Source organism: Bacillus cereus group sp. Bc061 (assembly GCF_027715825.1).
Classification (GTDB): Bacteria; Bacillota; Bacilli; order Bacillales; family Bacillaceae_G; genus Bacillus_A; species Bacillus_A paranthracis.
The window spans coordinates 57,672-288,357 of the sequence record NZ_JAQFTZ010000001.1 but is presented as its reverse complement, the minus strand read 5'-3'; the positions used below and the strand labels follow the sequence as shown (position 1 = coordinate 288,357).

Sequence of the window (230,686 nt, the reverse complement as noted above, 5' to 3'; positions counted from 1 at the left end):
ATGAAGATTACGTCTAACGACAACATCTAAATGCGTAATTAATATGCTAAGTGGCTCTAATACTTGATAGCCTTTCATTTGTGCATCTTGTACCATATGTTCTAAAATCCAATATCCATCCTCGCCAAAAATTGGATCTTTCGCTGGTTCTGCATCTAAATCGGCCATTACATTCGGTGTTTTCAGTGCTAATAAGTAACCTGATTTTAAAACTCCTTCAGCTGCCTTCGCACCTTTAATACGAATAATGTATCGTCCGCGTGGTCTAAAACTCGTATTATCTTTAAAGTTAATTCCAGGAACGTTAATACCAAGGTCGGTAATAATCGATTTCCTCATAAGAACAACTTTATCACGAGCTGTTTCCCCGTTAATTTTCTGCTTTACAAGTGCTGCTAAATCTAAGCCGAGTTCTACTATAATTGGATATTTATCTGTAAATACGCCAAATGAATCTTCCACTTGTTGCAGTTGCTCATCTTCGCCTTGAATCATTTCTAATTCTTTTTGAAGCTCATCTTCTTTTTCTTTCTTCATTCGGTTTTTATTTCGAATTCCTAAGAAGATAATTGTTCCACCAACGAGTGCGAATGGTAGAAATGGTAGCGGAGTAAAAATACCCATTGCGATAAATAAACCGCCAAGCGCATATACAACGACTTCATGCGCTAATAACTCTTTAAAGATACCTTCCGTTACTGTATCTGGTGAACCGTCAAATACACGCGTTACGATAATACCTGTTGAAATCGCAAGCATTAACGAACCGATTTGGTTTACAATTCCGTCGCCGACAGTCAACTGTGTGTAATGAAGAGCAGCTTCACCAAAGCTCATTCCTTGCTGCATCATTCCGACAATTAAACCGAAAATAATGTTTACGAATAAAATGACAATCCCGAAAATAACGTCTCCTTTAATGAACTTCCCGGCACCATCCATCGCCCCGTAAAACTCTGTTTCCATATTTAATTTTTTTCGTTTTGCTTGTGCATCTTTTTCTGTAATAATACGCTGGTTTAAATCAGCATCGATTGACATTTGTTTCCCTGGTAAAGAATCAAGTGTAAAACGAGCTGCAACTTCAGCTGTACGAGATGCACCGTTTGCAACGATAAACTGGAATATGATTAATACTGTAAAAATAACGATACCAATTAATAAGTTCCCGCCAATTACGAACTGGCCGAACTCTTCAATAACATGACCCGCATTTCCGTTTGTCAAAATCGCTCGCGTCGTCGATACGTTAATCGATACGCGGAAAATCCCGATTAATAACAACATCGTCGGAAATGACTTTAATTCATCCCACTCGTTAATACTTGTCGCTCGCATATAAATAAGCACTGACATACTTAGTAGAAAAACGATAATGATATCAAGTATAAATGGTGGAAGTGGAATTAAGAGCGCCACTACGAATGACGCTGCTAAAAAGATAGAAAAATAGGTTCTTGCAGAATCTATCTTAAACAAAGAGATCTCCTCCAAACGCGCTATTATACTTCAAGTTCATTCGTTTGAATTAAATAGCGCATAACTTCAATTACAGCTACGTATAAATCTTCTGGAATCGCCATATCTTCCTCGACTTGATAATATAAAGAACGAGCAAGCGGACGATTTTCCACCATTGGTATTTCTTGTTCACGGGCAAGCGTTCGTATATATAATGCGAGTTCATCTTCCCCTTTTGCAACGACAATTGGTGCTGCATCAACGTGTTTATTGTATCTGAGTACGACTGAAATATGAGTCGGGTTGTTTACAATAAACGTTGCGCCATCCATTTTCTTCGCAATTGTCCCTTGCAATATGGCGTGCATAAAGTTTTTTCGTTTCCCCTTTACTTGCGGGTCCCCTTCATTATCTTTATGCTCTTGTTTTACTTCTTCTTTTTTCATCTTAATATCTTGTTCGTACTCCCATTTTTGATAAATAAAATCAATAATAGAAAGAACGATTAATATAATTAAAATAGCTAAGAAGATAAATTTAATTTGTCTAATAATTTCAGTAAGTGACGCAGTCCAGTTAAATCCAATCATACTCACGATTGTCTCTAAATTCTTTTTAAAGAGAACGTAAGCAACGTAACCGATTAATCCCATATAAAACAGTGATTTCAAAATATCTACTAAACTTTTACGACTAAACAATCTCGTAAAATAATTTTTTGGGTTAATACGTGACGCTTTCGGCTTAATAACTTTAGAAGAAAATAAGAAACCGACTTGAATCATATAATTGAATAAATGAAAAGCGTATACGAGTATTAATATCGGTGCTGATACTTTTAGTAGTAACATCCCCATCATATAAAAATACTCGGTTGAATCTGTATTTTTTCCAATTTGATCAAACAGCACCGATACAGAATTGGCAATCTCAAACCCTAGCCAATCTCCAAAAAAGTAAACGACAACTGCTAACACAAGTATGGAAAATAAATTATTTAAATCTTTACTCCGGGCAATATTCCCTTCTTCACGCGATTTCTTACGCTTCTGCGGGGTGGCCTTTTCTGTTTTATTATCCTTTGCCATGCGCGTCCCCCTACTTCGTTAAGAAAAAGTTAAATAGTTTCGTATATTCCTCAAGCAATACATCCGTCATATTTTTAAACACATAACCGAGCATCGGTACACTCATCGCAATAAACAAAATACCACATGTAATTTTAATAACGTACGCATTCATAAAAACGTTTAATTGCGGAGCGTTTTTTGCGATTAAAATTAAAACAAAGTTAATGATGAATAAGCTTCCCATGAGCGGAAGAGCAATTTCAACCGCTGATGTAATCGCAAATAATAACGTTGCGAGTAGACTATCTAAAAAACTAGTCGTCAGCAATTTTGAAATCGCCTCTGTATATTGAAACGACTTTAAAATCGTGGCAACGAAATAATTAATGCCGCCAAGTGAAATAAAAATAATGAGAAAAAATATATCAAAAATGGTTGATAGTAAAGTAGACTGTGAACCTGCGTTTACATCAAACAAACTTGCTTGTGATAAACCGATATCAAAGTCTAAAATATGCCCGGCCATTTTCGGAATGTTCCACAGCATTTCTACAATTTTTGAAAGTGATAATCCAATTACAATTTGCGTACCAGCATAAGCTGCAACGTCCCAAGTTGTTTTTATGTGAGAGACATCAACTTGATCGGCAACGGTAATGGAAAGAGCAAGTCCAAATGTAACCTTCGCCATCGCTGGAATGGATCGACCTGAGAAAAACGGTAAAAAATATAAAAATGAAGTAATGCGGCAAAACGCAAAAAACGTCGCCGCCCATAATTCCATATTCATTTCAGTTCCCCTATCTTAGTACGAACGCAATAGCGATGGAATTTTATCAAATAAATCTAAAATAAGCGTCGTTAACTCTTGAAACATCCACGGACCTAAAATGATAATAACGAGTACAATACTCGCCATTTTCGGTAAAAACGTCAGCGTTTGCTCTTGAATTTGCATCATTGCCATAATGACAGCGATGATAATAACGACAATCATACTAACGCCGGCAACCGGCATTAAAATCATAACCCCTTTATAAAAAAAGGTTTGAAAAATATCTATAATTGGTGACGTATTCATTTATATGACTCCTATCACATAGCATCAAACGCTTCAGGCGACCGTTTTAAACATAATGTCGACGATTTTTGTATATCCACCTAAATATACGAAAACGAGTATTTTAAATGGTAAACTTAAAATCATCGGCGGTACCATCATCATCCCGAGGTACATTAACAGTGTACTAATAATCAAATCTATAAATACAAACGCTAAATAAATGAACATCCCTGTTAACAATCCCTTTTGAATTTGCGTTAACGTAAAGGATGGTACGAGCGTAAATAAGGATAGATCCTTTAAATCTTTCGGCAACTCTTCTCCGCGCACTTTCAGCATCATTTTTAAATCATGCTTATACGTATGCTTTGACATATACTCTTTCATAATCGGCGCTGTCGTTTCCGCAGCTTGGCTTACCGTTATTTTCTCTTTTGTCATCGGATCCCACACATCGCTCTTTAGCTGCCCAAGAACAGGCTGCATCGTAAAGAGTGATAAAAATAAGGCAAGTCCAACGAGCACTTGGTTCGGCGGTAAATTCATTACCCCGAGTCCTTGACGTGTAATCCCAAGAACGATCATAAAATAAGTAAAATGTGTAAATAATAGAACGATAGATGAAGATAATGATAAAAGGGTAACGAGCGCAAATAACTGTACACTTGAGTTACTCGTAAACTCTTTTCCATTTTCGAAATTAATAAAACCGTTTTGGGCTGCATACGCTGGATTTACAAAAATAATTGAAAAAACGATAGAAAATACGAAAATAACGGCTAATAACGATAACTGTTTCTTTATTCTCATGATGGATCCTCTACTTTTTTCGTTTCACTCTTCACCGCGTCTTCTAGCGCTTGTTGAAACTGATTTCCTGTTCCTGTTAATTGCACAGATTGAACACCGTTATTACTAATAACAGTGAACACTTGCTTACCATCCACTTCAAATAAAAAGGCGCTCGTTTGATGATTTAAATACACACCGTCTTTCACTTGAATATGGCCATTTTCACCTTGCTTAAAAAACTGCTGTTTGCGCGTCTTTTTCGTCATATAATATGCACCGTAGCCGAGCGCACCAAACAGTAAAACGACTTGAAATAAGGTCGTCATATACGACATATGACTCCTCCTCTACTCTTTATCTTGCATTTGACTTTGCGCTTTCATAAGCGCAGCTTGCTTCTTGTCAGCTTCAATTTCAGAAATGATAATACCGAACTTCTCGTCCATTACAATCGCTTCTCCAATGCCGACTTTCATATTACTTAAATATACATCTACTTTATGTCCTAAGTTTTTCTCTACTTCCAGAACATCGCCAACTTTTAATTGCTTCACGTCACCGAGCGTAATAGATGCCTTTCCAAGCTTTACACCAAGTTCAATCGAAATATCTGAAACAGTATCAATATGTGCTTTACTTGCTTCATTTCGCTTTCCTGCAAATTCTTCTAATCCCATTAATGACACAGGAGATACTTCATGCTTCATATGGATCCTCCTACTCTACAAAACTTTTAAATAAGAGCGCCTTACGCGTTCCATCTTTTCCAATAAAACAATTAAATTTATGCTTTCCATCTACATAACCAAGTAATTCATCCGAAACTTTCGTATGAAGCGGAATAATATCGCCTTCTTCAATTTGTTCAATCTCACCCATCGTCATCTTCTGCTCACCAATCGCAACGTGAACTGGTTTATACACTTGATTTACTTTCACTTCTACTTCAGACGTATACTTTTTGCGCTTATCTGAAGAATGTTCGACAATATTTTCAGACGTTAACTTATCCATAATTTCTTCAACAGATAAGAACGGAATACCGATACGCACCGTCGTATTCCAAAAATCTGTTTTCATATTTACGTTTAGTAATGAAATAATATCACTTGCTGTCGTAATCTTAAGTGCATTCGGATCTGTCTCCGTCGTTACAAATGTCGGTTTAATCGCTACAACACTTTCAAATGATTGCTCTAAATTTTTACATAAAAGCGAGAATATATTATCAAGCGTTAAAAACTCAAATGCTGTTAACGGTCTACGCATCGTAAAATTACGCTTACTATCCCCGCCAAGCCAGCACTCATGAATGTAAATAACAAATGCTAAATCAATCTCAATAACAATTTCTCCAAGCTCTGGAAGTCCGAGATCAATGACGCAATATAAATAATAATCTTTCGGCATTTTCTCCACATACTCACTCGTAAATGGAACTTGCTCAACTGTCGAAGGCTCTAAGTCAATCGGAATACGCATACGCGCTGACAACGTCTGTGACGTCTGTTTTCCAAACGTAGAAGCAATCGCTTGCAAGCTACGTAAATGCTCAACACCGAACTTCTCCGGTCTATTAAAATCATACTCTTGAAATTTATCTTGCTTCCCTGCTTCTTGTGCGAAAGCTGGCATTTCCTCGCCTTCATTTACCGCCTTCAGCAGGGCATCAATTTGCTCTTGGCTTAATTTATCTCCGCTCATGAAAATCCCCTTCCCTACCTTTTCAATTCAACGATTTCAACGTACATCTTTCCATTCTTCGTCAAAATCTTCCCGGTTCCAATCTCTTCATTCTCAAGCATAAGACGTACCGTATTTTTCGTTGAATTTTCAAGACGATACAATGTACCTTTCGTAATATGAAGCAGATCTTCAATTTTCTTTTTCGTATTTCCGATTTCAAAATAAATTGTTAACGGAATATCATCTTGTAATTTCAAATCTAGCCAACTCCCATATCATGTTCACGAAAATTTCATGTTCTCTTTATATATGAAACTTCTTATTTTGAAACGTCGATATTTAATATTTTTTTAATATATCCTTGCGTTTCTTTAAATGGTGGTACGCCTCCGTACTTTCTCACATTACCAGGGCCAGCATTATAAGAAGCAAGCGCTAATACTAAGTCACCGTTATTTTTCTTTAAATAACCGCTTAACTCTTTCACGCCGCCTTCAATACTTTCAGCTGGTGAAAACGGATTTTTTATACCCATCTCTTTTACATTCGCCGGCATAAGCTGCATAAGTCCCATCGCACCTGCATGTGACACCGTTTTCGGATTAAAATTAGACTCTACTTCAATCATTTTTTGAATTAACGTTTTCGGAATTCCGTATGTACGACTTACTCTATCTATAATATCCTCATACTTCCCTTCATTTGAAGAACGTATTTTTTGAATATTATACTTCTTCGTTAACCCCCACGTATCTACAGCCTCATTTTTCGTTTCCGGGAAACGTCGTTCGAATTCTTTTTGTGCCACTTGCACTTCATCGGCTTTCTTCGTTTCAGACTTTTCTTCCGGTTTACTTACTTCCTCTACTTTATGAATAGATGCTTCCGGTTTATTCACAACCGCTTCTATTTTCGTAGATTGTACCGGCTGACTCATATCCTCTACCTTTACCGCCTGCATAGTAGCCTTCGTCTCCTTCATAGGCTCGCTCTGCAACTTTTCTTGAAAGCGACTACTAACGAACGCCTGCGGACTACTTAACTTTTGCTGAAACTGTCCTTTTTTATATGCAAGTACTTCTTTTACTATATTTCCAACTACCATAATATCACCTTTTCGGTAAACAAAGATAATCTAATATTAGAGTTTTTTCGTAAAGTTTGCAATAATCCTTTGCAATTATATTGTAATAAAAAAACGACTAAATTGTTAAACTGTTATTTTTTTATATTTATTAATTCAAATTTTCAGTTGACACCCATTATAGCAAGGCTTACAATAAATTCGAAATTGTTTTTTTTGCATATTACCGTTTTTCAATTTGCAGAAAACTCAATATAAAAAAATGGGGGTTCTTAACATGAGAATTAATACAAACATTAATAGCATGCGTACACAAGAGTACATGCGCCAAAACCAAGCTAAAATGAGTAACGCTATGGACCGTTTATCAAGTGGTAAACGTATCAACAACGCTTCTGACGATGCAGCAGGTCTTGCAATCGCAACTCGTATGCGTGCTCGTGAAAGCGGATTAAGCGTAGCTGCTGACAACACGCAAAACGGTATGTCTTTAATCCGTACAGCTGACTCAGCAATGAACTCAGTATCTAACATCTTACTTCGTATGCGTGACATCGCCAACCAATCTGCGAACGGTACGAACACTGACAAAAACCAAGTTGCTCTTCAAAAAGAATTTGCTGCATTAAAAGAGCAAATTACTTACATTGCAGATAACACACAATTCAATGACAAAAACCTATTAAACGGTGACCAAACTATTAACATCCAAACTCTTGACTCACATGATTCTACTAAACAAATCGGTATCGATTTAAAGTCTGCTACTCTTAATGCATTAGGAATCAAAGACTTAACAGTTGGTGCTGTTGGAAGTACTGAAGCTAAAAATTACGTTGACGCTAAAGACGCATTAGCAAAAAATGTGGCAGCGACTGAATTTATCACTGCTAAAACTGCTCTTGATGGCGATACTGTTGCTAAAGCTTATGTTGAGGCTAAAACTGCTCTTGATGGCGATACTGTTGCTAAAGCTTATGTTGAGGCTAAAACTGCAATGGAAGATAATGCTGTTGCTAAAGCTTATGTTGAAGCTAAAACTGCTTTTGATGCTGCAGATCCTGCAGTACAAAGTTTAGTTACTGATTATGAGAATGCTAAAAAACTTTCTGATGCTGCACCTGGTGATACAAATTTAGAAGCCGATACTTTACAAGCTAAACAGAAAATGGACGCAGAGGCTGCTGCTAAAAACTATTATGAAGCTAAAACTGCTCTTGCTAGTGCTGAAAAAGCAACAAAAGACATCGTTTCAACTTATGATGCTAAGCTGGCTGCCTTTAATGCTGCTAATCAAACAACAAAAGACATCGTTTCAACTTATGATGCTAAGCTGGCTGCCTTTAATGCTGCTAATCAAACAACAAAAGATATTGCTACAACATACGGTGATAAGCTAACTGCTCTTAATGATGATGCTAAAAAAGCTATCTCTGACCTTGATAAAGCAAAAGCTGCTTTCGACGAAAATCCTGCTGCTAAAGAATTAGTTAAAACTATGGATGATGCTAAACAGGCTGCAACACAAAATAATACTGCAAATGCATATTTAGTTGCTAAAGCCGCTGCTGAAGCTGCTCCGACTGATGCAGATAAACAAGCTGCCCTTGAAAATGCAACTAAGGCTTTAGAAAAAGACGACACTGCAAAAGGTTTAGTTAAAACTTACGAAAACGCTAAAGAAGCTCTTAATCCTGCAAATGCAATGCCATTAGATGCAGTTAAACAAATTGATGCAGCTCTTAAAACTGTTGCTGACAACCGTGCAACTTTAGGTGCTACATTAAACCGTTTAGACTTTAATGTAAACAACCTTAAGAGTCAATCTTCTGCTATGGCTGCTTCTGCTTCTCAAATCGAAGACGCTGACATGGCGAAAGAAATGTCTGAAATGACTAAGTTCAAAATCTTGAACGAAGCTGGAATCAGCATGCTTTCTCAAGCAAACCAAACTCCACAAATGGTTTCTAAATTATTACAATAATCCATTTGAGTTAGTTTCATGAATAAACCTCTCTGTTTGCGGAGAGGTTTATTTTTTGTAAAACCTTCCTTTTTTTGATGGGAGAGAGCATCCGCGTGGCGTAGAAGCGGTCAGTGCCTATCTTTATCCCCTCTCATGTTAAAACACAACTAGAAGATAAGCATAAGTCTCTTTTTCTGTTCATAGCTGTTTATTAGATTAAGAGATACCGACTATATCAATCTATAAGGAGTGTCTATTATGCGTATTGGTACGAATGTTTTGAGTATGAATGCTAGGCAATCACTATATGAAAATGAAAAACGTATGAATGTTGCAATGGAGCATTTGGCGACTGGTAAGAAGTTAAATCATGCTTCTGATAATCCTGCAAATGTTGCGATTGTGACTCGTATGCATGCGAGAGCGAGTGGTATGCGCGTGGCGATTCGAAATAATGAGGATGCGATATCGATGCTGCGTACAGCGGAAGCTGCCCTTCAAACTGTGACAAATATTTTACAGCGTATGCGTGATTTAGCTGTTCAATCTGCAAATGGTACAAATTCCAGTAAAAACCGTGATTCACTAAATAAAGAGTTTCAATCTTTAACAGAGCAAATTGGCTATATTGATGAGACGACTGAGTTTAATGATTTATCCGTATTTGACGGTCAAAACCGGACTGTTACGTTAGATGATATTGGTCATACAGTAAATGTAACGAAACATATCTCCCCTTCCCCTACACAACATGACATCAACATTTCAACAGAACAAGAAGCAAGAGCGGCGATTCGTAAAATTGAAGAAGCTTTACAAAACGTATCACTTCACCGTGCTGACCTCGGGGCTATGATCAATCAACTGCAGTTTAATATCGAAAATTTAAATAGCCAAAGTACAGCGTTAACAGATGCTGCCTCTCGAATTGAGGATGCGGATATGGCGCAAGAGATGAGTGACTTTTTAAAATTTAAATTGTTAACCGAAGTTGCACTTAGTATGGTTTCACAAGCGAATCAAATTCCGCAAATGGTATATAAATTACTGCAATCATAATTGTCATTCCACTCTTTGAAACGATTCCATACAAAAGCAAAAGGGAAATACATATACACTATGTACTTCCCTTTTATTTTGTACCCCATACTTCTATGGCGCTACCGTCATAACTTGTCCTCTACGGTCGATCCTTATTTTCATTTTTCCATCTTGTGCGTTATATAGTCCTAATTTATTTAATTCTGTTTTACAATCTTGTACGAAAGTTGGTAATTTACGAATTTGATCGACGTCAGAACTTTTAATGAAATAAACTAACTGTTGCGTCATATCTTTCACATCTTGCACAAGTTCTTCTTTTTCTCGTTTTAATCGTTCATTTTCCGATCGTAGCGCTCTCAGTTCACTTTCCAGGTTGCTTCTATTAGACTCTTCTTTAAAATGCCCTGCAGCCATGCTAGAAAGCTTATAAATACCTTCCATAAACTGATGCAGTTCATCTTCTTTTCTTTCACTATGTTGACTAATTGTCTCAAAGTTATCAACGATACCAGATATAACTGTTACGAGGCTTTTTTCACTCTCTTTATGCTGGATTTCCTCTTTTAATACTTGATTGTTTTCTTTTTTCATTTCAACGATTGTTTCTTTTACAGGTGTATATTTTCGTTTTCGTCCAGGTTTTTGTTTTTCAATATTTTCAAACGGTATTTCACGTTTTTTTAATTTGTAATACGTATTTTGTAACTGACTTTCTGTTTTCGGGAATAGATTTAGTTCGTTTTTACTAACATACTTTGAAATATTAATAATGTTTAAACCGTGACGTTGGCAAAATTGATACACTTCATACAGTAACTCTAGTTCAGACTTGAGCCACGTGATCGTTGATTTTTCATATGCTCGCATCCCACCATGTTTTTCTACATCTATTTGAAATAATACCATTCTATTATGTAAATCAACTAGTTCTTCATATTTTACTTGGAATTGTTTTTCTATTTTTTTAAATTCCGCTTCTAGTTGCATATCGTTCATTTTATTATTTGACATGTTTTGTAAGAGACTTAATACATTGATTGCTATGTGGTGATACATAATCTGTGCCACTCCCCCTCATCCTTTCACAATTCTCATCTGACTCCCATGTCTTTTTAGAAAATAGAAATTTTTTCATATCCATATTATAACATTTCGAAATTGTCTGTCAAATAATAAACATACAAAAATGTATAGAAAGTATAGAAATAGAAAAAGATTTTTTCATTAATATGCATAATTGCATATTAATCACTTTTAATTATATTATATGGTATTTAGAATGTAATTTCACCGAAAAAATTTGCGTTATCACGAAAAATTACTAAAATAACCCAAAGATACATTTTTATATTTTCAAATCAAAAATCTTCAAATAAAGATTGTTCATACATACAACCACAAACACTCCAAAAACGTTCCATCTTTCCACCTATACAAAATATAGAACACTAAAAAGGAACTAACCAATACTACACATGGCTAGTTCCCTTCTCTCCACTATAATAATAGAGTCTACAAATCTTTACTTCTTCTATTTACCTAAAACCACTTCATATCTCTGGTCTCACATGGCATGGCTAGCTATCCAATTCTTGATAAACAGAATGCAACTGTACACCGGTTATTCTCAAACTCTCTCAGTATACAACTTCCCACATTTCCCCAAAACCACTTCATATCTCTGGTCTTACATGGCATAGGACTCTATTAGGCACTAACCGCTGCCACACATGGCTAAAGCTTCTATTCAAGCAAAAAAGTGCTTTTAAAAATCTTTTAAAGCACTAACTTATCTACTAAGCCGATTAACTCTTGAATATCTGGCTTACTTACTTGCGCATTTGCTCCTACCGCTTCGCCTTTATGGAATAATTCATTTGTAATTAAGGAAGAGAAAATAACGACTGGTAAACGATTCATGATTTCACTATCTTTAATTACTTTCGTTAAATGGTGTCCATCCATTTTCGGCATTTCAATATCCGTAATGAGCAAGTGAATATGTTCAAACATTTTCTCACCTTGCTCTTTCGCTAACTTTTCAATTTGCGCTAACGCTTCTGCACCATTGCTAAAGAAGTTCATTTTCGTATATCCAGCTGTTGATAATGTTTCTTCTAATATTTGACGAAGCATTGCTGAATCTTCTGCAATATAAATAACTTTTTCACCACGATCTGTTTTTTGTTCTAATTTTGAAAGTGACTTATTATCATAACCAGTACCGCTAATTTCACATACAATTTTCTCGTAATCTAATAGTAAGATGATTTTTCCATCTAGTTTTACAATACCAGATGTCGTTTCTTCCAGTCCCATAGATAATGAAGCTGGTTCATCAATTTGCTCCCAAGAAATACGTTGAATACGATGCACTTCATCAACGCGGAAAATCACTTTCATTTGGTTTAATTCTGAAATGATAAATTTCGTTTGATCAAGTGGCTTTGTCGATTTTAAATTAAGAGCTGTCGCTAAGTTAATAACTGGTAAAATTTCACCACGTACTTGAACAACACCTTCAACTGCATGATGAGATTCTGGCACAGTTGTAACAGGGAATGGATTAATGATTTCACGTACTTTCATTACGTTAATACTAAATAGGTTTTCACCAACAGTATATGTAACGATCTCTAATTCATTTGTTCCGCTTTCTAATAAAATACTTTGTGCTTGTGACATAAAGGTGTCGCTCCCCTTTCATTATTTCCGTATATCTAATTATTAAGCTTTATTAAAACGAAAAAGTCAACTACCTATATAAAAAATATAGATAGTCGAACAATTCATTTCTTTATTTAAAAAGACGATTACTCTTGTATAAACGAAGCAAGTGCTTCTAATAACACTTCTTGCGCTCCTACAATTTCTGTCGGCATCGCTTCCCATTTTTTAGAAAGCTCTGTTTCTACTCTTATTCTTAACTCTGCATTCATTTCTGCTAGCACATATTCTTTCGTTGCTAAATCAACATCCAGTAGCGCAAGTGCATATAGTTCCGGATCATTTATTTTTTCAAATAATCGTTTTAATACTGCCGGCGCTATATGTTTTAATTTTTCAATATGAATCTCTTTATCTGAAAATAGCAACTCATATTGAATGAAGGTAACATTTTCTTTCATCACTTTAAAATAGCAATTATTTTTTTTATCATTTACAAAATAACCGTTTGGATCTGCAATAATACTCTCTACTTTACGAATTAAATCTGGTAAACTACTCGCTGTCATTACAGTCCGCTGCTCAACCTCACTTGGCGAAATGAATGTAACGCGATACTTATTCTGCGCCATCCTCCTCACCTCTCCTTTTATAAAAATCTATCACCACAAACGATCCAAAAGGCACTGGTCTACCATAAAACGATTAACCATCCCAGTAACCTTTCATAAATCTATTTTTGCAACTACCCTAGCAACTCTACATATCTCTGGCCTTAAATACCGGTCGAGCACCACATAAGAACTAACCGCTACCACATATCGCTCGGCCCTCTCTCAAAACCTAAAAAAGAGCTTTTAAAATCTTTTTAACTACACTTCGCTTATATCTTCTTCAACTACCCTAGCCACTCTACATAACTCTGGGCTTAAACAACGGTCGAGATTCTATTAGGCACTAACCGCCACCACACATCGCCAGGTCCTCTCTCAAAACCTAAAAAAGAGCTTTTAAAATCTTTTTAACTACACTTCGCTTATATCTTCTTCAACTACCCTAGCCACTCTACATAACTCTGGGCTTAAACAACGGTCGAGATTCTATTAGGCACTAACCGCCACCACACATCGCCAGGTCCTCTCTCAAAACCTAAAAAAGAGCTTTTAAGAACTTTTTAAGATCTTTTCAGTAACTCGATGTTATTGAACCAAAACGCTATCTGCTGATCCGCAATATCCGGCAACGTAACAAAAAACTCACGGCACTTCATCTCATCTTTAAACAGTTGATACTTCCACTCGCCCTCACTACCAACACTTACGAAATAAAATTCGTGAATACGGCCAATGATTGCTTGTTTTTCACCAAATGAATAGGGAGGCACTTGCTTAATTTCAAATTGATCTGGTAAATATACATGCTCTTCTCGTTCCATTTTTAACACTTGCTCAGCAAGTTCACGTTTATTTTCGAAAAAAGGCAATTGTAAAATTCGCTCTTGTCTTGTCATACGAATAAAAAACCCTTTCTACTACATTACAATTTTTCTTTATTATATATTATCGAATTAAGTTTACAACTTCATTTAATACTTCATCTGACACTTTAATTACTTTTGCATTTCCTTGGAATCCGCGTTGGTATAACATTAAGTCAACGAATTCTACAGATAAATCTACGTTTGCACCTTCTTGTGCACCACCACGTATTTTACCTGCGCCGTTTTGACCAGATGCACCAAGTGCTAAAATACCAGTTGTATTCGTCGCTGTATAGTTACCGTTACCTGTTTTCATTAACCCACCTTCATTCGGGAACATCGCAACAGCTAATTGACCAGCAGCTTTCATACTTCCATCAGAATATTTTACCATCACATATCCACCATCAGCAATAAAACAATCTTTAACAGTGGCTGCCGCTCTACCGTCTACATCTGTTACTGATAATGTTTTATCTGTCGGATGATTTGTTAATTTACTGAAATCTAAATTTATCGTTCCGCCGTTAAACGGGATATTTGCTCCTTGTTGTACCGGGTCTGGATTTCCAACGCCATTAAATTTCAAAGTACCTGTTGAACCTTGTCCTGTCACTACTTCAAACTTTGAATCTTTTACTGAGTCATTTCGTCTTTGAACGCTATACGTATACTCATGGTCATTCGTTTTCGTAAATTCTACACGCATCGTCCATGTATTACCGGCATCATCATAAAACGGTAAATCTTGCGTAATTTTACTTTCACTCACCGGAATATTCCCTTTAATTGTACCCTTCGTTGTTTGAATACCACCAATTGCTGTTCCCATTGGAATTTGCAACGGTCCAGGAATACCAGATAAATCAACTTCACCAGTTGCTTCATTTGCAGGGTATGCAAATACATATTGGCCTTCTGTATTCGTAATATAGTAATCTGAAGATATCCCAAACGTACCTTTACGAGTAAATTCCATATTACCACCTTTTGAATCACCTACTACGAAGAAACCATTACCTTCCATTGCTGCTTGTGTTTTTCCACCAGTTAGCGTAATTGTACCATCACTATAATCTGTAACTGTACTGCTCATTTTCACACCGTTACCGATACTTTTCGGATTCGTTCCTGCGTAATTCCCATCACCTTTTGCACCGATTGAGTTGTTATATAGTAAATCATCGAACATTGCTTTTTGTTTTTTATAACCTACTGTTTGTGCATTGGCAATATTATTTGAAGTTACACTTAATGCATTTTGTGTTGCATTCATTCCTGTAATACTTGTATATAACGCTTTAATCATAACGTATGGACACTCCTTATGAATTTGTAGTTTTTTCTTCTTCCGTTACTTTTTGATCGTCTTTCTTCGCATCTTCTGGATTCGTGTCTCCAATTGGTTTATCAGACACTCTCTCAACGAAACGAAGGGATACAACTTTATTATCAATAACGAGCTGTACCTCATTATTTTCTGCAAGGCGAACTGTCTCTACTTGACCAGTGACTTTTTTACCATCACCGTCAACACCTCTTACGTATTTCCCTAAAAACTTCATTCCACCATCAAGCGCTGTTGAATACATCGTTGATTGCAGTTTATCTACCGCTTTCGTCATATTCTGTACTTGTTCCATAAGAGATAATTGTGCTGTCTGATTCATCATTTGATTCATATCCATCGCATTAAATGGATCTTGATGTTGAAAGCTCGCTAAAAATAATTTTAGAAAATCATCTTTCCCCATTACACCAGGAGTCTTTTGTTCTCCTGCTGATACTCCATTCATTTGCCCTACTGCCGGTTGTGCACCGTTAACAGATGCATTCCTATTCTGCGCTCCTGCTTGTAATGGAATATGGTTTGTACTCGTTGTATTTAATCCAACTGTTGGCACGCTTTATTCCTCCAATAATCCCGCAAATTCTTTTGATTCTTGTTTCTCATGTTTCGTACTTGCTAATTTTTGTTTTTGTCTTTGCTCTTGTTCTCGCTGCTCTTTGCGATTTTCATCTTTATCTGCATAGCTAATTTGAATATTGATTTCTTTTTCTTTTAACTTCAGTCTCAACTCATCAAAAATGATTTCAACCCGTTTTTTCGCATCGTGTTTTTCCATTTCTACGTGAACATCAATTTGATCTCCATGTTTTTTCATAAACACTGTTAATGTGCCGAGTTTTTCTGGATTTAACTGAAATAACACACGTTCTTGTTTCACTACAAACTTTTGCAAAGCTTCTACTTGCGCTTCCATTTTCTTTCCTAAGTCAGGCAATGAAACTTTCTCAGCCCCACTATTGGATTTTCCTATTTGATCGGTACTTGTCGCTTTATTTAATAATTCCGCACCGGCAGAATTCGAATCGTTGAATACATCACCTTCTGGCAACTCTATCTTGACATTATCGCTATCAGCTTTCGGAAGATCTCCATCTAAGTCTTTGGACTCTTCTTGTTTCTTTGCAATATTACAAGTTTCTGTTTCTACCACTTTCAATACTTGCATCATTTGCTCTGGCATCTTTACTTTGTCTAATGCCATTTGCATTGTATCTTCTAAACATATAGCATTTTTGATATTCATATTGGAAAGAAGTTCTTGTAATTGTTGTAATTCACCTGCAGGTAATTCGTTAAGTTTTATATTTCCATATTCTTTATATAGCTCTTGTATTTTTTGTATGTATTGATATAACAATTCTGGCTGCACGCGTAATTGCTCAATTGCAACCATTTGCTCAGATACAGCTAACAATAACTGTTCTGTCTCTTTTTTTTCTTCTTTCTTTACACTTGGCTCTTCTTTCGTTTCCGGTTTTTTAGAAAGAATGTTTTCTTTTCTATCTTCTGGTGCATCTTCTCGCTTTGTTTTCTCCGTTTTCGGCTGCTTTTTGTTTTCCATTCTCATCGCATGATCGAATGAAGAATCTTCACTTTTAGATTGTACTTCTAGCCCTTTTTCTTTTTGCGGAGGTAAACTTTGTTGCACCGGTAATACAGACTGTATCACTACATTCACCTCATCCATTCATACACATTTTCAAATCAAGAAGCATTTTTTCTTCCTGCTTTTCTCGTATTTTCGCAAGCTTTCTACAATCTTCTTGATACATCTCATCAATGACACGTTCTTTTTCTTTTACTTGTTCTAAAAGGCTTTCATTTTTTCGAATAAAATCCTCTGTTTTTTTAATTTTCCGATTCCATTCTTCTATTCTTTCAGGTGAAAACGTATGTGACGAAAGCATGCCAGCCATTATACGTTGCCCAGCTTGTACAACTTTACTACGCGATTTTACAACATATAAATCATATTCTTTTTTTTGTTCTATTTTTCTTTTTTCAGCTGTTAATTCATACACTTCTTTCAAAATCTGTTCTTTTTCTTGATTTATTTGCAATTTTATCGTGTCGTACTGCTGCTTATCCACCTGTTTTCATAGCCCCTTCCTATTATAACGTTCTCTTTTTCTATTATATAGTTTTTTTCCAAAAAAATCTGTGAAATATTAAAAAACAAAAAAATAAGACCTGCGAAGCGCAAGGTCTTATACTATATGGTGCATTGCTTCAACAATATCAGCAAATTGGAAACGATCTGATCGACCTTGTTTTAAAAATGTATTTATACTTTCTACTTTATTTTTACATTCAAAAATATAAGCATTTTCTGCATTTTCTTGAATCGTTCCTAATTTAAAATACAATTCATTTTCTTTATAAATAGATAAAATTTTTCTCATTTCATTTGCAAGTTGCCAATGATTTGGTGAAACGATTTCTTCCATAATCCTACTTACTGAGTCTAGCACGGAAATAGCAGGATAATGACTGAGCGTTGCAAGTTCACGTTTTAATACAATATGTCCATCTAAAATACCACGTGCTAAATCTGGTACAGGACCATTTAAATCGTCTCCATCAACGAGTACAGTGTAAATACCTGTTATAGACCCCTTTTGTGTTTTCCCAGATCGCTCTAACAGCTTCTTCATATAACTTTCCATTAAAAGTGTTTTACCACCAATCGGTAACTCTTTAACAGCAATATCAACACTTCTACGCGCATCTGCAAAACGAGTAACAGAGTCCATCATAAGTAGTACGTTATTGCCTTCGTCTCGGAAGTATTCCGCAATAGATGTCGCAAGCTTAGCAGCGCGAAGTTGCATAAGGTGACTTTCATCTGACGTCGCTACAACAACGACGCTTTTCCTCATACCTTCCTCGCCTAATTCTTTTCGAATAAAATCTTTTACTTCTCGGCCACGTTCTCCTACTAAACTAATAACGTTTATATCCGCTTTTGCATTTTTCGCAATCATGCCGAGTAAAGTAGATTTCCCAACACCAGACCCAGCGAAAATACCAATCTTTTGACCGATACCAATTGTTAGCATAGAATCAATGGATTTAATTCCCGTTTCAAATACGTCAGTAATCTCTTCACGTTCAAACGCATGAATAGGCGGAGCATCTAGTTTTATTTTTTGCAGCGGGATGTTTTCAGCGTTCTCATTTAACACTTCGCCATTTGCACTTAACACTTTTCCGAGTAAATGATTACCACGAGGTATAACAACATCTTCTGCAATTAATGTAACGGAATCTCCGTAACATACTTTTTCTGTCTGTTCAAACGGGAGTAACATATTGTTCTCTTTTTCAATTGCAATTACTTCACATAAGACGCTATGTTCTCCAACGAGACAAACATCACCGATTTTCGCCTTTGGTCCCTTCGCTACGAAAAACTGCTCTTGCACACTATGAACTTTACCGACTTTCGTATAAAACGGCGTTTCAATAAATGTATTCCATTTTTGGTTTTCATTCATTAACAATCGATTCATACATTTTGCTCCTCAAATAACTTCTCTTCTTCCCATTTCTGGCGAAGCTTCGCAAATATAGGTGCAAACTTAAATTCAAAGAACTCTTTCTCTTCTTCTAGAACAAATTCACCAAACTGTAAGGAGAAATCATATTTCCATTCTACTAATTGTAGCAACCAATATTCTTTCGTATTTTCCTTCTCTTCTTGAATACGTTCAAACGTTTCTGGATGTACGGTAATAACTAGTTTTTCAAACGAAGTAGGTAACGTTTGAACGATGCCAGTTAAAATAGGTAACACATCAAGCAATCTAGTATCTACTGCTTGATTCACAATTTTTTCTGCTAGTTGGAAAGATTGATCCCATAATAATTCTGACCATTCGTATGCAGTTTCTTGTTGCTCTTTTTGAAACTGCTGACGTGCCGATTCTATTTCTTTCATCTGCTGCTGAACGTGCATTTGAAATTGTTCTTGATCATGTAATAGCTGCTGACGCTCTCGCTCTAATATTTGCTGCTCTTGCCTTAGTTGATTTAGTTCAACATGTAACGATTGTTGCTGCGCAAGAAGTTCTTCATGATCTACTTGTATTTCTTCTACATGAACTGGTATTGGTTTTGGAAATTGTAATTCATACGTTTCTTCAGAAAAAGAAACAGAATTCTTCGGAATTCTGTTTTTAAATAAGGACATCATCTTCACCTCTTTGAACGATAATTCTTCCTTCTTTCTCTAGCTTTTTCACCGTACCTGTAATCGTTTGCTGCGCTTTCTCAGCATCTGTCATCTTAAGTGGTCCTAAACCATCTAATTCTTCCAGAATCATCTCTTTACGGTTTGAAGACATACATGTAAATAATTTCTCTTTAATTTCTTCTTTTGCAATTTTAAGCGCTTTTGCAATGACACCGTTATCTGTAATTTCCTCTAACACACGGCGAAGCGCAAGATCTTCAAGACCAAGTAAGTCTTCAAAGACAAACATATTTTCTTTAATTCTCTCAGATAACTCATAATCAACTTCATCCAGCTTTTGAAAGACTGTTTTTTCAACGCCTCGTGAAACGTTATTTAAAATGTTCACAATTGTTTTTAAGCCGTCTGTTTTATTGATGGCACTAAATGCCATATTATTTAATTTCGCTTTTAATAGCTCACCAATTTGATTAATGAGTTCACCGTCAACTTGTTCTAGTTTCGCAATACCCATTACCGTTTCTACTCGCTTATGATCTGGCAATCTCTCAATTAATTGAGAAGCAAGTTGCGGTTTAATGTAAGAAGCGATAATTGCAATTGTTTGTGGTGATTCATCATTCAGCACTGTAAGAAGTGGCTCTAAATCTGTCAGTGAATTTAAGAATTCAAATGGATTATCTTTGTTGTACCAAAGGTCTTCCAATAATTTTTCAAGCTCGTCTTCTGGCATATTTTTAAATATGCGACGAATGTACTCTTTATCTGGAGTGACTAAGTTCAATTCTTTTACATTTAGTTCATATAAGAACTCCCCTAGTACATTCTCTAACGTTTCTGGTTTATATACACGAAACTTCGCGATTTCACGAAGCAACACTTCTTTTTCCTCAGCCGTCATATATTCAATGACTCTTGCTGCCACCTCTTCATCTAATGTACGAATGAGGATGGCAGCTTTTTCTTTGGAGGAGATTTCATCTAACATCGTTGTTCCTCCCTTACTGTCCGTTTAACCATTTTTTAATTACTTTTGCAGTACCTTCTACATGTTCTTTCGTAGCATCCTGCACTTGTTCATCTAACGTTGGTTCTTTCGGTTCTTCTGGCTCAGGTTTTGGCTCTGGTACTATTTTCTCTTCCGGAATTTCCATAATACTTTCACTACTTGCAGCAACTTCCTCTTCTGCTAAGTATTCTTCATATTCCTCTTCTTCTTTCTTTCTCTTACGTCTAGCTAAGAAGAACCATATTAGACCAAAGAGCGCTAATAAGCCACCTGTAATACCACCGATTAACCACCAGTTTATACCACTTTCTTCTGGTTCTTTCTTCTTCTCTTCTTTCGGCTGATCAAACTGAACAGTTACAACGTTAACTTGACCATTTGTAAAGTTCCCATTCGGATCAGCTTGAAGTCCAGCTGCTGTACCAATCGCTTCTTTGAAAGTCGTCATATCAATTCTTCGTTTTACTAACGTATCATTATCCACCCATACAACAACATTTGTTTTCGTTAACTCTGGGTGTTTCTTAATCGTTTCAACTGTTTTATCTATTTCATAGTTTTCGATTTTGTTACCGTTTTTATTATCGTAGACGATTTTGCCATTTTGATTATTGTTCGTACCGTAGTTCGGCACTTCGCCGTTCGCTGTAATACCAGCACCTTGCTTCGTATCTGCACCTTCTTGCGCAGTAGAGCTTTCCTCTTGCTCTTGTTTACTACGAAGTACACCTTTATCGCCATATTTTTCAGACTGACGTGTAACTTCATCGTAGTTTACAGATACTTTCGTATTCACTTTATATTCATTTGGTTTAAACATCGTCATTAATGTTGCATCGATATCTTGCTTTAATTTACCTTCAATTTGGTGCTGCATCTCTACTTCTTTCTCATAAGAAGAGGAACTAGTAGCATGTGCTTCATCTGCCCCTTTTGAGATAACACCTTTTTTACTATCAATCACACTTACTTCTTCTGCTTTTACACCAGGAACTGCTGCACTGATCATTTGCTGTATACCCGCAACTTGATCAGCCGTTAATAGTTGACCACGCTTTACACCAACCGTAATTGCGGCTGTTCCTTTTGCTTTTTCTTCATCAAAAATTGTCTCTTTTTCAGGTAATGTAATTTGAACATTTGCCGTTTCAACTGTCGCAAAGTTTCTTACAATGTCTTGCTCTAATTGCTTTTTCGTACCGACAATTTGCTTCATTTTTTTATCTTGCTCACTTGAACCGAGCGAGCTTTCTAATAAAATTTCCTCACCGCTTTTTGAGTTAAACGGTAAGCCCATTCCATTCATTTCTTTTCGAACCCATGGAGCATCATTCTTTTGCACACGAATCGAACCATCGGCTGCTAATTGGTAATCGACACCTAGCTTCGATAATTCTGCTGTAATCTCTTGCTTATCTGCATCATTTAAATTTTGATATACAACAACATATTTATCTGGCAAGGTGAAGTATAAAAGTGCTCCTGTTACAATTGCTAAAAGCGCAGCACCAATGACTAACTTATGCCACGTTTTTAACGATTGGAAAACATTTTTTAACTTTTCCATTTAAACACACCCGTCCATTTTTCTAAATTTGCATATTAATTAGTGACTTATAATTTTCAATAAGATTATCACGTACAAGAGCAGCCGTTTTCATTTGAGACTCAGCCTTCTTTTGCTGAATTAAAACGTCATGTGTTTCTCCTACTCCTTTTGTTAATAAATCATATACAGCTGTTTGCGCATTGTTTTGTGTTTGATTCATATCTTCCAATAAATCGATAAACTTCTTCCCCTCGACTACAGATGTTTGTGTATTTTTCGGTGCACCAATTGACTGAATCGCGCCAAATGGCTGTGTATGTAACATTGGTTGGATTTTCATCTTCCCATATTCCCCCTTTATCCTCGGCCGATTTCTAAATCTTTATCCAGCATTTTTTTATTCGCATTTAATACACTTGTATTTGCTTCGTACATTTTTTGAGCAACCATTACATTCGTCATTTCAGCAGTCACATCAACATTCGGATACCGCACATATCCTTCTTCATTTGCATGCGGATGTGTCGGATCATACACTAAGTTTTCAGTTTTGTCTGCCTCAATACTTTTTATTTTCACCCCGTTAGTCGGCGCACTGTCTAACATATTCGCAAAACTATTATTTGATTCAAGCACTACACTACGGCGCTCATACAAATTTGCCCCCGGAGCTGCCGTTGTATTGGCATTTACAATATTATTTGAAGTAACTTCCATCCATTTTCTCGCTGTTGTTAGCCCTGATCCACTTGCATTAATTGCCTGAAACATCGTTGTCTCTCCTTCTACTATTAACGTCCGCGAGCTGCTTGGTTAATTGCATATTGTGTATTAATTGCGTTAATTGAAATCCCATACAATTGGTTTGCTTTCATTAAATCTAGCATTTCTGTCGTTACATCCACACTATTTCCATCTTTATTCGTTTGCATTGACTTCGTTTGAATCTTTGCATATGTATTTTTCGTATTTACCGTCGGTAAGTGCATTTCATTCGTTTGATATAAATCTGCATTAGTTTTTAAATCCGCAGTATTACTCTTATATAATGCACTACTTTTATTCATTTGCTCAGCAAATGTAACATCTTGTGCTTTATAGCCAGGTGTATTCGCATTTGCAATATTACTAGAAACAGTATTTCGTTTCGTCACTAAATAATTCATATAATGGCTTACATCAGTCACTAAATCTGGCATACTCCACACCCTTCCTTTTTAACTTATCATTTTGGCATAATAATCCACTGATGGAAGTTTCACTTCATTATTTAATTTCTTATATGTATTTATTAAAATATTAACTATTATGTACCCTTACATATTTTATTCCATTTTTACATTGTTGTCTTTAGAAAAATACAAAAATATAAAAAAGAATACAAAAAAACTGTATACGCGTAGTAATCTATATAATATTTCAACATATTTACGACTAGCTGTAGATTATTTTTACATTATTTAGATTACTTTTATTTTTTACAGTCATAAAATGAAACCTCAATCAGCGGAATTCTTTATTTACATGAAGGAATGGATCCCCTTTTTATAAGGGGGATCCGTTTCCACACTTTATAATTAATATTTACCGTAAAATGAATTTGCTTTCATTCGCCCATCATTTGTCATAATCATTTCTTCCAAAATCTTTTGCTTATCTCGAATATGCTGTGCTGCCTTAATAATGAATGGACTTACTTCTGCCGCAACTTGTGCCCGCGTTTCTTCATCCAATGTCATCATCCAGCGATTTAACATCGCACTCTTCTCAGCAAACTCTTCATCTGACACTTGCAATTCACCGATTTCATTAAAACAGCCGACAAATGCTCGATAAATATCATTGTTCATTTTCAAGCGCTCCGCGATAACCGTCTATTAAATCTTGTAACACTTTCACAATTGCATCAATATCTTTCGCTTCACGTGTTACTTTCATCGTTTGAATTTGAACACTAATCCAATCATATAAACCATAAAGACTATCATATAAATCTTTCGTAATCTCAGGGTTTAATTGAAGCTTTAATTCTTCAAAAATACGTTCTAACTTCTCAAGAAGTGCATCTCCCTCTTGTAGTTTAAAAGTATGTAAAAGCTCTTCTAAATTACGGAACTCTACAATGCATCTTTCATAAATAAAAATTGTATTTTTAATCGGATTACTCGTCATAATATCATTTTGCATATAACGTTGCCATGCTTGCATACGATCACTTCCTCAACTTTCATTAATCATCACTTTTTTGTTTTGTCATTGCTTTAATTGTTTTTAATTGGCTATCTAGTGCCGCTAATGTACTTTCTAGCTTTTGATACTTCTTCACAATTTCATCTTGTTTTTGTAAGTTTTGTGCTTCAATATCTTTAATCTTTTTATCTAAATCACTTACACGTGAATCAATACTTTTTACTCGTTCTCCTACTACACCTTTATCACCAAATAATTTTTCAAGTGGTTCTTCCATCATTTTCCCTAATCCGTTAGAACTAAAGAAAAATTGCTTCGCTGCATCCGGCTTCTCTTTTAACGCTTTCGTTAATGCTTCATCATTAACTTCCATCGTTCCATCTTGCTTTAATTGAATACCAAATGAGAATAAGTAATTACCATCTTGAGAAAATGTTACGACGCTATTCATCGCTTGGCGTACACTTTGCATAATAGCTTGACCTTGGAACGCCCCGCCTTTACCAGCAAAGATATCTACTGTAGAAACAGCTTTATTATAATCCGCAACCATTTTTTTAATAACATTTGATGCGTCTGTTACGTTTGAGTCACTTACTGTAAACTTCAGCTCTATCCCTTTTGCTTGTGCCTCTGTTGTCTTTGGATCAACCTCTGTACTTTCTCCGTCCGGATTTTCTACTGGCTTTTCCTCTACTTTTTGCTCAGTTACTTTTAATAATTCAATTTTCACACCTGGAAGGGCTTCAACTGTATTGGTGGAGCTGCTACCTGTAATACCATTAATCGTATATTCAGCATTTTGCGCTTCATTGATTATATGGATCGCTGCACCCTTCTCATTAGCTAACCCTATATCTTGAAAAAATTTAGATGTGTTCCCCTCAAAATTAATTACTCCATCTTTTCCTTCTTTTTTTGAGGTCATAAAAATTTTATTTCCAAGTGTGTAAGCTGATACACCATAATCTCCATCATTAATTTTATTAATTAAATCCTTATATGTCATATCAGATGTTATTTTTAGTTCTTTATCACCTAGTTTTAATGTTTCATCTCTATTAAGCTTTGCATCTATATCTTTAATTTCATCAGAAGCTATTTGATGGCGCTGCGCAAGCTGTGTAATCTTCATATTAAAAGTTCCCGCAATAGCTCCACCATCAGCTTTGACATTAATATAACCGTCTTGTGATGTTGTTACCTTTTTCTCATTCCCTTTAAAAGCCGCTAAATTTTTAAATGTTTGCGTGAAAGAACTGAATTCCGATTTTAAACTTGTATATAAAAGTTTATCTTGTGAAAGGCTATTCTTTTCAGTTGTATACGGTGTTTTTCTCATATCTAACGCATTCATTTCTAATTCAACGAAGTTAGAAGTATCGATCATGTTATTTCCGAGATTCCAAATCTGTTGTCTACCGCCAATACCTGTTATCGTTCCTGCCATATTTCTCACTCCTTATTCTTTACATGTAGTCTAAAATACTCGTTTTACTCATCGTGCTAACCGCTTTAAGCGTCGCTTCATACGTCGCGTTAATATACGCCAAGTCAGAAATTGCTACCGCTAAATCAACATCTTCAATTTCTTTACGATTTTCTTGAAGTGCTAGGTTTTGCTCGCTTAAAATTGTCTTAAACGTCTCTACAGTATTCATCGTTGCTCCCACTTCTGTTGTACGGTTAATAACACTATCCAAGTTTTTCTTATTTTCCGTTAAAATCGGTTGCAACGCCTTTTGATCACCACTTTGCATCGCGTCTTTCATCTTTACTAACGTTTGAATAACAGGAGTTAGTAAGTTCTCGCCATTATGAAAAGCTTTAATTTCATAACCGTCATTTAGCTTCCACATTACATCTTTTTCGCCACCTTGGTATGTCCCATCATCCGCAAATGGAGGTTTCTCTTCATTATTTCCACCAAAAAGATAACGACCTTGCTCTTTCGTGTTCGCTAAATATACAACTTGTTTTAAAATTTGATCGATTTCAGCACCGATTGCCTTTAATTCTTTTTCACCATTTGGTCCATTTAATGCTTGTATTGTTAATTGATCCGCTCTCGTTAAAGATTTCACAATGCCTGACAATGTATTTTCTGTCTGACTTAACACGTTTTTAGAATCCGCTATATCTTTTTGCATTTGTTCAATATTCGCCAACGAATGTTGAATTGCAAATGATTTACTTGCTGCAAGTGGATCTTCACTCATAAGAAGATTTTTCTTCCCTGAAGTTACTTGATTTCGATGATATTGCTGTTGGGCATTCAAATCCATTAACTGATTCTTTGCCCAGTTTGCATTTTGAAATGTAGATACTCTCATTTCTATCTCCTCCTTTATCTATTGAAAATTGATTGGAAGGTGCAACCGGAACTATTTCCGGCTTTCCTCCATTCTTCCTTATCCGGCAACCGCCCTGTATCTCTGGTCTCACACCGATAGGTCCTCTATTAGGCACTGACCACTTCTACACTCTGCTGGTCCTCTCTTCAAACATAAAAGAAAAGGGGTTTGTTTTTACCTCTCATTATCTAATGATTGAAAACAGACTATCAAACACTTCATTCATCGTTGTAATAGCTTTAGAATTCGCAACGAAGTATTTTTGGAAGGCCATTAAATTAACCATTTCTTCTTCCATATTCACGCCTTCGATACTCATCTTTTCTTGCTGAATACCTTCTAATAAGTCTCCATGAATTTTTTGATAACCATTCACTTCACTTTTATCAGATGCTACCTTCACTATGAATTGGTCTAATGCTTTTTTATATGAAAGTCCATCTTTATAATCTTCATCTGTAATTCCAGCCAGTTTATTTGCAGTTTCAGCAGATATTTTCATTTTCGAAAAATCATTCGCAAATTCTGGATTTAATTTCAACTCTTTCGCATAATCTCCAACGAAGAAGTCTTTTCCCATCACTGTATTTACTTGATTTTTCACTGAACTCATTAACTCTTCAAGATTTTTCTTATAACTAGCAATCTGCCCTTTCGTATCAATTGCAGATTTTATTGCCCCACTAGTTAAAGGAATTTCCGAACCGTAAATTTCAACAGACATAGGTTCTTTCGTTTTATTTAATTGCAATGGATATGTATCTTGTCCATTCACTGTTAAAACGCCATTCATTCTAACACTTGCGATATTAGGATTCATAGATTCATAAGATACTTCTATATTGGCATACTTAGACATTTCTGTAACGATACGGTCACGTTCGTCTAAAAGTTGATTTGGCACTTGTGTACCAGCTTGCCCAATTTTTTGATTCGCTTCTGCTAGACTGTCAGCAAGACGATTAAATTCATTGACATGCGCTTCAATATCTTCTGTCGTCTGCGCTTCTACTGAATCTAAATTTTTCGCAAGTTTATTTACCTGACTTGTAAACTTCCCAGTTTCAGAAATTAGCGTATCATAATAGTTTGATTGATCTGGATTTTTTGCAACTTCTCGAAAAGCATTAAAGAATCCATCCATTAAACTAGATAGTGAGTTTTTGCCTGTCGTTCCTACCATAGACTCTACTCGTGATAAAACCGAGTTCTTATAATTATAGTAAGAGAGCTGAGATAATTGATCGTTAAACTGTTTCGTCTTCACTTCATCTGTAATACGATCAACACCTAACGTTTGTACACCATAACCAATTCTCTGTTCTGGTGTATGACCATTGCTCGCTCCAACAGATCCGTAATTCACCATTTGGCGCACATAGCCAGGTGTATGAATGTTTGATAAGTTTTGTCTCGTCGTTTGTAATCCCATTTGGGCCGCTAACATACCCGATAACGGGGTATTGTAATCAGATAATCTCATAATGCTTCACTTCCCCTTTACAATAGTTCATTCATAAAGATTTGCGAATTATTGTTTCGTTCTAAGTTATATTCAGAAACTGAATCCACAATACTTTCTGTAGTTTTTAATAGTACGTTTAAGTAATATTGATTTTTCAAAAGAAGCATTTTTACATTTTCTTCTAATCCAATTAAGTTTTTTTGTAATTTTTCCATTTTCTCAATTTCTTCTTGAGAAAAATACGAAAATAACGCACTTACGCGAAATGATTCCACTCCCTGTTCTTTACAAAACTGAACAACCATTTCTTCAAATGATCTCGATAATTGTTTTAAACCTTCAATGTACTGCAATTGCTCTACTTGTAACTTTTGAACTGCATTTACATTTTTATTTTTTAAATTCTCATATATTTGTTCTCCAAGCGTTTGAATGTTTTCATATGCTTTTTGAATAATAACGAGCTTTTCATATAATTGTATATACATATAGCTTCCTTCCCTTTTACAAGACTAAATTTACAATTAAACCGTGGATTTCTCCAATTTGATTTAACATTTCTAAATGTCCTGTTTTTGTATTAATTAAGTTCATAACATCTTCTAACTCATTCAATCCTATTTCCGCCTGTTTTACAATCGTCATTTTCTGTGAATAGCCATAACGCGGATGACGAGACATGACATCTTTATATTGCAATACATTATCAACGTAAAAATTCAAAAATGATTTTACTGTATTTTTGTATTCCATTACGTTATCAAGTGTTAATTCCATTTCGATTTTTTCTTTAATTTCTCCAATATTATCAACAAACGCTTCCATTTGTTCTAACAACTTATCTTTTTTCGGATCTGCATACAAATTATCCGAAAATGCAAGTCCAGTCCTGACATTTGCTTCTTTCGGCATTTGAGTAGCAGGCGGTATATGCGATAAGATTGGATTATGCGAGATTGAACGCAGCATATATATCACCTATTTATTTTTTTATTTCTTCCAAAAGTTAATCGTAAAATCTAGTTATTTATAATTATACTCTGAACACTAATATTTTGCAGTTATTTTTTATAGAAGATATGTTACAATTTAGCATGAGGTGGCACAATTCTATGAATATTTTTCTTTGTGGTTCAAAACAATTAACAGCATTAGATCAAGAAGAAATTAAAAAATTTTTAACTGACTATGCTCACAAACATAAAATTTACATATTATGTTATAAATCTATTGAAAATGAGGTACTTCGTTTTTTCGTTGAAAACGAAAGGCTCGCTCAAAATTTATGCCTTTACACGCTCCAACCGTTACAAGCAGTAACAGATGAATTCCAAGAAATCGTAGATTATTTAAAATCACACGGAGCCGAGTATGTTGCTTTTGATCATCCTTCCGACTCTATTTATCGATCTGATTATATGTTTTTTGTGAAACAAATTATTGAAGATACCGATTTAGTTCTCTGTTTTTATAACGGAGACAAACATACATCTGTCATTCCCGTTGACATTGCAAAAGAAGCTGGGATTGATGCTGTCATTTATGATTTACCAGGTTTACATGAAAAACAAATGAAAAAAAGCTTTGAACAAAAAATTCGTATGATGTAAAGGGGGCGGCACAATATCGTTATTGTGCCCATTGTAAATATGATAATTGAACAAGATTATGATCATTTTATCACGAGTTTTAAACAACAATTCAATATGGATATCGCTTCGTATAAACAAGATAGGATGCGCCGTAGAATCGATGCTTTTATTTCAAGAAAAGGTTTTGAAAACTACACTACATTTTTAAGTACTTTACGTGTTGATCAAAACTTATTTTTAAGTTTTATTGACTATATTACAATTAACGTTTCAGAGTTTTTTAGAAATAAAGAACGTTGGCAAACGTTAGAATCGAAAGCACTGCCAAAATTACTCGAACAAAATAACGGAAAATTAAAAGTATGGAGTGCCGCTTGCGCTGCTGGCGAAGAACCATATACACTCTCTTTAATTTTATCGAAACATCTCTCTCCATTTCGCTATGAAATACTAGCAACAGATCTTGATTTTCATATATTAGAGAGTGCAAAACGTGGTCAATATACGGACCGTTCTTTAAAAGAATTACCTAGCAATTTGAAAGAACGTCATTTCACAAAAGAAGATGATGTATATTCATTACATCAAAATATTAAGCAACACGTCACGTTCAAACAGCATGACCTATTAATGCAATCGTTCGATACAAATTACGATTTAATTGTTTGTCGTAATGTAATGATCTATTTCACTGAAGAAGCAAGAGTCAAGCTGTATGAAAAGTTTAGCCGTTCTTTACGAAAAGGCGGTGTGCTATTTGTCGGTAGCACAGAACAAATTTTAACACCTGAACGATTCAATCTTCAGCGTTTTGATACATTCTTTTATGAAAAAATATAGAAAAAAGCAGGATTATTGCACCCTGCTTTTTTTGTATTTATTTACTAAAATCATAACAAATAATTGCGTGATTCCGTTCATTTTTTATATAACTCGAATTAAAATAATACAAGCAACCCATATAAAGAGAAAAAGAAACGTCATAGACCATTTATGTTCTTGCACCGTTTGTTTCAATGCCTGTGATAATTGTGTCATATTCATTTCTGCAAGTGCTCTCCATACACTTGCATCCCGCTCTTTAGCTGTGCGATTCGTGACGCTAATTAAAATGGTTTCGTTAGACAATTTCGTGATATACGCAGTAATAACCGTTACCATTAAATTTATATTTCCTTCTGACGAGTCACTCTCCACGCTAGAGAGGAGTGCACTTACATCTAATAACGGAATGTGTACCTTTCTACCAAATGATAGTTGTACTTCAGCGAAATCATACGTTCCATCTAATAAAGGCAGTTCTTTTATATGCGCCTGTTTCACAAGCCCTTGTAAGCTTCTCATTACTTGTTCAAATATTTTATCTGTTTGCTTTCCTTCTCCAGATAATGTATGTAACTTTTTAAAGAGTTGTAATACTGTATCCATCTCTTTAGAAAGCATTTCCTTCATAACCTTTCCATCACCTAAACTCGCAAGTAAAATCCCTATTTCGTTATTTTTCGAAATAATTTTAGACTGTCCAGTAAACACTAGATTACTATACTTTCGTTCTTTCTGGATTTCATGTTCTGAAATAGCTGCAGGCTGTTTTAATGGTTGTAGCGTCTTATTTTCAATTGTCGTACGTTTAATTTCCATTTAAGCGCCTCCACTATGATGAAATTAATTAGCCCCATTCTTTATTGCTCTTTAAAACTAAAAATAGTACGAATAAACCTGACATAATAGCAAATACATTAGAAGCTTGTATTCCATGGTCACTTTTAGTTTCTTTCTTATCTTCTGGCTCTTCTTTTTTTTCTTTCTTCTTCAAAATGACTTGATTGTTATTATCTTTATCTTTTTGAGCCTTCGTATTATTTACTTCCTTGTTGTCTGTGAGAGGCTCTTTTATAACATAAGTAATTTTTTCTTTCTCTTTCAATGGTTCTTTTATAAGGTCGTTTACTTTCTCTTCTTTTTTCGGAATTTGAACAACTGGCTGTTTTTCTTCCTGAAGCGGGATTTCTATTTTCGTGTCTTCCTGCTTCTCAGTTTCTTTCTTATCTTCTAGTTTATTTTCTAATTTATCTTCTTTCTCTCGTTCTTCTGTCTTTTTATCCTCTTCTGTTTTTTGTTCCAAAACAGAAACGACATACTCACTTTCTTCAACGAGTTTATTTCCAGCCGCATCTACTACCTCTACAAGTAGCTCGTATGTCCCATTTGATAGTGCATCCGTTATTTCAAATACTTTTTGCCATTCCATGTCGCGCTTATTGTAATCTAATAAAAATGTAATCTCTTTATTGTCTTTTCCTTTTAATGTAACACGAACTTCTTTCACAACCGATTCCACGTCTGCCGCCTTCACTCTTACACGTATAGAATCGCCTCGTTTTCGTTCGATTACATTCTCCTTCGCCTCGTCAATCGTAACCTTATGCAACTTCGGCATCTCTTTATCTATTGTTGGCGTTTCATTATTTATACGAATAAGTGGGACTTTCACTTCATTTTCTATCAGCTCTTCTTTCTCATTTTCTTTAAAACTTTGAATAAGCTGAAGGTTCCAATCACCTTGCAAATCAAAAATCCCGACCTTATAGTTAGCAATCCATCGCTTCGTCTCTTCTTCATAGTCAAAAGGTATCATTCTTTCTTGCTCATACAGATTACTGTTTTTTGGCAAACGCAACATACCTTTTATACTTTGAATATTTGTCTCTTTTGGCTCTACAATAATCCGTATTTCTTCGCCAACTTTTAATTCTCGCTTATTTATTGTAATAATCCCTTGATCCGTCTCTATCTTTTTTTCGGTTTCTTGCTCATTCTTTACTTCTTGTTGTTCCTCTTTATCTTGCTTTATTTCCACTTGTTCTGGCTGTTCTTGAACTTCCTTATTCTCTTCTTGTACATCCACTTCATTTATATTTTGTTCTGGCACATTTTGCTCTTCCGCCTGACTTTGCAGTGGGAAGAGCAAGCACACATGTATGCATAGCCAGCAAATTAGAAAAAACTTTACGCTTTTCATCTACTATTTCAACGCCTTATAGTGATTTTGTCACTTTTACTCCGAAAAATCCATCTACATTTACAAGTTCACCATACGCCACCAATACATCATTTACATAAATTCGAATTGGTTCATCAATATCTTCATCTAATACAACGGCTTCATTTTCTTGTAAACTTAATATATCTTGAATCGTTTTCACTGTACTTCCAAATACAAATTTCACATTCATTTCTACATTTTGTAGAATAGATGTATCCATATACACTGGCTCAATTTGTTTCACTTCTTTAAATTCAATAGGTTGTACAACAGGTTCTACAACCTCTTCTTCCATTTCTTCCTCTGCAATCTCTTCTTCTGCTTCCACCATTGGATATAGCAGTCGTCTTACCATTTCTTTCGCTTCTGAAATCGGTAAAATTTGATACATTTTCGATTGAAGCAAGTCGCCAATTTCAAGGTTGAACGTAATTTGAACGAGTTCATCCACTTCCATTGACTCTCCCAAATATTCCATTTCTTCTTTTAACGTGACAAATTTGACGTCTGGCGGCGTCATGTCCATCTTCTCTTTAAACATTTCTGACATCGCTGTTGCCGCATGCCCCATCATTTGGTTCATGATTTCTTTAATACCGCTCAGCTCTAATTCACTAAGCTCTTTCTCTGGATCAATCTCCCCTGTTCCCATCATCATTAAATCTACCATTGTCAAAGCAACATCTTTCGTAAATACGAATACGTTCTCATTCTTTAAACCTTCAACAAAATCGACATTTAAAATCACAAAGGGAACCGGTACACCGTCATAATGACGCACATTAATCGCTTCTACATTGGGTGTACTAATCGTAACCGGCTGATTTAAAAGCGTTGATAATACCGTTGAGGCTGAACCGATGGAAATGTTGGCAATTTCCCCAAGTACATCTTTCTCCTCTTGCGTTAACTGCTCTTTTTCAACATGTTCTTCTACAATCTCGGCTTCCGCTACTTCTGCTGGCTCGTCTTGCTCTTCTACGCCACCAGATAATTGTAGTAATTTATTTATCATTTGTTTCGCATGTTCAACTGAAACAATTTGTACAAGTTTAGAGTTTACAAGATTATCTATTTTAAGGTCAAACGACACTTTCACAATCGTGTTATTTCCAGTTATTCCAGAGATTTTCTCCATCTCTTCTAATAACTTTACAACTTTAATTGTCGGCGGTGACATGTCTACTGCATCTTGGAAGAATTCCGACATAGACGTCGCTGCGAATCCCATCATCTGGTTCATCGCTTCTTGTACAGCACTTAGCTCTAATTCGCCAAGTTCTTTTCCCTCTTCCACTTCACCTGTCCCCATCATCATTAAATCAGCAATAGATAAAGCAACATCTTGCTGAAGGACAAGTAGATTTTCCATATCTAATCCTTTTGTAAAATGAATATTTAATACAACATGAGGAACCTCAACATCACTTGTATCGTATAAATCCACTAACTCTACATGAGGAGCAGTTATACTTACTTGCCTATTTAAAATCGTTGATAATACTGTCGAAGCAGAGCCAAATGATATATTTGCAATTTCGCCAAGAATATCACATTCTTGAGGCGTTAAAAGCTCCTTTTCTTTTTCTAGCACAATTGTGCTCGTATCCCCTTTTGTGTGTTGCTCAGGCATTTTCCCTGCCTCCTCATTTTTGTTTTTCTATTAAATGAATACACTCATTACATTTTAACAAATTTATTACGTAAATCGTGAACATGTATTTATTTCCTGTTATATATATTAGTATGTAATTAACCAAAAAGCTCCCCAATTGTATACAAGTGGGGAGCTTTCCTTCATTCCTATTATAAACCTTCTGGGTTTAAAATGAGGACCACTCGTCCATCGCCGAGAATCGTCGCGCCAGAGAAATAGTTCGAACTTTCTGCAAAGAAATCGCCTAATGACTTTAAAACAATTTCTCTTTGGCCGATAATTGTGTTTACAATAAGTCCATAGCTACGATGTGTATTACGAACAATTAACACAGGAACCATTTGACTTTCATATGATTCAAATGCCTCATCTACTGATTTTTCACCAAATACAGTACTCAAATGCTTCACTTCAATAATTTGATCACGATAGTTTAACACGTCTTTTCCTTGTAAGGTTTGGATGTCTTCTCTCTTAATACGAATCGCTTCAACAATGTTACCAAGAGGTAGAGCATAACGTTTATCATTCGTTTGAACAAGCATAGATTGAATAATGGACAACGTTAATGGAAGTTCAATTCTAAATGTACTTCCCTTTCCTTCTTCTGAATCAATAATTAAATGTCCACCTAAACTATGGATTGTATGTTTTACAACATCTAATCCAACCCCGCGCCCTGAAAGATCTGATACTACTTCTGCTGTACTAAATCCTGGTTGGAAAATGAGATCAAACACTTCACGATCCGTTAATTTATTTGCCTCAGATTCTGTTACAACACCATTTTTAATTGCTTTTTCTAATACTTTCCCTTTATGAATTCCATTTCCATCATCCGTAATTTGAATTACGACATGATTTCCACTATGGAACGCTTCTAATTTAATTGTACCCGTCTCATTTTTCCCTGCATCACGACGTTTTTCAACAGTCTCAATACCATGATCAATTGCATTACGAATTAAATGAACGAGTGGATCACCGATTTCATCAATAACAATTTTATCAACTTCTGTATCTTCACCCGTAATTTGCAAATCGATTTTCTTCCCTAAATCTTTCGCTAACATACGCACCATACGCGGGAAACGATTAAAGACTGTTTCAATCGGCACCATACGCATGTTTAGAAGTACATTTTGAATATCTTTTGAAATATCGCCTAATCGATTTAAATGCTCAATTAATTCTTTGTTTTGAATTGCTTGTGCCAATTCATCTATGCGACCACGCTCAATTACACTCTCTTCAAACATGTTCATTAATCGTTCAATTTTCTCTAGCTGCACACGAATGGAACGATTCTCACCTTTAGCATTTTTCGTTTTTGCAGTGCTTTTAGTTGGCGTAGCACTTGCAGGTTGCTTCGCTGTCTCAATAGGTGCTTCCACCTGCGCAACTACAGACGGCTGTATCATTTCTTCTACTCGCGTAGTTTCTTGCGTAGCAACCATCGAATCTACTTCCTGTAATGATTCTCCTTGTTTCACTACTACTTTCTCAATTTCAGAAACGTGAAGCACTACCTGTTTCACTTCTTCTTCACTACGATCCGTATTCATAAATACTGTAAACTCAAAACCGAAAGCATCCGCTTCGATTTCTTCAATACTAGGAACCGTTTTTTGTATATCGCCTATATTTTGCAGTGCTTCAATACACATAATGGCACGTACTGCTTTTAAAATAGCTTGCTGTTCAACGGTTATATGCACTTCATGCGAAACTGCATCATCATTGTTTATAGACTCTTGCTCTATATGTTCCATAGAAGTTTCTACATTTCCGTTCAATAACGCTTCTAATTTTTGCTTCGTTGCGACTACATCAATATTACCCATTCCGCCTTGCTGCACATCTGCAACCATTTTCTCTAAATTATCAATGCATTCAAAAATCACATCAATAATATCCGCATGTACTACTATATTCCCATGACGAATTTCATCTAAAACGTTTTCCATTTTATGCGTTAAATCCGCCATTTCCGTAAATTCCATACTCGCAGACATACCTTTGAACGTATGAGCTGAGCGGAATATTTCTCCCACTACATCCATATCTGTAGGATTCTGCTCTAAAATTAGCACATTTTCATTTAGCGACTGTAAATGTTCTTCCGACTCTTCAAAAAATATATTTAATAGATCTGTTTGCATTTTCATCCCCTACCTGTCTAACAAACATTTCATTTATGTATAACAATTTAGTGTTTTAAAATGAGAAAAAAGGGGCCACACATCTATCCGTTATCACTGTTTTGATTCCTTGTGGCACCCCTTTTATATTAGCTATTTGCTACTTTTGTTAAAGCTTCGATTACGCGATCTGCTTGGAATGGCTTTACAATAAAGTCTTTTGCCCCGCCCTTAATTGCATCTAATACCATACCTTGTTGTCCCATTGCTGAACAAATAACAACCTTTGCACTTGAATCAATTTTCATAATTTCTTTTAATGCTTCAAGTCCGTCCATTTCTGGCATAGTAATATCTAATGTTACAATATCAGGTTGAAGTTCTTTATATTTTTGAATTGCCTCCACTCCATTTTCCGCTTCTCCGATTACTTCAAATTCAGAATTACTTTTTAATAAGTTTTTAATCATTGTTCGCATGAACATCGCATCATCTACAACTAAAATTTTATGTGCCATTCTTTTTGATTCTCTCCTTCTATGTATAAATATATCTTAATATTTCACCTTATCATTCTCACTCATTATACAAAATAAAACGATAAAATTTAATATTTTTTTAAAAGAATTTCTTCATTTTAGTATTTTATTACTAAAATACTAAAATACTATTCTTTAATGTAAATGACAACGCGACGGTTTTTCTCCCAATTTTGCGGTGAATCATTCGGTACAACTGGCTTTGTGTCTGCATATCCTACCGCAGCTAACCTTTTATCCTCCACATTATACACTTCAATTAAATGGTGGATCATATTAGCTGCTCGTGCTGAAGATAATTCCCAATTAGAAGGGAACTTTTCATTATGGATCGGTCTACTATCTGTATGCCCCTCCACAACAATTGAGTTTGGTACGGATTGAAAAAATCCGACTAATTTGCTAATAATTTCTTTTGCTTCAGGCTTAACGTTCGCATCACCTGTATCAAATATTAAATTATCTACTATAACAACGCTTACCCCTGTATCTTCTCGATATACATTCACTTGACTAATACCGTTATTATCTACATATGCTTTTAACTTTTTGTACAAGTCGTCCATTCGCTTTTTTGAGACCATTTTTTCATCATTTTTTTCATGTGAAATATCTGGTATAGTATTTTCCATTACTTTTGCATCAACTTGCTCCGTATCACTAAACTTTTCAAGCATCTTTGACAATTTTACTGCATCCTGCTTTGAAGTAGCAACTAGTAATACAAAGAAAGTTAATAATAACATCGTTAAATCTGTAAAAGTCGTCATCCAACGAGGCGATCCCTTTTGCGGTCGTTTTATCATCACCATACCACTCCTTGCAATATTAGGCTGCTCGTTTTACTTTTTTTATCTTTGTTTCGTATACATACGTATCGAGTTTTAACTTTAATTTAGACGGAATTTGTCCACGATACAATTCTGAAATTGCTTCAATAACAAACTTCTTCTCTGTATATAAATCTTCAATACCACGATACACTTTTTCAGCAAGAGGGATTGCAATCATATTTGCAAGTACTGATCCATACAATGTCGTTAACATCGCAACTGCCATCCCTGTACCAATTTGCGATGTGTCTTGCAAGTTTTGAAGCATAATGATAAGACCAATTAAAGTCCCTATCATACCCCAAGCCGGAGCGAAATCGCCAATTTTATCTAATAATACTGCCCCTTTTCTTAATTCATACACTTCCGTTTCAACATCTTTCATTAACACTTCTTTTAATTCATCTTCATCGTAACCACTTAACATTAATCGAATTCCTTTTTGAATAAAAGGATTGTCCACCTGCTCTCCATCAACCTCTAAAGAAAGTAAACCGTGTTTTTTAGATTTTTTTGAAAAATCAACAAACAAATCCGTTAACTGTTCTAAATCTTCTTCTTTTCTATGTAAAACAGTAAAAATACTTTTCGTATATTTTTTTATTTCTCCAAATCGATATGCTACAACAATTGTCGCAGTTGTTCCCCCTATGACAATTAAAATAGATGAAACATCTAAAAAGTTTTTAAAAGCTTTTATTCCGCCTCCACCAAGCATAATTGCCGCTATCACTATGGCAAAACCTACTAAAATGCCAAATGGGCTAGAAATGTCAAACTTCCTTTTTTTTCTTTCTGGTCTAGCAAATCCTTGATTTTCGTCTCCCATATTCCTGCCCTTTCCTTTTCATTTTTATAAAACATTTTTTTATTTTAATAATGCGTTTTCACATATAATGCTTATTATACGCTCATCATCTATTTATCGCAATATACTCATAAAATTGACACATTTCATTTCCATATTAGAATTATAGTATGGAAATACGAGGAGGATCACGATGGAACATAACATTTTACAAGTCATTGCACTAGCAGAAAAACTAAAATATGAAATGCGACATAGCTGGCTTTCTAACGGACGTCAAGAAAGTGTTGCTGAACATACGTGGCGCATGTCTCTAATGGCCATTTTAGTTGAACCTTATTTAGATCAGAAAGTAAATATTGAAAAATTACTTAAAATGGTTATTATTCACGATCTAGTCGAAGCAGAAGCTGGTGATATTCCTGCTTTTGATACAATGAATAGTCATGAATTACAATTACAAAAACAAATAAATGAACAAGAAGCAATTTCAAATATTAAACGAACATTAAAAGGTTCTCTCGGCGAGGAATTATATGATTTATGGATGGAGTTTGAAGCGAAAGAAACGTACGAAGCAAAAGTTGCTAACGCACTTGATAAGCTTGAGGTAAAAATTCAGCATAACGAAGCTGATATTGATACGTGGCTACCAATTGAGCATAAAATGACATTCCAAGTAGCAAAGCATACAAACTTTGATTCTTTCCTATCTAAATTACAAAAAATCATTGAGCAAGATGGTGAAAAAAAATTATTAGCTGCTGGCATTGACGTTGAAGCCTGCAAGCAATAATGAAATAAGACACTCAGTACGAGTGTCTTATTTCATTATTGTTGATACAGCCTGCTTGTAAATAAGTTGTTGTTTTCCATCAACTAACATTAAAACGGTAAATTTGTCTATTGCAACAACTTCTCCTACTATTCTAACGCCACTCTTTAAAAAAATTGTAACAATACCTTTTTCTTCTTTTATTTGTTTATATAGCTCTTCTTGTAAATGTTCCAAATATATCTCTCTCCTCTTTGTTGAATATCTTAATATAAAAAACTACAAATTATTTATTTATGTACTTTATCTTTCACATTCATAAACTTATTAATAAGTATATCTAAATCTCGGCTAAATAACAAAACTTTATCATGATCCAATCCATGTCTAGCAACAAGTTGAATTAGCTCTTTCTTTTTAGTTTCTATTTTATTTTGTAGTTGTCCCATCTCCATCTCTTCACTAAAACTCCCTTTTCCCATAATATTACTTGTAAAATTATAGTACAAATCCTCTCATAAAAAAATATAAAAATGGTTTTTTTTACAATTTTTATATTTTTTTATGAACAAATCGCAAAATATATAACGATTCATTCATACATCAGTAACTCAATATACACTTAAAATGACCACACAGGCGTTTGTCTAATTACAAAAGAGACTGGCTCCTTTTCCATACGAAAAACATACTGTATACAGTAGTCCATGAATTATATAGATTAACTTACTCAAAAGGAGGAAAACATATGAGTTATGGTGGAAGTTGCGCTGGTTTCGGCGGTGGATTTGCTTTGCTTATCGTACTATTCATCCTTCTAATCATCATCGGATGTAGCTGTTGGGGTGGCGGCGGATACGGATACTAATATATCCTATCCTTAACAAATGAACGAAAAACTATAAGAAAACAGCTCATATTTGAGCTGTTTTTTCATACTTTCGTATGAAGTTATATCCCTCCTTTTTCTGATTTCAACTCATAAAAAAACGTTTACTATGAAATAAGAAATATTTTTACTTAGGAGGATTACAATGATTAAAGGTCTTTACGAAGCACATTTACCCGTCCGCAACTTAGAGGTATCAATATCTTTTTATGAATCACTTGGACTGAAATTATATAAAAGAGGAGATGATATTGCTTTCTTTTGGATTAAGGAAAATGAAAGTTGGCTCGGTCTTTGGGAAGGTACAGAATATAAAGTGAATTATCACCCCTCTTTACGACACATCGCCTTTCAAGTAAGCTTACATGATTTAGAACATGCGATACATTGGCTAAACCAAAAAGGCATTTCAGCACGAAAAGACTTTGGAATGGAGCCAATTGAACCGATTGTTTTTCCAAAATTAGCACATGCCGCCGTATACTTTAACGATCCTGACGGAAATAGTTTAGAATTGATTGCACAATTACCTGTTGGACTCCCTACAGAGGAGAAAGTGTATTTAAGTGAGTGGAAAAAACAAGTTCAAGCATCATCATTACATAAGGATTAATCTTTTTATGTCAGTTTCTTATTCCGCGCTTCTTAAAACAAATAATAACTTCAAAAAACTATTTTATGGGCAAACATTAAGTGTGCTTGGAGATTGGTTTCATACTGTAGCTTTATTAACGTTCGTCTATAGCATAACGGAATCTCCATTTATGATCGCACTCATCTTTATAAGTAAAGGTTTACCTCAGCTTCTGCTTAGTCCTTTCATAGGCGGAGTTGTAGATCGTTTTTCTAAAAAGAATATTATGATTTTTACCGATATTTTACGAGGCATAATCGTCCTCACTTACTTATTCGCACTATATAAAATTGAGATTATTTTCATTTCTAATATATGTTTATCCGTACTTTCTTGTTTATTTGAGCCGGCTAAACAAGCAACCTTAAAAAACATCGTACATCAAAATCATTTCGTAACTGCTAACTCTCTTTCTAGTACAATGAATGGTTTTATGTCTATTATGGGTGCTTCTGTAGGCGGGATAATTGCACAATCTTTACATATTGAGTTCGCTTTTTTAGTAAATAGCCTATCATACTTTATTTCAGCCTATTTTATTTATAATATGAGTGTTCCCTCTTATGATACTTGTAAGAAGAAAAAAGCATTTTTTACTGATATAAAAGATGGTTACACATACATATTACAAACAAAAATCATTTTAATATTAATTCTTGTAGGCATTTCATGGGGGCTTATTGGAGGTGCTTATCAGCTACTTCTAACAATCTATGCCGAAAAAATTTTCCACACGAACATTGGGATTTTATATACGGTTCAAGGGGCTGGGCTTATGATAGGAAGCCTTCTCGTTAATCTTTACATATCCAGCAATAAAGAAAAAATGAAAAAAGCATTTGGTTGGGCCTACTTCCTACAAGGCTTTTTCTTTCTTGGATTCATTCTATCCGATCAACTTATTTTCGGTATCATTACATTACTCTGTATGCGCATAGCAGGAGGAATCATCGTTCCACTTGATACGACATTACTTCAAACTTACACGCACGAAAATATGATTGGTAAAGTTTTCTCCTTTCATTACTCTATTTATAGCTCACTTATACAGTTATCTATGCTCATGACAGGATGGTTATTAGAAATCCTTTCTCCTCAAATAATTGGTAGTTTTCTAGCTACATGTTGTATTTTTGTTAGTTTTATATGGCTGTTCTTGTATTATCGCGGGAAACTTAATGAAGAATCTACTATTGCTTAATAGCATGTTTATGTACATGCTATTTTTATTTATGTCGAAATATAAAGGAAAAAGACGATTTATTTTCCTTACGTTCTAATTTTTTAGAATGTACAATAAATTTAGATTATAAGAAAGGGGATGCCATAATGTTTGACGATAGACTTACTATTTCAGCTGAACAGCAGAAGCTCATTTCCAACGCAACTCGTATTCAAATTCTTCACCTTTTAAAAGACGAAGCACTCACTGCAAAACAAGTAGCTACTAAACTAAACAAATCTACTGGTAGCGTACATTATCACGTTCAAATTTTATATGATGGAGGGTTACTTGAATTAGTAGACACGAAGGAAAAACGAGGGATTATTGAAAAATATTACAAGGCAAAATCTGCTCATTTCTATATTGAAGAAAGCGGCACAGAGGGAACGAATACAGGTAGTCATATTGTTTCTCATTTATTTTTAACTCCAGAGGAATTACAACAGCTTACTTGGGAGGTTACACAAGTTTTATTACGCTGGGAAAACAAAACCGCTCGTCAATCTAACTCTGAAGAGGAATACGCTATTTCCTGCAGGATAAAAAAACAATGAAAGAAAGGTTCAGCTGCTCATGAAAAATAAATTATTATTATTGTCGGGAACAGGAATTTCTCGTTTAGGTGATTTTATGTATCTCATCGCCTTAAACGTAATGGTGTTACATAGCACAAACTCTCCTGCTGCTGTAGCAGGATTATGGATTGTCGGTCCAATTGCGACCGTTGTTACAAAAATTTGGTCTGGTAGCATAGTAGATCGATTAAACAAACGGTCCATTATGCTTATCACAGATATCATTCGAGCAGTTCTCATTGGCTGCGTTCCACTATTTGATTCTATTTGGGCCATTTATATTTTTATCTTTTTGACTCGCATTGCTACATCATTTTTCGATCCAGCTTCATTTTCTTATAAAACAATGCTTATACCTGCTGAAGAACGCGCTCAATTCAACGCTTGGAGTAGCTTTTGTACAAGCGGGGCTTTTATTATCGGTCCAGCTCTTGCTGGAATACTTCTCACCACGCACTCAGCATCCTTTGTAATTTACTGCAACTCACTTTCCTTTCTACTTTCTACTATTCTCATTTATTTCTTACCTAATATTACGTTACAAACAAAGCAAAGCGAAGAAGTTGCAAATACTTTCGTACAAACATTACGAAGTGATTGGAAACAAGTTTTTTCATTCGCTCGAACTGAAACGTACATTATTCTCATATTCGTTTTATTTCAAGCGACTATGCTTGTCGCTATGGCACTTGATTCACAAGAAGTTGTTTTTACAAGACAAGTACTGTTTTTAACCGATATAGAATACAGTATGCTTGTTAGTATAACTGGCGCTGCTTACGTTTCCGGTTCATTTCTTGTCTCTCTCTTTGCCAAACGTTTACCAATTCAATATTGTATCGGATTAGGGACAATTTTCACAGCAATAGGCTATGTAATTTTCGCCTTTTCAAATTCATTTATCGTCGCGGCAGGCGGTTTCATTTTACTTGGCATTTCTTCATCATTTGCTGGTACTGGCTTTTTTACATTTTATCAAAATAACATCCCGGTTCATATGATAGGACGTATCGATAGCGTATTTGATTCCATAAAAAGTTTTATCCAAATCTTTTTCATTTTAGCAATTGGAGCATCCGCACAATTTCTTTCCGTTCAAATGACTGTAATAAGTAGCTCGTTACTCATCCTTTTCCTTTCCTGTTTATTAGCAATCCGAGTAATGACGCCTTCACGAGAAAAATATTTTAAGGCTACAGGATCATCATTGGAATATTAATTGCAACATATAAAGCGGCTACTTTGCCGCTTTTTTCCCCGTATGAAAGGCCAGTAAGCCTCCACTGATTAAAGTTTTACTTTATGTTAAAATATTAATGAAATTTGATTATGTGGGGGGGCTTTTTTGAATACTATATTCATGTTCATTTGTATTATATTAGTAGCTTCTATTTTACAAACAAGTACCGGTTTTGGCTTTTCTATTATGGCAACACCTTTCTTACTCATGTTATTTCTACCACAAGAAGCTATACAAATAAATATCATTTTATCATTCATTATTTCTATATCACTCATTTGGAAAATAAGAATGGACATTGATTGTATTCTACTGAAAAGATTAATTTTCGGCAGTATAGTTGGTGTTCCTTTTGGTATTATCATTTTCACTTCTATTAACATCAACACATTTAAATTAGCAATTAGCATCCTACTCTTACTATTAACTTTGATGCTAATCTGTAACTTTAAGATTCAATCAACAAAATCTAGAGATTTCATAGTTGGCGGATTATCCGGTCTTTTAACGACAAGTATCGGTATGCCAGGACCACCCCTGTTACTGTACTTTACAGGAACTGATACAAAAAAAGAGAAGCTGAGAGCAACTACTTTAGCTTTTTATCTATTTATATATTTCATTAGCCTACTAACGCAAATACTCTTTACTGGCACAAACAAGACAATTTGGGAATCAAGTTTTTACGCTATTCCAATCGTATTTCTAGGTTTGTATATAGGTCAAATTATTTTCAAATGGCTTAATCAACGAGTTTTTAAAATATTTACGTATATTCTTTTGAGTTGTACAGGTATATATCTTCTTATTGAAAGTTTGCATTTGTTATAAAAGGTGCTTTAGTATGTGTCATAACGGCGGATAAGTTTTCAATATTTTTAAACGTGATAACAATAAAAAGCGGCTATTATGCCGCTTTTTATTTTCAAATTAAATATTTTAAAACTAGAAGCCCACCCATCGCTATTACAAACACATTGAAAAAAATCAGCCAACTTTTTTCAAACTCTTTATATCTCTCTTCTTTCACCCCGCGTTGTTTTAGCTTCTCAATTACAGTTTTCAGTTCTTGCTCATGCTCGGTACTTCCTAATTGTATATAGTTATTATCTATAGTAATTCCATATACATTCTTCATTTTTTTATGTCGCGAAACTGCTTGAATTGAGTTGATTAACACATTGTACTCATTTATTTTTTTGAAATAACAATCTAACGATTTAATTCGTAATCTTGTATTTGTTAAAACAATGTAATAATAAAAAGTAGCACCTGCAGTTATTATACTTGGGATAACTTTAGAATTCACAAGGCTCCCCTCTTCCACTAATATTTCACATTCAATTTCTTCTCCTTCTTGTAACTCTTTCCGAACTGATTCTTCCAACATTTGCACCGTTAATTTCTTCAATAATTCTCCGTTTTTCACATAATACTTATCTACATTTATAGTCTCATCCGCTTCTTTCTCTAAACGTGTAATCTCTTCCTCTGAATATTGGAGCTCATTTAACATAGATAATAATCTTTTATCCATATTACACACTCCCTTTCCACAGTTTTTGAATTTTTTTCTTCCCGCGTGAAATTCGATTATATATATAATCCACCGTTACTTTTAATTCTTTTGCAATGTCATCAATGGAATATCCATCAATATACCTCTTTAAAAAGATATATCGATCTTTCTTATTTAAATCTTGAACTATTTCCATAATCTCTTCTTCTTGTTCTATGTCATACCTATCATGGACACCTGTATCTATCTCTACGTCTTTATCAATTTTATTCTCTTTATATACTTTCTTTTTATATTCCAACGCCTTTAGTTTAGTAATACCAATCATCCAAGATTTTAAGTTGCCCTTTTCTGTATCAAAATGGTCGATATGAAACCAAATAACAGTAAATACATCGTTATAACAATCATCCACATATTGTTTCTCCATAGGGGTACTTAATGATTTATGAATAATGTACAAAATTAATTTTCCATATTGATCAATCACTTCTTTCAAAGCATCTTGATCGCGTTTTTTCATAGCTATAATGAAATCCTCTTCAGAATTGAAAATCATAAGCATCTTCCTTCCTCAATTCCCCTTTAGCAGCTGCCTTTACTTACTATTGGCATTTCATTCTCATTTTCTATCACTTTTGTAAAAAATTATTAATTTTTATTTCTATGTATATGATAACAAACAAAATACCTAAGTTCAGAAAGTAGTATCTACATTCTGAACTTAGGTATTAACAATTAAATTATTCACTTATACTAACGTTTCATCACAAGTCTCTGTTACGTTTTTAAAATATTGCAAGTTCTCCTTCGCTTCAGGTCTTCCTTTTTACTCACTTCTTATTAAATCCTTTTTCACTTAAAAACTCTTTCATATGCATTCTTTTTTCTTTAGACATAAATGAACTCATCGATTCCGTCCATGTTACGTTTTTTTGATTTGATGATCTTTCTTTATAATACGCGCTCATCGTTTCGTCGTATTCGTTTAATAATTCATCATATTTCTTTTCATCATATCCATTTTCATGAAGGATAGCTGTTACTGGTAAACGTGGTTTCACTCCATGATCTTCATCTGGTACACCGACTGTCATTCCGAATACAGGATATACTTTATCTGGTAAATGAAGCAATTCGCTCACTTCTCCCGGATTATTACGAATACCACCAATATAACAAATACCGTATCCTAACGATTCTGCTGCTAACGCTAAGTTTTGCGCAAAGAGTGAAGCATCTACCGTTGCTACGATAAAGTCTTCCACTCCTTCATGCTTTATCTCTGTACCATGTTTTTCACATGCCATTTCAAGTCGTTTTAAATCTGCACAACAAACAAAGAATGCTGCGCAATCTTTCACATGACGATTTCCGGATAACTCTGCTAGTTTCGCCTTTAAGTCTTGATCGGTTACATATATAACAGAGTAAGCCTGTACAAAATGCGAGGAAGCAGCATGCTGCGCAGCTTGCACCATTCTTTCTACTACATCTTTCGGAATAGATTCTTCTTTATATTTACGAACTGAAACGTGTTGCTCCATTTTATGTATCATCTCATTCATGAAAATCACTCCTTTTTCTCTTCATAATGAAAAATTAACATATCTTTTCCAATATTCACAACTTATAAGCACAAAAAGAGCAATTCTTTTTGAATTGCTCTTTTTAAAAGATCTATTAATACGGTAAATGAAATTATATCGTCGATTTTTTCAATATATCAACGATTCCCTGCACTATATCGACGATTTTTCAAATATATCGTCGATTCGACAAAAAATATCGACTTACCGACAAATAACGACAAACTCACTCCGAATTATTCCTTATCTTATTACGCTGTTTTCAAAACTTTAATACCTTTTACGATATTCCAAATGAAGTAATAAATCCCTACAAGAATGAATACTGCATATGTGATCATGATCCCAATTCCAGCACCATCAGATTGATTGAATCCTAAACCGTATATTCCTGATATCGCTACCCCTCCGAATAAAATTGCATATGGGAAAATATGTGACCAAAATGCTTTTTTCGCGTGATATTTCACTTCATCCTCTGCAACGAAGTACACGATAATTGGTAATAAAAATGGGGCAAAAAAGATACTAAAGTAACATAGTGAAGATAATATATTATTTCCTTTCATCCGATTCACCTCTAAATAGTTTTTGTTATCTTCATTATGTCAGGAATCCATTCTAGAAACTATCGCTTTACCTTTCATTAAGATGACATATTTGTAAGATTCCCCTCAAAAAATCCCGCCTAGAATGCTAGGCGGAATCACTTCCACTATATTCGATTCATAAACCAATATTGCGTAATGGCTAAATATTCACGTATATTCGATGGAATGACAATTCGCTTCGGTGTTTCGGCCGGAAGACCTTCTAATTGTAAACCTTGCTTAGCTGCTATTTTTTTCGCTCTAAACATGTGGAAATCGTTTGTTACGATCATTCCTTTTTTCATATTGTCCGGAATTAAAGGTTTTGAGAATTTAATATTTTCATCTGTACTCGTTGACTTATCTTCCATGATAATGCGATCTTCTGCAATTTTTAGTTTCATTAATCCATTTTTCATTGCTAATGCTTCTGAAATATCTTCCCCTTTTCCTTTTCCTCCAGACACAATAGCAATTGCTTTCTCATGTGCTTTCAAATACTCAGCTGCTTTATCAATACGATATTGCAATGAGTACGATGGTTTCGTTCCGTTTACTTTCGAGCCTAATACAATGATATAATCAGCTTCATAGGTCGCATTCATGTGCCCATGCTTATAAATGTTATATTGTAAAAATCCCACATAAACGGCGCAAACCATTATAATTCCTATCATATACTTCATTATTTTTTTCTTTCTCATATCTATATACTCCTATGTTCTTTGCTTCTTTCATGATAATATCCATTTATTTGTTTGTATACAGACAAATTCCAAATCACCCTAATTTATCCTCTAGAAAGTAATATTTATATTTCTTTCGGGAACAGTAAGTACAACTTTGCACGAAGGAGTGTCTCTATTGCTTCTCTTTTTATGTAACGTATCGTTCTTTTTTATTTTATTTTTACTATCACTTAAGATGCTCGGTAAATCAGCTTTAGCACAACTAACTCCTCATGATTTTGGTGCGATTATCTTTTTATCTTATTTAGCTTTTCAAGCCATACCAGTCTCTGGTGCTTTGCAAGCTTTTCTCGGTATGGTTGTAATTACATGTTTACATTTAATCCTTACAAAATTAAGCCTATTCAACAAACTAAATCGTTTTATTCTTGGGCACCCGATTATTTTAATTAAACATGGTGATATTATTTTTGAGAACTTACAAAAAAGTAGGTATCCCATTGCTGAATTACTTTCTAATCTTCGCGTTGCAGGATACCCGAGTGTTCATGAAATTGAATACGCTATTTTAGAAGCGAATGGAGCCATTAGCATTTTACCAAAGCGTGAACTTGTACCATTAACTCCGAAAGATTTGAATATAGATGTTAAGTATGCTGGATTACCAATTGCCCTTATCGTCGATTCACAAATTCAATACGATAACTTAAAGTTAATTCATAAGGACGAAAAGTGGTTATATAAAGAATTAAAAGAAAAAGGAATTACAAACATTAAAAATGTTGCCTTTGCGTCTGTTCAAGAAATTGATGGATCTTTTGCTATTAGTTTAAAAAAATAGAAAATCCCCTTCATTTCTTAAGGGGATTTTCTTCATTATATCGCTTCTTTCTTTCCCGCCATATTTAATGGAACAGGATGTTTCATACGATTCATCGTAAATACGATAATCGCTGTCAATACTTCCGCTACTGGCATAACGAGCCAAATTCCGTTTATCCCAAATAATTTCGGCATAATCCATAATAATGGAATAATAAATAGTAACCCTCGGCTCATTATAATAAGTACTGATTTTGTCGTTTGTCGCACTGATTGGAAGTACTCTCCATATACAATGTTATAGCCTAAAAATACATATTGGATAAAGAACAGGCTAATACCCGTTAATGTTAACTCCAACAACTCTGGAGATTGGACATCAAATAGACCAATAATATATTTCCCAAAGAATAATCCGACAATTATTGCAACGCCTCCAAGTACAACTGCAATTTTCACAGCAAACTGTAATCCTTCACGTAATCTTTCTGATAAATTTGCACCGTAATGGAAACTAGCAATTGGTTGTAACGCTGCTCCAACGCCGAAGAATAGTAGTAATGTCATCGCATGGATACTATTTACCATCGCATAGGAAGCTACTCCTACTTCTCCTGCATATTGAACGAATGCAATATTAAAACCAATCGTTACAATCGCTACTGTACTTTCTGCTGTAAAGCTCGGGAAACCGATTATCATAATTTGTTTTACTGTATCCCATTCAAAATGGAATTTCGTCCATTTTAAAATACTACTTTTTCTAAAGAAATGCGTTAATAATACAAGGAAACCAATCGCTGCCGAAAGAATAGTTGCTGAAGCAGCTCCTGTTACGCCCCATTTAAAGATGAAAATAAAGATATAGTCAAACACTATATTTAATACAGCTGTTACAACTAAACCTGCCATTGCTAAATTAGGATTTCCATCATTTCGTATAAATGTACTTAAAATATTTTCTAAAACGTATATCATTCCAAATGTTAATAATACGTGTAAATAGTCTAATGCATACGGTAAAATCACTTCGTTTGCACCGAATAAGTATGCTAAGTCTTCTATTCTCCATAAGCAAATCGCCGCTAAAACGCCTACAATAATGACTGCTACTGTCATGGATTGAGTAAAAATAGACCTTGCTCTTTCAATTTTATTTTCACCTAATGCAATGGAATATAACGTTGCCCCGCCCATTCCAATCCATAATGAAATAGAGAAGAAAATTGAAAACGCTGGAATAGCCACGTTTACTCCTGCTAAACCGTTTGCCCCAACTCCTCTACTAATCATTACAGCGTCAATTACAATATTCACTGACATTAATACCATTCCAAGAACGGCTGGTATTAAATAAGAAATAAATAAACTTTTTATCGGTTTTTCTCTTAATTTTTCTGTTGCTTCCATACTATTATGCTCCTTTTTTCAACTCTCTTTTCTTAGTTTAAACCTTCAAGTAACTTGAAGGTCAATAGAGAATTTAAAAAATAGGTAACTGAATTATATGAATGAATGTAAATTTGTAATCAATTCAAAGGTTTTCATCTTATTTTTTTACTACAGGAATTTGAATTTCTGTTACTTGCTCCTCTGGATTTTCTGTTACAGACCAATCGATTAATCCAATCTCAATCGCATCTCCACTTACCTCATATCCTTCTTGATCAATGTATGCAAGTAATTCCTTATACGTTGCACCTGTTTCTTCATACGGTCCATGATGATAAGAACAAGCATATAAACCTTCCTTAATCTCATCTGAACTCTGTACTTGGAAAGGCATGTAATCCAAAAGAATAAAAACACTGCTATATGCTTGAAACTCATTTTGCATGAATCCTTTTTTCGCGACTGTTACACCGATATCTCCAGAAAATAAGCTATCATCCATTTGCCTCATATTTTTTTGCAACGAATGAATGTAGTACTCAAACATATCATCCGTCGTATCCGGGGCAACCGCAATAGCTGTTATTTTTCGCTGCGGGATCTCTTTTATTACCATTTGTTCAGCTTTTGCTTTTGTTGCTTCCTTAATTAAATGAATTCTATGCTCCATTTTCGCCAAAGCATACTCAATTTCTCTTTGTTTTTTCAACATCATCTCTTGTTGTTTTTCCAGTAAATTGAGTGCATATGCTGGATTTCTTTCATCAATATATTTCTTAATTTCCTTTAATGGAATGTTTAATTGGCGTAAAAACTTAATCGTATCTAATAGTGAAAATTGATCGATTGTATAATAACGATAATTTGTTTGCGGGTCCACAGTGGACGGATGAAAAATTCCCTTCTCATCATAATAGCGTAAAGTAGATTCCGCTATATTATGCATTTTTGCCATTTCTCCAATTGTAAAGCGTTTATTTAATAACATCTTTTATTTCCTTCCATTTCTATTTATTTCATTATATGTTCATTCTGTCTTCAAAACAAAAAAGAATTCCCACAAGAGAATTCTTTTTATTCATTATTACACCTCTATAATTATAGGAAGAATCATCGGTTTTCTTTTCGTACTCGTATATATATACTTCCCTAAAGCTTCTCTTACTTCTCTTTTCAAAATACCCCAGCTATTCACTTTCTCTTTCTTTACATTATTAATCGTAATAACAGCTAATTTATTTAATTCCTTCAAAAATTCTTCTGAATCACGAACATAGACGAATCCACGAGAAATAATATCAGGACCTGAAATTATTTCTCCATCCACTTTATTAAAAGTAATAACTATAACGAGCATTCCATCTTCTGAAAGTTGTTTTCGATCACGTAATAATGCATTTCCAACATCACCAATTCCTAATCCATCTACATATATATTTCCTGCTTGTATTTTTCTCGATTGAACGGCCACTTCATTACTTATATCTACAACATCTCCATTACGAACGATAAAGATATTCTCTTTTTCAACACCAATTGATTCTGCTAACAAACTATGGTGATGTAGCATTCTAAACTCTCCATGAATTGGGATAAAATATTTTGGCTTCATTAATGTGAGCATTAACTTTAATTCTTCTTGATATGCATGGCCAGATACATGGACTCCAGTAGAACTGCCTGATCCGTAAATCACTCTTGCCCCTAATGCAAATAAGTTATCGATAATTCGCGAAACGTTACGTTCATTTCCTGGAATAGGAGTCGCAGCTATAATAACTGTATCTTCTGGTAAAACATCTACTTGCCTATAGTTTCCACTAGCTAAACGGGCTAAAGCTGCCATTGGTTCTCCTTGACTTCCTGTACAAAGTATTGCGACCTGCGATGGATCTAAACGATTTACCTCACTTGCTTCAATTAACATACCATCTGGAATATTTAGATACCCTTTCTCTAGAGCAACTTCTACTACATTTACCATACTTCTGCCGAGCAAAGCCAGTTTTCGATTTGTTTTTATACAAGCTTCAACTATTTGCTGAACACGATTCACATTAGAAGCAAATGTAGAAATAATTACTTTTCTATTTGCTTTCATAAATATTTCCTCTATCCGTTCTCCTACCGATCTCTCTGATGGAGTAAAACCTGGTCGTTCTGCATTTGTACTTTCCGATAGTAAAGCTAGTACACCTTCACTACCTATTTTAGCCATTTTATGAATATCAGGATGTTGGTTATTTACTGGTGTTAAATCAAATTTAAAATCCCCAGTATGTACTACATTACCTTCTCGAGTATGAAACACAATACCGAGACAATCTGGAATACTATGATTCGTTTTAAAAAATGTCGTCTTAATAGAACCGAGATCAATTTCTGATTCTGCGTGAATGACGATTAATTCTGTATCATTTTGAAGATTATGCTCTTTTAATTTAATTTCAATTAAACCTAACGTTAACTTCGTCGCATAAATTGGTACGTTTAGTTGTTTTAAAAAATATGGTATTCCGCCAATATGGTCTTCATGTCCGTGCGTCACGACTAACCCGCGAATTTTTTCTTTATTTTCTTGTAAGTATGTGATGTCTGGAATTATTAAATCAATTCCTAATAAACTTTCATCTGGAAATTTAGATCCACAATCAATAACGACAATATCATTTTCATATTGAATAGCGTACATATTTTTCCCTATTTCATTTACTCCACCTAAAGCAACGATAGACAAGTTATTTTTTAATGACTTCAAATGATAAGTCCTCCCTTTCACATTTATAATTCGTGAAATAGCATTTAGGCTTTATTATTTGTAATAAAAAAGGACTTCATACTATTTCATACATATAAAATCCACACGCTAATCTTATATGTATATCCCTAATAACACCGTCTCTCTCTAAAAAAGCTCCCATTTTTTCATTGATTTTTTGCAAAATATATTATATATTAATTACAGGTTCAAATTACGAGTTCAAAAGAACTTGTAATCAGACCCTTTGTTTAATGGGTTTTACATATTTTCATTAGGCAAATTCCGAGAAATCGTATGATAAAAATAAAAATGATAAGGAGAGGATCCGATGGAATTCGAATTTTTCTTTCAAATTGCACTTATTTTATTAAGTACAAAGCTTGCTGGTGATCTTAGTGTTAGATTAGGCCAACCTTCTGTACTCGGTAAATTAATTGTCGGTATCGTTATCGGTCCAGCTGTATTAGGTTGGATTGAAAACTCAGAACTTCTAACACAATTAAGTAATGTTGGTGTTATTCTTTTAATGTTTATGGCAGGACTTGAAACAGACTTAGAGGAATTAAACGCAAATCGTAATTCTTCTTTAGCTGTTGCACTTGGAGGTATCATTCTTCCATTCGTAGGTGGTTACGTTTCTGGTCTTATTATGGGAATGGAACAAGGAAATGCTGTATTTTTAGGATTACTTCTATGTGCGACAAGTGTTAGTATTTCCGTACAAACACTTCGTGATTTAGGAAAGATGAAAACACGTGAAAGTACAACTATGCTGGGCGCAGCTGTATTTGATGACATTCTTGTCGTTATTTTATTAGCATTTGCAATGAGTTTCCTAGGTACAGACGATGTTAACTTAACAATGATTATCTTGAAGAAAGTTGTATTCTTCGCTTCTATTATTTTAATCGGATGGAAAGGTGTTCCTGCGATTATGCGCTGGTTATCACCGCTACGCGTATCTGAGTCTATCGTGAGCGCGGCTCTTATCATCTGTTTCTCATTCGCATATTTCGGCGAACTATTAGGAATTGCTGGTATTATCGGTGCTTTCGCAGCTGGTATCGCTATTTCTCAAACGAACTACAAACATGAAGTAGAAAAGAAAGTAGAGCCAATCGCTTACGCTATGTTCGTTCCAGTATTCTTCGTAAGTATCGGTATGAATATTACATTTGACGGTATTGGCGATCAAATTTGGTTCATCCTAGCATTAACAGTAATCGCTGTATTAACGAAACTAATCGGTTGTGGCTTAGGTGCACGAATGACTGGATTTGATGCTAAGTCTTCTGCAATTATCGGTTCTGGAATGGTTTCTCGTGGTGAAGTTGCACTTATCATCGCAGGAACAGGACTTTCTTCAGGTCTACTAGCACAAGATTACTTTACAGCTATCGTTATTGTCGTTATTTTAACTACAATGATTACACCACCAATGTTAAAATACACTTTTGGTGCAAAAGATAAAGCAATGAAAGCAAGTAAATAAGTTTAATAAAAAAGAAGCTTACTATCTTATAAGATAGTAAGCTTCTTTTTCGTTTTATCTTTAAACAATCCCGTTCGTTTTTAACCATTTTTCAAAAATAATTCGTGCTTCATCATCATCAATACCATTACGAAATGAATACACCATAATGCCATAATCATCTACATATTCACCTAGCTTCATTTCCTCCACTTTCTTATAAAAATCGTCTACCTCATAGTGTGGAATATACGCATCCCAAACTGGTTCATGTATTCTTTTGTACGCTGTCACTTCTAAATCATATCCGTCTTCATAATATCCGATGTGATAATGTTGACTAGAATCATATTTCTTCATAATAAATTCCCCTCTCTTTGAAAATTTATCATATTTCACATCATAAACAAAAGCGAGCTGTATATTACAGCTCGCTTCATTCATTAAATACGTTCCATCGCTGTCTTCAACGTTCCAACAACAAAGGCAATTTCTTCACTTGAAATAATAAGCGGTGGTGCTAGCGTTAAAACGTTATTATATCCTGCTGTTGTCATACCGTTTCGTCCTATAATTAACCCTTTTTCTTTACAAGCATTTACAACACTTGCAATTTTGTCGTTATCAATTGGCTCTTTCGTCTCTTTATCATTTACTAGTTCAATTCCAACTAGTAGTCCTTTTCCTCTAATATCCCCTACAAGTGGATGTTCTCCAATTTCTTCTTTTAATTGCTCTAATAAAAGCGAGCCCATTTGTGCAGAGCGCTCAATTAAATTTTCATTCTCCATAATTTCTAAGTTTTTAAGTGCTAGTGCACAAGCTGCAGGATTTCCACCAAATGTATTAATATGACGGAAGAATTCATATTCTCCCTTTCCTTTAAATTCTTCATATATTTCTTTTTTCACAGCTGTTGCTGATAATGGTAAATATGCACTTGTAATCCCTTTTGCCATTGTAATAATATCTGGTTTCACATCATAATTCATAAATCCAAATGCCTTTCCTGTACGCCCAAAACCGCAAATCACTTCATCGCTAATGAGCAAGGCACCGTGTTTTTGACACGTTTCATGAACAGCTTTCATATAGTCTTGTGGCGGCATTAAAATGCCTCCGCCTGTAATAATTGGTTCCATAATAAAAGCTGCAATCGTTTCACTTAGTTCCCATGTCATGACCCGATCTACTTCTTTTACACATTCTACATCATAAATGTTCTCTCTTTCTATTCCAGGCATACGATAACAATCTGGCGGCGTTACATGTAAAAATCCTGAAGCAAATGGCTCATATTGATATCTACGCTGTGCTTGTCCCGTCGCTGCCATCGTTGCCATTGTATTCCCATGATAGCCGCGGTAACGTGACATAAATTTATAACGATGTGGTTCACCTTTTTGCGCATAGTATTGTCTTGCTATTTTAAAAGCTGTTTCGTTTGCTTCCGAACCACTATTAGAGAAGAAAATAACATACTCTCCTCCAAGCCATTCATTTAATTTTTCTGCAAGCTTTATAGCCGGTTCATGTGATTGTGACATCGGAAAGTATGATAATGTTTGTAATTGCTTATATGCCGCTTCTGCAAGCTCTTTTCTGCCATATCCACTATTCACACACCAAAGACCACTCATACCATCTAAATATCTTTTTCCTTGTATATCTTCAACCCAGCACCCTTCTGCTTTTGCCCCTACCATTGTACTATTTGGACTAAAGGGACGCATTCCGTGCCAAACATATTGCTCATCTTTTGCTAATAATTCATCAGTCTGTTTCGTTTTCATCATTTCTTCCACCTTCCATAACAACTTATTTTTCACAAAAGCTGCGCTGGTACCATGATGATTTAAATTTCTCCCTGCTTATTTTCATTCCACAAAATTAAGACAAATCCTACTTACAAAGCAGTATTATTTACAAGAAAAGGACAAAAGAAAAAGGAGCTTTTCTTATCTATCGAAAAGCTCCTCTTTTTTAATGCGAAGACGCGTCACTAATACCATGCCCAGTATTAGATTTTACGAGAATTTCATCAAATTTCGCTGCATCTTCTTTCTTACTAGATAAAACAGTTCCTAAATACGCTGCAAGAAATCCAAGCGGAATCGAAATAATTCCAGGTGTCGTATATGGGAATATCGCTTCCCCAACAAATATAGCTTTTCCAGCTACAGGGTTCCATACATTTGGGCTTAACGCTACAAGAACAATAGCTGATACAAGACCAGCAATCATACCAGAGATGGCACCTGTTGTATTGAAGCGCTTCCAATATATTGTGAATAATATAACTGGCAAGTTTGCACTCGCTGCAACTGCAAATGCTAACGAAACTAAAAATGCTACGTTCAATGTTTGAGCAAATAACGCTAGTATAATAGACAATACCGCTACTCCAATAGACGCATAACGAGCCATGGATACTTGCTCTTTTTCCGTTGATTTCCCCTTGCGGATAATTTCATTATAAAAATCATGTGCGAATGCGGATGCTGCTGTTAATACAAGGCCTGCCACTACAGCTAAAATCGTTGCAAAGGCAATTGCTGATACGAAAGCAAATAAGAAATCTCCGCCCAATGCTTTCGCTAATAAAGGTGCTGCCATATTACCAGCAGGGTTTGCTTTCATAATCGCCTCATTCCCTACAAACGCCGCTGCCCCAAATCCTAAGAAAATTGTCATAATATAAAATGCGCCAATTAACCACGTAGCGTATACGACAGATTGACGTGCTGTTTTTGCATCACGTACTGTAAAAAAGCGAACAAGAATGTGTGGTAATCCTGCCGTACCAAGAACTAGTCCTAAATTTAAAGATAGTGTATCAAGACCATCTTTATACTTTACTCCTGGATTTAAAAACGAATCTTTTAATGGAGTTGCTGTTTTCATTTGAGCAAACATTTCCGTCACACTAAAATTAAATTTTGCGAAAACGATAACAGAAATAATAAATGTACCGGCCATAAGTAATACAGCCTTAACAATTTGCACCCAGCTCGTCGCGGTCATTCCGCCAAAAATAACGTACACTGTCATTAATGTACCAACAATTAAAACGGATGTTGTATATTCGATCCCTAATAATAACTTAATAAGTGCACCCGCCCCAACTAATTGTGCAATCATATAAAAAATTGAAATCGTCATCGTATTAAGCGCTGCAACTCCGCGAACTTTTTTCGCGTCAAAACGCGCCGCAATCATATCCGCTAACGTGTACTTCCCTAAATTCCTTAGCGGTTCTGCGACAAGGTATAGAACAACTAAATAAGCAACTAAAAAGCCGATACTATAAAAGAAACCATCAAACCCAGTTAATGCGATCGCTCCAGCTATACCAAGAAAAGACGCAGCAGACATATAATCTCCCGCAATGGCCAGACCATTTTGCCAACCAGTTAATCCCCCTCCAGCTGTATAAAACTCACTCGCATTTTTCGTTTTTTTCGATGCAAAATAGGTTATGACGAGCGTACCAAGGACAATAATTAAAAATAGTGCAAATGCCGTCGTATTCAAGTTCAGCCCCTCCCTTTTTGCATATTTTGTAGAATTTTTTGCGAGATTTCATCAAAGGATTCCGCCTTTTTGCTATAAATCATACATAAAGCCCAAGTCATAATAAATTGTGCAAAAGCAAATACCCACGCCCACGTAACATCACCAAATGCCGGTGTATTGAGTACCTTTGAATACGATGTTAAAATAGGTAACGCAATAAAAAAACTTAAAAAGAAAATACTCATTGGAACGATAAACTTCTTTTTCTTATTTAATAACAATTGAAATTCTTCTGACTGAACAACCTCTGTATAATTCACCTCATTTTGTAACTTACGTGCTGACGTATCATCTCTTTTCATTCTCTTATCCCCTCTCTTACTAGAAATGCAATTCCCCCTTGTATACCTAAAGACTAAATTTTATAAATATTCAGAAACTTATTTTCATTTTAGACAATCCATACATTCCTGCAAAGATTTTTCGATAGACATTTTTCGGCATTTTCCCCTAAGTTTTTAATATACTTTTTCAAAATAAAGTGACACCTTACTTATTTTTTCCTCATTAAAACAAAAGCAGTGCTTAACGCACTACTTTTTTCTTTTTTTCCTTTTCTAAATTACGAGCTGTTTCGCTTAATTCAACGTCTTTTCCATCTTTAAGCGTTCCAAATATGAAATCGAATACTGGATTTGAAACACCAAACCAAAACTTTTCATTTTTATAATGGTGTAATATGTGCTGTTTTTTTAGCCATCTTCCAAACTTAGTAACAGGACGAATTGGCTTATGTGCAATATAATGTTTCCATTCATAAACGAGAAGCATAATAATCATTCCAATTCCGAACGAAAGTGCAATAGTAACACTTTTTGTTATAGCATATGATATAAGTAAATATATAGTAAAACTCGGTATACTAAACCATACAGGTAAAAATAACAGTTTTAAATCATCTGGATAGACGTGATGGTCATAATGTAATCTTCTTAGCATTTTTAATAAAAATATGTTTTTAGGTGGTTTTAAGTGAAATAAAAAACGGTGTGTCATATATTCGTTTAGCGTATAAAAAATAATACCAAACAAACAAGCTAACAAACCGATCCATGTGAAAAATTGCATTTTTAAAATAATGATAAAAACAAATAAAATACTATACATAATAACGATATCATGTTGTAAAAAGAACTCTTTCCCCACCCTCTTCATCTTCCTTCCCCCTTTTCAAAAAAAACAGTCGCAACATATCGTTACGACTATTTCTTTTCTATATCTTATTCTATACGCTTTACAAATTTGCCTGTTGCTCTATTGTCGAGAAAAAATTGTTCGGTCCAAATATATTTTGCTTCGGAATAATATGTTCCACCGCAAACACTGTTACTTCTCCTCTTTGTACCTCTCCAATGATAAGCCCAAATATTTCATGATTTACAGCAAACGTTGGTTGCTTTGTTTGTAGTAATCTTGCTGCATTCTGAAATACCGCTTCATATAGTGGATTTCTATCAGTAATTTCTTTTCTGATTTTTGGTGCTAACGTAATAATGATTTCTTTTCCGTCAATAGTGGTTCGATACATAAAAATCTCCCCTTCAATCTTATGTGAACAACTGTAAAGCTTTGTATGCAAAATGGATAGAATATCCTACTAAAATAATACCTGCTCCGGCTGTTATATAGCCAAGTGCTTTTTGCTTTAATAAAGTTCTGCCAAAATGGACAGAAAAAGCAATATTTACATTCCATAAAATAATACCAACGATAATACAAAGACTATACAAAAAGGCTTCTTGTTTCGTTACCTTCATAAGCAATGAGCTAAGTGTACTTCCGTATATACCAAACCAAAAAACAAGATTTAATGGATTGGATATCGCAATTAAAAAACCTGCCATAAACGATTGTTTAAGGCCGCCTACCTCTTCTTTTTTATATTCCATATTCGATTGAGAAATTCCTTGTTTTACACTTTGAAATCCTAAATAAAATAATAAGAAAAACCCTGTGCAATACATAAAAGCTTGTACATATGTATACATAAACAGAGAAGATAAACCGAAATAGATGAGAAGCATAAACAAAATATCTGCTGTCATTCCACCAATTCCAACAACCCACGCATGCCAAAAACCTCGTTCAATTCCTCGTTTTAACATTTCAATATTAATCGGACCTACTGGCGCAGCTAATGAAATACCTAATACAATTTGTTGTATAATCGCTCCAAACATCACTCTATCCTTTCTACTTCCTTTACTATTAAGTAATGATGTAATAATTAAAAATAGACTAGCTTCCCTCAAAATATTTACTACTAAAATACCCTTTTTTATCCAAAATATGCAAAAGAGCCATCCAGATGATGACTCTTACTTTTCTATCTTATGAAGAAAAGGACATTTTCCTTTTAACGGTTCTACATCGTCTCCTATAAAGTATTGTTTCCATTCACGATGATCCGGATCACCATAATGACTAATGTTAGGATGTTTCGGCAGCTGATCCCACTTTTCAACTCGCTCACGGACCGTTTGCCTAGAATATGCTCCTTTAGGACGATCCCCTTCTAATCCATCAAATATAGTACGTGGCTGAAATCCAATAACGAGAGAATTTCCTAAATGCCTAGTTTTTCGTTGTTTATAGGCTGGTGCGTTTCCAAATGCGAATATCGGTTCCCCGCCAAATGAAAATTCCCATAAGTAATGGTCTGGGTCTTTAGGAATTTGCTTTGGCCATGTTTCCTTATCGTTTTCATGTAAATATTGTAGTACTTTCCAAAAGTAATCACGGTAATATTCCAGTGATTGCTCCTCACATTCCGGTTCTACAAAAAGAAAAAAGCCTCTTCTTACAATTGGACGCTCTTTCATTAGCTCTAAAAAAGATAACATTGTATGCGGCAAATGACTCCAATCATTATGAGATAGAAAGGAATAGCGAAGTTCATTCTTTTTCAAAGCAGTTAAACCAAAATAACATGGGAAAGTTGGTTCTAATACGACGTTAGAAAAATTTTCAAATTCCTTTGCAACCCAATTCGGTATGTCGTTTCTCATTCTCATTCCTTCATTATCTAATAAATAAGACTCATTCATTCTTTCACCCCATTATGTATAGCATTCAATTAAGACTATTACATACTTGGCCTGTCCTATACCTATTTAAAAATTTGGTTAAAAAATTATTTAAAAATACAAAAAAATAAAATCGCTTACTTGACTAAATTCTCCCAATTCGTGTATATTTAAATTAATCATTTAGCAGAATATTCAAGATTATAGCATTTTTAGTTTATATTATCTTTTCAAATGAATTTCACTAAATGAAAAAAGCAAATGTTTTTAGGAGGAATTGTAACATGCAAGGAAAAGTAAAATGGTTTAACAACGAAAAAGGTTTTGGATTTATCGAAATTGAAGGCGCTGACGATGTATTCGTACATTTCTCTGCTATTCAAGGCGAAGGCTACAAAGCTTTAGAAGAAGGTCAAGAAGTATCTTTCGATATCACTGAAGGAAACCGTGGACCTCAAGCTGCTAACGTAGTAAAACTTTAATCCAACATATGACAGGAGGTTACCTTACTTGGTAACCTCCTTTGTTATTCCTTTGTATATTTCCGTTTTCCAGAGCAAAAACTATGTGAAATGCGCACTATACAAAGGAGGAATTATTAATGGGATCAGAAGTAAATGATTTTGAAGAAGTGAAATTCCGTGTAGAAACAGCACAAAAAATGGTAGGATCAGCGACAATTTCAATGGATCCAGATACATTAGAGCATGCTACCACTGCTGTAGAAGCAGCTCGCTCTCAGCTTGAAATTATGAAATCTGTTGCAACAGATTTAGACGAGCCATTTTTAATAAATGAGGAAAAGAAATTAAGCGAGTGTGAGCATCAATTAAATGAAGCGAAGCACTAAAAAACATCCAGAGAGTTTTCTCTGGATGTTTTTTCATGACAACTGTTCCCCATATTTTTTCAATGTTTCTCCAACTGTACATTGTCTTATACAAAAGGAATGAGCATAATACTTACTATTTGTCTTTCGATTATGTTCTCGCAAAAAACATCCTTCACAATACGTTTCTAATAAGTCATTTACCTCTGTAATGAGTTGCTTTTTATCCACCTTTGCACCTCTCTATTCGGTTATTTCTTTATGACTATCAATCACTGTTCCTTCTAATGCTTGCGTAGCTAATTGATGTGCTTCTTTATTTTGTTTTCTTGATATAGGCTCACATACAAGTTTTAATTTCATTTGCTTTGCTTTTTGCTCAATTTGGTCTAAATAATGATTTAAATGTTCATCATAACAAGGCCATTCTCCAGCCAATTGCTGCAGTACAACTTGAGAATCTCCGCGAAGCGTGACCGCTTCATACTTAATCCCTAATTCCTCGAGTATATTCATGCTATATAGTAATGATGCATATTCCGCTTCATTATTATCATATATGCCTTCTATATATGCATTACGGCGAATTCGGTATTTTGTATTTCCTTTTTTATAGTATACACATATGCCTATACCAGCTTCTTTCGTCTGTACATCATAGCCGCCATCAAAATAAACGAGTATTTCTTGGGGTTCTTCCTCCACTTGTTTGCTCAGCTTCTTCATTTCCTTTAATGACCATTCTGCATCCATTTCATCGTAAAATAATACTTCTTTCACTCTTCCTGTTTTCTCGAAATCCTCCGCAAATTGAAGTGCTTCTTCTATGTTCATATAATCTGTCGTTAATTCCGTCTGAAAACCGCGTTTTGTTTTATACAACCAATGAATTTTATATTTCATACTAGATTCCCCTTATGTAAGACTTCTTATATGTATCCAGCTAATGAAAGCCTCACTTTATTTTATTATATTTTATCAAGAGTCAAAGAATTATATTCAATATTATCACATGCAAAAAGAGCTATCCCTATAGGAATAGCTCTTTCATCTATTACATAAATCTTTCAAATTGTACTCGTTTATTAATCCAGTACATTACAGGCATACCAATCGCCATAACAACAAATTCACCGATTGCACATGTTAACCAAGTCAACATGAATGGTAAATCAAATGCAAGATGAAGTTCAATTGCAATCATAAACATTGTAATTGTAAAAATGACTGTATTAAAAATCATACGAGCCCAAACACCTTTAATAAATCGCATAGAAATAATCGTTGCAGCTAATGCAAGAATAGATTGCCCTACTCCAAATACTAAATCGTAAGCGATCATAGGTGAAAAAAAGAGATTCGTTAAAAATACACCTAATACAATTCCGTAAATTGCTTTCTTATTAAATACAACGAGATGATTAAACATCTCTGAAATACGAAACTGTACATTCGTAAAGCCAAATGGCTGAATAAGCATAGAAACAGCAATATATAATGCCGCTAAAATACCATTACCGACTAAAGTTCTAATATTCATGACAAAATCTCCTTAGTTTTTTTACGTGGGATGGTTTCGAACCACGTTATTCGTTTTTTAAGCAACAAGATTATATTTTACGCGTTAGCCCCCCTTTCGTCAATAGATTCCTACCATGAACTACCCTTTTTCTTTTAGACAACGTATAATGAAATATATGAAAGATTTAGGAGGTTTTATTTCATGACTGCAACAATTCAAAATGAAAAAGTGATCGTTACCATCTCTGACAAAGGTGCAGAATTACAAAGCGTTCTCTTAAAAGAAGACAATACAGAATACTTATGGCAAGGTGATGCTACTTATTGGGGACGCCGTGCACCAATTTTATTCCCAATCGTCGGCCGATTAGTAGATAATACATACTACGTAGATGGTAAACCTTATTCTTTAACACAACACGGCTTTGCTCGTGATCTTACATTCTCTGTAGAAGAACAAAGTGAAACGAAAATCACCTACATTGTAACTAGTAATGAAGAAACATTAAAAAAATACCCATATGAATTCGAATTACTCGTTTCTTATGAACTAGACGGACAAACCGTTCATGTAACATACGAAGTGAATAACCCTGCTTCAAAAGAGATGTTCTTCTCAATCGGAGCACATCCTGGTTTCAATTTCCCGTTATTAGAGGGCGAGTCATTTACAGATTACCATCTATCTTTTAATGGTCCAGAGCGTTTAGAAACGAGCGTATTAGAAGGACCTTACCTTTCAAATAAGAAGCAACTAATTGCTGAAAGTACGAATGAGTTGCCACTTACATACGACCTATTTAAAAACGATGCACTTATTTTTGAAAATATGAATACAGATGAAATCTCCATCCGTTCTCATAAACATAATAAATTCGTAAAAGTAGAATTTGACGGATTCCCATTTGTCGGCGTATGGACACCAGGCGAGAATGCACCTTTCTTATGTATTGAACCTTGGTACGGAATTGCTGATGAAGTAAATCCAGCAAAAGATTTCAAGGAAAAAAAAGGAATTCAATCTTTACAAGCGAATGAAACATTTACATGTCGTTATAGTATTACAATCGGCTAAGTTACTCTATCCCCTACTTCAAAGAAACATATAGGTAGGGGATCATCTTATCATTTGGAGGTTTCTCATTTTGATTGAAGTATATATTGATGGTGCATCAAAAGGAAATCCTGGTCCTTCTGGTGCAGGCGTATTTATTAAAGGGGTTCAACCCGCTGTACAATTATCATTGCCCCTTGGGACAATGTCCAATCATGAAGCGGAATACCACGCTTTACTTGCGGCATTAAAATATTGCACGGAGCATAATTATAACATTGTCTCTTTTCGTACAGATTCGCAACTTGTTGAGCGAGCTGTCGAAAAAGAATACGCAAAAAATAAAATGTTTGCACCACTATTAGAGGAAGCACTGCAGTACATAAAAAGTTTCGATCTCTTTTTTATTAAGTGGATTCCAAGTAGTCAAAATAAAGTTGCTGATGAGTTAGCTAGAAAAGCTATCTTACAAAATTAACGGGGGTATGAGTGTGAAAAAAGATTGGATTGCTCCTCTTGCTTTATTATTTGTGTCTTTTATTTGGGGAGCTACATTTGTTGTCGTTCAAAATGCTATGTCTTTCGTTGGACCATTTACTTTTAATGGTATACGTTTTTTATTCGCTGGAATCATTTTATTATTCGTTCAAATGATTTTCTCAAAAAAAACTTCAAAACAACATATAAAACAGAGTAGCCTCGCTGGATTAACCGTTGGATTCTTTTTATGCGTCGGCTATGTATTACAAACATTCGGCTTACTTTATACAACTTCTTCAAAAGCTGGTTTCTTAACAGGGCTTAGTATCGTTATGGTACCAATCTTGTCTTTTATCTTTTTAAAACAAAAAGCTACTATTTTTATCGTAATTGGCATTGCTGTAGCAACAGCGGGTTTATATTTATTAACAGCAGGTGATTCTTTTCAATTAAACATTGGAGATATACTCGTTCTCGGTTGTGCAGTTGCTTTCGCTGCTCATATTCTCGTTAACGGCTTCTTCTCTAAAAAAATATCACCTTTATTGTTAAGCACATCGCAAGTATTAGCTGTCGGTATGTTTTCTTCTATTTGCGCCTTTTTGTTTGAAGATTGGGAAAAATTATTTTCAGTAGCACTATGGACGAATTCTTCCTTTTTATTTGCTCTATTTCTAACTTCCCTGTTCGCGACATCCATTGCTTTTTTCATTCAAACATCAGCACAAAAACATACGTCTCCAACGAGAGTAGCAATTATTTTCGCAATGGAGCCCGTTTTCGCTGCCTTAACAGGCGTTCTCGTTGCAAACGAACAACTTTCTATTTCCGCTATTATCGGATGCCTCTGTATTTTCCTAGGCATGATTTTTGTTGAATTACCTTCTAAAACAAAAAAAGAAGCGCAGGCTGCGTGAAGTTACGCTTGTAACTTCCGCATAAAAGCCTTAGCGCTTTTTTTATCTGTAATCTCTTCTTCTTTCAATCGTTCTAATAACGCAACAAAATAACTGCCATCAAACTGCAATTGATGCTTAATTGTCGCTTCTATTGCTGCGTTTACAATGCCATCAGATGCACCCGTATATCCTTGTCCGAACATAATAAATCCTTGTGCTTCCTCTGATAATTTAAATCCTTTCGTATGTAAGAATGAAAGATAATCTTCTACTGTTTGCATGTTATTCCCACCTACTCAAAAATTCTCCACTTCCTATCATACATGTTTTTATACGCCATGAGAATGAAATTTCTTTGACAACTTTGTAAATCAGCCTATACTCTACTTGCAATGGAGGATTTCCTTATAATATGGAGGAATATGTACAGTGGAACTTATTTCATATTAAAGGGGAGACACGATGAAACAAGCACTATTAATTATCGATGCGCAGCAAGAATTAATGGATGGAAATGAACAAGAAAGTGAAGTTTTTCGTAAAACCGAATTATTATCTACACTCAATACAGCCGTGCAGAAAGCAATAGATGCCAATGCCCTTATTGTTTTCGTAAGAGATATCGATGTTGCTTCTGGTAGCGGAGAAGGCTTTGAAGTACATAATCAAATTCAAGTACCTCAATCTGCAATCCTTATTAATAAAGCCGCAACAAATTCATTCTATGGTACTTCTTTACTTGAACTGTTAAAAGAAGAAAAAATTAACCATATCGTTATAGGTGGATGTAAAACAGAACATTGTATCGACACCGCTGTTCGAACAGCAACTGTACAAGGATTTGATGTTACATTAATTAAAAACGGTCATTCCACAACTGATTCTGACGTATTGACTGCAGAACAAATTATCTCTCACCATAATAAAATTCTCCATGGTCATTATAATGTTGATCATTTTTCTATGGTAAGGGATATCGAGGAAGACCTCTTTCAGCCGACTCATAATCAATATCGTGATTAGCGAAAAAGAATCCTTCGTTCAGAAGGATTCTTTTTCACCCAAAAATTTGTGCTGCAATGCTATATAACTCATTATTCCTTTTTAATAATTGACCGCTATTTTTCATCATAATTGGTGGTGTATTCACCTTTTTAAAACCAGTAATCTCTAATACTTTCATGAAATCTTTCTTTCCTTCTAGTACATCAATTCTTAATTTACCATTATGCCCTTTTGCTAAATCATGTACAATTCTCATTGCCATCTCATCATTTTTAGCAACAACCGGTCCTATTATTTTATTTTCTGGTGTTTGTATGCTTAAACCGTAACCTAATACATTTTGTTCTTTGTCCCTTACAACAGTGCACTGTTCACTTTGCATAATTCTTTTCTTTAAAAACTCTTTTCTATTTGTTCCAAACGCATATTCATCTATTTTTATTATTTTTTCTAACTCACCCTCTTCATAGTTCATCACGTAATCTTCATTTCTTACACAATAATCATTCGCATTGTACGAGTTACATATGTAATTAGAAACATAACTTACTGCTCTAAATCCTAATTTTTCATATAAAGGTTTTCCTTCATCCGTAGCAATAAGCATAAATGGAGTTTGAGCTGATACGCTATTCATGCATGAATTTGTAATCATCTTTCCAATTCCTCTTCCCTTATAATCTGGATGTACAATTACCATTCCGATAGATGCCAACGCCTCCCCATATAATATTATTGCTGCGCTAGCAATAAGTTCCTTTCTCTCATTCCATACGCCGTATACAATACCTGAGTTAAAAATTGTTTCAACTTCTTCCCTATTATAATCCCAACCAATATAAGATGATAATGCTACAATATCGCCTATTTGTTCTTCCTTAAGACGATCCACGCTAAATTCCAATTCAATCATACTCCACCCCTTATCTAGCCATCTTCCCAATTCAACTTGTACATGTTACCCTTTATTTGTCACACACATATCCTATTTTGACCAAGACTATATTGTAAGTGAGGTGACAACATGCCCATTACAAATCGATTTTCTACCACCACTAACGGCGCACTTGCGATTACAGGAAACACACTCGGTTTAAGTAAAATCAGTAATCAAAACCGTGCTGGTACAATCGGGGCAATTGGCGCATTTATAACTACCAATACCGCTTTACAAGTAACTTCTTTTCCTGCTGGTACAACATTAAACTATACACAAAATAGTTCTACCGCTCTTTTAAATATACCTGCTGGTAGTACGATTCTTTACGCAGAACTCGTTTGGGGCGGAAACTATTTATCTCGTGATCAAAACATTACGAACGTATTAGGCAATCCTGTTTCTTTTACAACACCTGTTTCAACATACTCGATTACTCCATCGGCTGTTACAGCTTCCAATCAAACATTCGTTTCTGGATCTATCACATTTGGATTCTATACACGTTCTGCAGATGTAACATCCCTCATTCAAGCAGGAGGATCTGGCTCTTATACAACCGGCTCTGTCCCTGGACTTGTAGATCCTATAGATGCTTCTAACGGAACAATTAATTCAGCTGGGTGGACGCTTATCGTCGCTTACCAAAATGGAACATTACCTGCAAGAAATTTAACCATTTATGTAGCAGGCAACCGGGTTTCTGCAGAAACTGGTAGTGCCGATGTATCTGTTTCAGGATTTTTAACACCTTCAGGAGGGCCTGTAAGCGGGAGATTGTTTTTAAGTTCTACCGAAGGAGATGCTGATTTAATTGGGGATCAGGCTCTATTCGGGCCAAATTTCAGTTCATTAAATGCCTTATCTGGACCTAACAATGCTGTAAATAATTTCTTCGGTTCTCAAATTAATAATGCCGCTGGAAACTTAGATACAACCGGGACATTTGGAACGCGAAATCAAAGTGCTTCTACAGGTACAAACATCTCCGCTGGAAGACAGGGCTGGGACATTACTTCCATTGATATTTCTCCTTATTTAACAAATTCTCAAGTGTCCGCCGCAATCCGTTTAACAACTAACGGAGACGCATATATGTTGAATACAGTCGGTTTACAAATCAACATAAATTCACCTAACATACAAGCAACAAAAAGCGTGAATAAAAGTGTTGCAGCAATTGGAGACGTTCTCACTTATACAGTTACTATCCCTAATACAGGGCTTCTCCCCGCCAATAACGTTATTTTTACAGACATTCTTCCTAACGGTACTTCCTTTATACCTGGAACTGTAACAGTAGATAATGTCCCGCAAACGAATGCAAATCCGGCCGCTGGTATATCTCTTGGAACCATTAATAACAGCGCTTCTCGTACAGTAACTTTCCAAGCTACTGTCGTTTCTTTTCCAAATCAAAATCCTATCTCCAACACTGCTAATATTACATTTCAATATACACCAATCGCTGGAGGAACGACTTTTAACGGTCTTGCAACAAGCAACTCTGCTGGAACACAAGTTAACCTCGCAGATATTAATGGCACAAAATCAGTTAACAAACTTTTTACCGATATTGGTGAAACGTTAACTTACAGTATCGCCTTAGCTAATATAGGGAATATTGCTGCAACGAACGTTATATATACGGATCCGATTCCTAGCGGGACTACTTTCGTTCCAGGAAGTGTAACTGTTAACGGAATTACGCAAGCTGGAGCGAATCCCGCAAATGGTATATCAATTGGGTCTATTGCTGCTAATTCTACGACTACTATTTCATTCCAAGTATCCGTTCCATCTATCCCCCAAACAAACCCCATATTAAATAGCGGGACTACAACTTATCAATACATTCCTGTACCAAATCAACCGGCAGTAAGCGGGACTGATACGACGAATATTGTCTCCACTCAAGTGAATAATGCTACTGTAACAATGACAAAAGCGGTAGATAAAAATTTTGCCGATATTGGTGATACACTAACGTACACCGTTTCCTTTACAGGTACAGGTAATACAAGTGCAAACAATGTTATGTTTACAGATGCCATTCCTACTGGAACCACTTTTGTCCTTAACAGTTTAACAATAGATGGCACAACACAAGTGGGAGCAAATCCCGCTAACGGTGTGAACATTGGATCGATCCCAACTGGTACAACAAAAAATGTTTCATTTCAAGTAGTTGTAAATACAATACCCACGCTAAATGTCGTATCTAATGGATCAAGCGCTTCTTATCAGTACACTGTCAATCCAAGCCAATCACCCGTTACAAAAAACATTTCTTCTAATCTCGTTTCCACTCAAATTAACAATGCGAATTTAGCATTAACAAAATCAACAAATAAACAATTTGCTACAATCGGCGATACAATCAGTTATACAATCCTTATCTCAAACAGTGGAAATACAGCTGCAACGAACGTACAACTAACAGATCCACTTCCAAATGGGACAATATTGACTCCAGGTACTGTAACACTAAACGGTGTTTTGCAAAATGTAAATTCTCTCGTTGCTTTGCCTATTGGCACAATTCCCGGCGGAGCTACTTTTACACTTTCTTTCCAAGTAACTGTCATCAATATTACCGCCCAAAATCCTATCATTAACAATGCTTTCGCTTCTTATTTATACACTGTAAATCCTAGTCTGCCACCAAATTCAAAAACAGCAAATTCTAATTCTGTTACATCAACAATTAGACTAGCAAACCTTCAAGCTACTAAATCTGTAGATAAAACGTTTGCGGAAGTTGGAGATGTATTAACTTACACCTTTGCTCTTACAAACAATGGGAATGTTACAGCAAACAATGTAGTACTATCCGATTCAATAGCGAACGGGACTTCCTTTGTACCGAACAGTGTTATCGTTAACGGTGTTACTCAGCCGGGCGCAACACCAGCTAGCATCAATATTGGTAGCATCAATGCTAATACTACGATTACAGCTTCATTCCAAGTATTAATCACTAGCATTCCAAACCCAAACCCTATTTCGAATAGTGCCTCCATTTCTTATAACTTTATTGTTGATCCAAACGCTTCGCCTGTAAGTAAGAACACTACTTCAACTACTACATTTACGCAAGTAAACGATGCAAATGTCATTTCAGCTAAAACAGTAGATAAAGGGTTCGCTACTGTAGGGGATGTATTAACTTATACCGTCGTTTTAACGAATGCAGGAAGTGTTTCTGCTGATAGTCCTACTTTCGTAGATACAAATCCAGACGGCACTACCTTTATCCAAAACACTTTCCTGATTAATGGTGTACTCCAAAATAACGCCGATCCAAATGTCGGTGTTCCGTTACCTTCCATTCCTGCTAACGGCTCACTTACCGTCTCTTATCAAGTAACTGTCACCTCTTTACCAACACAAAACCCAACAATAAATTCATCTAGTACACAATATAGCTTTATTCTAAATCCGGGCGATCCACCAACTATAGAAACATCTTTAAGTAATACTGTAAGTACACAAATTAATGTAGCAAATGTAGTTATTGTCAAACAGGTAGATTTAACTATTGCTGATGTTGGGCAACCAATCACATATACCATTGCCCTAGCTAACCCAGGAAATACTCCAGCGAATAATGTAGTTGTTACCGATATACTCCCTTCCGGCACAACTCTCGTACCAAATAGTATTTTTATTGGCGGTGCTTTACAGCTAGGTGCAGACCCAAGTACCGGTCTTCAAGTCGGGACAATTCCTGCTGGTGGATTTACAACGATTGTTTTTCAAATAAGCGCAAGTAGTTTGCCTACACAAAATCCAATTCAAAACAGTGCTGCACTGCAATATAACTTTATTGCTGACCCAAATTTACCTGCTGTTGTGAGAAATGCTACTAGTAATATAGTAACGACACAAATTAATACTGCTAATATTGTCGCTACGAAACTAACAAGTACAAATTTCGCTGATGTTGGCGATGTCATAACTTATGCAACAATTTTAACGAATAACGGCAATATCCCTGCCTCCAATGTAACGTTTACAGATATCATTCCAGCTGGTACCATCTTCCTTCCTAACACTGTAACGATTAACGGTATCCCTATAGCTAATGCAAACCCTGCTAATGGCATTTTAATTGGTACAATAGGAGCGAATTCATCACGTACTGTCTCATTCCAAGTTTCTGTACCAACTATTCCTAGTCCAAATCCGATTACGAATCAATCGAGCACTACATTCCAATACATGTACGACGCATCCAAACCAATTGTAACGCAGATGGTGGCATCTAACACCGTACAGACAACTATTAATAATGCTACAATTGCCGCTGTAAAATCGGCAGATAAACAGTTTGCTAACGTAAATGATATGATTACGTACACGACTACTTTAACGAATAACGGGAACACACTTGCATCAAATGTAATTTTTACAGATGTAATTCCAAACGGAACATCATTTATCCCTAATAGTGTAACAGTAAATGGAAATACACTCCCTAATACAAATCCAGCAAGTGGAATTGCAATTGATCCAATAAACCCTAATACAAGTGCAACAATCTCATTTCAAATAATAGTAAATTCCATTCCTAGTCCAAATCCAATCCCGAACCAAAGCAATACAGCGTACCAATATGTCATAGATCCTAACTTACCTCCAGCATCCGCTAATGCGTTAAGTAACGTAATAACAACTCAAATTAATAACGCTACAATCGTCGCTACGAAGTCAGTAAATACACCGACAGCTGCAATTGGGGATATCGTTACTTATACGATTGCCGTTACGAATACAGGAAATATTCCTGCTAGTGCTACAGTTTTAACAGATGGACTCGGCGCAGGCGCTTCATTTGTCCAAAACTCTGTAACTATCAATAATATTCCGCAGCCGGGTTTAGATCCATCACTTGGTATTCACTTAGCAGATATTCCCCCAGGAGATACTGTATTCATTACTTTTCAAGCACAAATTTTAGCGATACCACCTAGTGGCACATTAACAAATAATGCTCTTGTAAATTATGAGTATACCGTGAACCCAAACCAATCACCTGCTGTTGATAGCACAATTACGAATACGACGGTTACTCCAATTATTGATGCTACTTTAGTTTTAAATAAAAATGCGAGTACAACTTTCGCTACAATTGGTGATACGATTACATTCACTTCATCTATTACAAACACAGGAAATACTACTGCGAACAACATTGTGTTTACAGATTCCATTCCAAATGGTACTACCTTTGTCCCAAATAGCTTTAAAATAAATGGTGTAACCGTCCCAAATGCAAATCCGCAAAACGGTATCAATATTGGTAACTTGAATGCAAATGCATCGATTACACTCAATTTTCAAGTAAACATTACAACGCTGCCAAACCCGAATCCAATTCCGAACAAATCATCGCTTCAATATAACTTTATTGTTGATATAAATGAGCCGCCTGTTTCCCGAACAGTTCAATCCAATAAAACCTTTACACAAGTAAATACTGCTTCCGTTATCGCAACAAAAACTGCAAGCAGTGCATTTGCTGCTGTTGGAGATACAATTACGTATACAACTACCCTCACTAATAGCGGAAATACTACCGCAAACACACCTGTTTTTATCGATATATTACCACCCGAACTTTCATTCGTTCCTGATAGTGTACAAATTAACTCCATCCCACAACTTGGATTTAGACCAGATAGCGGAATCTCTTTAGACGCAATTCCAGTTGGAGGAACGATAACAATTAGCTTTCAAGCTATTATTGGCTCAATACCAGCTACAAATCCAACATTGAACCAATCTAGCACAACATACTCTATCATTGTTGATCCTAACCAGCCGCCGGTGACAGAAACAGCTACAAGTAATCCAACTTTAGTTCAAATTAACGAAGCGATTATTCAAGCAACGAAAAGTGTGGATCGACTATTTTCTGACATTGCACCTGGAAATTCATTTTTAACGTATACTGTTTTATTAGAAAATATAGGGAACACAACTGCTACGAATATCATTTTTACAGATCCGACTCCAAATAATACAATATTTATAGAAGATAGCGTTCGAGTAGGTGGGGTTTTATTACCTGGAGTAAATCCAGCGAACGGGATACCAATTGGGGATATTATTGCAGGAGATTTTATAAATGTTACCTTCCGTGTGCAAGTAGTTAGCATCCCAAATCCTATTTTTACAATCGGACCTGGAGGACCAAACTCACCAGTTGTAAACGGTGCTTCTATTGATTATCAATTTATGACAGGACCTAATTTACCACTTGTTTCACGAAATACGACATCTAATTCTGTTTCGACACAAATAAATTCTGGGGAAATTGTGGCAATCAAATCTGTAGATAAAACTTTCGCAACGATTGGCGATACAATTTCTTATACAATTACATTAAGCAACCCTGGAAATGTCACTTCACAAAATATAATTTTCACGGATACTTTACCTGATGGAACGGCATTCATATCTGGCACTCTTACAAACGATTCTGGTACACAGCAAATCGGAAATCCATCTAACGGGATTCAGATTGGAAATATAAACCCAAATGGAACGGCCGTGATTACTCTTAATGTACTTGTTACAAACATTCCAAGTATAAATCCAATTTCTAATTTTAGTTCTGTACAATTTGCACATGTGGTTGATCCTAGCCAACCTGCCGTAACACAAACGAATGTATCTAATTCTGTTTCGACAACAATTAATAGTGCAATATTAACGACCCAAAAAAGCGTTGATAAATCTATCATTTCTGTTGGAGATACGATTACGTATACAACAACTATTACAAATACAGGAAATACGACTGCAACGAATATAACGTTCACGAGCGCAATTCCAGCTAACACTACCTTTATACCAAACTCAGTCAAAATAAATGGGGTTCAGCAATCTGGTGCGCAACCAGCACTTGGAGTAACTATACCAAATATCGCTCCTGGTGAAACAGTAACCGTTACTTTCCAAGCAACTGTTCTTTCTGTTCCCCCTTCAAGTTCAATTATGGGTAGTGACACAATTTTATATTCTTATACTGTCGATCCAAACGGAACTCCTATTACAACTTCTACTTCAACGAATATCGTTACAAACCCGGTACTAGATGCTATGATAACGATGGTGAAATCTGTAGATCAAACAATTGTAACACTAGGTGATACCATTACCTATACGACACTTTTGACAAATATCGGTAATACAAACGCTACGAATATTACTTTCACTGATCTTATACCAAATGGTACAACGTTTATTACTGATAGCGTTACAATAGGTGGCATTACACAAATCGGGCTCAATCCTAATACCGGCATAACAATTGGATCAATTGCTCCTAACAGCTCAATATCTATAGCATTTCAAGTTACCGCTACTTCTACACCAGCCCAAAATCCTATTGCCAATTCCGCTACTGCTTCTTACACATTTATCGCTGATCCAAATGCACCAGTTGTTTCAAGAAATGTTACTTCAAACACCACATTTACTACAATTAATACAGCTACCATTCTTTCATCTAAACAAGTTGATAAAGCATTTAGCCACATCGGAGATACACTCACTTATACTGTCACTTTAACAAACAATGGAAATTCATCTGCACAAAATGTTATTTTCACAGATACTATGCCGAGCGGAACTACATTTATTGCAAACACATTTTCCATTAATGGAGTTCCTCAAAGTGGTGCGAATCCAGTAAACGGTGTAAATATTGGACCGATAACAGCGGGGGCTACAGTAAATGTTTCCTTCCAAGTAAACGTGACCTCATTACCAACCGAAAACCCAATTGTAAATTTCTCATCAACATCTTATCAATTAATCTCACCGCCTGATACAGAAACTTCAATTAGCAATCCTGTTTCAACGCAAATTAAAGAAGCCATATTATCTATGACGAAGAATGAAAGTGCATCCTTTGCAGATATCGGGCAAACTGCTTTTTACACTACTTCTATTTCGAATATAGGAAATACAGATGCAACTAATATTGTATTCACAGATGTATTACCAAATGGAGTCACATTTGTTCCTAACACATTAACTGTCGATGGTGTTTTACAACCTGACGCGAATCCAAATACAGGTTTATTACTTGCAACACTTCCGCCTAATGAAATATATAGTATCGTCTTTCAAGTTATAGTGAACAGCATTCCCCCTATTAATCCAGCACCAAATACAGCATCAACGACATATGAGTTTATTGTTGATCCTGTTAACCCTCCATTGTCGAGTTCAGCTACTTCCAACACTACGCTTCTTCAAATAAATAATGCAAATATTATAAGTACAAAAACGGCAGATCTTACCTTTGCGGATGTTAGTAATACAATAACATTTACACTTAACCTCCCTAATACCGGGAATGTGGCTGCAACTGATGTTACCGTCATCGATATACTTGATAGCAATTTAAGTTTCGTTCCAAATAGTTTCACAGTTAATGGGCAAACCATTCCAAATGCTGATTTATCTACTGGTGTTAATATCGGTTCCATTAATGGTGGTAATACGGCAATTGTCACATTCCAAGCAACTGTTACTACACTTCCTACACTTAATCCTATTTCTAATTCTGCTTCTATCACATATCATTATGTCGTTGACCCTAGCCAGCCATCTATTACAACTTCTAATCAATCTAATACAACAACCACACAAATTAATAGCGCTATCCTTACTGCACAAAAAAATTCAAATGTATCTACGGTTGACATTGGGCAAGATATTGTCTACTCCGTTACAATTACAAATAGCGGAAATGTTAGTGCAACAAATGTTATTTTTACCGATCTTATTCCAGATGGAACTTCATTTGAACCGAATAGTTTTACACTTAACGGAACTAGCATCCCAACTGCAGATATCGTTACAGGAGTTCCAATTGGTGATATCGCGCCAAACCAATCTGTCATTGTGGCATTTAATATTATCGCAGATGAAATCCCGCCTATAAATCCAATTACCAATCAAGCTAGCGTTAACTTTCAACATATCGTTAATCCGGCTAATCCACCAGTTTCAAAAAATATTACTTCTACTACTGTTTCAACAAAAATCGAAAGTGCAATTTTAAACACGATTAAAATCGGAGATAAAGCTTTTGCAACGATTGGTGATACGATTACGTATACAACTACGATTACGAATACAGGAAATATTCCAGCTAACAACGTTGTTTTCTCAGACCCTTTACCTTCATGGACACAATTTGTTACAGGATCAGTTGTTGTTGACGGTACTTCATTACCATCCGCTTCTATCACCAGCGGTATTGGCATAAATACAGTCAATCCAGATCAAACTGTAACAATCATATTCCAAGTTCAAATTGTAAGCAATCCGACAACATTCACTCCTGAACTCCAAAACTTAGCATTTGTGAACTTCCAATATAACGTAGGCAATGCATTACAGGCTCAGCCTGGCAACGTGGAAACGAACGTCTTCGTTATTTCTATTCATTCAGCAATACTTTCAGCTGTAAAAACTGCTAGTACAGCCTTTGCAAATATTGGCGACACGATCACTTATACCGTTTTAATTCAAAATAGCGGCAATACAAATGCTACGAATGTAAATTTCTCAGACCTCATTCCAGCAGGAACGACCTTTATTGAAAATAGTTTTACTGTAAATGGAAATACCATTCCAGGTGCAAATCCAAATAGTGGAGTTACTATCGGGACCGTTAGCGCGGGTAGTTCCTTAACTGTTACTTTCCAAGTCATAGTTACATCTACTCCACCTTCAAATCCAATTACAAACGTTGCATCTATTCAATATGCATTCATCGTTGATCCGGCGGCTCCTCCTGTTACCGGCACAATAACTTCTAATAGCGCTTCAACACAAATTAATAACGCGACTGTTACAACTATTTTAGAGGCAAATCGAACAATCGTATCTATCTTAGATATCATTACGTATACAGCAACATTAACGAATACTGGGAACTTCCCTGCAAACTCTGTATTACTCATTAACGGTGTTCCTGAAGGGGCATTATTTGTTCCAAATAGTGTCACGCTTAACGGGATTTCACTTCCAGATGCAAGTCCAACTCTCGGTATTCCAGTTGGTATTATCGCACCAGGTGATTCTGCTACGATTACGTTCCAATTTCTTGCAAACTCTATTCCACCGCAAGGAGCAATTATAAATCAAGCACTTACAAGTTACACGTATATTGTCGATCCGAGTCAACCTCCAGTTACAGCAACCTCCTCATCTAATACGGTTAGTACAGCTGTCGTTGATGCATCGCTGTCTGTAATTAAAAATACAGATTCTCTCGTACAATCTACTAACGGTACAATCACTTACACTGTAGTCGTTCAAAATAACGGGAATACAACTGCAAATACAGTTACTTTAACAGATTTGGTCCCAGAAGGAACTACATTTATTCCGAATAGCGTAACCATTAATGACGTTTCAGCTCCAGGTGCCGATCCAAACGTAGGGATACCATTAAACTCCATAGCGCCTTCAGACATTATCACCATAACATTCCAAGTGATCGTTCAATCCATTCCAAGCGTAAATCCAATTTCTAATATAGCCCGTATTGCCTATACTTTTATCGCCGATCCAACCGCTCCTATCATCTCTCGAACAATAACGTCTAATCCAGCAGTCACACAAATTTCGGATGCGAATGTTCTTTCATTAAAAGCAGTCAATGCACAACAAGCAACAACAGGTGATATTTTGACTTATACGATAACGCTAGAGAATACCGGAAATATTCCTGCTTCAAATCTTATATTTTCAGATACTCTTCCAGAAGGGACTACATTCGTAGACAATAGTTTTACACTTAACGGAACAGCTATACTTGGTGCCAATCCAAATGCAGGTGTTACTTTGCCTAACCTAGCAGCAAACGCTACTCACCTTATTTCGTTCCAAATTCTTATTAACGATCCATTCTCGCAACAATCGATTACAAATCAATCTAATACAACATATACAATTCAACTAGATCCAGGGAAACCGCCTATTACGGAAACATCTACTAGTAATATCGTCATTACAAATTTCGTGCAAGCACAATTAACAATTACAAAAACATCCAATCCAACAACTGTAGATATTGGTGGAACGATCCTTTATATTTCTGAAGTGAAAAATATCGGCAATGTTGACGCAATAAATATTATTTTTACAGATTCGATTCCAGCTGGGACTACATTCGTTCCCGACAGTGTCACAATTAACGGTGTACTTCAGCCTGATACAAATCCAGAAAACGGAATATCAATTGGAACGATCCCATCAAATAGTTCCAAAACAATACTATTTCAAGTACAAACAAACAATCCACCTACTGAAACCGAAATTGTAAATCAATCTTCAGCAACGTACCAATATGTAAGCATTCCTACAGCTCCCCCAGTGAATCGCTCTGCAACCTCTAATATCGTTACAACATCACTTCAAAATGCAAATATTATTTCTGTTAAGCAGGCAGATGTTACTTTCGTATCCATCGGGCAAAATATTACCTACACAAATACACTACAAAATATAGGAACTGTTCCGGCTAACAATACATTGTTCATTGACAATATTCCAGAAGGTACGATATTCATTGAAGATAGCTTATCAATAAATAATGTCATTCAGCCTGGTGCGAACCCTGAAAATGGAATAACTCTTGGCACGATACAACCAGATGAAACAGTCACTATTTCATTCCAAGTACAACTTACAAGTATACCTCCTGGCAATACAGTCATTAACATTTCAGACACTTCGTATGAATACCAAATTGAGCCTAGTTCTCCAATTATTCAGCGTAGATCGTTATCAAATGCAGTAAATACTGAAATCCGTACAGCAAATATTAGTGCACTTAAATCTGCTAACAGATCTATTACACGCATCGGTCAAATCATCACATATACAGTCGCAGTTACAAACGCTGGTACAGTACCTATTACAAATACTCTCCTAATTGACGCAATTGCTGCTGGCACCACATTCATTCCAAATAGCATTCTTGTAGATGGTATACCAAGACCTAACGAGAATCCAATTACTGGAATCACCCTTAATATTATCCTTCCAAACAATACAATTATCGTTACATTTCAAGTAAATGTAGTCTCTATACCTCCTCAAAATAACATTAATAATATCGCCGTCATCCACTATGAGTATCAGCCAGACCCAAGCTTACCACCAATTTCAGAAACGACATCTTCCAATACTACAAATATACAATTTATTGATGCTATTCTTATCGCTACAAAATCTGCTAATACAATATTAGCTAATATTGATGAAACTATTGAATATACAGTACTCATTCAAAATAACGGATCCACTACAACTAACTCCATCTTTTTTACAGATACGATAGAAGATGGAACAGTCTTTATTCCAGGAAGTGTAATAGTTAACAACACGGTACTTCCTGCAGCAGATCCAAATATCGGTTTTTCTATTCCTAATATTGCGTCAAGTCAAGCAACTACAATAACGTTCCAAGTTTCCGTTACGAATTTACCTGCTGTAAACCCAACACCTAATACTGCAAACATCGTCTACGACTTTATTTTCAATCCTGACTTTGCACCAATTCAAAAATCGACTACTTCCAACACTACTTTCGTTCAAATTAATGATGCTGATATCATTTCACTTAAAACTGTTGATTTGACTTCTGTAACAATTGGTGACATTTTAACTTATACAACAACTTTAACGAATACAGGGAATACAGATGCCACTGCTGTTGTATTTACAGACAATATTCCTGGTGGAACTACCTTTATTGACGGTAGCGTTTTAGTAAATAACATTCCGCAGCTTAACGCCAATCCAAGTACCGGTATACTTGTAGGAACGATTGCTCCTAACATTTCTATCCCAGTCACATTTTCTGTTACCGTCATAGCGCTTCCAGCTAGCGGCCATGTTCAAAATCAATCAACTTCTCGTTATACGATAAATGGAGAAGAACAAATATCGACTAGTAATATTACCTTCACTGAAGTTATTACTGCTACTGTAGTCGCAACAAAAACAACGCCTATCCAATACGCTGACTTACAAACGATTATCCCTTACACAATTTCCATCACAAACAATGGGAATATACAAGTAGAAAACATTATCATGACAGATATCATCCCAGCAAATACGAACTTTATAGAGAACAGTGTTATTGCGAATGGCAACGCTCGTCCAAATGACAATCCACTTAGCGGGATACAAATTGATAACATTCCGCCTAATACAACAGCAACTATTCTATTCCAAGTACGTGTTACTTCAATCCCACAAACAAATCCAATTTCTAACACGAGTACAATTAAATTTCAATACACATTACCAGATCGACCACCTATTACAGAAACTATTATTTCATCAGCTGCCGTAACAGAAATTAATCACGCGACTTTAAATAGTAATAAAGCTGTTGACCTGGCATTTGCAACTGTCGGTGATACGTTAACGTATACGATTACACTCAATCAAACTGGTAATGTTGCAGCAAATGATGTAGTCATTCAAGATATGATTCCTCAAGGTACTACGTTTATAGAAAATAGCGTGATTGTAAACGGAAAAACGCTTCCGGGAGTTAATCCAGTAAGCGGTATACCAATTGACACTATAATTGTTGGTGGAGATGCTATCGCTTCATTCCACGTTTTTGTGACTTCTATCCCAACACCAAATGAACTTAACAACAATGCAATTACTACCTTTAACTATACTGTCAATCCAAATAACGCACCTGTTACAAATACAACCACAACAAATACTGTCACAACAACCGTCCAAAATGATAATGTCATTGCGATAAAAGCTGTTGATTTCACGAGTGCCTTACCTGGTCAAACTTTAACTTACACCATTACGATTACTAATAGTGGTAATATCACTATTGAAGATCTTCTTCTAGTAGACACAGCACCAGTAGATACGACATTCGTTATTGGTAGTGTTACAATTAACGGAATCAATCAACCTAATACGAATCCTGAAAATGGTATTACATTAGGAACTCTTGCTCCTAATGACTCTGTTATTATTACATTCCAAGTAACAATCTCTTCTTCTACTCTTCAATCTACAATCAATAACGATGCGACTGTTTCCTACACGCCTATTGTCGGTCCAATCGAACCACCTATTACGATTACAAGGCAAATAAATACCGTTACAAAGCAAACAAATACTGTTACAAAGCAAACAAATACTGTTACAACGACAATCATTGATCCGATGATTCATATGGAAAAAACAGCAGACAAATCAATTGTCGTGATAGGAGATATTATTACTTTCACATTAGAGATATTTAATGATTCTCCAATCCCAACAGTAAGTACTTCCGTTATAGATACCATTCCAGCTGGTACAACATTTATAGAAAACAGTGTTACGATTAACGGTACTCCGGTTCCAAATGTCCGTCCAGACACAGGTATGAATATCGGATCTTTACCTGCAGATGCAGTAGCAATACTAACATTTAAAGTGCTCGTAACTTCTATTCCTTCAAACAGTTCAATTATAAATTCTGCAACAGTTACAGCCGCTTTCCAATTGACGCCACAGGAGCCGATTATTACTTTTATCGTTAATTCGAATATTGTTCGTATACCAGTTCAATTTGTAAATGCGACAGTCACGAAAAACGCTTCCGTCAGCTCAGCTTATTTCAATCAATATTTTGATTACACGGTGCGTATTACAAATACTTCTGAGATTTCACTCTTAAATATTTCGTTACAGGATACTATTCCAGTAGGTTTACAATTTATAAACGGCACTGTCTTCATTAACGAAGAACGCTCTCCACTAGCGAATCCGAATATCGGTTTCCTAGTCGCTACTAATTTGGAACCGAACGAAACAATTATCGTGTTATTCACAGTACAAGTAATAAGTCCACCTGTTACTAATGAGTTTAAAAATACAGCTAATATTTCGTTACAACTTCAAGTCTCGCCTACCGATCCACCAATTACAGTAACCGTTACAAGTAACGAAAACATCGTCACTTTTGTTCCAGAAAACGAAGATGAAATAGTTCCAAATTTAAATTGCTTCTTTGACGGGGAACGTTTTATACGCATTACTCCTCGGAATATACGAAACTACCTTTGGACTTGGATTTGGTGGCGTTAATAAATAAAATTAAAAGAGTGCAGCTTGTATACTCTCCAAGCTGCACTCTTTTTTTATGAACAAATAATAATCAATTGCTAGTAGCACTATATGCTACATGTCGTTTCTCAATTCTTTCCTCAATTTCTTTCATATTTTCTTTATTATTTAATAGTGATTGTTTATTTTCAATTAGTAATTGTTTAAAAGATTTTCTCACTTTTTTTCTCATTTTCATTGTCCTCCTTGGGGGATGATTTATATAAAAGATAAAGAATTATCTGGTTGTTCTTATAATAATTGATTGTTGTGAATTCCATTTGAACTTCATATGAAAATTCCGTTTATTTTCTGACAACTTTGTGAACACTCAAAAAAGAGTCTCCTAAAACAATTTTATAGTCGTTTCATTCAATTACATAAATCGCCATTTGCATCATCTTATATCAATTTACCTTGTCGAAATATTTATATATTTTAAGCTGCATTCCATATACTTTCATCTACTAAAATTCTTTTTTTTAAAATAAAAAAGAAGGTGTCACCTAGTCTAAGTTCGACTTATGCAACATCCTTCTTTCCAAACTATTTACAGCATATTGATTAACATTTCAGGTCTTCCCCAATTCATTTCTTCACAAACGAATCGTAATTTTTCTTCATCTATTGTGTGTAATCCTTCTTCTAGTGAACAGGAAATAGGAACTTCACAATGAATTTGCGCTAATTGTAATGAAATATTTAAATTCTCTAAATCACTTTCGATCTTCGTACGTTGCGCTTTCGTTAATGATGCCACATTTTCTAGTACAGTTGCTACTGTACCATGTTCTTGAATAAGCTTATACGCTGTTTTTTCACCGATCCCTTTTACACCTGGGTAATTATCGCTCGTATCTCCCATGAAAGCTTTCGCATGCACGATTTGCCACGGTTCTACACCTTTTTCTTCCATAATTTTCTCTGGTGTGTAATACTCGTAATTTCCAATTCCTTTGCGCAGAAGCATAACTGTAACGTTCTTATCAACAAGTTGAAGTAAATCCGTATCACCTGTTAAAATATAAACTTCCGCTTCATTGCAGTATTGTTTTGCTAGTGTACCGATACAATCATCCGCTTCATACCCTTTCATGCCGATAACTGGAACAGATAATTTTGCAGTCATTTCTTGCACTAGATCAAATTGCGGAATTAATTCTTCAGGTGGCGCTGCACGATTCGCTTTATAATTTGAGAACGACTCTGTTCTAAATGTTGTACTTCCCATATCCCAGCATGTTACGATGTGTGTCGGTTCAATTGCTTGCATTGCCGTTAATAAATGTTTCATATAACCATGAATCCCGTTTGTAGGGGTACCATCTTGTCGTTTCATAAACTGCCCGTAGACACTTGTTGCATAAAAAGCACGAAATAATAGTGCCATACCATCAACTAATAATACTTTTTTCATAATTCCTCTCCTACCAAAAAAAATAATAACCCCACGTCATCACGTAAGGTTATATAAATAGATTACCATTCTACGTTTTTCAACTTTGTCTATTATACATTGTTTTTGTATATTTAGCATCATTTACACATTAAGACGTTTTACTACAACAAGTATGAAGAATCCCTGTATACGTATTTTTCCCAGTTGAAACTACTACAGCTTTTGCATTTCCACTAACAATATACGTCCCTTTGAAACATACATTTTCAAGTTCAAGTGGATTATAGTCTTTCATTCTTTTCAAAGGAATAAATCGTTTGCGTTCAAGATGATAGCAACTTTCAAATTTCTCAATACTCGCATCGTTTCCTGTTAGCACAGATTCATTTACTAATAGATCATTTGCATAAATGATACGTACATCTGCTGGTACTGTATCACCTTCCGAAAGGAAAATCATATCTCCAGGAACAAGCTCTTGTACTGGCAAATCCATCATTTTTAATTCACCGTTTAAACCTGTTACACTAGAACATTCTACTCGAGACACAGTAATCTTCTCACATTGTAATCCATCTCTCACATTTTGTTTTGAAAAACCTGGGATCATTCCACCTAGCTTCATCATCACTTCCGCAATACGAGCTCTTTTTGAAGTTAATTCATTTCGGCCGTATACTTGAATACGTTTTTGTGCCTCTTTCATAGATAATCCATCTCTTGTTGTTTTAAAATACGCAAATACAGATTTTACATCTCTCGTTGCGATTTCAATTAATAAATCTTTATTTTTTTGAAGCATCGTTTGTTCTTTCATTGATTTTTTGCTTAATTTATATGACGTGTTACCCACAGTTTTGTTTGCATATAACATATTATCGTCTCCTCCTTTACAACGTAGGAAGAAACGCTTTGTTTCTCAATTTATCCACTTTACGGTGAAAGTGTCTAGCGCCTAAACATACATATAAACGCTACATGATGATAAATATAGAGGGAGGAACAAGTCGTTTCCTGCCTACATCATATATTTTTGATTTGAAGTATATGGGTAACGGAACCGAGTCAGAATTTGACATGCTCCTCACCTCCTCGTTTTATTTTATAGTTTATACTATGAAATTACTCATAGCTTTGTAACAAAAAGACCCTTACTCCGAAAAGAGTAAAGGCCATGACATACACAAATAAACGATTCCTAATACAATTAGAAATCTACGGACCTCTCCCTCGCCGAGTTTTAGCACTGTATAGCATAGGTACATTACCAGCTACATTAAGAAAAACCTTAATTCGATCATTCCTGTTGACCCATTGGCGTCTCTCGACATTTTTGGGCAGTAGCATTTCTCTATACAGGAGCCTCACCTAACAGAGACTTATTTTTATTACATAGAAAATGTTACTCTTATTTAAAATAGATGTCAACACCTTGAATGGAATCTTTTCCTTATTACAACAACTCCCTCTCATATACATACTATTTCTCTTTCTACGTATCAAATGAATGAAGCACATATTTTAAAATTAGTAAAAATAAAAACCTTACGTTTAAACGTAAAGTTTTTAATAAGTTATACAACCAGCAATTACAATCCCAATTGAAAGCGATAAAAACATAAGAAAAAGACCGACCGCTTGATTATCTTCTTCAAGACTTTTATTTATATTAAAGCGTGGTGTAAGCCACTCAGCTAAATAAAAGACGATAATTTGAGCCAAAATCCCAACCGCTCCCCACGAAACCATATCAAGAAGTGAAATGGAATTAGCTGCTGTTGAATATAAAACAATAGCTAACCCAAGTAATCGCCCTCCAAGTACATAGCTTACTGCCTTATTCCCTTGGGCCATTAACTTAAATTCTTTTACTTTCGTTGTCACTTCCATCAGGAAAAGACCTATGCATAAAAGACCAAGTGTTACTGCTAAATATAATAAAAAATTAATCATATACTTCCTCCTTTTTTATACCTACTGGTAAATAGTACGATTCATTCCCCGTAATTTTTTCACCAGCACGAATACCGATACTACTTGCTTTTCCTGCAATTAAAAACGAACCAAACACATACGACAGTTTCTCCATCCCTTTCTCTGTTTCCAAAGATACGACTGGAAGTTCTGTATACTTTTGAAATATCGGCAGTGACGCTTTATACGTTTGGTGTGCATTTTGAATCATAATATTTTCGTCCTTATCACGAATGGTAATCGTGTCTCCCTCTCTACCAAATGAAGGTTTTTGAACGAAAGAACCTTTTCCTAAAAATAAATCTGGTTCTAAATATGTAGGTAACATATATTCTTTAATCCACTGTCGTTCCTCATTTGTATAAAAGACCTCTTCTTCTGCTAATCCCCAAATAAGACACTGAACTGATTTAGGCTGAAGTAAAAATGCTGACAAAGGATTTATAATAAACAGCTTTCCGGCTTTTACGAGTTGCAACAACTCCACACCTACCAAATCCCCTGTTTCAGGATCTTGATCCTCAATTAAATCTTCTATCGGATATGTTTGACGATATAAAACATCAATTTGCACTCCATCCCTATCCACTAAAGAATCTTTTGTAATTCTAAGTTCTGACATTGGCACGACTTTATTTTCAACACGGCATAACTGACTTAAATACATAGTCGTATTCCAATCCTCAATATGCTCATGATGCGCTGTAAAAACAACATTTGGGTTGTCTATTCCCTTTGTCGCTTCCATTACAGCTTTTGTAACACCAGAGGATAGCAATCGCTCTTGGCCTAAGTTTGGATCATCATAACCTAGCTTTTTACAAACTTCCCCATTCATTTGAAAGCATTCCATAATAAAGGTAGGTGTATCACTATTAAACTCAAGCATTTTCATTTGGTTATCGCCTGTTAAAACGAAATCAAATCGTGAAATAACAGATTCAGGATATAATCCTTTCATTCTAATGAACGATAAGCTTGCGGGGGGAAATCCAAGTTCAAGAAGCTGTTCGTCACTTAAATTACGCAAAAGTCTAGCAGTCTTAAAAAATATTTTCCCCATTCGTTCAGTTGCAACTTGTAATTGTTTCATAGTCTCATTTGTTATAGGAAAAACATGAAACAAACTATACTCACATTCATATAAATCCGACCAGAAATCCTGATATTTTGAATAAAACTCTTTTCGATCCCTTATGTATTGCGACATATGTTAGCCCCCAAATCCTCCCTTTGAACCGCTTCCAATTCCACCTTTAAATTCCGCAGACGATTGATACGATTTAAATGCCGATGAATTTTTAAAAGTGGATTTATTTTGATAGTATCTCCCGCCATAGAAATAATGTCCACGATAACCTGAACTACTATCATCACACTGCCATACCCCAAGTTCATCATCCCAATCCCAATCTGAACAACTTTTATCATTCGGTTTTGGGGGTAAATCTTGTGCGCAGCCAAATAAGGTGCCAGTCATTAAAGACGTTACGACACCACCTACTAGCCATTTCGTTTTTGTCACCTTCGCACTCCCCTTTATAAAATATATTTCTATTATATAAGAAGCCATGATAAAGTAGAAGAAAAAGGAAGAAGAGGGATGAAATGCGCTTAGAATATCGACTTAATGATGAAACAAAAGGGTATCCTGCTTTATGGAATTACACAAATATTTCTAATTCTGAAATTATCGCACGCATGACTTGTGAATATTTTATAAAAGATAAAAATACATATGTTGTTACTGCAACTTCAGTAGATCCAGATGGAACAGTAGTTATATATATTCAACAAGAAACTTTTTCTAACGACCCTTCAGATCCTACTTACTTCCACATCGGTTTTGAAATTAGAGAGCTAAAGGATACGAGTTCCAACTTGATTGAAAGTAAAGATGTATGGAACTATGAAGAAATTTTACCATCTCTTCATTCAGATATTATATATATTCAGCAGGACGGCATGCATATGGAGTTTACTTTAGATTCAAGAGAGATTGATGAAGACAGAAAGTGCTACATTTATTATGGAAACTTCACAGGTGAATCGAGATAACATGGATATATGTATACAACAAAAAAACCTTACGTATAAAACGTAAGGTTTTTATATAGCCCCACATATGCCGTTCTCTCTAGATGTCCATAAACCTGCTCTCACAGGTGGATGCTCTCACAAATGTTTGTAACTTCCTTCTTAAAAAGATGGCATGTTAGCTACATTTAAATATTGAACTTCCATATTAAACTTATTGGTTTAAGACATGCATAAGCTACGTACACCGTAGGAATTTTATATAATGTTAGTTGAAATAAGACCCCCGCACGTGCCGCTCCTCGTAAATGTCCAAAAACCCGCTACTCGCAGGTGGATGCCCTCACAGTTACCGTACATCTTCCTCCACAAGGAAGGCTTGATGATGGTCACTAAATATTGAGCTTCCGTATAACTAACATCGGTTTTAGACATAAATAAGTTACGTACACCGCAGGATGTATTATTTACTTGTCGTTATATTATCACATTGTTTCCAATGTGTAAAATACAAAGTTTTTCGAGCAATCTCTTGCTTGTGACCTTATTTTAATACAAATTATTTTTGCATGCAAGTGATTAATCTTCTTCTTTTGCAATTTGATTTTCTGGATAAGAAATCCAATCACTCCAGCTACCTGCATACAATTTAACATTTTGGAATCCAGCTAATTTCAATGCAACGATATTTGGACATGCTGTAACACCAGAACCACAATATACAATTGTTTCCTTATCTTTCGAAAGATTTTGGAATCGTTCTTGTTGCTGAGCTTCATTCTTAAATTGTCCTGATTGCAGCATTCCATCCTTCCAAAAATAATTTACTGCTGTTGGAATGTGTCCTGCTTTCGGATCAACAAGTTCCTCTACACCAGCATAACGTTTTGGCTCTCTAGAATCAATTAACGTAACATCTGCACCTGCATAGATATTCTCTCTCACCGTTTCCATCGTTACAAGCATATGATTTTGTATATTTTCTTTGAATGCTTTTCGTTTAGCAACAGAAATTTCTGTTGTTACCGGTAGTCCATTCTCTTTCCATGCTGGAAATCCACCATCTAATATATATACTTTCTCATGTCCTACATAGTTTAATAACCACCAAAGACGAGAAGCATTTGCACCCGCTTCACTGTCATATGCAATCACTGTCGTATGTTCATCAATACCAGCTCGCGACAGCTTGTCTGCAAACTCCTCAATATTTGGTAACGGGTGGCGACCACCATGTTCTGTTATAGGACTTGATAAATCTACATTCAAATCAAAATATAATGCATGAGGAATATGTTCCTCCTCATACTTTTCTCTACCCCAATTAGGATTCGCTAAATCAAAACGACAATCGATTATACGGACGTTCTCATCTTCTATATGCTCACGTAACCATTCGACTGTAACTAACATCTTTAACGACCTTCTTTCTCTTTCAAACGACTTACATACTCCATAACCATTTCTTTTGTAACATATTTACGCTCTAGTGTAACACCATTTTTTGCAAGAGCATTAATTTGCTTCGTTACAACATTAATAACATCAACCGAAAATTCTTTCCCATTTGACGCAAGAGATACGGCTGCTTCAATAGCTGCTTCACGCTGCGCATCTAATTGTAAACATGCTTTTACACTTTCATTTTGTTTACGAGAATGTGCTGTAATTGCTTTATGTACTTCCATCTTCTCTTCCCCCTAAATAAGTTATACGTTCTGATTTAATTCCATTGCAAGCCGAATCATATCACGGCATACAATCCCATTTTCAATAATCTCTTCTTCATAATGCTTCGAAAAGTAATCAAAATCAATAGAAAAAATACGAAATCCACATTTTTGATAGAAAGCAAGTTGTGAAACACTAGAATTGCCTGTACCAACTTCAAGTTTTGACATACCATATCCTTTAGCAGTTTCTATAGCATGACTTATTAGCTTCTTTCCAATCCCTTTTCCTTGCAAATGCTCTACAACCGCAATATTCATAATTTCCATCGTCTTCGGCCTTGTTTCCAAAATTACATATACACCGATTACATTATCCTCTTGCTTAGCTACGTATGTTAATCCTCTTTGTACATATGCACCAATTTGCTGTTCACTTGGATCAGCAAGTAGTAATAAAGACTTCGGTATAGCTTCTTTTGAAATACGTTCTATTACAACAGTCATAAAAAATTCCCCCTTCTCTATTGTTCTAAACCCTCCTTGTCTACCATAAGTAATAGAAAGGAGGGATTCACCATGGACAACAATGAGAAAAAATGCAACGTCATCTCTATTGATGGAAAGAAGAAGAAGAGCGACACGTATTCCTATCCAAAATTAGTAGTAGAAAATAAAACATATGAATTTTCTTCGTTCGTCTTATGCGGTGAAACACCAGACGGCAGACGACTCGTTCTTACTCATATGATTTCTACCGATGAATTTGCTGGATTTGTCAAATCTTTAGATACGGTACTACAAAAGAAAATCGAACGAATCTTTTTCTCATAACGACTACATCACATACATTTCTTTTTCAATCTCTACTAATTGCTTTTGCAATTGTTCTTTACTTTGTTCATATAGTGATACATCAATCGTTTCAGCCAATGCAAATAATACACTTTCATAATAATTCATTACATCTTGCTGCATCACTTTTTGGAATAAGTTCCATTTCAAATCCCACTCTTGCTTATAATGATGAACAAATAAATCTTTTTCATCAGCTACATAGTTTGATACGAGAGGTTCTAATACAGATTTAGCGTCTTCTTGCATAAAGGCTTTGTCATTCTTTTCAAAAAAGCTTTTCTCGTTTTTAAAGTGTGCCAATGCTTTTTTGAAATCTTTTATTTCAACTGAAGGAAACGGTTCTTTATGTGTAATATCTTTATATTCATATTCCACTGTTCCATTCATAGAAATTGATTCATTTTCTACTTTACAGTTCACCACAATTTCATTCTTTGCACGCTTCATCGCTTCATCTATCCATCTTTCAAGGCGTAATGATGTCGCACGCATTTCTTGTAATAAATCATGCTGAATAAATGCTACTAATTCCATAACACACTGCTGCAACTGCACTTTCACATTTCCATCCGTTCGAAGCGATGCTGGATTAATAAATTCAGTAAACACATCGTTATAGCGTAGGAATAGACGTTGTTGCACGTAATAAAGCAATTCTTTCACTTCATTTTGCATCGCCTGTTCTTCAGCAAGTACACTATATGATGAAATGATATGAAGTAGTTGATCACGCTCTGCTTCATATTTTTTCGTTTGCTTCTCTTTCTCTTCATTCCCCTGCTTTGCACCATTTATCATATTTACTAACAGCTGATCTGCCCCTTGCAATGCACCATATAAAGCATGAACAGATACGAGCATTAAATCTCTCATCATAAAGGATGTAAATGATTCCTCGAACTTAGCAATCCCAGAGTTTTGTAAAATACCGTACTTCTCTTTCTCAATATTTTTTCCTTGTTTCTCTTCAAGCGCACATAAACTTGAAATTGCAAATAAACGTGGATTTCTAATACCGTATTGTAGTAGCTGGTCTGCGATATAACCTTTTACCATTTCAAGTTCTTCTTCAGACTCTGCTAAATCGGCCGCATTAATTAAGAAGAACATTTTATCAAGAGCAAAAGTATCCTTTACACGACCAAGCTGAATTAAAAATTCACGGTCAGCACGAGAGAACACGTGATTATAATACGTGACAAACAAAATAGCATCTGCGTTTTTAATATACTGGAACGCAACGTCTGTATGGCGGGCGTTAATAGAATCCGCTCCAGGTGTATCTACAAGCGCTACTCCTTGCCTTGTTAATGCACAATCATAATAAAGCTCCATGTACTCAACAAAACAAGATTTTTCTTCATTCGCTACATAATCAGAAAACTCTTCTAATGTAACTTGTACTTTCTCGCCTAAATGTGCAGAAACTGTATCATACCCTTTTTGTACTGCTCGTAAAAAGCTAAATGTCGTTTTTTGCTTCCCAGTTGGTGAAGGGTATTTCATAACTTTATCAATCTGTGCTAACGCTTCATCTAACGTAGTAATCTCATAATGAAACAGCTTATAAACAGCTTTCATATCTTCTAATAAGGCTTGCTTTGATTTAAATTGAACCCTTACTGTTCCGTGTGGTTTTTCCTCTGTAACTGGCAAAATTTGATTAATCGTTGCCGTCGTCGGATTTGGTGACACTGGAAGTACTTTCTCACCAAGCAATGCATTGGCAAATGATGATTTCCCAGCACTAAAAGCTCCAAATAATGCTACTGTAAATTGTTTCGTTTCCACACGGCGCCTTTTTTCTATTACCTCTTGCTGTACATGTTTTAGCGCTGGCAATGGCTCTAATATCGTTTCAGCTTTCTTCACTTCCTCTAATATACGCTGAATATTTAAAGCTGCCGTTCCTTTTATCTCTTCCTCACGAGCCGCTACGTTATCATTTACAATTTCCTGCTCTTGTAGTGTGAATTTCTCACTAACAATTTGTTTTTTACTTTGCAATATCTCTTCTATTTGCAACCCTTCTGGTGTAGCAACACGATCATGCCAAACATTTTGTAAATAGCCTTCATATGCCTCCAAATTGTTACTGTATTGCAATTTCGTTTCTTTCGCCGTTTGCAACATCGTATATGTTTCAATCTCTTCTTCAATACGATCAACTGCTTCTTTTACCTTTTGCTTTAAAACGACTGCACTTTTATCAAAAATTTGCTGTGCTTTTGTAAAATAACGTTTCTTTAATTCATTCGCTACATCCGCTGTATAAAGAAGTAAGTAATCACCTGTGAAACCTGCACCTTGTTTAATTACTTCTGCTAACATTTCTGGTCCAAAAGCAATTTCTAAATCATATATGTCTTTCCCAATCTCTTCTGTAAACAACCCTTCTTCTTTTAAGAAGGCAACAATAAATTCTTTCACATGAAAATCAAGTTGCGTTTCGACAGTCTTTTGCAAAGCAGCATAAAAAGCATCTAAACGTCTCTGTTTTTCTTGCTCAGTCTTTCCTTTCGCAAATAGCAAACCAACTTTAAATTTTGTTAATTTCGTTTCTAAGTACGCATTTGCCAATTCTCTCATTTCAAATGGCATTAAATACGCGTTATCTAATATAGCTTGTAAGCCTTTTATAAATTCATTTCTCATTTGAGACTCTTTATTAGCCTCGCGATGTTTCATTTCCGTTAGCTCTTCTTTCTTTTCAACTATTTCTGAAATGGAAAGCGGTGATGCTAACTCTTCCTCATATTTCAAAAGAGCTTTTTCATTTTCAGAAAGAATAAACGAGAAATGTTCCCCCATTAAATATTCTGTTTCTCGCACCATTCCATCTCTTACATACTGCTCTTTTTCTTTCATAATAGAAGTAATTAACGTTTCTAGGTTTTCAATTTCATTATGTGGATGGTTCATCATTCGTAATGATGTATAATAAACTCCATCTACTTCAATATCCCAGTTAGAGAATGATTGTTTTACACTATCGCTATAATCTGCAAACGATAATTCATTTTCTTTATGTTTATCTATTTGATTTACAACGAGATAAACCGTTTTATTACGTTGTTTCAATTCTTTAACAAATTGTAAATTCACTTCCGATTGGACGTGATTATAATCCATCATATAAAAAATTACGTCTGCTAGATGCAGCGTTGATTCTGTCGCTAGTTGATGGGCATCATCTGTTGAATCAATCCCTGGTGTATCAACTAACATAACACCTTCAGGAATTGGTGCATCATTCCGATAAATATGAACACCAATTACCTCATCGCCATCTTTACAAATTTGTTTTAATTCTTCTGCTGAATATGCACCGTCATATTCGTACTGCTCTCCAGATTTAATCGTTACAACAACACGATCAAATCCCTTTTCAATTTTAACGACGTTAGCGCTTGTCGGAATTGGACTTGTCGGTAACAACTGCGCTTTATATAGATGATTCATCATCGTTGATTTCCCTGCTGAGAAGTGACCGCAGAATGCTATCATAAGCTGCTCTCGTTTATATTTTTGAATTACTTCAAACAACTTTAAACTATTCTCTGCATCGCCGTGTTTTTGCCACTCTTCATAAAAACAAACAAGCTTTTTCATACCGTTTGTCTGTACTATGTTTGTCATCCCCTTGTTCCCCTTTATCCAAGATGTATATGCTATTTGCAAGCTAATAACCAATGAGAAATGCACCTACTCATTGATTACCTTTTCACTTTACTATCATACTAAATTTTCAGCATATTCTCATTAAAAATAAAAAATCCCTTTCATTCTTTTTACAAATGAAAGGGATTTTATGTAATATCACTCATTTTGCTGTTCCTACTCCATTTAAAACATACTTTGCAATAACTGCATATACAGCGACTGTACCTGCTACTAATGCATATACCATACTCATGCACCAACCTTTTTTGATAATGATTATCACTTTTGAATACATTTTATCATTAAAGAGAATCATTATCAACACTTTTTCATAAAGAAAGCCCCTTATAAGAAGGAGCTTCACTGCCTGTTTTGAAGAAGATTAAAACTTGTTGTGCACTCTTATTATATCTCATCTTACATAACTTAATAGTTAAAAAAAATGGAAATCCACCCTATACCCTCCATCTTACATTTTGTATAATAAAAGGGAATTACTTAACAAGGAGGAAAATAATGACACAAAACATTTCACAAGGCGAGAGGATACACTCCATCGATATTATTAGAGGAATAGCTGTACTTGGTATTTTTCTTGTGAACTGGCCTGTTATCGCCGGGATTGACTCACGTGATATTACAGGAGTTTACGAGGGGCTAGATAGCTATATCCGTCTATTTTACGATATGTTTATTCAAACAAAGTTTTATACTATCTTTTCGTTTTTATTCGGCCTAGGATTTTACATTTTTATGACTCGTGCTGAAGCGAAAACAGATCGACCAAAAACTTTATTTGTTCGTCGCTTACTTATTTTATTATTATTTGGTTTCTTACATTACGTTCTTTTATGGGACGGAGACATTTTACATACTTATGCAATTACCGGGTTTTTCTTATTTTTATTTTACAAAAGAAAGCCACGTACTATTTTAATATGGTCAATTGTACTATTAAGTTTCATGCAATTGTTCACATTATTAGGTTCTCTTGTCATGTTAATCGTGCCAGTAGAGGAGTTAGGCCTTTCCACAGCAATTATGCCGTTAGAAAACTGGGGCTTACAAATCACAGACCGATTCTATTCTTTCTACTCTGAAGCAATACGTAACAGTCTTATTATGCTTCCTGAAACACTAGGATTGTTTTTACTCGGATTATATGCCGGTAAAAAAGATATTTTCCGCCGTGCGAAAGAATTAGATCCAAAACTAAAGAAATGGCAAATTATTATGTTTGTTTTAACATTACCGATGTGGTTTATTATGGTTTACTTCTTTATGAACAATCAACCATACACACCATTTTCACTTATGGGTATTACGATGATAAGCGGAAAGACATTATTCATATTCTACATTTTCACGCTCATGCGTTTATTACAAAAAGAAAAATGGCAAAAGATATTACGTCCGTTCCAGTACGTTGGTCGAATGGCATTAACAAATTATATCTCGCATACAATTGTTACGTTGCTTGTATTCGGAATATTGTTCAAAAATGATTATCTTGCTCCATTATGGGTAGGACCACTATTTTGCATCGGTTTCTACACGCTGCAAATCTTTATTAGCCGCTGGTGGCTGTCACGTTACCAATACGGGCCACTTGAGTATATATGGCGCCTTGGTACGTACGGAAAGATGATGCCACTTAAAAAGAAAAGCAAGGTCTCGTAAACAACACAAAAATAAAAGGTTCAAATCGCATGCGATTTGAACCTTTTATCAATTTTACGCTTCTCTTACCGCACTTTGCATAGACACCGGCTCTTCTTTTACTTTCACTTTACGCTGTGGCACCATATTAAATACGATATTTAAAAGGACTGCTGACGCACTTCCTAGTACGATTCCGTTATCTGTTAAAATACGAATGCTTTCTGGAAGTTGTGAGAATAATGTAGGAACGACAGTAACTCCTAGTCCGATCCCAACAGAACATGCAACGATTAATAAGTTTTCTTGTCTTCCAAAATCAACGCTACTTAACATTTTAATACCATATGCCATTACCATACCGAACATCGCTAACATCGCACCGCCAAGTACTGATTTCGGAATGATTGTTGTAATAGCTGCGATTTTTGGAATGAATCCAAGAACGATTAACATACCACCACACGTGTAAATAATCACGCGATTTCTTACTCCAGTTAATTGAACAAGCCCTACGTTTTGTGAGTATGTTGTATACGGAAAGGCGTTGAAAATACCACCTAACACCATCGCTAATCCTTCTGCACGATACCCTTTTGTTAATTCTTTTTCACCAATCTTTTTATTGCAAATATCAGATAATGCAAAATAAACACCTGTCGCTTCTACAATCCCTACGCAAGCAACGAGAATCATCGTAATAATTGGCGTTAATTCAAACGTTGGTGTACCGAAATAAAATGGCTGGATACCATGGAACCAATCCGCTTCTCCAACCGCTTGCAAGCTTACTTTCCCCATAAATGCTGCAACGATTGTACCGAACAATAGACCTAGTAAAATAGAGATTGAACGAATAAATCCGTCGAAGAAACGATACATAATGATAATAAATAGTAACACACCAAATGCTAATGCTAAATTTTCAAGACTACCGAAATCCTTACTTCCTACTCCTCCAGCCATATCATTAATTGCTGCTGGAACAAGTGTAACTCCAATTACGGTAACGACAGATCCTGTTACAACAGGTGGAAACAGCTTTACAAGCTTTCCAAATAATTTCGCAAAAATAACAACGAATAACCCCGCAGCAATAATTGCTCCATAAATAGAGGATACGCCGTATTGTTTTCCGATTGCAATCATCGGCCCAACGGCTGTAAATGTACAACCTAGTACAACTGGGAGTCCAATACCGAAAAAGCGATTTGATAATGCTTGTAAAATTGTCGCAACGCCGCACATTAATAAATCAATTGAGACTAAATATGTTAACTCTTTTTGATTTAAACCAAGTCCGCCGCCCACTATAAGCGGAACGATAATTGCGCCAGCATACATAGCAAGCATATGCTGCATACCAAGCGATGCGATTTTAATTGGATGTTGCTTCATCGTTTATTTCACCTCCGCAGTTTCTTGCTGTACAAATGTAACTGCGTTATTATCAAGTGATGCAATTTCTGCTAGTGATTCAACACGAACGCCTTGTTCACGAAGCTTCTTTCCTCCATCTTGAAATGCTTTTTCAATAACAATACCAAGTCCAGCAATACTTGCTCCAGCTTGCTCTACTAGGCTCATTAAACCTAAAGCAGCCTGACCGTTTGCTAAAAAGTCATCAATAATTAAAACGCGATCACTTTCATCAATATGATTTCGAGATAACGAAATTTCATTCGTTTCTTGTTTTGTAAATGAATATACGTTTGCAACATACATATTATCTTGTAACGTTAACGATTTACGCTTTCTAGCAAAGATTACTTTTACACCAAGCTCTAATGCAGCCATAACTGCTGGTGCAATACCTGAAGATTCAATCGTCACGATTTTTGTAATGTTCTCTTCTTTAAAACGTTTAGCAAATTCTTTTCCGATTTCTTGCATAAGTACTGGATCAATTTGATGATTTAAAAATGCATCTACCTTTAATACATCACCAGATAAAACCTTTCCTTCGTTCAAAATCTTTTCTTGTAATACTTTCATGTTTGTTCCCCCTCTTATGCAATAAAAAAACTCCAAAAGCCGCCACCACTCGTTACAAGTGAGAGACGCGCTTTTGGAGTTTCGCAAAAAAGAATGCTAAACAAGCAAATATATTCGTCCTCACTCATAGTCAAAGTATTTACGGTACTTCGGTAGAAACTTGCAGGCCATATCCCCGCGATTATATGAGTGTAGCTAACTATTTATTTTATAGAAGGATTATAACGCACTTTTTATACTTTGAAAAGCTTTTATTCATAAAACACGTACAAATTTTATAAAAACATCATTTTCGTTCGAGTTTTGTAAACTCTTTCATTCCCAATTATAACTTCGTTAAAATGATTGGTCCATCTTCTGTAATCGCAATTGTATGCTCATATTGAGCTGATAATTTCCCGTCCATCGTTCTCGCGGTCCATCCATTTAAATCTACTTTCGAATATCGCATACCTACATTGACAATTGGCTCAATTGTAATTACCATTCCTTCTTGTAACTCAGGCCCTTGTCCTTGCTTCCCAAAATGAAAAATTGCTGGTTCTTCATGAATTTCTTTACCGATTCCATGTCCCGTAAAGTCTCTTGCGACAGAAAAACCTTCAGCAGCTACATAACTTTCAATCGCATAACCAATATCTCCTACATGATTACCGATTATCGCCTGCTCAATGCCTTTATACAAAGCATTCTCAGCTACTAGTAATAACTTTTCTGCTTCATCAGAAACTTTTCCAATTCTATACGTCCAAGCAGAATCTGAAAGACCACCATTTAAGTTTACTACCATGTCAATTGTTACAATATCACCCTCAGTCAAAGGAACATCGGCCGGAAATGCATGACACATTTCATCGTTTACAGATGCACATATCGCATATGGATATCCGTTGTACCCTTTCTGCTCAGACGTTGCACCATGTTTTTCTAAATACGCTTCCACAAACGTATTAATTTCTTTTGTTGTAATACCTGGTTTCATTATCTTCGCAATTTCTCTATGACATGAAGCAAGTAACTTTCCAGATTCATGCATTAAATCTATTTCATTTTTCGTTTTAATTGTAATCATGCTGTCTCTCCTTACTAAACTTGCTATTTACCATTAAACTTCAATCATACACATCCTCTTCCAAAATTACAAAACTTCCAATTACAAATAGTAAGATTTATTTCTGCATAAAAAAACAGAAGGAGATTCTTCTGTTTTTTTAATCATTTTTACATATATAATTCATTTTCAAAAACTCAAAATAACTACCATTCGTCTTCTGTATAAACGTCCCAACTGCTTCAAACCCTGCCCTTTTATACACTTTAATCGCTCTTTTATTAAATGTAGCTACTGATAGTGTTATATACTTGCATCCATATTTTTCTTTACTAAAAGCTAGTATAGCATTTATGAACTGTAAACCAAATCCATTCCCAGTTATATTAGGTCTCATTCCAAGACCTATATCAACCGTTCCATCATTTATTTTACAAACAGTAAAATAACCAATGAGAGTGCCATTTTCCTTCACAGAAAATGTATGATTCCCTCTACTCTTATCTTGTAAAAATTCGGCTAAATCTTCTTCATCTGCCTCTATATCGTAAAAGGAATATTTCCCTTCATAATGCCAGTTGTATGCAATTTCTTCTGCTTCTTCTTGCGTCATCACTGTATAAGTATACTCCATTTTTCTATCCCCTTAAAAAAAAGAGCTGCAAGTAAGCAGCCCTTTTTTATAACTCGTAAATCTCTCTATACTTCGCTTCTAAATAATCTGCTAAGTAATTTGCATTCAATCCTTCACCTGTTACATCTTCTAAAATTTCAAGTGGCTTTTTCGTTTTACCGTATTGGTGAATGTTTTCTGTTAACCATTCACGAATTGGCGTTACGTTTCCTTCTTCTAATAATGCATCAAAATTCGGAATGTCTTTTACCATTCTTTGCTTAAATTGCGCTGCATACATATAACCAAGCGCATAAGATGGGAAGTATCCAAATGAACCACCAGCCCAGTGAACATCTTGTAATACGCCTTGTGCATCGTTAGCCGGACGAATTCCTAAATATGCTTCCATTTTATCGTTCCAAGCCGCTGGTAAATCCTTCACTTGTAATGTGCCATCAAATAACTCTTTCTCAAGTTCATAACGAACCATAACGTGAAGCGGGTATGTAAGCTCATCTGCTTCTATGCGAATAAACGACGGCTTTGATTCATTAATCGCATCATAAAACTCATCTACTGATATATCATTGAATTGACCATCGCTATACTCTTTTAATAAATCATAATTTTTCTTCCAGAATGATTTATTACGACCGATAAAGTTCTCAAAGAATAATGATTGTGACTCATGAATACCCATAGATGTTCCACTACATAGCGGTGTACCTTCAAATTTCTCTGCAATATTTTGTTCATATACAGCATGACCACATTCATGAATTGTGCCAAACACAGCCATACGGAAATCTTTTTCGTCATAGCGTGTCGTAATACGAACATCCCCCCTATTTAATGTGATTTCGAATGGATGTACCGTTTCATCAAGACGACCTGCTTCAAAGTCATAATTTAATTGCTTTAATAGCTCTAATGTAAAGTTTTTTTGTTTTTCTTTTGAAAAATGTTCTGATAAAGCACTTGTCTTTAATCTCTTTTGCGAATCCGATATTTCTTTTACGAGCGGTACGATACGCTCACGAAGTTGACCAAATACGTGGTCTAACACTTCTACTGTAATGCCCGGCTCATACATATCTAATAATGTATTATATTTATATGTTTCATAACCCCAATATGTAATAAATTTCTTTTTAAATTCAACGATTTGTTCTAAATACGGACGGAACATTTCGAAATCAGATTTTTCGCGAGCTTCTTCCCACACACTTTCTGCTTTCGCTTCTAATTTCACATACGCTTCATATTCCGCTTGTGGAATTTTCTTATTTCTATCATATTCTTTACGGCACTCTTCCACCATTTTCTTCGTCGTTTCAGAAAGCTTGTCTTCACTTATTAAAGCTTCAAGCTCTGTTAAATAGTTCCCCATTTCATCTGAAGTCGACATAGCAAACACTTCTGATGAAAGCATGCCAATTACTTCTGAACGCTGGTCTACACCTTTTTTAGGCGCACCTGTTCTTAAGTCCCAAAACATTAAGCTTAACGCTTCTCCGTAATTTTGTATCTTCTTCACATATGTTAAAAATTGTTTTTCTACTTCATATGTAGCTACTGTCATTATATAAAAGCCTCCTTTTTCTACCTCAAACTTAATTCGACATGAAAATCTAAATTCCTTTTATAATAGAAAAAAAGCTTGGCAAGCGCCAAGCTTTCTCCTTACAATTCTTTACCTTCTACTGGTAGTACGTTTTTCACTGCTTCTACCACTTTCTCATCTTCTGTATCAGATAAGAAGATTGATATAGCACCTTTATCTTCGCTCGTACGAATTAAACGGCCAATCCCTTGACGAAGACGTAAAATCATATATGGTACATCTACATCCCAGAATGGATCATTTACGTGCTTACGCTTCGCTTCAAACACAGGATCGTTTGGAGGGAATGGTAATGACCAAATAATAACATGTGATAATGATGAACCAGGAATATCTAAACCTTCCCATAAATGAACGGCACAAAGTACAGTCTCTTCTTCATTTTGGAAACGAGAAACAAGCTGACTAATTTCTTGGTCCCCTTCATATAGGAACGGAACTGACATTTGTTCTTTACTTACATATTCTTTAAACGCTGCAAGTTCTTGCGTTGTACGGAATAATACAAGTGTACGTCCATTTGTTTTTTGTATATTTTCAAGTGTATATTGACACTTTCTTTCCCATTCATTTTCTTTCGTATGAGATAGTAAGTTTACTGCCATTTGCTCTTCGTAATCAAACGGGGAGGCAACTGAGAATGATAAGTAATCTTTTACCCCTAAGCTATTTGCTGTAAATGCGAATGAATCGTTGTTAGATAATGTAGCAGAAGAGAAAATATACGGGATTTTCTTCGAGAATACTTTCTCTTGTAATACTTCTTCAACTGCACGCGGCATAATTACTAACGTGAAAGCTCCATCACCTTCTTCACCCCATGTAATTACATTTTTCTCGTGCATAAACAGACGAAGTGAATGCTCTAATACATCTAAATGTTCATCAACGATATTTAAATCATACGTGTTTACTGTATGCATTTCACTTTCAAATACTAATGCATCACCGACTTCACCAATTTTCGCATAAAGTCGCTTCGCTTCAGCCGTTACTTTTTCTGTCACAGTAATTTCTAAACGATCAGAACCAGCAATTTCTTTTTTATTCTCTTGTAACACATCAAAGAATCGCTCTGTTTGCCAAATTGTTTCTTCTACTAAATGCGCAAACTCCTCGCGAATATCATTTTGTAATAATCTCGTTAAAAGTTGCTCCATCATCGTTTGCTTTAAACGATATGTTAAAGCTTTTTGAGCTGCATATTCTACAAGATGTCCTTCATCAAATACAACACAACTACTTTCTGGTAATAACGGAATTTGTCCTTCACGCTTACGAGCATCATACGTCCAAATATGATCCATATAGAAATCTTGAGAGCAAATAATTAAATCTGCTGCTTTACGATAATGTTCACGTGATAGAGTTTGCCCACAACGATGACGAGAATCACAAGTGAAGCAATCTTGGAAATAATCCCAATTTACTTTTGACCATTCCTCGTCATTTAAAAGCGGAAATTCTTTTCGGTCACCGTAGTGAGTAAAGTTTTGCATCGTACCATGGTCAAATACAAACTGCGGTAATTCGTAGTATACATCTTCAATTACTTCTGGAGCTCGTCCACTCATAACATCTTCAAGTTTACGTAAACATAAATAATTATCCATTGATTTCGCAAGTCTTACATCTACCGATAAGCCTAATGCCTCAGATAATTTAGCAATGTCCCCTTCTTCTTTCACAAGCTGCTCAATTAACGTTTCATCTGCACAAGCGATAATCGCTGGCTTTCCAGTATAACGTGCATAACAAATTGCATATAGAAGATATACAATTGTTTTCCCGGTTCCTACACCAGCTTCTGCGAACATAACTTTCTTTTCTTGAAAAGCACGCTCTAATTGAAACGCCATAAAAATTTGTTCATCACGCTCTTCAAAGCCTTTTTCCGGAAGGATGTCGTAAAACACATCTCCAATCCACTCATTCAACTTATCATAAAAATTGTCTTGTTTCCCTACTTCAAATGGTAATCTCTTCTCAGTAAACATCCTTAGCCTCCAACCAAAAAGTTTTTCTATAAAAGATATAGCAACTGCTACTCATATGTGCGCAGCCACTTTCCCCTGTTGTAAAACATAGAAATACACGAAAAAAAATTTTCCTTTCGAAAAAGGAAAATTTTCTTCTATATTAATGACTTTAAATACCGTTTATCAATCGCTGTTTCATGTGAAAGAGCTGACAAATATTCTTCTTGTGCTTTTTGTATTTCATCTACAATCGCACCTTGGCTATCCACTTCTTTTCCGAGCTTATCATACGTACGGTGAATAGCTTTTTGAATCATTGATAATTGGAAACTATCCATATCAGTTCCTCCTTTACGCATTACATAATAGCCAGTATATGCGCGCTGGAGGAGTTTTATACTATGAATTACGAGGTGGACGTTTTCCGAAGTATTGGTAGTAATCTGTCACTACAATAAACTCAAAAACATAGTTATTTAAAGGTTTCCTCTATTTTCTTTTCTCCGAATCATTTATTACTACTTCAATAATAATATGTCTAGGAAAAAAATACAATGGATTTATGTATTAGACACATCATTGAATCTTAACATAATTCATCGGTATCTACAATAATTAAAATCCCTAATATCCTACTAACGCGTTCATAAATAAAAATAGGGCATTTAACTCTCTTTCTTTTTTTGACTTTCTTTTAGGCATTCATAATTTTTCTCTATTAGTAAAGTCAGAAATTCAAGCGTTTCAGGATTTTGTTCAACCATTTCTTTTAATCCAGAAAAATAAGCAATAAAATCTTCTCCAACTGACTTATGTGTAGTCCCCCTCAACTTTCCTTGTGTAACTTTCATAAACATAAAATACTCGCTAGCAATTTCAAACATAGTTTCTGCAATTTCTTTAGTAATAACTTCGGATGGCTTCTTGAAATCATTACCTTGAAACCCGCTATATAGACTATTATTTTTTAAATTGTTTAATGTTTTCTCAAACGCTTTAACACCTTGACTCTCAGGTATACCAACAATCTTTTCTAACCCTTTCACATTTACAGTGGGCATCATCATAAACAATCTAATTTTAGGGTTATGATTCACCAAACGTTTATGCAAATCCTTCCAATTATAATTTTTGTCCATTGCACTTTCAGTCAATGCCCTGCCAAACATCGGAATTTTAGATAATTCTTCACACATTAAATGAGAAAGAGTATAAGCACGTGCATATCTTTTATTTTCTAATAATAACTTTGCATCCTCTATTAATTCACTTGCATTTTCAATAACTTTTAAACTCATTTTTTCTACTTCATCTACGGTTAATTTTTTAGCCATTTTTATCCCCCAACTCTTACTGTGTACTTAACAAGAATTATAAAAACTGCTCTTTTATCATCGACAAATCATTTATTACTTTTGGATAAACTCTTCCATCCTAGATACCGAATAAAAACCATTATCTTCATCGTCTAAAGGAAGCACCTTTTTTATTGCAACGAAATCCTCTAACATCTCTGAAAGTAATTTTTTAACCTTCTCTGTATTGTCTTTCCCTTGATGGAATTTCACTGATTCTGTTATAAATGTTTTTGAGTTCTTAGATAGATTTTCAAGATTTGTTTCAACACTCTCATATTCTTCTGGTAATAAGCCCAAACTTCTTTCAACATCTTTTGCGTACATCTCTACTGATTTTAAATTCTCCTTTAATTCTTTGTCCGTTGTGGCTTTATTATCTAGTTGTTCCGCCACATCGTCTATATTTGAAATTAAACTATTAACCTCATAGGGCATTATTTTTAAAACCGCTTGTCGTCCTTCTTTTTTCATTTCTTCTGTTTGAGCATCCTCTTGCTCTTTTGCCCTATCCTCTGTTTTCGAATTTTCTTCAAATGCTTTATCTGCCAACGTTTCTTCTTTTTTATTTTCACATCCCATAAGCAATAAAAAAATCGAAAGCATCATAAAAATAGATATAACTTTTCCTTTTTTCATATACTCACCTCTTAATAAATGTTTATTTATATTAAAATTATATAATTCATTGTTTATTAATCTGCCAAAATACCAATAAAAGCAAAAACTATAACAATAAAAATAATTAAAATCACACCACAACCAACAATATCCATAGTTTGCCCTTTATCAAATTGTTCTTTGCTTCTTTTATACTGTTCTGCATCATATTCCATATTAATAAATTCACTGTTTCCAGAACGTTTATTTTCTTCTACTTGTTGCAAAAGTTTTGTATACAATTTAATATCACATTCTATTAAATCGACATACCCATTATGATATCTAATTATTACATTAAATGTGGAATCATTTTTTGCAGACAAAGCCCCTGCTAATGCTCCTGCACCACCTAAGGCAATGTTGCCAATAACCCCTCGAACTACAGCACTTTGTACATTTTTCGCACTATCTTCACTCACAATTTCAACCATTGAAATATTCAGTTTCCATTTTATGGAATCAATATTTATTAGTTCACTTTTCACTTTTTGTCCAATAATCAATTCTTGATTACGCCAATTTAATGTATACCCTTCTTTTAGTATCTGTCCTGTTACCGTCACCCCTGTAAATGGTTCCAATTTCCCCATCGGTATGCCCACTTCCCTCTAATAAATTTTACACTTTATTAATAAAATATCATATTTTTCCATACACATAAACTTCCTATTATGTACTATTTAAAATGATTTTATATTACCTTTACTTATGAAAAAAAACAGAATTTTCTGTTTTTTATTGAAAAACAATTAGGTATAATATCTATTATATTCTATTCTTGCTATCATTATTTATAAGAATCTATAAAAAACAAAGGAGGATATCATGAACGTTCAAACAAAGGGGAATGAACAGATTACAAAGTTATTAGATAACTGGTATATAGAAATTAGAAAAAGAAATTTAGATACTGCAAATCAACTAAAAAAGGAAATCAATAAAAACATTGCCAGTGCAAAAGACGATAAAAATGTACTTTTATACCACTCTTTATTGAAATTCCGTTATAAATACTTGATGGATAGTTTAAGTATTGGCAAAGATAGTTTTAAAGAAATAGAATCTTTTGATATACCAACAGATGAAACTTTATTATATTATTACCATTTTTTCAAGGCAATGCACTCAAACATAACTGGTGATTATAATTTGGCAAAAGAACATTATGAAAAAGCCGAAATTAAATTAAAACAAATCCCAGACCAACTTGAAGAAGCAGAATTTTATTTTAAACTTTCTACCTTTAGTTGTCATAACCAACAATATGTTTTAGCACTTAAACAGGTATCTAAGGCAAAAGAGATTTTTTCTAAATACAATGGTTATGAATTAAACATTGGTTACTGTAATAATCTTTACGGATTAGCATGTATACATTTGAAAGAATATGAATTAGCAGAAGAATGTCTTATCTCTGCATTGGATATATTCCAAAAACAACATGAAGAACAAGCAACCTTATACGTTCGACATAACTTAGGTTTTATGTATGCAAATCAAAACCTTTCAGAATTAGCAATTCGCTATTTATCCGAAGTAACCGAAAAAATGCCGGCAAACTATAGAGCAATTTTAATTGAAGCATGTGAACACGCAAAAATTAATAATAAAGAAAAAGCATTAGAACTTTTGAAAACAGGTTTAGAAATCAGTTTAGAATTAAAAAATCAGGAATACCAACATCGCTTTAATATCTTACTAGCGATAAACAATGAGGTTTCTGGAGAACAATTAGAATCAATAATACTAGCAGGAATGCTCTATTTTGAAAAAGAAAACCTATACGAGTACATTCATGAATATAATGAAAAATTAGCAGTAAAATTTTATCATGAAGGAAATCACTTAAAAGCAAGTAAATATTTCTATCTAAGTTCAAATGCAAGAGAAAAAATTAATGATAAGGGGGCATTAAAATGAAAAAAGTAATAATTAGTTTAATGGGAATTATGACTGCACTAACATTAACATTTGGTGTACTTGATTCTAAAGATACACATCAAACTATTTATACTGTAAAACAAATGTCAGATGGTCATACTGGTGGTTAATAGGTTAAATTAAAAGGGTGGTTATAAAATAGATAACCACCCTTTTTTATTTTCATACTTCTTTAAAATCTTTAATTAAATAATTTATTTCGCTTGAAATATCTTTTAAAGTTCATTTAAATCATTTTTTTATTATGTAAAAGAAGGGGTACAGCCCCACCGAACGAAGTGAGGTAATGAGCCGAAGGCGAACAAGAGAGCGTTAGCGAAAGAAAGATAGGGGAGCGTTAGCGACCTTCCTTTTATACTATCTATTCTTTTTACTATCTATTTTCTATACCTATCACTTTTTGTCCATTTTTGTACATTTTTTGATATTGGTCTTATCACTTTTCGTCCTAAAATGGACATTTTCTGATAAACCAATTTCGCTTTTTGACCAAAAATGGACAAAAAGTGATACCCCGTTGCATTTTAAATAAGCCATTTAACACTCCAAAATGTCTAAATGAAGGTGGAATATTTTTAGATTAAGTGTCTAAGAGGGTGTCTAAATTAATAATTAGGTACTTTTAAGACAGGATAAAAACCTTTGTTATCAAGGGATATACGTGTTAGCGTAATTTGCTGACTTTATACATATTAAACCAAATCACGAAAAAGAAAATTGAAAAGATTCCTGCTCCAAAAAGCGACCTCTCAAATTTACTTGTACTAGATTTTAAGAACCAATCCAATACCAAAACATCAAAAATAACTAGAGCGCCATATAAAGGGAAATAAAGGTATATCATGAGATACACCCAATATTTCTATTACCAAGGGTCACCGCTGTCAAAATTATTTTGAACTGTTGCATTTCCAAAAAACTTTTCTGAACCTAATGTCTCTATTTCACCATTTATAAAACGTGCACAGATTCTACCTGAATAGGTACCTTCACCTCTGTTAGTCCATTTATAAGACGTTACATCTTTATCAAAGTTTAATGAATAGGAATATGTACCATTACGATATAGATAAAGTGTATAACCAACAAATCCAGAATAGTTTTCAGCATTAACATCTTTCCCCCATGAATAAGTAACTATTCCATCTCCATCTTCTACTACTTCTCCTACGGCTTCAATATTCATAGGTGATACATTGGTTTCATAATTGTTAGGTGGTAAAGGTTTAACAGTTTCATCTTTAATTTGAAATACAGTAGATGTTTGTGCTAAACTTCCTTCACCTTCTACATATGTATTGAATAGAATAGAAACCTTAATAAAATACTCACCTGCTTGCAAGTTTGTATAATTAATAGAATCAGATATAGTTGTAATAGTTGAAATCTCCACATTATCCTTTAAAAATACAACCTTATATCCCTCCCATTCACGATACTTAACTTTATTATCATCGTGTGTCCAAGAGAAACTAATCTCTCCAAGTGATGTAGGTGTTTGATTTTTAATATCATAACCCTTAATTTCACCAACATTGGTTTGTAATCCATTAGGAGCACTAGGTAGTGTAGGCGTTACACCTTCACGGTAGAATAAAGAATCATCAATTTGACTTTCCCAATCAGTAGGTCTAGTTTCTCTCCAATAAATTTCATTAACATAATCAGAAAAAGAAGTTGTATTGTCCAAACGACAGGTAATATTTAAATATCCCTTCTTTTCAACAGATACACCGATAATACTATAATTTTTGTTTCCTATAATTATTTGTCCATCGCTTTTACCAACAAGTTTCATAATTTTTCTGGTCAAAGAAGTATCCCTTACAAACACATGAATCTCTGAATCAATTGTAACCATTGATACTGCGCTCTGATAATGCTGTGTGTAATCACTTGTACGCTGAATAACCGCAGGACATTTTAAAAGATATTTATTTGTTTCATCGGCATACTTTAAATTAAATATGATATTGTGCTCACATTGTCTCATAATTCCTTTATAATTTTCTGAACGTGGTACAGTTACTTGATTCCAAATCATCCAATACATGTCGTTATAATAGATGTAATCTCCACGCATCATTGCGAAATTAGTTGAAAGATATTTATCATTAAATTCTCGAGTATCAGTATTTGTAATGATTCCATACTTCTTAGCGCCATTTATAAACACTTCTTGACCTGCTAATGACATCATGTCATTGAATGCGTTATATTGCAGTTTAAATATATTAAATTTATCCATTTTTATCCCCCTTTCCTATTGAAATAAATTGAAGAAGTTGCTAGGTGTAGAATCTTCATTTGGCATTTGACGAATCTTTTTTTCTAGTTGGTCAATTCGTGCTTGCAAATACTTAGCAAAACTGTCAATTGTCATATCGTCCTGTCGGTAGTTTTTCATTAAATGTGGTTGGTTTGCAATTGAATTTAAGATTGCCAGTGCAGTTGAATAGATTGCTTTCTTGTTGGCTTTTGACGATGCATTGTAAATTGCATCACCGTTAATTCCTTCTTCCTCTAAATACACAATTAATTCTTCATACGGTAATTCCATACCACCGATTTCCATTTGTAATCTTTCAATATTATCCATATCTATATTCTCCTTTGTAATTGATTTGTTATATATTAAACATTCATGAGAGTTGCAAACTAATCTGTTAATGTACTCTTGAATGTAAGTTGGTGTATCCAATGGCTCATTGTTATAGAGCCAGATTCCTTCGTATGTAAATACGAATATATGCGTTTTAGCGTTGTGGTGTTCCGTAATGTAAAATCCATTCAGTTTGATTCCATTCACTTCATATCCCATGTTCTCATCATCTTCAAAGTGAACAAGAGTTGTATCATATGGAGTAAAGGACAACTCTTGATACAACATGTTTGCAACATATGGATAGATTACTTCATATTGTTCTGTTGTCATTAGTGGACGTTGTTTGATTGGATTTAATGTTAGGTACATTGATTTGATTTTGTTTTCAAGATATAATAGAGATTGACTAGGTAAATTTAGGATAGAATCAAACATCATGGATTCTCCTTTCTGAAAATTTTTTAGGGTGTGTGTTGAGAGGTTGGCTATAGGAGCATTTTGTGAACATGGGGTAAACGCTTTGTTCGACTTCTCACCTTTGGAAACACAAAAAATGAACAATACACGAATAAAGAAGTACCCCCATAATACTAATTATATACTAGTTAACATAACCCGTGTTATCGGTAGTTATATGACACGAACATTTATTGATGATTCAGTCAGAATGTTCGCTTTTGTTTTGTATCCATTTCCTTCCAAATACACTCATTCACCAACCCAAAAACGAACAAAAACGAGTTAAAAGAATATTTGTTCTCTATATACCTCTCTCATTTTTGTTCGCTTATTTTCTGGCTCGGCTCATCCTCGCACACATGCATTACTTAAAAGTGTGTCGCATGAAAGTAATACCTTTACATCACTAAACATTGATATATCAATGTTTTTGCCAACTCCCCACACACAATCACAACACTTACATATGTCACGCTTGCTCCTCGACTATACCCTATTTCTTAGTTGCAACGTCTGCTTTTACATCCATTGTCTTTGCTTGCTCATGCTCATTGACCTTGTTATTGACTTGCTTCTGCTCACTAACTCGTTTCTCACGTTCAAGTATACGCTTCAACTCTAGGTGTTCATTGCTAACATATGGATTGATTGCAACCAATGACTCCATACTGATTGCACCAACATCATACATCTTAACTAAGTTATCAATGACCTCTGTCTCATTGACTGGTCTTGCATAGTGGAACACCATATCTAACGAGTCAATAGCATCTTCACTGTATGCCTTGCCTTGCTTACCTAACAGACCCACTACCTTGCTGTTGCGTTGCTCTAGTCCCTCTCTTAGGTAACGCTCGTTGAGTCCACCCTTCATGTCAGCAAGTTGATACAGCATTCTCATACTCATCTCTGATAAGTTACTTACATCAGAAGCATTCAATGCTACAGCAGGAACACTTGCAATGTTAATCAGTTGTTGCATAAGTGTATTGAAGATTACCTCAAATGCCTTATGATTGACACCATTACTTACCATCTTAAAGTCAGCACCATCATCTAAAGTAATTCCACCACCAACGATATGAGGATTCAGCCCCTCTCCTTTTAGTTGTTGCCCAATAACTACTGGGATTGGATTATGATGTTTATAGAATGAATCACTAAACTTAGATAATAAATCCTCCATAGCATCAATGATGTTAATAAAGTCATCTAAATCGCTCTTTCCAAATGTCGTGCTCAATTCATTATCTGTTTTATAGTGAATTGGTAGACCACTAACATTCTTATAAGAACCCACAACACGTAAATCCATTCCTCCAATTGTTGAATACTTCACTACTTCCTCTAGTGTATAGACAACATAGAAGTCACTCTCTAATGATGTATAATACTCAACAAATGCAATCATCTCGTTCTCATCATTATAGATAGGATATCCGCATTCTGTCGGTACGACCTTACTGCTCACATTTCCATCACCTTTGATATACACATACTCATATGCATTACCATACTTAACTAAGTTATTTAGCAGGTCGAAGTCAATCTTGTCATAATTACCTTTCTTATACACCCTCTGCATATCTCCAACAATTTTTTCCTCACCAGTAAAAGTTATCGGTTTTTTTAATAGGTAAGTAGTTTCAAGGTTCATAATTAACTTTGCATACTGTAATAAAACTTGTCGTTGTTGATATGGTTTATTATTATAACTTTCTACAATCCTATTTGAGATAGCATGTTTACCATCCAAATATCTTTTCTTCTCAATTGTATCTACAATTCTTTTCTGGTTTTCAAAATGAGACACCTCATCTACAAACCAGAATTGGTTACCATTATGTACGGTTTTAATATAATCTTTTAAATTCATTTCTTTTTCCTTTCCAAAATAAAAAGCACCCTTTAAAAGGATGCTTAAAACATTATTGATTTACTTTCTACCCTTGGCAGCAAGTGCACCTGCAATCGTAACAACTGCCAACGCTCCAATCTGAAACGCTTTATTATTTTGTATATTGTATACAATATCTTTATAGCGAATTTCTTTTCTAATCGCTCTAATCTCATTCATAATTTCTACTCTTTGACTATCGGTTAGATTATCTTTTTCTAGCATTTTATACAACATTCTTTGTTCTTCAATTAAATTATCAACAACTTTATCAAATGAATGATTTAAATTATCCATATACTGCTTTGCTAGTTCTTGAAAATTAGGTATATTCTTCAACACATTTTCCAGAGTTTCTACTGGTAATTTAGAAAAGTTTTCAACTAACTTTGCGAATGTTTCACCTTTAACAATTTCACTTGGACTATTAACACCAATTTTATTTAGAATCTTTGATAGTTTTATAGCATCCTTTTCATTTTTAGATTTCATTGTAATCCTCCGATTAACCATAATATAGAAAAATAATACTACATTTTCCTTAAACATACCATTTATTTTGTTTAATGCCTTGAATTGCTAATGCCATAGCAATTACACAATCATCATGTTTGTCATTACCTTTTTTATTTCCTGTTTTCCCATCTGTTTCAATGAAAATCTGCATTTGCTCTAGTGTTTCTTGACAGTTTATAAAAATCACTTCTAATTCGAATTGTTCTTTTAGATCTGTAATCATAATATTTTTTGTTACTTGTGTAGTTTGATACCCTAGTTGTAATTGTTTTTTACCTGATTGCTGATTAAAAACTTTATGTTTGTACAAATTCATATACTCATATTCTTTTCTTAAACGTTCTAAGATTGGCGTACCAAAAGAGTTTCTTTCTACTGTTAAAAAGGCATAATTATAAAACTTCCCAATGATATCAAGTAACTTAGCAAATTCATAAACAGGAATTTTATTGTCATAAAAACTTAACACCTGTTCACCGTCTGCATTTAAAATTGAGATAGTAGAATAGTCACCACCACTACCACTTGCAGTATCTACGCCACCATAATAACGGACACCCTCAACAGGTAATTCATAAATCATTAACGATTTTCCAATGTATTTTGCAATACTATCTGGAATAAACATTTTTACATCTCTATATAGAAATGGTTTTTTAATATATTTTAAGCGCTCGACAATCTTTTGTTGGCCAAAAACGTTTAATCCACTACTGATAAATGATTCCATTGGGGTTGCAGGAAACTCTTGATAAAATTGTTGTAAAGTCATATCAAGTAATTTCCATCTTCGCCACATTAACTGTTTAAGAGTAGCACCTTGATTATGTAAAAATATTTCGTCTTGCTCTAAATCATCTTCAGTAAGACGTTTTCCTTTATTATTTGCTTTGTACCATATTTCTGCTTCATCATAATCATCTTTGAATTGTTTTGCGTATGAGGAAGAGTAGAAAGGAAAGAAAAATGCTTTGTACTTCGACTCACCTTTATATGCGTTCATGAAGAGTGTTTGATAGGAGTTGAAACCGTTTGAAGTAGTTTCAATTACTAATTTTGATGTTTTACTCTTTGCCAATGCTTGTTCTGCTGATAATAATATTGAATCTTGATTCTCATAGAATGCAAATTCTGATAAAAGAATGTATTCATGTAGTTCCACGCCCCACATCTTTACCTCCTGCGGTTGCAAGTGTAATAGATGAGCCATTATCAAATTTCAATTGGTTACGGTTGTTTTGTGTATCTTTTGGAAACTTAAATTTGTCATGTGGAAGGTCATCATACATCATTTTTAATTTGTCAAATAATGATGTTGATGATTCTTGTTTATAGGAAACTATCATATAATTTGTTCGTGGTCTGTTCATTGCCATCCATAAACACAAAGCCAATGACATTGTACTAAAACCAATTTGCCTTGCCTTTGCAATTACATTAAAACGTCCCATTTCATTAATGAATTTCTTTTGTTGGTCATTAACTACAAAAGGTATGTAATCACCTGTGTTAGTCGTGATTTTGACGAAATTTTCAAGCCATAAAACAGGGTCATGGTTAATCAATTCTAGTTTTTCTTTTGTTGTTAATTTTTTACTCATATTACACCATCAACCCATCTTCATCTTCTCCATCTTCATTAGAGATGGTTTCGAATCCTTTCACAATAGAATTGATTTCCTTGTACAGTTTAAGGAATGTACCAATGGCTTTGTCGTCACCATCAACTGCCTTCTCTCTTACTGCATCATACATCAATCTAATATCATCAATCATTAACGATTGTAAATACAGTGCCACCAAATTTGCATACTCTGGTGTCTTTTCCCAATTTGTAAAACCATTCATAGTTTTTCTGCCAACTGAAACAAGAAATTCTTCTTCATTTTTGGGCTGAATAGTTTGATTGAATCTTGTATCTGGGAATTTATAATTAAAATACATTCGATTCTCTTTTGTAATCTTCTTTAATGCTTCTTTTAACGTCATTTCATTTAACCTCTTTCTTACATATCATCAAAGAAATTTTCTTCTTCGATTCTTTTTGGCTTATATGATGTTGTCCATTCTTCATATACTTCAAAATCTTTCATGTGAATTTCCATCATTCTATGTGTTCTTTGTTGATTTTCTAAGTGTTCTTGATACTGGCTTTCAAGTTTTTCTCTAATCCATGATTGACCTGCTTTTTCAAGAATTTCAAATTTCTTTTCGCCTGCTTTTTTAACATAGTCGCAAGTTGTTTCTTTCCACGCTTTGTAACCCTTAAATTCAAAACGCTTTGTTTTGTCAAAGATTTGTCCAAAAACAACATCATCAAATTTAACCAATAAATCGGTTACCTTTTCTTTCTCTCTTTCAAGGAAGGATAAGTTTTTATTTGTTGCTTCAGTTTCTTTTAAATTCGTCTTAACAGACATACTTTTTACATATTGGTTTGTTTCTTGTTTCCATTGTCCAGTTTCATCTAGATATCTTTTACCAGAAACCTTTGTTAGAAATGTACAATCGTTAATGATTTCCCTTGTTCGTGTCATACCTAATTCCAGTACTTCACACCATTCTTTGTCGCAAATAGGATATTCGAATTGTGCGTTATTTCTCCAATTATGATAAGCCATAACTGTTAGGTGATAATCATCTCCTCCTGCTAGATTGTATTCACTGGATTTAATTGGCGTAAAACCTTTGAATTTGAATGGATTCTGTTTCCAATCAACTTTCCCCTCTGCTGTCACTTTCTTCATTTCATCGTTTATTTCAATTGCTAGCGCATTCTTTTTTACATCACCGTCGAAAGATAAAGTTATATAACCTTTATCTCTTAAACCTTCCAATGCTTTTCCTGCTCTTGCATTGTCTCGACTTGCTTTTGAAGTTACCCATTCCAAATCCTCTACAATGATTGTCACGTGTGTTCTGATATTCATTGTGCCAACATTCTTCATAAATTGAAGATAAGCAAACACCTTTAACTCATCGTTGTTTAATTTGTACTCTGTACCAAACCCAAACGCTACGTTTGGAATTTGGATATAATTATCTGTTGTCATTTTTAACATTTCTAATTACCCCTTTTATTTAAATTACCTTTAATGGATTACTTGTTCTTTAATCCTAATTTTTTGCCCCGCTCATTATACTCATCCAGAGCATTTAACAACTCCCCATCACGTTCAAATAGCCAAAATCGTTTATTTGTTGTGTCGTGGAATGCTGTGCAAATATATTTAATTCCTTTCTCATATCTCAAAAACTCATGTAAATTTGTTGAATAACAGAAAAAGTACTCTTTTTCTTGAAACATTCTAAATTCCTCCTTTTTAATTAACCTTTCGTTTACCTAAAACTTAATAAGAATCTATAAATTCTTTATACTTTTTTACTTTACCTTTATCCATCTCACAATCTCCTGTTTCATATCTGGAAAGAATAGATGGACTACAGCCAATATAATCTGCTAACTGGCGTAAACGTATTTTTTTCTTTCTACGTTCGATAATGTACATATCCTTAATGCTCATTGTGGTTAACCTCCTATTCCACTCACTTTTTTTACTTTTCATCAAAATAAATAAGGCAAGAGGAATTACCCTCTTACCTTATTAGATTTATGTATTTAATTAGTTAGTTACGCTTGTTTTAAGTTATAAACTGCAACTGCTTTTTTGCTTCCAACTTCAAGCGTTGCTTCTGCCACTACTTGACCTTTATCATTGTCACCAGTTTTACCTAATGCTTGGAATTGTGGTTGGCGTAAAAAAGCAACTTTAATAGCATTTACATCAAAAGCAACAATTTTATCTGCCGGCATATAACGGTCTAAGATAAAGTTAATTTTTCCGTATGAAGTATTTACAGAATCAACAGTGATACCGAAATCAGTAGTAACATGTTGGTAAGAGTAACGGTCTTTGTATAGTTCGTCAATTTGGTCTTTTAAGTCAGCACCAACTAATGCGTAAAATTCACCATTTTCATTTCCTGCTGTCCATAATTTCTTAACAAGTTCCTTAACTTCTTTTTCAGTTAATACATCTTTAGTAACACCGTTGACAACGTTACCTGCATCAACGAATTTTAAAAGTCCATCCATTTGACGTTTGCCACTTGCACCATCGTTTTTAACACCGTTGATAAGTTTATTCTCAATACCAATAGCAAGTTCAACTAAGCGGTCATTAATTTCTTGTGCGAATAAATCACCAACTGCTCCTGTTGATTGTGCTGTACCAGATACGCTAGTTGCTTTATAGAAAATTTCCATAACGTTGTTTAATTCTGCACGTCCAGATTGTACAAATTGTGTAGCATCTACACCTTCATCCACTGTAATGTCAGCAGTGCCATCAAGAGTTTTTTCTCTCCATGTGTGAAATTTTCCTTTTGAGTCAACATATAATCCTTTGCTCATAAGTAATGTGAAAAATGGAGTAGCGATAGGCGCTACTAATGCGATTTCATCAGTAAGATGAATATTTTCCTGTGTAGTTAATTTTTTAGAATCTAACATTCTTTTTTCCTCTTTCTTATATTAAAAATTTAATTTTTGACTAATCATAGATTTAGTGTCTTTGTTTTTCTTAGCAATGCTATAGCCGTCTACCTGTTTATGATTTGTCGGTTTATATCCATTCGCCAACTCTAGTTGACCAATGATTTCCTTTAATCTTGTAATTTGATTATTTAATGCTTCTGTATCATCGACAGAAACGTTAAAGAAGTCAGCGAAAACTTCAACGCCTTCTTCTTTTAAGGTTTGTGCAACCTCTCTTTTCCAAATAGATTCCAACTTTTGTTGAATTTTAATTTCATCATCAGTTAATTCTTTTGGTTTGTATTGTGACAACTCTTCAATCTGGTTATATAGCAAATCTACTTCTTCTTGTGAATAAGTTTTTTCTTCAACTACTTCTTCATTTTGTTGAGTTTCTTCAACATCTTTTGCCTGTTCTTGTTGTTCTTGGTTATTAATTTCTTGCATTTATATTTCTTCCTCTATTTAAAATTAAGAATAAAAAAGAAGGGTGTGGCTATCCACCCTTCTATAAAGGAGTACACTAATCGCTATCGTAAGAAAAGATGTAATTAGTTTTCCAAGGAGTTTTGCTTTTCACTCATACAATAAATTGAGTAAAGTTATAAAAAAATACCCCTCATTAATATAGTGTTTATGAAAGCACTTTTGTCGCTGTTTTGATACTTCGAATAAAATACCCCTCATATATTAGTGGTTTTCAAAGCACTTTTGCAACCATTTTATATTTTTCCAAAGTACCCTTCATATATTAGTGGCTTACAAGGGGGAAAAGTATGTATTTTATGTTTTAAGATTAATTCCCTCACTAATAATACCTTCAACTAAGTTGTTTTGTACGTGTTTTATGTTTTACCCCTCATATATTAGTGCTTTTGAAGGGCATTTTGTTAACCTTTTACGTTTAAGAAAGACCTTCTCATTAATAAAGTGTTTATGAAAGCACTTTTGCAACCATTTTATGTTTTATCCCTCATATATTAGTGCTTTTGAAGGGTATTTTGTATGTGTTTTTTATTTTGTGTATTTATCTCTCATTAATAAAGTGTTTATCAAGGCACTTTTGTTAACCTTTTGATACTTCAAATAAAATACCCCTCATTAATAATGCCTTTAACTAAGGTGTTTTTTCCGTATTTTGATAAAAAGTATTGACTTCGGTCGTCTGTCTTTCATCATGGAATGAGGGTACAGGACAACGGCTAGGGCATAGAATGACTACCTTACATTGCAAAAATAAGAAGGTTAATGCAACATAAAGCAGACGTTCATTGTCATTTCTCATGGTCTATCGGGTTAAGGAATCCGTATAGTAACACCTTGTTTGAACGTTAGATTTCCACCTACAACGAACTTTTAACATGTTATGCTTGTCCAACATGCTGAAAGATTTAGGGAAGGAATTGTACTGCGGACATATCCTTAATTATTCGTAACCTAATTTTATCTTTCTTATTCGTTGCTACCTGTACCGTAGTACACCAAGCAACCTTTACCAAACCGTTTATGGACGTTCTCTCCTAGACTATACTCAGCGCAAACAAGGAAACGCTTTTGTGAGTATACGCTTAACTTTATGACATCGGCTTAGCGAACCTGTTCAAGTGTTTAGCGTGGTGTTAGGTCATTCCCACGTTCGGAATTACCGTACACTCCACCAAAAAAAGGCATTACTGAAGAAACCTTGCATTCCTCGAATTTTTCCGATAAAATGAAGGTGCTAAATGTACGGTTTGTCCGTTATTTAGTTGGGAACAGTGGAGTTTTTCTCCCCTGTGGCTAGTTTTGAGAGTCGGTTTCTTGGCGGGAGCGACTCTTTTTCTTTTGGTTTAAACTTCAATAAAATTTAAAGGGTTATATTTATCATTTACATCATGCAGTGCATGACCATAAAGTTTTACATATCGCTCGGTCATTTGGAGCGTTTCATGTCTCATGAGTTTTTGTAAATTCAAAGAGTCCATTCCCATTTTTAAACACTTAGAAGCAAAATAACGTCTAAAAGCATGACAAGTTAGTCCTTCCATATTTAAATTCTTTTTTAAACGTTTGAATAAAGTAGAGATTGCTTCTGTAGTTAATTGTCGATTCCACTTATCTGGGAACACATATACAACTTCTTTCTCTTCTTCGAAATAAAATTCTAAAAATGTTTTATATTCCGCTAATTCTTTTTGCAATTTCCTTGTGTATGGAATAGTAGCAACGGTTCTCTTCTTCCCATAGGTCATAATTGTCCTATTCCTCATATCAATATCAGACCACTTTAAATTAACTAATTCTTCTCTTCTAAGCCCTGTAGAAATTAACAAGACAATTACCATTCGGTTTCTCATTAAAGCAAAATTCGTGCCTTTATAATGACCTCTATCAAAGTGTTCAAGAACACTCTTCACTTGCTCATCTGTTAAAACATCTGTTATGGTATCTTCTTTACTAAATTTAATTTTTTTGAATGGATTATCTTCAACTATCCCTTCCTCTTCTAGGTACTTAAAATACACCTTTAATGTTCGATTCTTTTCATTTATTGTAGATATACTATTTTTCAAATCATGCTTACAATAAATTAAAAATTCTTTTGCAACTTTTGACGTAACTTTATCAGTATCAAATATCCCTTTATTTACACAAAAGGACTCAAACCTTTTCAAAATTCCTTTATAAGATTTCAAAGTATGTTTACTTAAATTACGTAATTCCCTGTCATCCAAAAATTCTTGCATTGCAATTTTATACAACAAAAAAACCTCACCCTTTCTTCCTTTCGGAAAAAAGAATGAGGTTTATTTATTGGGCTAATATTTAATAACTTGTCCTAAGCGAACCAATTATGTTTTAGCCCTTCAAATGCCTTTATACTATGAATTACGAGGTGGACGTTTTCCGAAGTATTGGTAGTAATCTGTACGGATAAATCCGTTAAACAGTTTACGTTTCTTCGATGCATCTTTTCCGTAGCACTTCTCAAACGCTTCGTAACTTGTTAATACATACGCCGACCATGTGTCTAATGGACGGAATACTTGTCCCATTTCTTTATACAGTTGTTCAACAAGTGCTTTTTCACTTAAACGTTCTCCGTATGGAGGATTCGTTACAACATAGCCATAATCCTCTTTTGTTGTGAAATCTTTTACTTGCATTTGTTTAAATGTAATTAAATCGCCTAAACCGACTTCTTCTGCATTATCTTGAGCAACACGGATCATACGATGATCAATATCTGATCCAATGATTTGCAATGGTTGATCATAGTTCGCTAAATCTTCTGCTTCTTGACGAGCTTCACGCCAGTTTTGTTTACCAACCCAGCCCCACTCATCCGATGCAAAACCACGGTTAAAACCTGGTGCGATATTTTGTCCAATTAATGCTGCTTCAATCGGAATTGTACCTGATCCACAGAAAGGATCCACGAAAGGACGATCTGGCTTCCAGTTTGTTAATTTAATTAAAGACGCAGCTAATGTTTCTTTTAAAGGAGCTTCCCCTTGATCCACACGATATCCACGTTTATGAAGTCCAACACCGCTCGCATCGATTGTTAATGTTGCGATATCTTTTAACATTGCAATCTCAATACGGAATAACGGGCCATCTTCTTCAAACCAAGTTGTACGTTTATATGTTGTTTTTAATTTTTCAACAACAGCCTTCTTAACGATACGTTGGCAATCCGAAACACTGAATAACTCAGATTTTAAAGATTTACCGATAACAGGGAACTCACCGTTCTCTGGAATATAATCTCCCCAGTTTAATGCTTTCGTTTTCTCAAACAGCTCATCAAATGTTGTCGCTTTAAATTCGCCAACTTTAATTTTCACACGGTCCGCAGTACGTAACCATAAATTCGTGCGACAAATCGCCTTTTCATCTGCTTCAAATGTTACTTTGCTGTTTTCTACTTGGCATTCATAACCTAGATCACGAACTTCTCGGGCAACTAAAGCTTCAATACCCATTGCCGCTGTTGCGATTAAAGTAACTTTTCCCATTTGCATTCACCTCTTATGTATATTCAAACAATAATTAATAGCCATTTATCCTATTAATTATTACATTTTACGAAGAATTTTCTCATTAACCATTTTAACTCATAATTTATAACTTCATACAAATAAAAAGCCCTCCTCTAACAAAGGAGAGCTGAGTTATTTCATAGTTGGTTCATAACGTTCTGTAAGCCATGTTCTGTTCCTTTGTACTGCAAACGGCCCACGCCTCGTACTCCGGTGGCAATCATCTATCTACAGGTTATACAACCTGTCCTTTCCCATCGTTCATTTCCTTGGAAAAGATTCCCCTACCATTATTTGGGTTTCTCGCTCGTGGGGTTTACCTCGTTCCACTCCTATCATTTCTTCAAGGACTTCGTCACTGTGGCACTTTAAAGGTAGTCAAACCATATCCGAAAGGACTTAGGTTTTTTCCCTGCCGTTAAACCAGCCTTACAGCCAGAATACCCTAGCTTATGAATTGGCTAGGCACGAACACTACAGCCATCTCAGGCCGTGCGAGCATGGACTTTCCTCTACAACGTTGGCGTTGCAGCGATTACCCAAACGTTATGACATCCATTAGTATAGTGGAAACAAAAAGATTTTGCAATGTTTTTTTCTATGTAAAATGCTGTAACCTTTTTATCACCAGAAATTATTCGTATAACTTACTTCCAAATACAGCTTTTTCTAAATTCGATAGACGTTTTAAAATGTCCGTATTCGTGTTGTTATATACTGGTTGTGCAACTGGTGTTTGTACAACTGGTTGTTGTGGAACTTGCGTTGCTGCTAGCTTTTGTTCTTCTAGTTCACGCTTTAAACGAGCATTTTGTTGCTTTAATTGCTCAAATTCCTTGTGAAAAGCTTCGTAATCTTTAATGATCATATCAAGAAACTTGTCTACTTCTTCTTGTTGATAACCTCTCATACCTGTTTTAAATTCTTTTTCTAAAATATCTTTTGCCGTTAATTTAATTTTATCCGAAATCATTTTCTTCACCTCAAATTTTTGCCAAAACTTTCATTAACTAAATTTTTTCAGAAACAATGCTTTTTGTCAATCATATATACGAGTACTATATTACATATTACTCAGCATTATTCCACTGTTCCTCTTCTATTATATCTTGTAAATCGGAAAAAAGAATGAAATAACTGTGATAATTTTCTATTTCTCCTTTTTTCTTTGCCGCTTCTACAATATATTTAGGACTCCCTGGTTTTTCTTCATCATATACAGCTAAAAGTGCATCACTTTTTTCAATAAAAAATTGATTTTTTAATTTAAATTGCTCTGGGCTTTCGTACTTTCGTTTTGTGATACTATCAACATGGTCTGCTTGAGAGAGAATAAATTCGTAATATTCACGGTTATCTTCCTTCCAACCTTCTTCTTGTTCTAAAAATGGAGTAAATACCGCTAATTTTAAATCTGGATATTCTACTTGTATTTCAAAAACAACTTCAGCAGCCCATAATTCTACACCTAACTGGCCACTTATTATAACCCACTCTAACCCATCTTCTACAAAAGCAGTTAATTTACGACGCAGCGCCTTTTTTATACATTCTACTCCTGGATGATCATTTTTAAATATTCCAAGTTCAAATGGCTTATAGCCTGTTACTGCAATAACTTTCATATCAACACTCCAATTACAAAAAAAGAACTAGCATTTCGCTAGTTCTAACATATCATTTACTTTTTAAATATTCCACCAACGTTTGGTCCAATATTCGGACCTACTGGTGATACATTGTTTGGTAAAAATGGTGATACATTTGGTCCTGGTCCAAACGGCGATACATTCGGTCCTGGTCCGAATGGGGATATTTGATGACCGTGGTGGTGGTGATGACCATGGCCACATGGTCCACATCCGCCGAATCCTGGATCGATTGGGTCCACAACATTTACATTTGAATTTGTTTGCGGGAAGAAGTTTTGGTTTTTAATTTGTTGATGATGTACATGTGTTGTATGCGTCGGGAAAATGTGTGGCACCACCGTTGTTGAAAAAGAATGTGTTACGCATTGTTTCGTCGGATGAATGACAGGAGCAGTTGTACAAATAGGTCCTGTAGGCTTATGCCCTCCAAAGCAAGGATGACAATGATGCATAGTTTTTCTCTCCTCTCTCATAAAAAAAATCTGATTACACTTTACAGTATGAGAAAAGAGGGTAAGCCGCTTGTTATATATACCCATTTATTCTAAGGAAATTTGTCTAGTCTTTGATTTTCTATCCAATGCTTTTTATAGACAAACCTTCGACATTACTTACCAAAAAAGCCTCCCACTTGCTTTACAATACCTGTCACTTGATTCATCGCATTCATCATTTGTCCAGCTGTATTCATCATTTTATTTACATCATAGTTACCATCTGAATTTTTAAATTGGGAAACAAAACTAGAAAATTGACTTGGTTGCTGCTGTTGCTTTTGTTTATTTTGTGTCGGATACGGTTGTTTTGGTGGATAAAACATCGCTTGTTGATTGCCATAGGGAGATGGTGGTGGCATATAGTATTGTGAATTTATATAAGGTTGCGGTTGTTGATTCATATACGGTTGCTGCGGTTGATTCATAAACGATACTTCAAATGGCTGGTAATAATTTTGATTTCCATAATGAGGCTCGAAAGGATACATATTATAACGTAAATATGTATCCGTATTATATTGGTACATATTTTGCTGTGCATATGGATTAGATTGCTGATATACGTTAGATTGTTGAAACATGCATTCTCTCCTCCTTCACATAAGTTTCTACATATATAATATGTACTTGTAAAATAATTTGTGTGACGGAGTATCTGTCTATTTTTGTCGGAAGTTTAAATTTTTAAAAAATTATAAAAGAAAACCCTTCCATGCTATGATAAAAAAGAAGAAGATTCTCATGGGGGAGGAATCAACATGGTATTAGGGGATTTAAAACAAGCGTTTTCTCAAAAAAAGGGGTATTACACAGAGAATGTAAATGAATTGTTAGACTTTGCGAGACATTGGTATCTCGAAGGGAAAATATGTATTTCAGATTACCGAACAGTAATAAAAGAACTGGAAATAAACGGGGCAACAAAACCTACAACAGTGACAGAAGCATAAAAAACAAGAGGGTTTTCCCTCTTGTTACTTACATTGCTCAATTATATTTTGCAAAGTATACGAAATGGCTTGATGCGTTTCAAAGAATCGCTTACCTTTACCTTTATTTACAAAGCATTGCAACACATTTGTTTGTAAATTATCGTACACTTGATCAATTTGCTGTACATGTATATACTTCGGTTTTTCTTCCTTAATCCATTCATAAGCTAATTCTTTCCACACTTTTAATTCCTCATCTACCATATCTACAAACGGTTTCATATCCTTGTAAAAATCGTATTCAATCATTTCTCTTTTTTTCACATTCGCTTCATTATTATGTTGCATAAGTTTTTCCGAAGACTGTATTAATGCTTCATACTTCATTTTATTCCCACCTTATTATGCACTCACTACGACGTTTTGAAATGCCTTCACCCAATTCCCTTTTTCTTCGTGATGCACTAATTTATTTTCCATATGCTCAATATGCATTTCTGTTATTTCTATCTTGTTGCGTATTTTTTCACTCTTATCCTTTAATGCATGATTCATTCTAATCCCTATATTCATTTCCAGCAAATCGAGAGAACTTAACATTTGATCCATTGTTTTCATTACATCTTCCTTCTGAACCATCGCCATATACAAAACGCCTCCTTCTTTGCTTTTCCTTTGTCATGTAATTTCGCCGAATGATTCTTCACTCCTGCCCACATGACAAAACTAGTTGTTATTCGTCAAAGAAATCATTTTGTATGTCATTTATAGAAATGGTAACAATACAAAAAGGAGGTGCATGAAAATGGCAAAGAACAAAAACGAAAAAAAGAAAAAACAAAATAAACAAAATAAACCCGAAACTGGAAATCCAAAATTAGATGGTCCAAACTTCCCTGCTACATAAAGTGAAACTTCTTTAATCTCTTATATTCATTACGTTTTGAGATTAAATGTTTACCACGCATAGTAGGGTTACTTCACATTAAGAAGTCCCGTCTTCATTTATGAAGACGGGACTTCTTTTTTATTATATCACGAACTCATCCATCCTTTTAACAAAACGATTTACGGTGGAAGCAATATAGATTTGCTCCCTCTTTCTTTTATACCATTCTGTTATATCAACTTCACCCGTATACTCTTCTCGTAAAAATAGTTCATTTATTTCCGTATCTCTACAAAACCAATCTCTCATACTTATTTCATCATGTGCAACAGCAGGATAAACTTCTCTAAGAGCTGGTGTACAAGATTTTCTAGCTTCACTTACATAACATTCATAATCTGTTCTTGATCCTGTGTGTATCGTTTGCGATGCAAATCTATGGAATAAACTTTTGTAATTCGGATGGAACAGTAACGCTGCTAATTTCTTTCCTAGTTCTATACGCTTCTGTAACGTTTCAAATTGATAAACTGAAAAACCATACACCTTCCCTTCAACGGTTGGGAATATAACGGCACTAATATGAAGCATTTCTTGTAATTTAAAAAGGGCTGTATGGAATACATGTTTTTTAAAGTATGCATTCTCAATAACTGGTTTTTGAATTTTATTTTGTTCATTTATAATAAGCGCTGTCATAAGTCTATTTATATCTTTTTTCTCCCAAAAATATATCCATTCTTTTTCCATAAAAATGGATACGTTAAAATATTGTAACAAATGGAATAGTGGGATCTGCCTCCTCTTACTTTCTTCGTATAACAACAGCTGAGGAAATGCATCTAAAAAAATAATCCAATTTGCTTCTTCGTAAGTTAAAAACAAATGTTTTTTTACTGTTTGAGGTAAAACAGTAGCATAATATCTCCCTTCTAAATCAGTCATATTCCATCCTGCATTTCTTGAGACCATACTTGCTAAAAAAGCCCACCTAATCTCACTATTTCTTACATAATATTCTTGATAACACTCTGTTCGAGAAATGTTGTCCATATTAGCTATTTCTATTTCCCTCTTAATGTTGTAAACGATTGTTTTTTCCTCTTCTGTACAGACCATCATCTTTTTACGATATTGCTTGATTTTTTCATAATCATTCCATGTAAACATAAAGAAGTCCTCATACCTTTCTGCAAAAAGGTCACATCTTTTTTCATTTTTTGTTATAATCACCTTTGTAAGTAATTCTTAGCAAGTTGGGAGTGGACACACTATGACCATTCGTTACCCAAATGGAAAACGGTACAATCAAGCTTCACAACCTCATAAAACACCAATTAAAAAACATACTTACAGTAATAGAGGTATGTCCCTTGAAGAGGAATTGAATGAAACGAATGAATATTACTTAACCCATAATATTGCATGCGTACATAAAAAACCTACACCTCTTCAAATTGTAAAAGTGGATTACCCCGCTCGAAGTGCTGCAGTGGTAAAAGAAGCGTATTTTAAACAACCTTCTACAACAGATTACAACGGTGTATATAAAGGGAAATACATCGATTTTGAAGCGAAAGAAACAAAAAATAAAACGAGTTTTCCACTTCAAAACTTCCACCTTCATCAAATTGAGCATATGAAGCAAGTAATCGCTCATAATGGAATTGCATTTGTTATTATTAAATTTACACTTTTTGATGAACTTTATTTATTAGATGCAAAACATATTATTGCATTTTGGAATCGTCAAAATACAGGTGGAAGAAAATCGATTACGAAAGAAGAAATAGAAGAGCATGGATCCTTATTATCATGCGGTTATCACCCTCGGATTGATTATATCCGTGTACTAGACACGGTTTATTTTTCGTGATAGAGTCATCACTAAGGCTCTTTTTTCGACTTTTGGGGAGAGAATGAAAGGTAGGAGAAAGTATAATGTCAGATAATTATCGTTCTCGTACAGAACGAAATCATGTAAAAAATCAAAAGCAAGAAACAAATACAGAGAAAAAACCAAAGAAAAAAGGCTCCTTTTTTAAAAAATTCCTTATAGGTTGTCTACTTCTTGGTATCGTTGGTCTTGTAGCTGGCGTGTCCGCTTTCTTTGTTATGGTGAAGGATGCTCCAAAATTAGACAAATCAAAACTTGTCAACCCTTTATCAACAAAGTTTCTTGATAAGAACGGGAACTTTTTCTATGAATACGGTGCTGAAAAACGAACCCACGTTACGTATGATCAAATTCCAAAAGTAGTTGAAAATGCATTCCTTGCAACTGAGGATTCACGTTTCTATGATCATAATGGAATTGATTTTAAACGAACTACAAAAGCAGTTATGGAAAATGTCACTGGGGGATTCGGATCTCAAGGTGGTAGTACGATTACACAACAAGTAGTCAAAAACTATTTTCTAACGATGGACAAAACTGCAAAGAGAAAAGTGCAAGAATGGTACCTATCTTACAAATTAGAGCAACAATACTCTAAACATGAAATTTTAGAAATGTATTTAAATAAGATTAACTTAGGTAACCGTTCGTACGGTATTGCAACAGCAGCAAAAAAATATTATGACAAAGATTTAAAAGACTTACAGTTACATGAAGCTGCAATGCTTGCAGGTTTACCCCAAGGTCCTAATATTTATGATCCTACAAAAAAAGACAACGTTGAAAGAGCTACACAACGTCGAAACGTCGTATTATCATTAATGAATCGACATGGTTATATAACAAAAGCTGAGATGGATAACGCAACGAAAATCCCTGTAACTGAAGGTCTTCAACCATCTTCAGAAGTAACGGAGATGAAGTATCAAGCATTTTTAGATGCTGTTGTAAAAGAAGTTGAAAAAGAATATCCCGATGTAAATATCGGTTCAGATGGTTTAACGATTCATACAACACTTGATCAAGATGCGCAAGATTATGCTGATAAAATTATGGATGGCAATCTTATTAAGTATCCGAACGATCAATTCCAAGGATCATTCGTATTTATGGATACACAATCTGGAGAAGTTCGAGCAATTGGAGCTGGGCGTAAAGAAAGTAAGTCTACTTTCAAAGGTCATAATATGGCCACTGATTTAAAACGCCAAGTTGGTTCAACAATGAAACCAATTTTCGACTACGGTCCAGCAATTGAGAATTTACAATGGTCTACATACCATCAATTAAATGACTCAGAATATACGTATTCCGATGGTAAAAAAATACGAAATGCAACAAATAGTTACAAAGGTGACGTTTCACTACGTGAAGCTTTGAAAAAATCATTAAACATTCCCGCTTTAAAGACAGCTCAAGCGGTTGGTCTTCCTAAGTCACAAGCGTTTGCTGAAGGTTTAGGTATGACATTTAAAGACGGCAAAACATATGAATCAACAGCAATTGGTAGTAACGATAGTTCTCCATTACAAGTAGCAGGTGCATATGCAGCCTTTGGTAACGGTGGGAACTACAATAAACCGCACTTCGTAAAAGAAGTTATCTTCCCAGATGGGAAAAAGAAAAGTTTTAAACCGAAAGAACAACGTGCGATGCAAGACTACACAGCTTACATGGTGACTGACGTTCTTCGTGACGTAGTAAAACCTGGTTCTGGTGGTACGGGTCCAACAGCATACGTTTCAGGTGTTGATGTTGCCGGTAAAACAGGAACACAAAACTTTGATGCAGACGTTATAAAAGAATATGGTATTCCAGCTGATGCAAACAGAGATAGCTGGTTCGCTGGATATACACCGCAATATACAATGGCAGTATGGACTGGGTACGAAAAAAATGGCCCAGAAAACTACATTAGTGATCGTTATACTAGAATTGCACAGCAAATGTTCCAAGTAATGATGAGTAAATTCGCTACAGATAAAACTCGTTTCGAACGCCCTTCTTCTGTACAAGAATTAAATGGTGAATTGTACGTAAAAGGCGCTAAAAAGGATGCAGTGAAACAAATTAAAGTAGATGCACCTAGTGGTCTTAATGTCACTTTCGATGGCGCTAGCACAGTTACACTAAACTGGTCTGGACCAGCAGAAGTTGATGCGTATGCCGCAAGCTATAAAGCGACTGACGGTTCAAGTGGTAGTTTATCAATAAAAGGTACGACAGCTACTCTTGGTGGTATTAAACCAGGCGTTACTTACAGCTTCTCTGTAGTAGCGAAAAAAGGTACTGGAACAAGCCCTGCCGTTGGTGCATCCTTCACTGCGCCTGGAGGAACTCCAGACGCGAAGAAAGCTGAAGATGAGGCTGCTAAGAAGAAGGCTGAAGAAGAAGCTAAGAAAAAAGCTGATGAGGAAGCTCAGAAAAAGGCCAATGAAGACAAATTAAAACAAGAAGAAGCTACTAAAAAAGCTGAAGAAGAAGCTCAGAAACAACAAGAACAACAACGTAAACAACAAGAAGAAGCTCAAAAGAAAGCTGAAGAGGAAGCTAGAAAAAAAGCTGAAGAAGAAGCTAAAAAACAACAAGAACAACAACGTAAACAGCAAGAAGAGGCTCAAAAGAAAGCTGAAGAGGAAGCTAGAAAAAAAGCTGAAGAAGAAGCTAAGAAACAACAAGAGCAACAACAACAACAAAATACCGGCGAAGATACACCTCACGCAGACGGAAATGTTGTTACAACAGAGTCTTAATACAAAAAAAGAAGTCCTTTCTCTTAACGAGAATAGGACTTCTTTTTTGTTATCATTTTCTTTACATATAGTTTTTCTATTTCAATATACAACTGCGCTAACTGAATATAAGAATGATAATTATTCGGTTTCTTTATAATGAACGAATATCGCTCTATAAAATTAACTGGTTGCACTTCCAATTCACTCGTAAAATCTTCTATTTTATTCAAACTATGAACAGGTTGCTCATTTAGCCAATATACAATTGATAATAAATGTGCTGCAAAAAGAATCATCGGACCTTCAGCTTCTTGTTTCTTTCTGTTTCGAAATAAAGTAGCAATGTCCTCATGCTTATTTTTCCATACATTCAACATTACCGGAATACTGTTTTCAATTTCATTCCACGGCTCATATTGTCTTTCCATATCATATATAAAATAAGTCTTTTGTATTGTTTCTTCAAATGACTGTTCTGTATAATACGCAATCGAATTTATACTTTCTTTAAAAAATGGTAAGCACCGAAATTCTCTCGGTATTTCTATCACTCGCTCCATCCTTTATTTCCCCTTCATTCGCTTCTTTCCTTCTCGGCATACTTCTAGTAAAGGGCACTCTTCACATTGTGGTCGCTGCGCTTTACAGTGATAACGTCCAAAGAAAATCATACGGTGATGTGTAACGCTCCATTCATCCATCGGAATTTTCTTCATTAATGTCTTTTCTACTTCTAACACCGAATCTTTCCATCTACAAATCGCTAACCGTTTACTCACTCTCTCTACATGCGTATCAACAGCAATTGCCGGAATACCAAACGCTACCGAAACAACTACGTTTGCTGTTTTCCGACCTACACCTGGTAACTTCGTAAGCTCATCTCGATCTTTCGGCACTTCCCCATTGTAATCATCTAATAACATTCTGCACAATTTTTGAATGTTTTTTGCTTTATTTCTATACAAACCAATAGAACGTATATCTTGTTGTAATTCTTCTAGCGAAACACTTAAATAATCTTCTGGTGTTTTATATTTTTGAAATAAATTTTTCGTCACTTTATTTACAAGTGCATCTGTACATTGTGCAGATAATGCTACCGCGATTACTAGTTCAAATGGATTATCATGAATTAATTCACAATGTGCTTCTGGGTACATATCCGCCATTGCGTCTAAACAATAGCGAATTTGCGTTTTATTTAACATATACTTCCTCCTACATTACTGCTCCAACCAATTATAAAAAGGCACTTTTCCAGTAAATTTCGTCTCTTGTTTTGTCGTTTGCTGCGTTCGTTGTTGATTTGCTCTAAACTTTCGTCCTTGGTTTTGGGCTTGATCTACTGTTTTAATACCATTCTTTTTCCATTCAAATAAAATACGATCAATATATCGGAAATTAAGCTTACCACTCATTACAGCTTCCCTGAGGGCCGCTTGAATTAAATTCGGATGATGTTGATCTTGATCTTCCCACATTCCCAACGTTTCACATTCAAATGGAGAAAGTGGTCTTCCAAATTCTTTTTCAAATACTGTATATAAATTTACTTGCAATTGCTTTATTTCTTTTTGTTCTTCCTCTATTGATTCATTCATTAAGAAATGCAATATTTTTTCCCATAGCGGTTGTAAAGAATAACTTTCACACATCATCGCTTCTGATTTTTGTCCACCTTCTAGTGATAAAAAACCTTTTTGAATCAATGCCTGAATTACTTCCATACATTTCATTTCGGTAATCGTCATCCGTTCTGAAATCTCTGACGGAGTCGGAAATGAATTGCCCGATTCTAAAAATGTATGTACATGAAGTACAACCATAAATTCTGTTTCATTTAACCCTAATTTTTTATAATGCATCATAAGTAATTTTGGAATTGCAATGCTTCCCTGTTCAAACCATTGTAACATCATTTTCTTTTTCATCACCAAACACCTCGCTCTCTAGTATAACACACCTTTTGCTATTTCTTTTTGCCACAATTCGTCAAAAAAACCTCCCTATTATGTAGGAAGGTTTTTGTATTACATTAATAAAATATACAATTAAGCTTGCACTTTACTTTTCATAAACGTGTGAATACGTTCTAATGCTTTCTCCACTTGTTCAAGAGATGTCGCATATGATAAACGAACGTTATTTGGAGCACCAAATCCTGTACCTGGTACAAGAGCTACTTTTTCCTCTTCTAATAGAGCTTTTGCCCAATCATCAACAGTTTCGTATCCTGATAAAGCTACTGCTTCTTTTACATTAGGGAATAAGTAAAATGCACCTTGTGGTTTAATGCAAGTAAAGCCAGGGATTTGAATTAATTTATCATAAATAATGTTTAATCTCTCTTCAAATGCTTGACGCATTGTTTCTACAGGTTCTTGTGAGCCTGCATATGCCGCGATTGCGCCGTATTGAGCGATTGAAGTAGGGTTTGACGTACTATGACTCGCTAAGTTCGTCATCGCTTTAATAAGCTGCTTATTTCCTGCTGCATATCCAATACGCCATCCTGTCATAGAATGAGATTTAGATACACCATTAATAATAAGTGTTTGTTCTTTTAATGCATTAGAAAGCTGGGCAACCGAAGTATATTCTGCTCCACCATAAATTAATTTCTCATAAATTTCATCTGAAACGATTAAAATATTGTGTTCTAAACATACTTCTCCAAGCTGTTGTAATTCTTCTTTGCTGTAAATCATTCCTGTTGGATTGCTCGGTGAATTAATAATAACTGCTTTCGTTTTCTCTGTAATTGCCTCACGCAGCTGCTTCGCTGTAATTTTGTATTCATTATCTTCAAGGCCTTCTACATAAACTGGCTTACCACCAGCAAGCTTTACTTGTTCCGGATAACTTACCCAGTATGGCGTAGGGATGATAACTTCATCACCTTCATCAAGTAGTACTTGGAATAATGTATATAATGCATGCTTTGCGCCGTTACATACAATAATTTCAGACGGATCATACGCAATTCCTTGATCACGAGTAAACTTCTTCACAATTTCTTGTTTTAACGCTTGTAACCCACCTGTTGGTGTATATTTCGTATGTCCTTCTAACATCGCTTTATGTGCAGCATCCATAATATGTTCTGGCGTATTAAAGTCAGGTTCTCCTGCTCCTAATCCAATTACATCATGACCTTCTGCTTTTAATGCTTGTGCCTTTGCTGTAATTTCTAAAGTTGCAGATGGTGTTAAAGCAGCTACTCGCTTTGCTAATTTCATTTGTAGTTCCCCCTACATCTATTTTTCAATGCTGTATCGTCGTAAAAACTGCCCATCTTTAAATGCAAGATAGTAATAACTATAACGATTTTCATCATCAATATATGTAACTTCCCATAATGGTATATTGTTTTCAAAGCCTAATTTTATTTTTAAAATTTCTTTAGGCTTACTTTTGTGCTCTTTACTGTCATCTCCGACTTGTTCAATCGTTCTTTGTAAAGCCTCTTTTTCAGAAATACCTTCACTCTTTTTCCTTACTATAGTTTCCCCTTTTTTCTCAGGCACCCAAACGATAAGTTGTTCTCCTTTTTCATCTGTACCTTGTACGACAGTATATGAAGATTCTCCGTTATAATAATCCACAGATTTTACTTTTACAAGCTTTGCTTTTTCTTTTGCAATTTCTACAGATTTTGCCTCTTTAGGGATTTTCTTTTCCATTGCTTTATTATAAACATACGCCCCATATATTCCGCTAGCAACGATTACGATAACGATTGCAAAGATCCACTTTTTCATTGTATCACTACGTTCTGTAAATCGTAAATACAGCTGTTTCTTTATCTTTTTCGTCTAATGCTAATCCGAACATGAGGTCCTGCTCTTTTAACGTACGATTCAAACTATCAACGATTTTATACAAGTCAGACGAATATTTAATACGCGTCGTTGATAGGACTTCGATTTTCTTATCCATGAAAAAACTCCTCCGTTACACAAAAATTTCTAATTATAGAAGAACGCAATGCGGTTACAATAAGAGTACATTCTTTACAACCCCTGCTTCATCACCCATCTATTATAGCAGGACATGTACAGCAAAAAAAGGTTTCAAGTCGAAAACCGATACATTTTGTATACAAGAAGTAAGAAAAATAAAATTCCTCCTACCCACATTTTTTACGCCTGAAGTTTACATGCACTTCAGGCGTATTTTTCCTTCCAATTTTATTCAATTGGCCGTTCCTTTAATTGTTCTAACAATTCTTCTAGAGGGCCTTCATAAAGCGGAACAGTTGGAATTGATTGTAAAAAACGTTTTCCATAGGAAGCGCTTGTCAAACGACGATCTAGTACAAACACCGTTCCGGTATCTGTACTTGTTCTAATAAGACGACCAAATCCTTGTTTGAAACGCAGTATTGCTTGCGGGAGTGCTAACTTAGCGAATACGTCCTCTCCTTGATTTTTTAACCACTCTCCTTTTGCTTCCATCATCGGTTGATGAGGAGGCGTAAAGGGAAGACGGACAATAACAAGACAACTAAGGGCATCTCCAGGTATATCTATCCCTTCCCAAAAACTACTTGTTCCTAATAAAATTGATTTATCGAACTCTTGAAACTTACGAATGAGACGACTTCTGCTCTTATTATTCACACTTTGCGTTAATAATAAATAGCCTTCTAATTCCTCATCATTTTTCAAATTCGTATATGCTTCTTTCAACATTTCATACGAAGTGAACAAAACAAGCATTCTACCTTCTGTAGCTTTCGCTATTTTTGCAATATGAGCCGACACAGATTCAATATATTCTTCATTACTTGCTTGCTTAATAAAGGGCACATCCGTTGAAACCATTAATTTCATCTGTTCTTCAAAATGGAATGGTGATGGGACCTGTAATGTATTTGGAGCAAAATCATGTAAGCCTAGCTCTTCTTTTATATAGTCAAATGAATCGTTTACTGTTAGCGTTGCTGATGTGAAAATAACACTCTTTTTCTCTGTTAAAAATTCATCAGCAAATCTTTCACCAATATGAACAGGTTGCCCATATAAAACAGTTGAATGAATGGTTCCCTTCGTTTCAGTTTCCATCCATGTCACATATGAATTTTTTTCTAAAATGAGTACTTGTAAAGATTGCGCCATCTTTCTCAACAACTCAATTAAATGCATAAATTCACCTGTAACAACATGCATTTCCCATTCTAATTTACTTTGCAATATATCAACTTGCTTCTCAAGTGTAGAGAGTAATTTCCTTATATCATATACAAAGCGATTTGTTAACTCGGTAATACTATCCCATAACTTACCTTTCTCTACTTCCGTGTTATATCGATAAATGAGTGGCATATTGCTGATCCCTTGTTCCTGCTTTGTTTGTTTAAAGATGAATGCACGTAACATTTGGAATAGCTCATCCGCATCAAATTTCAATTCCTTCAAACTATGACTTACCATGCGGAAAGTAGAACGGGAGGCTTGCTCTGATTTTTTCATCATTTTATATACTTTAGAAAGTACATCATCTGTTTCTAGCGTACCAAGACGAGATAAAACTAGCTGGAAATACATACAGGAGAACTGTTCACCTAATGTTCTACTCGCTGCTTCCTCGATATGATGAGCCTCATCAAAAATAATATGCTCACATGAAGCAAACAGTGGTTCTTCACTTGAAAAATCTTGAAATAATAACGCATGATTTGTAATAACGATATCTGCAAATAATGCTCTATTCTTTGCTCGTTGATAAAAACAACGACTAAACCAGTTGCTTTGCATCCCACCCGGACTATGTACATCACTACAAATCCGGTTCCAAAGTAACTTTCCGCCCTCAGGAATATTTAATTCATCACGATCGCCCGTTTCCGTTTGCAATAACCACACTAAAATTTTTGCCTTCGTGAGCGCCATATCATAATTCTTCTCTTCTTCTTGCAAAGCATATTCAAATTTATGTAGACAAAGATAATGCTTTCTTCCTTTCAGAAGAGCTACTTCAAATGAAAATGGCATTATTTTCTGTAATAATGGAATTTCTTTTTCTAGTATTTGTTGCTGCAGTTGTACAGTTTGGGTACTTATGATGACAGGTTCTTCTTTTTTCTTTGCAAAATAAATACTTGGAAGCAAATATGCAAGAGTCTTTCCTGTTCCTGTTCCTGCTTCAATTAGTGAAAACCTAGAATCTCTTAGCGCTGTATATATTTCCTTCATCATACTCTGTTGGCTTTCTCTTTTTTCAAACTTTGGCATATTCGACTCAAGTTTATCAATTGTCTTATGCAAGAAAGCATCAAATTTAAATGCACATGTTTCACTTAAGTTTAAAGAATAATTCCGTTTTCGAAGGGCAATATTTCGATACACTTCATATCCCTCTGCTCCTTTTTTACCATGCATCATTTTCTTTAAAATATTTTCAGAAAGCACATCCGCTATATCACTTTGAAACACATCACTCAATTCATAAAGCGATTGCAAGGTGACAAGGGGTAACTTCTCAATTTCATTTAAAAATTGTAAAAACAATTCCGCTGTTGCAAGAGCATCACTATCCGCACGATGCGGTTGATCATGCTCTAATTCGTGTTGTTTAGCTAAATCACGTAATTTATAACTATCAGCCGTTGGCAAAAGAATTTGCGCCAACTCAACTGTATCAACTTTTGGACAATGTATTTCTGTATATCCAGCCTGCCTTAATTCTTCCGTTAAAAAATTCCAATCAAAGTGAACGTTATGTGCAACGAAAGCTGCACCTTGTAATAGCTCAACAACCATTGGGGCTACATCTTCAAATAACGGGGCTTGCTTAACCATACTCTCATCAATCCCTGTTAACTCTGTAATAAATGGTGGAATCTCTCTCTTCGGATTAATAAAAGATGAAAAAATCTCTAATATCTCTCCATCTTCCACTACAACAGCTGCAATTTGGGTAATTTTATCTTTCCCATCCTTCCAGGAGTTCCCTGTCGTCTCTAAATCCACAACGACATAACGCTTACTCATATATGTAACACCTCAATTTCTTACCTATCAAACAGAAAATTATATAATGTTACTATACCACGTTTTATCTCATCTTAATGAAAAGATGCACAAAAAAGGCTATCTCCATAATAGAGATAGCCTTCTTACTTATAATATCGTACCTGCTTTTTCAGCACCTAACATTTCAATAATTTGATTATCATCGTCTAATACTGCAATTTTCGGCTCTTGTTTATGAATATTTTCTTCTGCCACTAAACCGTAGCAAATAATAATAACTTTATCTCCTGGCTGTACAAGCCTTGCAGCTGCACCATTCAAACAAACAACACCGCTACCACGTTCTCCTTTAATAACATATGTCTCTAAGCGAGCACCATTATTATTATTTACAATTTGGACTTTTTCGTTTTCTACAATATTTACTGCATCCATTAAATCTTCATCAATTGTAATACTACCTACATAATTTAAATTTGCTTCTGTTACTGTTGCGCGATGTAGCTTCGCTCTCATCATTGTGCGAAACATAGATACTCCCCCTTATTTAACCGTTAATGTTATATTGTCAATTAATCGTACATTGTCAAATTTAACTGCAATTGCTAAAATGATTCGTCCTTCAATTTTATCCACTACTTGTAGTGAAGGATACGCATATAAATCAGCATAATCTACAGTGCCTTTCGTATATGTCTCAATATACTCCTTCACAAGAGTTGTAATGATTTCTGCATTACGTTCTCCTGTCTCAATTCTTTCTTTCGCTATACATAGACTGCGGTATAAATGAGGAGCCTCTTCACGCTCTTCTGGTGATAAATACACGTTACGAGAACTTTTGGCTAATCCATCTTCTTCCCTTACAATATCCACCGGTACGATTGTAACCGGAATATTAAAATCAGCGACAAATCCTTCAATGACAGCAACTTGCTGTGCATCTTTCATACCGAAATAAGCACGTGTTGGCAATGTAATATTAAATAGTTTCATTAGTACAATCGCAACACCAGCGAAATGACCAGGTCTTTGTTTTCCGCATAACACATCGGTACGCTTCACAACTTCTACTGTTGTCGTTTGTTCTGCTGGATACATTTCTTCTACGCTCGGATAAAATAAATAATCTACACCGTTTTCTTTTGCTACATTTTCATCTCTATCAATATCACGAGGGTATCGATCTAAATCTTCATTTGGTCCAAACTGTAGCGGATTAACAAACACGCTTAAAACTACAATTTCATTTTCTTCTCTTGCCTTACGTAATAAAGTCGCATGACCTTCATGTAAATAACCCATCGTTGGGACAAAACCAATACTTTTTCCACTTGCACGTAGTTCGTTTGTAATTTGCTGCATCTCTTGCACTGTATTTATGATTTTCATTATTGTTTTCCTCCGTATAACGCTAAACATTCTTCCTCTTTCATTGTGAATGAATGTTTTTCTTCCGGAAATTGACCTGTCTTTACTTCAGTTACGTATTGTGAAATCCCTCGCACAATCTCCTCTTGAACAGACGTATATTGCTTCACAAATTTCGGAACACGATTTACGCCATATGAGATAAGATCATGATAAACGAGTACTTGCCCATCCACTTTTTGTCCTGCTCCAATTCCAATCGTTGGAATTGTTAGTTGCTTCGAAATAAATTCTGCTAGCTGCATTGGCACACATTCTAATACAAGTGCTATCGCACCAGCTTCCTCACATCTCTTCGCATCTTCTATTAATTTTTTTGCACTTTCAGCATCTTTTCCTTGTACTTTATAGCCACCTAACACTCCTACAGATTGAGGAGTTAAGCCTAAGTGTGCCACGACAGGAATTCCCGCACTCGTCAAGTAATGAATAGTTGATATCACTTCTCCCGCACCTTCTACCTTCAGTGCATGAGCACCACTCTCTTGAACGATGCGGCGTGCATTCACCATCGTATCTTGAGGCGACACATGATACGACATAAATGGCATATCAGTTACAATAAACGTCTCTTTCGCTCCTCGGCGTACAGCTTTCGTATGATGAATCATATCCTCTACTGTTACAGGTACTGTTGAATCATAGCCGAGCACAACCATCCCAAGGGAATCTCCAACTAAAATCATATCAACTTCCGCTTCTTCTGCTAACTTAGCAGATGGATAATCATACGCCGTTAGCATTGTAATCGGCTCACCTTGCTCTTTCATTTTCAAAAAATCTGTTTTTGTTTTCAAAAACTACTCCTCCTTTATACAGGAGAGAGGAGATGGCCGAAATCATATAAAAAACCCCTCTGGCCATAAAAGGGCAGAAGGGTTGTGTGTTAGTCGGCATTATTCATCCCTCTGTCCCAGTCCGTTATTGGATCAAGGCAGAATCCAAGTTATTATTTTTCGTATTGCTTCGAATCATAGTGCAGTTCGCTCTGATACTGCCCACATTCGAACTAATTATAGCAAACTCCAAAAAGGAATTACTACATTTTTTTGAAAAAATAATTTTTATTCTTATTACGGTATGTGAAATTTATAAGTGAACGATTCAATCATAGAAAGATAAACTTTTTAAATACATGGTATAACTCATAAAATAATGATGCAGGTTAATTGAGGAGATATACTTACAAAAGGAGAATTGCGAATGTCTATAAACAAATGGTTATTTCGATTCATCGGTTTTCTTGTGATGCTTGTGGTAATAACAACTTTAAATTCCCTCAATGTATTTGCCTCAGTTAACAACTTGGCACAACCTATTGCGTCAGCGAAAGTGATTGAAGTTGAGCTAAACGATGATTACTTTAATCCAAACGTCATCACGATTCCAATTAACGAATCAACAACATTACTGTTGAAAAATAAAGGTAAGAGTGAGCATACCTTTACAATCAAAAAACTCGGTATTGATGTCGTCGTCGAGTCAGGAAAAGAAAAAAACATTACCGTGAAACCTAACAGTGCCGGTACATATGAATTAATATGTCGATACCATCTCCTCAAAGGAATGGAAGGTAAAGTAATCGTCAAATAAGAAGCAAACTCAACTGGACGATCTTTTAAAATAAAACTTAAATATTAAAAGATTTTATTAATATGGAAATAAAAAAGAAGTTCCAAAAGAGGAACTTCTTTTACTTAATTTCGATATCCGCAGAATGAATATGATGTACTTTTCCTTCATGGTCTTCTAGGAGCAATACACCATCCTCTGTAATTCCTTTTGCTATCCCTGTAATTGTCTCTCTCATCGTTCGAGCGTTAATTTCTTTCCCGATGCTTACAGCGTAACTTTCCCAAAGAATTTTAATGACAGAGAAACCATTTTGTAAATACTCTTCATATAATTTTTCTAGTTGTAAAAAGATTTGTTGCATAAGCTCCGCACGAACAATTGGCTTACCAGATTCAATCGCTAAAGAAGTAGCAATATGCTGAATTTCCTCATCAAAATGTTCTTGCTTTTGATTCGCATTAATACCAATACCCATAATGACAGCATTAATTTTATCAGGATCAGCTTGCATTTCTGTTAATATTCCTACAGCCTTTTTCCCTTGAATTAAAATATCATTCGGCCATTTTATTCCTACGTTTACACCTGTGCACTTTTCAATTGCTTGCGCAACGCTAACAGCGGCTAACAAAGTAAGTTGTGGTGCATGTTGAACCGGGATTGATGGACGTAAAATAATACTCATCCAAATTCCTGTTCCTTTTGGTGAATGCCATTTTCTGCTTAAACGACCTCTACCCGCTGTTTGTTCTTCTGCCACAACAATTGTTCCTTCTTCTGCACCTTCATAAGCAAGCTTTGCTGCAATATGTTGCGTCGATTCAACGGACTCTTCAAAATACACTGTTCTACCAATATGTTTCGTTTGTAACCCTAACTGTATTTCATTCGCAGTCACTTTGTCTGGCTTACTTGCAATTCGATAACCTAATCGACGCACAGCTTCAAGTTCATATCCCTCATTCCGAAGGTCCTCCATATGTTTCCACACAGCAGTTCTTGAGCAACCAAGTTTATCACTAATCGTTTGACCAGATACAAACTCGCCATCCGCTTCCGAAAAAACTTGCAATAACTGCTTTCTTATAGTAGATTGCATTCTTGCAGCCACTCCCTTATACACTCTTTCTCATTTACTACGTTTCCTTGTACAATTGCTTCTTCAATTTTTTGAATCATTTCAGCAACCCACGGACCTGGCTTTTTATTTGCCCAGTTTAACAAATCATTCCCAGTCACATTCATCTCTTGTCGACTCTTAATTGGCAATGCTTGAAACAACGTTTGTACCCGGTTAACAGCTGTATGATCATAGCTTTCAATCATCGCTTCATATACTCTTTCTGCCATTTCAGCTATATGAATTCCCGTTTTATAAAGAAGAACTGTATCCCAATCCTTCTCCTTTCTCTTACGGATTGTTAATAAAACTGCGACGATATCTTTTATTTTTTTATTCGAAAACTTCCATTGACGTAAAAAGACAGCTGGATGTTCTTCTCCAATACAATATAAGAAAAACGCCCACGCCTCAATGTCTGCTTCAAAAGAATCCCATTTATACTGCGTAGCTTTTAACAATTTCTCTTCTGACATCTGTAAATATGGTAGATGAGAAAATAGTTTCGTTTCTACTAATTCTTTGAGAGCCTTCACACAATATGTGCCAGTTAACAGTTTTTCAAACTCCACTGTAATTCTCTCAATTGCTATATGTTCCAGCAAATGTCCATATGTTTCAATTGCTTGCTTCGTTTTCGTCTCTAAAGAAAAACCTAACGTACTTACGAACCGAATACCACGCATCATTCGCAGGGCATCTTCTTGAAACCGATCCGCAGCATTTCCCACTGTCACAATTTCTCTCTTTTGAATCGCTTCCTGTCCAGCAAATAAATCAACCATTTTTCCTTCTTCTGTCATTGCAATTGCATTCATTGTGAAATCACGACGTTTTAAATCCTCTTCTAATGAACGAACAAATTGAACACTACTAGGTCTTCGAAAGTCTTCATATTCACTCTCTGTTCGAAAAGTGGTTACCTCATAAGGCTCACCATTTTCTACGACAATTACAGTTCCATGTTCAAGACCAACAGGAACATGTCTTGGAAATATAGCCATCACTTCTTCTGGTAAAGCAGATGTCGCAATATCAATATCTCCAATCGGCCTATCGATAATAAGGTCTCTTACGCTTCCACCGACAAAGTAAGCCTCATGCCCTTGTTGCTTTAAAGTCTCAATAATAGAACTAGCTTTTTTAAATCTTTCCATTTTTGTCATCCCTTAGTACATCATAGTAAATCGTTTCATATTGCGAGACGATTTTTTCAGAGCGAAACTGCTCGTAAACACTTTCTCTTGCTCGCTCTCCCATATTACGGTGAAGTTCTTCATCCTTTAATAGCTGAATGGCTTGATCTGCCACTCCTGTTGTATCGCCAACTTCACATAAATATCCTGTATCACCATGTTGAATGACTTCTGGAATACCTCCAACCCTTGTTCCGATACAAGGTACACCACACGCCATCGCTTCTAATAAAACAAGACCAAAACTCTCCTTCTCTGATAAAAGCAACATTAAATCACTCATCGCAAGTAGTTCTGCAACATTATCTTGCTTCCCTAAGAATAAGACGCGATCTTCAATATGTAAATTTTTCACCAACTGTAAAATCGTGCAAAATTCTGGTCCATCTCCAACAAGAAGCAACTTCGCATCTACTTCTGTAACAATTTTAGCAAATGCCTGCACAACATCTTGCACACGTTTCACTTTACGGAAGTTTGAAATGTGAATGAGTATCTTTTCACTCTCACTTATACCGTATTCTTTCTTTAATTGGGTCATATCACGTTTGAAATATACACGTTCGTCTATAAAGTTATATACCGTTTGAATGTCTTTATTTGGTTTTACAAGCTCATGCGTTTCGTTAATTAATGAATGCGAGACAGCCGTCACAACATCAGATTGCTCAATACCAAAACGAATTAAATTATTTAGCGAAGGGTCGGATCCTAACACAGTAATATCTGTTCCATGCAAGGTTGTAACAATTTTAATACGCTCTCCAATCATTTGTTTTGCTAAATAAGCACAAATGGCATGTGGTATTGCGTAATGCACATGTAAAATGTCTAGGTTTTCTCTTTGTGCAACCTCTGCCATTTTACTCGCTAACGCTAAATCGTATGGTGGATATTGAAATACAGAGTATTGATTTACCGTCACTTCATGAAAATAAATGTTTGGATACACTTTATTTAACCGGAATGGTAAACCCGATGTAATAAAATGAATTTCATGCCCGCGTTCCGCTAATTGCTTTCCTAATTCTGTTCCAACAACTCCAGAACCACCTACAGAAGGATAACATGTAATACCTATTTTTAATTTCATTTACATCCCCCTATTAAATCAGCATGTAATAAAACCGGTTTCTTACTCATAAACCCTTCGGCATATAAAACTCCAACTTCTTTTCCAAACATTTTCTCACGGGCGACTACAGTTTCAACGTAACCTTCTGTTAACGGCGTTTTCACACCATCACTCCCTGTTGAAAACTGACTTTCATACGCTTCTAATGCTTCCACCTTTTGCGATACGTATTCACTAATATCTATACAAAAATTCGGTTTATGAAAACCATTAATCATATAATGATAAAAAGACTCCACACGATGTGGTGGAACCTCTGGCATATATTTGCGAATTCCCGCTGAAAAAATAGCTTCTTCCACAAGTTTTGCACAATTTGCATGATCTGGATGACGATCTTCATAATACGGCGCAAAAACTAGTTTTGGTTTATATGTACGAATTACCTTTACAATTTCACGTATATACTCTTCTTTCATATACAAACCACGGTCTGGCATCGCTAAATTTAGTCTCGTTTTTACTCCCATTATACGAGCTGCCGCCTTCGCTTCTTCTTTTCTTAACTCTATCGTTCCGTTAGAAGAAAGATCAGCTTCTGTTAAATCACAAATACCTACTTCATACCCTTGCTTCGTATATTTAGCAATGGTACCCGCCATGCCGATTTCAACATCATCGGCATGGGCACCAAACGCTAATATATGTAATCCACTCATAATTGTTCCCCTCATTTTCTTAACTTGCGGTAATCTAAATCTCCTCGCTCTAATGCGTGCATTAACATTTCAGCACTTGCCATATTCGTCGCAAGTGGAATTGCATATACATCACATAAACGAAGCAATGCATTCACATCCGGTTCATGCGGTTGTGCTGTTAATGGATCGCGGAAGAAAATTACCATGTCTAAATCATTTTTTGCAATCATTGCACCAATTTCTTGATCGCCGCCAAGAGGACCAGATTGATATCTTGTTACAACTAAGCCGGTCGCTTCCATAATACGAAGTCCTGTCGTTCCTGTTGCAAATAATTCATGTTGTTCAAAAATTGGTTTATATGCGTATGCAAACGAAACCATGTCGTCTTTCTTTTTGTCATGTGCGATTAAGGCAATTTTCATCCGTTGTCTCCCCTTTAGTCGATAATATTTTCTAAACCGTACACAAGATGATCTAGATTCATTACTGTCTCAATTGATAGTTTTACACCAGACATAAATGATGCACGATTGAATGAATCATGACGAACTGTTAACATTTGTCCGTCTCCACCAAACATTACTTCTTGGTGTGCAATAAGTCCTGGTAAACGTACACTATGAATATGAATGCCGTCTACATTTGCACCACGAGCCCCTTCTAGTTGCTCTACTTCATTTGGATGACCTTGCTGCTTTGATTCACGATTTTGACGGATTAATTCTACTGTTTTTACCGCTGTACCAGATGGTGCATCTAGTTTTTGATCATGATGCAATTCAATTACTTCAACATCTTGGAAGTATTTCGCTGCCATTTGTGAGAATTTCATCATAAGAACTGCACCAATTGCAAAGTTTGGAGCGATAATTGTTCCTACTGCTTTTTCTTTCGCAGTCTCAGTTAATTGTTTTAGCTCTTCTTCAGTAAATCCAGTTGTACCAATAACAGAACGAAGTCCACGCTCAACTGCTAGTGTAACGTGTTGTTTCCCAACTTCTGGCGTTGTTAAATCTAACAACACATCTGCTTCTACTTCCTCTAAACAAGTATGTAAATCTCCATAAATAGGTGTATCTAGCGCTGGCATTCCCGGTAAATCAGAGATTTTCTCTCCACCATGCTTATAATCCACTGCTGCTACTAAATTAAAATGTTCCGTTCTTTCCATAAGAAGAACTGCTTCATGTCCCATACGTCCTCTTGGTCCAGCGATAATTACTTTAATTTCTTTCATTATTCTTTCTCTCCCTCATCAATACGTGTCCAGCGATCTTTATCGCGAGTATTAAATTTATTCATTACAATGTTATGTGCTGTTTCTAAATCAATATTTAAACTATTTGCCATACAAATCATAACAAATAATACATCTCCAAGCTCTTCTTCAATACTACGTTCTTTTTCAGTTGTTTTCTTCGGTTTCTCACCATAATAATGATTCACCTCTCTTGCAAGCTCCCCCATTTCTTCCGTTAAACGAGCCATCATTGCAAGTGGACTGAAATAACCTTCTTTAAACTGACCAATATATGCATCAACTTCTTTCTGCATATCCTTCATCGTTTTCGCTTCCATACAATTCACCTCTAATCCTTCCTCTTTCATGTTAGCCAATTCATCGCGATTTGACAAATATTATTCCCCGCCAAACACCTATTTGCGACCCTTTTTGGGAAAGATTATAATAAAGTGAAACTTCTTTTGCGTTTTTGGCAAAAGATTAGCCCGCACCAATCGGGTTCCTACGGCTGGTTTGCCTTTCTTCAGAGCTTTATCTCCTACCAGCCGTTGGAACGGGGTAAAGTGAAACTTCTTTTGCGTTTTTGGCAAAAAATCAACCAGAACCAATCGATTTTTATAGCCTTCACTATTTTCACTAGCAACTAGAAATTACTTATCATTATGTTTTACCGTTTCAGCGGAGCAATGCCATTTACATAATTAGGGGGATTTCTATATGACATCAAATTTGAAGATTCGAAATATCATTTTTATTTTAATCGGTTCCGCTATTTTTTCTTTCGGTATTGTGAATATCAATATTGAAAATCACCTTGCAGAAGGTGGATTTACCGGTATTACACTATTATTGTATTTTCTATTTAAGTTTGACCCTTCTTATTCAAACTTAATTTTAAATATCCCTATATTTTTTATTGGTTGGAAGTTACTTGGAAGAGCGACATTTATATATACACTAATCGGCACCTTTAGCGTATCTTTATTTCTATGGATTTTTCAGCGTTACGAAGTTCTCAACTTACATGTAAACTTACAAAATGATATGACACTCGCAGCTTTATTTGCTGGGGCATTTATTGGTATCGGTCTTGGGATCATATTTAAATACGGCGGAACTACTGGCGGTGTAGATATTATTGCGAGACTCGCTCATAAATATGTTGGCTGGAGTATGGGGAAAACGATGTTTATGTTTGATGCTATCGTCATTATCGTCTCTATCCTTACCTATTTATCATATCGCGAGGGTATGTATACGTTAGTTGCTGTTTTTATCGGGGCGAAAGTCATTGATTTTATGCAAGAAGGAGCCTATGCAGCAAAAGGAGCAACTATTATCTCCGATAAAAACGATGAAATTGCTGCTAAAATTTTATCTGAGATGGAGCGCGGAGCGACCTTTTTAAAAGCTGTTGGATCGTATACAAAAGTGGAACGGAACGTATTGTATTGCGTTGTGGCTAAAAATGAAATCGTGAAATTAAAAAATATTATTACTTCTGTAGATCCTCATGCATTTGTTGCAGTAAGTGACGTACATGATGTAGTTGGTGAAGGTTTTACGTTGGATGAAAATAAAAACCCATTACATACATAAACACAACTAGAAAAGCTTTTTAGCTTTTCTAGTTTTTTATTACGTATTGCTTAAGTTTCTCTAAATCCTCATAAATAAGCTCCAATAAGCCCCGATTATAAAAAATGGAAGCAGGATGGAAGGTCGGAAAAATATGATATTCTTTCTCTGACCATGTAAATTCTGCACTTTGCATATCCTTTAATTTTTGAATGGGCTGTTTTAATAATTGTCCGTGCACATCTGTAATCTTTTTATCTTTTCCTGCTAAACGTTGAAGACCGATATTGCCAAGCGTGACGATAAGCTTCGGATTTATTTTCTCTAATTCATAATCTAACAACGGTGCATGGGCAACTATTTCTCCTTGATTTGGCGTTCTATTATACTTTTTTTGTATGATTTCACCATTTCGTTCTTTTTTCTCTCGCCACTTATAAGGTCTACTCCGAACAGCACTCGTAATATATACTTCTTCCCTTGTAACGTGAATACGTTCTAAAAAACCCATTAATTGTTTTCCGGCTCTCCCGCTAAACGGAATCCCATTATGAATTTCTGTTTCACCAGGCGCTTCTCCTAACAACATAAATTTCGGATTTTCAGGGCCTTGTCCACTTAAAAAACCTTCTAATTGATAAGGAGCACTACGCTCTTTCACCTGTTTTACTAAATGGTCTGGATATTTCATTTCCCCACCGCCTTTCCGCATTACTTCTATTATTTCTATTTGCCATACATTATATAATTCAATCCACAAAACAAAAAAGACTATCAAAATTGATAGTCTTTAGTCGTCGCTACGCTGCATACCAGTATAAATTAATACGAGACGTAATAATTCAAATACCGCTACGGCTGCAGCTGCTACATATGTTAATGCTGCCGCATTTAATACTTTACGAGCTTGGCCATATTCATCTGTTGATACGATTCCTAACGCTTCAATTTGTTGCATCGCACGCTTTGATGCATCAAACTCAACTGGTAATGTAACGAGTTGGAACACAACACCTGCTGCCATTAAAATGATACCTAAAAATATCATGTTGGCCATCGATGCAAAAATACCGATCATAATAAATATCCAAGAAATATTTGAACCAAAGTTCGCAACTGGCACTAACGAATGACGAATACGCATAAAGTTATAATCTTTTGCATCTTGAATTGCGTGTCCTACTTCGTGTGCTGCAACTGCTGTACCAGCAACTGAATGACCGTAATAGTTATCTGTTGATAATCGAACTGTTTTGGCAGTTGGATCATAATGGTCTGATAAATGACCTGGTGTTTCTTCTACAGCTACGTTGTATAATCCATTTTCATCTAAGATTTTCCGAGCCACTTCTGCTCCTGTCATACCTGATGTTGAATAAACTTGTGAATACTTGCTATAGGCACTACGTACTTTTGACTGTGCATACAACGGTATGATCAAAATGATCGCGAAGTAAATTAAATAAAACATCATGAACCTCCATTGAAGTTTTAATTATAGTACTTCTCATTCTATTTTCTTCTGCCACCATTGTCAATGAATAAACCTTACAATCCGAATCTTTATTTATTACATTATCTATTCTTAGAATGTACATTACTTTTTCTTTTTTCTCTCTCTCCTTTATACTTTCTCCACCCAACATAAGTTAATGTGAATAAAATAAGACCTCCAGTAATTGTCATAAACCAAATGAGAGAAGGTGCAATTTCATCTTTTTTTACTGTATGAAATATTTTTTGCAAATCTCCTTTAATGATTCCTAATTGCATTTGCCCACCTTTTGTTTTTAACATAACGTTACGAAATTCATCTAAATAAGATAAATGGGCATTTACACGCTGCACTTCATTTTCTGGCAAGGCAATCATTAAGCTTGGATAAATAATATTAAATTCATGTAAAAATGTGTTTAACGTTTGTTGAAACTGTCCCGTATCTTCTTTTTTCATCGCTTTTTCCATTTGAGAAAAGGCATCCATTACTTTTCCTTCTCTTTCCATCCAAAGTGGTTGATATTTCGATACTTGCGCATCGACAGCGAGCTGCAGGGCTAACACATTATCAATTTTAACTTGTTTCCTTACATCTTCTTCCGCGAGAGATTGTTTCGCCTTGTCGTAAGCTAAAGAAATAACTCTAACTTGATCTGGCGTTACTTCCTGCTTCTTTTCATTCCCCTTTATTACAAACTGCTCCGAGAAATGTTGCAGTACTTGTACTGCTTTTTCATCTTCATTACGCTTCACTAATTGTAATGAGTCATCTAACAACCCTGTTAGTTCACTCCACTCCTCAGCATATATACGTAACGGAAACATGATAATTAGAAATGCAATCAGTCCAATTAATGTTCTCTTCATCACGGTCCCCCCTATAACTACTAGTACAAAATATGTTAATGTGGACAAGAATAGAACAGAACTGGACCGAAAAATATATTATCATTTTACAAACAAAAAAAATTCTCTTTAAACAGAGAATTTTTCTTTTGAAATCCTTTTCTTTTTTACGAAATATTTATACAAGCTATAACAAATTATGCTACCACATAAAATAAATAATAAAATAGCACACGCTGCATGCATAAAAAACTCTTCTGGTAACATTAATATAATCGGATCCTTCTCAGGATCAAAAACCCAATAATCATTACTGAATAAAAGCTTATGGAATATCACAAAACTCTTTTCAAAATTAATAGCAATCGGTAACATTAACGCTATTGGAAAAATGATTGTTAAAATAGATCCATGCAGTAAAAACTTTTCATTTTTCTTTTTTAACAAATACATGCCGCCTACTATTGCAATTATAATTGTCGCATACATTACATATTGAATCTTTACTAAAATGTTTTTCACATCTACAAAATGAATACGGCCATTTGTAGACATATCTAGTGTTGGCAAATGTAATGCTCCGTCATAAAATGGCGATAAATATGTGATAAGCACATCATAATTTCTTTTAATATCATCCTTCGTCATATCTGCTAAATCTGGAATGTTCAAAAAATCAATTTCAAAATAATATAGCCATTTTCCATATACAACCGCCGTTGTTGCGAGTGCAAATATAGAAAATGCTATGCTATATGAAACAATTATCGTAATCAATCGATCCAATATTTTTGTACCACTCGTATTTTTCTTCATTTTCTCCCCCTACATATTCTAACTATCATAAAGAAAACTGTTTTCGATTCTCACGTAAGCAATAATAATATGTCATACAAAGCACAGCAATGCTTAACCAGAACGTAAAATAACCAATTTCTCCTACAAACAAATGCATAATTCCGTATCTCGGCATTTGCCAGAACAAATAATCAATTGCATCATTATGTAATGTCCATATAGCGGCTACCGCAAAATGCCATTTTTTTATACGGTAAAACGGTGCATATAGCACTGCTTGTACTGCCATCGCAAAATGCGAAAGCATTAACATATACCCGATAAGGCCAATAGGACCTTTTACATAGATCATAACCCCATTTACAACAACAGCCCATATACCATATTTTATTAAAGTAACAATCGCTAGCGCCTCTATTAATCCCCAATTTCTCTTTATTAAAAAAGCGATTAAAACAAAGACAAAAAAGAGACTTGCCATAGGACTATCGGGTACAAACGGCCAAAATATAGGTGAAGTTTCTTTTAATTGATTTCCATACCATATAAATCCGTATATTGTACCTAATATGTTAACAACTAATAAAAATAATAATACAGAGCGTTGCCTTAACATTGCATACAAGTAAACCAAGCTGTATGTCCAACACCTTTCATTCTTTCATCAAACTCTACTCTATTATATAGTAAACTTTCTATCATCAAAATAAAAAGCTGACTACAAATTTTGTAGTCAGCTTTTTATTATTTTTTATTATACTTTGCAACGAATTCCGAAAGCTTCTTCAGTTCCTCATCTGTACCTTTAAATACACCTTTAGGCATGGAACCTTTTCCCTCTTTCGCAATTTTAGCAATTTCTTCTGGCTTTAAAGTTAAGTTTTGCAGTGCTGGTGCTGCTGCGCCGCCCTGTAAATTGTCACCGTGACATGTTAAACAAGTATTTTTTTGCATTAATTTATAACCGTCATCATTTTTATCAACTGGTGCTGTTTTTACAATTGCTCCTTGTTTTTTTGCAGCTTCCCAGTCGTGGTGTGCTACAGATTCCCAAGTTAAAAAGATAATCGATGCAACTGCTAAAAGCATAAATCCCGTTGCTACAGGACGCTTCAATGGGCGTCTTTCTGGACCTCGATCAAGAAATGGAGCTAACAGTAATGCGCCAAACGCAATCCCTGGCATAATGAACGCTCCAATTACAGTAAATGAGCCAGAAGCATAAGAATACTTTAATAACTGATACAAGAATAAGAAATACCAATCTGGAAGTGGTATATACCCAGCATCAGTTGGATCCGCCATTCTTTCAAGCGGTGACGGATGCGCCACTGTTAAACATAAATAACCGATTAAAAAAACTGCACCAACCATCCATTCTTTTAACAAGAAGTTCGGCCAAAATGCTTCTGTTTTCCCTGGGTATTCCGAATAGTCTTTTGGAATATTTGGTTTCCGAGCTACCGGTACCCGAGAATCTCCTACAAACTTCATCCCTTTGCCGCGATGCATAATCTCCCTCCTTTAGTTCTTTCCCCTTTAATTTAGCAATCTCTTATAGCGGACCGGAAATACCTTGTTTGCGAATCATGATGAAGTGGAAGGCCATTAAACCTAGAAGTGCTGCTGGTAAGAAGAAGACGTGAATAGCAAAGAAGCGAGTTAATGTTTGAGCGCCAACAATTTCGGAATGACCAGCGAGTAATGTTTTAATGTAAGGACCAATAAGCGGCGTTTGCTCTGCAATTTGAATCCCTACTTTCGTAGCAAATAACGCTTTCATATCCCACGGTAATAAATATCCGGTAAAACCAAGACCTAACATAACAAAGAAAATAAGAACACCAACAATCCAGTTTAGCTCACGAGGCTTTTTATACGCACCCTGGAAGAAAACTCTAAGTGTATGTAAAAACATCATTACAATTACGAGACTAGCACCCCAGTGGTGCATACCACGAACAATTTGCCCATATGCAACTTCATTTTGCAAATAATAGACCGATTCCCAAGCATTTTTAATATCAGGCACATAATACATCGTCAAAAACATTCCAGATAAAATTTGAATTACAGTAACGAAAAAGGTAAGTCCGCCAAAGCAATAAACGAATGCAGAAAAGTGATGTGCCGGGTTTACATGTTCAGGTACTTCATGATCAGCGATATCACGCCATATTGGTGTAATATCTAACCTTTCATCTACCCAATCATAAATTTTATTTAGCATCTACTTTGCACCCCCTCTTGGCTTCGCTTTTCCTAGGTACAGCGTTCCATCTTTCACTTTAGATTCGTATACATCAAGTGGAGCAAGGGGCGGCGTGCCTTTAATGTTTATCCCGTCTTTTGTGTAACGGCCCCCGTGACATGGACAAAAGAATTGATTCGGATGTGCTTTGTCCGAATTCCAGTTCACTGTACATCCTAAATGTTTACATACTGGAGAGAACGCAACAATGTCTCCGCTTTCATCTTTATGAACCCAAGCTGATTTTGGCTCTTCGGACTTGTACCAACCATCAACCTGCTTCACCTTAAAATCGAAACGTTTCGGCTCTGTTGTAATATCCTTTACTTGTGCAACAGCAACCATATCCGTTCCCGCTTCTTTTCTTAACACCGGATCAAGCGCAAATCGCGTCATCGGCATTAAAATACCCGCTGCCATAAAGCCTCCTACCCCTGTAAGAGTGTAATTTAAAAACTGTCTTCTTGACACACGATGTTCTTTCTCGCTCACGAAAATTTCCCCCCTCTATCAGAAATTGTCCCCTCGTGATAAATTATATAAAAAATAAAAACTAGGACACTATCATGATATAATACGCTCATGCACAGGTCAATATCATACTACTCATAATAATAAGAACTTTCTGTTTATTATTATTTTCCCCATTTTTCTTCTAACATTACCATTATATTTTTTATATGTGCATGAATCACTTCTCTTTTCGCTTGATCACTAAATTGTTCTAACGCTAATGAAGGAAACCAAAATAAATCTCCCTGCAATTCTTGCATATCTTCTTTCCATGAAAAATCACTTGTAACATAAGCAATATGCTTAAAACCTTGCTTTTTCAAATGATTTGTCCATTCTTGCAAACGACCTTTTTCGTTTTTTTGACTTTCTACTAGATACGTAAATGCAGGTAATAAAAGCACTCTTCCTTTATATTCTCTTTCTAGCTCCATACTCAACAATTCGATAAATTCCCCTTGTTCTACTACCATTTTCATTTCTTTCGCTGCTGAAATTGATAAAAGTGGTATAACACCCGTATCTACATATTCTCTTGCTTGCTCAAACTGTTCCACATCTTTTACAATCCATTTCAAATGTCTTCCCTCCCCCGTCTATAAATGACAGAACTTTCACTTTATATATATTAAACCATACTAAAAGAGGTAAAAAAAGAAAAACTACCTATATTAAGGTAGTTTTTCTTGAAAAAGTCTGAAATTTGTAAAATTTTATGAATCCAAATGAATTCTATAACATCTTTAACTCCGCTGTTAACCTATGAAACGCTTCCTTATCTTGCTTATCCAGCGCTTCATCAATTTGTTTCAAAAGACGTTCTCTTCTAAAAGAAAATACACTTTCTTCTAAAAACCTTTCTGCAAGTAAACGATCTTTTTCATTTACTTCAATGTGCTTTGGTAAATATGGGTTTTCTTCTAATACAGCTACGTAATTGGCATTTTGAAACGATGATTTAAAATTGAGTTGAATATAAATATCCTCATCTCGATTTAAACGAATATCATGAAACGATTTTTCAGCATCTGTTGTCATAACATTTTGTTTAAAAAAGTGAAACGGTGTGTCTTTTACACAATTCGCGGACATTACTAAGCCACGCGGACAATATTTTGCATGCTCTACGAAGTGGACTTTATGCATCAATTGGTCGTGACTCATTAAATAATTCAAAATCCATACACATTCACGCTGTTTCAGTTGGTAATTATTCAAAAACCATTTTACAAAATCCTTCTTCTCGTTTACAGAAACAGGGGTATTCATAGCAATTAAGTCCCTCCTCTGTCTTTCTCTTTTCTTTTTAGATTCAAGAAGCGGTATTCAGTTTCCTTCCAACTTATGAAAAATCCTCTAAATTATATAACAATTCTTCAATATGAATTTGTGTCGGGTCTAGTTGTATTAACTGAGTAAATACTTCTTTCGCCTCTTTTCGCATACCTTCTTCCAATAAGAAATAACCGTACTCTTCCAAGAAGTCTGGATGATTCTTAAAAGAAGTATATGCACTTTCATAGTGTTTTAATGCATCAGAATACATTTCTAATTGTTTTTTTGCAAACGCAAGATCCCAAAGTAGTTGTGTATCTGGTTCTCCGCTATCGATAGCACGCTCTACAACGGCAATTAGCTCTTCATACTTTTCTTGTTCCTTTAAGATATATGCATATTTTAATGTTGCACCTAAATGTCCTGGATCTAACTCAAGCGCTTTTTGAAGCACTTCCTCTGCTTCCGCTATTTTCCCTAATTTCGCTGCAATGTTTGCTAATTCTACATAGAATGGTACAGAAAGTTCATCTACTTTAATTCCTTCATGAAGTGTTTCATAGCTTTCTTGAAGCATTCCTTCTTTTTCATAGCTTTTCGCTAAATACATGTAAAGAGATGCATACTCAGGATCTAATTCTTTCAGTTCTTGCCAAGCACCAATTGCTCTTTGGTATTCTTCACCTTGGTATAACGTGAATGCATATCCAAATAATGAGTGAATATCTTTTTGTTCCTCTAAACCTGCTTCGTAGTAAGAAATCGCCTCTTCCCAATTTCCAATGGCACTTAACGTTTCTCCAAGGCGCAGTGCAATGACAACACCACCCATTACTTTATGCTCCGCTAATAGCGACTCATAATAAGTAATTGCCTTTTGTTCTTCACCTTTACTACTATATAACTCTGCTAATCCAAACGTAATGACAGGCTCGTCAGGCATCATTTCTTTCGCCTTTAATAGTTTTTGTTCTGCTACATCATCGAAACCTTGCATTTGGAATAAATCCGCTACAAGTAATAACGATTGAACATATAAATCATCATTTTCCGGAATATCATGAAGTACTTCAATCGCTTCATCTTCTTTATCTAGATCAATATATAATTCTGCTAAAAATACAGTGAATTCACTTTCCTCTGGATACAATAAACGCAAATCTTCTGTAATAGCTAACGCTTCATCCGTAAATCCAAGAGTATGATAATAGCGAGCAATATCATACTTCTCTTCATCATTCGCAATTTTTAATTGCTCTTTTAATAATTGTAATCCTTTTTCCGCTTCACCATTTTCAATATATGAAACAGCTTGTTCAAACTTTTGCATAAACGTCTCCTTTAATTCTAAAAAATATTCTTTTCTGTTCATTTACCCTGCTATTAACGGGCAGTAAGACCCCACCTCAAAATTCAGCTAGGGCAAAGAAGTTAGTTTTGGGGGCAACTGCCCGTAAAAGCCCGATTGGTGTGGGCTAATAATCAGCGGGGGATAAACATCCCCCCATTGATTAAAGTTTCACTTTATCATAAGCAACTCATTGTTAGAACGCAACCTTTAGAATGAGCATGCTTCTTCTTACAGAGTAGTTAATTGTTCAAAAGGTTCGGATATGATACCGATACCTTCTTATCTTCTTCTATTGTACCGCTTTCTTTTATGACCGTGCAAATAACTTCTCCCACTAATTATCGAGCCATACCAATCTTGATTTACAGAACAACTTAATTACTAAACTTCAACTTTTTTAATGCGATAAAAAAGACTCCTCTAATAGGAGCCTTCACATCTCTTAAGAATATGTTTCCTCTTTCTGTACTTGCTCATTTACAAGTTCTTTCAGTAACTCTATAATTTCATCATTTTCTTCTTTCAAACCGACAGTAATACGAATGCCATCATCGATACCAAATGCAGCACCAGAACGAACAATATATCCTTTTTTCATTAATCGTTCAAAAGCTTCATTACCAGGAATACCGAGTTTTAAGAAAATGAAATTTGTTTGAGATGGATAATAGAATACGTTATATTCCTTACAAAATGCGTAATATTGATGTAATCCTTCTTCATTCTTTTTCACACATTCTTGTAAAAATACTTGATCTTCTAATGCAGCAAGTGCTACAGATTGCGCTACAGTCGATGTATTAAACGGTAACCTCGCTACTTCTAGCTGCCCGATTAACTCCGTATTACCAACTGCATATCCGATACGGAAAGCAGCTAGACCATATGCTTTTGAAAACGTACGCAATACCATAAGATTTTCATACTTTTCAAGAAGTGGTAATGTTTGCGGATAGTCTTCTGCTCCCGCATATTCATAATATGCTTCGTCCATAATAACAAGCGCTGACTTAGGAACTGATTCTAAAAATGAAAGTAATTTTTGTTTTTCTACATATGTACCTGTCGGATTATTCGGGTTACAAATCCATACAATCTTCGTTTGATCATCTACTTGCTGTAACATCGCATCTAAATCGTGAACGCCATCTTTAAGTGGTACTTCACGAACTTCTGCTCCTTCAATAACAGCATGGTGATGGTATTGTGAGAATGTTGGATTCGCCATTACAACATTTGTTCCTTCGTGTAGTAACGCACGACTAATCATTTGAATAACTTCATCTAATCCACTACCAAATAACAGTTGTTCCGCTTTAACACCTAAATGTTTTGCTACTTGTGTCCGAAGTTCAAAGGCATGTCCATCTGGATAAAGAGCGTATTGACTCGCTAAAGAAGTTAATGCTTCTGTTACGCGTGCTGAGCAACCGAATGGATTTTCGTTCGATGCTAATTTCACAATTTTTGATAATCCATATTCCCTTTTTACTTCTTCAATATTTTTCCCAGGTACATATGCTCTCAAAGTTAACAATTGCTCTTTCACTCTCATTTTTCTTCCCCCAGTCGTTTTATTCAATTCGATTACAATACGGTTATACTCCCTTACTATAATCGTTTATCATAACTGTCACTATTACGAAAATGCTTCTAAATAGGCTCTCCATAGCTGTTATCTACTTCTTATACCCATATCCTTTTGAAATGCCTCTAACGCAATATGAACAGTCTCATCAGGAATAGATACGACATTCACTACCCCATATTCCTGCATAAGTACCATATGAATTGTTCCTGCATTCGCTTTCTTATCTTGTTTCATCAACCCGACGAGGCGTTCTACACTTAAATCACTTGGCATTTTTGGATAGCCGTACTTCAAGAACCACTGCTTCATCTCTTCATAAGCAAGATTTACCTTATACACTTGTTCACTTAAGAATATAGCAAATAACATTCCAACCGCTACTCCGTCACCGTGAGTAATATTTCCATATCCTAGTTCTTTTTCTAGAGCATGGCCTAACGTATGTCCAAAGTTTAAATGTGCACGTACGCCTTTTTCTGTTTCATCTTGCGCTACAATGTTTGCCTTTACAGGAATCGCCTTCGTTAATATGTGGATTAATTTCTCATCACGAAGATCTGCTAATGTTTGCACTTCTTCTTTTAGCCAATAATATAGCTTTACATCACCAATTAGAGCATGTTTTATCACTTCTGCATAACCTGAGCGCCACTCTTTTTCAGGAAGAGACTGTAAAAACGGCGTATGATATACAACTGCTTCTGGTTGATGGAATGCACCTATCATATTTTTACCTAACGGATGATTGATTGCTACTTTCCCACCTACCGCGCTATCGTGAGCTAATAAAGTAGTGGGAACTTGAACAAAGCGAATTCCACGCATAAACGACGCAGCAACAAAACCAGCTAAATCTCCAATCATCCCGCCTCCAAGTGCGATAATTAAAGAATTTCTATCTAATTTATTTTCAAGAGCTGACGTATGAGCCGCATAGAAATTTTCAAAGGACTTCTCTTTTTCACCACTCGGTACAACGAATGAAAATACTTTTTGATCTATTTGCAACGCATCTACAACTGTCTGTAAATGTAAAGGTGCAACAGCCTCATCTGAAATAATCATAATGTTTGATACAGATGGCTGCATGTTTTGAACGATTGTTGTCAAATGTGACAACGATTCTTTTCCTACATGTACATCATATTCTTTTGATTTCGTTTGAATATGTATGTTTTCCATTAAAATCCCCTCGCATATTCATTATGTTTCTCAATATTTTCACGAATAAGGTCCATACGATCTAATCCAAATTGTTCTATTAAAGCTGTCGCTAATTCCCAAGCTACAACCGCTTCCGCAACGACACTAGCTGCTGGAACAGCACAACTATCTGAACGTTCAATACTTGCTGTAAAAGGCTCTTTCGTATCAATATCGACACTTTGAAGAGGTTTATATAGTGTAGGTATCGGTTTCATCACTCCGCGCACAACAATTGGCATTCCAGTCGTCATACCGCCTTCTAAACCACCCGCGTTATTTGTTCTTCTTGTATATCCATGCTCTTCATCCCACAAAATTTCATCATGAACTTCGCTACCCGGTCTATGTGCTGCTTCAAAACCAATTCCAATCTCGACCCCTTTAAAGGCATTAATGCTCATTATTGCGGCTGCTAATTTTGCATCTAGTTTTCGATCATAGTGCACATAGCTGCCTACTCCAATTGGCATTCCTTCCACAATTACTTCCACGATGCCACCGATTGAATCACCATTTGATTTCGCATCATCAATTGCTTTTATCATTTGATTACCAGCTTCTTCATCTAAACAGCGTACAGGTGATGCTTCTGTAATACTTTTTAATTCTTCAATTGAACGATACGTAGTCTCTTTAGCCTGTACACCGCCAATTTCAATTACATGGCCTGCTACTGCAATACCAAGTTCCGCTAACACTTTTTTTGCAACCGCACCAGCAGCAACACGTACTGTCGTTTCGCGTGCCGAAGAGCGTTCCAGTACATTTCTCATATCTCTATGACCATATTTAATCGCACCATTTAAATCAGCATGTCCAGGTCTTGGTTTTGTTACTTTCCTTTTCATTTCTTTTTCTTCTTGTTCCGTTAACGGCTCTGCACCCATAATTTTTGTCCAATGTGCAAAATCACGGTTTTCAACAACAAGTGCAATTGGAGAACCTAATGTCTCTCCATGTCTAACACCACTTACAATTTGCACTTGATCTGTTTCAATTTGCATGCGTCTACCACGCCCATATCCCTTTTGCCTTCTAGCTAACTCTTCATTTATATCATCCGCTACTAATGGTAGTCCGGCTGGAACACCTTCTATAATCGTTGTAAGTTGTGGACCATGAGATTCACCAGCTGTAATATATCGCATACGTTATTCCTCTTTTCGTATATGTATTTATCTCGCTATATTAAGCAATAATTTTATCTTTCATTACTCTAAAAATATGAAAGAGTTATTCATACATCAGCCATTCGCTTATTCTCCGATAGGCCTTTACTTTACATATCAATATATCATAACAGCTCTAACTTCGTAACTAATAGAAATAAAAAAAGTGCAAGAAGAATACCCCTATTCTCCTTGCACTTTCTACTATTATCACAGTGATTAAAGCGTTTACAAATTATTTCAAAATAATTAGTAAATCCATTCATTCATTAATTTTGAGTAGTCAACTAATTCTTCTTCCTTAAAGAAAATACCAATCTCGCGCTCTGCACTTTCTAACGAATCAGAACCATGGATAATGTTTTTTGCAACAGTTACACCGAAATCTCCACGAATTGTTCCAGGAGCTGCTTCATGTGGTCTTGTTTTACCCATCATGTTACGAGCTGTATCTACTACACCTTCACCTTGCCATACCATTGCGAATACAGGACCAGATGTAATAAAGTCTACTAATTCACCAAAGAAAGGTTTTTCTGTGTGCTCAGCATAGTGTTGTCCAGCGATTTCTGGAGTGACTTGCATTAATTTTGCACCAACTAATTGAAAGCCCTTCTTCTCAAAACGAGCTACAATTTCCCCAATGAAGGCACGTTGTACACCGTCTGGTTTAACCATTAGAAATGTTTTTTCCATAAAAAATCTCTCCACTTCTGAATTATGTATGTAATTGTATATCCCCACACACATATTAACACCCTTATCACAATTGTGCAATAGTTTTGAAATAGAGAGATTATTTTATTTTTTAGAAAAAACACTAAAATTTTCGTTTTCCAATATACTTTGCTACATTTTGTAATGCATACTTTGCTTGTCCACGTGGGAGTGGTTTTATCATTTCTAATGCTTTATGTAAATAACGTTCACTAAACGCAAATGCTTTATCAATAGCAGCACTATTCTTTACAGCTTCAATAATTTCTTTCATTTCGTCCGCTGTTGTATTTTCATGTACAGATCTGATTTTCTTACAAAGGATTGGATCTTCCATAGCATATAAGGCAGGAAGCGTAATGTTTCCTTGCAATAAATCGCCCCCAGCAGGTTTTCCAAGTTTCTCTTCTGTAGAAACGAAGTCTAAAATGTCATCAATAATTTGATACGACATCCCTACGAAATAGCCATACCAAAACAGACGGCTTACCGTATCACGATTAGCGCCAGCAGCAATCGCTCCTAGTTGGCAACTTGCAGCAATTAATAAAGCGGTTTTTCGCTTTATTCTTCTTAAATATGTTCTTAAATTTTGGTCATAGTTATACTTATCTTTAATTTGTTCGATTTCACCTTTACAAACTTCTAAAATGGTATGCGATAGCGCCTGATGCGCCTCTGGAATTTCAATATTCGTTATACATTCAAGAGACTTAGCGAATAAATAGTCCCCTGTATACATTGCAATACGATCTCCCCATTTCGCATTCACAGTTGCACTACCACGTCGTAAAAACGCAGCATCAATAACATCATCGTGAACAAGAGAAGCCATATGAATAAGTTCTAACGCAACAGCTACATGCTTAATTGCATCTAACTTATAATCTCCAAATTTCCCCGCAAGCAACACAAATACAGGACGAATTCGCTTCCCACCAGCTTCAATAAGTTGTAATGCCGCCTCTTCTACTAATGGCTGTTCAGAAGCAACTGTCTTTTTTAATTCTTTTTCTATCACATTAATATCCGATCGTAAAAAAGAGTACATAAGTTGTAACTTCATATTGTTCACCTTAACCTAAAACTTCTTTTTTCTATTTTGATTCTGGTTTCATGCCTAAATGCATCGCTGCTACCCCAAAAGTAAATGGCTTCACTTGCACACGTTCAAGTCCAGCTTTTTCGAACATATTAGCCAATTCTTTCATACCTGGGAATGTACTAGCAGATTCTTGTAGCCATGAATATTCTTTATAACTTTTCGCAAATAACTTTCCAAATAACGGCATGATATATTTAAAGTATAAAATATAACCTTGTCGAAAACCAATCATTGTTGGTTGAGATGTTTCTAAACAAATTACTTTTCCACCTGGTTTTACTACACGCGTCATTTCTTTTAATACGTGCATATAATCCGGTACATTACGTAAACCAAATCCAATCGTTACATAATCAAACGTGTCATCTTCAAATGGAAGTTCCATTGCATTCCCGTGCAGAAGTTCTACTTGTTTTAATTGTAACGCCTCTACCTTTTGCTTACCAACAGATAACATATTTTCGCTGAAGTCTAAACCAACAACCTTGCCCTGTTCACCCACCGCTCCAGCTAGCGCAATTGTCCAGTCCGCTGTTCCGCAACATACATCAAGCGCTTTACTACCTGGTTTTACATCCATAATGCGCATCGTCTCTTTGCGCCACGCTTTATGTCTTTGAAAACTAATTACAGAATTCATCACATCGTACTTATCAGAGATTTTCTCAAATACATCATGTACTCTTTCTTCTTTTGATTGTTGCATGCTCGTACCTTCTTCCAATGTAAAATTGCTTATGTCTTCGATGTATCTCTTAACACAGAGTTTATTTCGCTTATATCTGTGTGATTTTCTAAAAATTGATTTTCTTTCTTCCTAAGTTTCATCATCCATCCATTCATAACTGTTTCTGCATCTGCTTTATCGTTCACAATCCCTTGAACAGCTTGAAAAACAGGTGAATGTTGTTTATTAACATGTAGTTCACATTCTTTTTGGAGACGATTTTTCCCTAGTACATATGTTATAAACGGCTTCCAATGCGCTAAATGAAAATGATCACATGTTTTTTGCAACAGTGCAGACTCAATCATTACTACACTCTCCATTATGTCACCCACCGTTTTATGCGCTTTTTGATATAACATTATTTTGTGTTCATTAATTTCTTTAATTCCTTCAGCAAGCGCACGAATTAAAACAATATCACGATTCATAGACAATAAGTAATAATATAACCCGCTATAGTAATCACCAGCAAGCACTGTTAACTGGCGACGCTTATGCGATTCATTCGCTTCTTCCCCTGCTTTATTTGATACTCTTTCATGTGTATCAAGCGCAATTTGCACAAGCATAATCGTCACTACATAATGCTCAATTTGTTCTATATGTAAATTTGCACCTTTTAAAGCACCATATAACAATGCGATTTTCTCTTCGTCAATAAATGGTTCTTCAATATAGTTTATAAAATAAGGATGGCGTAATTTCACCATCAATTTCTCTCTTATACCCGCATACCCTCCGTAGATGTCACACACAAAAATCACCCTTGTTTTCTAATTCATAAAACTTATTATAACACATACACTCTATTTTCTATAACCAAAACTTGGCTACTCTTTCCAAACTTCTACCGAACTACATAACATCTTCTATTCTTTTAAGTAATCTTTCTATTCTCACTCTGCCTCGCTAAAACTATATCATTTATTTACAAAAAAAAAAAAGAAAAGCAGTTTCCCACTTTTCTTTACTTCGTTTTAATAAAAGATAAAATTTCACTACGTGCTGCAGCATCATTTTCTAGCACACCACGTACTGCTGTTGTTACTGTTTTTGCACCTGGCTTTTTCACACCGCGCATCGTCATACACATATGTTCCGCTTCTACTACTACCATTACACCATGCGGCTCTAGTACTTCCATAATAGAGTTCGCTACCGTTGATGTAATACGTTCTTGCAGTTGTGGACGACGTGCAATTGTATCTACAGTACGAGCTAATTTACTTAACCCTGTCACTTTTCCGCCTTGCGGAATATATGCAACGTGAGCAACTCCATAGAATGGAACTAAATGATGCTCACACATCGAATAAAACGGTATATCTTTTACTAGTACAAGCTCCTCATGATCTTCTCCGAACACTTTGTGTAAATGTTCTTTCGGATCTTCATGCATACCTGAGAACACTTCTGCGTACATTTTTGCAACACGCTTTGGTGTATCAAGTACTCCCTCTCGATTAGGATCATCTCCAATTGCCTCTAAAATAAGGCGTACTGCATGTTCAATTTGTTCTAAATTAACTTTTGCCATCCGCTAGCCCTCCCGAAAACCTAAAAGTGATACGAACACATTCTAGCATATTTATGTTTTTAAAAGCAAAAAGAAGAGTTTCCAAAAAGGAAACTCTTCTTCCCTGTTAATATGTAAGGATTATTTAACCGCATCTTTTAACGCTTTACCAGGTTTGAATGCAGGTACTTTACTTGCAGCGATTTCAATCTCCTCACCTGTTTGTGGGTTACGACCTTTACGAGCCGCACGCTCACGAACTTCGAAGTTACCGAATCCGATCAGTTGTACTTTATCACCTTGTTTTAAAGCTTCTAAGATAGAATCAAAAACAGCGTCTACTGCTTTTGTTGCGTCCTTTTTAGAAAGGGAACTTGCTTCTGCAACAGCATTGATTAAATCTGTCTTGTTCATGCCATTCACCTCCTCCCAAAGATAAGACTGTATAATGATCATAAAATGAGTCTTACTTTCATTTGTAGGCAATTTTTGCAAATTCTATACTACAAAGATGTAGATAAATCATTATCAACGCCTATATTATACGATTCTCCTTTATAATTCAATATTTTTAAGGAAATTGTTACTCTTAAAATGTGAAAATCTGATGAAACTTGACAATTTACAACAATATATTAGATAATAGCTGTTTATTTTCCTATTCTATATGCGAAAATTAAAAAATCCCTCTACGATGAGAGGGATTTTTTCTTATAATATAATCGCAATTAATCCGCCAGATCCTTCATTAATAATTCTTTCTAGCGTTTCTTTTAATTTATATCTCGCATTTTCTGGCATTAAAGATAGTTTCGCTTGAATGCCTTCCCGAACAATAGAACTCAGTGAACGTCCAAATATATCAGAATTCCAAATTGATAATGGATCATCTTCAAAATCTTGCATTAAGTAACGAACTAGTTCTTCACTTTGTTTTTCCGTACCAATGATTGGCTCAAACGTAGACTCCACATCTACTTTAATCATATGAATAGATGGAGCTACAGCTTTTAATTTCACACCAAATCTTGAACCGTGACGAATAATTTCTGGTTCATCTAAACTCATGTCAGCTAACGCAGGCGCCGCTACACCATATCCTGTTTGTTTGACCATACGCAGAGCATCCGCCACTTGATCGTATTCTATTTTCGCATGAGATAAATCGAGCATAAGCTTCAATAAATGATCTTTCCCTCGAATTTCTACTCCTACTACTTCTTTTAAAATTTGATCATATAATTCATCTGGTGCATATAAATCAATCTCTGCTACGCCTTGCCCCATATCAATGCCAGCTAGGCTCGCTCGATCAATAAATTCATACTGACTAAACTGCCATACGACACGGTCTACATCACGAAGACGTTTTATATCCTTCACAGTCTCTTGAACGGCTTCTTGATAACTTTGGCGTAACCAATGCCCTTCATTTAGCACCATTACCCAGCTCGGAAGGTTCACATTCACTTCTAAAACAGGGAACTCGAATAACGCCTCTCGAAGTACATTGTATACATCTGTTTCTCTTAAACTTTCAACACTCATCGCAATGACTGGGATATCATATTCTTCAGATAAGCTTTGGCGCAATTGCTCTGTATCTGGATGATACGGCTGTACAGTGTTAATGATCATAATGAAAGGTTTTCCGACTTCTTTTAGCTCATTTACGACGCGTTCTTCTGCCTCTATATAATCTCTTCTTGGAATTTCACCAATCGTTCCATCTGTTGTAATTACAACACCAATTGTTGAATGTTCTTGAATTACTTTACGTGTTCCGATTTCTGCAGCTTCATGGAATGGAATAGGTTCTTCATACCAAGGAGTATTAATCATGCGCGGGCCATTCTCATCTTCATAACCTTTTGCTCCTGGAACAGTATATCCGACGCAATCTACTAATCGAATATTCACTTCAAGACCTTCATCTACTTCGATAGAAACCGCTTGGTTTGGAACAAATTTCGGTTCCGTCGTCATAATTGTACGGCCAGCAGCACTTTGAGGTAGTTCATCCTGCGCTCTTTGACGGTCAGACTCATTTTCAATATTAGGAATAACTACAAGTTCCATAAATTTTTTAATGAATGTTGATTTCCCTGTTCGAACAGCTCCTACAACTCCAAAATAAATATCACCGCCTGTGCGTTCCGCAATATCTTTAAAAATATCTACCTTTTCCAAGTGATTCCCTCCCTCAATATTTTTGGGAATAATTCCACGTTTATAGTCAACTAATACCTTCTCTAACGTTGCCTATAATATCTGATATAATATAATGGTATTCTAGAAGTTCGGACAATATATCATATAATTTTGTCCAATTTCATATGACTATTAAAAAAATACCTTTTGTTTGCATCGCAAGTTGTGTAACATAAAAAACCTTTCTTCTAGAACTTATTCACTAAAAGAAAGGTTCATGACTTATGATTTTAAAAAAATTGGTTCTCCACTCTTTACCGTATACGGTAAAGAATACGCAGGTACAAACGGAGAATCTTTCGAAAGTATATTTCGAATATCTTCCCCCTCCTTAAATTGCCCTTCATTTTTTTTCAACGCTTCATATAAGTCGATTCTATAATCAACATAAATTTCTCCCTTCTCATTAATTACAAAAGGAAGGCCTTTACCAGAATATGGACTTGTCACTTGCGGTACATCTTTATATCCAAGTTTTTTGAAATCTAATTCATACACACCATCTGAAATTACCTTTTTAAAAGGTGGATATTGATGTTCATCTCGATACATCCTCAGCTTTAATGATAATTGCTGAATTTGTTCAGCCATCCTCACATCAATTAATTTTACTGTTGGGTTTGTTTCAACGTCTATTAATACGTATTGATATACTCCCCCGCTTTCATAGGCATTCCCTGGTGCTTCTTGTATGTAACGCGGAGAAATCTTTTGAAAATCGATTGGGTATTTTTGATAAATAGGCGTATTCATATCCCGCGTCTTAATTGGCAATATCCCGTCATTTTGCTCCTTAAATGTCGCAACAGCTTTTTGAACGACCTGCAACTGATCTTCATAAGGAACAGCATTTTGTTTCATATTTTCTTTTGGATACAGACACCCTGTTAAAATGCTCATACAACAAAATATTAAAATAATATGGACTTTTTTCACTAGTAATCACCTTTTCATACTAATATAACTCGCTCCGTACCATGCCCTTTACTGCTGTACAGGACCACTAAATACAACAAGAAAAATAACAATTCCTGACACAATCATGAGGGTGTACGCTACCAATGCTGTAATCCCTTTCAAAACTTTATTCTTTATTTTATATCTGCTTAGTAAAATAAAACTTACTGCAAAAAACATAAATCCAATTGCCCCTAAAGCAAACCACATTTTTATAAGCCCTTCCGACATATACACACCCCTTTTTATTAATCTATTTTTATACTATTTTAACAAATTAAAATCTTTAAACAAATACAAAAAAGAACATTTTACTACAAATCGAGAATATGTAGTTTTAATCAATAGGTTTTTCAGCATTTTCCACCAGTCTAGATAAAAATAAAACCGAAGCGAGCATATCTCTCGCTTCGGTTGACCAAATATGCCCAAAACAGCTCTATTCCCATACTTTCATGGCTATCATATGCAATTTACAAACTCTTTGTTTCTCATATTTTATTTTTTAAACATTTTGCTTAACGAGCCAAAATCTGTCGGCATATTATTGTTAATAATCGCTTTTACAATTTGATCCTCTTGTTCTTTCGGCACTTCACGTCCTGCCATAAGAGCCACCTGATGAATCAATTGACGAAGTACAGTCTCATCACGTAAATTCGCATTTTGTACCGATGATGCTAATTTAAAAATATCTTCTTTATTCACTTTCGCTTCTTTTTCAATGTTATTAAAAATGTTGTTATCCATTCTTTTCACCCTCTCCTCAAGTTACTCTTCATCCTATGCAAAAATAAAAAAATGGTGAAAAGACCCAAAAAATAAAAAGCGACAGAAGTACAAATGTACTTCTGTCGCTTTTCTTTAAAGTAAGTCAGGTATAGCTTCCACTTCGTGTTTTCGAACACGCCCCATTAATGAGCCTACTGCATCTTTTACATTATTCCCATTGAATAGCACATCATATAAAGCAGCTGTAATCGGCATTTCTACTTCCATTTTTTCTGCCAATTCATGAGCAGCTTTCGTTGTTCTTACACCTTCGACAACCATACCCATACTTTCTAACACTTCTTCTAAAGAGTGTCCTTTTCCAAGCATATTTCCAGCACGCCAATTTCGGCTATGAACACTTGTACAAGTTACAATTAAGTCACCCATACCAGTTAGTCCAGCAAACGTTAACGGATTTCCACCCATTTTTCTTCCTAAACGAGCAATCTCCGTTAAACCACGCGTCATTAATGCCGCTTTCGCATTATCACCTAATCCAAGACCATCAGTTATCCCAGCAGCTAATGCGATAATATTTTTTAACGCACCACCAAGTTCAACTCCAACGATATCTGGATTTGTGTATACACGGAAGTAACTATTCATAAACAAATCTTGTACTTCCTCAGCCGCTTCCATACGCTTTGCTGCAGACGTAACAGTTGTCGCTTGACGCAACCCTACTTCTTCAGCATGACTCGGTCCAGACAGTACAACAACATCTTTAATCAAGTCCTCTGGAATTTCTTCCTCAATCACTTCCGAAATACGTTTTGACGTACCAGGTTCAATTCCTTTACTTGCATGAATCCAAGTAGTCGGGCCCGCTACATATTTCTTCATATCTTGCAGTACTTCTCTATACGCTTTCGTTGGTACTACAAGAAGTACTACATTTACATCTACTAATGCTTCTTCTAAAGAAGAGTAGGCTACGATTGTGCTTGGCAATGTAATTCCTGGGAGATATCGACTATTCTCATGTTTTGTATTAATCTCATCCATAAGTTCAGAACGATTTCCCCAAATACGTACATCATGCCCATTGTCAGCTAATACCATCGCTAACGCTGTTCCCCAGCTACCTGCTCCAACTACTGTGATTTTTGTCATAAAATCACATCCTCTCCATTAGTCTCTTGCTCTAGCGATAATGTGAATCGGTGTTCCTACAAAGCCGAATGATTCACGTAAACGATTCTTTAAGAAGCGCTCATATGAGAAGTGCAATAGTTCTGGATCGTTTACAAACACAACAAATGTTGGTGGTTTTACCGCAACTTGTGTTGCATAGAAAATCTTCAGACGACTACCATTATGCGTTGGCGTTGGATTCATCGCTACCGCATCCATAATTACATCATTTAATACATTCGTTTGAATACGGATACTATGGCTTTCATTTACCTCATCGATAACCGGTATTAACGTTTGTGTACGTTTTCTCGTTTTTGCAGATAAGAATACAATCGGTGCATACTCTAAAAATTGGAAATGAGCACGGATGTTTTCTTCAAATGCTTTCATTGTTTTCTCATCTTTTTTCACTGCGTCCCATTTGTTTACAACGATCACGACAGCTCGTCCTGAATCATGAGCGTATCCAGCGATTTTTTTATCTTGTTCAATAATTCCTTCTTCACCGTCTAAAACGACTAAAACAACGTCAGAACGTTCAATCGCTCTTAGTGCACGAAGTACACTATACTTTTCTGTACTTTCATACACTTTCCCTTTTTTACGCATACCAGCTGTATCGATAATTACATAATCTTTTCCATCTTTACTATATGGTGTATCGACAGCATCACGAGTTGTTCCTGCTACATTACTAACAATTACACGCTCTTGACCAAGAAGAGCATTTACAAGTGATGATTTCCCTACGTTTGGACGTCCAATTAAAGAGAAACGAATTGTATCTTCATCATATCCGTCTTCTTCAATCTTTGGAAAATGCTGTGCAGCTTCGTCTAATAAGTCACCTAATCCTAATCCGTGTGTACCTGAAATTGGGAATGGCTCACCAAATCCTAATGCATAGAAATCATAAATGTCACTGCGCATTTCCGGATTGTCCACTTTATTTACTGCAAGTACAACCGGTTTATTTGAACGATATAATATTTTCGCAACTTCTTCATCAGCTGCTGTTACACCGTCACGACCATTTGTCATAAAAATGATAACATCCGCTTCATCAATTGCCACTTCAGCTTGTTGACGAATTTGTGTCAAAAATGGCTCGTCTCCAATATCAATTCCACCTGTATCAATAATGTTAAATTCATGATTTAACCATTCTCCAGCGCTATAAATACGATCGCGCGTTACACCTGGAATATCTTCTACAATTGAAACTCTCTCTCCAACAATTCTATTGAAAATAGTAGATTTCCCTACGTTCGGGCGGCCTACTATTGCTATTACTGGTTTCGGCATATACTTTCATCCTTTCAACTTGCTTCTGTTTATTATGTAAAAAACCCTTCTTTGTGCAAGAAGGGATTTGCATTCCAGAATATTTCTCAGCGTATCAAAACACCTCACATTATAACACACGTTGCTAATGTTTCACAATAATATATACATTCTCTTGTAAGCGATGCGCAATGCCATCTAGAATTGCCTCTAAATTATTTGCAACAAATTCTAACTCCTCTGTCGATTCACAAGTAAACAGAGGGGCACCACCAGCAAATTTCTCCGGAGTCGTTGTAATAACTGCAAGAATTACACTTTCTAACATCATCTCTTATCTCCCCTTCCTTTCGGGGCTTCCGATGACATATGAACAGCACTTTCTAACGTCGGCACGTTCCCTATGACACCTATTGCTTTCTCCACATCTTGATCTTGTGGTAAGACAAAGATTCCAACCCTGCCATCCTCTAAATCACGCTTTGCTAGCGGCGCAAGTGCCGGCGTACCAGAATCTCTATAAATCCCTAAAGCAACAGAAACATCATGTAAAATAGCTTGTCGTTGTCCTAAGTTAGAGATTGTCACCATCGCATCAATTGATTTCGGTCTTAAAATAAAACCCATTCCATACTTCATAATTTCCTCTTGTCTTGCTGGCAATCCAATATTCATAATGTAAATATTATCAATATATAGCCCCGCTCCTTCAAAACGAAGTGGAACATGCTCGATATCAACAAGATCATGCAACCTCTTACCAGACATTAATGTTTTCGCGATAAAAAATGCGATGATAGCCATAACGACTCCAGCAATCCATGAACGGAACCCTATATAAGCAAACGTCGTTACAAACGACGTTAACATCGCCAAATAGTTGCGACTTTCAAAAACTAATGCAATTCCTTCAATATATGTATTCCCACGTGGTACAAGCTCATAACCATCTAATTGTTGAAGTGTATTTCTTTCCATATTACGCACATCACGAAACTGTGTTGCTGCTAGCGTAAGAAACGTAATGGCAGAAAAATCTTTTTTCAATATAGACGGAATCGCAATCGCTCCTAAAGCCGCCGCAATTAACCCCATCGCAATATGAATAATTTTCCCGTGGAGCCTCGTCGGATATTGCCGGGTATCTGTCCGAAGCATGAGCACTCTCGTTACTGTCCCTGCTATTACGCCGCATAAAATGGCCGGTGTATATTCAATCATGTATTACCCTCGCCTTTCTTTTACGTGTTTTCCTCTTAAACTGTTCCATGTGTACGGAGACTTTCGCAATCCAAAATAAAATTGCCATGAATAATGTAGAAACAGCAACGATATCAAAAAACGCTAAACTACCGTAATCGTAAGGAAAATGCAGTTTCCGAAAAATAATTGTCACAAACAATTCTCCCTGTAACATTCCTATATAAAGAGAACATAGTCGTAATATGCGATCCTCATGTAATAAAACGGATGCATATACAAGAGCACTACTTAACAAAAATAACCTGTCCACCACAATCCAAATTGGATCATATACTTCTAACAAATGAAAACTTGTATATAACATTGCAATAATAAGTGCCGAAAGTAAGCTATATAATTTTTTCCAAATAGAATAGAGCGTGAGTCCTATAAAAGCTATACCAGAAAGTAAAAGTGCATTTACTGATACCGTAAATGCAGCAATCGTTACATGTAACGGAGAACAAATAATAAAAATCAATATACAGGCGCTTATCTTCCACCGAATAGAGTCCTTTTTCATAAAAAATGTTACGACAATCCACCCTATCCAAGCTACAAAATAAAAAGTACTCCCTTCCATCATTTCACCTCCTATGTTTTCCATTATGGGAACTTTTTATGAAAGTTAATCCACTTTCTTCGCGCATAGTTTTTTCATATAACAGCAACACTTTTAATAAGGAGGTGCTATTCATTATGGGTAAAGATCGTCAAGAACGAAAACTAAGAGAATCTCGCCGCGTTGAATCTGATCGTGACCAATCACTACAATATCCGGGTGCAACTGGACTTGATACACCTGAGCAAGCTCGAAAACAGAATCAGCACTAATGAATACAAAAAGACGGTTTCGATATTGTACGAAACCGTCTTTTACATATTTCTTCATAATTTCTATTCATATTGAAATAACATTTCACATACAAATCTTTCTAAACTTTATTTTTATCCATACCTATTTTTCTTAGAAAAATTAAACCTTCTGCAATAATTCAATGGCACATTATCTACATTTCTCAGTCGCAAATTTTACAAGATACTGTTTATATATAGGAATTATTTCATTTTTCTAGAATATCAATTCCATCCCTCGCTTTATATTACTAAAATGAATAGAAAACAAAAAAATCAACCAAACGGTCGATTTTTTATCTTCTACTATAATGCGTCGTATCAATGCCACGCTGCGTTAACCAATGATACGTTTCGCCCTTTACAACAAGAGGAACAGACTGTAACTCTTCTATCGTCTTCGCGCCAAGAGCTGTCATAATAAATTTCAAGTCTGCATGTAATAGATCAATTTCATCCACTAACTTCTCGATGCCATCTTGCATTAAAATGCGTAAAAAGTATCCAGCAAAAGCAGTTGTATTCGCCCCTAATGCGATTGCTTTCGCTACGTCAAGCGCTGTTTGTATACCCCCAGATGCAATAAAAGAGAGGTTATTATTTGTAGAGGTTGCTTCAATAATCGAGGTAGCTGTTTGTATGCCCCAGTTATTAAAATAAGAAAGCATTCGCTGTCTTCTTTCATTTTCAACAGCAGCAAAATTCGTACCACCTTGTCCGCCAATATCAATTGCCGTTACACCTACGCTCGCTAACTGTTGCATTGTTTCCTTACTCATCCCAAATCCAACTTCTTTTACAATGACAGGAACTTTACTATTTAAAACAATTTTCTCAATACGCTGAAGTACACCAGTAAAGTCACGGTCTCCTTCTGGCATCGTTAACTCTTGTATGACATTTAAATGAATTTGCAATGCATTTGCTTCAACCATATCAACAGCACGCTCTGCCTGTTCAACAGTTGCCTCACTACCTAAATTAGCAAAGAAAATACCATTTGGATTTACCTTTCTAATAATCTTATAAGAAGCAGCCTCACTTTCATCTTTTAACGCTGCCATTTGCGATCCTACAGCCATAGCAAGGTTATGACGTTTCGCTACATATGCTAATTGCTCATTAATATGTAACGTTTTCTCTCCTCCACCACCAGTCATCGCATTGATAAAAATCGGCGAACTTAGTGAAAGTTCGCCGATTTTTGTTTCACATGTTATTGTGTCATAATTTGAATTTGGCAAGCTTTGATGCACAAAATCAATATCATGAAAGCCATGCGTACGAGACTGACCAGTAGAAAGAGCGTATTCAATATGATCTAATTTACGTTTTGCCCTTACCACTTGTACCCCTCTTTATTTTTTTAATTTTTTCAGTTGTTCACCAATAATGTCACTTAATTGGAAAGTAGCAGAATCAGCATTCGGTTCATACTGACTATAATCTTCAGTTACATTATTTTCCTCAAGCGCTTCTTTTATACTTAAAGAAATACGTTTCTCTGCTACATGCACTTCAAGCACTTTCACTTTTACTTCTTGTCCCATTTCCAATACTTCATTTGGATTTTTCACGTGACGATTTGCAATTTGAGATACATGCACAAGACCTTCAACGCCCGGTAAAATTTCAACGAATGCACCGAATGTAACAAGACGTTTTACTACTCCTTCACGAATATCTCCAGCTTTTACTTCGCCACCAACATTTTCCCAAGGTCCCGGTTGAGCTGCTTTAATTGATAAAGAAATACGTTGTGTGTCAGCATCAACAGATAATACCTTTACTTTTACCTTTTGACCTTGCTCTAATACTTCAGAAGGTTGCTCTACACGTTCGTGTGAAATTTGTGAAATATGAACTAAACCGTCCACACCGCCAACATTTACGAAAGCACCAAAATCCGTTAGTCGTTGTACTGTCCCTTCAACAACGTCGCCTTCTTTTAATGAAGAAATTGCTTCTTTCTTCTTAGAATCTAGTTCTAATTCTACTACCGCTTTATGCGAAAGGATTACACGATTTTTTTCACGGTCCAATTCAACAATTTTCACGGCTAATGTTTTGCCTTTATAGTCAGTAAAATCTTCTACATAATGTACTTCTACAAGTGAAGCTGGTATAAAGCCACGAACACCAAGGTCCACAACTAATCCACCATTCACGATATCTTTTACGGTAACATCAAATACGTGACCAGAAGTAAATTTCTCTTGTAATTCTACCCATGCTTTTTCTGCATCAACAGCACGTTTAGATAATACAAGATCATCCTCTTCTAACTTAATAACCTTTAATTCTAGTGTTTGATCTAATTCTACAACATCGCTTGCTTTTTCAATATGAACGTTAGCTAATTCACTAATTGGAATTACGCCATCTGTTTTGTATCCAACATTTACAAGCACTTGTTTCTCTTCAACTTTCGTTACAGTACCTGTAACAACGTCACCAACTTGTAATTCTTTTGAATCCATAACTTCTTCATTCATTTTCTCTACCATGGAAATACCTCCCTACAGAATTGACAAAGCATTTTTTATGTATATACGAAATGAAAACAATTGTTTTCATTTGCATGTTTAAGAATTTATCATCACATACGTAAGCTTCATACATTTCACTAGAAAATATATTAAACCTATATAAATAGTATACAGCAAAATCATGTTGAAGAAAGTATGTTTTGAAATATAATAGCGAATATATTCTGACAGTTTTATTCCTCTTTAACTAACTTCTTATAAATCCAGTCATTTGTCAAGGAAAGAGACTCACAATTCACGTATCCTTTACATTTTTATATAAACAAAAAAGAAAGAGGCTACCCCCTTTCTTTATTTCGCAAACACTCCCGAAACAATACCCATAATTTTTTGGACAACTTCTTCAATTGATAAAGAAGTTGTATCTAATTCCAATGCATCATCAGCTTTTTTTAGAGGAGAAACTTCGCGCTCTGAATCTAATTTATCACGCTGAGCAATTTCTTCTTTTAATTGCTCTAAATTAGAATCGAAACCTTTATTCATATTTTCTAAATGTCTTCTTTCTGCTCTTTCTTCAACAGAAGCAAGCATAAAGATCTTCACTTCAGCATTTGGTAACACATGTGTACCAATATCACGACCATCCATTACAACGCCGCCTTTTTCCGCTAACTCTTGTTGACGGCGTACCATTTCTTCACGAACAAGGCGATGTTTCGCCACAATCGATACTCGATTCGTTACCTCAGGTGTACGAATTACTTCAGAAACATCTTGTCCATTTAAAAATACAAGTTGTGTATTTTCTCCTTGCTGAAACTCGATTTTCACATTTTTTACAACTTCCATTAACTGCTCTTCATTTTCAATATCCACTTTTTGCTCAAGGGCTGCGTATGTAATCGTACGATACATTGCGCCTGTATCAATATAAACGTAAGAAAGCTTCTTCGCTACAACTTTCGCAACTGTACTTTTTCCAGCAGCTGCTGGACCATCTATAGCAATTGAAATTCGTTTATCCATTGTAACACCTCATTTTTTCACTTATAAAACAAAACGAAAAGCAGGTATTCTCCTGCTTCTTCTCATTTGCTTCACGTCATTAAATCCTCAATTATTGTAGCATAATCCTTCATAGAAGAAAATGAAAACTACCTATTCACCTGTAAGATTTCTGCTTTGTTTTTTACCATGACACCTTCATAATAAACAATTTTAGATAAATATTTCACTGATGACTTATGTATAAATAACAATTGCACAACAGAAAGACAAATGAATTGTATTATTAATATACGAATAAGCATTCTCTCCATCTTTTTCAACGTAATGGCTCCCTCCTATACTGTATTTGCACATTTCGTTTCGTAATTTTATACATCGTACATATAGCATTTCATTTTATTGTCATTTTCGAGGCATACTTTTATACATTTCCATTGTCGAATTTACTCAAAACATGTTATGTTCTAAATGTATTTTTTTACTTGAAAGGGGTATAAGCATTGAAAAGAATCCTAGTTTTACACACAGGTGGAACAATTGCAATGGAGGAAGATAAAGAAACTGGGGTCGTACAACCAGGTGAAAAAAATCCTCTTTTAAAATTCATTCCTGATTTAGAAGGCGATGTTGATTTAATCGTTGAAGATGTGTTTCATCTACCATCTCCTCATATGACACCGAGCGAAATGTTACAATTACAAGTCATCATTGATGAAAGAGTAAAACAAGACAACATTCATGGCGTAGTCATTACGCATGGTACGGATACATTAGAAGAAACGGCCTATTTCTTAGATTTAACAGTACAAGCAACTATTCCGATCGTTGTAACAGGCGCAATGCGCTCTAGCAATGAATTAGGTGCTGATGGTCTATATAACTTCTTATCAGCTGTAAAAGTCGCTAGCAGTAGTGAAGCTGCCGAAAAAGGCGTTTTAGTCGTATTAAACGACGAAATTCATTGCGCTACAAACGTAACGAAAACACATACAAGTAATGTAGCAACATTCCAAAGTCCACAGTATGGACCAATCGGTATGGTAACAAAACGTGGTGTTGTATTCCACCATGCTTTAGTACATCACGAAACATATTCAGTAAATAAGGTTTCTAAAAATGTAGTCGTTCTAAAAGCGTACGCTGGTATGGACGATACATTGTTAGCAGCAATTGAAAATCTTCCAGTAGACGGGATTGTTATTGAAGCGCTTGGACAAGGTAATTTACCTCCAAGAACACTTCCTAGTCTAGAACGGCTAATAAATAAAGGAATTCCTGTCGTATTAGTTTCTCGCTGTTTCAATGGGATCGTTCAAGATGTATATTCATATGAAGGTGGCGGCAAACAATTAAAAGATATGGGTATTGTATTCACATACGGTTTAAACGCTCAAAAAGCACGTATTAAATTATTAGTTGCATTAGAGAATACAACTTCTCATGAAGCAATCCAAAACATGTTTATGCACGATTAAAAAAGAAGCTGTCGAAGTTTATTCCGACAGCTTCTTTTTATATTTCTCTTGTTGCAATGGTTTGCGCAATCGCATCCCCATGAAATCGACCGTTCTCAATAAATATTTCATTTGCATTATTTCCAGCAGCAATTACACCTGCAATGAAAATATTTGCAGCGTTCGTTTCCATCGTATCCTCTGCATAAATTGGACGTCCTGTCGCTTCATCAATCCGAACACCCATCTTTGTTAAGAAACTATGATCAGGATGGTAACCAGTCATCGCAAATACAAAATCATTTTGGATTGTATATGCTTCGCCATCAACTGTATACGTTAATGTATGTTCAGTAATTTCTTTCACATGAGCCCCGAAATGCATGTGAATTGTACCATTTCGAACTAACGCCTCAAACTCTGGCAAAATCCAAGGCTTTATGCTTGGTGAATACTCACTTCCGCGATATAGTACCGTTACACGCGCACCAGCTTTCACAAGCTCTAACGCGGCATCTACACTCGAGTTTTTCCCACCTATAACTACTACATCTCGATCAAAATAAGGATGTCCTTCTTTAAAATAGTGAGCTACCTTCTTCAATTCCTCACCTGGAACGTTCATATAATTTGGATTGTCATAATATCCAGTTGCTACAACAATATATTTCGCTATATACATTTCTTTACTTCCGTCACGCTTTGTCGTTTCAACCTGAAAAACTTCTCCATCTTTTTGAACTTTCTCTACTCGTTCAAAAGCATTTACACGTACAGATTTACGCTTTACTACTTCACGATAATACGCAAGCGCTTGATTTCGAACAGGCTTACGATTTTCTGTAATAAAAGCTACATCACCAATTTCTAATTTTTCACTAGAAGAGAAAAATGTTTGATGGGTTGGATAATTATAAATCGCATTTACAATGTTTCCTTTTTCAATTACTAACGGATTTATCCCTACCTTTTGCAACGAAATTGCTGCTGCTAATCCGCACGGACCGCCTCCAATTATGATAGCTGTTTCTTTCTGCATACTCGGTTCACTCCTAGTCTTCTACCAATACACTATTTATAAAAACAAGAAAAAACCTACTTACAGCAGTAGGCACCTATCTTTATTGTATTCATTTTTCATATATTTGTCATCTAAACGAAACGTACATCCGATAGACATCTGCTAAAAACTGCTGAAATTTAATACCTTGTTTCCCTAAAACATTTTCAGGATCAATCTTTCTGGCTGGATCAAGTGTTTTATGTGATACGATATCTTTTTTCGGATTCAAGCCGAAGTTTTGACATAAATACGCATGATACCACGTAAAACGTGTATATGCTTCCCAAAAATTAACATCACCGCCATAACAAAGCTCCACTCCAATGGCAGCCTTATTGGCATCATACCCATATAAGTCATTATCTGTCGGCACACCATATCGAACATGATAAGCAACTTCATTTATAGGAATAATTTCTAGTATTGTTTTGTCATCTATAAATGTATGTGCCGAAGCTTTCGGTTGTATTTCATTAAAATAATCCCGATTCCCAATCGCATTGCTACCAGGATTCCCCGTATCATGGCTTACAATAAACCTTACTTTAGAAAGAGGAATTCCCGGCCGTGAACTTCCATATCCAATATAGTTACGCTCTATAGGAAACATCGCCATTACTACCAACTCCCGCTTCAGAAGATTACCTTACTTCTTTATATATGTATTCGGTAGCAATGTCCTTATAGCATATTTCTTACGCGAAGAGAAAATCGAAAATATTTGATGTGAACACCATAAATAATAAAATACTTACAGCAACTCCATAAAAACCGTAAAACCAAACACAATCTTCTTTCGTATCTAAACCGAAAAATTTATTTACTGATTGTAATAATGTGCCGCGCTTACTTTGTTTGTTTCTTAATACTTCCACTCGTTCTACAACATCCGCTGGCATCATAAATCTTTGGTCTACTGTCATTTTCATCATTTATCTCTCCTTAAAATCATTTCCGTTTTGTTTATCTAAGGAGAGTATAGCACGTTTGTTCGCATAGAACAAGCGTTCTTTTTGTTTTTATTTTATTTTTCAGCAAATCCAGTAAGAATCGTGATTACAAAGGCGATAATTGGCCCTACTACAACCGCACCAAATATTAAAAACAGTAGCCCTTCCCCGAACACCCGAACAATACTTGTCTTTTTGGCTTTCGTCGTTCTTGCAAGTTCTCCCTCTAACCTCTTAACCTTTTCTTCTAATTGTTCTACCCGTTCCATCATTTCATTTCCCATTTACAACACCTCACTCTAATACTTCAACAAAAAAACGTGATTCCCTCGAAAGGAATCACGTTTTCTCACAATATAATATTATACCCAACCTCTGAAGCGACTTGCTTCAGCCATTTTACGAACACCGACCATATACGCTGCTAAGCGCATATTCACTTTACGAACTTGTGCTGTTTCATAAATAGAATCAAATGATCTTACCATTACTTTTTCTAAACGTTGTTCTACTTCTTCTTCAGTCCAGTAGTAACCTTGGTTATTTTGTACCCACTCAAAGTAAGATACTGTTACCCCACCAGCACTCGCTAATACGTCTGGAACAAGTAAAATTCCGCGATCTGTTAAAATTTTAGTTGCTTCTAATGTTGTTGGACCATTTGCAGCTTCAACAACGATTTTTGCTTTAATATCATTAGCATTTTCTTCTGTAATTTGGTTCTCAATTGCAGCTGGAACTAAAATGTCGCAATCAAGTTCTAACAATTCTTTGTTTGAAATTGTATTATTAAATAGTTTTGTTACTGTACCGAAGCTATCACGACGGTCTAATAAATAATCAATATCTAATCCGTTTGGATCATGTAATGCGCCGTAAGCATCTGAGATCGCAATAACTTTCGCACCTGCATCATGCATAAATTTAGCTAAGAAGCTACCAGCATTACCGAATCCTTGAACAACAACGCGTGCACCTTTAATATCAATGTCGCGTTTTTTTGCAGCTTCGCGAATACAAATTGTAACACCTTTCGCTGTTGCTGTTTCACGTCCATGTGATCCACCTAATACAAGTGGCTTACCTGTAATAAATCCTGGTGAATTAAATTCGTCAATACGGCTATACTCATCCATCATCCATGCCATAATTTGAGAGTTTGTGAATACATCTGGAGCTGGAATATCTTTCGTCGGTCCTACGATTTGGCTAATTGCTCGTACATAACCGCGGCTTAATCTTTCTAACTCACGGAATGACATTTCACGCGGGTCACAGATAATTCCACCTTTACCTCCGCCATATGGTAAATCAACAATACCACATTTTAAACTCATCCAAATTGAAAGTGCTTTCACTTCATTTTCTGTTACATTCGGATGGAAGCGAATTCCACCTTTCGTTGGACCAACAGCATCATTATGTTGTGCACGATATCCTGTAAATATTTTAACAGTCCCGTCATCCATACGAACTGGTATTTTCACTGTCATCATACGAACTGGTTCTTTTAATAATTCATATACTTCGTTTGGATAACCCAATTTTTCTAACGCTTCACTGATAACAATTTGTGTTGAATTCAATAGTTCAAAATGTTGTTCCCTTTGTTGTTGTGTTTTTGTTTGAGTTCCCTTTTCGGCTACCATAGTAAGTAAACCCCCTGTAATTTCACTTGTTTAGTAAACCTTCATTGCCTAGTATACACCGTTAAATTTGGAATGCAATAGAAAACGCTAACAAATATATACAAAGTATTTTCTTTTGCAAGCGTTTTCACTATCATTATAGTCCTTTTATTGCTTTTAGAAAAGTAAAATACTTAAATATTTAAATATTTTTTATTGTATTCATGTACAGTACTTTGAAAAAATACATTTAAGTAAAGTAAAAAACAAAACCTTAGCTATGTTACATTAGCTAAGGTTTTGTTTTTTCACAAAGTAATTGTGTATTTGTTCAATTGCTTGAGAAGCCATTAATTCTTTACCATACTCCATTAGACGATAAATAGTTGCTGTAGACGGATTACCATATTCCGCTAAAATAGCTATAAAATCTGCCTTCAGTAATTGTATTTGCTCCTCTTCTTCCATCCAAAGATAGAAACGCCCATCCCACGTATATAATTTTCCGCCAGTTACATCAAGGTTATATAAACGATTCGACAGGTTAATTACGTCATCTAGTGTAGCAAACTCATAAAGGATATGCTCGCTTTCATCTAGAGTCACTTGCATTTCAATAAACTCGTCACGGAACTCATCATCTGTATCCGCTTCTTGATGTCCTTTCGTTACAATTACGACCATTCCTTGCGCTTGTAGAGAAAATACTTCAACTGCAATCGGGCCATCCGCTTCAAATCCCAATTCTTTATTTGCTTCTTGCATCATATCACGAAATAATTGCTGTACTTTCGGTGCATTTCTCCACAAATCTTCTTTCGTTAATCCTCGTTCAGATAAATCATCAAATGTTAAGAAAATTTTTATCTTATTGTAATTTAATCGTTCCAGCCTCATCTCATACCCTCCCTACGCAACCAATGAATATAATTTTTATTATATGAAATAGAAAATAGATGGTTCTTTTCGAACAACTATTCTAACATTTTTAACCAATCATCCCATTCTTCTTTCGTGTCACCAATTAGGCTTGTTTGAATGTTCAACTGATCTCCAGCACCTATTTCTCCTATAACCCCAACAAAAAGGTTTTCACTTTTTTCTTGCAACAAATTCAAGTAGCTCGTTGCGTTCTTCAGTTCTCGTCCGTCATCAAAAGAGATTACTACATATTTAGGTCTTATTTGCTCAACAGCTAACGTAATACTATCTTCCGCTAAGCTTGCCCTAATATATATCACCTCATATCCTTTTAATCGTAAATACGTTGAGAAAACAAACCCTTTCAACATATTACTTTCTAACACAACAACTTTGTGTATAGAAGAAAACGATGATGCATTATGATATACCATCCCTAGACGCGTTTGTAAAAATGATACGACATATTGGAATTGCACCATTGTAACTTCATTATTATTTTTTAACGTTAACAATTTATTTGACACTTGAAGAACAATACTTGCGATAACTTTTTCTGTTGCATAAATACTAAAGGCCTCGTTTAACAATGCAGAAGTTGTAATTTCATCAAATTTTAACAAAGCTTGTAGTAAATCGTCCACTAAAACAACTTCTCTATCGTAATGTATTTCATTTTGAACACTATTCTGCAAACGATTCCCTTCTAATAATTGAACTGCTTGTCCAATCATCATGCCGGAAGAAACCTTGTCCATTAACCATTTCAAAATTTGAATATGCTCTTCTGTATATAATCGATGCCCCGCATGATTCCGCTTTGGGGCAATCATTTGATATCTTCTTTCCCATGCACGAAGCGTACTTGGTTGAACTCCAATTATTTTTGAAACAGCTTTTATGTTATATTTTCCGTTTAGAGTTGGCATCATTTCCCTCCGCATAACGTAATAATATGTGTTTGAGCAGGTGCTCGGAAGCGAAGTGGAATCAACGTTGTTCCATACCCATTACTAACAAAAAGAGTTATATTTGAATGCTTATATACGCCACCTTTTAAATATTTTTTAGATGGGAATAATCGAATCTGCCCTCCATGTGTATGTCCACTTAGCACAAGTGAAATTTGTTCTTTTCCAGACATTTTATTTATTATATCAGGGTTGTGGCTAATTAATATGCGAAAACCATCTTCTTTACAATCAGCCAACGCTAAATCTAAACGATCACGTTCCAAACCAACATCATCTACACCGAGCAAACAAATTTTCTCTCCTAATTCAGACTCAAATACAACTCTTGTATTATCTAAAACTTTTACATTATTTTCTAATAACAAAGCATCTAATTCATGATATTCAATTTCATAATCATTATTTCCCCATACAAAATATACAGGAGCTATCGCTCTTAGCTTTTGTATATTTGCAGAGATTTTCGATAAAGGGACACCTTTTTCCGCTAAATCACCACCAATAATTACAAGATCAACTCTTCCTTTTACTTGTTCAATTAACGAATTCGAAATGACCCTTCTATGAATATCAGATATAAAAAATACATTTACTTTTTGAAAACTTTTCGGAAATTCTTCAAATATTAAAGTATGTTCTAGCACCGTATTACGCATTGCTTCTGTATACATTACAAGAAGCATTATAATACCAATACAAACGAGAGTACTTAATAAGATAATCCATATCATATATTTTTACTCCCCTCCTCATAAAGATAATCCTCAGTTTTTATAGTAAGTATTTTACTAACTTTCTCGCTTTGTGGACTTATCTTTTATCGGAATTTTTAATTCTTGACCTACATTCACTTCATCTTTTTGTAAATCATTATACTTTTTAATCACTTCGATCCCAGTTTCATCTGAAAAATATTGCTTCGCTATACTTTCTAAAGTTTCTCCCTCTTTCACCGTATGCGTGACGACTTTCTCAGATGATGCCTCGGACTCAGATTTAGCTGAATCAAAAAAAATAACCTCAAATGCACTTTTTCCAGCGTTATTACTATCACTTTTCACCTGAATATATTTATCTGTATACCATAAGATGCTAATTGGTAGTAATATGAATAGAAATGTTAAAACTCGAACGAAAATATGATTCATTTTAAACTTTTGTTTTTTTTCTTTATTTCTATGAATTTCACTACGCGGCGGTAAACCTTCTTTTTCTTCCACTCGCTCAACTTCTAATTCCTCTTCAAAATCAGGAATTCGTCTTCTCATGTTGTTCACCACCACCTTCCATTTATTTTCTTAATTGGAGTCCCATTATAAAATCAACAAGAAAGTGTGCAAAGATTGTTATAAACAAATTTCCTGTCCATTCAAATACGTAACCAAAGACAAAACTAATGAAACAGACGAAACAAAACAAAAATGGCTTTTTTATATACCGAATATGTAACACTGCAAATACAAAACTCGCTATTACAATTCCAAAGTGTGTCTGCACTACACCTCTAAATAAAAATTCTTCTGCAAAGCCGATAATGAACGTAATAACGAGTAGATGCATAACTGACATCCCTTGAAACATCCTATCATTAATACCACCATCATCAAACCAAGACTCTGGAAATACTCGCATTGCAACATAATCTAATAACACAATACCAATCGCTAACAAGCCACCTATTATAAGTATAGACACCGGTTCCCATTTCCACAGACTATACACCGATTTTATATCTCGGAATAGTATATATGCTAGTAAACAACCGATACCGATAATAATGAACTGTGTGATATACAGATTCAGCCTTATTTCTTTCGGACTCATATCTTCAATATTATGCCTTTGAATGTTCATCATTCCCCCATCTTTTCTAGACCGAAAAGCTTTTGTAACTCTGTTTCCCAATTATAGTCGAAATCCGATTGTTGCGCTTGTCTTTTTTTATAATCTGTTTTTGTAATATGACAATAGTCGCAGCAATTCTTTAACTCGCCCTCTTTTCTGTAACCGAACTGTCGCAGCAAATATTCTCGTCTACATTCTTTCACTTGTATCCATGATTTCATGTTTTCTAGCTCACTATATTTATTACGTAACCTTATTTCTACTTCAGCTATTAATCTGTTCATAATTTCATCTGACAAGCTCTCTAATATTAGTTTTCGTTGTTGTATGATTCCAAGCTGTTCAAGATGATAGCGGATGAAACGCCAATATTGTTCATTAAATCTTGCTGCATTATAACAAATTTCTTCTACCTCTTCTATTGGTAATTCTTTCGTTTGAAACATTCTTTCCTGCAGTAAAGAAAATAAAAATTGTATTTGTGACTGGCTTGGCAATTCATCTTCAATTATTGAAATTGGTAAATCGTGATCTAACGGACTACATAGTAAAATAGCTATACTTGGTTCACCATCTCTTCCAGCTCTTCCGATTTCTTGTAAATAAGAAGCTATATTAGTCGGATAGTGAAAATGAATAATATATCTCGTGTTTGATTTATTTACTCCCATACCAAAAGCACTTGTACATATTACAAGCTGTAATTGGTCATTCATAAACTGCTGTTGAATTAACATACGCTCTTCATGTTCCATACCACCATGATAGAAAGCGACACCAGTAACGCCTTTTCCTCTTAAATATTCCGTTAAACGTTCTGTCCACGCTCTGCTTGAACAATATACAATCCCCGGCCCTTGTAAATACATCACCTGGTCCAAAAGCGCCTCTTTCTTCTCTTCTATCGTCTCTACAAATTGTACTTCCATTGCTATATTTGGACGATCAATAGAGTATACATGCTGCGTCACATTCTCTAAATTCAAACTCTCTGCTATATCTCGGAGTACATCTTTCGTCGCTGTTGCAGTTAATGCTAGCACTGTAGGAGACCCGATATTCTTAATAACTACATTTAGTTTTTTATAATCTGGTCTAAAATCATAACCCCATTGCGAAATACAATGAGCTTCATCCACAACAAATAATGAAATATGAACTTTCTTCAATTCTCTTATTAACAATTCCGACTGCAACATCTCTGGTGATACAAAAATAAATTTATAAGAAGCTAATCTTTTCATCGCTTCTCTTTTTTCCTGTAATGTCCGAAAACTATTAAATGCTATCACTCGGTTTTTCACAACATATTTTAATTGTGTAACCTGATCTTCCATCAAAGATAATAATGGTGATACAACAAGTACTGTCCCTTCTTGCATGAGCCCTGGAAGTTGATAGCACATAGACTTCCCTCTTCCGGTCGGAAGCATCGCTATAACATCTTTTCCTTCCAATAAATCTGTAATTACCCCTTTTTGACCTGGACGAAATTCAGAATATCCAAACCACCTATATAAATATTCCTCAAGTTTCATTTATACCCTCCATCCGCGCCAATACAAGACGAACTTCAAAATAAGAGATATCCTCTCCAACCGCTTGTTTCAACTCACGCAGCTTACGTGTTTGTAATGCATCAATTACTTCTGTTACTTTATCTATTTTTTCTTTTTCCATAAACATCTCGATTGAAAAATCTCTTTCTCGCAAAGCAATTTCAACAAAATGATCTTCTATCGTTGCAACCTTTAGATTTCTAATTGTCGCTATTTCTTCTAATGAGCGCCCTTGCCTCCAAAAATTATATGTTTTTTTTGTTGATAAACTAAATAATTCAGCTCTCTCATTTGGATAAGAAATAATTTCAGCTAATAACGGAAATTCATTTTCATAATCGCGAACTTCTTGTATAAGGAAATGAATTGTACCCCAAAATAAAAAGTACACCCTGAAAACATCTCGTTTCGTAATTTCTGCTAACTGCTGCAATGTACAACCGATACGTTCATATCCTGTTAATCTATATGTTACAATCGTTGCTTCTACCACATCACATTTCCTTAAAAGAGTATATATTTCTTTCCATAATCTTTTTGCCAATTCACTACGCCTATACGGCATACCTGTTAAAAAGCGTTTCACCCAAACCATTATTTCTGTATCTTGTTGAATAGGAATAAACTTCGTATTATTCTGTTGTAAATTAGATATAGTTTGAATAATTAAAGATAATCTTTTCCAAAATGTTTCACCTAATTCACCATAGTGCAAACCATGTAAATGCGCTGGAAAAGCATACCCTTCCTCCCATGTATGTAACTGCATTTTACCTTTAGGTGTTAACAAATATGTATTTTCATGTATTTCTTGAATCAAATCTGCTTGCAACAACTTTGCAACTTCACGATCATATTCAGCTCTATTTAGCGATTTATATATTCCAAACAAAAAAGAAATTCGGAACATATTTCCATCTTGTAACGTTTGCGAAGAACGTTTTCCCTTTAATAAATAATAAATAGAAGAAACGGTCCTTTCACCATTCAATTGTTTTAAACAATACAATACAGTATATTGTAGTTGCATTACCGCTTCCACCTTTCAATCTAACTTAGTTACTCATTAAACTTATCATATGGGCAATATGTACTTGTATATATTCTATTGTACCAAACGAAATAACATTTACGTATTTTGAAAATCTTATGACATAATGCAGAAATTAGTTGACACTCTAATTGATAAGGATTATCATTATAATTTTATGTTGAAAAGTTTTAAAAACCGTTTTACAATAAGGTTATAATTTTTATGGCGAGCTTTTCACATACATATTATCAGGAGGGAAAAAAGATGGCAAAATATACAATCGTTGATAAAGATACTTGTATCGCATGTGGTGCTTGTGGCGCTGCTGCACCAGACATTTATGACTATGATGATGAAGGTATTGCATTCGTAACATTAGACGATAACCAAGGTATTGTTGAAATTCCAGATGTATTACTTGAAGATATGATGGATGCATTTGAAGGTTGTCCAACTGACTCAATTAAAGTTGCTGACGAATCATTCGACGGCGATGCTTTAAAGTTCGAATAGTCTTTTATTAACTTCAAAAAATACCCCTCATTCCTTTGAGGGGTATTTTTTGTTTTCTATTTTCATTCTCCTTATTAAAAAACCATTAGTAGTTACATACTACTAATGGTTTTATTTTATATTTTATGCATTTTTCATTTTTGCAAACACCCATACTTTTAGGCGTGAGAATAACGCTACAAATACAATTGTCACAACAATTCCTTTAATCAAATTAAATGGTAAGATTGCCGTTACAACCGTTGTCTTTATCGCTTCGCTAGACATAGCTGGTGAATTTAAAAACCAAGTGTAAGCTGGGAATATGATGATGTAATTTAATACGCTCATAATAAGAGCCATTGTAATTGTCCCTAGCATTAATCCTGTCGTTAAACTCTTAACAGTACGATACTTTCTAAATAAGAAAGTTGCTGGTCCAATAAATAAACATCCTGCAATAAAGTTAGCAATTTCTCCAACTGGTACTCCCGTTAAACTCCCTTGAATCCCGTAATGTAAAATATTCTTTATCGCTTCTACAATTATCCCTGCAACCGGCCCGAAAATAATTGCAGCAATTAGAGCTGGTACATCACTAAAATCAATTTTTAAAAATGGCGGAAGCCCTGGGAATGGGAAATCCAACATCATCAGTAAATATGCAATACTACTTAGCATCGCTACACTCACCATCTGCACTACACTGTTTTTTTGTTTCATCTTTCTCTCTCCTTTTCCATCGATCATCTCATGGAAAGTGGAAAGGTTCTGCTATGCCTACTTTTTCATAGAACGAAAAAACCCTTTGTGTTTTACACAAAGGGAGAATTTAAGGCACATCAAACAGACGTTCAAATACTTATCTTTTTTGAACGCTTGAACCTCCATCTTCTCCCATCCAGACTGTACTGTCGGCTTTGGAATCACACCAAATCCTGCCTTAACGGCTCGCGGGCTTAGAACAAAATCACATATAGTTCATCACCGCCGGTCGGGATTTTCACCCTGCCCCGAAGATAGACCGATATTCTATTTTCCACTTCATTATACAACAACATGATCGTATTGTGAACAAAAAAATCGTAACTTATTAAAAATAAGTTATTGATTTTACATAATCAAAATCATTCATTATATTTTACAATACACTCCATATTTTTTAGTATTCGGCATTTCTCCTATGAATCCCCTAGTCATATATAATTAAAAGTGATAAGATGTTGAATTGTTAAGATAAGAACATTTTCTGGATTATGGAGGAAATGTCATGAAGAAAGAGAAGAGACACTCTATTCGAGAAACAATGAAAAAAAACTTAAGGAAAGAATACTTTTACTTAAAAAAAGAATTACTTTTCTACTGTCCAATTGATTTAGGCACATTCTCAAGCGAGACATACTATGCTGCTTTCGATGAAGATGGCATCAGTATTTATCAGTATGATAAAAAGACAGAAAGTAAATTAAAATTATGTGAGCGTCATCCGTGGAAGAGTTGGAATAAAGTGAAGGTGGATCATTATTTAACAACTTCACAATTTATTTTTCAAGGTGAGCGAAACTGGATATTATCCCTTTTCCAAAAAGGAAAAGAAGCTCAAAAAATAATCGAAGAGCATACATCTTTACAAACTGAAGTTGTTTCCCGCTCTTTCTTAAAAAAACTTCCTGGTTTCCGTTCTAATGCACCATTGAATAAATACATCGGCAGCATTTGCTATACTGCACTCATTGCATTTTTATTAAAATGGATGATTCCATTTCAAGGACCACAAATCGCCCTGTACTCTATTTCAATCGGTTGTATGCTTCTTGGTTTACTTTGTTTGACAATTGGTTTAATTGAACCGACTATTGTACTATTTCGAACAAACGAAAAAACAAGAGCGAAAGTATTTTACTTATATAGCTACTTAGCTATTTCTGGATTTATATGTGTCTTTATTTTTTGGTAAAAAAGAGCTAGTTAAACTAGCTCTTTTTTTTACTTTACATATAATTGTTGATTTGGATAAATGAGCTCTTGTTGCAACCCATTTTTTTCTTGAATTTCCTTAACGGACATTCTAAATTTCCGCGCAATGCTAACTAGAGTGTCGCCTTTTTGGACGACGTATAACGATGAAGAAACTGCTTCATTTCTTTGTTCATGTAAAACAAGCAATGGGTTCATCGCATTTTTTTTTGCCATCGTCCATCTTCCTTGATGAACTTCTAAATGTAAGTGTGCACCTCGGGATTCTCCTGTATTTCCTACTTCTCCAATTATTTCTCCCTTTGAAATATAATCCCCTTGAACTACATATCTCTTATTTAAATGTGCATACACAGCCTCATATTCTCCATGTTTAATAAATATAACGTTTCCATAACTACTTGAATAATAAGACTTTGTTACCTTCCCTTCTTGAATAGCTGACACAGGCGCGCCGATCGGTGCCGCTATATCTATACCGTAGTGTTTTCCGTGCCTTGTCCCAAAATAATCACTTATCTGTCCTTCAACAGGCCATGCCCATTGATTTCCCTCTGCGTACACATGTAATTGAGATAAAAACAGTACTGTCAATAACATGACGCCGTATTTTAAAGCTTTCATATACATCCTCCGTTTTCTAATTACAACCATACCTTCTCTATTTTGGTATATTACAGAAAAAAGTATACAAAAAAAAGAAAGTGAATCACTCCACTTCCTTCTCTTTCTTATCACGAAAAACGATTGCACTGCGATTATACTCTACATCTTTTACTTGTAATCGAGCGTTTATTACTCTAGCTACTGCAAATAAATAGTCAGATAATCTATTGACATACTTTAGAACAACTGCATTTATTTCTCCTTCCTTTTGCAAGGACACGATACATCGTTCTGCTCGCCTTACAACTGTACGTGCAATATGAATAGCAGCTGCCGACTCGCTTCCACCTGGTAAAATAAAGCGCTCTAGCGGCGGTGCTTCTTCTATATATGAATCAATTCTACCTTCTAAGTTTTCGACCATTTCATTTTTTACTTTATAAGGAATTTTCTCACCTACTATCGCCAAGTCTCCCCCGCAATCAAATAGTTCATGTTGAATCGTTTCAAGTTCATTGTAAATATCTCCGAAAACCCCGCCTTGTAGTTTAGTCATCGCATATCCAATATGAGAATTCGCCTCATCTATCGTGCCATATGCTTCCACTCGGATATTATCTTTATCCACTCTGCCACCTATTACACTTGTTGTTCCTTTATCTCCTGTTTTTGTATATAATTTCATCGCTTTACGACACCCCTCTCATTATTCTTCATTCGACTAAGTTAGAAAAAAAGTTCTACTATTATTTATTTAATTGATTTTACAAAAAAATAAAAAACAGTAGAACTTTATTCATTATCAACTTTAAAAACAAATATCTAAATTATACGATTCGGTAAATAGACAGAGAATGTAGTTCCCTCTCCAACAACACTTGAAACAGCAATTTTCCCATCATGACCTTGCACAATATTTTTTGCAATCGCAAGCCCGAGTCCTGTTCCACCTTTTTTTCCACGTGTTCTTGCTTTATCAGCTTTATAGAAACGATCAAATAAAAATGGAATATCTTCTTCTGGAATACCGGCGCCTGAATCTTGCACTTCAAAAATAAGACCATTATTTTTCGTATCAATTACAAGCGTTACATGTCCGCCTGCGTTCGTATGACGTATTGCGTTATCAATTAAATTCGTCAATACTTGTTCCATACGATCTGCATCAAACGGGTACTGCTCAATTGGATCTTTGAAATCAACTGTTAACGCGACTTCTTTATCCTTCGCAATCCCTTGGAATTTACGACCTATTTTTTCAACGAAAGGATGAATATCAACTTCACCTATATGTAACTCTACATTACCACTTTCCATACGCGCTAAATCTAACAATTCATTTACAAGTTTCCCTAAACGAACGGATTCATCATAAATGATTTGAACAAACTCATTAATTTCTTCTTTCGTTTGTACAATATCATCTAAAATTGCTTCACTATACCCTTGAAGCATGACCATCGGTGTACGAAGTTCATGTGATACGTTCGCAATAAAGTCTTGACGCATCTTCTCAAGACGGCGTTCTTCCGTCATATCACGCAATACAGCTACAGCCCCGCGAATTTTCGTTTGATTGTAAAGCGGCGTCATAAGAACTACATAGTTACCTTTTTGTAAATTAATTTCAACCACTTGTTGTTGTTCGCTTTCTACAACGAGATGGAATAGTTCAACAAGTTCAGAAGGTAGTTTTTTACTGAGCTCTATCTCTTTTTCTTCTTGCCAAACTTGTAAGAAATGTTCAGCCGGCGGATTGATTACAACGACTTCACCTTCTTGATTTAATGTAATAACCCCATCTGCCATACTACTTAAAATACTAGCTAACTGCTCTTTCTCTTGCTGCAGGGCATTCATATTAAACTTCAACTGTTTCCCCATTTGATTTAAGGCCGTTGCAAGCTCACCAATCTCGTCCTGAGATACCATAGGAGCTTTCGCATCAAATTTCCCACGCGACACCTCAAAAGCAACCTCACGCATTTTACGAAGTGGTGCTGTAATTCGAGTAGATAAGAAGAACGCAAAGAAAGTTGTTAATATAATCGCAATCCCTGCTGATAGGAATATAAAATCAGTCGTTCTTTCCATACCTTGTATCGGTACTTGTAAAGATTCGTATACAAACACTGCACTTTCATTTTTTGACTGCACTGGTTTTCCGACAATCATAATATCATTTTCAGTATTTTTATTCTTTCTACTATTAGAGGCTTTTCTAATGTTATTCTTAATTTCTTTTTTGTCTGTAAAAACAGCCGCTAATTCTTTATCTTCTTTTAAGTCATCCATTGTAAGAGTGACTAATCCTTCTTGTTTCGGTGAAGAAGATATTTCTTTACCATCTTCTACAATAATGATCCTTGAAAGTGGATCAGAGAATTTGTATGCGATATTCTCAATCGTTTTTACATCGGCACCTTCTTCAATTAACTCTGAAACACTTGTTGCAACTTTTTGAAGCCTAGCTTCACTCATATCTACATAATATGTTCTAAAAAACTGTGAAAGTAAAATCGCAACAAATCCAAGCACGAACGAAACGAGAAGTAATATGGTCATCCATAACTTCCCTACTACACTTCTCCAAAGCATCAGTCGTTCACAACCTCAAACTTATAACCTACGCCCCAAACGGTAACAATCATCTTCGCAGCATCTGGTGATTTTTTGCTTAACTTCTCACGTAAACGCTTTACATGCGTATCAACTGTGCGTAAATCTCCGAAGAATTCATATTGCCATACTTCTTTTAACAATTGCTCACGATCGAATACTTTATCAGGCGCTTTCGCTAAGAATAATAGTAATTCGTACTCTTTCGGTGTTAAATTCACTTCATTACCATCTGCTGTAACACGGTGTGCATCATTATCAATTGTTAAATGAGGGAACACAGTAACATCTTTTGTCGTTGTATCTTGTGTAAAGAATGTTGTTGGTACAGAACGGCGTAAGACCGCTTTCACGCGAAGCACTACTTCGCGTGGACTAAATGGTTTCACAATATAATCATCAGTTCCTACCTCAAACCCTTGTACTCGATTTACTTCTTCACCTTTTGCTGTCAACATAATAATTGGCGTCGCTTTCTTCTCACGAACCCCTTTACATACTTCGATACCATCTTTACCAGGCATCATAAGATCTAATAAAATTAAATCATAATCATTTTGCAGCGCCATTTCTAAAGCTGTATCACCATTGTCTGCTTCTTCAATTGTGTATTGTTCTCTCTCTAAATACATTTTCAACAAACGACGAATACGATCCTCATCGTCTACAATTAAAATTCTTGATTCATTTTCCATTTCTACCCGTTGCGTACTTTTACCACAACGGTTCACACCTACCCTTCTATACTATTATGTTGCGCTATTCTCGTTTATTTAAGCAATCTTCTAAATGTTTCACTTCCCATATTATGCTTCACAAGAATAATAAAGTTTGTTCAATTTTTTTCCAAAACTATGTATTTTTTTTGAACAGTATATAATGTCCTCGACATCATTTTACAAAATCAACCGCTACTTTGTCATGTTTTTCTCAAAAAAGAAGAAAAGTTGACAAAAATAAAATAGGAAAGTGACATACACTCTCCTATTTTATTTCTCTATGCGTATGAATGTAAACCCGCGATAATTAAGTTTACTACAATAAAGTTAAACATAATGATTGCAAAACCAATTACCGCTAACCATGCTGACTTCTCTCCATGCCATCCTTTTGATAAACGTAAATGTAATACCGCCGCATAAAAGAGCCACGTTATAAGTGCCCAAACCTCTTTCGGATCCCAACCCCAAAAACGTGTCCACGCTATTTGAGCCCAAATCATGGCGAAAATTAATGCACCCAATGTGAAAACTGGGAATCCAATTGCAATAGAACGATATCCTATTTCATCTAACAAATCGCTATTCGTATTTTTCACTAACGGCTGAAGTGCCGCTGATACTCGTTTACGTAAAATTAGTCTTAATACAATATAGAGTAACGTTCCGACTAACACTGACCAAATAACAGTATTTAATTTTTTCGCATTTACAATCGCCGGAACTTCAACTGTCGGCTCTAATTTATTGTCTGTCAGTAACTTCCCTTCATGCGGCCCCACTAAAGCCGGAAGATTGTATTTCATTTCCACTTGTTGTTCATTTTTATCAATCCATTGAAACTTTGCTTCATATTTCATACTAGAATATACCGTTGTTACTCCAATAAACCCAACTGTACAAACAAGTGTGAATACTACCGTCTCTAGCCAAAATGTACGTTTACTTTTCACTGATTGATCTACATTTTTCAATAAATACATAACGCCCGTAATAAAACTAATTGCTAAAATTGCTTGTCCTGCAGCCGCAGTCGTCACGTGAATATGTAACCAATTACTTTTTAAAGATGGAATAAGCGGTGATATTTCCCTCGGAAACATACTTGCATAAGCAATTAATAAAAGCGCAACTGGTAATGCAAATAGTCCGATTATACTTACGCGGTACATAAAGTACATGACAATAAATGCTCCGACAAGCATCATGCCGAAAAACGTACCAAATTCAAAAAAGTTACTAACTGGCGCATGACCTGATGCAATCCATCTTGTAACAAAATATACCGTTTGTGCAATAAACCCTAAAATTGTAATCGTTATTCCTACATTTGCCCATTTATGACCCTTTTCTTTAATTGCTCCCCCAAAAAATAGAGTGGCAATTAAATATAAAATAAATGCGGTAAAGAGAAAGTTACTACTTATTTGCACCATATCGTTTCCCCACCTTAACTAATTTTTTTATCGACTACTTTATCATTTGGTTGCGGAATTGCTGTACCTTCTAGTACTCTTTCAATATCTTTCTTTAAACCGAACCAGTTTTTATTCGTATGTCCTGCAATCCACCATTCATCATTAACGCGTTGTATCCAAATACGGCGATGATTCCAATACATTCCTTGAATGACACCAACCATAAATATAAACCCTCCAATACCGAGAATCCAAAGCGTTAAATCTTTTCTTACAGTAAGTGCTGTTGCATTTTGCATTTCCACACCTGCAAAGGACATTTTATATTTGTTATTCCCATCAGGTTCTATATTTTGCTGAATACCAACAAAACTCACTTCACCATCTGGTGTTTCAGGTGTAAACATTTTAAATACAAATGCAGGGTTGTTTGGTAATTTTGTTTTTGTATTTGGTCTTCCATTCTCATCAAAATAAAAATCAGGGAAATAGCTTAATAGTTCTAAAGAATAACCATTTCCTAAATCATATTTTTCTGCAGGGTTTGTTAAATCAACTTTAATCGGTCCCCACTTTTGATTATTTTCTTTATTTTGCAAACGGAAGGACATACTTTTAAATTCATTTTCTCTATAACTCAATTGATAAACAGCAAATTGATCAAATTTCAGCGGTTCATTTACTCGAATTTCAACTTCTTTTACTTTTTCCAATTTTGGTTTTTGTCCAGCTATCTTTTCACCTACCGCTTTATATAATACGGCATTCGTTTGGAAGTTTTTCGCAATCATTTTATCACCTACACGGTCAATTGCTTCATCAAAAACCTCCTTGTCCTTACTTTTATCATAAACTTCCTTTATAAACTTCTCACTTTTTAAATAATATTGGCCATCCGTCCCTGGTATTTCTTTCGTTTCACCATCACGTAACCAAAGCGTTTCATCTACATACATACTCGGTAAAAAACGAAGCATCGCACCGAATAAAAAGATAATAAGACCGATATGATTTACATATGGACCCCAACGCGAGAAACGTCCCTTTTCTGCTAAAACGTTTCCGTCTTCCACTTTCACATTATAGTTCGTTTTCTTTAAATTCTTTTGAACTTTTTCAAAATCTCCCTCTTGCGGTGTACCAGTGCCATATAATCTCTGTCTCTTTAAAAAGCTAGGGTGTCTTTTTACCCCTTGCTTCTTTAAAGCTTTATAAAGTGGAATGACACGATCTAAGCTACATATCACAAGAGAAATACCAATTGAAGCAATTAACATCATATACCACCATGAACCGTATAAATTATTAAAACCTAATTGATAGTATAATTGCCCTAAAAATCCGTATTCTTGCTTATAATATTCAGCTGGTGCAATTCCTGGAGTTATGTACATTTCTTGCGGAAAAATAGTCCCTATCGCCGATGCAGCTAAAGTGATTACAATGAGCCATACACCGACTTTTACAGAAGAGAAAAAGCTCCAAATTTTATCAATAATCGTTTTTGTTTGCGTGAGAGATCTCCGAGCACTCCCCTCATAGCGCATATCCAATAGTTTTATATTTTCATTGCTTTCAAATGGTTTCCCGCAAGCTTCACAAAAAACAGTTCCTATCGGATTCACATGTCCACATTCACATTTAATTTCTTTCAACACTCTCACCGCCCCTGTATCTATATGTACTATTGTATATTCTAACCTCAAGTTACCGCAATACTCAGAATTTTTAAACCAAAGGCACTATAGGTAAGCGCCTTGTATGTAAAGGTTTTCTTTATTACGGATTGATTTTCTTTAAATACTCCTCCAATTGTTCCTTCGTTTGTTCACCTTTAATCTCTTGAATCACCTTACCATCTTTATCAATCAAGAAGCTTGTTGGTAATGGTATTACTCCATACGTTTTTATAATTTCTCCACCTTTATCGATTGCAACAGGGAACTTAAGATCGTATTGTTTCACAAAATTCTTAACAGCAATATCCGTTTCATCTGCATCTAACGCAATGATTTCAACGCCTTTTTCTTTATACTTTGGATATAGTTCATTCATATAAGGCATTTCTTTCTCACAAGGTTTACACCACGTACCCCAAAAGTTTAAAAATACACCTTTTCCCTTAAAATCTTTTAGCTCAATTTTCTTTCCTTCTAAATCTGTCACAACAAAGTTAGGTGCTTCTTTTCCAATTTCCATTTTCTCTTCTTTAGAGAAATATCCTTGATAAAGTGTAAATCCTACAGCACCACATAAAATGAGCAGAATAATAACGCGAAATAATAAGCGATTTTTTTTCATATTGTCTCCCCTCTCTTCGACGAGTGATGAATATATGTATTTTTTAATAAATCACCAGCGGAGCATTCCACTGGTGAAATTTTCACAATATCGATTAGCGAGGCTTTGTAGAAGCCAATGCACGTAATTGTTTTACCTCATGTGGTGTCAATTCTCTTGCATCACCAGGTCGCAGGCTTCCTACTTCTAAGAAAGCATAGCGTTCACGCTTTAGTTTCACTACTTTACAATCTAACGCTTCAAACATACGACGTACTTGACGGTTACGTCCTTCATGAATTGTTAATTGTACAATCGCCATTTCTTTACGCTTGTCCCAAGAAATAATCTTCACACGTGCTGGTGCTGTTTTTCCGTCTTCTAACATCACACCGCGTTCTAACATGCGGATTTTTTCACCTGTTAGAGGCCCTTTTATTTTTGCAACATATGTTTTTTCAACTTTATATCTAGGGTGCATTAATACGTTTGCGAAGTCCCCATCGTTTGTCATTAATAATACGCCAGACGTATCATAATCTAAACGTCCGATTGGGAATAAACGTTGTGTAATTTCCGGGAAAAAGTCTGTTACAACACTTCTTCCTTTATCATCTGATACACTTGAAATTACGCCAGTTGGTTTATATAGTAAAAAATAAACAGGTTCTTCTTTTTCAAGAGGGATGTTATTTACTTCTACTTTATCTTGAGGAGTTACTTTCGTTCCTAACTCCTTCACTATTTTTCCGTTAACTTTCACTTTTCCTTGCTGAATTAATTCCTCAGCCTTTCTTCTCGATGCAATACCTGCTTGCGCAATCACTTTTTGTAATCGTTCCATTTCTTTTTTTCACCTCGAATTTATCTTACCTTACATTAGAAAGACTTGGCAACCGCATACGCTTGACGGCTTTTTGCTCCATCTTACTTAAACAACATAGCGATGATAATAAACATATAAAGGTCAAATCATGTTTTTACCTTTTATTATTGTCCATATTTTTCATATTGCTCACAATAAAAGTTCATTATTTTGTCAAAAATACCGCATAAAAAAACCACTATTAAGCAACACCTTAATAGTGGTCGTATACGTATTATAAGCGAAATAGCATAAAAAATGAATAGCATTACTGAAACAATAGAGAAACAAATACAATCGAACAAATAATTCCGATTAAATCGGCAAAAAGTCCTACTTTTAATGCATCTCCCATTTTTCTAATTCCAACAGCTCCGAAGTATACTGTTAAAATATAAAAAGTTGTGTCTGTACTCCCTTGCATCGTAGAAGCCAATCTCCCAATGAACGAGTCCGGTCCATACGTCGCAATTAAATCGGTCGTAATACTTAAACCAGCAGAGCCCGAAATAGGACGTATAAGTGCTAGTGGAACAATTTCTGCTGGGACATGAATTAAATCTAACATCGGCTTCATTACTGATATCATTGCATCTAATGCACCTGAAGCTCGAAATATAGAAATAGATACGAGCATTCCAACCATAAACGGTAAAATAGAGATTGCAATTTGAATCCCTTCTTTTCCCCCCTCAACGAACGATTCATACGTCGGAACTTTCTTTATCGTGCCATATAGAAGGATAAAACCAATGACACAAGGGATTACCCATAATGATATCGTATTGACAATGCTCATTTTTTCCGCCCCTTCCTACTCCTTCTTCGGTAAAAATAGCGGTCAATCCAAATCGCTCCGATCATAGAGAGTACTTGTGCAATGAATGTTACCCCAACAATTTCAGTTGGATTTGCTGATTCATACGTCATTCGAATCGAAATGACGGTCGTAGGAATTAAAGTAATCGCTGATGTATTTAATGCCAAAAACGTTACCATAGAACGGCTCGCCGAATCCTTCCCTCCATTTAACTCTTTCAATTGTTCCATCGCTTTAATGCCAAGAGGGGTCGCTGCATTACCTAAACCAAAAAAGTTTGCCATCATATTTGATAAAATAAATCCCATTGACGGATGATCCTTCGGTATTTCTGGAAACAGCCTTTTTACTATCGGCATAAAAAGTGCCACTAACTTTTTTAACAATCCGGCTTCCTCTGCAATTTTCATTAAGCCGAGCCAAAATACTAAAACACTAATGAGTCCTATACAAATCGTTACCGCATCTTTCGCTCCATCAAATACAGCTTTATTTATTTCTTCCATTGTTCCATTTATCATCGCATACACAATCCCAATGACAGCCATCGCTACCCATACGAGATTAACCATCGTTCCCAACACCTATCATGTAAGAAAAAATTTCTTTCACATTATTCCAGTACATTCCCGTTGTAGCTACTAACTTTCGTTTACTATAAAATAAATTCCGTTCTCCAACTTTCTCATTGCCAACATAAACGTCTGTCTTTCCAACCTTTACTCCATCCACAAGCTTTGCACTTTTATCTAGTTCAACTTTTAATACTACGCTCTTTTTTTCTTCTTCAGTTAAAGGTACTGAAAAACTATTTTTCGTGTAAACATGATTGGCGTATTTCTTTTCGGTTATTTCAGCAAGTGCTCCTTGTCCTAAAACTTTTGTTTGTTCGAAACGGTCAAAACCTTTATCAAATAAATTCATATGATCATCCCAATCACTAGAAGCGCTCAAAGTTACGACAATTAGATCTAGTCCATCTTTTGATGCTGTTGTAACAAGCGTTCTTCCTGCTTTCTTCGTAAAACCTGTTTTTCCCCCTGTTGCAAATTCATAATAAGACGTCACAAGTTTATGTTTGTTTTTCCACGGATAATCCCACGAATCTGATTTATACGTTTTTGTCCCAAAAATCTTCTTAAAGGTTTCGTTCCCCATTGCATACCTTGTTAAAAGTGCCATATCATAGGCCGACGAATAATGGGATCCATCTCCATCCAAACCATGTGGGTTTGAAAAGTGAGTATCTTTCATTCCAATTTGTTTCGCCTTTTCATTCATTAAATATACAAACCCTTCTATACTCCCTCCTACATTTTCAGCAATTACTTGTGCTGCATCATTACCAGATCTAAGCATGAGTCCATATACTAAATCCTCTAATTTTACTTTCTGTCCAGGCTTTAAATAAATTGCTGAGCCTTCTACTCTCACTGCTTCATTACTAACCGAGACCATTTCTTTCATTTTTCCTGACTCAGCAGCTAACAAGGCAGTCATAATTTTTGTTATACTAGCAATCTTTTGCGGCTCATGTTCTGCTTTTCCGTATAATACGCGACCTGACTGTTGCTCCATTAATACAGCATTTCGAGCACTAACATTGCTGATCATCTTTGCATATGTAGGAATTGGTATAACGCTTGCGTACATAATAAGAAGCGTAATGATTACACAAATTCGTCTCATATTTCCCCCCACGTCCTTTTGGCACTTTTTGTACAAGTGTATGCTTGGCCTTTTAAAATATGAACGAAATCTCCCTCTCCTTCCAATAAAAAAGACGCAGAGAACCTGCGTCTAATAAGGTGTCCATTCTATTTGTTTTGCACTTTCAAATCTTTTTTCTACATCCGGCCAATTTACAACATTCCACCAATTTTTAATATATTCATCTTTTCGATTTTGGTATTGTAAATAATACGCATGTTCCCACACGTCTAGTACAAGGAGCGGTATCGTATCCCATTGTGTAAATAATTGATGTAGTGTACTCTGTAAAATTTCTAATCTTCCCGATCGCGGAACCCAAACGAGAATTGCCCATCCTGAACCTTCCACTTTAGAGGCTGCTTCTGTAAAATGTTTTTGAAAACGCAAGAAACTTCCAAAATCTTGTTCAATCCGGTGTGAAAGAGCCCCTCTTGGACTTCCGCCGCCACCTTTTTTCATGTTATTCCAAAATATTGTGTGCAAGTAATGACCTGATCCATGAAAAGCAGCTTCTCTTTCCCAATGCTTAATTAAATCAAATTGATTTGTTTTTCTCGCTTCTTCCATCATCTTCTCTGCCTTATTTAATCCTTCCACGTAACTACGATGATGTTTATCATGGTGTAACATCATAATTTCTCTAGAAATATACGGTTCTAACGCATTATATGGATAAGGTAGTGGTGGGAGTGTATGCCCTCCAATTGGAACAGCTCGTTCACTATCCCCTCTTTCACATAGTTCATATTCCTCTTCCCCCTGCACGAATACTTCCTGCAAATGATGCTGAATATGTTCTACATCATCACTTATTTCATACATAAACTCTGCATCTGTATCATACTCATGCTCTTTCATACGGTCTAATAACGTTTGAATTTTATAAGCAAGCATATGGACATCATACACTTCCATTGCACGGCTATCTAATACGTGAAGAACACTTTCACACCAGCTTTCTACTTCATGAAAGTAATCTGTGAATACACCTTGCTGACTCATGTTACACCTCCTTAATGCTATCCCCTTAAATATATTCAAAGGAAATCTCTTATATAACTGTACAAAAGGAAAAGAAGCTAAGTCCCCTCAGCTTCTTTGTCGCAGTTAATATTTGTGTAACATCTTTGTTTGATAATCCGTCTCATAATATTCTAATTCTTCACGCATCAATTGGAATTTCCCCTCTAAGCTCTTCATTACTTCCTCTACAGATGCAGGTGGTGTTTGTTGAAAAACGATGGAGTTTTTCCCTGTATAAGCAGACCGACTATTTTCATACCAATGATCACTCTTTGGTGAAAAAAACTCTGCAATTACTTGATGATAAATTTTATATAAAATCTTTTCAGCTGCTGTCTTTCGAAATGGCTGGCTATTTAACAAAACAAAACACGCATCATGTCCTTCTTCACAAAAAACGAGAAGACGTCTTATTGACGCTAATAACCCTTTATAATATTGTTCGTTTCCTGCCGGTGTCTCTTCTAATAAAGAAGGCAACGTATGATAATTTACATAATTGGTTATCAAATGAATAACATCTTCTAAAAACATAGAAACTTGTTCTGTTTGATTTTCCACCATTAGATTAGACATTTTTCCCTCTCCTTTGCCAGTTCACTCTATTTCTACTCTTTTATTTTTATGTAATTCAGCCAATATTTCTTGTACTTTCACGACTATTTCCTCATCAAAATATTGTTGGAATTCTTCTATATTATTTAAATACAAACGTTTTTGCATGCGAAGCTCATTCTCTTTCAGTAAACAACAGATCGCTACAATATCCCGCAAATATATGTCTTGATTTTCTACTTTACATACCGGATTTCCTTCAAAAGGAGTAATTTCTTGTACAACTTCTTCAAAATACCGAACATATAAAACAGAAAAGGTTCTTTCTTTATCATTTAATATATATGTCACTTCAGATCTATTAAAAAAATCTTCTGACGTATTAGGTTTTGCTTTCTCTAGCTCATATCCCGCATAACCTATTATAATCATCTACTTCCCCTCTCTTCCTTCTTTCAATTTATTTTAACTTAATTTTCTGACAAACGAAATACTCTTTTAAATATAACCCTTATAAAAAATAGCTTCCTTATACAGGAATTTACCTTTTTATTTTTCTTGAAGTTTGTCATAATAATATTATTGTCTCAGTTTTCTTATACAAGGAGAGTTGTATTTATGTCGTTTTCATGGAAACGTTTCTTACAAATCGGGAAAATTATCTTCCCATTTGTTGTATTAACAATTGTATTCTTTCAAGCAAAAAAAGAATTAGCAGGCATTTCTTTTTTAGAAGCAATCAATACAATTAAAAACATTCCAACCGGAGGAGTCTTTTTAGCCATTACACTTGGTGCATTTGCCGTATCAACAATGTTCTTTTACGACTATGTTATGCTTCGTTATTTAAAAGCTGATATACCTGTCCAAAAGATTTTTCGTATCTCATGGATTGCTAATACCTTAAATGGATTTATTGGATTTGGTGGTCTCGTTGGAGCGGGTGTACGTACGATGCTTTATCGTCCATACATAAAAGAAAATGGCAAGCTGATTAAAAGTATCGCCTGGATGACAACTGCTTTTATTAACGGACTCGCTATTCTTTCATTCCTCGGCCTTATTGGAATATTAGACACAAGTTTTATTTTGCATGAAAAACCGTGGCTATGGCCTGTTTTGATCTTCTTCGCCCTTTTCGTCCCTATATACATTGGCTTTTCTAAACTAAAAAATAGAAAACCAAAGCAAACCGAAGGACAAGATGAACGAGAAGAAGAGAAAAATCCAACTGTTTTATACTCATTAGTTTCATTAGTTGAGTGGGTATCTGCTGGTATTGTTATGTACGTCATACTAATATTATTTGGCATTGATATCGAATTTCAAAAGTTTTTAGGTGTGTATGTAATCGCTGCTTTAGCTGGTGTTGTTAGTCTTGTACCTGGTGGACTTGGTTCATTTGACCTTGTCTTTTTAACTGGGCTCGGACAATATGGCATTGATACAGGCGTATTACTACCTGCTATGTTATTATATCGCCTCGTCTATTACATTTTACCATTCTGCCTTGGTCTTATTTTTGCAGCTTTTGAAATGACAGGCGTGGCCATTAAAAAGTTTGAAGATAAGCCTTTTATTGCGCCTGCATTAGAAACAACTGGTGTTATATGGACTTTGCAGCGTGATTTTCTAGGAAAACTAGGTTCGTGGGCCTCTGCTGCTTTAACAGTATTTGCTGGATTAATGGTTATTTTATCGACCATTCTACCGACAAGTATAAACAGAGCACACGCCTTACATATTCTAGCTCCAAAACATCTTATTCAATTTTCTTTTAGCTTATCACTAACATTCGGTATTCTCCTCCTGATCCTTTCACGAGGCATATATTATGGAACAAAGCGTTCTTACTATATGACGATTATTTCTTTAATCGGAGCAGCTATCTTTAATACGCTAAAAGGGATTGATATTGAAGAAACGTTTATTTTATTAATTGTACTCGCTGTATTATATATGCTTCGTAAAAGATTTGTACGCGAGAAAATGGAAGTCTCACTTTCTGATATCGTAAAAGTTTTTATATTCTTACTTATAACTTTATATTTATATAAAAACTTAGGTATTTTATTTGCAGGTGCAAAAGAAGCTTTTAAACCCGATTTTGTCGTTCGTAATATTACGCAAGTGAAACGAAGTGCATTAGCTGCTGCCTTTTTCGTTCCTACATTTTTATTGATTGGCTCACTCATTGCTAATCGTTATCGAAATGAATTTCCCGGGCAACCAGCTAATGATAAAAGATTGCAAAACTTTTTAGATGAACATGGCGGAAATGTACTTAGTCATTTAGGATTTTTAGGTGATAAACAATTCTTCTTCAGTAGCGATGGGAAAGCGCTCCTTCTCTTCTCTATAACTGGAAAACGTCTTGTTGTACTAGGTGATCCAATTGGAGATCCTTCCTCCTACCGTACTGTGTTACAAGAGTTTTTAGCTGAAGCTGACCGATTTGGATACATTTGTGTATTCTACCAAATCGAAAGTAAATGGATGAGTTTATATCATGATTTTGGTTACAACTTCTTTAAGCTTGGTGAAGAAGCTGTCGTTGATTTGAATACATTTACAATAACAGGAAAAAAACGCGCCGGTATGCGAGCAACTTTCAACCGTTTTGAACGAGAGGGCTATACATTCTCTATTCACCAGCCACCGTTCTCAAACGAATTATTTGAAGAATTACGAAAAGTTTCAGATGCGTGGCTCGGTGGAAAAAAAGAGAAAAGCTTCTCACTCGGATACTTTGATCGTGAATATATTAGCCGTGCTCCTATCGCTACATTATCTGATGCAGATGGAAAAATCATTGCATTCACGACATTTATGCCCGTATATCAAGACGGATCATTGTCTGTTGATTTAATGCGCTATTATCCAGATGCGCCTAGCGGCATTATGGATGCCATTTTCATCCACCTATTCCAGTGGGCAAAAGAAAATGAATACCACTCCTTTAATATTGGTATGGCACCACTTTCAAATGTAGGTTTATCGACACAATCTTTCTGGTCTGAACGGGTTGCTGCTGCCATCTTTAATAATGTTCGTTACACATATAGTTTCAGCGGGTTACGACATTTTAAAGAAAAATATAAACCAACATGGAGCGGTAAATATTTAGCATTTAGAAAGAATCATTCTTTACCAATTACAATGCTCTCTGTAACAAAATTAATAGGAAAAAGAAAAAACAGCTAAATAGTTAGCTGTTTTTTCTTTTTTGAACTTGTACAATGAATTCTTTTTCATATTTCTTTCCATTTATATAGAAATCTCCCCATATTTTATACGTTCCTTCAGCAGGAAATGTAATGCGATATTGTAATTGCTCATCTGTATCAACAGGGATTGCATATAAAAAGTTTTCTCTCGTTTCGTCCACGATATAGAGCGCCTCCACTTCTCCTCTCTCTGCATGTAGTTTCAATTTCTCACCCTTTTTCGCTTGAAATTGAAATGTTAACGTCACTGGCTCATTCGGATGCAATGCACCAAATAATAGAGAAACTTCATACTCCCCTATTTTTTTTGTAAGTACACTATCGATTGGAAATTTTACTTTTTTCTTATTTTTCTCGTCTATTTCTTTCCCAAAATCTTTCTTCGCAAATGATTGCACAGACTTATTTTTGTCTTCATATAAAAATATTGTATAGCCTTCATCTTTCGCTATTTTAGAAGATACTTTATATGATCCATTTCCTGCGAATGTAGGTTTCATTTGTTGTACGTGTTTTAATTGTCCGTCTACAATAACTGCACGAATTTGATCATTCACACCACGAACTTCGCTATTTTTATTATTTAATAATTGAAATGAAATATCCGTTTTCTTATTTCCTTTTCCATTTGATACATCCCATTTTACTTCCTGAACATCACCTACAGTCTCTGTAGTTTCCTGATACTTTTTTATGTAAAATCCACCTACCACAATAAATAACAAAGCAACAAGTCCAATGACAAGATTTTTCAAAACATCACCTACCATTTTTATAGTCTCTATTCATACAAAACTTCTTTCATATATATTCTAGATTATGATTTATGAAATCCTTCTGTTTTGCACATATTACAAAGGATAAAAAAGATTTTAATTGAAAGGATTCATAGTGTATAATGCAAATGATATTGATTTCTATCAATACATTATAAGGAGGACTTTTCATGAGTGTACATATTGAAGCAAAACAAGGTGAAATCGCTGAATCTATTCTATTACCTGGTGATCCATTGCGTGCAAAATATATTGCTGAAACATTTCTAGAGGACGTTACTTGCTATAATAACGTACGTGGAATGTTAGGATTCACCGGAACTTATAAAGGAAAACGTGTATCTGTGCAAGGTACAGGTATGGGTGTTCCTTCTATTTCTATTTATGTAAACGAATTAATCCAAAGCTACGGAGTTAAAAATTTAATTCGCGTTGGAACTTGCGGTGCTATTCAAAAAGACGTAAAAGTACGTGACGTTATTATTGCAATGACAGCTTGTACGGATTCTAATATGAACCGTTTAACATTCCCAGGATTTGATTTTGCACCAGCTGCAAACTTCGACCTTCTAAAAAAAGCTTACGATGCTGGAACTGAAAAAGGCCTACACGTTCGTGTTGGTAACGTTTTAACAGCAGATGTATTTTACCGTGAGAGCATGGACATGGTGAAAAAGCTTGGAGATTACGGTGTACTAGCAGTAGAAATGGAAACAACTGCGCTTTACACATTAGCAGCGAAATACGGTGTAAATGCATTATCTGTCTTAACAGTAAGTGATCACATCTTCACTGGTGAAGAAACAACATCTGAAGAGCGTCAAACTACATTTAACGAAATGATTGAAATCGCTTTAGATGCAGCAATTCAACAATAATACATTAAAGAACTCGTCATACGTCTGTCGAGTTCTTTTTATGTGACTTTTTATTAAAAACTACTTTCAGAAGAGACAGATTTTCTCCTCTACTTTTTTGTACCATTTGTTATAATAAAGAAATCATTTACAGTATTTCTCACAAGAGGTGACGCAGTGAAAAACAGAAGTATCGTCTTTAAACTATTTTTATTAACATCAACATTATTTACAATCATATTCCTCCTCTTTTTCCTAGGACAATCTCTATTTTTAGAGAAATTTTATATTAATAAAAAAGTAAAAACAGTTCAAACTGCTTTTGAAAAGTTCGTAGATACGTACGAAAAAAGTGGGAAAACTTATGAAGAAATTCGAAAACTAAAACAAGAATTTCATGATAAAACAAATGCTGACATGCAATTTTTAAATACGAATGGCATTATTAAAAGCGACAACAATTACTATATTGACGTATTTAATCCTAAAAATAATGAGACATATTCTATTCCGCTCAATAATCTTTTAACACCCGAAGAATATAAGAAATTCGAAAACTTAGGATTGAAAAAAGACGATGTGATAAATGTCGTCGGTTTGCTACAAAACAAAACAATAACACCAATAAAATTGACAACAAATTACAATCGATGGCAAAACGAATATACCAATTCAGATTTTTCATCTATTAATGGTAACCCTTCTAAAAATAGACTTACAAACCGATACAAAACTGTTACTCAAATTGAGTTTACTGGTACGATCTCTAAGTTACAACTTCCATCGAAAGCGGAGGTTCGTCTTGCAAATGATATTGAAACATTGCAAGCCGTTCAATATTTTGCAGAGCTTATTAGAAATGGCACTGCTAACTCGCAGCAATTAAACACTTATATAATAGATAGCGGGGAGAATATAAAGAATAGTATCTTTGTAAAACCTATTATGAAAAATGGAGAGATTACAGAATATGCTTTTGCGATAGCATCCTTGCAACCTGTTAATGAAGCGATGCTCGTTTTGAAAGATTATTATGTCTATGCCTTAATCATCGTATTTCTCGTAATTATTTTATTATCCTTCTACTACTCAAAAATCATTGTGAAACCATTAATTAAAATGAATCGTGTTACAAAAAAAATGGCCAATTTTGATTTTAGCGAGAAATTACCTGTAACAGCAGACGATGAAATTGGAGGGCTTTCCGGTAGTATTAATACGTTATCTGTAAATTTAAAAGACCGAATTGATCGATTAAATGTTGCCAATACAAAATTACAACAAGATATTGAACGTGAACGTCAATTAGAGAAAACGCGAAAAGAATTCATTTCTGGTGTATCACACGAATTAAAAACACCACTTAGTGTAATTAGAAGTTTCGCAGAAGGAATTAAAGATGGCGTTAGTAAAGATACGACGTATTACACAGATGTTATTTTAGAAGAAACCGAAAACATGAACAGACTTATTGTTGAAATGTTAGAATTAGCAAAATTAGAATCAGGTACGTACAAGCTAGATATGACGACATTCTCAATCGGTGAACTAATTCAACAAGTCTATACAAAGTTATTATTTAGCATGGAGGAAAAACATTTACAAGTGAATATAGATGTAGACCCTTCTATATTTGTGAAAGCGAATCGTAGTCGAATTGAACAAGTAGTTGTGAACTTACTTAGCAATGCAATTCGCTATACGCCAGATGGAGAAAAAATACAAGTCTCCGTTATAGAAATGGAAGATACAGTAAAAGTTGAAATTGAAAACACAGGAAACCCTATTCCAGAAGACAGTCTTGAAAAAATTTGGGATCGTTTCTACCGTTTAGATGCATCGCGTAGCCGTCATACTGGTGGTACTGGTCTTGGATTATCTATTGTTAAAAATATTTTAGACCTCCACCATGCCGAGTATGGTGTATATAATACGACTAATAGTGTTGTATTCTACTTTAATTTACAAAAAGTAAAAGAAGTCAAATAATTTGTCTTAATTTCACTAGGAGTTCACATGAAATTCACACTCTCCCTTTATAGTTAGAAACAAGTTAATCCTTTCCTTTACACATATAAAAGAGGAGAGTGCGTGAAATGAAACAAGCAGGACAACCTATTCAAAATGAAAAACAATTAGAAACTATCAAAAATATACTTTTACAATCTTCGAAACGTGATGGCTTATTATTCGTATTAGCTGTAAATTCTGGCTTAAAAGTAAGTGAAATCTTACAATTAAAAGTTAGTGATGTAATCGATGAAAATGAAAATGTTCGCCATTCCATTTTATTTTACAATGAAAAAGTAAAGAAACATAAATGGTTCGCTGTAAATGAAGACTTACAGCACGCAATCGAAGACTACATGAAAGAACGTAAAACTTGGAAACGTAATGAACCATTATTAAAGTCTCAAAAAGGAACAAAATCTATTACGAGACAACATGCGTGGTACATTTTAAACAAAGCTGCAAAAGAAGTTGGATTAGAAGGGATTAGCTCACATACACTTCGAAAAACTTGGGGATATTGTGCATACAAATCAGGTGTTGATATCGCATTTTTACAACACTTCTTTGATCATAGTACTCCATCAAAAACTTTAAAGTATATCGGTATTGCTTAATAACTCTTATACATAAAAAAGGTTACCATTTATAAATGGTAACCTTTTTTATGTTTCACATTCTCTTTTCTTGTCTCTCCTATATTGTAGTGGTACTCTAATAGTAAGGGGGAGAAATTATGAACACTTTAACAATTGAATTACCGAAAGAAACGGCTGAAAAACTTGATTTATTAAAACAAGCTTATGAAAAGAAAACAGGTGCTTCTATTTCTGAGAGCACTCTTGTTCAAACACTTATCTCAAAAGAATTTATCCAAGCGATAACTCCTTTTGATTTACAACAATTCATCACTGGAAAAGAACAGCATTAATTGCTGTTCTTTTTTTATACGTTATCAGGAGTTTGCTAGAAATTTACCTCGAAACAACTCATTACTTCAGCCAAACTTCTATTAGAGATCTCCCTATCGCTCCTATCTCCTAAAAAGTTTTTTATTTATTTTTAGGAAAACTATTGACAATGATAATGATAACCATTATCATTTATTACGAAGCCAACAATTGATGAATCAACCAAACGCTCAGTAACATTGTTACCCCTCTTTTTCATATAGAAAGGCACTGTACATTCCCCCTGTTTGTACAGTGCCTTTCTTGTTTATTATCACTCAAACAAATTTAATTGCTCAGGCTTTGGCTCACCATATGTAATGTTCATCATTTTCATAAGCTGTTTCGCATTATCAGCTGCATCTCCGCCTGAATTATTGTTAAATAGTACATATATGTCCTTTGTCTTCTTTTTTAATTGTTCTAGTCTTTCTACCCATTCTTCTAATTCTTTATTGTTATAGCGATATAAGCAACGAACCGCTCTCCAATTTTCTCCTTTATCAAGCCAGCCATGAACATTCCGGCCATGGAAGCGTATTAACACCATCTCTGCACTCGTTACTTCTAATACGAGCGGTACTGACCCCATCCCTGCCTGTGGCTCATCACAAATTGTATGAATCCATTTCTCCTGCTCTAGAAACTGTAACGTCTTATCTCTCATTTCTGGATAAAACCATGTTTGATTTCGAAATTCTATCGCACACGGCAAACCTTCCATTTTTTCTTTCGTATATCGGAGAAAATCTACATTCTTCTTTTTACAATCAAACCATGGTGGATATTGAAATAAAATCGTTTTTAATTTACTAGCTTCAATTAAAGGAAGAATAGATTGTTTATATACATCAAACATCTCATCGAACGTAGAAAAAGGAATCTCTCCTTTCATATGTCCTGTCATTCCTTGATATGCTTTTACGATAAAAGAAAAATCTTTCGGTGTTTCCATTGCCCATTTTGTATAATTTCGTTCAGGTTGCATCGCATAAAATGAACTGTCCACTTCTACTATAGGAAAATACTCACTATATGTTCGTAATTTATTTCTATTTTCATAGGGGTCTATATATAAAGAATCATGATCTCCCCACCCTGTTACTCCAATGAAAAGCAAATATATTCCTCCCTTTTTCACTTCACTTTCTATCCATTCTACCCACTTTCTGAACACTTTGACCAATCAATTTCATTAAGTAGTCCCATCTTTAAGAGTATTCATATAAAAATATGATATACTAGATGGAAGAATTTTTAAATTGAGGGGTTATTTATTTATGCTTCCAAACGATGATATTATATCTCATGAAAAACGAATAGAAGAACTAGAGAATAAAGTACGTTTTTATGAAGAACTTGTAAATCAATTACCACATCATTTCACATATAAAAATCCACATATTGGTTTACAAATAAAGAAAACGAGATCGAATCATTCCATTCAAAACATACAAAAAGAGAATAAAGAGGCTGACTTTCAACTTACTTGCGATTCATTATTTTTATTTAAACAACTTGAAACATACTTTATTCATATTTTTGATGCTTTTTCACATCATGTAACCTTTGTTGATAATAAAGGAAATATAACTTTATGTAATCAGGCTGCAGCAGATGATTTTGGTGTAGTACGAAATGATATAATTGGAAAACCAATTCAACAATTACTAAAATTGCCTGAAGAAAAAATTAAAGCTCTAGAAACATTAAGAACAGGCACAGAAATATATAATGAAGAAGTTTTAGACAAAAACTATGGCATTTTAAATAACCGAATTATTCGTGATTATAACGGAGAGATTTTTAGGGTTATTAGTGTTTTTCATTATTTAAACACAGAACGTGATGCAGAAAAATTTTCGTTAGCAGGGCGAATCGCGGCTGGTATTGCGCATGAAGTACGTAATCCTCTTACAACCGTACGAGGATATTTACAATTTTTACAAGAAAATGTTTCTCCATCTAATAAAGAACTATTTAAAAACTTACTTATTCCTGAATTAGATCGCGCAAATAGTATCATTACAAAATTTTTATCTATTTCAAAAACACGGGAATTTACAAGAGAACCCTTTCCCATTAATACGTTTTTACGTGAGTATATTCAACAGTTACTAGCTAGTGAAGTCTTTTTACATAACATTTCAATTGATTATAATTTTTCTACCGAATTAGATGATATTTTAGTTCATATTGATCGTCATGAACTTGTGCAAGTTTTTTTAAACTTATTCCAGAACGCTGTCGATGCTCAAGGAGAAAAAAAACTTTCTATACAAATTACTAGTTACCGCCTTGATAATTTTGTTCGTATTACTTTCACTGATAATGGGACTGGTATTCCACCAGCGATTCAAGAATATATCTTTGATCCATTCTTCTCAACAAAAGATTCCGGTACAGGACTCGGCTTGGCAGTAACGAAAAAAATTATTCAAAATCATAATGGTACATTAAAAATGACTAGCAATGAAGATGGTACTACTTTTACTATTTCAATTCCAATCTTACCTAAAACAGCCCTTGAAAGATTAAATCAAGACAAATAAAATCCAATCCACGAACTGCATGTGAATTGTTAAATCCCTTAACAATCGACATGCAGTTTTTTATGTTGAACTTTTCTTCTTTACATTATATGAAACCTTCTCTATATCTTACTTATTTGTTTGCCAAGCGGGCCAATTTCTTATTTTTTTAGAAATGGTAGTTTGTCCATCACGAATTCAGTATAAATTTCATTTTAATATATAGTAATGACTATTGATTCTATGAAAGAAAGGAATGAAAAGATGAACAATAAAAATAAAGGAAAAGTATTTTATGGTAATGACTGTTGCGAAGTCAGAGCTTGTAGTCATATTAACATCTCTAAGTCCGAACTTACAGAATTTGTTAGACTCCTTCAAGTTCTTGGCCAAGCTATTCAAGCTGTCTTTCAGAACCCTTCTCAAACTAATATCGATAACTTGATAGCTGCGCTCAATAACTTACAAAAGTTCCTCAATTGCTTAGATTTATCCCCAGCACAAAAACAAATTGGAAATTCTATCATTGCTAATCTATTAACTATTTTAAGAACAACACCTTTCTCATGCGGAGCATTATACGTTGAACTACAAAGTCTGCTTAATTATTTATTGTATATCGCTAAGTTATTCAAAGTAGATTGTTGTACGACCGACAAACTAGTTAAACTCATAACAGAGATCCAAGCTATCCTAGTTCAATACGGATCAGGTTGTCTTGGAGGCGGAGGCGCTACGGGTGCTACGGGTGCTACCGGTGCTACCGGTGCTACTGGCGCTACTGGGCCTCAAGGACCGGCGGGGGCTACTGGGCCTCAAGGACCAGCGGGGGCTCAAGGTGCCACTGGACCTCAAGGACCTCAAGGCGCTCAAGGACCTGCAGGTGTTCAAGGCGCTACTGGACCTCAAGGGCCTCAAGGTATTCAAGGGCCAGCAGGGGCTACTGGCGCTACTGGTGCTCAAGGACCTCAAGGCGTTCAAGGACCTGCAGGGGCTACTGGCGCTACTGGCGCTACTGGCGCTACTGGACCTCAAGGCGTTCAAGGACCAGCGGGGGCTACTGGCGCTACTGGTGCTACTGGTGCTACTGGTGCTCAAGGACCTCAAGGTGTTCAAGGGCCAGCAGGGGCTACCGGTGCTACTGGTGCTCAAGGTGTTCAAGGACCTGCAGGGGCTACTGGCGCTACTGGACCTCAAGGGCCTCAAGGTATTCAAGGGCCAGCAGGGGCTACCGGTGCTCAAGGACCTCAAGGCGTTCAAGGGCCAGCGGGGGCTACTGGCGCTACTGGTGCTCAAGGACCTCAAGGCGTTCAAGGGCCAGCGGGGGCTACTGGCGCTACTGGTGCTCAAGGACCTCAAGGCGTTCAAGGGCCAGCAGGGGCTACTGGCGCTACTGGTGCTCAAGGACCTCAAGGCGTTCAAGGGCCAGCGGGGGCTACTGGCGCTACTGGTGCTCAAGGACCTCAAGGCGTTCAAGGGCCAGCAGGGGCTACTGGCGCTACTGGTGCTCAAGGACCGGCAGGCGCAACAGGTGCTACTGGTGCTCAAGGACCTCAAGGTGTTCAAGGGTCAGCGGGGGCTACTGGCGCTACTGGTGCTCAAGGACCTCAAGGTGTTCAAGGACCAGCGGGGGCTACTGGCGCTACTGGTGCTCAAGGACCTCAAGGCGTTCAAGGGCCAGCAGGGGCTACTGGCGCTACTGGCGCTACTGGTGCTACTGGTGCTACTGGTGCTCAAGGACCTCAAGGTGTTCAAGGGCCAGCAGGGGCTACCGGTGCTACTGGTGCTCAAGGTGTTCAAGGACCTGCAGGGGCTACTGGCGCTACTGGACCTCAAGGGCCTCAAGGTATTCAAGGGCCAGCAGGGGCTACCGGTGCTACTGGACCTCAAGGCGTTCAAGGACCTGCAGGGGCTACTGGCGCTACTGGACCTCAAGGGCCTCAAGGTGTTCAAGGGCCAGCAGGGGCTACTGGCGCTACTGGTGCTCAAGGACCGGCAGGCGCAACAGGTGCTACTGGTGCTACTGGTGCAACCGGACCAGCGGGTACACCAATTCCTGTAACAATCGCGGCAATCGGAAACTCAAATCCACAAACTATATCACCTGGAACAAACCTTCAATTCAATCAAGTGTTTGAATTAACTAATATCTCTTTCAATGATACTTCAGATACTTTAACAATTTTAGAAACAGGCGTATATGATATTAGTTTCTCAGCGTCTACAACTTTCCCAGGGTCTTCACCATTTGGATTCGGTATTTCATTCAATGGTCAACCACCTACTCGTAATTTCTCAACTAACGTTATCGGTAGTGCTGTTTCTTTCTCTACAATTGTTACTTTACAAGCTGGTACAACGATTTCTATACAGCCTACAGCAAACACTATTTCTATTCCTAACACAGGCGATACAACCGCAACACTATCTGTATTCCGAATTTACTAATTTTCGCTTAAAAAGTATATTTATAATAATATGTATCGTTTAACCGTGCATTAAATCTCTCTTTATATAGAAAGGAGCACTTATTTGGGAGGATAAGTGCTCCTTCTTTACGTTTCTTTACCTCAAATTTACTCTATCTTAATCCTTATTTTGTATGATAAATAGTGAAGTCAAAGATATGAAAGAGGGATGAAAATGAGAGTTATGTCACTAATACGTATTTGGTTTGCACTTATGGTATGCATTATTTTATGTGTAGGATTTTTCTTAACTCTAAAATATTCCACTATATCAAAAGCAGAGAAAAAAACTACTCCATACAAACTTCTATATACGAAACAAAGTAACATCCCTTATTCCAACGCCACAAAGAATGAAAAAAAAGTTATAAAAGGAATGCTTATTACGAAAGCTTCTAGTTCCGAGGCGTTGCTCCAGATTGCTGAAACGATTAAAGATCAGTATACAAATAAAAAAATCGATGAAATTACACTTTCTATCCACAATGAAAATAACGGTAATTACGAAGAAGAATTACCTTACGAACCTATTAGTAAAGGCAAAATAATCGTAACATACGATTCCGAATCCTTTGGCAGTACGAATATTGTACTTAACGAGTAATCTCATGTATCTCAACGGATATGGATTAATAGCTAATTAAGATAGACAAAAATCTCTACCGATTAAAATTTTATTTTGTTTTCATACAAAATAAGAGGCGAATTTTTTTATTCGCCTCTTTCTTTTACCAAAATGAAGGAATCCATTCTTTCACTTTATCAAGCCACTCTTGTTGCTCTTGTTTTCGTTGTTGTTCCTCTTCTTTCCTTCTCTTCTCTTCTTCTTTTCTTCGTTTTTCCTCTTCTATTGTAGTCAATTGTTTTTTATAATCAGCCTCAGATATGAGCGATAACTGGAATGCTTTTTGAGCTGGATTTGCGTTCGCTTTTTTCATAATATCCCGGAACATTGTCGTCGTAATTTGACTACCACCCGGAACATAATGATCGCTATCGGTTTTATCATATCCTACCCAAATCGCACCTACTAAATCTGGTGTGTATCCAACAAACCATGAATCCTTTGCACCGGTGCTCGGCCCATTTACAATTTGAGTAGTTCCTGTCTTACCTGCCGTATCAACATTATTAACTTTTGCCTTTTCGCCCGTTCCCTTTTCGACAACACCTTTTAATAAATATGTCATTTTTTGAGAAACTTTCTCACTCGTCACTCGTGTCTCTTTCTTATACCACTTTCCAAGCGTTTCACCTTCAGCATTTTGTATCTCCCTAATTGCATGAGCTTCCACTTGGACTCCGTCATTTGCAAATGTACTGTATGCTTGAGCCATTACAAATGGAGATGTCCCCACATGCATACCGCCTAAAGCAATCGGATACGTACGATCTTCTGGCACTAATGGAATACCAAATCGCTCTAAAGATTTCAATCCTTTATCTAATCCAATTTGTTCTAATAGCCACACAGCTGAAACATTATACGACTTTGCTACGGCTTCATACATTGTCACATCACCGTGAAAAGTATGATCGCTATTTTGTGGTTTATATTCTTTAATGTTAAATGGTTCATCTTTTAATATATCGTATACTTCATATCCTTGTTCTAACGCTGGTACATATACAGCCAAAGGTTTTAACGTTGAGCCCGGTTGTCTTTTTAATTGGGTTGCATGGTTAAACTGTAAAAACTGATACGGCCCTCTGCCTCCAACTAAAGCTGGTATACCACCTGTTTTGGGATTCATAAGAACTACACCCGTTTGCATGAGTTGGTCTGAGCCACTATCTTTGAAATAACTATCATTATTCACAACGTCTTCTACGGCCTGTTGTTTTTTCGGGTCAAGCTCTGTATAAATACGATAACCACCTGCTAAAATTTCATTTTGTGTTAATTCGTACTTGTCCATCGCCTCTCTAACAATATAGTCTACATATTGAGAGTATTTTCCCTTGTATTTATCATCAACGCCACGTTTTAACACAAGTCCACTCTCTTTTTCTTTATTATACTGTTCGTCCGAAATATACCCTTGCTCTTTCATTAAACTTAATACGACATTACGTCTTTCAATTGACTTGTTAAAGTTTTTATAAGGTGAATACGCAGATGGTGCTTTAATCAAGCCCGCAATCGTTGCTGCTTCTGAAATTGTTAAATCTTTTACATCTTTATCAAAATAAGATTTAGCTGCTCTTTTTATACCCCAAGCACCTTCACCAAAATAAATTTGGTTCATATACATTTCAATGATTTCATCTTTCGTATACGTACGCTCTATTTTTTTTGTTAAAAAATATTCCTTAATTTTTCGAGAGTATGTGCGGTCTTGTGTCAGAAATACATTTTTCGCAAGTTGTTGTGTAATTGTACTTCCCCCTGCTACAACTTCTCCTGCTGTAATATTTTTAAAAACTGCACTTATAATTCCACTATAGTAAATCCCGTGATGGTTAAAAAATTCCTTATCTTCTACTGCAACAATGGCCTGAACCATAATATCAGGAATATCTTTCTTTTTTACGCCTTCTGTTTTAGAAGAAGCTAATTTAGTCGCAACTTCATTATTTGCATCATAAATTAAGGTCGGCTGCGGAACAGCTTGCTTTAATTCAGATATGTCTTGAATAGAAATTATTATATTTATAGCAATAAATAGAGTAGCGAGCAAACTTCCTAATACAATTAATGAATTACGAAGCTTCTTCCTCTTGTTGAACCACTCCTGCATTTTTTTTAAGTGAGTGTTCTTCAATTTCATTCGTTCACTTCCTTCGTTTGTTTACACTCTTCTTTTCAAAAGGAAGAATATACCTCCTTTTAAATTTATTATAATAACGTAGTCTTTCCTGTAGTGTAAAGCTTTTCTTTCACATTCATACTTTTTGCAAGAAAAGGACATTCTACAAGTAAGATATTCAATATTGATTATTAATATTATTAATACAACAATAAGAGTTATGTTAAGTTTTTGTAAACTTTTCGATAAAATGTTTTAAAAAACGACAGTTTTTTGTTAGAATTGACTAGCCAATATATTTTACATATATTACTTTTGTGGGGGTAACTAATAATGGTCTTTAAATCAAAAAAAGATAAATTTTCTGAAATGTTAATGAATGTTTCCGAAAATTTAAAAGAAGGCGCGCAGTTTTTCGTGGAGTATAAAATTAAAAATGCTAGCGATTTAAAAGAGTTTTCTATGCGCATGAAAGAGTATGAGTCAAAAGGTGACTCATTTATTCACGAAATCATTATGGAGCTAAATAAAGCGTTTATTACTCCTATTGAACGTGAGGACATCCTACAGCTTGCAATGAGTATGGATGATGTATTAGACGGATTAGATCATAGTGCTGGTCTATTCGAAATGTATTCTATTACAGAAGCTGATGAATACATGATTAAATTCGTAGAAGCAATTAATCAATGTGCGATTGAAATTGCAAACTCTGTTGAATTAATGTCTAACAAAAAATTAGTCGACATTCGTACAAATGCGATTAAGATTAAAGATTATGAATCACAATGTGATGATATTCGCCGTCACGCGATTAAGCACTTATTCTCTCGTGAAAAAGATCCAATTAAGATCATTCAATACAAAGAGATTTACGAAGAGCTTGAAGAAGTAGCGGATAGCTGCCAAAGCGTTGCAAACGTATTAGAAACAATTATTATGAAGAACGCGTAAGGAGTTTGATCATGGATACACTCTTGATACTGACCGTTTTAGTAGTCATTTGCGCTTTAGCTTTTGACTTTATTAATGGATTTCACGATACAGCAAACGCTATTGCAACGGCTGTTTCAACGAAAGCTCTAAAGCCTAGACATGCAATTATTATGGCAGCTATTATGAACTTTTTAGGTGCGATGACATTTACAGGTGTAGCAAAAACGATTACAAAAGATATCGTTGATCCGTTCGCTTTACAAAATGGTTCTCTTGTAATTTTAGCCGCTTTACTTGCAGCAATAGCATGGAATTTGATTACTTGGTACTACGGTATTCCAAGTAGTTCTTCGCATGCAATCATTGGCTCCATCGCAGGTGCAGCTATCGCTGCTGCTGGTTTTAGTTCATTAAACTTTAAAGGATTCATAAAAATTATTGAAGCTTTAATCATTTCACCAATTATCGCATTTGTTATTGGTTATATCGTATACAGTATTTTTAAAGTCGTCTTTAAAAACTTTAATTTAACGAAGACGAACAAAAACTTCCGTATATTCCAGATTTTCACTGCTGCATTACAAGCTTATACACATGGTACGAATGATGCGCAAAAAGCAATGGGAATTATTACAATGGCTCTTATGGCGAATAGTTATCATACTTCTAGCGACATCCCGTTCTGGGTACAATTATCTTGTGCCATTGCAATGGGTCTTGGTACTTCTGTCGGCGGATGGAAAATTATTAAAACTGTCGGTGGACAAATTATGAAAATTCGTCCTGTAAATGGTGTAGCTGCTGATTTATCATCATCTCTTGTTATTTTCGGGGCAACATTCATTCACTTACCAGTTAGTACGACGCACGTTATCTCCTCTTCTATTTTAGGGGTTGGTGCTTCTCATCGTGTAAAAGGTGTAAAATGGGGAACTGCAAAACGCATGTTAATTACTTGGGTTATCACACTTCCTATTTCAGCTTCATTAGCTGCTTTATTTTATTCTTTATTACACTTAATCTTTTAATTAAAAGTCGTCTTCCTTATTTTTCTAGGAAGACGACTTTTTTGTGAACAAAGCTTTTTCTCATGAAAAAGCGTGTATAATAATTGGTGGATAAGTTATATAGAGGAGTTGGCAATTTTGGAATACATCATGTTACTTTTCATCGGGCTAATCGCCGGGACAGTCGGGAGTCTAGTCGGACTTGGCGGCGGAATTATTATTGTTCCGTTATTAATCGGATTACATAGCCTGTCACCACAACTTGCAGTAGGAACTTCAATGGTAACAGTCGTTTTTACGGGACTATCTTCCACCCTTACTTATATGAAGCATAAACGAGTAGATTACAAAAGTGGACTTATTTTATTTATCGGGAGTGGCCCTGGTGGTATCATCGGCTCGTGGGCGAATAAATTTTTAAACCAAGATACATTTTCTTTATATTTTGGGATTTTTCTTATTTTTGTCTCCATTCTTCTTATGTTACGAGACAAATTAAAACCCCTTTCTTTATCAAATATGACTGTAATCAAGCGCTCTTTTACAGATAACGAAGGAAACACTGTACACTATCAATTCCCACCGCTTCTCGCTATCTTTATCGCCTTTATAGTTGGTTTTATATCTGGATTATTTGGAATTGGTGGCGGTGCTTTACTTGTTCCAGCAATGATGCTACTTTTTGCATTCCCAGCACATATTGCTGTAGCAACTTCGATGTTTATCGTATTTCTATCAGCAATTGTAAGTTCTGCAACTCACATCTCCCTTGGAAATGTCAGCTGGATTTACGCATTAATTCTTATTCCTGGTGCATGGATTGGTGGAAAAATCGGGGCATATATTAATACAAAATTAAGCGGTAACGCCGTAATTAATTTATTGCGTATCACATTAATTATTCTTGGGACTAGATTAATCATTACTTCTTTTTTATAACGCGTTCTTTTTAGAATGCGTTTTTTTATACACATGAATATAAAAATCCTCCTAAGAGAACAAATAAAATTAGACAAACACATAATAACATGTAATTGGAAATATGTACTTTCTTCACGTTGACCACTCCTATGACTGCGACTGTTATCTTTATGATAGCGAAAAAATAATTCAGTTGCAGTTACAAAGTGCTAACAATGCAAAATCATTTATTACAAATTTTATCCTTATATTTCATTTCTTTGTATATTCTATCGGTTTAATAAAAAAAGATGTCATATTGACATCTTTTTTAATGAAGAAGTGACCATCCCATAAAATCTTCATGTACTTGGCACGCCCTCTTATCGTTTCGATCATATAATTCAGCATAACTATCTGTTTCTTCATCATAAGCCATCGTATAAATAATTTGGCCGTCTACTTCAACGGATAACACGACTCCACCTTTCATCTCTTCTACATGAATGATGGCATTCGCTGGAATTCTCATATCCGTCATTTTTATCGCATCTAACAATATACTAAACCCCCTACAGCGTATTCATTGCTAGTACTATTACACACTAAATAGTATACTACTGTAATAGCATATATTTCGTCAATGAAATTGCTGTTGTAAAGTATATTATCTTTATACATATACGCTAAAATAAAAGAAATAGAGATGTTTAAATGGGGGGCTAACATTGATTTTACACAAAGGAGATGTACTATTCCGTCAAGGTGAGGACGGTCCTTTATATTTTATAAAAACAGGTTTATTAAAAGTAGTAAGGTTAGAAGAAAATGGAACACCATTTCTATTCAATATTATCGTTCCAGGAGAAACGATACCTCACCATTCTTTAATTTCACCGAAGGAATATCACGGTACAGCAATCGCTTTAATGAAAACAGAAGTTGAACCTATAATGAGTAATGAATGGTATGATCAACTTCAAGCGGATCCTGCATCATATGCAAATATCGCTATGCAATTACAGTCAAAATTAAGAATGATGCAGCAACGTATCGACCAATTGACGACCGTCTCTCCGAAAGAACGCCTTCATCGCTTACAAGAATGGTTCACACTATATTTAGGTGACATTCCTATATATGAAATATTAACGCAAACTGAAATTGGTCAACTGATCGGTATACGCCGTGAAACAGTAAATCGACTATTACGAGAACAAATAAAAAACGAGGTAAAATAACACCTCGTTTTTTTTGCTTCTTAAAGCTCAATTTATTGTAAACTTGCTGCTGGACCGAAAAATTCATAATGAATATGTTCTTGTTTCACACCTAAATCAGTTAGTACAGCATTTATATGTTTCATAAATGGTATTGGACCACAGAAATAAAACTCTGCTTCAGTTGTCGGAATAATAGTTTGTAACCATTCTCTTTCAACAAAACCTTCTTTATCAAAGTTCTTCATTTCTAAATCTTTTTCAGTTGGTGCAGAATAACAAGTATATGCTTTAACTTGTTCATATTCATTATCTACTGCCTCAACGTGTTCTTTCATTGCATGTGTATTACTATTTATCGCTGCATGAACAAAACATACATTACGTTTTGAATCTTGTTCAATTAACGTATTTAGCATACTCATCATTGGTGTAATACCTACTCCACCACTAATTAAGACAACTGGTAAAGTTGAATCCATATTTAATACGAAATCTCCTGCTGGTGCACTTACTGGTAACATATCGCCTTCTTTTACATGATCATGTAAGTAATTAGATACTTTACCATCCGGCGTATCTATACCTTTTTCTTTCTTTACACTAATACGATAATATTCTTTTCCAGGAGCATCTGATAAGCTATATTGACGATTATGTGTATATGTTTCACCTTCGATATTTATTTGAACCGTTACATATTGTCCTGGGATGAATGAAGAAACTTTCCCTCCATCTTCAGGTTTTAAATAAAATGACGTAATAACATCGCTTTCCTTCACTTTTTTAACAACTACAAAGTTACGGAAATCTTTCCATCCACCTTCTTTATGTGCCGCTTCTTCATACATCTCTGCTTCAATGCTAATGAATGCATCAGCAATGACACCATACGCTTCTCCCCATGCGTTTAATACTTCATCAGGTGCACCTGCGACCTCTTTAATTGCACGTAATAAACATGTACCTACAATCGGATAATGCTCTGCTTTAATACCTAAACTTCTATGCTTATGACCAATTTGTTTTACAACTGGAATAATAGCTTCTAAATTATCAATGTACGTTGCAGCTGCATAAACAGCATTCGCTAACGCTTGTTGTTGTCTTCCCTTTTTCTGATTTGTATGGTTGAAAATATTCAATAACTCCGGATGTTCCGAAAATAAAATTTCATAAAATCTCGTTGTAATTTCAACGCCTTTTTCCTGTAATAATGGTACTGTTGACTTTACGATTTCAATTGTTTTTTCACTTAACATTGTATCCCACTCCTCTATTTCCTTAACTGTTTTTAGTTTAACTGAATTGTATAATACAGATTGTGATTTTAATCACTATTAACACGGTGTTTTTGTGAAAAATATATGAACATTGAACTTACAAAATAAAATAAGCCAACTAGAATGCTAGCTCGCTTATTATTTAGACTGTATCGCTTGTTCAATTACCCTTATATCTTTCCCATCTCCAACTTCTGTATACCCCCAGATGTTCGTTTCACCCCTATATTTATTTACAATAATGTCTAAATCATGGTATACACGATGTGCATACACTACATACTCAATATTTTGGAGCTCCACACCTTTTTTTACAATTTCATAGCTTCTATTTACATCACGTTTTATTTTTTCATTCTTTATGTCTGTATGTATATTTTTTAACGATGATTCTTGTTGTTGAAACCATTGTTTAAATTGGTTCCAGTCCCCTTCTGTATAATTCTCTGCTTTACCATAATTTAAGAAATTATTATAACTTTCATGTGTCATACGAATAAAATCTAGTACTTTTGTCTCTTCTTGCACATCTTCTATTTCAGCTGTTGTACTTACCTCAGCGGGCTTATTCGCATAATGTAATAATACTTTCATAAGACTATAGCTCGCAATGATCATTACGATAATAATCACGAATACATTTAACAATTTCTTCATATACAGAACTCCTTCTCTACTAAAGATATTACAATGTATGACTATACTTGTAACATTCTCTCGTAGAAATATAATTCCTGTATAAATTCTTCCTATCATTTCAACAATATTCTTTTATACATTTCTCGTTGGCAAATGTTCTTGTAAAACAATATATCCTTCATAAGCTGCGTAGCCAAGTATAGCCATTAATCCGATATAACAAGCAAATACCGTCCATTTCGTTTTTGTATCCACTTTATAGTAGTTTTCCTGTTGTCTCTTTTCCGCATCCCATTCCTCTAATTTTCTTTCTGACATTTCAAATGCTTCTCTTATATGAATGGTATGTGTTTCTTTTTCATCTTCATACGGGACGTAATCCAGTGGCTCAAACTTCGGTAACAAATACTCTAACACTTCAATCTTTTGAAATTCTCCTGTTTTTAATTCTTTCTCTCTTTCTTTTTGCCTTAATACATTTATTTCATGTTGCATCATATATATATTTCGATGCACAGCACCAGTTTCTTTTAACTCCTCTTCAAGCCTTGCAACATATTCTTTCATTCCATCAATTTTATATCCTAATTCCTTAATTGGCTCATCTCTTTTTATTACTCTATACAATTCCATACAGCCGATAATAACAATAAATCCTCCCAAAATACTTTTAAAATAAATTGAATACCCAAGTAATAAAACAAGCCCCGCTCCCCAAATTTTCGTACTTACAACTGAAATAATCCGTCCCCCGTCTAACGGAGAAACCGGAATTAAATTAAAGAAATTAATCATACTTCCGAGTAAAATAATGAGCGCCCAAAACGGCTCTTTCGTTATCATATAAAGTGGAATAGCCGGTAAAAATGAAAATAATCCGAAAAGAGGTCCCATATAGGCAATATATGCTTCATCTTTTGCATTTTTAGGCATCTCTTTCATCCCAATAAGAGCGCCCATAAATGGAATAAATATTGCTGGCGATGTTGGTATACCTTTCCTTTTCGCAGCCCATAAATGGCCCATTTCATGAATAAACAACAAATAAATGAGCGCTACCCCAAATTTCCAACCATATATAACCGCGTACGCACCAAGTGATAGAAACATACTAAATACCGTTGAAAACTTTGCTAATTTAAAAATTGCAAATACCCACTTTAACTTAGAAAGTAAAAATAGCCCTATTGCAACAAGAATTCCCCATAATCCTTTTTTATTATTTTTCATATTCCTCTCCTTTATCTTTCATTAATGAATCATATACATTCATCAAAGCTTGTTCTTTTCTCTATTATGACATATTTTTTTCTATTGTTAGAAATAATGTTTATATAATCCATTTTTAGCCAAAAATATAAATAAAAGGAGGTGCACACAATTGAATTTACAATCTCTCATAATAGGCGCTCTATCGTTTTTAGCTTCAACTCTTATTTTTTATACTGTTAGTTACGTATTATTATTAGATTTGTTGCCCAATCACGTATTTATTGCCCTTATCATCCTTTCCGCTCTTATGATTTCTTTCCTTATTACACGAAAATCAATGAATGAGCCATCTGCAAAAGCAAAGTAATAGAGAGGGGCGTCCCCTCTCTATTATCATTTCCTAGGAAAGTACATATAAAATTGACAAATTTTTATTCACCCCAATCCGTAAAAACTAAATAAAGATTCACTTTACCTTTGTAAATTCATTTTTTCACCATACTCTTTAACAATTTGAATAATATTTTGAAAAACACCTATTTTTTCTTGTTTACTATTTAATATTTTTAAATCATAATTTTCATAATATGTTTCTAATGACTTTAATTGTGATTCTGAAGCACCTTGTACCGGAACAGTAGCATGCAATTCATACTGTTTATATCCTTCCTTTACCTTTTCTCCTAAGATTTTTTCACTCTCTTTTGCTCCAATTAATTTTTGAACTTTTTCTGGAAAAATAACCTGCAAATAGTATTTTTGTTCCTTCTCTAACTTGTTGTATAGTGATTGTGAAATCGTATACCGTACTGTATAATTCACTTTTTGATCGCCCGCTTTAATATGAAACGCGGTAATCTGCAAATCTTTTTTCGTTACTTCCGTTAAAGGACCTACTTGTATCTCATCTTCTTTTTGTTCTGATACATTTGGAAATATAGCCAAAAGCTTTTCTGTATCTTTTTTATTCAGCATATACATAGCTTTCTTATGTTGTATCCATCCTCGTCTATCCTCTCCTCTTAGCCATGCATAATATGTTTCCTTTTTCCCATCTCTACTAATTTGTATTTCATATTCAGGTTCACCGAAGCTACCTGTTATTTCTTGTTTCTCAGCTTTATCGATAATGTCTATTACTACATTAGCTTCAGATTCTTGTAACTTTTTCTCTTTATCTTTTTTTTGTATAACGGTTACCTCTATTGTTTCTTTCACTTCATTCACCGTCTCTTCCACTTTTTTTGTTTCTTTTTTTTGCTCAACTTGACTACAAGATGCTAGTAACATAGCAAATAACAGCACTACATATTTCCTTTTCACCTAAATCCCCCTTTTACAATAAGAAACTCTTATAATCTTCATATAAAAAACAAAAATGTGACACACTATAAAATACGCTATACTAAGCATTGAAAGGAGGTCTTTTTCATGCCCATTAATTTTCACGATGCAAATAATAAATACACATACGCACAGCGAAACGCCCATATTTCTTGGAGAGAAATGATAAAAAATATTACAGACATACAAAACAAACGAATAATTGATATCGGCTGTGGTGGCGGGATTTATACGAAAGAACTTGCTCTTATGGGAGCAAAAAGTGTTGTTGGGCTTGATTTTTCAAAAGAAATATTACAAGCTGCAAAAGAAAACTGTAGTGGATTTTCAAATATTTCATTCATTCACGGTGATGCACATAGTACTCCATATCCTAACGATACATTCGACATTGTTATTTCGCGTGCGGTTATTCATCATTTGCAAGACATTCCTACATTTCTACGTGAAGCTTCTCGTATATTAAAGAAAAACGGTGTACTTATTGTACAAGACCGAACCATTGAAGATTGTACAATTCCTGGAAGCCCTGAACACATTCGTGGATATTTTTTCTCTATATTTCCGAAACTTATCGAAATAGAATCAAAAAGACGACCAAAAACCACCACGATACAACAAGAATTACAAAAATATTTTCTTCACGTGTTCCCCACTCAAACACAATGGGAAGTACGAAAAATACATGAGTCTGTCGAAGCATTATTGCAAGATTTATCCCCCCGAACAGGTCGATCCATTCTATACGAATTAACAGATTATGAACTTTCTCAACTTCTACAACAAGTACAGACTGCCTTACAAAACGTCTCTCCTATTATCGAAAGGGATAGGTGGACCATTTGGAGCGCCATGAAGTTGTAAGGAAGGAAGCCTCACAAAATAATGTGAGGCTTCCTTCTTTCATAATCTAATTTTGCAACACTCTTGATACCCTCCACTTCTGGCCTGTGCACTTCCACACTTCGGACATACTAAATATCTAGACTGATTTGTCAACAAACTACCTTTTTGAAAGAGTAAAACTTCTGCTTGTTTAAACGAACGCGAATAATATAACCACATAAAACCAATTATAGCAATAATGCCAAATAATACTCCCATCGCAAGCATTCCAGTCACCTCTTTTGGTTTGTTCTTTCTAGCAAGTGGATTGTTGTATTATTCTCTGTAAATTCAAATAATCCCTTCTTTACTCCTATAAATATCAACTTTCTCCGCAAACTTTACAATTCTCTACAACTTTTTACTCCCATTTTACAATCCAATTTACATCCCCCTTTACCTCAAAAAAAGAATATTATCTCAAATAATTCCGCATATAAATATATCTTTTTCAAAAAAATATTGACTTTCAAAAAAAAACATGTAACAATACTGTCAGAATACTTGAATAAAAATTCATTGACGAGAACGAGTACGTTATAGGACTGTCCCCCAGAGAGTTGGCGATTTGCTGAAAGCCAACGTTCAGTGCATAACCGAAAATCATCTCCGAGAAGTAGAACCGAATGTTATAGTAAGTTCTTACCGGCTGTCCCCCGTTACAAGGAACACGTATCATGTTGTACGTTGTAAAGCCGTATACATATAGACTCATTTCTACATGTATAAATTAGGGTGGTATCGCGGGTAAATATAACTCGTCCCTTTCTTTAGGGACGAGTTTTTTGTGTTCTTACAAATGAATGTAAAAAAGGAGGAAAAACAATGAACACTGTATCAAAAAAACATATTTTTTTCACGGGTCTTATGCTATTTTCTTTATTTTTTGGGGCAGGTAATTTAATTTTCCCTCCCATGCTTGGACAAAATGCAGGTGAAAACTTTTGGCCGGCAATGATTGGATTTTTACTAACAGGAGTCGGTTTACCACTACTAACTGTTATCGCAATTTCTCTATCAGGAAATGGTATGCAACAACTTGCAAGTCATGTTCACCCATTATTCGGAATATTCTTTACGGTAGTTGTATACATTGCCATTGGTCCTTCTATGGGTATTCCACGCGTTGCAAATGTCGCTTATGAAATGGGTGTAAGTTCTTTCTTACCAGAAACAATCCGTTCTAGCAGCCTAGTGCTATTTGTATATACAATCATATTCTTTGCTATCGTATATTGGCTGAGCTTGAATCCATCTAAACTTGTAGATCGCATTGGAAATATATTAACACCTATTTTATTACTCTCTATTTTCTTATTGTTTGTTAAAAGTGTATTTACACCACTCGGGCAATCAGGACCAGCGATGCAAGAGTATCAAACTTCCCCGATCTTCAAAGGATTTATGGAAGGATACTTAACGATGGATACCATTTCAGCACTTGCATTTGGAATTATCGTTGTAAATGCTATTCGCTCTAAAGGTGTGAATGATCGTAAATCCATTGCCATCGCAACAGCAAAAGCAGGACTTATTGCCGCTACTGGTCTCGTACTTGTATATGGTGCGCTTGGCTGGCTCGGTACAACTAGCGTCTCGCTCGGATATGCAAAGAATGGTGGACAATTACTTACTGTTATCGTACAACAATTATTCGGTCCATACGGCTTACTTCTACTAGCTCTAATCGTTACACTCGCTTGCTTAACGACATGTGTTGGACTCGTATCTGCATGTAGTCAATATTTCTCAACATTATTGACTAAATTTTCATACAAAACATTCGCAAGTATCATTTGTGCTTTAGGGTTACTAGTTGCTAACTTAGGTTTAACAAAAATCATTGCCATCTCTGTTCCAATTCTACTCGTTGTATATCCAATTGCAATCGTACTTGTTCTACTATCGTTACTTCATAAATATTTTGGTGGATATCGTTCTGTTTATGTAGGTGCTTTAATTGGAGCAGCTATAGTGAGCGTATTTGATGGATTAAAACAAGGAGGTATTTCAGTTTCATTTATCACATCATATTTTGAATTTATCCCTTTATATAATGAAGGCATAGGCTGGCTAGTACCTGCATTAGCTGGAGCTCTTATTGGCCTTGCAATCGCTAAGCTAAGTGGCGCGAAAAAAGTTCCCTTACTAACCGAATCTCGTGAAGTAAAAGCATCCTAAAAAAACTCCCAAAAGGGAGTTTTTTACTTTTGATAAGCAGTATGATTAAAACTGCTTATTTTATACGCTTTCGTATAATAGTCGATATTTGTATCCACTGTTTCTACTTTGACAACATCGTAGCACTCTTCTTGCTTTATTAAAAATAAATAGTACTCTTCTGTCGCCTCAACAATTGCAATTTTATCTGTTTCAACATTATATTGTTCACAAAGCGCTTGTAATGCGTTCACATAATCCCCTAATTTTTTTGATTTATCCATGCCAAATATCGTTTGAACTAGCATATACATTCTCCCCTTTGTATGTACTGTTAACAACTAAATGATAACGTTTACATTTATTAGCGTCAATAAAAAGATTTTGTACAAACTAATAACCAGTGGGGACCACCCCACTGGTTAAAATTTCACTTTCTCATTTCGTCAATTGATGTCGAAACGCATAAATAACTGCCTGTGTGCGGTCACTTACATTTAGCTTATTTAATATATTGCTCACATGTGTCTTTACTGTTTTGAGGGCAATAAACAACTCGTCTGCAATCTCTTGATTACTTTTCCCCTCTGCAATTAATAACAAAATTTCAGACTCTCTTTCTGTTAACTCCTCATGCAAAGGTTGTTCTTTCTTCTGACGCATACGAGACATCATTTTACCAGTAACTTTCGGCTCTAATACCGTTTCTCCATCATAAGTAGCTCGTACAGCGTCTGCTATATCA

At 35.2% G+C, this 230,686-nt stretch carries 239 protein-coding genes, 3 other RNA genes, 2 pseudogenes, 4 riboswitches and 1 other annotated feature (2 of these 249 only partly in view); of the genes and pseudogenes, 50 read left to right on the top strand and 194 right to left on the bottom strand.

The features are described from left to right. The 10 genes from flhA to PDQ40_RS01510 all read right to left on the bottom strand — a co-directional run. Positions 1–1,479: the 5' portion of a flagellar biosynthesis protein FlhA gene (flhA, locus tag PDQ40_RS01555; protein WP_044790337.1), read on the bottom strand. It extends 588 nt beyond the left edge of the window; 1,479 of the gene's 2,067 nt are visible here — the first part of the coding sequence; it begins with the start codon at positions 1,477–1,479; the stop codon falls past the left edge of the window. 23 nt (positions 1,480–1,502) lie between these two features. Further along, positions 1,503–2,549 carry a flagellar type III secretion system protein FlhB gene (flhB, locus tag PDQ40_RS01550; protein ID WP_049112010.1) on the bottom strand — a complete coding sequence of 349 codons (1,047 nt, stop codon included), beginning with the start codon at positions 2,547–2,549 and terminating at the stop codon, positions 1,503–1,505. A gap of 10 nt (positions 2,550–2,559) precedes the next feature. Continuing rightward, on the bottom strand, positions 2,560–3,321 hold the full coding sequence (locus tag PDQ40_RS01545; RefSeq protein ID WP_001055694.1) for a flagellar biosynthetic protein FliR: 762 nt from the start codon (positions 3,319–3,321) through the stop codon (positions 2,560–2,562). Positions 3,322–3,336: 15 nt separating this feature from the next. Beyond that, entirely contained in the window at positions 3,337–3,612 is a 276-nt protein-coding gene (locus tag PDQ40_RS01540) for a flagellar biosynthetic protein FliQ (protein ID WP_001098085.1), read from the bottom strand. Between the two features lie 33 nt (positions 3,613–3,645). Continuing rightward, a complete protein-coding gene (locus PDQ40_RS01535) occupies positions 3,646–4,404 on the bottom strand; it encodes a flagellar type III secretion system pore protein FliP (RefSeq protein ID WP_001220586.1) in 759 nt (252 codons plus the stop codon). Then, positions 4,401–4,721, bottom strand: a complete 321-nt coding sequence (locus PDQ40_RS01530) for a hypothetical protein (protein WP_000121176.1) — start codon at positions 4,719–4,721, stop codon at positions 4,401–4,403. Before PDQ40_RS01530 ends, PDQ40_RS01535 begins: the two co-directional genes overlap by 4 nt. Before the next feature lie 12 nt (positions 4,722–4,733). After that, positions 4,734–5,093 (bottom strand): flagellar motor switch protein FliN, encoded by a 360-nt coding sequence (fliN, locus tag PDQ40_RS01525; RefSeq protein ID WP_000680021.1) that lies wholly within the window; start codon positions 5,091–5,093, stop codon positions 4,734–4,736. Positions 5,094–5,103: 10 nt separating this feature from the next. Beyond that, positions 5,104–6,090, bottom strand: coding sequence for a flagellar motor switch protein FliM (gene fliM, locus PDQ40_RS01520; RefSeq protein WP_242260796.1), 987 nt, complete (start codon positions 6,088–6,090; stop codon positions 5,104–5,106). 14 nt (positions 6,091–6,104) lie between these two features. After that, entirely contained in the window at positions 6,105–6,329 is a 225-nt protein-coding gene (locus PDQ40_RS01515) for a flagellar motor switch protein FliN (RefSeq protein ID WP_000775712.1), read from the bottom strand. A gap of 62 nt (positions 6,330–6,391) precedes the next feature. Continuing rightward, positions 6,392–7,177, bottom strand: coding sequence for a lytic transglycosylase domain-containing protein (locus tag PDQ40_RS01510; protein ID WP_270691197.1), 786 nt, complete (start codon positions 7,175–7,177; stop codon positions 6,392–6,394). 256 nt (positions 7,178–7,433) lie between these two features. Between PDQ40_RS01510 and PDQ40_RS01505 the strand changes: the two genes are divergently transcribed. After that, a complete protein-coding gene (locus PDQ40_RS01505) occupies positions 7,434–9,140 on the top strand; it encodes a flagellin N-terminal helical domain-containing protein (protein ID WP_270691196.1) in 1,707 nt (568 codons plus the stop codon). Between the two features lie 240 nt (positions 9,141–9,380). Beyond that, entirely contained in the window at positions 9,381–10,181 is an 801-nt protein-coding gene (locus PDQ40_RS01500) for a flagellin N-terminal helical domain-containing protein (protein WP_270691195.1), read from the top strand. Positions 10,182–10,274: 93 nt separating this feature from the next. On the opposite strand, the gene PDQ40_RS01495 is transcribed toward PDQ40_RS01500, so the two are convergent. From PDQ40_RS01495 to PDQ40_RS01390, 22 genes are all read right to left on the bottom strand, one after another. Further along, the gene (locus PDQ40_RS01495) at positions 10,275–11,222 is read right to left on the bottom strand and encodes a DNA-binding domain-containing protein (protein WP_270691397.1); all 948 of its coding nucleotides are present in this window, start codon (positions 11,220–11,222) and stop codon (positions 10,275–10,277) included. A 720-nt stretch (positions 11,223–11,942) separates the two neighbouring features. After that, complete coding sequence (locus PDQ40_RS01490) at positions 11,943–12,851, bottom strand: chemotaxis protein (protein WP_270691194.1); 909 nt, start codon at positions 12,849–12,851, stop codon at positions 11,943–11,945. A gap of 128 nt (positions 12,852–12,979) precedes the next feature. After that, positions 12,980–13,465 carry a LysR family transcriptional regulator gene (locus PDQ40_RS01485; protein ID WP_270691193.1) on the bottom strand — a complete coding sequence of 162 codons (486 nt, stop codon included), beginning with the start codon at positions 13,463–13,465 and terminating at the stop codon, positions 12,980–12,982. Positions 13,466–14,007: 542 nt separating this feature from the next. Next, on the bottom strand, positions 14,008–14,343 hold the full coding sequence (locus tag PDQ40_RS01480) for a DUF3964 family protein (protein WP_000198181.1): 336 nt from the start codon (positions 14,341–14,343) through the stop codon (positions 14,008–14,010). Between the two features lie 49 nt (positions 14,344–14,392). Continuing rightward, positions 14,393–15,622, bottom strand: coding sequence for a flagellar hook protein FlgE (locus PDQ40_RS01475; RefSeq protein WP_270691192.1), 1,230 nt, complete (start codon positions 15,620–15,622; stop codon positions 14,393–14,395). Between the two features lie 16 nt (positions 15,623–15,638). Beyond that, positions 15,639–16,217, bottom strand: coding sequence for a flagellar hook assembly protein FlgD (locus tag PDQ40_RS01470; protein ID WP_001143468.1), 579 nt, complete (start codon positions 16,215–16,217; stop codon positions 15,639–15,641). A 3-nt stretch (positions 16,218–16,220) separates the two neighbouring features. Further along, positions 16,221–17,333, bottom strand: coding sequence for a flagellar hook-length control protein FliK (locus PDQ40_RS01465; RefSeq protein WP_270691396.1), 1,113 nt, complete (start codon positions 17,331–17,333; stop codon positions 16,221–16,223). Positions 17,334–17,343: 10 nt separating this feature from the next. Further along, complete coding sequence (locus tag PDQ40_RS01460) at positions 17,344–17,754, bottom strand: hypothetical protein (protein ID WP_000360867.1); 411 nt, start codon at positions 17,752–17,754, stop codon at positions 17,344–17,346. Positions 17,755–17,871: 117 nt separating this feature from the next. Next, positions 17,872–19,176 (bottom strand): flagellar protein export ATPase FliI, encoded by a 1,305-nt coding sequence (fliI, locus tag PDQ40_RS01455; RefSeq protein ID WP_270691191.1) that lies wholly within the window; start codon positions 19,174–19,176, stop codon positions 17,872–17,874. Further along, complete coding sequence (locus PDQ40_RS01450; protein WP_270691190.1) at positions 19,173–19,856, bottom strand: FliH/SctL family protein; 684 nt, start codon at positions 19,854–19,856, stop codon at positions 19,173–19,175. Before PDQ40_RS01450 ends, fliI begins: the two co-directional genes overlap by 4 nt. After that, positions 19,843–20,847: a flagellar motor switch protein FliG gene (fliG, locus tag PDQ40_RS01445; protein ID WP_270691189.1), complete on the bottom strand. Its 1,005-nt coding sequence runs from the start codon at positions 20,845–20,847 to the stop codon at positions 19,843–19,845. The genes PDQ40_RS01450 and fliG overlap by 14 nt, the downstream gene beginning before the upstream one ends. Positions 20,848–20,860: 13 nt before the next feature. Beyond that, positions 20,861–22,435, bottom strand: coding sequence for a flagellar M-ring protein FliF C-terminal domain-containing protein (locus tag PDQ40_RS01440; RefSeq protein ID WP_270691188.1), 1,575 nt, complete (start codon positions 22,433–22,435; stop codon positions 20,861–20,863). A 22-nt stretch (positions 22,436–22,457) separates the two neighbouring features. After that, positions 22,458–22,757 (bottom strand): flagellar hook-basal body complex protein FliE, encoded by a 300-nt coding sequence (gene fliE / locus PDQ40_RS01435; protein ID WP_000701666.1) that lies wholly within the window; start codon positions 22,755–22,757, stop codon positions 22,458–22,460. Positions 22,758–22,774: 17 nt separating this feature from the next. Continuing rightward, positions 22,775–23,188: a flagellar basal body rod protein FlgC gene (gene flgC / locus PDQ40_RS01430; protein WP_000484684.1), complete on the bottom strand. Its 414-nt coding sequence runs from the start codon at positions 23,186–23,188 to the stop codon at positions 22,775–22,777. Positions 23,189–23,208: 20 nt separating this feature from the next. Continuing rightward, entirely contained in the window at positions 23,209–23,616 is a 408-nt protein-coding gene (flgB, locus tag PDQ40_RS01425; protein WP_001113121.1) for a flagellar basal body rod protein FlgB, read from the bottom strand. A 378-nt stretch (positions 23,617–23,994) separates the two neighbouring features. After that, positions 23,995–24,267 carry a hypothetical protein gene (locus tag PDQ40_RS01420; protein WP_001058066.1) on the bottom strand — a complete coding sequence of 91 codons (273 nt, stop codon included), beginning with the start codon at positions 24,265–24,267 and terminating at the stop codon, positions 23,995–23,997. Next, positions 24,257–24,625, bottom strand: a complete 369-nt coding sequence (locus PDQ40_RS01415; protein WP_001149522.1) for a flagellar export chaperone FliS — start codon at positions 24,623–24,625, stop codon at positions 24,257–24,259. Before PDQ40_RS01415 ends, PDQ40_RS01420 begins: the two co-directional genes overlap by 11 nt. Positions 24,626–24,647: 22 nt before the next feature. Beyond that, complete coding sequence (locus tag PDQ40_RS01410) at positions 24,648–26,057, bottom strand: flagellar hook-associated protein 2 (protein ID WP_000929230.1); 1,410 nt, start codon at positions 26,055–26,057, stop codon at positions 24,648–24,650. A 19-nt stretch (positions 26,058–26,076) separates the two neighbouring features. Beyond that, complete coding sequence (locus tag PDQ40_RS01405) at positions 26,077–26,940, bottom strand: flagellar hook-associated protein 3 (protein ID WP_270691187.1); 864 nt, start codon at positions 26,938–26,940, stop codon at positions 26,077–26,079. 205 nt (positions 26,941–27,145) lie between these two features. After that, positions 27,146–28,444 (bottom strand): flagellar hook-associated protein FlgK, encoded by a 1,299-nt coding sequence (gene flgK, locus PDQ40_RS01400; protein ID WP_270691186.1) that lies wholly within the window; start codon positions 28,442–28,444, stop codon positions 27,146–27,148. A 17-nt stretch (positions 28,445–28,461) separates the two neighbouring features. Then, on the bottom strand, positions 28,462–28,914 hold the full coding sequence (locus tag PDQ40_RS01395; protein WP_000275907.1) for a hypothetical protein: 453 nt from the start codon (positions 28,912–28,914) through the stop codon (positions 28,462–28,464). A gap of 16 nt (positions 28,915–28,930) precedes the next feature. Then, entirely contained in the window at positions 28,931–29,395 is a 465-nt protein-coding gene (locus PDQ40_RS01390) for a YaaR family protein (protein ID WP_270691185.1), read from the bottom strand. Between the two features lie 143 nt (positions 29,396–29,538). Between PDQ40_RS01390 and PDQ40_RS01385 the strand changes: the two genes are divergently transcribed. Further along, positions 29,539–30,036 (top strand): flagellar motor switch protein FliG, encoded by a 498-nt coding sequence (locus PDQ40_RS01385; RefSeq protein WP_270691184.1) that lies wholly within the window; start codon positions 29,539–29,541, stop codon positions 30,034–30,036. Positions 30,037–30,075: 39 nt separating this feature from the next. Further along, a complete protein-coding gene (locus tag PDQ40_RS01380) occupies positions 30,076–30,858 on the top strand; it encodes a CheR family methyltransferase (protein ID WP_270691395.1) in 783 nt (260 codons plus the stop codon). Positions 30,859–30,942: 84 nt separating this feature from the next. On the opposite strand, the gene PDQ40_RS01375 is transcribed toward PDQ40_RS01380, so the two are convergent. The 7 genes from PDQ40_RS01375 to PDQ40_RS01345 all read right to left on the bottom strand — a co-directional run bounded on the left by PDQ40_RS01375 (position 30,943) and on the right by PDQ40_RS01345 (position 39,063). After that, positions 30,943–31,659, bottom strand: coding sequence for a hypothetical protein (locus PDQ40_RS01375; protein ID WP_098946664.1), 717 nt, complete (start codon positions 31,657–31,659; stop codon positions 30,943–30,945). 28 nt (positions 31,660–31,687) lie between these two features. Then, positions 31,688–33,040: a transglycosylase gene (locus tag PDQ40_RS01370; RefSeq protein WP_229142959.1), complete on the bottom strand. Its 1,353-nt coding sequence runs from the start codon at positions 33,038–33,040 to the stop codon at positions 31,688–31,690. A 16-nt stretch (positions 33,041–33,056) separates the two neighbouring features. Beyond that, complete coding sequence (locus tag PDQ40_RS01365) at positions 33,057–34,697, bottom strand: flagellar motor switch protein (RefSeq protein WP_270691183.1); 1,641 nt, start codon at positions 34,695–34,697, stop codon at positions 33,057–33,059. Between the two features lie 173 nt (positions 34,698–34,870). After that, positions 34,871–36,883: a chemotaxis protein CheA gene (locus PDQ40_RS01360; RefSeq protein ID WP_001192573.1), complete on the bottom strand. Its 2,013-nt coding sequence runs from the start codon at positions 36,881–36,883 to the stop codon at positions 34,871–34,873. A gap of 128 nt (positions 36,884–37,011) precedes the next feature. Beyond that, on the bottom strand, positions 37,012–37,380 hold the full coding sequence (locus tag PDQ40_RS01355) for a response regulator (RefSeq protein WP_000940577.1): 369 nt from the start codon (positions 37,378–37,380) through the stop codon (positions 37,012–37,014). 149 nt (positions 37,381–37,529) lie between these two features. Then, positions 37,530–38,207, bottom strand: a complete 678-nt coding sequence (locus PDQ40_RS01350) for an OmpA family protein (protein WP_000596046.1) — start codon at positions 38,205–38,207, stop codon at positions 37,530–37,532. A gap of 22 nt (positions 38,208–38,229) precedes the next feature. Beyond that, entirely contained in the window at positions 38,230–39,063 is an 834-nt protein-coding gene (locus tag PDQ40_RS01345; protein ID WP_000502135.1) for a flagellar motor protein MotP, read from the bottom strand. A gap of 172 nt (positions 39,064–39,235) precedes the next feature. On the opposite strand from PDQ40_RS01345, the gene PDQ40_RS01340 reads away from it, so the two are divergent. Then, the gene (locus PDQ40_RS01340) at positions 39,236–39,838 is read left to right on the top strand and encodes an HD domain-containing protein (RefSeq protein ID WP_000400760.1); all 603 of its coding nucleotides are present in this window, start codon (positions 39,236–39,238) and stop codon (positions 39,836–39,838) included. 27 nt (positions 39,839–39,865) lie between these two features. Here PDQ40_RS01340 and hfq read toward each other — a convergent pair whose 3' ends face one another. Together hfq and PDQ40_RS01330 are read right to left on the bottom strand one after the other, a co-directional pair. Further along, a complete protein-coding gene (hfq, locus tag PDQ40_RS01335) occupies positions 39,866–40,054 on the bottom strand; it encodes an RNA chaperone Hfq (RefSeq protein WP_000400661.1) in 189 nt (62 codons plus the stop codon). Between the two features lie 53 nt (positions 40,055–40,107). Further along, the gene (locus PDQ40_RS01330; RefSeq protein ID WP_002091864.1) at positions 40,108–40,326 is read right to left on the bottom strand and encodes an aspartyl-phosphate phosphatase Spo0E family protein; all 219 of its coding nucleotides are present in this window, start codon (positions 40,324–40,326) and stop codon (positions 40,108–40,110) included. A 239-nt stretch (positions 40,327–40,565) separates the two neighbouring features. Between PDQ40_RS01330 and PDQ40_RS01325 the strand changes: the two genes are divergently transcribed. The 6 genes from PDQ40_RS01325 to PDQ40_RS01300 all read left to right on the top strand — a co-directional run bounded on the left by PDQ40_RS01325 (position 40,566) and on the right by PDQ40_RS01300 (position 45,211). Further along, positions 40,566–40,685, top strand: coding sequence for a YjcZ family sporulation protein (locus PDQ40_RS01325; protein WP_000120179.1), 120 nt, complete (start codon positions 40,566–40,568; stop codon positions 40,683–40,685). Between the two features lie 166 nt (positions 40,686–40,851). After that, the gene (locus PDQ40_RS01320) at positions 40,852–41,319 is read left to right on the top strand and encodes a VOC family protein (protein ID WP_270691182.1); all 468 of its coding nucleotides are present in this window, start codon (positions 40,852–40,854) and stop codon (positions 41,317–41,319) included. A 7-nt stretch (positions 41,320–41,326) separates the two neighbouring features. Then, positions 41,327–42,541, top strand: coding sequence for an MFS transporter (locus PDQ40_RS01315; protein WP_000117044.1), 1,215 nt, complete (start codon positions 41,327–41,329; stop codon positions 42,539–42,541). A 128-nt stretch (positions 42,542–42,669) separates the two neighbouring features. Then, positions 42,670–43,119, top strand: a complete 450-nt coding sequence (locus PDQ40_RS01310) for an ArsR/SmtB family transcription factor (RefSeq protein ID WP_000459093.1) — start codon at positions 42,670–42,672, stop codon at positions 43,117–43,119. 19 nt (positions 43,120–43,138) lie between these two features. Next, positions 43,139–44,359: an MFS transporter gene (locus PDQ40_RS01305; RefSeq protein WP_000791689.1), complete on the top strand. Its 1,221-nt coding sequence runs from the start codon at positions 43,139–43,141 to the stop codon at positions 44,357–44,359. Positions 44,360–44,485: 126 nt separating this feature from the next. Beyond that, entirely contained in the window at positions 44,486–45,211 is a 726-nt protein-coding gene (locus tag PDQ40_RS01300) for a sulfite exporter TauE/SafE family protein (protein WP_001092070.1), read from the top strand. A gap of 94 nt (positions 45,212–45,305) precedes the next feature. Here the strand turns inward: PDQ40_RS01300 and PDQ40_RS01295 are convergent, their stop codons facing one another. From PDQ40_RS01295 to PDQ40_RS01270, 6 genes and pseudogenes are all read right to left on the bottom strand, one after another. Then, positions 45,306–45,917, bottom strand: coding sequence for a flagellar motor switch protein FliG (locus PDQ40_RS01295; protein WP_000361347.1), 612 nt, complete (start codon positions 45,915–45,917; stop codon positions 45,306–45,308). A 1-nt stretch (position 45,918) separates the two neighbouring features. After that, entirely contained in the window at positions 45,919–46,464 is a 546-nt protein-coding gene (locus PDQ40_RS01290; protein ID WP_229142954.1) for a sigma-70 family RNA polymerase sigma factor, read from the bottom strand. A gap of 186 nt (positions 46,465–46,650) precedes the next feature. Beyond that, a pseudogene (locus PDQ40_RS01285) lies at positions 46,651–46,716 on the bottom strand (glutamine amidotransferase); the annotation flags it as partial. A 16-nt stretch (positions 46,717–46,732) separates the two neighbouring features. Beyond that, entirely contained in the window at positions 46,733–47,467 is a 735-nt protein-coding gene (nfsA, locus tag PDQ40_RS01280) for an oxygen-insensitive NADPH nitroreductase (RefSeq protein WP_073536415.1), read from the bottom strand. A 272-nt stretch (positions 47,468–47,739) separates the two neighbouring features. Further along, the gene (locus PDQ40_RS01275; protein ID WP_061131066.1) at positions 47,740–48,057 is read right to left on the bottom strand and encodes a DUF4870 domain-containing protein; all 318 of its coding nucleotides are present in this window, start codon (positions 48,055–48,057) and stop codon (positions 47,740–47,742) included. Positions 48,058–48,203: 146 nt separating this feature from the next. Continuing rightward, entirely contained in the window at positions 48,204–48,755 is a 552-nt protein-coding gene (locus tag PDQ40_RS01270) for a YdcF family protein (RefSeq protein ID WP_306447215.1), read from the bottom strand. Positions 48,756–48,942: 187 nt separating this feature from the next. Here PDQ40_RS01270 and PDQ40_RS01265 point away from each other — a divergent pair, with 187 nt between their 5' ends. After that, entirely contained in the window at positions 48,943–49,608 is a 666-nt protein-coding gene (locus tag PDQ40_RS01265; protein ID WP_000923930.1) for a DUF421 domain-containing protein, read from the top strand. A gap of 35 nt (positions 49,609–49,643) precedes the next feature. Here PDQ40_RS01265 and PDQ40_RS01260 read toward each other — a convergent pair whose 3' ends face one another. The 3 genes from PDQ40_RS01260 to PDQ40_RS01250 all read right to left on the bottom strand — a co-directional run bounded on the left by PDQ40_RS01260 (position 49,644) and on the right by PDQ40_RS01250 (position 53,739). After that, positions 49,644–50,999, bottom strand: a complete 1,356-nt coding sequence (locus PDQ40_RS01260; RefSeq protein WP_000388377.1) for an MATE family efflux transporter — start codon at positions 50,997–50,999, stop codon at positions 49,644–49,646. 139 nt (positions 51,000–51,138) lie between these two features. Continuing rightward, positions 51,139–51,969, bottom strand: a complete 831-nt coding sequence (locus PDQ40_RS01255; RefSeq protein ID WP_000925946.1) for a MerR family transcriptional regulator — start codon at positions 51,967–51,969, stop codon at positions 51,139–51,141. A 96-nt stretch (positions 51,970–52,065) separates the two neighbouring features. Beyond that, positions 52,066–53,739, bottom strand: coding sequence for a ribonuclease J (locus PDQ40_RS01250; RefSeq protein WP_270691181.1), 1,674 nt, complete (start codon positions 53,737–53,739; stop codon positions 52,066–52,068). Positions 53,740–54,070: 331 nt separating this feature from the next. Here PDQ40_RS01250 and PDQ40_RS01245 point away from each other — a divergent pair, with 331 nt between their 5' ends. Beyond that, positions 54,071–55,234, top strand: coding sequence for a cation:proton antiporter (locus tag PDQ40_RS01245; protein WP_000393887.1), 1,164 nt, complete (start codon positions 54,071–54,073; stop codon positions 55,232–55,234). Positions 55,235–55,294: 60 nt separating this feature from the next. On the opposite strand, the gene PDQ40_RS01240 is transcribed toward PDQ40_RS01245, so the two are convergent. The 8 genes from PDQ40_RS01240 to PDQ40_RS01205 all read right to left on the bottom strand — a co-directional run bounded on the left by PDQ40_RS01240 (position 55,295) and on the right by PDQ40_RS01205 (position 61,836). Then, complete coding sequence (locus PDQ40_RS01240; RefSeq protein WP_001001115.1) at positions 55,295–55,657, bottom strand: DUF3986 family protein; 363 nt, start codon at positions 55,655–55,657, stop codon at positions 55,295–55,297. Then, positions 55,657–57,006, bottom strand: a complete 1,350-nt coding sequence (locus tag PDQ40_RS01235; RefSeq protein WP_000850972.1) for an aspartate aminotransferase family protein — start codon at positions 57,004–57,006, stop codon at positions 55,657–55,659. Before PDQ40_RS01235 ends, PDQ40_RS01240 begins: the two co-directional genes overlap by 1 nt. 190 nt (positions 57,007–57,196) lie before the next feature. Then, entirely contained in the window at positions 57,197–58,747 is a 1,551-nt protein-coding gene (locus PDQ40_RS01230) for a solute symporter family protein (protein ID WP_001098246.1), read from the bottom strand. A gap of 2 nt (positions 58,748–58,749) precedes the next feature. Then, entirely contained in the window at positions 58,750–59,091 is a 342-nt protein-coding gene (locus PDQ40_RS01225; RefSeq protein WP_000817360.1) for a DUF485 domain-containing protein, read from the bottom strand. Positions 59,092–59,314: 223 nt separating this feature from the next. Continuing rightward, positions 59,315–59,944: a sterol desaturase family protein gene (locus PDQ40_RS01220; protein WP_048557449.1), complete on the bottom strand. Its 630-nt coding sequence runs from the start codon at positions 59,942–59,944 to the stop codon at positions 59,315–59,317. A gap of 79 nt (positions 59,945–60,023) precedes the next feature. Beyond that, positions 60,024–60,317 carry a hypothetical protein gene (locus tag PDQ40_RS01215; protein ID WP_000286373.1) on the bottom strand — a complete coding sequence of 98 codons (294 nt, stop codon included), beginning with the start codon at positions 60,315–60,317 and terminating at the stop codon, positions 60,024–60,026. Between the two features lie 19 nt (positions 60,318–60,336). Next, positions 60,337–60,969, bottom strand: coding sequence for a LysE family transporter (locus PDQ40_RS01210; protein ID WP_002193853.1), 633 nt, complete (start codon positions 60,967–60,969; stop codon positions 60,337–60,339). Between the two features lie 138 nt (positions 60,970–61,107). Continuing rightward, positions 61,108–61,836 carry a YqcI/YcgG family protein gene (locus PDQ40_RS01205; RefSeq protein WP_048557448.1) on the bottom strand — a complete coding sequence of 243 codons (729 nt, stop codon included), beginning with the start codon at positions 61,834–61,836 and terminating at the stop codon, positions 61,108–61,110. 263 nt (positions 61,837–62,099) lie between these two features. On the opposite strand from PDQ40_RS01205, the gene cspB reads away from it, so the two are divergent. Then, on the top strand, positions 62,100–62,297 hold the full coding sequence (gene cspB, locus PDQ40_RS01200; protein WP_001161727.1) for a cold shock-like protein CspB: 198 nt from the start codon (positions 62,100–62,102) through the stop codon (positions 62,295–62,297). Between the two features lie 119 nt (positions 62,298–62,416). Then, entirely contained in the window at positions 62,417–62,665 is a 249-nt protein-coding gene (locus PDQ40_RS01195; RefSeq protein ID WP_000534391.1) for a DUF2564 family protein, read from the top strand. Positions 62,666–62,698: 33 nt separating this feature from the next. Here the strand turns inward: PDQ40_RS01195 and PDQ40_RS01190 are convergent, their stop codons facing one another. The 3 genes from PDQ40_RS01190 to PDQ40_RS01180 form a co-directional block, all read right to left on the bottom strand. Next, on the bottom strand, positions 62,699–62,875 hold the full coding sequence (locus PDQ40_RS01190; protein ID WP_000358801.1) for a zinc-finger domain-containing protein: 177 nt from the start codon (positions 62,873–62,875) through the stop codon (positions 62,699–62,701). A gap of 12 nt (positions 62,876–62,887) precedes the next feature. Next, on the bottom strand, positions 62,888–63,547 hold the full coding sequence (locus PDQ40_RS01185; protein ID WP_000875519.1) for a ribonuclease H family protein: 660 nt from the start codon (positions 63,545–63,547) through the stop codon (positions 62,888–62,890). Positions 63,548–63,698: 151 nt separating this feature from the next. Continuing rightward, positions 63,699–64,184 carry a QueT transporter family protein gene (locus PDQ40_RS01180; protein ID WP_001026465.1) on the bottom strand — a complete coding sequence of 162 codons (486 nt, stop codon included), beginning with the start codon at positions 64,182–64,184 and terminating at the stop codon, positions 63,699–63,701. Positions 64,185–64,190: 6 nt separating this feature from the next. After that, positions 64,191–64,235, bottom strand: a riboswitch (PreQ1 riboswitch). A gap of 132 nt (positions 64,236–64,367) precedes the next feature. Between PDQ40_RS01180 and PDQ40_RS01175 the strand changes: the two genes are divergently transcribed. The 3 genes from PDQ40_RS01175 (at position 64,368) to PDQ40_RS01165 (ending at position 66,616) form a co-directional block, all read left to right on the top strand. Further along, the gene (locus PDQ40_RS01175; protein WP_000127426.1) at positions 64,368–65,240 is read left to right on the top strand and encodes an aldose 1-epimerase family protein; all 873 of its coding nucleotides are present in this window, start codon (positions 64,368–64,370) and stop codon (positions 65,238–65,240) included. A 70-nt stretch (positions 65,241–65,310) separates the two neighbouring features. Then, positions 65,311–65,697, top strand: a complete 387-nt coding sequence (locus tag PDQ40_RS01170; RefSeq protein ID WP_000573873.1) for a reverse transcriptase-like protein — start codon at positions 65,311–65,313, stop codon at positions 65,695–65,697. 13 nt (positions 65,698–65,710) lie between these two features. After that, positions 65,711–66,616, top strand: a complete 906-nt coding sequence (locus PDQ40_RS01165) for a DMT family transporter (protein ID WP_000711158.1) — start codon at positions 65,711–65,713, stop codon at positions 66,614–66,616. 2 nt (positions 66,617–66,618) lie between these two features. Here PDQ40_RS01165 and PDQ40_RS01160 read toward each other — a convergent pair whose 3' ends face one another. Beyond that, the gene (locus PDQ40_RS01160) at positions 66,619–66,879 is read right to left on the bottom strand and encodes a DUF6123 family protein (RefSeq protein ID WP_001195212.1); all 261 of its coding nucleotides are present in this window, start codon (positions 66,877–66,879) and stop codon (positions 66,619–66,621) included. Positions 66,880–67,060: 181 nt separating this feature from the next. On the opposite strand from PDQ40_RS01160, the gene PDQ40_RS01155 reads away from it, so the two are divergent. Further along, the gene (locus PDQ40_RS01155; protein WP_000806354.1) at positions 67,061–67,621 is read left to right on the top strand and encodes a cysteine hydrolase family protein; all 561 of its coding nucleotides are present in this window, start codon (positions 67,061–67,063) and stop codon (positions 67,619–67,621) included. A 34-nt stretch (positions 67,622–67,655) separates the two neighbouring features. On the opposite strand, the gene PDQ40_RS01150 is transcribed toward PDQ40_RS01155, so the two are convergent. Beyond that, on the bottom strand, positions 67,656–68,516 hold the full coding sequence (locus PDQ40_RS01150; RefSeq protein ID WP_270691180.1) for a GNAT family N-acetyltransferase: 861 nt from the start codon (positions 68,514–68,516) through the stop codon (positions 67,656–67,658). 111 nt (positions 68,517–68,627) lie between these two features. On the opposite strand from PDQ40_RS01150, the gene PDQ40_RS01145 reads away from it, so the two are divergent. Continuing rightward, positions 68,628–83,702 carry a DUF7507 domain-containing protein gene (locus tag PDQ40_RS01145; protein WP_270691179.1) on the top strand — a complete coding sequence of 5,025 codons (15,075 nt, stop codon included), beginning with the start codon at positions 68,628–68,630 and terminating at the stop codon, positions 83,700–83,702. A 70-nt stretch (positions 83,703–83,772) separates the two neighbouring features. On the opposite strand, the gene PDQ40_RS01140 is transcribed toward PDQ40_RS01145, so the two are convergent. The 6 genes from PDQ40_RS01140 to PDQ40_RS01115 all read right to left on the bottom strand — a co-directional run bounded on the left by PDQ40_RS01140 (position 83,773) and on the right by PDQ40_RS01115 (position 88,618). Further along, on the bottom strand, positions 83,773–83,913 hold the full coding sequence (locus PDQ40_RS01140) for an FbpB family small basic protein (RefSeq protein WP_001228046.1): 141 nt from the start codon (positions 83,911–83,913) through the stop codon (positions 83,773–83,775). A 357-nt stretch (positions 83,914–84,270) separates the two neighbouring features. Further along, positions 84,271–85,137: a 5'-3' exonuclease gene (locus tag PDQ40_RS01135; protein WP_000757054.1), complete on the bottom strand. Its 867-nt coding sequence runs from the start codon at positions 85,135–85,137 to the stop codon at positions 84,271–84,273. A gap of 130 nt (positions 85,138–85,267) precedes the next feature. After that, on the bottom strand, positions 85,268–85,993 hold the full coding sequence (locus PDQ40_RS01130) for a P-type ATPase (protein ID WP_046197287.1): 726 nt from the start codon (positions 85,991–85,993) through the stop codon (positions 85,268–85,270). A gap of 343 nt (positions 85,994–86,336) precedes the next feature. Further along, positions 86,337–86,502, bottom strand: a riboswitch (M-box (ykoK) riboswitch). A gap of 183 nt (positions 86,503–86,685) precedes the next feature. Next, positions 86,686–87,072 (bottom strand): DUF350 domain-containing protein, encoded by a 387-nt coding sequence (locus PDQ40_RS01125; RefSeq protein ID WP_000606860.1) that lies wholly within the window; start codon positions 87,070–87,072, stop codon positions 86,686–86,688. Next, positions 87,065–88,303 carry a glutathionylspermidine synthase family protein gene (locus PDQ40_RS01120; RefSeq protein ID WP_000084961.1) on the bottom strand — a complete coding sequence of 413 codons (1,239 nt, stop codon included), beginning with the start codon at positions 88,301–88,303 and terminating at the stop codon, positions 87,065–87,067. Before PDQ40_RS01120 ends, PDQ40_RS01125 begins: the two co-directional genes overlap by 8 nt. Before the next feature lie 3 nt (positions 88,304–88,306). Continuing rightward, positions 88,307–88,618 carry a hypothetical protein gene (locus PDQ40_RS01115; protein ID WP_000169021.1) on the bottom strand — a complete coding sequence of 104 codons (312 nt, stop codon included), beginning with the start codon at positions 88,616–88,618 and terminating at the stop codon, positions 88,307–88,309. Between the two features lie 83 nt (positions 88,619–88,701). Between PDQ40_RS01115 and PDQ40_RS01110 the strand changes: the two genes are divergently transcribed. Beyond that, positions 88,702–89,151, top strand: a complete 450-nt coding sequence (locus tag PDQ40_RS01110) for a hypothetical protein (protein ID WP_001235530.1) — start codon at positions 88,702–88,704, stop codon at positions 89,149–89,151. Between the two features lie 54 nt (positions 89,152–89,205). Here the strand turns inward: PDQ40_RS01110 and ssrS (PDQ40_RS01105) are convergent. From ssrS (PDQ40_RS01105) to PDQ40_RS01085, 5 genes are all read right to left on the bottom strand, one after another. After that, positions 89,206–89,389, bottom strand: a non-coding RNA gene (ssrS, locus tag PDQ40_RS01105) — 6S RNA. Between the two features lie 21 nt (positions 89,390–89,410). Next, a non-coding RNA gene (gene ssrS, locus PDQ40_RS01100) (6S RNA) lies at positions 89,411–89,593 on the bottom strand. A 116-nt stretch (positions 89,594–89,709) separates the two neighbouring features. After that, positions 89,710–90,543 (bottom strand): sulfurtransferase, encoded by an 834-nt coding sequence (locus PDQ40_RS01095; RefSeq protein ID WP_000961784.1) that lies wholly within the window; start codon positions 90,541–90,543, stop codon positions 89,710–89,712. Positions 90,544–90,545: 2 nt separating this feature from the next. After that, positions 90,546–90,818: a YpbS family protein gene (locus tag PDQ40_RS01090; RefSeq protein ID WP_000451811.1), complete on the bottom strand. Its 273-nt coding sequence runs from the start codon at positions 90,816–90,818 to the stop codon at positions 90,546–90,548. A gap of 21 nt (positions 90,819–90,839) precedes the next feature. Continuing rightward, positions 90,840–91,307 (bottom strand): GNAT family N-acetyltransferase, encoded by a 468-nt coding sequence (locus PDQ40_RS01085; RefSeq protein WP_000219274.1) that lies wholly within the window; start codon positions 91,305–91,307, stop codon positions 90,840–90,842. A 72-nt stretch (positions 91,308–91,379) separates the two neighbouring features. On the opposite strand from PDQ40_RS01085, the gene PDQ40_RS01080 reads away from it, so the two are divergent. Continuing rightward, complete coding sequence (locus tag PDQ40_RS01080) at positions 91,380–91,634, top strand: DUF3931 domain-containing protein (RefSeq protein ID WP_000369740.1); 255 nt, start codon at positions 91,380–91,382, stop codon at positions 91,632–91,634. Positions 91,635–91,637: 3 nt separating this feature from the next. On the opposite strand, the gene PDQ40_RS01075 is transcribed toward PDQ40_RS01080, so the two are convergent. Next, positions 91,638–95,297 carry a dynamin family GTPase gene (locus PDQ40_RS01075; RefSeq protein WP_061536763.1) on the bottom strand — a complete coding sequence of 1,220 codons (3,660 nt, stop codon included), beginning with the start codon at positions 95,295–95,297 and terminating at the stop codon, positions 91,638–91,640. A gap of 540 nt (positions 95,298–95,837) precedes the next feature. On the opposite strand from PDQ40_RS01075, the gene PDQ40_RS01070 reads away from it, so the two are divergent. Next, positions 95,838–97,001 (top strand): DUF418 domain-containing protein, encoded by a 1,164-nt coding sequence (locus PDQ40_RS01070; protein ID WP_000193094.1) that lies wholly within the window; start codon positions 95,838–95,840, stop codon positions 96,999–97,001. A gap of 54 nt (positions 97,002–97,055) precedes the next feature. On the opposite strand, the gene pbuX is transcribed toward PDQ40_RS01070, so the two are convergent. The 10 genes from pbuX to PDQ40_RS01020 all read right to left on the bottom strand — a co-directional run bounded on the left by pbuX (position 97,056) and on the right by PDQ40_RS01020 (position 106,853). Next, positions 97,056–98,378, bottom strand: a complete 1,323-nt coding sequence (gene pbuX / locus PDQ40_RS01065) for a xanthine permease PbuX (RefSeq protein WP_000809240.1) — start codon at positions 98,376–98,378, stop codon at positions 97,056–97,058. 3 nt (positions 98,379–98,381) lie between these two features. After that, positions 98,382–98,975 (bottom strand): xanthine phosphoribosyltransferase, encoded by a 594-nt coding sequence (locus tag PDQ40_RS01060; protein WP_000866490.1) that lies wholly within the window; start codon positions 98,973–98,975, stop codon positions 98,382–98,384. A 107-nt stretch (positions 98,976–99,082) separates the two neighbouring features. Further along, positions 99,083–99,184: riboswitch (purine riboswitch) on the bottom strand. 116 nt (positions 99,185–99,300) lie between these two features. Further along, positions 99,301–100,047, bottom strand: coding sequence for a type I methionyl aminopeptidase (locus PDQ40_RS01055; protein WP_000628426.1), 747 nt, complete (start codon positions 100,045–100,047; stop codon positions 99,301–99,303). A 139-nt stretch (positions 100,048–100,186) separates the two neighbouring features. Further along, positions 100,187–100,660, bottom strand: a complete 474-nt coding sequence (locus tag PDQ40_RS01050; RefSeq protein ID WP_000456878.1) for a GNAT family N-acetyltransferase — start codon at positions 100,658–100,660, stop codon at positions 100,187–100,189. 46 nt (positions 100,661–100,706) lie between these two features. After that, on the bottom strand, positions 100,707–102,224 hold the full coding sequence (gene ypwA, locus PDQ40_RS01045; protein WP_075395949.1) for a carboxypeptidase: 1,518 nt from the start codon (positions 102,222–102,224) through the stop codon (positions 100,707–100,709). Between the two features lie 101 nt (positions 102,225–102,325). Further along, positions 102,326–104,263, bottom strand: coding sequence for an ATP-dependent DNA helicase (locus PDQ40_RS01040; protein ID WP_000493701.1), 1,938 nt, complete (start codon positions 104,261–104,263; stop codon positions 102,326–102,328). A 137-nt stretch (positions 104,264–104,400) separates the two neighbouring features. Beyond that, the gene (locus tag PDQ40_RS01035; RefSeq protein WP_270691178.1) at positions 104,401–104,583 is read right to left on the bottom strand and encodes a DUF3921 family protein; all 183 of its coding nucleotides are present in this window, start codon (positions 104,581–104,583) and stop codon (positions 104,401–104,403) included. A 327-nt stretch (positions 104,584–104,910) separates the two neighbouring features. Beyond that, the gene (locus PDQ40_RS01030; protein ID WP_001085271.1) at positions 104,911–105,579 is read right to left on the bottom strand and encodes an AbiV family abortive infection protein; all 669 of its coding nucleotides are present in this window, start codon (positions 105,577–105,579) and stop codon (positions 104,911–104,913) included. A gap of 75 nt (positions 105,580–105,654) precedes the next feature. Further along, positions 105,655–106,239, bottom strand: coding sequence for a hypothetical protein (locus tag PDQ40_RS01025; protein ID WP_000715521.1), 585 nt, complete (start codon positions 106,237–106,239; stop codon positions 105,655–105,657). A gap of 56 nt (positions 106,240–106,295) precedes the next feature. Further along, positions 106,296–106,853, bottom strand: a complete 558-nt coding sequence (locus tag PDQ40_RS01020) for a hypothetical protein (protein WP_270691177.1) — start codon at positions 106,851–106,853, stop codon at positions 106,296–106,298. 235 nt (positions 106,854–107,088) lie between these two features. Here PDQ40_RS01020 and PDQ40_RS01015 point away from each other — a divergent pair, with 235 nt between their 5' ends. Both PDQ40_RS01015 and PDQ40_RS01010 read left to right on the top strand, forming a co-directional pair. Further along, positions 107,089–108,183, top strand: a complete 1,095-nt coding sequence (locus PDQ40_RS01015; protein WP_270691176.1) for a response regulator aspartate phosphatase — start codon at positions 107,089–107,091, stop codon at positions 108,181–108,183. Continuing rightward, on the top strand, positions 108,180–108,314 hold the full coding sequence (locus PDQ40_RS01010) for a hypothetical protein (RefSeq protein ID WP_254918733.1): 135 nt from the start codon (positions 108,180–108,182) through the stop codon (positions 108,312–108,314). The genes PDQ40_RS01015 and PDQ40_RS01010 overlap by 4 nt, the downstream gene beginning before the upstream one ends. A 755-nt stretch (positions 108,315–109,069) precedes the next feature. Here the strand turns inward: PDQ40_RS01010 and PDQ40_RS01005 are convergent. The 18 genes and pseudogenes from PDQ40_RS01005 to PDQ40_RS00920 all read right to left on the bottom strand — a co-directional run bounded on the left by PDQ40_RS01005 (position 109,070) and on the right by PDQ40_RS00920 (position 124,973). Further along, positions 109,070–110,452, bottom strand: a complete 1,383-nt coding sequence (locus PDQ40_RS01005; RefSeq protein ID WP_270691175.1) for a hypothetical protein — start codon at positions 110,450–110,452, stop codon at positions 109,070–109,072. 15 nt (positions 110,453–110,467) lie between these two features. Next, entirely contained in the window at positions 110,468–111,244 is a 777-nt protein-coding gene (locus PDQ40_RS01000; protein ID WP_270691174.1) for a glutathionylspermidine synthase, read from the bottom strand. Positions 111,245–111,761: 517 nt separating this feature from the next. Next, entirely contained in the window at positions 111,762–113,144 is a 1,383-nt protein-coding gene (locus PDQ40_RS00995; RefSeq protein WP_270691173.1) for a phage portal protein, read from the bottom strand. 60 nt (positions 113,145–113,204) lie between these two features. After that, positions 113,205–113,657, bottom strand: a complete 453-nt coding sequence (locus tag PDQ40_RS00990) for a hypothetical protein (protein WP_270691172.1) — start codon at positions 113,655–113,657, stop codon at positions 113,205–113,207. Positions 113,658–113,706: 49 nt separating this feature from the next. Beyond that, positions 113,707–115,282: pseudogene (locus PDQ40_RS00985) on the bottom strand (terminase large subunit domain-containing protein). A 1-nt stretch (position 115,283) separates the two neighbouring features. Further along, positions 115,284–115,670 carry a hypothetical protein gene (locus PDQ40_RS00980; RefSeq protein WP_270691171.1) on the bottom strand — a complete coding sequence of 129 codons (387 nt, stop codon included), beginning with the start codon at positions 115,668–115,670 and terminating at the stop codon, positions 115,284–115,286. A 17-nt stretch (positions 115,671–115,687) separates the two neighbouring features. Next, entirely contained in the window at positions 115,688–116,743 is a 1,056-nt protein-coding gene (locus tag PDQ40_RS00975; protein ID WP_270691170.1) for a hypothetical protein, read from the bottom strand. A 38-nt stretch (positions 116,744–116,781) separates the two neighbouring features. Continuing rightward, positions 116,782–116,988, bottom strand: coding sequence for a hypothetical protein (locus tag PDQ40_RS00970; protein WP_000485079.1), 207 nt, complete (start codon positions 116,986–116,988; stop codon positions 116,782–116,784). 43 nt (positions 116,989–117,031) lie between these two features. Beyond that, positions 117,032–117,205, bottom strand: a complete 174-nt coding sequence (locus PDQ40_RS00965; protein WP_270691169.1) for a helix-turn-helix domain-containing protein — start codon at positions 117,203–117,205, stop codon at positions 117,032–117,034. A gap of 107 nt (positions 117,206–117,312) precedes the next feature. Next, a complete protein-coding gene (locus PDQ40_RS00960; protein ID WP_000887342.1) occupies positions 117,313–118,194 on the bottom strand; it encodes an SU10 major capsid protein in 882 nt (293 codons plus the stop codon). A 21-nt stretch (positions 118,195–118,215) separates the two neighbouring features. Beyond that, the gene (locus PDQ40_RS00955; protein WP_061536753.1) at positions 118,216–118,665 is read right to left on the bottom strand and encodes a hypothetical protein; all 450 of its coding nucleotides are present in this window, start codon (positions 118,663–118,665) and stop codon (positions 118,216–118,218) included. A 1,382-nt stretch (positions 118,666–120,047) separates the two neighbouring features. Next, positions 120,048–120,959, bottom strand: a complete 912-nt coding sequence (locus PDQ40_RS00950; protein WP_002170300.1) for a tyrosine-type recombinase/integrase — start codon at positions 120,957–120,959, stop codon at positions 120,048–120,050. A gap of 120 nt (positions 120,960–121,079) precedes the next feature. Then, positions 121,080–122,219, bottom strand: a complete 1,140-nt coding sequence (locus PDQ40_RS00945) for a THUMP domain-containing class I SAM-dependent RNA methyltransferase (RefSeq protein WP_000521234.1) — start codon at positions 122,217–122,219, stop codon at positions 121,080–121,082. A gap of 180 nt (positions 122,220–122,399) precedes the next feature. Continuing rightward, an RNA gene (gene rnpB, locus PDQ40_RS00940) (RNase P RNA component class B) lies at positions 122,400–122,790 on the bottom strand. Positions 122,791–122,877: 87 nt separating this feature from the next. Beyond that, complete coding sequence (gene gpsB, locus PDQ40_RS00935; RefSeq protein WP_000622430.1) at positions 122,878–123,216, bottom strand: cell division regulator GpsB; 339 nt, start codon at positions 123,214–123,216, stop codon at positions 122,878–122,880. A gap of 97 nt (positions 123,217–123,313) precedes the next feature. Then, positions 123,314–123,868, bottom strand: a complete 555-nt coding sequence (locus PDQ40_RS00930) for a DUF1273 domain-containing protein (RefSeq protein WP_000862921.1) — start codon at positions 123,866–123,868, stop codon at positions 123,314–123,316. A gap of 56 nt (positions 123,869–123,924) precedes the next feature. After that, on the bottom strand, positions 123,925–124,347 hold the full coding sequence (locus tag PDQ40_RS00925) for a CotD family spore coat protein (protein WP_000546264.1): 423 nt from the start codon (positions 124,345–124,347) through the stop codon (positions 123,925–123,927). Between the two features lie 155 nt (positions 124,348–124,502). Beyond that, positions 124,503–124,973, bottom strand: coding sequence for a YppG family protein (locus PDQ40_RS00920; RefSeq protein ID WP_000487707.1), 471 nt, complete (start codon positions 124,971–124,973; stop codon positions 124,503–124,505). Positions 124,974–125,150: 177 nt separating this feature from the next. Between PDQ40_RS00920 and PDQ40_RS00915 the strand changes: the two genes are divergently transcribed. Next, the gene (locus PDQ40_RS00915) at positions 125,151–125,342 is read left to right on the top strand and encodes a YppF family protein (protein WP_000242664.1); all 192 of its coding nucleotides are present in this window, start codon (positions 125,151–125,153) and stop codon (positions 125,340–125,342) included. A gap of 24 nt (positions 125,343–125,366) precedes the next feature. On the opposite strand, the gene PDQ40_RS00910 is transcribed toward PDQ40_RS00915, so the two are convergent. Both PDQ40_RS00910 and PDQ40_RS00905 read right to left on the bottom strand, forming a co-directional pair. Continuing rightward, entirely contained in the window at positions 125,367–125,711 is a 345-nt protein-coding gene (locus PDQ40_RS00910; protein ID WP_000872959.1) for a YppE family protein, read from the bottom strand. Between the two features lie 15 nt (positions 125,712–125,726). Beyond that, on the bottom strand, positions 125,727–125,969 hold the full coding sequence (locus tag PDQ40_RS00905) for a hypothetical protein (RefSeq protein ID WP_001252040.1): 243 nt from the start codon (positions 125,967–125,969) through the stop codon (positions 125,727–125,729). 85 nt (positions 125,970–126,054) lie between these two features. On the opposite strand from PDQ40_RS00905, the gene PDQ40_RS00900 reads away from it, so the two are divergent. Continuing rightward, positions 126,055–126,231 carry a hypothetical protein gene (locus PDQ40_RS00900; RefSeq protein ID WP_001982922.1) on the top strand — a complete coding sequence of 59 codons (177 nt, stop codon included), beginning with the start codon at positions 126,055–126,057 and terminating at the stop codon, positions 126,229–126,231. A gap of 123 nt (positions 126,232–126,354) precedes the next feature. Here PDQ40_RS00900 and PDQ40_RS00895 read toward each other — a convergent pair whose 3' ends face one another. Then, positions 126,355–127,383, bottom strand: coding sequence for a DUF2515 domain-containing protein (locus PDQ40_RS00895; protein ID WP_000495633.1), 1,029 nt, complete (start codon positions 127,381–127,383; stop codon positions 126,355–126,357). Positions 127,384–127,486: 103 nt separating this feature from the next. Here PDQ40_RS00895 and recU point away from each other — a divergent pair, with 103 nt between their 5' ends. Then, positions 127,487–128,089 (top strand): Holliday junction resolvase RecU, encoded by a 603-nt coding sequence (gene recU / locus PDQ40_RS00890; protein ID WP_000155592.1) that lies wholly within the window; start codon positions 127,487–127,489, stop codon positions 128,087–128,089. Between the two features lie 65 nt (positions 128,090–128,154). Then, positions 128,155–130,863 (top strand): PBP1A family penicillin-binding protein, encoded by a 2,709-nt coding sequence (locus PDQ40_RS00885; RefSeq protein WP_001283134.1) that lies wholly within the window; start codon positions 128,155–128,157, stop codon positions 130,861–130,863. Positions 130,864–130,886: 23 nt separating this feature from the next. Here the strand turns inward: PDQ40_RS00885 and PDQ40_RS00880 are convergent, their stop codons facing one another. From PDQ40_RS00880 to panB, 10 genes are all read right to left on the bottom strand, one after another. Continuing rightward, the gene (locus PDQ40_RS00880) at positions 130,887–131,405 is read right to left on the bottom strand and encodes a YpoC family protein (protein ID WP_000442682.1); all 519 of its coding nucleotides are present in this window, start codon (positions 131,403–131,405) and stop codon (positions 130,887–130,889) included. Between the two features lie 3 nt (positions 131,406–131,408). After that, positions 131,409–132,056 carry an endonuclease III gene (gene nth, locus PDQ40_RS00875; protein ID WP_270691168.1) on the bottom strand — a complete coding sequence of 216 codons (648 nt, stop codon included), beginning with the start codon at positions 132,054–132,056 and terminating at the stop codon, positions 131,409–131,411. A 15-nt stretch (positions 132,057–132,071) separates the two neighbouring features. Next, complete coding sequence (dnaD, locus tag PDQ40_RS00870; RefSeq protein ID WP_000728540.1) at positions 132,072–132,779, bottom strand: DNA replication protein DnaD; 708 nt, start codon at positions 132,777–132,779, stop codon at positions 132,072–132,074. Positions 132,780–132,899: 120 nt separating this feature from the next. Next, positions 132,900–134,087, bottom strand: coding sequence for an aspartate transaminase AspB (aspB, locus tag PDQ40_RS00865; RefSeq protein WP_000761548.1), 1,188 nt, complete (start codon positions 134,085–134,087; stop codon positions 132,900–132,902). An 18-nt stretch (positions 134,088–134,105) separates the two neighbouring features. Beyond that, a complete protein-coding gene (locus PDQ40_RS00860; RefSeq protein ID WP_000758749.1) occupies positions 134,106–134,609 on the bottom strand; it encodes a cell wall elongation regulator TseB-like domain-containing protein in 504 nt (167 codons plus the stop codon). Between the two features lie 7 nt (positions 134,610–134,616). After that, on the bottom strand, positions 134,617–134,787 hold the full coding sequence (locus PDQ40_RS00855; protein ID WP_000358352.1) for a YpmA family protein: 171 nt from the start codon (positions 134,785–134,787) through the stop codon (positions 134,617–134,619). A 251-nt stretch (positions 134,788–135,038) separates the two neighbouring features. Continuing rightward, positions 135,039–137,843, bottom strand: coding sequence for an ATP-dependent DNA helicase DinG (gene dinG / locus PDQ40_RS00850; RefSeq protein WP_000044927.1), 2,805 nt, complete (start codon positions 137,841–137,843; stop codon positions 135,039–135,041). Between the two features lie 129 nt (positions 137,844–137,972). Then, on the bottom strand, positions 137,973–138,356 hold the full coding sequence (panD, locus tag PDQ40_RS00845) for an aspartate 1-decarboxylase (protein ID WP_000490176.1): 384 nt from the start codon (positions 138,354–138,356) through the stop codon (positions 137,973–137,975). Positions 138,357–138,368: 12 nt separating this feature from the next. Beyond that, on the bottom strand, positions 138,369–139,217 hold the full coding sequence (panC, locus tag PDQ40_RS00840) for a pantoate--beta-alanine ligase (RefSeq protein ID WP_000691778.1): 849 nt from the start codon (positions 139,215–139,217) through the stop codon (positions 138,369–138,371). Further along, a complete protein-coding gene (panB, locus tag PDQ40_RS00835) occupies positions 139,217–140,053 on the bottom strand; it encodes a 3-methyl-2-oxobutanoate hydroxymethyltransferase (RefSeq protein ID WP_000853114.1) in 837 nt (278 codons plus the stop codon). The genes panC and panB overlap by 1 nt, the downstream gene beginning before the upstream one ends. 406 nt (positions 140,054–140,459) lie before the next feature. Here panB and PDQ40_RS00830 point away from each other — a divergent pair, with 406 nt between their 5' ends. Next, positions 140,460–140,849, top strand: a complete 390-nt coding sequence (locus PDQ40_RS00830; protein ID WP_000026412.1) for a cupredoxin domain-containing protein — start codon at positions 140,460–140,462, stop codon at positions 140,847–140,849. A gap of 100 nt (positions 140,850–140,949) precedes the next feature. On the opposite strand, the gene PDQ40_RS00825 is transcribed toward PDQ40_RS00830, so the two are convergent. From PDQ40_RS00825 to PDQ40_RS00795, 7 genes are read right to left on the bottom strand one after another with little or no spacing between them, the layout of a single operon-like run. Next, on the bottom strand, positions 140,950–141,930 hold the full coding sequence (locus PDQ40_RS00825) for a biotin--[acetyl-CoA-carboxylase] ligase (RefSeq protein ID WP_001192048.1): 981 nt from the start codon (positions 141,928–141,930) through the stop codon (positions 140,950–140,952). Then, positions 141,915–143,108: a CCA tRNA nucleotidyltransferase gene (locus PDQ40_RS00820; RefSeq protein WP_000439308.1), complete on the bottom strand. Its 1,194-nt coding sequence runs from the start codon at positions 143,106–143,108 to the stop codon at positions 141,915–141,917. Before PDQ40_RS00820 ends, PDQ40_RS00825 begins: the two co-directional genes overlap by 16 nt. Continuing rightward, positions 143,095–144,240, bottom strand: coding sequence for an N-acetyl-alpha-D-glucosaminyl L-malate synthase BshA (gene bshA, locus PDQ40_RS00815; RefSeq protein WP_000768296.1), 1,146 nt, complete (start codon positions 144,238–144,240; stop codon positions 143,095–143,097). Before bshA ends, PDQ40_RS00820 begins: the two co-directional genes overlap by 14 nt. Then, positions 144,237–144,941, bottom strand: coding sequence for a bacillithiol biosynthesis deacetylase BshB1 (gene bshB1, locus PDQ40_RS00810; protein ID WP_000015666.1), 705 nt, complete (start codon positions 144,939–144,941; stop codon positions 144,237–144,239). Before bshB1 ends, bshA begins: the two co-directional genes overlap by 4 nt. An 11-nt stretch (positions 144,942–144,952) precedes the next feature. Further along, positions 144,953–145,348 carry a methylglyoxal synthase gene (gene mgsA, locus PDQ40_RS00805; protein ID WP_000684755.1) on the bottom strand — a complete coding sequence of 132 codons (396 nt, stop codon included), beginning with the start codon at positions 145,346–145,348 and terminating at the stop codon, positions 144,953–144,955. Positions 145,349–145,362: 14 nt separating this feature from the next. Next, entirely contained in the window at positions 145,363–146,163 is an 801-nt protein-coding gene (gene dapB / locus PDQ40_RS00800) for a dihydrodipicolinate reductase (protein WP_000658806.1), read from the bottom strand. Continuing rightward, positions 146,163–146,504, bottom strand: coding sequence for a nucleotide pyrophosphohydrolase (locus PDQ40_RS00795; RefSeq protein ID WP_002108639.1), 342 nt, complete (start codon positions 146,502–146,504; stop codon positions 146,163–146,165). Before PDQ40_RS00795 ends, dapB begins: the two co-directional genes overlap by 1 nt. A 382-nt stretch (positions 146,505–146,886) precedes the next feature. Here PDQ40_RS00795 and PDQ40_RS00790 point away from each other — a divergent pair, with 382 nt between their 5' ends. After that, positions 146,887–147,768, top strand: coding sequence for a YitT family protein (locus tag PDQ40_RS00790; protein WP_000203301.1), 882 nt, complete (start codon positions 146,887–146,889; stop codon positions 147,766–147,768). A 28-nt stretch (positions 147,769–147,796) separates the two neighbouring features. Here PDQ40_RS00790 and PDQ40_RS00785 read toward each other — a convergent pair whose 3' ends face one another. The 29 genes from PDQ40_RS00785 to PDQ40_RS00640 all read right to left on the bottom strand — a co-directional run bounded on the left by PDQ40_RS00785 (position 147,797) and on the right by PDQ40_RS00640 (position 172,500). Then, positions 147,797–148,438, bottom strand: coding sequence for a uracil-DNA glycosylase (locus tag PDQ40_RS00785; RefSeq protein WP_000876851.1), 642 nt, complete (start codon positions 148,436–148,438; stop codon positions 147,797–147,799). A gap of 99 nt (positions 148,439–148,537) precedes the next feature. Further along, positions 148,538–149,218, bottom strand: coding sequence for a zinc metallopeptidase (locus tag PDQ40_RS00780; protein WP_000499536.1), 681 nt, complete (start codon positions 149,216–149,218; stop codon positions 148,538–148,540). 104 nt (positions 149,219–149,322) lie between these two features. Beyond that, entirely contained in the window at positions 149,323–150,111 is a 789-nt protein-coding gene (ypjB, locus tag PDQ40_RS00775; protein WP_000831595.1) for a sporulation protein YpjB, read from the bottom strand. Between the two features lie 108 nt (positions 150,112–150,219). After that, positions 150,220–150,906, bottom strand: a complete 687-nt coding sequence (gene lit, locus PDQ40_RS00770) for a lipoprotein intramolecular transacylase Lit (RefSeq protein ID WP_214328715.1) — start codon at positions 150,904–150,906, stop codon at positions 150,220–150,222. A gap of 25 nt (positions 150,907–150,931) precedes the next feature. After that, complete coding sequence (locus PDQ40_RS00765; protein ID WP_208752492.1) at positions 150,932–151,522, bottom strand: DUF1405 domain-containing protein; 591 nt, start codon at positions 151,520–151,522, stop codon at positions 150,932–150,934. A 110-nt stretch (positions 151,523–151,632) separates the two neighbouring features. After that, positions 151,633–152,400: a menaquinol-cytochrome c reductase cytochrome b/c subunit gene (gene qcrC, locus PDQ40_RS00760; protein ID WP_000554606.1), complete on the bottom strand. Its 768-nt coding sequence runs from the start codon at positions 152,398–152,400 to the stop codon at positions 151,633–151,635. Positions 152,401–152,443: 43 nt separating this feature from the next. Next, complete coding sequence (gene qcrB, locus PDQ40_RS00755) at positions 152,444–153,118, bottom strand: menaquinol-cytochrome c reductase cytochrome b subunit (RefSeq protein WP_000932700.1); 675 nt, start codon at positions 153,116–153,118, stop codon at positions 152,444–152,446. Next, positions 153,119–153,631, bottom strand: a complete 513-nt coding sequence (gene qcrA / locus PDQ40_RS00750; protein WP_001290418.1) for a menaquinol-cytochrome c reductase iron-sulfur subunit — start codon at positions 153,629–153,631, stop codon at positions 153,119–153,121. 143 nt (positions 153,632–153,774) lie between these two features. After that, positions 153,775–154,230, bottom strand: a complete 456-nt coding sequence (locus PDQ40_RS00745; RefSeq protein WP_000871307.1) for a YpiF family protein — start codon at positions 154,228–154,230, stop codon at positions 153,775–153,777. A 154-nt stretch (positions 154,231–154,384) separates the two neighbouring features. Beyond that, a complete protein-coding gene (locus PDQ40_RS00740) occupies positions 154,385–154,921 on the bottom strand; it encodes a ReoY family proteolytic degradation factor (protein ID WP_001095923.1) in 537 nt (178 codons plus the stop codon). A 73-nt stretch (positions 154,922–154,994) separates the two neighbouring features. Next, positions 154,995–156,257: a tetratricopeptide repeat protein gene (locus tag PDQ40_RS00735; RefSeq protein ID WP_001168676.1), complete on the bottom strand. Its 1,263-nt coding sequence runs from the start codon at positions 156,255–156,257 to the stop codon at positions 154,995–154,997. A 463-nt stretch (positions 156,258–156,720) separates the two neighbouring features. After that, positions 156,721–157,833, bottom strand: a complete 1,113-nt coding sequence (gene hisC, locus PDQ40_RS00725) for a histidinol-phosphate transaminase (RefSeq protein WP_001264011.1) — start codon at positions 157,831–157,833, stop codon at positions 156,721–156,723. A gap of 120 nt (positions 157,834–157,953) precedes the next feature. Further along, positions 157,954–159,051 carry a 3-dehydroquinate synthase gene (gene aroB / locus PDQ40_RS00720; protein ID WP_000427695.1) on the bottom strand — a complete coding sequence of 366 codons (1,098 nt, stop codon included), beginning with the start codon at positions 159,049–159,051 and terminating at the stop codon, positions 157,954–157,956. Then, positions 159,051–160,223 carry a chorismate synthase gene (gene aroC, locus PDQ40_RS00715; protein ID WP_001269362.1) on the bottom strand — a complete coding sequence of 391 codons (1,173 nt, stop codon included), beginning with the start codon at positions 160,221–160,223 and terminating at the stop codon, positions 159,051–159,053. Before aroC ends, aroB begins: the two co-directional genes overlap by 1 nt. Positions 160,224–160,493: 270 nt before the next feature. Continuing rightward, positions 160,494–160,940 (bottom strand): nucleoside-diphosphate kinase, encoded by a 447-nt coding sequence (ndk, locus tag PDQ40_RS00710; protein WP_000415887.1) that lies wholly within the window; start codon positions 160,938–160,940, stop codon positions 160,494–160,496. A gap of 124 nt (positions 160,941–161,064) precedes the next feature. Then, the gene (gene hepT, locus PDQ40_RS00705) at positions 161,065–162,027 is read right to left on the bottom strand and encodes a heptaprenyl diphosphate synthase component II (protein ID WP_000776082.1); all 963 of its coding nucleotides are present in this window, start codon (positions 162,025–162,027) and stop codon (positions 161,065–161,067) included. A gap of 31 nt (positions 162,028–162,058) precedes the next feature. Continuing rightward, the gene (gene menG / locus PDQ40_RS00700; protein WP_001187663.1) at positions 162,059–162,772 is read right to left on the bottom strand and encodes a 2-heptaprenyl-1,4-naphthoquinone methyltransferase; all 714 of its coding nucleotides are present in this window, start codon (positions 162,770–162,772) and stop codon (positions 162,059–162,061) included. Positions 162,773–162,801: 29 nt separating this feature from the next. Further along, positions 162,802–163,551 carry a heptaprenyl diphosphate synthase component 1 gene (locus tag PDQ40_RS00695; RefSeq protein WP_002170301.1) on the bottom strand — a complete coding sequence of 250 codons (750 nt, stop codon included), beginning with the start codon at positions 163,549–163,551 and terminating at the stop codon, positions 162,802–162,804. A gap of 212 nt (positions 163,552–163,763) precedes the next feature. Then, a complete protein-coding gene (gene folE, locus PDQ40_RS00690; RefSeq protein WP_001151482.1) occupies positions 163,764–164,333 on the bottom strand; it encodes a GTP cyclohydrolase I FolE in 570 nt (189 codons plus the stop codon). Positions 164,334–164,453: 120 nt separating this feature from the next. After that, on the bottom strand, positions 164,454–164,726 hold the full coding sequence (locus PDQ40_RS00685) for an HU family DNA-binding protein (RefSeq protein WP_001043860.1): 273 nt from the start codon (positions 164,724–164,726) through the stop codon (positions 164,454–164,456). A 297-nt stretch (positions 164,727–165,023) separates the two neighbouring features. Further along, entirely contained in the window at positions 165,024–166,502 is a 1,479-nt protein-coding gene (spoIVA, locus tag PDQ40_RS00680) for a stage IV sporulation protein A (RefSeq protein WP_000416519.1), read from the bottom strand. A gap of 243 nt (positions 166,503–166,745) precedes the next feature. Further along, complete coding sequence (locus tag PDQ40_RS00675; protein WP_000755470.1) at positions 166,746–167,459, bottom strand: hypothetical protein; 714 nt, start codon at positions 167,457–167,459, stop codon at positions 166,746–166,748. Between the two features lie 48 nt (positions 167,460–167,507). Continuing rightward, positions 167,508–167,711, bottom strand: coding sequence for a DUF2768 domain-containing protein (locus PDQ40_RS00670; protein WP_001288998.1), 204 nt, complete (start codon positions 167,709–167,711; stop codon positions 167,508–167,510). A 267-nt stretch (positions 167,712–167,978) separates the two neighbouring features. Then, positions 167,979–168,230: a stage VI sporulation protein F gene (locus PDQ40_RS00665; RefSeq protein WP_000369754.1), complete on the bottom strand. Its 252-nt coding sequence runs from the start codon at positions 168,228–168,230 to the stop codon at positions 167,979–167,981. A 114-nt stretch (positions 168,231–168,344) separates the two neighbouring features. After that, positions 168,345–169,367: an NAD(P)H-dependent glycerol-3-phosphate dehydrogenase gene (locus tag PDQ40_RS00660; RefSeq protein WP_000161776.1), complete on the bottom strand. Its 1,023-nt coding sequence runs from the start codon at positions 169,365–169,367 to the stop codon at positions 168,345–168,347. 18 nt (positions 169,368–169,385) lie between these two features. After that, entirely contained in the window at positions 169,386–170,696 is a 1,311-nt protein-coding gene (der, locus tag PDQ40_RS00655) for a ribosome biogenesis GTPase Der (protein ID WP_001125893.1), read from the bottom strand. A 124-nt stretch (positions 170,697–170,820) separates the two neighbouring features. Beyond that, a complete protein-coding gene (locus PDQ40_RS00650; RefSeq protein ID WP_000979054.1) occupies positions 170,821–171,006 on the bottom strand; it encodes a capping complex subunit for YIEGIA in 186 nt (61 codons plus the stop codon). After that, positions 171,003–171,896 (bottom strand): YIEGIA family protein, encoded by an 894-nt coding sequence (locus PDQ40_RS00645; protein WP_000575282.1) that lies wholly within the window; start codon positions 171,894–171,896, stop codon positions 171,003–171,005. The genes PDQ40_RS00650 and PDQ40_RS00645 overlap by 4 nt, the downstream gene beginning before the upstream one ends. Continuing rightward, positions 171,889–172,500, bottom strand: coding sequence for a YphA family membrane protein (locus PDQ40_RS00640; protein ID WP_000399217.1), 612 nt, complete (start codon positions 172,498–172,500; stop codon positions 171,889–171,891). The genes PDQ40_RS00645 and PDQ40_RS00640 overlap by 8 nt, the downstream gene beginning before the upstream one ends. A gap of 116 nt (positions 172,501–172,616) precedes the next feature. On the opposite strand from PDQ40_RS00640, the gene PDQ40_RS00635 reads away from it, so the two are divergent. Beyond that, positions 172,617–172,751, top strand: a complete 135-nt coding sequence (locus PDQ40_RS00635) for a YpzI family protein (protein WP_000513900.1) — start codon at positions 172,617–172,619, stop codon at positions 172,749–172,751. A gap of 317 nt (positions 172,752–173,068) precedes the next feature. Here PDQ40_RS00635 and PDQ40_RS00630 read toward each other — a convergent pair whose 3' ends face one another. The 4 genes from PDQ40_RS00630 to PDQ40_RS00615 form a co-directional block, all read right to left on the bottom strand. Continuing rightward, positions 173,069–174,118: a type 2 isopentenyl-diphosphate Delta-isomerase gene (locus PDQ40_RS00630; protein WP_000251042.1), complete on the bottom strand. Its 1,050-nt coding sequence runs from the start codon at positions 174,116–174,118 to the stop codon at positions 173,069–173,071. A gap of 12 nt (positions 174,119–174,130) precedes the next feature. Continuing rightward, positions 174,131–175,279, bottom strand: a complete 1,149-nt coding sequence (gene rpsA / locus PDQ40_RS00625) for a 30S ribosomal protein S1 (protein WP_000229577.1) — start codon at positions 175,277–175,279, stop codon at positions 174,131–174,133. Positions 175,280–175,612: 333 nt separating this feature from the next. Beyond that, positions 175,613–176,290, bottom strand: a complete 678-nt coding sequence (gene cmk / locus PDQ40_RS00620) for a (d)CMP kinase (RefSeq protein WP_000361266.1) — start codon at positions 176,288–176,290, stop codon at positions 175,613–175,615. A gap of 128 nt (positions 176,291–176,418) precedes the next feature. After that, on the bottom strand, positions 176,419–176,592 hold the full coding sequence (locus PDQ40_RS00615; protein ID WP_000738061.1) for a YpfB family protein: 174 nt from the start codon (positions 176,590–176,592) through the stop codon (positions 176,419–176,421). A gap of 180 nt (positions 176,593–176,772) precedes the next feature. Between PDQ40_RS00615 and ansA the strand changes: the two genes are divergently transcribed. Beyond that, positions 176,773–177,747: an asparaginase gene (ansA, locus tag PDQ40_RS00610; RefSeq protein WP_000822020.1), complete on the top strand. Its 975-nt coding sequence runs from the start codon at positions 176,773–176,775 to the stop codon at positions 177,745–177,747. A 37-nt stretch (positions 177,748–177,784) separates the two neighbouring features. Here the strand turns inward: ansA and PDQ40_RS00605 are convergent, their stop codons facing one another. From PDQ40_RS00605 to PDQ40_RS00550, 12 genes are all read right to left on the bottom strand, one after another. After that, a complete protein-coding gene (locus tag PDQ40_RS00605; protein ID WP_001168493.1) occupies positions 177,785–178,765 on the bottom strand; it encodes a YpdA family putative bacillithiol disulfide reductase in 981 nt (326 codons plus the stop codon). A gap of 109 nt (positions 178,766–178,874) precedes the next feature. Beyond that, positions 178,875–179,405, bottom strand: coding sequence for a peptidoglycan recognition protein family protein (locus PDQ40_RS00600; RefSeq protein WP_001240643.1), 531 nt, complete (start codon positions 179,403–179,405; stop codon positions 178,875–178,877). 79 nt (positions 179,406–179,484) lie between these two features. After that, positions 179,485–179,721, bottom strand: coding sequence for a DUF3961 domain-containing protein (locus tag PDQ40_RS00595; RefSeq protein ID WP_001983018.1), 237 nt, complete (start codon positions 179,719–179,721; stop codon positions 179,485–179,487). Between the two features lie 92 nt (positions 179,722–179,813). Continuing rightward, positions 179,814–180,023: a hypothetical protein gene (locus PDQ40_RS00590; protein ID WP_000526181.1), complete on the bottom strand. Its 210-nt coding sequence runs from the start codon at positions 180,021–180,023 to the stop codon at positions 179,814–179,816. 78 nt (positions 180,024–180,101) lie between these two features. Next, a complete protein-coding gene (gudB, locus tag PDQ40_RS00585; protein WP_000225176.1) occupies positions 180,102–181,388 on the bottom strand; it encodes an NAD-specific glutamate dehydrogenase in 1,287 nt (428 codons plus the stop codon). Between the two features lie 267 nt (positions 181,389–181,655). Then, complete coding sequence (locus PDQ40_RS00580) at positions 181,656–182,264, bottom strand: genetic competence negative regulator (RefSeq protein ID WP_270691167.1); 609 nt, start codon at positions 182,262–182,264, stop codon at positions 181,656–181,658. A gap of 77 nt (positions 182,265–182,341) precedes the next feature. Continuing rightward, entirely contained in the window at positions 182,342–183,217 is an 876-nt protein-coding gene (locus PDQ40_RS00575; RefSeq protein ID WP_001142634.1) for a MerR family transcriptional regulator, read from the bottom strand. Continuing rightward, positions 183,217–183,993 carry a metallophosphoesterase gene (locus PDQ40_RS00570; RefSeq protein WP_000637818.1) on the bottom strand — a complete coding sequence of 259 codons (777 nt, stop codon included), beginning with the start codon at positions 183,991–183,993 and terminating at the stop codon, positions 183,217–183,219. The genes PDQ40_RS00575 and PDQ40_RS00570 overlap by 1 nt, the downstream gene beginning before the upstream one ends. 57 nt (positions 183,994–184,050) lie before the next feature. Continuing rightward, complete coding sequence (locus PDQ40_RS00565; RefSeq protein WP_001254345.1) at positions 184,051–184,530, bottom strand: LysM peptidoglycan-binding domain-containing protein; 480 nt, start codon at positions 184,528–184,530, stop codon at positions 184,051–184,053. 22 nt (positions 184,531–184,552) lie between these two features. Further along, the gene (locus PDQ40_RS00560; protein WP_001025765.1) at positions 184,553–185,116 is read right to left on the bottom strand and encodes a CPBP family intramembrane glutamic endopeptidase; all 564 of its coding nucleotides are present in this window, start codon (positions 185,114–185,116) and stop codon (positions 184,553–184,555) included. Beyond that, positions 185,116–186,645, bottom strand: coding sequence for a RecQ family ATP-dependent DNA helicase (locus tag PDQ40_RS00555; RefSeq protein ID WP_000762996.1), 1,530 nt, complete (start codon positions 186,643–186,645; stop codon positions 185,116–185,118). The genes PDQ40_RS00560 and PDQ40_RS00555 overlap by 1 nt, the downstream gene beginning before the upstream one ends. Beyond that, positions 186,635–187,696, bottom strand: coding sequence for a helix-turn-helix domain-containing protein (locus PDQ40_RS00550; protein ID WP_001176997.1), 1,062 nt, complete (start codon positions 187,694–187,696; stop codon positions 186,635–186,637). The genes PDQ40_RS00555 and PDQ40_RS00550 overlap by 11 nt, the downstream gene beginning before the upstream one ends. Positions 187,697–187,963: 267 nt before the next feature. On the opposite strand from PDQ40_RS00550, the gene PDQ40_RS00545 reads away from it, so the two are divergent. After that, positions 187,964–188,212, top strand: coding sequence for a ferredoxin (locus PDQ40_RS00545; protein ID WP_001151996.1), 249 nt, complete (start codon positions 187,964–187,966; stop codon positions 188,210–188,212). A gap of 123 nt (positions 188,213–188,335) precedes the next feature. Here the strand turns inward: PDQ40_RS00545 and PDQ40_RS00540 are convergent, their stop codons facing one another. Beyond that, positions 188,336–188,914, bottom strand: a complete 579-nt coding sequence (locus tag PDQ40_RS00540; protein WP_000810854.1) for an ECF transporter S component — start codon at positions 188,912–188,914, stop codon at positions 188,336–188,338. A gap of 162 nt (positions 188,915–189,076) precedes the next feature. Further along, positions 189,077–189,216: riboswitch (FMN riboswitch) on the bottom strand. A 245-nt stretch (positions 189,217–189,461) separates the two neighbouring features. On the opposite strand from PDQ40_RS00540, the gene PDQ40_RS00535 reads away from it, so the two are divergent. After that, a complete protein-coding gene (locus PDQ40_RS00535; protein ID WP_000711807.1) occupies positions 189,462–190,148 on the top strand; it encodes a hypothetical protein in 687 nt (228 codons plus the stop codon). A gap of 29 nt (positions 190,149–190,177) precedes the next feature. Here PDQ40_RS00535 and PDQ40_RS00530 read toward each other — a convergent pair whose 3' ends face one another. The 14 genes from PDQ40_RS00530 to PDQ40_RS00465 form a co-directional block, all read right to left on the bottom strand. Continuing rightward, complete coding sequence (locus PDQ40_RS00530) at positions 190,178–190,792, bottom strand: peptidoglycan DD-metalloendopeptidase family protein (protein WP_046197259.1); 615 nt, start codon at positions 190,790–190,792, stop codon at positions 190,178–190,180. A gap of 85 nt (positions 190,793–190,877) precedes the next feature. Further along, complete coding sequence (locus PDQ40_RS00525; RefSeq protein ID WP_103141835.1) at positions 190,878–191,459, bottom strand: cob(I)yrinic acid a,c-diamide adenosyltransferase; 582 nt, start codon at positions 191,457–191,459, stop codon at positions 190,878–190,880. Positions 191,460–191,596: 137 nt separating this feature from the next. Then, a complete protein-coding gene (gene resE / locus PDQ40_RS00520; protein ID WP_000964667.1) occupies positions 191,597–193,372 on the bottom strand; it encodes a sensor histidine kinase ResE in 1,776 nt (591 codons plus the stop codon). Next, positions 193,372–194,088, bottom strand: a complete 717-nt coding sequence (gene resD, locus PDQ40_RS00515) for a DNA-binding response regulator ResD (protein ID WP_000426862.1) — start codon at positions 194,086–194,088, stop codon at positions 193,372–193,374. Before resD ends, resE begins: the two co-directional genes overlap by 1 nt. Before the next feature lie 302 nt (positions 194,089–194,390). Beyond that, positions 194,391–195,548, bottom strand: a complete 1,158-nt coding sequence (resC, locus tag PDQ40_RS00510; RefSeq protein ID WP_046197257.1) for a cytochrome c biogenesis protein ResC — start codon at positions 195,546–195,548, stop codon at positions 194,391–194,393. A 14-nt stretch (positions 195,549–195,562) separates the two neighbouring features. Further along, positions 195,563–197,188 (bottom strand): cytochrome c biogenesis protein ResB, encoded by a 1,626-nt coding sequence (gene resB, locus PDQ40_RS00505; protein ID WP_000910531.1) that lies wholly within the window; start codon positions 197,186–197,188, stop codon positions 195,563–195,565. A 121-nt stretch (positions 197,189–197,309) separates the two neighbouring features. Next, entirely contained in the window at positions 197,310–197,831 is a 522-nt protein-coding gene (gene resA / locus PDQ40_RS00500) for a thiol-disulfide oxidoreductase ResA (RefSeq protein WP_214328713.1), read from the bottom strand. A 94-nt stretch (positions 197,832–197,925) separates the two neighbouring features. Beyond that, positions 197,926–198,654 carry a 23S rRNA pseudouridine(2605) synthase RluB gene (gene rluB / locus PDQ40_RS00495; RefSeq protein WP_000440555.1) on the bottom strand — a complete coding sequence of 243 codons (729 nt, stop codon included), beginning with the start codon at positions 198,652–198,654 and terminating at the stop codon, positions 197,926–197,928. A 289-nt stretch (positions 198,655–198,943) separates the two neighbouring features. After that, complete coding sequence (spmB, locus tag PDQ40_RS00490) at positions 198,944–199,474, bottom strand: spore maturation protein SpmB (protein WP_000029510.1); 531 nt, start codon at positions 199,472–199,474, stop codon at positions 198,944–198,946. After that, positions 199,471–200,067: a spore maturation protein SpmA gene (gene spmA / locus PDQ40_RS00485; protein WP_000247808.1), complete on the bottom strand. Its 597-nt coding sequence runs from the start codon at positions 200,065–200,067 to the stop codon at positions 199,471–199,473. Before spmA ends, spmB begins: the two co-directional genes overlap by 4 nt. Beyond that, the gene (dacB, locus tag PDQ40_RS00480; protein ID WP_001252619.1) at positions 200,060–201,184 is read right to left on the bottom strand and encodes a D-alanyl-D-alanine carboxypeptidase DacB; all 1,125 of its coding nucleotides are present in this window, start codon (positions 201,182–201,184) and stop codon (positions 200,060–200,062) included. The genes spmA and dacB overlap by 8 nt, the downstream gene beginning before the upstream one ends. Positions 201,185–201,295: 111 nt before the next feature. Then, positions 201,296–202,210 (bottom strand): superoxide dismutase, encoded by a 915-nt coding sequence (locus PDQ40_RS00475; protein ID WP_000082669.1) that lies wholly within the window; start codon positions 202,208–202,210, stop codon positions 201,296–201,298. Between the two features lie 105 nt (positions 202,211–202,315). Then, on the bottom strand, positions 202,316–202,807 hold the full coding sequence (locus PDQ40_RS00470) for a YpuI family protein (protein ID WP_000067567.1): 492 nt from the start codon (positions 202,805–202,807) through the stop codon (positions 202,316–202,318). A 21-nt stretch (positions 202,808–202,828) separates the two neighbouring features. Beyond that, entirely contained in the window at positions 202,829–203,218 is a 390-nt protein-coding gene (locus PDQ40_RS00465) for a hypothetical protein (protein WP_000583786.1), read from the bottom strand. A 186-nt stretch (positions 203,219–203,404) separates the two neighbouring features. Between PDQ40_RS00465 and mprF the strand changes: the two genes are divergently transcribed. Then, positions 203,405–205,990 (top strand): bifunctional lysylphosphatidylglycerol flippase/synthetase MprF, encoded by a 2,586-nt coding sequence (gene mprF / locus PDQ40_RS00460; RefSeq protein WP_000010862.1) that lies wholly within the window; start codon positions 203,405–203,407, stop codon positions 205,988–205,990. A 4-nt stretch (positions 205,991–205,994) separates the two neighbouring features. Here the strand turns inward: mprF and PDQ40_RS00455 are convergent, their stop codons facing one another. After that, positions 205,995–206,783: a hypothetical protein gene (locus PDQ40_RS00455; RefSeq protein WP_000232619.1), complete on the bottom strand. Its 789-nt coding sequence runs from the start codon at positions 206,781–206,783 to the stop codon at positions 205,995–205,997. A gap of 176 nt (positions 206,784–206,959) precedes the next feature. On the opposite strand from PDQ40_RS00455, the gene deoD reads away from it, so the two are divergent. From deoD to PDQ40_RS00435, 4 genes are all read left to right on the top strand, one after another. Then, entirely contained in the window at positions 206,960–207,667 is a 708-nt protein-coding gene (gene deoD, locus PDQ40_RS00450; RefSeq protein WP_000110707.1) for a purine-nucleoside phosphorylase, read from the top strand. 156 nt (positions 207,668–207,823) lie between these two features. Further along, positions 207,824–209,635 (top strand): sensor histidine kinase, encoded by a 1,812-nt coding sequence (locus PDQ40_RS00445; protein ID WP_000797533.1) that lies wholly within the window; start codon positions 207,824–207,826, stop codon positions 209,633–209,635. Positions 209,636–209,742: 107 nt separating this feature from the next. Beyond that, a complete protein-coding gene (locus PDQ40_RS00440; RefSeq protein ID WP_000806236.1) occupies positions 209,743–210,273 on the top strand; it encodes a tyrosine-type recombinase/integrase in 531 nt (176 codons plus the stop codon). A 119-nt stretch (positions 210,274–210,392) separates the two neighbouring features. After that, on the top strand, positions 210,393–210,587 hold the full coding sequence (locus PDQ40_RS00435; protein WP_001094858.1) for a DUF3924 domain-containing protein: 195 nt from the start codon (positions 210,393–210,395) through the stop codon (positions 210,585–210,587). Positions 210,588–210,880: 293 nt separating this feature from the next. Here the strand turns inward: PDQ40_RS00435 and PDQ40_RS00430 are convergent, their stop codons facing one another. Further along, positions 210,881–211,726 (bottom strand): DUF72 domain-containing protein, encoded by an 846-nt coding sequence (locus PDQ40_RS00430; RefSeq protein WP_000897346.1) that lies wholly within the window; start codon positions 211,724–211,726, stop codon positions 210,881–210,883. Positions 211,727–211,886: 160 nt separating this feature from the next. Between PDQ40_RS00430 and PDQ40_RS00425 the strand changes: the two genes are divergently transcribed. From PDQ40_RS00425 to PDQ40_RS00415, 3 genes are all read left to right on the top strand, one after another. Continuing rightward, a complete protein-coding gene (locus PDQ40_RS00425; protein ID WP_000937251.1) occupies positions 211,887–213,158 on the top strand; it encodes an ATP-binding protein in 1,272 nt (423 codons plus the stop codon). A gap of 243 nt (positions 213,159–213,401) precedes the next feature. Beyond that, positions 213,402–215,585 (top strand): Gly-Xaa-Xaa repeat protein, encoded by a 2,184-nt coding sequence (locus PDQ40_RS00420; protein WP_270691166.1) that lies wholly within the window; start codon positions 213,402–213,404, stop codon positions 215,583–215,585. 195 nt (positions 215,586–215,780) lie between these two features. Next, positions 215,781–216,209, top strand: a complete 429-nt coding sequence (locus PDQ40_RS00415) for a hypothetical protein (RefSeq protein ID WP_001265556.1) — start codon at positions 215,781–215,783, stop codon at positions 216,207–216,209. Positions 216,210–216,333: 124 nt separating this feature from the next. On the opposite strand, the gene PDQ40_RS00410 is transcribed toward PDQ40_RS00415, so the two are convergent. Further along, positions 216,334–218,376 (bottom strand): transglycosylase domain-containing protein, encoded by a 2,043-nt coding sequence (locus PDQ40_RS00410; protein WP_000769281.1) that lies wholly within the window; start codon positions 218,374–218,376, stop codon positions 216,334–216,336. Between the two features lie 312 nt (positions 218,377–218,688). Between PDQ40_RS00410 and PDQ40_RS00405 the strand changes: the two genes are divergently transcribed. The 3 genes from PDQ40_RS00405 to PDQ40_RS00395 all read left to right on the top strand — a co-directional run bounded on the left by PDQ40_RS00405 (position 218,689) and on the right by PDQ40_RS00395 (position 221,237). Then, positions 218,689–219,309 carry a DUF47 domain-containing protein gene (locus PDQ40_RS00405; RefSeq protein WP_000231448.1) on the top strand — a complete coding sequence of 207 codons (621 nt, stop codon included), beginning with the start codon at positions 218,689–218,691 and terminating at the stop codon, positions 219,307–219,309. 11 nt (positions 219,310–219,320) lie between these two features. After that, positions 219,321–220,319, top strand: coding sequence for an inorganic phosphate transporter (locus PDQ40_RS00400; protein WP_000380271.1), 999 nt, complete (start codon positions 219,321–219,323; stop codon positions 220,317–220,319). A 117-nt stretch (positions 220,320–220,436) separates the two neighbouring features. Further along, positions 220,437–221,237, top strand: a complete 801-nt coding sequence (locus tag PDQ40_RS00395) for a sulfite exporter TauE/SafE family protein (RefSeq protein WP_000455758.1) — start codon at positions 220,437–220,439, stop codon at positions 221,235–221,237. 292 nt (positions 221,238–221,529) lie between these two features. Here the strand turns inward: PDQ40_RS00395 and PDQ40_RS00390 are convergent, their stop codons facing one another. Beyond that, positions 221,530–221,757, bottom strand: coding sequence for a hypothetical protein (locus PDQ40_RS00390; RefSeq protein ID WP_000882907.1), 228 nt, complete (start codon positions 221,755–221,757; stop codon positions 221,530–221,532). A gap of 169 nt (positions 221,758–221,926) precedes the next feature. Here PDQ40_RS00390 and PDQ40_RS00385 point away from each other — a divergent pair, with 169 nt between their 5' ends. Continuing rightward, on the top strand, positions 221,927–222,439 hold the full coding sequence (locus PDQ40_RS00385; RefSeq protein ID WP_000600590.1) for a Crp/Fnr family transcriptional regulator: 513 nt from the start codon (positions 221,927–221,929) through the stop codon (positions 222,437–222,439). A gap of 32 nt (positions 222,440–222,471) precedes the next feature. Here the strand turns inward: PDQ40_RS00385 and hmpA are convergent, their stop codons facing one another. The 3 genes from hmpA to PDQ40_RS00370 form a co-directional block, all read right to left on the bottom strand. Beyond that, a complete protein-coding gene (gene hmpA / locus PDQ40_RS00380; protein WP_000947704.1) occupies positions 222,472–223,680 on the bottom strand; it encodes an NO-inducible flavohemoprotein in 1,209 nt (402 codons plus the stop codon). Between the two features lie 159 nt (positions 223,681–223,839). Continuing rightward, positions 223,840–224,358, bottom strand: coding sequence for a hypothetical protein (locus tag PDQ40_RS00375; RefSeq protein WP_000735216.1), 519 nt, complete (start codon positions 224,356–224,358; stop codon positions 223,840–223,842). 114 nt (positions 224,359–224,472) lie between these two features. Then, positions 224,473–225,570 (bottom strand): site-2 protease family protein, encoded by a 1,098-nt coding sequence (locus PDQ40_RS00370; RefSeq protein WP_000794507.1) that lies wholly within the window; start codon positions 225,568–225,570, stop codon positions 224,473–224,475. A gap of 151 nt (positions 225,571–225,721) precedes the next feature. Here PDQ40_RS00370 and PDQ40_RS00365 point away from each other — a divergent pair, with 151 nt between their 5' ends. After that, a complete protein-coding gene (locus PDQ40_RS00365) occupies positions 225,722–225,919 on the top strand; it encodes a hypothetical protein (RefSeq protein ID WP_001053353.1) in 198 nt (65 codons plus the stop codon). A 104-nt stretch (positions 225,920–226,023) separates the two neighbouring features. Here PDQ40_RS00365 and PDQ40_RS00360 read toward each other — a convergent pair whose 3' ends face one another. Next, a complete protein-coding gene (locus PDQ40_RS00360) occupies positions 226,024–226,875 on the bottom strand; it encodes a hypothetical protein (protein WP_270691165.1) in 852 nt (283 codons plus the stop codon). Between the two features lie 108 nt (positions 226,876–226,983). Between PDQ40_RS00360 and PDQ40_RS00355 the strand changes: the two genes are divergently transcribed. Continuing rightward, complete coding sequence (locus tag PDQ40_RS00355; RefSeq protein WP_001122122.1) at positions 226,984–227,760, top strand: class I SAM-dependent methyltransferase; 777 nt, start codon at positions 226,984–226,986, stop codon at positions 227,758–227,760. Positions 227,761–227,799: 39 nt separating this feature from the next. Here PDQ40_RS00355 and PDQ40_RS00350 read toward each other — a convergent pair whose 3' ends face one another. Further along, positions 227,800–228,009 carry a hypothetical protein gene (locus PDQ40_RS00350; protein WP_000880630.1) on the bottom strand — a complete coding sequence of 70 codons (210 nt, stop codon included), beginning with the start codon at positions 228,007–228,009 and terminating at the stop codon, positions 227,800–227,802. Positions 228,010–228,291: 282 nt separating this feature from the next. Further along, positions 228,292–228,550, top strand: a binding site (T-box leader). A gap of 56 nt (positions 228,551–228,606) precedes the next feature. Between PDQ40_RS00350 and brnQ3 the strand changes: the two genes are divergently transcribed. Next, a complete protein-coding gene (gene brnQ3 / locus PDQ40_RS00345; protein ID WP_001099165.1) occupies positions 228,607–229,962 on the top strand; it encodes a branched-chain amino acid transport system II carrier protein BrnQ3 in 1,356 nt (451 codons plus the stop codon). A gap of 23 nt (positions 229,963–229,985) precedes the next feature. On the opposite strand, the gene PDQ40_RS00340 is transcribed toward brnQ3, so the two are convergent. Further along, positions 229,986–230,255, bottom strand: coding sequence for a DUF3992 domain-containing protein (locus PDQ40_RS00340; RefSeq protein WP_001997062.1), 270 nt, complete (start codon positions 230,253–230,255; stop codon positions 229,986–229,988). 124 nt (positions 230,256–230,379) lie between these two features. Beyond that, positions 230,380–230,686, bottom strand: the end of a protein-coding gene (locus PDQ40_RS00335; RefSeq protein ID WP_000598709.1) for a response regulator. The gene runs 326 nt beyond the window's last position; 307 of the gene's 633 nt are visible here — the last part of the coding sequence; its start codon lies off the right edge, out of view; the stop codon is at positions 230,380–230,382.

Bases quoted from the DNA above. Each gene is read 5' to 3' on its own strand.
- PDQ40_RS00855 (WP_000358352.1), bottom strand. From the start codon at position 134,787: ATGGATAAGAAAATCGAAGTCCTATCAACGACGCGTATTAAATATTCG.
- PDQ40_RS01235 (WP_000850972.1), bottom strand. From the start codon at position 57,006: ATGAAAACGAAACAGACTGATGAATTATTAGCAAAAGATGAGCAATAT.
- PDQ40_RS01110 (WP_001235530.1), top strand. From the start codon at position 88,702: ATGCGCTTAGAATATCGACTTAATGATGAAACAAAAGGGTATCCTGCT.
- PDQ40_RS00370 (WP_000794507.1), bottom strand. From the start codon at position 225,570: ATGAAAAATAATAAAAAAGGATTATGGGGAATTCTTGTTGCAATAGGG.
- folE (WP_001151482.1), bottom strand. From the start codon at position 164,333: ATGGCAAAAGTTAATTTAGAACAAATTGAACATGCAGTACGCCTTATT.
- PDQ40_RS01205 (WP_048557448.1), bottom strand. From the start codon at position 61,836: ATGAATGAGTCTTATTTATTAGATAATGAAGGAATGAGAATGAGAAAC.
- nth (WP_270691168.1), bottom strand. From the start codon at position 132,056: ATGTTAAATAAAACGCAAATTCGCTATTGTTTAGACGCAATGGCGGAT.
- PDQ40_RS01060 (WP_000866490.1), bottom strand. From the start codon at position 98,975: ATGAAAGTATTACAAGAAAAGATTTTGAACGAAGGAAAGGTTTTATCT.
- PDQ40_RS01210 (WP_002193853.1), bottom strand. From the start codon at position 60,969: ATGTTTGGAGCGATTATACAACAAATTGTATTAGGTATTTCATTAGCT.
- PDQ40_RS01125 (WP_000606860.1), bottom strand. From the start codon at position 87,072: ATGATTAATTTTTTATTATATTTAGCAGTAACACTTGGTCTTTTATGC.
- PDQ40_RS01185 (WP_000875519.1), bottom strand. From the start codon at position 63,547: ATGAAATATAAAATTCATTGGTTGTATAAAACAAAACGCGGTTTTCAG.
- resD (WP_000426862.1), bottom strand. From the start codon at position 194,088: ATGGAAAATGAATCAAGAATTTTAATTGTAGACGATGAGGATCGTATT.
- PDQ40_RS01215 (WP_000286373.1), bottom strand. From the start codon at position 60,317: ATGTATCGAACCACTATTGACGGAAAAGAAATCATTATTACGTTAGCA.
- PDQ40_RS00830 (WP_000026412.1), top strand. From the start codon at position 140,460: ATGTCTATAAACAAATGGTTATTTCGATTCATCGGTTTTCTTGTGATG.
- PDQ40_RS00605 (WP_001168493.1), bottom strand. From the start codon at position 178,765: ATGCAGAAAGAAACAGCTATCATAATTGGAGGCGGTCCGTGCGGATTA.
- PDQ40_RS00930 (WP_000862921.1), bottom strand. From the start codon at position 123,868: ATGAAAGTTATTGCAGTAACAGGCTATAAGCCATTTGAACTTGGAATA.
- PDQ40_RS01035 (WP_270691178.1), bottom strand. From the start codon at position 104,583: ATGGATAGTTTCCAATTATCAATGATTCAAAAAGCTATTCACCGTACG.
- PDQ40_RS01025 (WP_000715521.1), bottom strand. From the start codon at position 106,239: ATGAAAAAAGGAAAAGTTATATCTATTTTTATGATGCTTTCGATTTTT.
- PDQ40_RS00980 (WP_270691171.1), bottom strand. From the start codon at position 115,670: ATGACGTTAAAAGAAGCATTAAAGAAGATTACAAAAGAGAATCGAATG.
- lit (WP_214328715.1), bottom strand. From the start codon at position 150,906: ATGAAGAAAAATACGAGTGGTACAAAAATATTGGATCGATTGATTACG.
- PDQ40_RS00685 (WP_001043860.1), bottom strand. From the start codon at position 164,726: ATGAACAAGACAGATTTAATCAATGCTGTTGCAGAAGCAAGTTCCCTT.
- hmpA (WP_000947704.1), bottom strand. From the start codon at position 223,680: ATGTTAAGTGAAAAAACAATTGAAATCGTAAAGTCAACAGTACCATTA.
- PDQ40_RS00790 (WP_000203301.1), top strand. From the start codon at position 146,887: ATGACATCAAATTTGAAGATTCGAAATATCATTTTTATTTTAATCGGT.
- PDQ40_RS01310 (WP_000459093.1), top strand. From the start codon at position 42,670: ATGTTTGACGATAGACTTACTATTTCAGCTGAACAGCAGAAGCTCATT.
- PDQ40_RS00920 (WP_000487707.1), bottom strand. From the start codon at position 124,973: ATGTTTCAACAATCTAACGTATATCAGCAATCTAATCCATATGCACAG.
- PDQ40_RS00880 (WP_000442682.1), bottom strand. From the start codon at position 131,405: ATGGAGCGAGTGATAGAAATACCGAGAGAATTTCGGTGCTTACCATTT.
- PDQ40_RS00975 (WP_270691170.1), bottom strand. From the start codon at position 116,743: ATGTTAAAAATGACAACAGATAATTATATCCAAATTCCAAACGTAGCG.
- qcrC (WP_000554606.1), bottom strand. From the start codon at position 152,400: ATGCATCGCGGCAAAGGGATGAAGTTTGTAGGAGATTCTCGGGTACCG.
- ypwA (WP_075395949.1), bottom strand. From the start codon at position 102,224: ATGACAGTAGCTACATATGAAGTAGAAAAACAATTTTTAACATATGTG.
- PDQ40_RS00400 (WP_000380271.1), top strand. From the start codon at position 219,321: ATGGATACACTCTTGATACTGACCGTTTTAGTAGTCATTTGCGCTTTA.
- PDQ40_RS00915 (WP_000242664.1), top strand. From the start codon at position 125,151: ATGGTATTAGGGGATTTAAAACAAGCGTTTTCTCAAAAAAAGGGGTAT.
- PDQ40_RS00640 (WP_000399217.1), bottom strand. From the start codon at position 172,500: ATGGAAGGGAGTACTTTTTATTTTGTAGCTTGGATAGGGTGGATTGTC.
- deoD (WP_000110707.1), top strand. From the start codon at position 206,960: ATGAGTGTACATATTGAAGCAAAACAAGGTGAAATCGCTGAATCTATT.
- bshA (WP_000768296.1), bottom strand. From the start codon at position 144,240: ATGAAATTAAAAATAGGTATTACATGTTATCCTTCTGTAGGTGGTTCT.
- PDQ40_RS01370 (WP_229142959.1), bottom strand. From the start codon at position 33,040: ATGAAAAGCGTAAAGTTTTTTCTAATTTGCTGGCTATGCATACATGTG.
- PDQ40_RS00955 (WP_061536753.1), bottom strand. From the start codon at position 118,665: ATGCAAGAAATTAATAACCAAGAACAACAAGAACAGGCAAAAGATGTT.
- dnaD (WP_000728540.1), bottom strand. From the start codon at position 132,779: ATGAAAAAGAAAATGATGTTACAATGGTTTGAACAGGGAAGCATTGCA.
- PDQ40_RS01160 (WP_001195212.1), bottom strand. From the start codon at position 66,879: ATGCAAACAGTAGAAGATTATCTTTCATTCTTACATACGAAAGGATTT.
- PDQ40_RS00925 (WP_000546264.1), bottom strand. From the start codon at position 124,347: ATGCATCATTGTCATCCTTGCTTTGGAGGGCATAAGCCTACAGGACCT.
- PDQ40_RS00740 (WP_001095923.1), bottom strand. From the start codon at position 154,921: ATGAATACCCCTGTTTCTGTAAACGAGAAGAAGGATTTTGTAAAATGG.
- pbuX (WP_000809240.1), bottom strand. From the start codon at position 98,378: ATGAAGCAACATCCAATTAAAATCGCATCGCTTGGTATGCAGCATATG.
- PDQ40_RS01510 (WP_270691197.1), bottom strand. From the start codon at position 7,177: ATGGTAGTTGGAAATATAGTAAAAGAAGTACTTGCATATAAAAAAGGA.
- fliE (WP_000701666.1), bottom strand. From the start codon at position 22,757: ATGAAAATCCAACCAATGTTACATACACAGCCATTTGGCGCGATTCAG.
- PDQ40_RS00660 (WP_000161776.1), bottom strand. From the start codon at position 169,367: ATGACAAAAATCACAGTAGTTGGAGCAGGTAGCTGGGGAACAGCGTTA.
- PDQ40_RS00415 (WP_001265556.1), top strand. From the start codon at position 215,781: ATGAGAGTTATGTCACTAATACGTATTTGGTTTGCACTTATGGTATGC.
- PDQ40_RS01340 (WP_000400760.1), top strand. From the start codon at position 39,236: ATGGAACATAACATTTTACAAGTCATTGCACTAGCAGAAAAACTAAAA.
- PDQ40_RS00650 (WP_000979054.1), bottom strand. From the start codon at position 171,006: ATGATGTTAGAAAGTGTAATTCTTGCAGTTATTACAACGACTCCGGAG.
- PDQ40_RS01355 (WP_000940577.1), bottom strand. From the start codon at position 37,380: ATGGCACATAAAATTTTAGTTGTAGATGATGCGATGTTCATGCGAACA.
- PDQ40_RS01120 (WP_000084961.1), bottom strand. From the start codon at position 88,303: ATGTCGCAATACATAAGGGATCGAAAAGAGTTTTATTCAAAATATCAG.
- PDQ40_RS01535 (WP_001220586.1), bottom strand. From the start codon at position 4,404: ATGAGAATAAAGAAACAGTTATCGTTATTAGCCGTTATTTTCGTATTT.
- dinG (WP_000044927.1), bottom strand. From the start codon at position 137,843: ATGAGTAAGCGTTATGTCGTTGTGGATTTAGAGACGACAGGGAACTCC.
- PDQ40_RS01365 (WP_270691183.1), bottom strand. From the start codon at position 34,697: ATGCCTGAGCAACACACAAAAGGGGATACGAGCACAATTGTGCTAGAA.
- PDQ40_RS01475 (WP_270691192.1), bottom strand. From the start codon at position 15,622: ATGATTAAAGCGTTATATACAAGTATTACAGGAATGAATGCAACACAA.
- aspB (WP_000761548.1), bottom strand. From the start codon at position 134,087: ATGAAATTAGCAAAGCGAGTAGCTGCTTTAACACCATCTGCAACTTTA.
- PDQ40_RS01385 (WP_270691184.1), top strand. From the start codon at position 29,539: ATGAATATTTTTCTTTGTGGTTCAAAACAATTAACAGCATTAGATCAA.
- PDQ40_RS01180 (WP_001026465.1), bottom strand. From the start codon at position 64,184: ATGAATATTAGAACTTTAGTCGGTAATGGTATTTTAGCGGCATTATAT.
- resA (WP_214328713.1), bottom strand. From the start codon at position 197,831: ATGAAAAAAAATCGCTTATTATTTCGCGTTATTATTCTGCTCATTTTA.
- PDQ40_RS01220 (WP_048557449.1), bottom strand. From the start codon at position 59,944: ATGAAGAGGGTGGGGAAAGAGTTCTTTTTACAACATGATATCGTTATT.
- PDQ40_RS00570 (WP_000637818.1), bottom strand. From the start codon at position 183,993: ATGATATGGATTATCTTATTAAGTACTCTCGTTTGTATTGGTATTATA.
- PDQ40_RS00530 (WP_046197259.1), bottom strand. From the start codon at position 190,792: ATGAAAGCTTTAAAATACGGCGTCATGTTATTGACAGTACTGTTTTTA.
- PDQ40_RS00465 (WP_000583786.1), bottom strand. From the start codon at position 203,218: ATGATTATAATAGGTTATGCGGGATATGAGCTAGAGAAAGCAAAACCT.
- nfsA (WP_073536415.1), bottom strand. From the start codon at position 47,467: ATGAATGAGATGATACATAAAATGGAGCAACACGTTTCAGTTCGTAAA.
- PDQ40_RS01420 (WP_001058066.1), bottom strand. From the start codon at position 24,267: ATGAACAATGATATTTATCGAGCATTTGTCGGCTGTTTTAATGAAATC.
- flgC (WP_000484684.1), bottom strand. From the start codon at position 23,188: ATGTTTCAGGCAATTAATGCAAGTGGATCAGGGCTAACAACAGCGAGA.
- PDQ40_RS01040 (WP_000493701.1), bottom strand. From the start codon at position 104,263: ATGTTTACTGAGAAGAGATTACCATTTGAAGTAGGGAAACAAGACAAT.
- PDQ40_RS00735 (WP_001168676.1), bottom strand. From the start codon at position 156,257: ATGCAAAAGTTTGAACAAGCTGTTTCATATATTGAAAATGGTGAAGCG.
- PDQ40_RS00965 (WP_270691169.1), bottom strand. From the start codon at position 117,205: ATGAGCATTAAGGATATGTACATTATCGAACGTAGAAAGAAAAAAATA.
- PDQ40_RS00475 (WP_000082669.1), bottom strand. From the start codon at position 202,210: ATGAGTCAGCAAGGTGTATTCACAGATTACTTTCATGAAGTAGAAAGC.
- PDQ40_RS00525 (WP_103141835.1), bottom strand. From the start codon at position 191,459: ATGAAATTATATACAAAAACAGGAGATAAAGGAACAACAAGTGTAATA.
- PDQ40_RS00555 (WP_000762996.1), bottom strand. From the start codon at position 186,645: ATGAAACTTGAGGAATATTTATATAGGTGGTTTGGATATTCTGAATTT.
- fliN (WP_000680021.1), bottom strand. From the start codon at position 5,093: ATGAAGCATGAAGTATCTCCTGTGTCATTAATGGGATTAGAAGAATTT.
- ndk (WP_000415887.1), bottom strand. From the start codon at position 160,940: ATGGAAAAAACATTTCTAATGGTTAAACCAGACGGTGTACAACGTGCC.
- PDQ40_RS00665 (WP_000369754.1), bottom strand. From the start codon at position 168,230: ATGGATAACAACATTTTTAATAACATTGAAAAAGAAGCGAAAGTGAAT.
- PDQ40_RS01325 (WP_000120179.1), top strand. From the start codon at position 40,566: ATGAGTTATGGTGGAAGTTGCGCTGGTTTCGGCGGTGGATTTGCTTTG.
- PDQ40_RS00410 (WP_000769281.1), bottom strand. From the start codon at position 218,376: ATGAAATTGAAGAACACTCACTTAAAAAAAATGCAGGAGTGGTTCAAC.
- PDQ40_RS00540 (WP_000810854.1), bottom strand. From the start codon at position 188,914: ATGAAACAAAAAAACAGTGTAGTGCAGATGGTGAGTGTAGCGATGCTA.
- PDQ40_RS01505 (WP_270691196.1), top strand. From the start codon at position 7,434: ATGAGAATTAATACAAACATTAATAGCATGCGTACACAAGAGTACATG.
- PDQ40_RS01530 (WP_000121176.1), bottom strand. From the start codon at position 4,721: ATGTCGTATATGACGACCTTATTTCAAGTCGTTTTACTGTTTGGTGCG.
- panC (WP_000691778.1), bottom strand. From the start codon at position 139,217: ATGAAAATCATAAATACAGTGCAAGAGATGCAGCAAATTACAAACGAA.
- bshB1 (WP_000015666.1), bottom strand. From the start codon at position 144,941: ATGAGTGGATTACATATATTAGCGTTTGGTGCCCATGCCGATGATGTT.
- PDQ40_RS01540 (WP_001098085.1), bottom strand. From the start codon at position 3,612: ATGAATACGTCACCAATTATAGATATTTTTCAAACCTTTTTTTATAAA.
- PDQ40_RS00420 (WP_270691166.1), top strand. From the start codon at position 213,402: ATGAACAATAAAAATAAAGGAAAAGTATTTTATGGTAATGACTGTTGC.
- PDQ40_RS01410 (WP_000929230.1), bottom strand. From the start codon at position 26,057: ATGGCAGGAACGATAACAGGTATTGGCGGTAGACAACAGATTTGGAAT.
- PDQ40_RS00795 (WP_002108639.1), bottom strand. From the start codon at position 146,504: ATGGAAGCGAAAACGATGAAGGATATGCAGAAAGAAGTTGATGCATAT.
- brnQ3 (WP_001099165.1), top strand. From the start codon at position 228,607: ATGAACACTGTATCAAAAAAACATATTTTTTTCACGGGTCTTATGCTA.
- PDQ40_RS01545 (WP_001055694.1), bottom strand. From the start codon at position 3,321: ATGAATATGGAATTATGGGCGGCGACGTTTTTTGCGTTTTGCCGCATT.
- PDQ40_RS01490 (WP_270691194.1), bottom strand. From the start codon at position 12,851: ATGTCACAAGCACAAAGTATTTTATTAGAAAGCGGAACAAATGAATTA.
- PDQ40_RS01150 (WP_270691180.1), bottom strand. From the start codon at position 68,516: ATGATTGAATTGGAATTTAGCGTGGATCGTCTTAAGGAAGAACAAATA.
- PDQ40_RS01260 (WP_000388377.1), bottom strand. From the start codon at position 50,999: ATGGAAGCAACAGAAAAATTAAGAGAAAAACCGATAAAAAGTTTATTT.
- PDQ40_RS00970 (WP_000485079.1), bottom strand. From the start codon at position 116,988: ATGTTTCAAGAAAAAGAGTACTTTTTCTGTTATTCAACAAATTTACAT.
- PDQ40_RS01245 (WP_000393887.1), top strand. From the start codon at position 54,071: ATGGAATTCGAATTTTTCTTTCAAATTGCACTTATTTTATTAAGTACA.
- PDQ40_RS01450 (WP_270691190.1), bottom strand. From the start codon at position 19,856: ATGTCCTTATTTAAAAACAGAATTCCGAAGAATTCTGTTTCTTTTTCT.
- spmB (WP_000029510.1), bottom strand. From the start codon at position 199,474: ATGAGCATTGTCAATACGATATCATTATGGGTAATCCCTTGTGTCATT.
- aroC (WP_001269362.1), bottom strand. From the start codon at position 160,223: ATGCGATATATTACAGCTGGTGAATCTCATGGTCCACAACTTACAACG.
- PDQ40_RS00575 (WP_001142634.1), bottom strand. From the start codon at position 183,217: ATGCCAACTCTAAACGGAAAATATAACATAAAAGCTGTTTCAAAAATA.
- PDQ40_RS00860 (WP_000758749.1), bottom strand. From the start codon at position 134,609: ATGAAAAAGTGGATCTTTGCAATCGTTATCGTAATCGTTGCTAGCGGA.
- PDQ40_RS00905 (WP_001252040.1), bottom strand. From the start codon at position 125,969: ATGGCGATGGTTCAGAAGGAAGATGTAATGAAAACAATGGATCAAATG.
- dacB (WP_001252619.1), bottom strand. From the start codon at position 201,184: ATGAGACGAATTTGTGTAATCATTACGCTTCTTATTATGTACGCAAGC.
- PDQ40_RS01440 (WP_270691188.1), bottom strand. From the start codon at position 22,435: ATGGAAAAGTTAAAAAATGTTTTCCAATCGTTAAAAACGTGGCATAAG.
- PDQ40_RS00435 (WP_001094858.1), top strand. From the start codon at position 210,393: ATGAACACTTTAACAATTGAATTACCGAAAGAAACGGCTGAAAAACTT.
- PDQ40_RS00895 (WP_000495633.1), bottom strand. From the start codon at position 127,383: ATGTTTACATGGAATGATTATGAAAAAATCAAGCAATATCGTAAAAAG.
- der (WP_001125893.1), bottom strand. From the start codon at position 170,696: ATGCCGAAACCAGTAATAGCAATAGTAGGCCGCCCGAACGTAGGGAAA.
- PDQ40_RS01290 (WP_229142954.1), bottom strand. From the start codon at position 46,464: ATGCTTATGATTTTCAATTCTGAAGAGGATTTCATTATAGCTATGAAA.
- fliM (WP_242260796.1), bottom strand. From the start codon at position 6,090: ATGAGCGGAGATAAATTAAGCCAAGAGCAAATTGATGCCCTGCTGAAG.
- PDQ40_RS01360 (WP_001192573.1), bottom strand. From the start codon at position 36,883: ATGCAAACAGATCTATTAAATATATTTTTTGAAGAGTCGGAAGAACAT.
- rluB (WP_000440555.1), bottom strand. From the start codon at position 198,654: ATGGAACGATTACAAAAAGTGATTGCGCAAGCAGGTATTGCATCGAGA.
- hepT (WP_000776082.1), bottom strand. From the start codon at position 162,027: ATGAAGTTACAACTTATGTACTCTTTTTTACGATCGGATATTAATGTG.
- PDQ40_RS01070 (WP_000193094.1), top strand. From the start codon at position 95,838: ATGACACAAAACATTTCACAAGGCGAGAGGATACACTCCATCGATATT.
- PDQ40_RS01175 (WP_000127426.1), top strand. From the start codon at position 64,368: ATGACTGCAACAATTCAAAATGAAAAAGTGATCGTTACCATCTCTGAC.
- PDQ40_RS00780 (WP_000499536.1), bottom strand. From the start codon at position 149,218: ATGTTTTATTTAATTTACTTCGCGATCATTTTGATCATACCGTTGTAT.
- PDQ40_RS00440 (WP_000806236.1), top strand. From the start codon at position 209,743: ATGAAACAAGCAGGACAACCTATTCAAAATGAAAAACAATTAGAAACT.
- resE (WP_000964667.1), bottom strand. From the start codon at position 193,372: ATGCTTTGGAGAAGTGTAGTAGGGAAGTTATGGATGACCATATTACTT.
- PDQ40_RS00405 (WP_000231448.1), top strand. From the start codon at position 218,689: ATGGTCTTTAAATCAAAAAAAGATAAATTTTCTGAAATGTTAATGAAT.
- panD (WP_000490176.1), bottom strand. From the start codon at position 138,356: ATGTTTCGCACAATGATGAGAGCGAAGCTACATCGCGCAACAGTAACA.
- PDQ40_RS00885 (WP_001283134.1), top strand. From the start codon at position 128,155: ATGTCAGATAATTATCGTTCTCGTACAGAACGAAATCATGTAAAAAAT.
- flgB (WP_001113121.1), bottom strand. From the start codon at position 23,616: ATGCCAGATTTAGTGACTGATGTAAGCCATTATATGAATTATTTAGTG.
- PDQ40_RS00670 (WP_001288998.1), bottom strand. From the start codon at position 167,711: ATGTCGGAAGGGCTTATAAAAATGTGGTTTGCTTTAGGGGCAATTGGA.
- PDQ40_RS01240 (WP_001001115.1), bottom strand. From the start codon at position 55,657: ATGAATGAAGCGAGCTGTAATATACAGCTCGCTTTTGTTTATGATGTG.
- PDQ40_RS01020 (WP_270691177.1), bottom strand. From the start codon at position 106,853: ATGGGGAAATTGGAACCATTTACAGGGGTGACGGTAACAGGACAGATA.
- spmA (WP_000247808.1), bottom strand. From the start codon at position 200,067: ATGGTTAATCTCGTATGGGTAGCGATGGCTGTCATTGGGATTGTGTAT.
- PDQ40_RS01295 (WP_000361347.1), bottom strand. From the start codon at position 45,917: ATGGATAAAAGATTATTATCTATGTTAAATGAGCTCCAATATTCAGAG.
- PDQ40_RS00560 (WP_001025765.1), bottom strand. From the start codon at position 185,116: ATGAACATTCAAAGGCATAATATTGAAGATATGAGTCCGAAAGAAATA.
- recU (WP_000155592.1), top strand. From the start codon at position 127,487: ATGACCATTCGTTACCCAAATGGAAAACGGTACAATCAAGCTTCACAA.
- PDQ40_RS01390 (WP_270691185.1), bottom strand. From the start codon at position 29,395: ATGCTGCGTTCAATCTCGCATAATCCAATCTTATCGCATATACCGCCT.
- PDQ40_RS01415 (WP_001149522.1), bottom strand. From the start codon at position 24,625: ATGCAAGCATGGCAACGTTATATGCAAAATGATATTATGACGAGTAAT.
- PDQ40_RS01085 (WP_000219274.1), bottom strand. From the start codon at position 91,307: ATGACTGTTGTAATAGAACGTATTTCAAAAGAAGCTATACCGAAGTCT.
- PDQ40_RS00590 (WP_000526181.1), bottom strand. From the start codon at position 180,023: ATGGGAAATGAAATGATGGAACGGGTAGAACAATTAGAAGAAAAGGTT.
- PDQ40_RS01275 (WP_061131066.1), bottom strand. From the start codon at position 48,057: ATGAAAGGAAATAATATATTATCTTCACTATGTTACTTTAGTATCTTT.
- PDQ40_RS01145 (WP_270691179.1), top strand. From the start codon at position 68,628: ATGCCCATTACAAATCGATTTTCTACCACCACTAACGGCGCACTTGCG.
- flhB (WP_049112010.1), bottom strand. From the start codon at position 2,549: ATGGCAAAGGATAATAAAACAGAAAAGGCCACCCCGCAGAAGCGTAAG.
- PDQ40_RS00545 (WP_001151996.1), top strand. From the start codon at position 187,964: ATGGCAAAATATACAATCGTTGATAAAGATACTTGTATCGCATGTGGT.
- PDQ40_RS01015 (WP_270691176.1), top strand. From the start codon at position 107,089: ATGAACGTTCAAACAAAGGGGAATGAACAGATTACAAAGTTATTAGAT.
- PDQ40_RS01155 (WP_000806354.1), top strand. From the start codon at position 67,061: ATGAAACAAGCACTATTAATTATCGATGCGCAGCAAGAATTAATGGAT.
- PDQ40_RS00425 (WP_000937251.1), top strand. From the start codon at position 211,887: ATGCTTCCAAACGATGATATTATATCTCATGAAAAACGAATAGAAGAA.
- PDQ40_RS01270 (WP_306447215.1), bottom strand. From the start codon at position 48,755: ATGATAGGAATTATAATGGTTTGCGCCGTTTATGTGGGATTTTTACAA.
- cspB (WP_001161727.1), top strand. From the start codon at position 62,100: ATGCAAGGAAAAGTAAAATGGTTTAACAACGAAAAAGGTTTTGGATTT.
- PDQ40_RS00635 (WP_000513900.1), top strand. From the start codon at position 172,617: ATGGGTAAAGATCGTCAAGAACGAAAACTAAGAGAATCTCGCCGCGTT.
- ypjB (WP_000831595.1), bottom strand. From the start codon at position 150,111: ATGAAGAGAACATTAATTGGACTGATTGCATTTCTAATTATCATGTTT.
- PDQ40_RS01405 (WP_270691187.1), bottom strand. From the start codon at position 26,940: ATGAGAGTATCTACATTTCAAAATGCAAACTGGGCAAAGAATCAGTTA.
- PDQ40_RS00820 (WP_000439308.1), bottom strand. From the start codon at position 143,108: ATGGAAAGATTTAAAAAAGCTAGTTCTATTATTGAGACTTTAAAGCAA.
- PDQ40_RS00945 (WP_000521234.1), bottom strand. From the start codon at position 122,219: ATGGGAAAAGTTACTTTAATCGCAACAGCGGCAATGGGTATTGAAGCT.
- mprF (WP_000010862.1), top strand. From the start codon at position 203,405: ATGTCGTTTTCATGGAAACGTTTCTTACAAATCGGGAAAATTATCTTC.
- PDQ40_RS01095 (WP_000961784.1), bottom strand. From the start codon at position 90,543: ATGTTAGTTACAGTCGAATGGTTACGTGAGCATATAGAAGATGAGAAC.
- dapB (WP_000658806.1), bottom strand. From the start codon at position 146,163: ATGAAAGAAATTAAAGTAATTATCGCTGGACCAAGAGGACGTATGGGA.
- PDQ40_RS01255 (WP_000925946.1), bottom strand. From the start codon at position 51,969: ATGTTATTAAATAAACGCTTTACAATTGGAGAAATGGCAAAAATGCAT.
- hisC (WP_001264011.1), bottom strand. From the start codon at position 157,833: ATGAGAGTGAAAGAGCAATTGTTAACTTTGAGAGCATATGTACCTGGG.
- PDQ40_RS00645 (WP_000575282.1), bottom strand. From the start codon at position 171,896: ATGATTGAATATACACCGGCCATTTTATGCGGCGTAATAGCAGGGACA.
- PDQ40_RS01005 (WP_270691175.1), bottom strand. From the start codon at position 110,452: ATGGATAAATTTAATATATTTAAACTGCAATATAACGCATTCAATGAC.
- PDQ40_RS00470 (WP_000067567.1), bottom strand. From the start codon at position 202,807: ATGTCTAATCTAATGGTGGAAAATCAAACAGAACAAGTTTCTATGTTT.
- PDQ40_RS00600 (WP_001240643.1), bottom strand. From the start codon at position 179,405: ATGGCGATGTTTCCTATAGAGCGTAACTATATTGGATATGGAAGTTCA.
- PDQ40_RS01000 (WP_270691174.1), bottom strand. From the start codon at position 111,244: ATGTTTGATTCTATCCTAAATTTACCTAGTCAATCTCTATTATATCTT.
- PDQ40_RS01380 (WP_270691395.1), top strand. From the start codon at position 30,076: ATGATAATTGAACAAGATTATGATCATTTTATCACGAGTTTTAAACAA.
- PDQ40_RS01375 (WP_098946664.1), bottom strand. From the start codon at position 31,659: ATGGAAATTAAACGTACGACAATTGAAAATAAGACGCTACAACCATTA.
- PDQ40_RS01195 (WP_000534391.1), top strand. From the start codon at position 62,417: ATGGGATCAGAAGTAAATGATTTTGAAGAAGTGAAATTCCGTGTAGAA.
- PDQ40_RS00375 (WP_000735216.1), bottom strand. From the start codon at position 224,358: ATGAAGAAATTGTTAAATGTATTCGTGATTATTATCGTAATGATCATT.
- aroB (WP_000427695.1), bottom strand. From the start codon at position 159,051: ATGGAAAACATACATATTCAAACGAAATCAAAAGAATATGATGTACAT.
- qcrB (WP_000932700.1), bottom strand. From the start codon at position 153,118: ATGCTAAATAAAATTTATGATTGGGTAGATGAAAGGTTAGATATTACA.
- PDQ40_RS00565 (WP_001254345.1), bottom strand. From the start codon at position 184,530: ATGAGAAGACGAATTCCTGATTTTGAAGAGGAATTAGAAGTTGAGCGA.
- fliI (WP_270691191.1), bottom strand. From the start codon at position 19,176: ATGAATCGATTGTTAATGAATGAAAACCAAAAATGGAATACATTTATT.
- PDQ40_RS01350 (WP_000596046.1), bottom strand. From the start codon at position 38,207: ATGATAAAACGACCGCAAAAGGGATCGCCTCGTTGGATGACGACTTTT.
- PDQ40_RS01030 (WP_001085271.1), bottom strand. From the start codon at position 105,579: ATGGCTAAAAAATTAACCGTAGATGAAGTAGAAAAAATGAGTTTAAAA.
- PDQ40_RS01010 (WP_254918733.1), top strand. From the start codon at position 108,180: ATGAAAAAAGTAATAATTAGTTTAATGGGAATTATGACTGCACTAACA.
- PDQ40_RS01485 (WP_270691193.1), bottom strand. From the start codon at position 13,465: ATGGCGCAGAATAAGTATCGCGTTACATTCATTTCGCCAAGTGAGGTT.
- PDQ40_RS00825 (WP_001192048.1), bottom strand. From the start codon at position 141,930: ATGCAATCTACTATAAGAAAGCAGTTATTGCAAGTTTTTTCGGAAGCG.
- PDQ40_RS01130 (WP_046197287.1), bottom strand. From the start codon at position 85,993: ATGTTATATGCAAACAAAACTGTGGGTAACACGTCATATAAATTAAGC.
- PDQ40_RS01495 (WP_270691397.1), bottom strand. From the start codon at position 11,222: ATGTATCACCACATAGCAATCAATGTATTAAGTCTCTTACAAAACATG.
- resC (WP_046197257.1), bottom strand. From the start codon at position 195,548: ATGGTGCAAATAAGTAGTAACTTTCTCTTTACCGCATTTATTTTATAT.
- PDQ40_RS01480 (WP_000198181.1), bottom strand. From the start codon at position 14,343: ATGACAAGACAAGAGCGAATTTTACAATTGCCTTTTTTCGAAAATAAA.
- PDQ40_RS01140 (WP_001228046.1), bottom strand. From the start codon at position 83,913: ATGAGAAAAAAAGTGAGAAAATCTTTTAAACAATTACTAATTGAAAAT.
- PDQ40_RS01225 (WP_000817360.1), bottom strand. From the start codon at position 59,091: ATGAAAAGAGATGATACGTCAGCACGTAAGTTACAAAATGAGGTGAAT.
- PDQ40_RS00785 (WP_000876851.1), bottom strand. From the start codon at position 148,438: ATGAAATATCCAGACCATTTAGTAAAACAGGTGAAAGAGCGTAGTGCT.
- PDQ40_RS01395 (WP_000275907.1), bottom strand. From the start codon at position 28,914: ATGTATATACAATTATATGAAAAGCTCGTTATTATTCAAAAAGCATAT.
- rpsA (WP_000229577.1), bottom strand. From the start codon at position 175,279: ATGGTAGAGAAAATGAATGAAGAAGTTATGGATTCAAAAGAATTACAA.
- PDQ40_RS00990 (WP_270691172.1), bottom strand. From the start codon at position 113,657: ATGAAATCTAAAAATGAAAAGGATGCTATAAAACTATCAAAGATTCTA.
- menG (WP_001187663.1), bottom strand. From the start codon at position 162,772: ATGCAACAATCAAAAGAAGAAAGAGTACATGATGTATTTGAGAAAATC.
- cmk (WP_000361266.1), bottom strand. From the start codon at position 176,290: ATGGATAAACGAATTTCAATTGCTATAGATGGTCCAGCAGCTGCTGGA.
- flgK (WP_270691186.1), bottom strand. From the start codon at position 28,444: ATGAGATTATCTGATTACAATACCCCGTTATCGGGTATGTTAGCGGCC.
- PDQ40_RS00550 (WP_001176997.1), bottom strand. From the start codon at position 187,696: ATGCAACTACAATATACTGTATTGTATTGTTTAAAACAATTGAATGGT.
- PDQ40_RS00910 (WP_000872959.1), bottom strand. From the start codon at position 125,711: ATGAAGTATGAAGCATTAATACAGTCTTCGGAAAAACTTATGCAACAT.
- mgsA (WP_000684755.1), bottom strand. From the start codon at position 145,348: ATGAAAATTGCCTTAATCGCACATGACAAAAAGAAAGACGACATGGTT.
- PDQ40_RS01055 (WP_000628426.1), bottom strand. From the start codon at position 100,047: ATGATTACAATTAAAACGAAAAATGAAATAGATTTAATGCATGAATCT.
- PDQ40_RS01075 (WP_061536763.1), bottom strand. From the start codon at position 95,297: ATGACAAACATAGTACAGACAAACGGTATGAAAAAGCTTGTTTGTTTT.
- PDQ40_RS01050 (WP_000456878.1), bottom strand. From the start codon at position 100,660: ATGGAGTATACTTATACAGTGATGACGCAAGAAGAAGCAGAAGAAATT.
- PDQ40_RS01315 (WP_000117044.1), top strand. From the start codon at position 41,327: ATGTCAGTTTCTTATTCCGCGCTTCTTAAAACAAATAATAACTTCAAA.
- gudB (WP_000225176.1), bottom strand. From the start codon at position 181,388: ATGGTAGCCGAAAAGGGAACTCAAACAAAAACACAACAACAAAGGGAA.
- PDQ40_RS00340 (WP_001997062.1), bottom strand. From the start codon at position 230,255: ATGTATATGCTAGTTCAAACGATATTTGGCATGGATAAATCAAAAAAA.
- PDQ40_RS00995 (WP_270691173.1), bottom strand. From the start codon at position 113,144: ATGAATTTAAAAGATTATATTAAAACCGTACATAATGGTAACCAATTC.
- PDQ40_RS00350 (WP_000880630.1), bottom strand. From the start codon at position 228,009: ATGCTTGCGATGGGAGTATTATTTGGCATTATTGCTATAATTGGTTTT.
- PDQ40_RS01135 (WP_000757054.1), bottom strand. From the start codon at position 85,137: ATGAAAAAAGTATTATTAGTTGATGGTATGGCACTATTATTTCGTGCT.
- PDQ40_RS01500 (WP_270691195.1), top strand. From the start codon at position 9,381: ATGCGTATTGGTACGAATGTTTTGAGTATGAATGCTAGGCAATCACTA.
- PDQ40_RS00595 (WP_001983018.1), bottom strand. From the start codon at position 179,721: ATGATGAAAATGACAGTAGACCAAAGATTTATGATGCCAGCGGATGTT.
- PDQ40_RS01320 (WP_270691182.1), top strand. From the start codon at position 40,852: ATGATTAAAGGTCTTTACGAAGCACATTTACCCGTCCGCAACTTAGAG.
- PDQ40_RS01345 (WP_000502135.1), bottom strand. From the start codon at position 39,063: ATGGGAGACGAAAATCAAGGATTTGCTAGACCAGAAAGAAAAAAAAGG.
- PDQ40_RS01305 (WP_000791689.1), top strand. From the start codon at position 43,139: ATGAAAAATAAATTATTATTATTGTCGGGAACAGGAATTTCTCGTTTA.
- PDQ40_RS01080 (WP_000369740.1), top strand. From the start codon at position 91,380: ATGGACAACAATGAGAAAAAATGCAACGTCATCTCTATTGATGGAAAG.
- gpsB (WP_000622430.1), bottom strand. From the start codon at position 123,216: ATGATTTCGGATAAAATTAAATTAACGGCAAAAGATATTTTAGAAAAA.
- PDQ40_RS00535 (WP_000711807.1), top strand. From the start codon at position 189,462: ATGAAGAAAGAGAAGAGACACTCTATTCGAGAAACAATGAAAAAAAAC.
- PDQ40_RS00580 (WP_270691167.1), bottom strand. From the start codon at position 182,264: ATGAGGCTGGAACGATTAAATTACAATAAGATAAAAATTTTCTTAACA.
- PDQ40_RS00960 (WP_000887342.1), bottom strand. From the start codon at position 118,194: ATGTTAGATTCTAAAAAATTAACTACACAGGAAAATATTCATCTTACT.
- PDQ40_RS00355 (WP_001122122.1), top strand. From the start codon at position 226,984: ATGCCCATTAATTTTCACGATGCAAATAATAAATACACATACGCACAG.
- PDQ40_RS01090 (WP_000451811.1), bottom strand. From the start codon at position 90,818: ATGGAAGTACATAAAGCAATTACAGCACATTCTCGTAAACAAAATGAA.
- fliG (WP_270691189.1), bottom strand. From the start codon at position 20,847: ATGTTAGATGAAATCTCCTCCAAAGAAAAAGCTGCCATCCTCATTCGT.
- PDQ40_RS00455 (WP_000232619.1), bottom strand. From the start codon at position 206,783: ATGGTAGGTGATGTTTTGAAAAATCTTGTCATTGGACTTGTTGCTTTG.